We start from the raw sequence: 224311 nt of genomic DNA, 5'->3' as shown, positions 1-224311 counted from the left end.
GCTCAAGCACTTCAGCCACGCCCGACTCGGCGTAGCGAGCGGCCAGATCAATCGAGGAGTTCATCCACACCCGCCGCGAAGGCGTGGTCGTCAGCCTGAAGGCAAGCGCCTTCACTCTCATCGAGGGGACGCAGGGTGATATTCACGTAAGTCCTACCAAAGCTGATATCAGGGAAGCGCTGTTTGTCTTCACTGAGGCTGCCCAACCGGTCAAGGAAATCGCGAGTGGCGCTATAGGTCTCGAACTCGAGCCGACGCTCAAGCCGAATTGGACGATTGCGTTCCTCCCATGCGTGCTTCACCGAGACCCCAACGCGAACTGTGGTGAACCTAGATCAACGCTTCACGACGGCAGCCCATCAGTCGCTCCGCCCAAGCTCTGGCGTGATCACGATTGGCCTGTTGGGCCTCCTGATCATGGCTATCGAGCGGATGGGGCATGGTTCCCGCGATAGCACCGTTGGTGACACAGAACATCGACTTCTGAAAGCTCACGCAGATCTGAACATGGGCATCAACCTGGCCACGGCCATGGCTGTCGTACCAATGATCCAGTTCCTCGGGCAGATTGCGGAACATATCCTGCATGCAGAGGCTTGGTGGGATCCCTGCACCCATGCTGGGAATCGGATCGGCGTAAAGCGCTCCATAGCGGAAACTGCCCAGATCAGGAGAAATCTGCTGAGCCTGAGCGTTGTAAGACACGGTGCCTAGGAACGGCATCCCCCGAAAGAACACCGCTTCCACATAAGGAACAGCAACATCACCGAGGAAGGTCAGACCGGCCTCCGGCGGAAGCAGCCAGATTTGTTCTCCTCCCTCGCTGACCTGATAGGTGATCGGATTGGCCGCAGCTGCCACCAAACCATCGCGGATGTGATGCACCACGTCATTGACACAGGCCACGTCACCAATGCGGTAGCGATGGGCCAAATCAATGAACAGATCACTCATCACACGCCAAAACAATCCAAGGGCGTAAATCGTGGTGAGCGATCGGATCGACTCGGGCGCGAAAGCAGGAAACAACCTGTTGACGACAGCCATCAATGGATCACGACGGCAGCGCAATCGAATGATGCGATCACAGGCCTCAAGAAATGGGGCGCTATCGAAGTAGGCATCCATACCACCGGTGGCATGCCAAAACATCGCCTTTTGGCAGTACTCAGCATATTCAAAATTGATGCGATCACCGACCAAATGCTTCCACAAGCGTTCCAGAGAAAAACCCTCATGGAAGAAGCGCATAACGGGGAAAGGATTCAGCAACTGTGTTTCCCCCTGATACACAAGGTTCTTGCTGTAAGCATCAAGCACGATGCCGTAACTCTCAAGCACATTCACCACCTGAAGTAGGTGGTCTGGCGTATCCGCCAGTAGAGGCTGATCCGCCAACAAACGGGAGATCAGCACATCGAGATCAGGGATCAAGGCTGTCTGTGTCTGGGTGGCAGTCATCAGGACAATCCTCCGGAAAACTGAGTAACGGCGATCTGGCTCAGGCCTGTCGTGGCAGCTTCACTCAACCCGACTAACAAATGGGGAGCAAGACCAAGCACCAGCACGGACAAGGACAAGAGAATGGCTGGCATTTGCTGTCCCAGAGGGACAGGAAGCAGCACCTTCGGATTGGGATCGCCGCCTGAAGCGATCGCCAGCCGGCCAAAGAATGCACGGTTGACCAGCAACAGGAAATACACCGCTGTGAGGCCTGACCCCACCATGCTCAGCAGGGTGGCCAGGGGAAACGGCTGAAGGCTGCCTCGGAAGATCAAAAATTCGGAGATGAAACCCGCCATGCCGGGGATACCGGCACTGGCCATCACCCCAATGATCATCAGGGTGCCGCTCAAGGGCAGGCCTCTCTGCGGATTCAGCAAGCCGCGAAGCACCGTTAGATCGCGCGTGCCAGTGCGTTCGTAAACCACACCAACCACAAGGAAAAGGATGGCCGAGATCAGCCCATGGCTGACCATCTGAAACAGGGCTCCAATCAGGCCCAGAGGCGTCGCCGCTGCTGCTGCAAGCAGCACATAGCCCATGTGGCCAACCGAGCTGTAGGCCACCATGCGCTTCATGTCGGTCTGGGCAATCGCGGCAAGGGATCCATACAGCACTGAAACCGCCGCCCAGCCAGCAAGCCAGGGAGCCGCAAGATGCCAGGCCTCAGGGAACAGACCGAGGCAAAAGCGCAACAACCCATAGGTTCCGAGTTTGAGGAGCACACCTGCCAGGAGCACAGACACAGGCGTGGACGCTTCGGTGTGGGCATCCGGAAGCCATGTGTGAAATGGGAAGAGCGGAATCTTGATGCCGAATCCGATCAGAAGGGCTCCCATCAGCACCAACTGAGTGACCATCGGCAGGGCACCAGGAACGATCGGATTCAGACCGAAATCAACACTGCCGGTGAGCAGAGCCATTCCCAGGAATGCTCCAAGGATGAGCATCCCTGAGACAGCAGTGACAATGAGAAACTTTGTAGATGCATAGGCACGGTTGGCACCCCCCCAGACCGCGATCAGCATCCAGAGAGGGATCAATTCCAGTTCATAGAAGATGAAAAACAGCAGCAGGTTCTGGGCTAGGAAAGCGCCATTCACAGCACCGCTGATCACCAGCAGCAAAGCAAAGTAAATACGGGGTCGATTCTCAACCTGACGAGAGGCAAGGGCCGACACCAGGCAGAGCACGCCATTCATCAGCACCAACGGCATGGAAAGGCCATCGACCGCAAGGGCGTAATCCAGCCCGATGCTGGGGAGCCAGGCAAAGGTTTCTACGAGCTGCAGACCAGCCTCGGAAGCGTCAAAGGGCACCAAGAGACCAACACTGGCGAGGCACTGAACAGACAGAACAACGACGCAGACGCGACGGTAGAAATCAGAGCTTCGATCACCCGGCAAAAGGGTGATGAGCAGGGCCCCAAGAAAGGGAATCAGAAGGAGGAGGGTTAACAACATCATCAGCCGATCAGCGCAAGAGCCAGCTCAACGAAGTGAGGAAGAGAAGAATCGCGGCGACAACCGTTAGTACATAGGTTTGGCTGCGGCCGCTGATGCTCAACTTGAGGCCCTCAGCACTCTGCAAGGAGAAACGGGCCATGCCATGGAGAAGACCATCCACCACGACCCGATCAAATGCGGAAGCTAGCTGTGAGAAGCCGGCCACCACATTGACAATGGTGATCCGATAGAAGCGCTCTGTATAAAAGTCGTAGGCGAGCAAATCCTGGAACCAGCGCAACCAAGGATTGATCGAGCGTGACCACGCTTTGCTGAGAGGCACAAGCGTGCCTGCGACCAGCCCAACCACGCCGCTTCCCACCACAAGAGCTGCTGCCCAAAGCGGGAAAGCGAGTAAGCCGTCCAACGATTCCAGGCGAATCAGAAGGACAGGGGTGAGGATCACGATGACCGAGAGGGCAACCATCGGGAAGGCCATCTGCCAATTGACCTCCACTGCCCTTCGCGTCTTCAACAGCGGTTGACCGAGGAAGAGATGGCGAAACACCCGGGTGAGATTAAGGGCGGTGAGTGCATTGGTGAGCAGAAAAACAACCACCAAACCGGCCGAACGGCCACCGATGAGCTCTACGGACTGAGCCAAGCAGAGGAAGCCTCCAAGCGGGAGCAGTCCGACAAGGCCGGCAGAACCGACAAGGAAAGCACTCGTTGTCGCGGGCATGCGTCCTCCAAGCCCACCCAATTCAGTGATGTCCTGGCAATTGGTGGCGGCGATCACACCGCCCACACTCATCGACAACAACGCCTTGGAGACGGCATGGGAGAACAGCAAGAGCAGGGCAAGCACAGGCACCTGCAGGGCAATCGCAATGAACACCAGGCCCAAATAGGCGGTGGTGGAATACGAGAGTGTCCGCTTGATATCCACCTGGGCGATCGACACCAGTGAGCCGCCGATGGCACTGATTGCACCGACAACCTGAAGGACGACAAGGGTGACCGGAGCATGCTGAAGCAGAGGCATCACCTTGAGAAGCACAATCGCGCCGCAGGTCACGACCACTGAGTTACGCAGAATCGAGGCTGGATTGGGCCCCTCCATCGCCTCATCTAACCAGAGGTGCATGGGGAACTGAGCACACTTGCCCATCGGTCCGGCAATCAGTCCAAGGCCGATCAGGGTGGTGGCCAAAGGGGAAAGGCTGTCGGTCGCTGCCCAGGCATAAAGATCGTCGAAGCCCATAACGCCAGCGAAAGCTGCGAGGGCAACAACTCCCATCAACAGCAACACGTCACCAACGCGCTTGGTGAGGAAGGCATCACGCGCGGCCGTGATGACCAACGGCTGGGCATACCAGAAGCCCACCAGCAAATAGGTAGAGAGGGTGAGCATCTCCAACAGGAAATAGCTCTGGAAAAGCGTGTCGCTCAGCACAACACCGGACATGGCCCCTTCAAAGAACCCGAGCAAGGCGAAGAATCGGGCCAAAGCCCATTCTTTGTCGAGATAGCCGAGGGAATAGAACTGAGAGACAAGGCTGAGCCCCGTGATCAGCTCCAGAGCAACAACGTTTGTCAGCGAGAGGCTGAAACTGAGATCAAGCTGCAGATCGGCAACAGTCAGCCATGGGAAGTGAAGGGTTGCAGGCCCAAAGGCCATCACGTCCCTAAGCACAAGGCTGCCATGCACGAACGCGAGCAGCGTCAGCACCAGGTTCAGATAGGCCGCGGGGCGATGGGCATCGCGGCGAAACCAGCCGGCAGCCCATGGCAGAGCAAGCAGCATTCCTGTGAACCCATAGAGCGGGATCAGCCAGGACGTCTGAATTGGCAGGGTCGGATCCGGAGTCAAGGGAGTGAAAACTGCAATTGCAGCGGTGAGCCGAATTGGCAGGGGAATCTAAACTGCAAAGGTGAGAAATGACGCGGATGAATCCACGTCACCCCAAAGGGAGCTAACGGAGTCAGAGACGACGACGGGCTCCGGAGGCGATCAAGGCAGGCTCAACTTCCTCATGGGGACGGGCAATGATATGCGCGGCCACAAGACCATCTCCAACCCGCTCACAGGCATCTGCACCAGCACGGACAGCGGCGTTCACGGCGCCGGTTTCGCCACGCACCATCACGGTGACATAACCACCGCCGACAAATTCGCGGCAGATCAATTGCACTTCCGCCGCCTTCGTCATGGCATCGGCGGCCTCGATCGCAGGCACCACACCACGGGTTTCGATCATGCCCAGTGCAATGCCCTGGACCGAAGGGCTCGGTGTGGAGCTGGATGGGCGAAGCGCAGGGGTGCCGCCACCTTTATTCGAGCCACCAGAACTGCGGCTAGGACTTGAGGAACCACGAGCAGGCGTGGAGCGGCTGGCGCTGCGGCGAGTGGTTGCAGCACTACTGGCACGACGGGTCGTCGTGGCACTGCTGCTGGAGCTGGTGGGGGAAGCGGGCACGGGGGTCACATCAACAGTTGTCTTGGCGGCAGAACTGGAAGCCGAAGTGGCAGCGCGAGCAGACGCTGCTGCTGAGGTCGGCGTTGTCTTGCTAGTGGATGCGGATGCCGCAGCACTAGAGCGACGACGAGGGGTGGGGGTGGCCATGACAAGAAGAGGGGAATGGGATGAAAGAGGGAAAGGACTTCAGCTATCCATCCGGACTCCAGTGATCAATGATTCCGCCGATTGTGAGATCGGTGAGGACCGTGTTATCGGGACAGGCGTGCCTGGCCGCCGATCCGCTGGCCGTGAAAACCCAGTTGCCTTCACGGGCACCGACGGGATCCACTGCCACCATCTTCTTGCCTTTGTTGTTCTTGAGAATGCGCAGGTGCATGTGATCCAAACCCGCCACGCGGTAGGAGCAGACCATGGTTCCCATTACCTGCATGATCTCCATCAACCAGCCGCTCCTTTGGGAGTGGAAGGAGTCGATGCAGCCGGGGGTGTGGTGGGCTTCGGCGGATCAGGATCCCAGTGATCAATGATGCCCACGATTGTCAGATCGCTGGGATAAGACTTGCTGCCGGCGGCTTCACGGGCCGCAGAACTACTCACACAAATCACCCAGTCACCAGGCTTGGCTCCAACGGCATCGACTGCCACTTTCTTGGTACTTCCATCAAGAACAACTTGAAGGTGCTTGTGCTCGAAATCAGGAATCCGATTAGTGGAAACGAGCGGCTTGATGACCTTGACGATAAGCATGATCAGTGCGCCTCCTGTTGAACAGGATCGAGGGTGGAACCTACCGCTTCGGCAGGTGTGGATTGATCACGGTCTCGAACCGTGAGCAGGGTATGAAGCAAACCATCACGCACGAGATCGGAATAACGCGTGGTGATCGCATCCTGAACACGATGACAATCAGCGATGGCACGCTGCCTGGCACCCGGCACCTTTCCGGAATAGTCGAAACGAATCACCACCGGGATAGGGAGATCGCGAGTGACATTCAGCCCTTTAAAGATCTTCACTCCCACATCCAAGTCAGGAGCTCCTTCCTCAACGGTGTCGAGGTGAGCGAAATAGGTGAGGTTGCGCAGATGCACTTCCTTAAAGCCAATACCGACGCCAATAAAACGCTCAGAGTGACCAGCATCTGGATACGGACCATTGTGCAAGCTTCTGACGTAATCCTGCTGGGAGAAGTTGTTGATCAGCAGCTGACTGATGAAACGCACCATGCCGGGATCGGGTGCCTGAGGGCAATGGGTCTGAACAGACGCGGTCACAGCTTCTGAGGCCTGGGCGGCGGTGAGGGACGCGGTGCTTTCGTAAAGAGCCTGTGCACAAAGCCAGCGGTCGAGCTGGATCCCGCCATCACGATCGGGCACATGGACGCGAATCGCATCTGTGTCGGTATCGAGGCCAATCAGCAACAGATCAACGGAGGCTCCACAGCAGAAGGTGTTTTCAACAGCTTCCCTGAAATCGTGGAGTCGCTGCAGGCCAGCACTGGCTGCCAGCGAATCATTGCTGCCGTGGGCTGCACATCCCTGATGGGTGGGATCGAGTGAACTGAAGTGGTAGGTGACCGTCTTCAGATAACGGGTCGGAGCATGGGCCTCGTTAGGAATGCTTTCGCGATAACGACGATGCTCTGTCTTCACCCAACGATTGACCGTGTTCTCCACATCGAACATCGCTCCAGCATGCGATCTGCGACGTACCGCACTGAAGGGAATGCGCAGGGCATAGGCGATTGAGTGGGCGAGACGCCCATCCGCGCAGGGGGTTACATCAAGAAGATGAAAGCCACAGTCGAGCAGAAAGGTATTAAACGCATCGGAACGCGAGCTGCCTGAAGCTCCTTGCAGCGGATCATCAAGGAAAAATCGCTCGCTGAAAGCTTGATGAGACTGGAAGACACACCAAGCGAACAGAGCACGCATGTCCAAGGGGCAGACCCAGGACTTTTCAAGAATGTGGTCGGGAAGATCGAAGCCGAGCTCGGCACGGGTTAGACGCTGAGCCTGGGGCAGGAAATCGGGCTGATGCTGAAGCGCCGACACTTGCTGGAGTAGAGGCACAATGCGCTCGAACCTGCCCTTGACCTCGAGCTCATAGGCCTGGAGCCGTTCGTTTTCGACTCGGTCGGTGAGGGGGTGGAGTGCACCGGGAGCTCGACGGCTCACCAGGGTTGTAGAGAACCCCGTCTCTGGAGAACAGGAGGTGACTGACGTGACGGAACGGTCCTTGCGACGCACCCAAACAGGCTGCTGAGCGTTCGAACGTCGCCTCTCCTGACCGGAGCGAATGCGGCCGCCACTGACGGAACTGCTGGTGAGCAATGCCGCTTTCCCTGAAGTGGTGAGCGCCTTACGTCGCTCAAGAGCCGCACTCCGAGTAGAGGACTGAACCGATTCACTCCCTGAGGGTTCAAGGGATTGATCGGATCCAGTCACCGTGGACGGGGAGTGGCCGTGCTGCATCTGCAGACGGGTAGGAGCCGTGGGGGCCTGCAGACGCCCGCTCCGCTTTGATTTGGAGCGCACCATGCGTCGATCAGCCCCGTGCGCCGCCGGAGACGGTGATCAGGGATCCTTTTTCGGTGTTACCGCTGGAACCAGTGACGCGACTCACAGGCCATTCAGTCTCTTCATTGCGCTTGCGCTCAAAAGAGGACATGGCACTCATGGGGCCTGGACGGCTGGGGTTGCGACGGCGGGCAGAAGCGCCTTCAGTGCCCGTGACGTGCTCACCACGATCCCAGTCATCTCCTGTGACCTTGGTGGAGGATCCCTCACCAGTCACCCTGGAGGTCGGCTTGGCTGCAGGCTCACTCACCACAGCGACGGTGGGCTGAAACTGACGCTGCTGACGGTCCTGAAATTCGCGGTTATCGAAGCGAAACTGCTCCGTTCCCGTCACCTTGCCGCCAGCCATATCAAAAGGGCCAGTAATCCGATTCCCCTGCTCGTAGCTGGTACCGGTCACTCCCGATTGAGCTTCACGGCCCTGCTGAGCAGCACGGGCGGGAGAGGTCACACTGAAGCGTGTCCAAGCCGCACCATCCACGGTCTGTCCGTGGCTGTCAGTGCCTGCGGGAGCATCGGCACCACAGGCTGATGCCAGTTGGTCGGCTCCGATATATGGCGTGCCGGTGACGGCCTCACAGGCGCCACGTTCATCACCAGTCATTACTCCGCCGATGCCCGGCTGGAGACCTGTCATCGCAGCGGCAGGGGTGCCAAGACGCACAGGCGTCCGTTCACGAATGGCCTGGACGGCTGGAGTGCCGCAATACTGACCGGCTTGTTCGAGACCTGCATAAGGAGTACCCGTGACGGCTTTGCAGCTGCCGGGCTCATCACCGGTGACCTTCTCGGATCGGCCGGTACGAGTGCCACTCACAACCTGATTGCGATTGGTGATGCTGAAACCAACCTTGGCGGCCTCAGGTTCAGCCTTTGCACCACAGAAAGCATTCACCTGTTCAGCACTGATGTACTGATCACCGGTGACGCGATGGCAGGAACCGAATTCATCACCGGTCACTTGGGAGGAACGACCGACCATGGTGCCTGTGACGCCGGTGCCGGAGAGGGTGTCGGACAGGCCCACCTTGGCGGCGGGGCGACCTTCGGGCAGGGGATCGGAGCCGAGATACTGATCGCCTGTGAGATTGCGGTTGGCACCGGCTTCATCGCCGGTGACACTGGCGGAACGCCCAACCATCACACCGCTAACAGGACGACCCTGCTCGGTGAGGCTGTGGCCCACCTTGCGGGGGGACGTGCTGCCACCGCCGCAGTAGGAAGCAGACTGGTTGGCAGAGATGTATTCAGTGCCGGTCACGCTCTTACAGGTGCCGGGCTCATCACCGGTGACCTTCTCAGAACGACCCACCTCATTACCGGTGACCCGATTGCCGTGGCTGGTGGCAGTGACGCGCACCTTGGCGGGGGTGGTGGGCTCGGGGGCGGATTGGCAGAAGGTCTGGAAAACCTCGGCTCCTAGATACTCCGTTCCTGTGATCGAGCGACAGGTGCTGGCTTCGTTTCCGGTGGTCTTCACCGAACGGTTGGCCTGGGTGCCGGTGACCGTCTGACCGGAGGTTGTGGTGCTTTCGCCCACCTTCCAATGGGCATCCGCCGAGGCTGCCTGCTTGGCGCCATGGCGATTGGGGCCTGTGGGGCGGGTCACGCCAGCACTTTGCTTGTTACGTGCTCCTGCTTTGGTGCGCAATTCACGCACCTGCTGGGCCAGTTCACGGCTGGTCAGGTCGGGATTGGCCTGACGGGCCACCGCAGCAGCACTGGTGGGCTGCTTGCCGGCGGTCTTGCCGTGCTTGGCCATAGCTTCACGCCGTGCCAAAACAAGGGCTCGACTGGGATTTTCAATTGCACGCCGCTTGGGACTAGCGGTTCGACGCTCGGCTGAAGCGCGGCGATCACCGGAGCGATTACTCAGCTCAACAGTGACTGCTGGACGGGCTGGGGAGCCTTTTGCTGCAGAACGACTACCGCCACAGCCACAGTCTTTCTTCGACGCATCAACCGCCACTGGAGCAGCCTTGGTCTGACGAGCAACATCGGCGCGATTGCGGTCACTGCTCTTGTCGGCTGTCTTGCCTCTACGGGAGAGGGCTTCACGACGAGCCAGCACAAGATCACGGCTGGGGTCGCGCTTGACCTTCACCGTCGAACGAGAAGAAGAGGAAGCGGAAGCGGCACTTGTCAGGCCCTGAGGACGGCGCGGAGCAACTGCAACGGGTTCAGGACTGCTGACGGGGGCCGGTGCTTCGGAAGCATTGGCATTGGTGCGGGTCTGACGCGCATCTGAGGCGTTACGCACACGATTGGCGCTGCCTGTTGCTGCAACCGACGCCTTTTTACCGGCGGTGGTCAGCGCTTTACGGCGCTCAAGTGCGAGTTCGCGACTAGAAAGTCTTGCCATGTCCGCCAGAGGGTGTCGTCGTGAAGTGAAGGGATGAATTCCCTTCGAAAAAAGTTGAGCCCTGATGAAGGTCAGGGCTCGGAACCATTGGTCGAGGGATCAGCGACCCTCGAAGACCACGAAGCAAGAACCCTGGCTTTGGGTGTATGCGTCGTAACCGACGATGCGTACGTGATGGTCGGGGTAAGCGCGATGGCAAGCCTCGAGCTCACTGACCACAACGTTGAGGTCCTTCTCACCGAAGAAGGGCAGTTTCCAATAGGACCAATAGATGGCCATGGAATTGCTGGGATGGACGTGCTCGACGAGCGGGCTCCAACCCTGGGCAATGATGTAAGCGATCTGGTCGTAGATCTCGTCCTGGGTCATCGGCGGAAGAAAGCCGAAGGTCTCCAGGGTGGCGACTGTTTGGTAGTCACCCACGGTGCTCTGGAAAGGCATGGGGATCCTGGGTGTAAGAAAAAGGGATGGCCGGTTACATCAACCGGCCGAAGAAACGATCAGTTCTGAACGTCGAGCTTGTCGACAGTGTCGAACTCGAACTTGATCTCCTTCCAGGTCTCGAGAGCGATGGCCAGCTCGGGGCTGTGCTTCGCGGCTTCCATGAGGATGTCGCGGCTTTCCTTCTCGATCTCGCGACCGGCGTTACGTGCCTTGACGCAGGCTTCGAGGGCGACTCGGTTGGCAGCCGCACCAGCAGCAGAGCCCCAGGGGTGACCGTGGGTACCACCACCGAACTGGAGAACGGAGTCGTCACCGAAGATGGCAACCAGAGCGGGCATGTGCCACACGTGGATACCGCCGGAGGCAACGGCGAAGACGCCAGGCATGGAACCCCAGTCCTGATCGAAGAAGTTGCCGCGGCTGCGATCTTCAGGAACGAAGGACTCGCGCAGTTGATCGATGTAGCCGAGGGTGGTCTGACGATCACCTTCCAGCTTGCCGACGACGGTACCGGTGTGAAGCTGGTCACCACCGGAGAGACGCAGACACTTAGCCAGAACACGGAAGTGGATGCCGTGCTTGGGGTGACGGTCGATCACCGCGTGCATGGCGCGGTGGATGTGGAGCAACATGCCGTTCTTACGGCACCACTTCGACAGACCGGTGTTGGCCGTGAAGCCACCGGTGATGAAGTCGTGCATGACGATCGGCATGCCAAGTTCCTTTGCGAACTCAGCGCGCTCATACATCTCTTCGGGAGTGTTCGCGGTCACGTTGAGGTAGTGACCCTTACGCTCGCCGGTCTCCTGCTCGGACAGCTTGATGGCTTCCGCAACGAACTCGAAGCGGTTCTGCCAGCGCTGGAAGGGCTGGGAGTTGATGTTCTCGTCGTCCTTGGTGAAGTCCAGACCGCCGCGGAGGCACTCATAGACAACACGGCCATAGTTCTTACCGCTCAGGCCGAGCTTCGGCTTGATGGTGCAACCCAGCAGGGGACGGCCGTACTTGTTCATCCGGTCACGCTCGACCTGGATACCGTTCGGAGGGCCGTAGCAGCTCTTGATGAACGCCATCGGGAAACGAATGTCCTCGAGGCGCAGGTGGCGCAGAGCCTTGAATCCGAACACGTTGCCGACCAGTGAGGTCAGAACGTTGGTGATGGAACCCTCTTCGAACAGATCGAGGGGGTAAGCGATGAAGGCGTAGAAGGACTCCTTGTCACCAGGGACGTCCTCGATGCGATAGCAACGGCCCTTGTAGAAGTCGAGGTCGGTAAGGAGCTCGGACCACACGGTGGACCAGGTGCCGGTGGAAGATTCAGCAGCCACAGCAGCTGCGACTTCTTCCTTGGGGACGCCTTCCTGGCCGGTGCACTTGAAGCAGGCCAGCAGGTCGGTGTCGAGGGGAACGTAATCAGGAGTCCAGTAAGTGTCCCTGTACTCCTTAACCCCAGCGTCGTACTTCTTGCTCATGGAATAACTCCGTTAGTCGGTAAAGGAAGTTGAGATGCGCGACCTCGTCAGAGGTTCAGCGACTGATCTCAGTCCTTCTGGCCGAGGAAGTTGCCGTTGCCCAGAGCAGGCTCAACTTCACGGTGAGGGCGGGCAATGATGTGAGCAGCCACGAGGCCGTCGCCGACACGCTCGCAAGCATCTGCACCGGCACGCACTGCGGCGTTCACAGCACCGGTTTCGCCACGCACCAAAACGGTGACGTAGCCACCACCGACGAATTCACGACCAATCAGGCGCACTTCGGCAGCCTTGGTCATGGCGTCAGCAGCTTCGATCGCGGGGACCAGGCCGCGGGTCTCGATCATGCCGAGAGCGATGCCCATGGTTTCGTTAGCCATTGCCTACCGAGGAAGGGGGTGGAATGTTCGCCGCTGAGACTGCTGTGTCGAGAGGCGAAACGTCAAGGGATTTGCCCCATCTCCGGCATCACCGTCCATGCTGAACGCCATAAGCGCGACTAATACCCCTGTCACTGACTGTTCGAAAGGGCTGTTGGTCTCTGGGTGTCCGACTGCAAACATTCGCTTGCAAAAGTCTCCGTCATGCATAAGTTCACACTTGGAGCCAGTGCCCTGCAGCCAATGCAGGGGTGGAATGTTCAACCCTTTCTGACTCCCGCGCGACCGAAATTCAGACCCGACCCCTACCGCTAACCCTCACAATGGATGCCTGATTCCGGTCTCGCTTGGGAGTTCCCGTTCTCACCATTGCCAGTGGCAATCCCTGCAAAGTGAGGGAAATTGAGCAGATGCTCGGTCCCCTGGAGGTTGTTGTTCAACGCCAACCCTCCGATCTGGACGTTGAGGAAACCGGTCAGAGCTATCTAGAGAATGCCCGACTGAAGGCTGAGGCTGCTGCATTGCGGACAGGGACCTGGTCTCTTGCCGATGATTCAGGCCTGGAGGTGGACGCCCTTAATGGAGCTCCAGGCCTCTATACAGCCCGATTTGCGTCCAGTGACGCCGAGAAGCTGGACAAGCTGATTGCAGCCCTGCACAACGACCCCTACCGCACAGCCTGTTTCCGCAGTGCCATGGTGCTGTGCGCTCCGGACGGCACCTGCGTCGAAGACTCAGAAGGGGTCTGCTGGGGGGAGCTGCTGAACACACCGGCCTATCCCAATGCCGGGATCGAATCGCTGTTCTGGGTGCGAGAAGCCCGCTGCAGCTATGGCGAACTCAATGATGTCCAACTGGCCCGTCTGGGCAGCCGAGGCAAAGCCGCTAGGGATCTGGCCCCAAGATTGCGCCGACGGCTTGGCTTGGACTAAGTGATTGGACTGAGTCAGGCCCCGAAAGGGTTCAGAGCAACCAGAAGCGCCTCTTCAGCGCAGCGAAGAGCGAAGGTTGACCATCTCAATTGCGCGCATTGCAGCAGCAGCAGCCTCTTCAACGTCACCCTCTCGCCCTGCAAGGGTGAGGCGACCGAAGGCACCGACCGCCTTCACATCGACCAGGGTGATATTCGAGGACTTTTCGGCTTCATTGGCAGCGATCAGCACGTAACCCGCTGGCTCCGTTTCCAAGATGAACATGCTCATTCCCGCCTCAATCATCGAGCCGCGGCGGTTCTGACGGTTAATCAGCACCGCATGGTCCGGAGTGATCGCTCGGATCACTTCAGTCCAGCTCACATCAACAGGATTGCGCTGTTCGACAGAGCTACCGATCGCCTCGAGAACAACATCACCGGAATGCAAAACCGTGCTCTGATCACGGTGATACAGAGCCATCGAACCGAAGGCTCTCTCCACCACCATTTGACCGAGACGGACATTGCTGGCCTTGAGCGCAATGTCGGTGACACGGTGAACAGCCATGCCGGGAGAGACCTCCATCCACAAGCAGGCATCACCCGGAATGGGCAGAAAGCCTTGGCTTACGGAGCCCATATAGGCCGCCAACTGAGGCTGAAGCGAGTCGATGAAGACATAAGTGCGCAGTTCAATCGACTGCACATGGCTGTTTTGACGGGACAGCCTGGGTGATTCGCTGTCGGTGGTGACCACACAGCTAGCTCCGCCGGCAGAGGGATGGACCTCCGTTCCGGTGACGAGAGCGCTTCCGCCACGTCGCCGCTCCCTGGCATCGAAGCCGGCGAAACGATTCATGGCGCGGATCTTACCGGAAGGAGATCAACAAAGGAGAGTTCAAAACTTGCGTTGTGTGATGGAGCCGATACCGTCCACGCATCAGCTTTACGTCTATGGCTTCCGCCAAGCAAATCCCAGTTCAGCCAAGCGATCTCACCAACGAGCTCAATGCAGAACAGGCTCTGGGCCTGGTGAGTTATGGCCTGATGCAACGGCTGACCAACGATGGGCAGATCGATCTGCCCTGGTTAGAGGCCCCCAATCGAAGCCATGACGATTGTCTTCGTCAACTGCGTCAGCGCCTTGAACTCACAGCTCTGGCGATCGACACCGGGGCTCCGCTCACCACCGCCGAAGTGAGCATGCTTCTAGGGGCGAGACCTGGTGCAGAGACTGTGGAGCGCGGGGGTCTCAAGGCCAGAAAGGTCAGTCGCAACGTCTGGCGTCTCAGCCGCATTGATGACCCATCTGGCGGCAACTTCAGAGACGACCGTTTCCGTCGCCGCCTCTGAATGCCTTCATGGCTTGGGGCGTCATGAGTCGCCCTTTGCCTCACCCTCTGCAGCAGCATCGATCTGATCATCGGAGAGCTGATTGGGATTGGCATGCTCAGCAGGTCGTGCAGCCACAACGGGTGCCACCTTCTGCTGCAACTGATTCGATGCCTGCTTCAGGGTGAGCGACTTGTCTTTGCGCACGAGCTCCCCTTCGGCCGCCTCCAGCTTGGCTAGGGCCTGACGCAGTTTCTCCCCCGCTTGTTCCCCATCGCCAATGGTGGACTCAGGCCTGAGAGCCCCACCTCGTTCGAGGCAATGTCCACATCCATGCGGCTACACAGACCACCTCGACAGCTTGCGACAGCTTGCGACAGCTTGATTTTGGTCGTTTGTGGCTGCTTGTTGCGCGGTCTGGTCACATGACCTCCAGACCGCAAGGGCCAGGGCTGCGGGTAGCAGAAGCCGAGACGCCATGCGCGCATGAGTGAATCACCCGAAAGCTAGGCACGTTGTTCATACGGTTCCTGAACTGATCCCGAAGAGTTTTGGTGAGATCAGCTCACCAGCGATAAGCGAGGCAAGGTGTAGGAGAAGGCTCGTGAATGGGATGAGCGCAAACCTGCTGAAGGAAACCGGACCGCGCGAGGTGTTCTGCGGCCTGACATCAATCGTTTGGCTTCATCGGCGCATGCCGGATGCCTTCTTTCTGGTGGTGGGTTCCCGCACCTGCGCCCATCTGATCCAGAGCGCCGCTGGGGTCATGATTTTCGCTGAACCGCGTTTCGGAACAGCGATTCTGAGCGAGCGAGATCTGGCAGGACTGGCCGATGCCCATGAGGAACTGGACCGTGTCTGCTGCGAACTGCTGCAACGCCGGCCGGAAATCCGGACCCTCTTCCTGGTTGGGTCCTGCCCAAGCGAAGTGATCAAACTCGACTTGGCCCGAGCCGCTGAGCGGCTCAACGAGGAACTTCAGGGCCGGGTGCGAGTGGTGAACTACTCAGGCAGCGGCATCGAGACCACCTTCACCCAAGGAGAAGACGGCGCCCTGGCTGCTCTGGTACCGCTACTTCCCGCCAGCGACGAACGCCAGCTCTTGCTGGTCGGCACCCTGGCAGATGCCGTTGAGGACCGGCTGATCCACCTGTTTGGCCGCCTCGGCATTTCAACCATTCGCAGCCTGCCGCCACGGCAGTCCACCGAGCTACCTGCCGTGGGTCCTGGCACCACCGTGCTGCTGACCCAACCCTTCCTGACCGAAACAGCTCGACTGCTCAAGCACCGCGGCGCCACCGTGCTAACGGCCCCATTCCCTCTGGGAGCCGAGGGGAGCAGACGTTGGATGGAAGCAGGCGCCGCCGCCTTCCATCTGCCCAAGGAACGGGTCGCAGAGGTTCTCGACCCATTGGAGGAGAGAGCCCGAATCGCTCTGCGCCCCCATCGAGAGGTTCTCGAAGGGAAGCGCATTTTTCTGCTTCCAGAGTCACAACTTGAACTTCCTCTCGCACGCTTCCTGCAAAGGGAATGCGGGATGGAACTAGTTGAAGTGGGAACCCCTTACCTGAACCGTGACCAGATGGCAGAGGAATTGGCGCTGCTTCCCGAGGGCACACGCGTTATGGAAGGACAACACGTTGAACAGCAGCTTGACCGAGTGCGCGAACACAAACCCGATCTGGTGGTCTGCGGCATGGGTCTGGCCAATCCGCTGGAAGCCGAAGGAATCGCGACCAAATGGTCTATCGAGCTTGTGTTTAGTCCGATCCATGGCATCGATCAGGCCGGAGATCTGGCCGAGCTCTTTTCCCGTCCGCTCCGTCGCCGGCAGCTGATTCATCCGGGACTGCACCCGATCAACCCCGACCAACCCGTGCACGCCTAAACCGATGCAACTCACGCTCTGGACCTACGAAGGCCCCCCTCACGTCGGCGCCATGCGCATTGCGGCCTCCATGGAAGGGGTGCATTACGTGCTGCATGCTCCTCAAGGAGATACGTATGCCGATCTTCTCTTCACGATGATCGAGCGACGTGGCAAACGGCCACCCGTTACCTATACGACTTTTCAGGCACGTGATCTGGGAGGCGACACCGCAGAACTGGTCAAACGCCATGTGCGTGAAGCCGTGGACCGATTCCAGCCCAATGCGCTGCTGGTGGGAGAAAGCTGTACCGCTGAACTGATCCAGGATCAGCCGGGAGCACTGGCTCAGGGCATGGGCTTGACGATGCCCGTGGTGAACTTGGAGCTACCGGCTTACAGCAAAAAGGAAAACTGGGGGGCCGCTGAAACCCTCTATCAATTGGTGCGCAACCTGCTGAAAGATCAGGTTCCATCGCAGCCCAGCCATGACCCCAACGCCTGGAAGGCGGAAGGTCGTCGGCCTCGCGTCAACCTGCTGGGCCCTTCGCTGCTGGGCTTCCGCTGCCGCGATGACGTTCTGGAAGTGCAGAGACTGCTCACCATGCATGGCATCGACGTCGGCGTGGTCGCACCGCTCGGAGCTGGTGTCGAAGACGTCCTGCGTCTGCCGAAAGCAGATCTGAACGTGTGCCTCTATCCCGAGGTAGCCGAATCAACCTGCAGCTGGTTGGAACGCAACTTCGGCATTCCCTTCAGCCGCACAGTGCCGATCGGAGTTGGGGCGACTCACGACTTCCTTGTTGAAGTTCACAGGTTGCTGGGGATGGAGCCTCCTTCCGCTGAGGAGGGCTATCGGCGCTCACGCCTGCCCTGGTATTCCGAGTCCGTGGACTCCACGTACCTCACCGGTAAACGCGTCTTCATCTTCGGGGATGGGACCCATGCCCTTGCCGCAGCAAGAATCTGCAAGGAAGAGCTTGGTTTCACCGTGGTGGGATTGGGCACCTACAGCCGTGAGATGGCACGGCCTGTTCGGACAGCGGCGAAGGAACTGGGCTTAGAAGCATTGATCTGCGACGACTACTTAGCAGTGGAAACCGCCATGGCGGAGGCCGCCCCAGAGCTTGTGCTTGGAACCCAGATGGAACGCCACAGCGCCAAGCGGCTCGGCATTCCTTGCGCGGTCATCAGTACACCAATGCATGTGCAAGACGTCCCGGCGCGCACCAGCCCACAGATGGGCTGGGAGGGAGCCAATGTGATCTTCGATGATTGGGTTCATCCCCTGATGATGGGCCTTGAAGAGCACCTCATTGGCATGTTCCGTCACGACTTTGAGTTCGTGGACGGCCACCAAAGCCATCTGGGCCATTCCGGCGGATCCGGCGCCGGCGTCGACACAAAAACAGCAGAACACGCGACCGTCGAGGTTGATGAACATGCGTTGATTTGGACTGACGACGGTGAGGCCGAATTAAAGAAAATCCCCTTCTTCGTGCGTGGCAAGGTTCGGCGCAATGCCGAGGCCTATGCCCTCCAGGTGGGCTGCAGGGAAATCAACAGCGAGACGCTGTATGACGCAAAAGCCCACTACAAAGCATGAGCAATTCCACTCAATTATTTTCAATCCATCCGAAGAAAAAATGTGCAGAGATGGCAACAGAACAGGTAGATCTTTCAATTTCTTGGTGAAAACCGGCAAGGACACATCCGCTGCTGTTGAATGAAATTGACTCCTCTTGAAAAGGTCGCTTCATGACCACGACCCTGACGCGACCGACCGACGGCGAAGGCAGTGTGCAGGTCCATCAGGACCCTGCGCTGAACATCCAGGAAGAGACCTTGGTGATTGCCGTCTACGGCAAGGGCGGCATCGGCAAATCGACAACCTCCTCCAACCTTTCAGCGGCTTTTTCAAAGCTGGGCAAACGGGTGCTTCAGATCGGCTGCGACCCGAAGCACGACAGCACCTTCACCCTTACCCACAAGATGGTGCCGACGGTGATCGACATCCTCGAAGAGGTTGACTTTCACAGCGAAGAGCTGCGGCCTGAAGACTTCGTGTTTACCGGCTTCAATGGTGTGCAGTGCGTTGAAAGTGGCGGCCCCCCGGCGGGGACGGGGTGCGGCGGCTACGTCACCGGCCAGACGGTAAAGCTGCTCAAGGAACACCACCTCTTGGAAGACACCGACGTGGTGATCTTCGACGTGCTTGGTGATGTGGTGTGTGGCGGCTTTGCAGCCCCGCTGCAGCACGCCAACTACTGCCTGATCGTAACGGCGAATGATTTCGATTCAATCTTCGCGATGAACCGAATTGTGCAGGCGATTCAGGCCAAGGCCAAGAACTACAAGGTGCGTCTTGGGGGCGTGGTGGCCAACCGTTCGGCAGACACCGATCAGATTGACAAATTTAATTCGCGCACCGGCCTGCGCACCATGGCCCACTTCAAGGATGTCGACGCAATCCGCCGCTCACGCCTGAAGAAATGCACAATCTTCGAAATGGATGATGAAGACGAGGCGGTGCAAGCCGTCCGCAAGGAGTATCTGCGCCTCGCTCAGAACATGCTGGACAAGGTCGAACCCCTCGAGGCCATCTCACTCAAAGACAGGGAAATCTTCGATCTACTTGGTTTTGACTAATCAAAAGGTGAGCCTTTAAAGGCCCACCAACTGCATCGATAGATCCCAGACCAGTTCGGCCGTGCGTGGATCCGTGGCTTTGTCAGATAACTCCTGGCTGAACTGTTCTCCATCCTTCTTCTGACGATTACCCCAGCTCCAGTGCACGCCTGAAACACCAAAATCAGGATCGGCCACCACCTGAGCAACACGCTCTCCCGCCAGAGACTGCGTCACATAACCTCCGGTGATGTTTTTCTGGAACCAAGGGAAGATCTTCCGAAACGCCCTCGGAGTGTTCCGAAACAGTGGCGTATCTGCGACACATCCTGGATAGAGGGAACTGAACACGATTCCAGTGTCATCGTGAAGTCTTCGATGCAACTCCTGGGTTGTGATCATGTTGCAAAGCTTGCTGTCCTTGTAAGCCTTACCAGGCTTAAAGGATTTACCACTTGCCATAGTGATCGGCGCCTTAAAGCCCTTCTCGAATCCAGAAAGGTCACCAAGGTCCGCCGGTGCAGGGATAGGAATCTTGCCACCAAGTTCCTTGGAATTCGCCGTGACAGTGCCAAGAATGACGACACGACGCGATGGATGCTTCGACTGCTTCAAAGACTCCATCAGCATCTGGATCAACAAGAAATGGCCAAAGTGATTGGTGGCCATGGAGATCTCATAACCCTGGGGCGAACGCTCAGGCTGTTTGAGGCGTGGCTTGTAAACCGCTGCGTTGCAGACAAGAGCATCAATGGGTCCAAGAGTCGACACGGCACGACGGACGCTGTCGAGATCACCCAGGTCCATCTGAATGTGACGGACACGATCCTTGGGGATTTCGAGTGCATCCGCAGCACCGGCGGCACGCTGAGGGGAGCGATTGGCGGTGATCACACTCCAGCCCAGGTTGGCCAGGGCCTTCACGGCATTGAGACCTACGCCAGAAGTCGTTCCAGTCACCAGAACAACACCAGGGGTTCCGGTCATGAGCTCTTCTCAGAAGGCGACAGTATCGCTCCGCAGTGAAGCGTCTGAAGGGTGGTGGTCACGAAACTCAGCGCCAGATCACCCGCAGCCGGTTCGGTGCGATCCACTGATCCTGCTCATCCATCAAGCGCCGATCGCCACCAAGCGTGAACAGTCGATCGAAGCGTTGCTGAAGGTTGCGCAACTTCCCGGTCTCAACGTCCACAACGGCAGCAAGCTCACCATGACGCTCAAGGCGCTCCTGATAAGCGAAGGACAGGGTGACCAAGCTGATCGCCCCCACAGTGACGAGGCCAAATTTCACGCCTAGCGCCAGGAGGCTGCACAGCTTTTCCCGTCGTTCAGTCTGGAGTTGCAGCACAGCTGCAACGGTGGCCGCATCAGGGGAGGCGGCCACAATCCGTGGATCCTCAGCACTGATGTGAGCTGGAGCAGGGGCCGAAGCTCCTCGCCTTAAACGACGACGACGACGTGAAACAGCACCAGCCGTTGACGTTGGCAAAGGGATGGATCGGATTCCCGCTTGTAACGCGGTGAGAAGGCCTTGCCAAGGGGGAGCAGCCCCCCCTGAAACGATCAGGCGCGATAGAGACTGACGCAGAGACGCATCGCCAGCACACCAGCGTGGGCAGCCACCACGAGAGCGATGAGCACTTCTGACTGGGTAATAGAGGTGGCCATGGAATCCCTTTGAAACGCTTCCATTGTTCCTTCCCGGAGCAGCAAGACGCCATCATTCGCAAAGGCCTGTCACACCACCAATGAATGCCAGTCGCCCCGATCCCGTCATCAACATCGATGCACAAGCGATCCGGGAGCTCGACCTCAGCCCTTTACGCAGTCAAATGACGCGTTCTCTGAACGAACAGCTGAGCGAGGGTGCAGTGCTCGAACTGCGTTATCAGTGGCCTCGGTCTACGGATGATCCAAGAGAGCTCAGTGAATGCCCGGAACCGCGCCTCTGGGCCTTGCGTGCTGATGCCCAGCTGCCTTGGCTGCCCTTGCTCCTGGATCGATCGGGAGGCTCCCTAGCGCAGCATGTGGCCATGCTCGTGCCCCATGACTTCAGCCCCACGGAAGGCATCCGATTCGACCCACAGGCCCTTGAGCTTTGGGTGACCCAGCGGCTGATGCTGCTGGACCATCTCGGCCGTGAGCAGCCCCAGTCGCAGCGAGGCAACCTCGCCCAGATGGCCGCCACCCTGGGTTACGAACTCGACCCAGGGTTCTGGGCACTACTGGATCGCCATGCCTAACAGCCGCATGCCTTCCACGTGAAGCGTCCGCTAGCAGCCAAGCCGTCGCAGAGGTGAGAGATGGGCATCAACGTTTGGATGATCATCGGCTTCCTGGTAGCCGCCTCTTCAGTGGTAGCCAACGATTCGCTGCAGACCCTCGGCACCTACATCTCCTCGAACAAAACACGCACACCCAAGGCTTGGCAGATGCTGTTCATCTGTGCCGTCACGGTGTTCGTGTTGATGCTGGGCTGGTTCCTCAACAACGGCGAACCAGCCTGGGGACGTCTCGATCAGTTCCCCCTCCCTGAGCAGGTCACCTGGGTTTACATCATCCCGCCACTCGCTGTTCTGGCCCTCAGCGCCTGGGGTGCACCAGTCAGCACCTCCTTCCTGCTTCTCTCCGCTTTTGTGCCCGAGACCATTCCCAAACTGCTGGGAAGCTCTCTGTTCGGTTACGCCCTCGCGTTCTGCCTCGGCCTTGCCACTTGGGGGTTGGGCCTGTGGCTTCTGGAGCGCTGGGTCTTCCGCCAAATGCAGGCGGGCACCGACGTGAACAAGGTCTGGTACGGACTGCAGTGGTTCTCCACCGGCTTCCTCTGGAGCATGTGGATGGTGCAGGATCTCGCCAACATCTTCGTGTTCCTGCCTCGCACCCTCGAGTTCATCCCGATGGTGATGTGCAGTTTGAGTCTCTGCGTCGGTCTCTGCGTGCTGGTGGCGATCGGAGGTGGGCCGCTTCAGACAGTGCTGCGCACCAAGACCAACACCGCCGATCTCCGCTCAGCCACGTTGATCGACATCATCTTTGGACTCTGCCTTGGCTTGAAGTCTCTCTTCAGCACTTTTCCGCTCAGCACGACCTGGGTCTTCCTGGGTCTGCTTGGCGGTCGTGAGATCGCGCTTCGCATCAAGGAACAGCAGATCGCAGATGTCTTCACCAACAGCTCTGACAGCAGTCTCGGCAGGAGTCTTGGCAGCGATGTGTTCAAGGCCTTCATCGGTGTGGTGATCAGCCTGGCGATCGCACTGGGCATCCAGCCATTGATCACCTGGAGTGCAGCCTGAGACCAAGCGACGACCAATCCGATCCGTGCTTTCGATCAGTGCTGCCGATCCGTGCTGCCGATCAGTGCATCTGGAGCGCTAGCTGCATGGCACGGCGACCGCTGTCGAGAGCGAGCAGCAAGGCCAGCCCCCTTAGCAACCACGCCAAGGTCTGGGGCTTGATCGAATCAAGCCGTGAAGCACTCCACTGAGCAGCCAGCGCAGCCGTCAAACCGAGCAACAGTCCGATGGAGAGCTGACCCCGGCCTTCAAAAAAAAACTGAAGCGACGCGGCCGAAGCCGAACACGCCACCGCCAGCGTGCTGAACCTGATGGCCAGGCGAATCGGTACATCCAGCCAGCGCACCATCAGCGGCACCATCACCAGCCCTCCTCCCAGGCCGAGCAGACCTCCTGCCAATCCAGCCACAGCACCAACCGCCCCCAGGCCTGTGAGAGGAACACGGAGGGAGTCATCCACCCTGCCGTCGCCCTGTTCGGCGCGAATCGAGACGGTCAGTACCCAGTACATCAGGCTCTGCATCAACAACAGCTGCCAGCCAGCAGCAAACCTGCCAAGCCGGCTGAAGACCAATGCGCTTGCAAACGCCATCAGAGCGATCACAAATCCTTCCTTCCAGGGAATAGCTCGATGGCGCAGATGGATGACCGTCCCCCCCAGCGCTGTGGGCACGATGGCGAAGGTGCTTGTCGCTAGGGCCTGATGGGGTGAGAGCCCCATCCAAAGCAGCAAAGGCGCGAAGATCAGACCACCGCCGATGCCCAGCAGACCCGCCAGGGAACCCGCCAGCAATCCAAGCGGTACCGCCACCAGCAGATCACCAAGCTCCATTCGTGCCATGCCAACCACCGCATCCTGCCGGCCGGACCCTCGCGGTATCGGCCTGAGGCTGCCGTTGCTGGAGCTGGATGGCAGCGAACAGATGGCGCTGGATGCCTGGCTGCTGGACCAATGTGTGCAGGGCAGCCTTGGCTCACCGGTTCTGCGCTTCTACACCTGGCCCGGTGCCTGGTTGTCGCTTGGTCACCACCAGAAAGCTCAGCCGAGCCAGTGGGAACAGCAAGCCCTGGCGGGAGCATTGCAACGGGTCCGCCGCCCGAGCGGCGGCGGGGCCGTCCTCCATGCCGCTGGTCTCACCTATGCCCTGATCTGGCCCCAAGCCCCAAGGGCACGGCGTGAGGCCTATCAGCGCACGAGCCGCTGGCTGATCAACGGCTTCACCCGTCTCGGTGTACATCTGCAGCCGGGCCAATCTGGTGCTTCAGCAGAAGTCGCCAACTGCTTCGCCAGTTCCACAGCAGCAGATCTGGTGGATGATCAAGGCCACAAACGCATCGGCAGCGCTCAGTTCTGGCGGCGCGGCCACCTGCTTCAGCATGGCGAAATCATGCTCTCCCCACCAGTCTCTCTGTGGAGAAGCCTGTTTGAGAGCAGTCCGCCGCCGCCGATCGAGCGGCTCCAGGCAGACGCCATCATTGGGGCACTGACTGCATCACTGCAGAGCCTGTGGCCGGACTGCTCCTGGCAAGACTTCAATCTGAACCAGGAGCAATGGCAGCAGGTGCAGAGCCAAAGCGCCGCCTATCGCTTGTCTCCAACAGGCTCGTCTTCCAACAACCCAGAAGCCTGAAGAGATTCCACTGCCTGAAGCAGTGGCAGCCCGAAGGGATACCCATTCTGTCGACGAGCCGCCTCCAACATCTGAGGAGGCAATCGCAGGTTGAGGGCCTTGAGCACAGCCTCGCCCACATCCCCCCGTTCCAGGGTCCCCCCAGGCAACCCTGCACGGTTGATCACCAGCAAGCGTCCCTGGGCACTGGAATCCAAGGCCAGCACAGCTTTCCACAACGGTTCGGCCTCTCGAATGGAGGGCAGGCTGTCGAGTGGCTGCACATGATCCGCCACCGTTTGCCGATCCCACTGCTGAACAGGCAGATCCCGCAACGGTGAATCGTCAATGGTTCCGAGCCAGCGGCCACCCCGGGTGACGAGCACCCAATCCGCAAGCCGAACATCAGCCTCATCCGTCCCCTGGCCGGCAGCCTCGCCTCCCAGCCGAAGTTCGCTCATCCGACGCAGAGGCTGATCGGCTTCCAGCACTCGGAAGCGACGGGCCATCGCCGATCCCACCGTGAGCTGTCGCAGCACCTTCTGGAGCATTAAGACCTGGGTCTGGCTGCGCGAGGCACCCAGGCCAAACCAGCCGAGCATCACCAGCCAAAGGGCACTGATCCCACCGCCTCTGGCAAGGAACAACCACACACCGAGAAAGATCGCGAACAGCGACAGAAAACGACCAGTGGCGGTAGCCACCTGAATGCCCCTGCGTTGACTACCGGTGAACTGCCACACCAGCGCTTTCAGGATCAGCCCCCCATCGAGGGGAAGACCCGGCAGCAAATTAAACAGAGCCAGCACCAGGTTCACCCCTGCCAACTGGAAGACGAGATTGCCGAGCAAGGCGTTGAGGTGGGAAGCGGAATGTCCTGATGCGAACAACATCAGAGACAGCACAAGACTCACCAGAGGCCCAGCCGCAGCCACCCGAAAGGCTCCCATCGCAGTGGAGCACTCGCGTTCAACGCTGGCCACACCTCCCAGCAGAAACAGGGTGATACTGCGCACCTTCACACCTTCACGCAATGCCACTAGGGAGTGACCAAGCTCGTGCAGCAAGACAGACAAAAAGAGCAGCAGCGCCGTGACCAGGCCGATCAACCAGGTCAGGCCCGGGGAAAGCAGTTGAGAGGCGGGCAGCTCACTCAACTGATCCCTAAAGGCAAGGGTGGCGAGCGCCAGGATCAGAAACCAGCTGGGATGCACCCGCAGAGGAATCCCCCGGATGCGCATCAGCTGCCAACCTTCACCCACGGGAGTCCTCCTTCGGGCCGCATTAGGGCCCTCTTGCTTCCAATCCTAGAAACTGCTTTCCAGCGGCCTCGCCCCTCCTTCCATGCCCCACTCCGCCGTTGCCGTCAAAATCTGCGGTCTCACCGACATCAACCAGGCCGATGCGGTCGCAGCAATGGGGGCGCAAGCGATTGGCGTCATCGGAGTGGAAGGCTCACCTCGCTTCGTTGCTGAGGCCAAACGGCGAGAGTTGTTCATGCACCTCCAGCACCACCATCCCGATGTGGAGAGGGTGTGGGTTGTGGCGGATCTCGATGAGCAAACCCTTGATGCCGCTCTCGGCGGCGATGGGGTCCCCTCCGTGGTTCAGCTCCATGGCGATGAATCACCCCAACGTTGCGCGCAGCTGCGCAGCAGACACCCCTGCACCCAATGGTGGAAAGCCCTGCGGCTGCGCCAAGCTCAGGATCTAAGACGTCTGCAGGGATACGGGGCCTGCGTCGATGCGCTGCTGCTGGATGCCTGGAGTCCCGACCAACTGGGCGGCACAGGCCATCGACTCAATCTGGACTGGCTGGAGACGTTGGACCGTCATCGGCCCGCTTCACTGCCCTGGTGGCTGGCTGGTGGCATCAGTGCCGAATGGATCCCAAAACTGCTCGGGAAGGTACGCCCGGATGGCCTCGATGCCTCCAGTCGCCTGGAGACCGCACCCGGCATCAAGAACCTGACGAAAGTGCAGGCCCTGATCGAAGCCGCAAGTCAAAACCACTCCTAGCGTGGGTTGACTGCACACCAAACATGGGTTCTACCCAGCATCGTTTGACACGCCTGGGCTTGCGGAGCGGTCTGATCGTCTGCATCGGTGCCCCGGTGATGCTCTGCTCAGCTGCCAGCTATGGCCAAGGAATGTTGACGGGCTGCCGACTCGAGAATGGCAGTCTGCAGTGTGTGCCTGGGCTCACCGCCTCGCCCCAGCAACAGATTCAGGTGCTGGAAGGACAGATCACGGCCGACCATGAACAGGAAGGTCGAATCGAGCAAACCATTGCAGGGCTGCATCACTTCGTGCTTGAGGGAGACGCCCGTGAGGGCACTCTGATCAGAGCCCGACTGAAGCTGGATGGCAGCAGCATCGAATCGGTGCACATCCATTGGTATCGACGCGCTGGTGATGGCCCCTGGCAACTGGTGACGAACGACTCTGAAAGCAGCTACAGGCTTAAGTCTGAGGATGCTGGGCAAGCCGTCATGGCAGTGCTGACGGTGACCAACGAGCAGGGAAGCGTGAGCCGCGTCAAGAGCAACACCATTGGGCCCGTTGTTGGGCCCTGAAGTGCCGATCAGGTGCTCAGCAGCGCTTCTTGTTGACGAACCAGTTCAAAGAATTCCAGCTTGAGACTGGGATCGTGGCGGAAATCACCACGCACAACCGAATTCACCATGCTCGTCTGGGGTTCGCGCACTCCACGCCACTTCATGCAGTAGTGCTGTGCCTTGACGATGATCCCAAGCCCCTGAGGCTGACACAGGCGCTCGATCTCGTCAGCCAGGATCATCACCGCCTCTTCCTGGATATGGGGACGGGAGAACACCCAGTCGGCGACACGGGTGAACTTGGAGAGACCAATGACGCGACTGCCTGGTTTGATCCCAATCCAGCAGTTGCCCATGATTGGCACCAGATGATGAGAACAAGCGGAGCGCACCGTGATCGGGCCAACCGTATAGATCTCGTCAAGCTCCTTGACGTTGGGGAAGCTGGCCACCTTGGGCTGCTGGTGGTAGCGCCCCTTGAAGACCTCATGCAGATACATCCGAGCGACTCGCTCAGCGGTCTCTTCAGTGTTGTGGTCGTTCTCGATATCGATCACGAGGGTGCGGAGCAAATCACGCACTCGATCAGACACCTCGCTCTCGAGAGCCTGCAGTTCCCCAGGGAGGATGTAATCGGCGATGTTGTCATTCGCCAGGAAGGAGACACCGGCGGACTTGAGACGCGCACTGATCTGTGCCGAAACGGTCGGCACGAGTTCAGCAAGGTCCTGCTGGACCAGTGCCTTGTCACTACTGAGTCCGTTGCCGTTGGCTGGAAGCGTTGAAGTCATGAAAGGCGAAATCAGAAAGCGCCGGTGGATGGCATGAGGGTGAGGTCTTCGATCACCTGTGTTGCCGGTTGCTGAGCAAGGTGAAGAAGTGCTGCGGCTGCTTGCTCGAGGGGCAGCATGGCACGCCGGTCGAAAGAGCTTTCAACCGTGGAGCTGTCCCAGAGTGGCGAATCAACGGCACCGAGTGTGAGTGTGCAGGCACGAATGCCGTTCGTACGCTCTTCTTCGGCGAGACAACGGGTAAAACTCGCCAGCGCCGCTTTTGTAGTGCAATACGCACCCCATCCGGGAAATGCATTCCGAGCTGCATGGCTACTGACATTAATGACCAGGCCACCGGCACCGCGCATGGCAGGCACAACCGCAGCACACATCTGAAACGTGCTGGTGAGATTGAGCTGTAACAACCACTGCCAGCGCTCCAACGTCATCGCAAGCAAGTCGCCGGTGTAAGCGGCACCAGCGTTGTTGATCAACACGGATGGACGCAAACCTTGCGCGAGCAATTGCTCAACCGCTGGCGCAATCGCTTCCGGATCACAAAGATCACAAGCGCGATAGACAACCCTGCGACCGGTGGGGGTGAGTTCCGCAGCAAGTGACTGCAGAGCAGCCTCACTACGGGAGAGCAGGAGGAGATCCCAACCTGCTTGAGCGAACGCTTGGGCGGCCGCATGGCCGATCCCCCGAGACGCTCCTGTGATCAATACAGACGGCAACGAGCCTCAGCAAGCCTGTAAACCCTAAACAGCCAGATCGTTTTCTGTTGTTCCAGCGGTGAGGACCCGACCCATCGCTCGGAACTTGCGATAGCGCTGATCACGCAACTCCTTGGAACTCAGGGACTCCAATTCACCAAGATGGCGCTCAATCGCCTCCTTCAGCACCTCACCCGCCTGGAGCGGAGCCCAGTTATTACCGCCTGCCGGCTCGGGAAGAACCTCATCGACCACACCGAGACTGCGCAGATCCGGGCCGGTGATGCGCAGGGCAGCAGCTGCCTCAGGAGCTTTGGCCGCATCACGCCAGAGGATCGAAGCGCAGGCTTCTGGGCTGGCCACGGTATAGACACTGTGCTGGAACATCAGCAGACGATCGGCAACACCGATCCCAAGAGCTCCACCGGAGCCGCCCTCACCGATCACCGTGGCGATGACTGGAACCCGCAGGCGAAACATTTCCCTGAGGTTGACAGCAATCGCTTCCCCCTGACCCTGCTCCTCGGCGAGCAGACCGGCATAGGCCCCTGGGGTATCGATGAAAGAAAGAATCGGCAGCCCAAAGCGATCGGCGTGATCCATCAGACGCATTGCCTTGCGATAGCCACCTGGAGTAGCCATCCCAAAATTGCGTGCCACGTTCTCTTTGGTATCCCGCCCTTTCTGATGGCCGATTAACAGCACAGATCGCTGACCGATGCGACCAACCCCCCCGACAAGTGCCTGATCATCACTACCGCGACGGTCGCCATGCAGTTCCACCCATTCATCGCAGAACATCTGGATGTAATCCAGCGTGCTGGGACGGTGAGGGTGACGAGCCACCTGGATCTTCTGTGCCGGAGTCAGGCTCGAGAAGATTTCCTCACGCCGTCGGGCCGCCAGGGTTTCAAGCTGCAGGAGCTGCTGGCTCACATCCACTTCCGAACTGCGCGCCAACTCACGGATCTGCTCGATCTGCTGCTCGAGCTCTACCAATGGCTTTTCGAACTCAAGCAGGTGACGTCTGGCCATGGCAGGAGAGGGAGGAGTGAGGGTCAGGCGGCAGCAGCCTGAAGCTGGGGGTTGAGATTGAGGGTGGAGAAACCGTGCCGCACGGACGCCTCTCCGATGAAATCCATTTTCTCAAGCGTGATGTTGTTGCGTCCCCAGCTGAAGTTGGTGTGGCAGGCCTCGAACTCAAGCAGCATTGCTTCTGCGAAGCAGGCAAACATCTGTCGTTGTGGCTTCTCCATCTCGGCAATCTCCATCATCGACCAGCCAATATCACTACCGAATTCGACGATGCCCCCTTTCAGGACATGCACTCCTGAGCCTGCGATCTTGGCATCCAAGTTCTTGGGATAACCACCATCAATCATGAGGCAGGGTTTACGGAGAGAGGCTGAATCAATCTCCAGCGTGCGGGGCATGCTGGCGACCCAGACCACCACATCCGCTTCCGGAAGAGCCTCCTCAAGAGACAGGATCCGTCCGCCGCCGAGTTCCTCCTGAAGATCCTGTAGGGGCTGTTGTTGACGGGCCACAAGCAGCAGCTCACCGACTCCTGTTCGATTCACCAGCCAGCGACACACCGCACTGCCGATATCCCCCGTGGCTCCCACCACAGCCACCTTGGCCGTGTTCAGGGAGATCCCCAGCAGCGGAGCATTGTTCTCAACCTGCCGACTAATCACCCAGGCGGTATGGGTGTTGCCTGTTGTGAATCGCTCCCATTCGAGGGTGGTGCTGCGTACGTGCTGATGCTGCAGCAAGTTGAAATTCTCGAAAATGATCGAGGTGAATCCACCCAGGGCAGTGATGTTGATGCCCTTCTTCTGAGCGAGCTCCATGGCATTGAGCACCTTGCGACGCGCCGTCTTGAAGCGGCTGAGCATCTCAGGAACGAAGCAGGAGTCGATGTAGGCGCCTTGGATGGTCTTGCCGGTGGCACTGGTGACCTCGACATGCTCAACCAGTTGTGGTGGCGCACTGCACCACACATCGAGATCACCTTCAGCGATGTGATCGAACCCAAGCTCGGAAGCTTTGCGCCTTGCGGCCTCAAAGCTGGTGGAATGTCCGATCAGACCAAACATGTACCGCTGTCGATCAACAGATTGAGCTTCCCTTTCCGAAATGGCTTGAGGGTTGATGCGGCCATGCTCTCACGAAAGCCTGTAGCGGAGGCTACGTGAGCTGAGTACTGGCGGTCCAAATGCAACAGGACCGCCTAAGCGGAGTCAGACGGCGAGCGCGGCTGCAGCCATGCGGGCGATGTCACGGGAGGTGAAGCCGATCTCATTCAGGGCCTCCTGATAAGCGATCAGGAAATCCTCGATCAGGTCCTCCTTCTCCATGTGGAGAACAGCGGCATCCTTCGCCACTTCTTCCAGCATGGAGCGAATCAATGGCAGGTTGACCCGATTGGCCTCCATCAGCTCGTCTTTGCTGGTTTCGAAATTGGCTTTGAGCCACTCCTGCCCGTAATTCAGATGGGTGTACTCGTCCTTGACGACCCCTTCAGTGATCTTGCGTGCGAAAGGATCGGCGACAGGGATATAGATGTGATACGCCGAGATCGCAAAGGCCTCGATCAGGAGGGCCTGGATCAAGAGGCAGGTCACGACCTTGCCGTCCTTCAAAGCCTGCTGGAAATTCCCGTGCAAGGGAGCAAAGAAGGTGCGTGCGAAATCCATGTCCGCTGCCACACCAAGGTTGTTACCACAAGCGGTGAAGCCCTTCATGTGCTTCATCTCCATTCTGGCCAGGCCCTTGAGCTCATCAGCCTGCTCGGGAATCAATGTGCCGAGGGAGATGTAGTTGTCATGCGCTTCCTGCTCGCCCTCAATCACGATCGCGTTGATGCGGCTATAGGCATCTTTGTAAGCCGCACTGCTGAAATCAGGCAGCTGAGAAGCAGTTACTTCCTGATCACTGATGGCAGCGACCTCAGGCGAATTGAGGGTCGGCATGGATCGTTCCGCTACGTAGGCAATGCGTGCGACTGTAACCAGCACAACCACGATTGGCTCGAATTAAGTCCAGGAGATCACGAGCTGAGAACAGAATTCACAGGCGGCCAGGCACTGGCAAGAAGGCTGAGAAACAAGTGCTGCCAGTGATCAACAACGGTTTTTTCCAGCTGACGTCCGAGTTCAACGGATGCACCGCGGCTATCGCCAACAACTCCCGTTCGACTGAGATCGGCGGTCAACCAGGCGAAGGGAGCCGCCCCCTCCAGGCTCCACCCATCCGGAGGAGTCGCAGCAGCTGAAGGGTGGCGATGCTCACCATCCACTGGGCGCTGATCACGCACCAGAGACGGCTCCAATGCGAGCATCAAACTCGTTTCAGCCAGGCCGGCATGGAGACCGCTATCCCCCTCCGAAAGCGGCAGCAGCTCCTTCAATCCAGGCACCCCACTCCAGAGGAAACAAGGAAGGACTGCCATGGTGGGGGTCTGCGCCCTTAGCTCCCTCGCCGCGGCCTGAAGCAATCCGATCTGGCCGCCATGGGCATTGAAAAGAACAAGACGGCGGACTCCCAAATCAGCAAGCTGAAGCCCCACTGTCTCGACCAAACGGATCAGCAGGTCAGACGGGAGAGAGAGCGTTCCGGGGAAGCCGACATGCTCTGGGGAGAAGCCGATGGCCTGCACAGGCAGCCGCCAGATTGGGGCGTCAGGGGCTAACCCTGCCAGGATCTGATCCAGCATCCGATCCGCAAAGAGAGCATCTGTTGACAGAGGCAGATGGGGACCATGCTGTTCAAGAGCACCAAAGGGCCAAACAACGGTGGCCCCCTCTTGCTGAAGCCGCTCAGCGACCTCCGGCCAGGTGAGACGCTCAAGCCAGCGCTGCGGATTAGACATCGGACATCAGGTTGGCAGCAGACTCCCACCCTGCCTGTCAGACTGCTCGATCGACGAGTACCAGGGGCCCATGGCCGGATCAGGCAGCCCGCAGCCCAAACAACCCAAGGCCCCAAAGCCTTCCCCTGAGGGGCCGCGCAAGCCCCCTCAGGTGATGCAAATCACCCGACGTGATGAGCAAGACCGGCTGCGCCGCGAGGCCGATGAAGCCAGAGCAGCGGCAGAAGCAGCCATACAAAAGGCTCGTGCGCTGGAGCAAGCAGCGCAGGACGCTGGTGCAGCAGGCGGAACCAAAGCGCAGCCTCCCTCGCGTCCAAACGCTCCCACCGTTGGGGATGACGCTTTGTTTGACACCTCCGAATTGGAGGGTCTCTCGATGGCCGACCTGCTCGGCCCCTCTGACAGCAGCTCCCGCGCCGGGAACCAGCGCAAATCTGCTGCCTCGAACGCTTCCGCGGAAGACAGCCGTGCGCAGGCCCGCAGCCACAGCGTGGACGACTTCGACTTCGACGAAGAAGCATTCCTGGCTGCCCTCGATCAGAACGAGCCCATCGGCACAACAGGTGATGTGGTCGCCGGCACCGTGATTGGCCTTGAGAGCGATGGTGTCTATGTCGACATCGGCGGCAAAGCTCCGGGTTTCATGCCCAAAAGTGAATGCGGCCTGGGCGTGATCACCAACCTGAAGGAACGCTTTCCCAAAGGGCTCCAGGTGGAGGTGCTGGTCACCCGTGAACAGAACGCCGACGGCATGGTGACCATCAGCTGCCGCGCCTTGGCACTGCGTCAGAGCTGGGACAAAGTGAAGCTGCTGGAATCAGAAGGCAAGGTCGTCCAGGTGAAAGTGAGCGGATTCAACCGCGGCGGTGTGACCTGCGAGCTGGAAGGGCTGCGTGGCTTTATCCCGCGCTCCCAGCTGCAGGACGGCGAAAATCACGAAGCACTCGTTGGCAAAACCCTGGGTGCAGCCTTCCTAGAAGTGAATTCAGAAACCCGAAAACTGGTGCTCTCGGAGAAAAAAGCAGCCACAGCCGCCCTCTTCTCCGAACTGGAAGTGGGCCAACTGGTGGAAGGTCACGTGGTGGCAGTCAAGCCCTACGGCTTCTTTGTGGACCTCGGTGGAATCAGCGGTCTGCTGCACCAGTCAGTGGTCACTGGCGGAAGCATGCGCTCCCTCCGAGAGGTGTTCGATCATGGCGATGCCGTCAAAGCCCTCATCACCGAGCTTGACCCGGGGAGAGGACGCATCGCCCTGAACACCGCCATGCTCGAAGGTCAGCCTGGTGAACTTCTGGTTGAGAAAGACAAAGTGATGGCCGAAGCCGTCGATCGAGCCAATCGTGCTCGTAACGTCCTCAGACAACAAGAACAAGCAGCCGGATGATCACGGCCGACGAGCCCGCCAGCACCTCCCTCGATCGCCAGGCCGACTGGGAGCTCGATTTCTATTCCAGGCCGATCCTTGAACCGGATGGGAAGAAACGCTGGGAACTGCTGATCAGCAGCACACCTTTGCTCAACGGTGGCGAACCCTTTCGCTATTCCCGGCGTTGCCCTGCTGGGGAGGTCAATTCCACCTGGCTTGCTGCCGCTCTACGCGATGCCTTGGCCACCGCGCAAGCTGATGGCTGGAAACCACCAAGGCGTCTGCGCTCCTGGCGAAGCGCCATGCGAACAATGGTGCAGCGGGCGGCCGCTGAGCTCGACCTCGAAGTTGTACCGAGCCGTCGCACGTATGCCCTGATCGACTGGATGGGTGAACTTGAGCGGGATGTCTACCCCCAAGAAGAGGGATTCATGGCAGGCCCCCTGGCGCCACCACCCGTTCCAGTGAGCACCCCTGCAGTACCTCTACCCGACGCCATCTGTGGTGATGCCTGGAGCTGGGCCAACCTCCCCCTTGGCAGCCTGGCCGAAGCTGGGGAATGGCCCATGGGATTCAATGGCCTCCTGCCGATCGACCCAGAGCTTGATCCAGACCTTCCCATCCCTGGCCTGCGTCTGTTCAGTCGTACCAGGGCTTTAGCCATCGCTGGCTGGCTGGGGGGGCTTGAACCGGTGCGGCTTCGAATCGATGGCCAGCAGCTCGTCCTGGATGCAGGCCAGGACGACAGTTGGCTGGTCACTGACCTAGACGCCAGTGGCACCGCGGCGGCCAAGGACGCCCTCAGCCTGACTCGGGACCAAGCCGGTGGACTCCAGTTCATCGCCGTCCAGACCACGCCAGACAACCCCCGTTTTGAAGGCTTCTGGATGCTTCGGGATCAGCCCGAGCCATGAGCACCGCCGAGGAGACAGTTCCTGATCCCTTCAGCTCTCCTGACAGCACCTTTAACAGCCTTCCTGGCTGGACCTGGATCGGCTGTTATGGCGGGTATTACCTCAGCTGTGACCTGCTTGAAACCGCAGGCTTTGAGCAGGGCTTCTTCACCCGCCGCTGGCAGGGTCGAGAACCGGACGAGCTCGCCACTTACCTTTCGGCAGGCATCACGGTGCATCGCCCAAAGCAGGTGCACGGCAACACAGTGCTCGAAGCCTCTGACGCCGATCGCCACCCCTGGCCGGATGCTGATGGTCTTGTCAGTGATCGCGGCAGTCAGAGCCTTTGGGTCTGTGGAGCGGACTGCACCCCGGTGCTGCTGGCCGACCCAGAAAGCGGTCATGTGGCCGCCTGCCATGCCGGCTGGCGGGGTGTTGCCAGCGGCATCCTCAGGGAAGCGATCCTGCGGCTAGAGCAGCGCGGCGGCGCACGAGGACAACTCCTCGTGGCGCTGGGTCCGGCGGTCAGCGGACAGTGTTATCAAGTTGAGCAACCGGTTGCCGAGCAGGTGATGGCCTCTTTGGAGGGCAACGGGCCATGCGATCAAATTGACCCTGGCCTACGCGAACGGATCGTGCTCAACGATCCTGAACAAGACCGCTGTCGTCTCGACATCCGAGCCGCGGCCTCAGCCCAGCTGCAGGCTGCCGGTATCAGGGCAGAACACATCAGCCTGTGCCCTCTTTGCACCGTCACAGAAGCATCCTTGTTTCACTCCTGGCGCAGGGATCAGGTGAAGGCCGTGCAATGGAGTGGCATCGTCTCCCAGGCAGCGATCTGATCTGATCTGTTCTGATCTGTTCTGTTCTGTTCTGTTCCGGCCCGTTGTTTTGATCAACGCTGGGAGATCAGACGCAGGGCCACCGCTTCAGCAGCCCTGATGCCGTCGATCGCAGCAGAGAGAATCCCACCGGCATAGCCGGCACCCTCGCCTGCAGGCGTGAGGCCGGCTGTATTGACCGATTCGCAGCCGTCATTGCGAGGAAGACGCACCGGCGATGACGTGCGTGTCTCCACTCCGGTGATCAGGGCATCAGGATGGTCATAGTCTTTGAGACGACGACCAAAGACCGGCAAAGCCTCCTGCAACGCCGCGATCATGTCCGCAGGCAAGGCCTGGCGCAGGTCCGAAGGCTTCACCCCAGGCTGATAAGAGGGTGTGATCCTGCCGAGTGCAGTGCTGGGGCGGTTGGCCAGAAAATCCTCTAAACGTTGTGCGGGAGCGCTGTAATCACCACCCCCGAGGGAGAAGGCCCTCTCTTCAAGCGCCTGCTGGAAGGCAACTCCGGCCAGCGGATCCCCTGGGAAGCGTTGATGAGGCGCCAGATCCTCCTCAAGCACAGGCATCACAAGCCCACTGTTGGCATTGCGCTCGTTACGAGAGTGCTGACTCATGCCGTTGGTCACCACCCGCCCTGGCTCACTGGTCGCCCCTACCACCATCCCACCCGGACACATGCAGAAGCTGTAAACACATCGGCCATTCGTGGCATGGTGCACAAGCTTGTACTCCGCCGCACCCAAGCGAGGATGGCCGGCCTTGCATCCCCAACGGGCCTGATCGATGAGCGTCTGCGGATGCTCGATCCTGAAGCCCACCGCGAAGGGCTTTGCACGCATGGCCACCCCCTGCTTCTCGAGCATCGAGAATGTGTCACGGGCGGAATGGCCGGGAGCAAGCACCGCCTGCTGACAGGCCAACCGACTGCCATCTGCCAGGAGCAGACCGACTAAACGTTGCCTTGGGCCGGCGGAATCATCCCATCCCGGCTGATCTTGGGGCTCAATCAGAGGTTCAAGAATCAGCTCCTGAACTTTCGCCCCAAAGCGCACCTCCCCTCCAAGCTGCTCGATCCGGGACCGCAGACCTCGCACCACGGTGGCGAGTTTGAACGTGCCGATATGGGGACGATGCACCGTGAGGATCTCCGGGTTGGCGCCGCTTGCAACCAACTCCTCCAGAACCTTGCGGCCGTAGTGCTCAGGATCACTCACCTGGCTGTAAAGCTTGCCGTCTGAAAAGGTGCCTGCCCCCCCTTCCCCGAACTGCACGTTCGATTCGGGCTGCAGAGGCCGCTGGCCACGCCAGAAACCGAAGGTATCAGCAGTGCGCTGTTTCACCGGCTGGCCGCGCTCCAACAGCAGCGGCCGGAAGCCCATCTGTGCCAGCAGAAGAGCCGCGAAATAGCCGCATGGTCCGGCACCGATCACAACAGGACGACTTTGGCCATCGAGCCCGAAACCAGCCGGAGCCTGAACCACAAGCTCGTAACGCATGTCGGGTGCGATCCGCAGTCGCTGATCGCCGCGATGCTTCTTGAGCAGCGCCGCCTCTCCACGCACCTCCACATCCAAGCTGTAGATCAATTGGATGCGTTCCTGGCGACGCGCATCGATGCTGCGCTTGATCAAACGATGGTTCAGCAACCGATCTGGCGGAATGCGCAGGCGCCGCAAAAGCGCCGCCTCAAGATCCTGAGGCCCATGGTCCAGAGGCAGACGCACCTCGGTCAAGCGCAACACCGGCGTCCACTGCCTCAGTCATCCTAAAAACCTTACTGAGCCGGGATCAGACGGGTTTCGGCGCCCCCTGTCGGGGCGCGTCCCGGACGAAGAGCGAAATCACTAGCCACACCCTCCAAGCGGGCTGACTCTCCCTCGCGCCGCAGAGCGATCGCCCTGCAGAGCGAGACAGGCTGAGCAGAGGGGGCTACCCAGGCCAGGGGGTCCCGGGTGCCATCACTGGCGAGGGGAGAAGGGCCAACACTGGAGAGAGCCAGCACCCGGGACGTTTCAAATCCGGCGGCGGCAATCAAATCGGGGGCATACCCCCAGCGCTGTGAAAAGGCTTTGGTGAAGCCCTTCCAGTTAGGGCCATGGGCGGGCTGGCTCAGCACGATCTGAGGCCAAGGCTGAGCAGAGACAGCAGAGGCTTGGGGACTGCTCAGCAACCAAATCCAACCGGGATCGCGACCACTGAGTGATCCGATCTGACGCTCTCGGAGTGCGACGGCAAGATCACCATCAGGAGGAGCTGCCAACACCAAGGCATCAGGGCCAAGCCAATCGAGATCCTTGGTGAGCAGAGCCCAGCGTTCCCGATCACCCGGTGTCATCGACTGCACATCGTCCTGGGTATAAGACAGCACCGTGCCGCCTAGGCCCTCAAACAGCTCCACGAAGGGTTGAGCGAAGTCCCCCTCCAAAGCAGTGGGATCACTCACCACCATCACTCGGGTCCAGCCACGATCGATGGCAGCCTGGGCAAGGGCTCTCAGGTCGTCCCGCCGAGACGGCAGCAAGGGCAACAGTCGACCCTGCTCATCAAGACCGCTGAGGCTGTCAAGCGAGGGGCCGCGCTGATGACCCAGCAAGACGCGCGCATCACCATCCTGCGCCAGCCGGCTGAAGCTACGCAGATCAGCCGCATAGGGCGCCACGACCAGGGGAGGCAGAACCGGTTGATTGTCAGCATCTCGAGGGAAGAGAGCGGTCGGATCGTCATCCCAGCCAAGGGACTGGATCACCATCGCAACAGGCTCCGCCCCACACGCACGCACCGCCTGCTCACCGAGCACCAGCCCCTGCAGAAAGGATTGCCGTGCGCTTTCAAGTCCCTCTGGGATCAGCAGAACCACAGGAGCGCTGATCTGTCGGCTGGCAGCCATGGCCTGGCAACCCACAACGCTGGCCACCACAAACAGTGCTGTTCGCCAACGCAAGCAGGACAACCTTGTGAACCACGATGGCCGCTGGGTGTTGTCGTTGGTGTCCGCCTCGGAGGGAAGGGCCATGGGGAAAATCCAGGCCGTACCAAGCTAGGGAGAGCTGTCGTGGCCGTCCGTTTTTGTGACAGGATCCGAGTCTGGGATCAGATAGGCCAGAAGTCCCACAGCAGGCAACAGAAGGCCCAGGCCGACAGCGAGAGGTCGATTCGCTTCTGCCGCGTCATTCCAGATCGCTGTGCACAGGAAAGCAACTCCCAGCACGATGCAAGGCACCATCACCACTCCGGAAGCAACACGATTACGAGACACGGTCAGGAAGCGGAGCAAGTAAAGCGGGCAAGGCCGGCTTCCGCCAGTTCCAGACTGAGGTCTTGCTCCTCTCCAAGGGGAGTAACGCGTGCCAACAGTGTGCCTGCAAGCACTCCTTCAGGCCGAAAATTGACCCTTCGGCGTCGAGGGAGAGCCTTTTTCAACCATTCAGTGGCTGCCTGCTCATCGGCGGGGTCCACCTCCAGGCAAGCCAGCTGAACGGTGTAATTGCGGTTGCGATCGCCGATCTGCAGCAAGGACGACGATCGGACCTGAAGCACCTCGGCCCCCCAGGCATGCAGTGGCCAAGCGAGCAGAGCCACCAACAGCAGAGCAACCGAGCAGGCTCGACGGCTCCAAGTCGGGATCAACGCCGCCAGCGTGATCAAAGCGATTCCCCGCAAGAGGGACAAAAGCGGTGTTCATGACTGGTGACTGCACCACAGGAGCCGCAGGTTCGGGTCGGATCCATAGCCAATTCGGGATGGGAGGGTAAGCCCACCATCTGGGCATTGCTGCAGCCGGGCGGCACCATCGGATAGCAATTCTCACCACGCCGCACTCGCACGTCGATCAGCATCGGCCCTGGGGTCCGAAGGGCCTCCTGCAGTCGGGGCACCAGCATCTCGCGCGAATCGATGCGGATGCCACCAACCCCGAAGGATTCGGAGAGCGCAACGAAATCGGGCATGCCGGTCTGCATGTTTGAGGCGGAATAGCGCTCCTCGTAGAAACTTTCTTGCCACTGGCGCACCATGCCTTGCCACTGGTTATTAACGATCACGACCTTCACAGGCAGTTGGTACTGCGCGAGGGTTCCCAACTCCTGAATGTTCATCAGGATGCTGGCGTCACCCGCCACACACACCACCGTGCTATCGGGGAAAGCGGCCTGTGCCCCCAAGGCAGCAGGCATGCCGAAGCCCATGGTGCCAAGACCGGCACTACTGATCCACTGACGAGGTCCATTGCGCAGGTATTGCGCTGACCACATTTGATGCTGCCCCACATCGGTGGTGACGATCGCCCCGGTGGTGAGATCGCGGAGGGCGATCAGCACTTCCTGGGGATAAATCGGCCCATCAGGTGTAGGCACGCTGAGTGGATAGCGCTGTTTCCAGCTGTCGATCTTCTCCAGCCACGGAGCGGTCGAAGGACTGACCTCCCTCTGGCGACTCTGCTGAACCAGCTGGTTCATGCTCTGGGCTAGATCACCCAGAACCGCCACATCGGCACGGCGCGTTTTGCCGATCTCAGCCGGATCAATCTCGAATTGCACTACACGAGCCCTAGGGGCGAATGTATCGAGCTTTCCTGTGACGCGGTCATCGAAGCGAGCACCCACTGCGATCAGCAAATCGCATTCGGTCACGGCGAAGTTGGCATAAGCAGTGCCATGCATCCCGAGCATGCCCACTGCGAGAGGATCATTCTCGTCAAACGCGCCCTTGCCCATCAACGTGGTGGTAACTGGCAGCTTGTGGCGATTGGCCAACTCGGCCAAGGATTCATGCACACCAGCGGAAATCGCTCCACCCCCTACGTAAAGCAAGGGACGCTGGGCCGCCTGGATCAGATCAAGGGCTGCGGCAATCGCAGCAGGATCAGGCGGCTGCGGCTGACGGAAGCCGACGGGTACCACCGAGCCTGGTTCCATCGGCAGATAATCGAATTCCTCCTGTCCCACATCCTTGGGGATGTCGATCAGCACGGGACCAGGACGCCCGGAAGCGGCGATAAAGAAGGCCTGTGCCACCACGGAAGCAAGATCGGCTGGATCCCGAACCACCCAGGAATGCTTCACAATCGGAAGGGTGATTCCGAAAATGTCGGTCTCCTGAAAAGCATCGGTGCCAATGGCCGGACGGGGCACCTGACCCGTGATCACCACCATCGGGACGGAGTCCATCTGGGCGGTGGCGATGCCGGTGACCAGATTGGTTGCTCCAGGGCCTGAAGTTCCGAAGCACACGCCCACGCGCCCAGTGGCACGGGCATAGGCATCAGCGGCATGGGTTCCCGCCTGCTCGTGGCGCACCAGGATGTGACGAACCCATCCCTGTTGCTCTGCCAGATGCAGGGCGTCGTAAATCGGCAGGATCGCGCCGCCTGGATAGCCGAAGATCGTGTCCACTCCGTGACGACGGAGTGCATCCATCAGCGCTTCAGCACCGGTGATCCGTTGCCTGCCGTCCTGAAGGGACGTACCAGAGACCGTCGGCGCAGAAGTCAGGGTCACAGCGTCGTCACACAGGGCCAACCTTCAGATTAAGGTCCAACCCGTCATCTGGTGGTGACTGACGCTCAGAGCAACCCGAGCGCATGCAGTGGACCGTGACCACTGACCAGTTCCAAGAGAAAAGCGGAAAATCCCAACATCGCCAGGCGGCCGTTCCAGACCTCCGAACTGTTGTTCCATCCCCACTCCCACTTCTCCTGGGGATAGAGCTTGACAGTGGTGGGCAATTCAGCGGCCTGGTCGAGATTCACCTCCGGACCCGCAAGGCTGTCCGCCACCATGTCAGCCAGGCCTTTGATGAAGGGGGGATAGGTGTCGAGAGCACGGACACGACGGAAGTTGACGACCCCTGCTTCAGTGGCCAACTCCCGGTATTCGATATCGATCTCTTCGAGAGTTTCAATGTGCTCGCTCACGAAGCTGATCGGAACGACAACCAGATCACGGGTTTTCGCCTCACCAAGCGCCTCTAGGGCTTCTTCGGTGTAAGGCTTGAGCCACTCGACCGGACCAACCCGGCTTTGGTAGGCGAGGGTGTGGGGATTGCTGGAGCCAAGAATGGACTCCAATTCAGCCATGATCAGGGCTGCACAGGCCTGGATCTCCTGCTGATAAGGGTCACCTGCCTCTTCGACATAACTCTTTGGCACACCGTGGGCACTGAAGAAAACGTGAGCTTCTTCCGGCACATCTGAGGCTCGGATCTGCTCGGCGATCAGTTCAGCCATGGAGCGGACGTAGCCAGGATGGTCATACCAGCTACGAATGCAGCGCAGGGGGAGGTTATGGAAAGCGGGGTCGAGCTGACGGAGACGCTGCAACTCCCGGAAGCTTGATCCGCTGGTGCTGATCGAGAAATGGGGGTAGAGGGGAAGCACCACCACCTCTTCAATGCCATCGGCCTTGATGTCTGCGACTGCAGATTCTGTAAAGGGATGCCAGTAACGCATCGCCACGTAGGAGGTGGCCTCGATGCCGCGCTGACGCAACTCACTCTGCAGTTCACGGGCCTGCTGCTCTGTGATCCGGCGCAAGGGGGATCCTCCACCGATGGAGCGATAGGCCTCCTGAGACTTGCGACTGCGCAGGGTACTGATCAACCAAGCCAACGGCTTCTGCAGGGCCGGATTCGGCAATCGGATGATCTCCGGATCCGCAAACAGGTTGTAGAGAAAAGGCCCCACATCCTGGATTCGTTCCGGGCCTCCGAGATTGAGCAGAAGGACGCCGACCCGGGCCATGAAACAGCCGCACTTTCAAATTCGACTTGAGCGTAACCCCCATCGACGCCAAGGTGACGACAAAATGACGTCCGCCTCCCCATGACCACCACCGTGGATCTGAGCGACGATCTGGAGGTCATCAACAGCGCCATCAGCAGCGATGGCATTCGACTCCGCATCGAAAAGCGCGGTGAACGCCTGAATTTGCGGGGTCCGCTGCCCTGCCGAACGACGCCTGGTCGAACCAGGATGCAACGGCTCAGCCTCGGGGTGCCAGCAACCGCCGAGGGTCTGCAAGAAGCCAAGCAGCTTCTGCTCTTAGTGGATCTCCAGCTGCGCCGCGATCAGTTTGATTGGCAGCAATGGACCAAGAAGGCAGCCCGCCCCTCCAGCGATCTCTCCAAGACATCATCCAAGCGTTCTGAAGGGAGGTCGTTCAAGAGCAACGATCCGATCACGCTTCAGCTGGAGGGCTTTGAGCAAAACTTTTTCGGCGACCCAATCCGGCGACGATCCCCTGCCGGCAGCCGCACAACCTGGAGTTCTGCCTACAGGCCCTACCTAAGACGATTGAAGCGAATCGCTGAGGAGCGGAACCTCAGCCTGGGCACCGAACTGCTGGCCCTCACCCTCAGCAGTTATGCAGACGCCAGCCGAAGTCGTCAGCAGTGCGCCACCAGCCTCAGCGCCTTGGCGCGCCACTTCGCCATCTCCCTGCCTGACAACTGGCGCGCTGAAGCGGCGGGCTACGGCCTGCATCGAGCACGGTTCCGCCAGCTGCCCAGTGATGGCCAGATCTTGGAAGCCGTGCCGCGGATCCCCAACCCAGGCTGGCGGCTGGCCTTCGGCCTGATGGCCACCTACGGGCTCCGGAACCACGAGTTGTTCTTCGCCGACCTCAGTGCGCTTGCCCCAGGGGGAGACCACGTGCTGCGAATCCTGCCCACGACCAAAACTGGCGAACATCAGGTGTGGCCGTTCCATCCCGACTGGGTGGAACGTTTCCAGCTGTGCGAACTCGGTCGAAGCCCCGACCTGCTACCCAGCATCAACACCGATCTGAACCGCACCACCCTGCAGCAGGTGGGACGTCGGGTTGCGGAACAGTTCCGTCGTTATGAGCTGCCTCTCACCCCCTACGACCTCCGCCATGCTTGGGCCGTGCGCACGATCCACATCGGCCTGCCTGACACCGTCGCCGCAAGGATGATGGGCCACTCGGTTGCGATCCACACCCGCACCTATCACCACTGGATCACCCGACGTGATCAGCAACAGGCGGTGGATGCGGCACTCGCCCGTCAGAACGCTGGATGAGAAGGCGACGGCTGCCGATAGCAGCGCTGCTGCTCATTTCGCTGACGGGGCTTCAATCCTCCGGTCAGGCAGAACCGACCGCGGAGGCTGAGGTTGGTTCCGTGCTGCCGACCAAGGAATTACAGACCTGGATGGACGAATCCGGTGTGCCAGGAGTGAGCATCACTGTGATCAAGGATTTCGAGATCCATTGGACGCTCGCCTTCGGCATGGCGGATGCCAGATCAGGGCGCCCTGTCACGCCAACCACCCTGTTCCAGGCAGCGTCGATCAGCAAGCCGGTGATGGCCGCTGCAACAGCAGTCCTGGCTGATCAAGGGCAACTGGATCTCGATGCAGACGTCAACAACTATCTGCGCTCATGGCAATTCCCCCAACGAGCGGAACCAAGCGCTCCAAAAATCACGCCCAGGATGCTGCTCAGTCACACATCGGGACTGGCGGATGGTTTTGGATTCCCTGGCTATGGGCCTTCTGAGCCTCTGCCAGACACGGTGAGCATCCTGAACGGACTGCCACCAGCCAAAACAGTGGCAGTCCGTTCAGGCTTTCGGCCAATGCGTCAATCGCGCTATTCAGGCGGAGGCAGCGTGGTGATGCAACTGCTGCTGATGGATGTGACCGGTCAAGCCTTTCCGGATCTGATGCGACACACCTTGCTTCAGCCACTGGGAATGTTGCTGAGCAATTACCAACAGCCTTTGCACCAATCGCTTTGGCATTCAGCCGCCGTGGCCCATGACAGTAATGGGCAGAGCCTTGACGTGCCTTGGAAGGTCTATCCAGAGCTTGCCGCCGCGGGGCTTTGGAGCACATCAGAGGAGCTTGCAACCCTGGTGCGTGCTCTGCAAAGAACAGCGGCGGGAGATGTGGTGATGCCCTTCTCCAGAGCTCTCGTCCGAGATCTATGGCGCCCGGTCGGTGTTGGGTCCTTCAGTGCTGGATTCAATGTGTTTCAGCAGGGGGAAGGCTGGTACTTCGCTCACATGGGATCCAATCAGGGCTATCGCAGTTTCCTGATGGCCCATCAGACCAAGGGTTATGGCCTAGTGGTGATGACCAATGGCGATGGGGGAGAGCCGCTTATTGAAAACATCTGCCGTCGCATTCAGATGGCGTACGACTGGGATGTTCAGGAGACAGGAGGGCAATTCCGTTACGGAGGGCAGCGAAGTTTCGGCTGCCTGCCCGCATTCGGTGCCGCTCAGTCCAATCCTTCAGCGGCAGGATGAATGCTGTGCCTGACATTCGCAGTCGCATCCTTTCCCGTTCCTGATGAGCTCGTTTCTAAGACCCCTCGCCTACCGCCATCGCTGGATCTACGACACGGTCACAGCGGTGTCATCTCTGAGTGTGGGAGGGGTGCAGCGCCTCAGGGGACTGGGGCTTGAGGTCATGAAGGCCAGACTTCAGCCCGGGGCTGCCGTGCTGGACCTGTGCTGCGGCAGCGGGGAAGCAGCCGCCCCCTGGCTATTGGCCGGTTTCAACGTGACCGGGCTGGATGTCTCGCCCCTGGCCCTGAATCTCGCCGCCAGTCGCCACCCTCACCTGCAACGCGTCGAGGGACTCGCCGAGGCTCCGCCTTTCGCCGATGCGGCATTCGACGCCATTCAATTGAGCGTGGCGCTGCATGAATTTCCGCGCCAGGAACGAGAGATCGTGCTTCGGCAATGCCTTCGGCTGCTGCGCCCCGGGGGATGGCTGGTGCTGGTGGACCTGCATCCAGCTGGTCCGTGGCTACGCCTGCCCCAGTGGCTGTTCTGCGCGCTGTTTGAAACCGACACCGCGACCGCCATGCTGGAAGACGACCTTCCCTCCCAGCTCAGAGGGCTTGGTTTCAATCAGGTGGAACAGGAACTGCTGGCCGGCGAGGCCTTGCAGCGCATCACCGCCTGTCGCCCCACCGCTCGGCCCCCCCGGAGAACAGTGATGAACAACAGCAATCTGGACCAGACCGCAGCCGAGCTGGGTATGGGCGGCCGACTGGCCCCGGAACAGGACAACGCGGGCTATCGCAAGCGAATGGAACGGCGTCAGCAGGTTCAACGCCAGCGCGTGGAAGAACGCAATAAGGAAAAAGGCCTCGTACTGGTGTTCACCGGACAGGGCAAAGGCAAGACCACTGCCGGACTCGGCCTCGCCCTGCGCACCTTGGGCCATGGGGAGAGGGTGGCGATTGTGCAGTTCATCAAAGGGGGATGGGAACCTGGCGAGGCCAGAGCCCTCAAAGCCTTCGGCGATCAGGTGTCGTGGCATGCCCTTGGCGAAGGCTTCACCTGGGAGACACAAGACCGTGAACGTGACCAGCAACTTGTGGGCAATGCCTGGCAGACCGCCCTGGGCTACCTGAAAGATCCATCCATCAAGCTTGTGCTCCTGGATGAGCTGAATGTTGCTCTGAAGCTGGGCTACATCGAGGTCAGCACTGTGCTGGATGGCTTAAGCCAGCGTCCAGAGCTTTGCCACGTCGCACTCACAGGAAGGGGAGCCCCCCCAGAACTGATCGAAGCCGCCGATCTTGTCACTGAAATGACATTGATTCATCACCCGTTCCGTGAGCAGGGGGTGAAAGCACAGGCTGGCATCGAATTCTGAACACTCGATTCAGCTCTGCTCAAGATCAGTCTTGAGCAGAGCTGTTGCCGCTGTCAGCACCGACAAACCGCTCACCAGCAAGGCGCGGTGAACAATCGGATCGCGCCAGCAAGAAGGATCCTGACTGGCACGGTCAAGGGCCGATAACGTGAGCCTGGCCATCACCCCACTGCGTGGCTTGCCGTGATCAGGCATTGGGGGGTCTCGGTTGCACCATGCAAGCGCGTTTTCTTGTCCTGACCAGCCCTCGGCGAGAGGTCAGGACACAGGGAAACCCCTTGCTACTGTCGACAAGATCTGGTGGCTGAATGGCATACAAGCGCGCCCTGCTCAAACTCAGCGGTGAAGCGCTGATGGGTGATCAGGGATATGGCATCGATCCCGCGATCGTCCAGTCCATCGCGGAGGATGTCGCCAGGGTGATCGCCAGCGGCACCGAGCTCGCCATCGTTGTGGGTGGAGGCAACATCTTTCGCGGCCTAAAGGGGTCTGCCGCTGGCATGGATCGAGCCACGGCCGACTACGTGGGCATGCTGGCAACGGTGATGAATGCGATCACCCTGCAGGACGGCTTGGAGCGAGCCGGAGTCCCCACTCGGGTGCAAACAGCGATTGCCATGCAGGAGGTTGCTGAGCCCTATATCCGCCGCAAGGCCATTCGACACCTGGAGAAGCAACGAGTGGTGGTGTTCGGAGCTGGGTGCGGCAATCCCTTCTTCACCACCGACACCACGGCAGCGCTTCGCGCAGCCGAAATCAATGCCGATGTGGTGTTCAAAGCCACCAAGGTCGATGGCGTCTATGACAAGGACCCCGCCAAGCACGCCGATGCCGTGAAGCATGAAAGGCTCACCTTTCAGCAGGTGCTTAGCGGTGAACTAGCCGTGATGGACAGCACTGCCATCGCCCTTTGCAAAGACAACAACATTCCTATCGTTGTTTTCAATCTGTTCGAACCTGGCAACATCGGCAAAGCCGTGGCTGGCGAGCCCATCGGTTCCCGCATCAGCAACTAAATCCGTTATGTCGAAACAAGAGCTCGAAACCAGCATGCAGAAGTCGGTGGAATCCACCCAGCGCATGTTCAACACCATTCGCACAGGCCGGGCCAACGCCTCATTGCTGGATCGCATCAGCGTCGAGTACTACGGCGCCGACACCCCCCTGAAGTCGTTAGCAACCCTCTCAACACCCGATTCTCAAACCATCCAAATTCAGCCCTTCGACATCAGTGCCCTCGCCTCGATCGAAAAGTCCATCGCCATGAGCGAACTGGGGTTCACCCCCAATAACGACGGAAAGATCATTCGTATCAACGTTCCTCCCCTCACCGAGGAGCGGCGCAAGGAGTTCTGCAAGCTGGCTTCCAAATACGCCGAAGAGGGCAAGGTGGCGCTGCGAAATATTCGCCGCGATGCGATCGACAAGATCAAGAAACAAGAGAAAGACGGTGACTTCTCTGAGGACCAAAGCCGCGACGAACAGGACATTGTCCAGAAGACGCTGGACAAGTTCATTGGCATTCTTGAGAAGCATTTGGCCGACAAAGAGGCCGACATTCTCAAGGTCTGAGCGCAAGAACCAGCGTGAGCAGCTCTGACGTGGTGGTGATCGGTGCAGGAGCAGCAGGTGCTGCCGCTGCCTTTCACCTCAGCCAAGCAGGCCATCGCGTCACGGTGCTGGAAAAAGATGGCGGCAGCGAGGCGCCATTGCTCCAATCACACCACTCGCGCATCAAACCCTGTGGCGGTGGCATGGCAGCGTCAGTGCAGCAGTGGTTCCCCTTCCCTCTTGCGCCAGCAGTTGATGAAGTCATTGAGCGAGTGGAGTTCAGCTGGTGTCTGACCGATCCAGTCGTCGCCGAGCTACCAGGATCGGCCCCGTTCTGGATCGTCCGCCGCGAACGGCTTGATTCGCTTCTGATCGAACGGGCTGTTGAACGGGGTGCTGACTTGCACCAAGGCTTCGAAGTCACCGACCTGAGCAGGCACGAGGCAGGCTGGCGAGTTCTCAGTGCTGATGGACGTGCGATCGAAGCGCGAGCAGTGGTGATCGCGGATGGTTCTGCCTCGCCTTGGCCCGAACGCTTCGGCCTTGGACCTGGCAAACCACATTGCGCCAGCACCACTTCGGTACGGCTTGAGGGGAGGGGGGCACTGCGGCCTGGCTCCGCCCGCTTCGAATTCGGGCTGGTGCATCACGGCTTCGCTTGGGCATTCCCGATGGGTGATGGGGTGAATGTGGGCGTCGGCACCTTCATCGGCCGCCATGCCGCCGACAGCGACGCAATCCTGTCCCAACTGTTACCAGACCTGGGTTTCTCCGCTGACGCAGGTCTGCGGCAGCAAGCGCAGCTGCGGGTTTGGAACGGCCATCACCCCCTACACGCCGATGGCATGGTTGCGGTGGGAGACGCGGCGTCGCTTTGCGATCCATTTCTGGCAGAAGGCCTGCGACCTGCCCTCATGAGTGGCTGTGAAGCCGCCTCCAGCCTGGACCTCTGGCTTCGTGGGGAGCAAAAGGATCTCTCGCTTTATTCGCAGCGGATGCGAGCACGATGGGGCGATTCGATGGCCTGGGGACGGCGTATCGCCCAGGTGTTCTATCGCTTTCCGAAAGTGGGGTATCAACTGGGCATCAAGCGACCTACCGCCCCGCAGCGCATCGCCCAAATCCTCTCTGGAGAGATGGGCTATGGCGACATCGCCCAACGCGTAATCAAACGGCTGCTGCTGAAACGCAGCTGAACAGACAAACCAGCAGCAAGCTGAGGCCCAGATTGGGCAGCCTTGGCTTCAGGATCGCTCGCTCAGCTTGAGATCACGCAAGCGCTCATCCACCGAGGCCAGCAACTCAATCGCAAACATTGGCGACTCCTGCACAGCAAACAGAAACTTCTCGCGGTTCATTTCGATCAAGCGACAGGCCGTTTCAGCCATCGCCGTGCCAAGGCGACGATGATCCGTGGTCACCAAAGCGCCCGAACCAAACACATTCCCTGCTGCGATCAATTCATATCCATCGCTGCCATCCGAGGTTGTCCAGCACAAGCGCACGCTCCCCTCAAGCAAGCCGAACATCGAAGCACCGGATTCACCAGAAGAGAAGATCACTTCTCCAGCCTGAGCAACTCTCACCTCACTGGTGGCAGCAAGAGCTTTCATGGTGTCAAGGGCGTTCATACTCCCAACTCCAGGGCCATGGCTGATTAAAGCTCGAGAGGGCTTCGTGACGATGTCAAAAGCCCTACAGCGGACCAATCTGGGTTAGCGAGACAACTGTTGAGCGAAAAGGCGGGGACTCTGCACTCAGGCTGTCGTGAGTGCAAGAGCCGCGCCAAAACCAGAACGAACCTCCTCCGGAGTCAGGCGTCCATCGTGATCCTGATCAAGGGCGTCGAACACGGCGTCACTACCCAGCCATTCATCACGCGTGATCGAACCGTCACCGTTCATGTCGTTGAGCAAGAAAATCTCCTGAACAGCATGCCGAAAAGCGGCACCCCCCTCGAGTTCGGCCAAGCGGTGAGCAAGTTGCGCCTCAAGGGTTTCAATCGCCTTGCTGAAGCCCTTGATGCCCTCACTGAGCTTGTCGGTGGCCATGCGATCGTCAGCCATCATCGAATCGAAGCCCTGACGATCCAGATGGATTTGGGGCTCACCACCAGTGGCATTGCCTCCATCAAGCTTGCGAACGAGTGGGGCCTCGGTGCTGCGGAGTTGATCAAGCAGTTTCGGGGAAATGGTGAGGAGATCACAGCCAGCAAGCTCAACAATCTCATCGGTGTTGCGGAAACTCGCGCCCATCACCTCTGTCTTGTAGCCGTAGGTCTTGAAATAGTTGAAGATCCTGGTCACGGACAGCACGCCGGGATCCTCTGGCCCGGGATAGGCATCCCGTCCTGTCTCGGCCTTGTACCAGTCAAGAATGCGACCGACAAAGGGAGAGATCAGGGTGACGGCGGACTCCGCGCAGGCGACGGCCTGGCCAAAACCAAACAGGAGCGTGAGGTTGCAGTGAATTCCCTCCTTCTCCAGCACCTCCGCCGCTTTGATGCCCTGCCAGGTGGAGGCAATCTTGATCAGCACACGGTCATTGCTGATTCCTGCATCGTTGTAAAGACGAATCAGCTTGCGACCCTTCTCGATCGTGGCCTCAGTATCGAAGCTCAAACGGGCATCGACCTCGGTGGACACGCGGCCTGGAACGATTTTGAGAATTTCCTTGCCGAAGATCACGCAGATCTCATCCAGGGCCTCATGCACGACGTCCTCGACCGGCGCATTGCTGCCGAGCAGTCGGCGTGAGGACTGCAAAGCCTCATCGATCAAGCTCTGGTAAGCGGGAATCTGGGCAGCAGCCAGGATCAGGGAAGGGTTGGTGGTGGCGTCCCGTGGTGTGAAACGACGGATCGCCTCCAGGTCGCCGGTGTCAGCCACGACAACGGTCATGGCGGACAGCTGTTCGAGAAGAGAGGCCATGGAAGCGAAGTACGGCTCTAGGTTCGTAACGTAGCCAGCTCAGCAGAACTGGCACCCCCCTGTTTGTTAACCCGCAGGAGCTGGGGCCCCATCGGGATCTCCATCAAGAGCCGCAGCAGGTTGACGCGCCGGCTGATGGGCGGTGTGGCCTCCGCTAGGCGGAATTTTTTCGATCACAAGCAGACCATCAATGATCTTCTTGGCCACCGGCACCGCAACGGTGGAACCGTAGGCATTCCTGCCCTGGGGTTCATCCACAACGACCAACACCACGTAACGAGGGTCTTCGATCGGGAGGGTGGCCACGAAGCTGCAGATCTTGGCGCCAGGCACATAAACACCGTTGAGAGCTTTCTGGGCCGTGCCTGTTTTGCCCCCAATGCGGTAACCGGGAGTTCTGGCACCCTTACCGCTGCCTTTCTCCACCACCGATTCCATCCAAGCCAGCACGGTGCGCGTCACCTCAGGACGGATCAACGGTTGCCCCAGGATGGGATTGCGTCTGGCCAGACCATCACCCGAACGCAAACCGCGCGTGATATGGGGACTCACCATGCGTCCACCATTGGCCAGCAGTGCATGCAGCTGCACCAGCTTCAACGGGGTGAGTGAAAAACCCTGACCGAAGGCCGCAGTGGCGGGCTCGATTGGCTGAGTGGTGAATTGCTCCCTGGTCTTGAGTTGACCGGCAACGGCCCCGGGGAGATCGGTGTCGGGCTTGGACTCCAGTCCAAGCTTCGACAACCACTGCCAATAGCGCAGCGGCTGCAGGTTGCGCATCGCCTGCACCATGCCCACGTTGCTCGAAACCTGCAGCACGGTGGCGAAATCGATCACCCCATTGGCACCCTTGTCATGGTTGAAGATTGGCCATCCTCCGATCTGAAGCTGGCCGATGTCATTCACCGTGTCGTTAGGCCCGATCACCTTTTCCTGGAGAGCGATGGCCAGGTTGATCGGCTTAAAGGTCGAGCCGGGTTCGTAGAGATCCTGCACCGACCACTCACGAAACAGAGCTGGCGGAAAATCCCAGTAACGGTTGGGGTCGTAGGTGGGCGTCGAGGCCAGGGCCAGCAATTCTCCATTGCGCACATCCATCACAATCGCCACACCCTTCTTGGCGTTCCACTCATTGACCTGCGCCGCAAGGGCCTTCGCCGCCAGATCCTGCAGACGGGCATCGAGAGTGAGCTGAAGCCGAAGGTCATCACCAAAGAAAATCCCTGGGCTGAGGTTGTCCGGCAGGGGGGTTCCATCAGCGCCTCTGCGCAGACTGCGGGATTGTTCATGCCGTTGCAGATCGCGATCTCGGCTCTGCTCCAAACCCGCCTGGGGCTCACGCTCCAGGTTCAGGAACCCCACCACATTGGCGAACAGATTGCCCTGGGGATAGACACGATGGGAATAGGCCTCGAGGTCAAGCCCACTGATACCGAGACGTCGAACCTCTGAGGCGGTTTCTGGATCCAAGCCTTCCGCCAGCCGAATCCCGGAAGGTCGATCGCCCATGCGCTGAACGAGATCGGCCATGGGCAGAGCCAACAGACCCGAAAGGCGACGCGCCAGATCGAGAGGCTGACGGACGACAGAAGGATCATCCCCTGGGAAGCGAAAGTTGTTGGGATGGGCCCAAAGACGAAAGCGTTCCTCATCCAGGGCAACGAGACGTCCTGCACGATCGACGATCGGACGTCGGGTCCCAAGCGGATCCGTTCGCTGGGTCTGAACACTGCGAGCCCGGGCTTCAAGCGTGGAAGACTGCATCACTTGCAGCCAGGCCATACGGCCCATCAAGCCGATGAGGCCAAGGCAGAGCAAGCCAAACACCCAACGCATGCGTTGAGCCGGGACCGACTCAAGTGGAATCACCCGCTGGCGCGGGCGGCGACGTCTTCGACGACCGGCTTCCGGCTCGGTCATGGTGTCAATACCCCTGCTGGATCGGCTGATCCATCCAGGTCTGGATCATGGCCAGCTGGTCGACATCCTGAGCTGCCGCACTGACCTGTGGACGATCGAGATAGACGAGATTGGCCACTTGAGTGGGCACCATCGTGGCGGGAAGACTGGCCTGCTCAAGCAAATGACGTTCAAGCGTCGCGGTTGACTCGGTCAGGCGATGGGAGAGGCTACGGGTCTCCTCCAATTGGCGAAACGCCACAGTCCAACGGTGCTGCCAATGAAGCGTCAGACCCGACAGCGCCACGACAGCTAAAACGACACCACAAAGCGATCCATCAGCAACACGATGGAGACCAGCCAGTACAGGCGACCGACGTGCCATCCGCTGGGCCGACATCGATCCCTGGATCAGCTCGAATGCCCCTGAAGCTGCAGAGCGCTCTGCAGGGACAATCCGTGACTGGGGAACGGCGCTCACGTCATCGACGCGTCAATGCGTCAGTGAACCATTGGCAAGGGCCTCCCGCAAGCCCGAAAACGCCAATGAGGGCAGGGATCTGCTGATTAAGAGCCCAGAAGGATCAGATTGAGGAAGGTGGCCGCGTTCCAGCAGGCATGCATCACCACGCAGGGCAGCAGACGACCACTGCTCAGACGCAGCAGGGCTAGGCCGATGCCGAGCACCAGCAGGGGCGGCAGTTCACCAATGCTGAGGTGGGCCACAGCAAACACCAGGCCGCTGATGACCACGCCCCAGCCTCGACCAAGCACCCGAGCGAGAACGGGCAGAAGCACACCCCGAAACACCAGTTCTTCAAAGAGAGGAGCGAGCACAACAGCAGTGAGAGCGAGCAGGACAAGAGCCCAGGGGTTATCACTGCGCAGCACCATCTCCAGCAGGGGATTACTGCCGCCTGGATCACCAACCAGCTTTCCCATCAGCCAACCTGTCAGCACCACGGGAGGCATCACCATCAACCAGCCGCGCCCCCCCTGCAGCAAGGCAGTGAGCCAAGGAGAAGGGCGCCACTGGAGCCATCCCCCCACTGGCATCTCCTCTCTCTCCAGTCCACCGAGCTGAAGGCGAAGGATTCCCAAGGGAGGAACGGCAAGAGCGATGTAACCGAGCAGCACCGCAATCGCCTGACCGAGAGCCCCGGACTGCCCCTGTGAGATCAGCACGATCAGGGGACTGACCAGCACGGGCAGCAACACCTCCCCAAGCAAGACGAATCCTCCGGCCACGAGGATCGCCATGTCCGCCGGTGTGAGCAGCGGACCGACCAGAGTGGGCCAAGCGGGCAGCTTTCCGCGAAAGCGCGACCAGAGATGGCGGATCAACAGCCCCACTCCAGTTAGCAGCGCTGCGATTGGCAACAATTCGGCCAGCAGCAGTCGCTGGGTGGCCTGAGCAGCAGCGTTCGCATCACTGGGATCGGTGCACCAGGCTTTGCTGCCACCTAAGGCCTCACAGCTGAGCTGTCGCAGCAGCGGATCCAGCGCCGGATCGGAAAGCAGCGCCTGGTTGGCTTCAGTGAGCCTCCCACCTTGCTCATAAGTAGAAAGAGCTTGTTGCATTGCGCTCAATTCAGGCCGCTGCATCGGCAAAGCGAGGGCTGCAGTGCGCTGAGCCTCATCCCTAGTCAGTGCAGCCAGCAGAAGCCGCTGTCGATCATCGAGCCGATCGAGCGGCACCTCCTCTAGGGCTTCAAGCATCTGAGCAGATGGATCCCCTCCCACCAGCAGGGGCCTCAACTGCGGTGGCAGGGACGGTTCTGCCAACAGGGCCTTCTCCTGCTGCTGCAGAGAGAGAGCCGGCGTGACGGAGTCGCGGCTGAGGCTACTGATCAAGCCCATCACCCACACGACCATCGCCAGCACAAGGGAGATCAGAGCCAGCAATAATTTGGTCAGCCGGCGATCGGTCGGCGAAGACGTCAACGGATGCGGAGCAACAGACACCGATTCTCTCCGCTGGCGACAGAAGCGGTCGACAGAAAGGGGACCTGGCCCCCAATACGATGGCCGCGCCCCTCCCCAAAAACCGTTGTCTCTCCGTCTTCTTCTGGTGCGCCACGGCCTGAGCAGCTTCAATGTGGAGCGTCGGATTCAAGGAAGGGATGACCTTTCCGTTCTGACAGCGGAAGGTGAGGAGCAGGCGAGCCGAACGGGTCGAGCCCTGACTGACGTGCCGATCAGTGCGGTGTACAGCTCTCCCCTGAAGCGAGCCAGCGCTACCTGTGAAGGGTTACTCAAGGCCAGAGGCGGAGACTCCCTCACTCCAGTCATGGATGAAGGACTTCTGGAAGTGGATCTCGAACCTTGGAGTGGAATGAGCGCCGACGAGCGAGCCGCCCGCTACCCGGAGGCCTACCAGGCTTGGCGTCTTCATCCCGAAGAGCTGGAACTGACCCGGAAGGATGGCCGTGCCTACCGTCCTGTGCAGGAGCTGATGGCACAGGCAAGGCATTTCCTCGATCGCCTCCTGGATCAACATCCCAGTGAAGGCAACGACACAGTGCTGGTGGTGGGCCACAACGCCATTCTCCGTTGCCTGATCCTGGTGCTTCTTGGAGAACCCTCCCAAGGCTTCCGTCGTCTCCAAATTGACAACGCCTCGCTCTCGGTGTTCAACCTCAGTCCGAAGGCCAGCGGCGGCCACCAGGTGCAGATCGAATGCCTGAACAACACAGCGCACCTTGGCCAGGGACTGCCGAAAAAAGGGAACGGAGCTCGACTGGTGCTGGTGCGCCACGGTGAGACCAACTGGAATCGTCAGGGCCGTTTCCAGGGACAAATTGACATCCCCCTCAACGACAACGGCCATGCCCAGGCTGAAGCGGCTCGAGGATTCCTCGAAACGGTATCGCTGCAAAGGGCTTACAGCAGCTCAATGACTCGGCCACGTCAGACCGCTGAAGGCATCCTTCGCTCCCATCCAGGGGTGCCCCTGACGGAAACTCGTGGCCTCGTGGAGATTGGCCATGGCCTCTGGGAAGGCAAGCTCGAAGACGAGATCAAAGCGGAATGGGCAGATCTGCTCGAGGAATGGAAACGCACTCCTGAAACGGTGCAGATGCCAGAGGGAGAAACCATCCAAGACGTTTGGGAACGCTCTGTGAACACCTGGAACACGATCGCCGCAAGCCTTGAGCCTGAAGAGACTGCTCTGGTGGTCGCCCATGACGCGGTGAACAAAACCATTCTCTGCCAGCTGTTGGGCCTCACTCCAGGCGACATTTGGTCCGTGAAGCAAGGCAACGGTGGAGTGACGGTGGTCGACATGCCGACGGATCCGGGCCAGCCTTCGGTTGTGACCTGTCTCAATCTCACGTCCCACCTCGGAGGGGTTCTCGATCGCACCGCTGCAGGAGCCCTCTGAGCTAATGCATCAGACCGTGCTTCTCGATCCCGTTCGGATCCTGGTTGGTTGTGGCCAGGATCCGATTGAGAATTGTGCCGCCCTCATCCGAAACCATGAGCTGGTGGCCTTCGGAGAGGAGGCACGCCAGCAGGCAGCCAGCGAAGCGGTGCCGGTTCAGCCAGCACCCAACCAGCTGCTTGCCCCTTGCCTCGTGGATCCCCATTCCATTCTGGAAAGGCCTTTCGGTGAGCAAGCCGAGAACCTCGACAGCCTGCGCCATGTCGCGGCCAGAGCCGGGTATGGACAAGTAGCGCTCTTGCCGCAAGCGAACGCGTGGAGGGATCGTGTCGAACGCCTCCAGGGATGGGGCAGCGATGGCAATGATGTGCGCATCCACCTTTGGGGTGCGCTGAGCCTGGACGGTGCAGGCCAGCAGCTCAGCTGCCATGGCGATCTGCTTGACCAGGGAGCCATCGGTCTGTGTGACGGCGAGGCCATGCCCGCCACAGGGTTGCTGCAGCGCAGTCTGGTGCTTGCGGAGGGAGCGCATGCACCGATCCTTGTCGCCCCGCGGGATCCCAGCCTGCAGGGCGATGGCATGGTGCGCGAGGGCGTGGAAACATTGCGGGCCGGATGGCCGATCGATCCGGTCGCCAGCGAGACCATCCCAATGGGGCAGTTGCTGGAGCTGCAACGGCTCTATCCGGACCAACCTCTTTGGGCGATGAACCTTGCCACAGCAGACGGTGTCAACCTGTTGGAGCAAGCGACTGTTCGACCCACGGCCAGCGTGCATTGGTGGCATCTCGTCACGGATCGGAGCCGGCTCCCATCGACGGCGCCGGGATGGTGCGTCACCCCTTCCCTCGGGGGAATCGATGATCGAAAAGCCTTGATCCGAGCCCTCAAGAACGGATTCATCGGCGCAGTCGCTGTTCATGCCGTTCCTCTCGATCCAGAGGATTGCCTGTTGCCTCCGGGACAACGTCGACCTGGCCTGGTCGGTCATCAGCTGGTGCTACCACTGCTCTGGCAAACGCTTGTATGCGAAGAAGGGTGGACGATTCCCCAGCTCTGGGCGGCCCTCAGTTTCGGCCCCGCACGCTTGCTCAAGCAACCCACGGAGGAGTTGGCAATCGGCAGCAATCGTTGGCTGCTATTCGATCCCGATGCACGCTGGCGTCCAAGCCTCGACCATGCCGATGCCTCCAGGGGAGGCAATCAACCGATGCTCAATCTCGAGATCAGGGGGGCCGTGGTGGCCTGTGGGCTCAGGAGTCCAGAGCGCCCGCCCGATCCCAAGGAAGAAAGCGCCAGATCGCTCGGCCGATGATCGCTGACTGGGGCAAGAAGTGAGTGCCAGGCCAATAGCGGCCATCCCAGCTATTGCTGCGGTTGTCGCCCAGCACTAAAACATGTCCTTCAGGGACAGTGACATTGAGAGGTGCACATCGACTCATCCCCTGCGCATCAACCGGGCAGTAATTGGTGACATAGGGCTCGTTGAGTTTGTCACCATTAATAGTCACATCACCTCGGGGGGTCACCACAACACGATCCCCAGGTTCCCCGATCACACGCTTGATATAAGCATCACAGGATTTAGGGGAAACCTCAGGAATTCTGTTGACGAAAGGAATATTGGCCGGAAGACAACGCCACAGCGAAGGGGCGAGGCTGTCAGCCTTCAGCACAGGATCGAACGCGTAGGGGGCATCAAACACAACGATCTCCCCGCGACGAGGCAGGCGGAAGCGGTACGCCATCTTCTCAATAATCAACATGTCGTTGATTTTGAGCCCAGGCAACATTGAGCCGGACGGAATATATCGAGACTCGCCAACAAACATCCTCAGACCGAAGTAGAGGGCAATGGTGAAAAGAACAGGTGCCCAAAAATCCCAGAAGGGATGACCACGGTGCTTTGACCTGAGGCGATGCTTCGTTGTGGCGACGTGACCTTGCTGCCCCTTTTCTGCCGGCGTCTGCTCGTCGGAGTGATCGTCTCTCTGCGCGTCGGCCAATGCGGCTCAAAAGTAATGATTGCTCAGGATAGGCGCGATGGGCTTCAGCTTCTAGCCTGGGATTCAGAGAAACAGCTCATGGTCCGCCCCCGCTGGCAAGCATTGCAGGCCACCTCGAAGGGCCGGTTCTGGAAACGCTGGGACCAGGGCCTGGCACTGATCGCGGCAGCCAACCTGGCATGGGTTCTGTTCGACGTCACCTACGTGCCGCTGCGGAACTTCTGGTTGCAGCGCACCCTCTACCCCCTTCCTTCAGTGAGCCTGGGCATTCCAGTGCCCTGGTTGCCGGACATCACCCCGATCTATGACCCGGTGAAGGGGATTGCACCCCACCGCGATACGACCGCCTACATCTCCCATTTCCGCGCACTGGAGAGGCTCGCCAACGTCCAGGGAATCAACAGCACAGCAGCTCGCCAGCATCGACTCGAGATGGTGGTGCGCAACAGCCAGCTGATCGACGAAAACCCGTTCGTGGGGTCCGGCAATGCCGGCACGCTGGAGAAACTGAAAAATCGGCTCCGAGCCCGGGCAGGCCTGGACTCCCCCAAGCAAGCTGCCGCCCATCTCCTCGGCGACACCTACCTGAATGCCCACGACTGGGAACAAGAGCGAGCATTCTGGAATCAGCGAATCTTGCCGTTAGCAGCCACCAACTACTGGCGTGGCATCAACGACAGCGGCCAGCCGATCGACCATGCCTGGCGGATCGATACACCCTTTCAGATCCTTTTTCTGATCGACATCCTGCTCAGGGCCATTCGCCTGAAACGTCGGTATCCAGCGATTCGTTGGAGAGATGCCCTGCTGCGTCGCTGGATCGATCTACCGCTGTTACTGCCGTTCTGGAGGCTACTGCGGGTGATTCCCGTGACAGAACGGCTTTCGAATGCGCAGCTGATTCAGCTGGAACCTCTGCGAACGGTTGTGAGTCGCGGCGTTGTGGCCGTGCTGGCACTGGAACTGTTCGAGGTGCTCACGGTGCGCATTCTCGATGCGATGCAGCAACTGATTCGCTCACCCCAGCTTCCCAAGCGCATCCGGAATCTGCGCAGCCATCAGTCCGTCGATGACAACGGTGAGCGTGAACTTGCGGAACTGCTGCGGCTGTGGATTCCCCTTCTGCTCACCCAGGTGAGCCCTGGCATGCGTCCCCAACTGGTGGCTCTATTCAGCCATGCACTGCAGCGCAGTCTCAACGATGTGATGCTGCCAACAGCGCTCAGGGATCTGGCTCCGGTCCAGAAAGCAGAAAACGAATTCAGCCGCCAGCTAGCCGCTGGGATGGTGGATGGGCTTCTGGGTCTGTCACGATCTGCCGGTGACAGACTCGGAAAACGAGACATCGAACTGGAGGATCTCTCCATTGATGTGCTCGATCGGTTCTGGGAGGAACTGGCACGAACCCTGGAGCAAGGACCGGTTCTGGACCGCAGCCAGGAACTGGTGACCACCTTCCTCGAGGAGCTCAAACGATCAAGCATTCGTCAACTGAGGGATCAAGGCGGTGTGACCGAACTGATCACTGAACTTGATGGCCTCAGCTTCAGCGACCAAACGCCTCGATCCACTGGTCCTGCTTGAAGCCCACCAGAAATCGGCCATCTGGCAGGGCAACGAAGGGACGCTTGATCAATTTGCCATCGGCTGCGAGAGCATCCAGAGCTTCTGGATCGGACATCGCCTTGACAACAGCAGAACCGAGAGCGCGATAACTCTGACCACTGGTATTGAACAACGGAGCGCGTCGGCCGAAATGATCAGCTGCCGCGGCAAGCATTGATCGATCAGGGGGAGACTCGGTGATATCAACAACCTGATGGACGATTCCCTGCTGCTCAAGCCATGCCAGCGCCTTGCGACAGGTCGAACAGCGGGAATAACTCCAAACAAGGAGTGGTTCAGCCAAGGATCACTTTCCGAACAAGTTCTTCACAGCACCGATGAGGCTGTTCGAGCCTTTACCCACACCATCGGAAGGGCGGGTGCGCACGGTGACGTCACCATTGACGCTTGTGCGGCAGCTCAGGCGGTAATTGGAAGGGCGATCAGCCAGATACACCTCTTCGACATCGCTGCGTGGGGAGAGGTTCTGGGAACCTTCAACAACCTCGACTACGCAAGTTCCGCACTGGCCAACGCCACCGCAGTTGTTGAGATTGTTCAGGCCCTTATAGGGATTGATGCCTGCAGAAAGCGCTGCTTTGCGCAGATTGGCCCCCTCGATGCAACCGACCTGCTGGCCTTCCTGCTCAAAACGGATGGTGGGCACGGGTCGTTCACATGCTGGGCGCGCACCAACCTACAAGCTTGCGGGCACCATCCAACGAATCTGCAACGAATTTGCCCGGAACGTCACCGAGGTAAGGCTCAAGCCTGGGCCGCCGTGATGCAGTCCTGGAGCAGGGGAAGAACGGCATCGACATCCCTCCAGCCACCGATCGAAGTCACGCGCCCTTCAAGGTTCTTGTAGACACGAAAGAATTCAGCCACGTCCTCAAGCTGATGTTCAGCGATCTGGCGAATGCTCTCGATCCCTTTCTGACGGGGATCGGCCACAGGGACGCACAGAATCTTGCCGTCGTAATGACCAGTGTCATGCATATCGAGAACCCCGATCGGCCGCGCCACAATCAGACAACCGGCAAAGGTGGGTTCCTCCATGATCACCATCGCGTCTAAGGGAGATCCATCCTCAGCAAGCGTGTTGGGGATGAAGCCGTAATCAAAGGGGTATCTGACCGAGGAATGAAGCACTCGGTCGAGGGCCATGACCCCAGCCTCTTCGAAGTATTCGTATTTGTTGCGACTTCCCGCTGGTATCTCAACCACCAGGTTGACGAGACCGGGTGACGGCGAGGGAAGAAGGGAGCGAAGATCCATCCCGATCCTGCGCAATGGGGTCGTGAACGGAGACAGATGGACGATCTGTGAGCACTGCAGCCACCGGAAAACCAATGGTGGCCAAGGCCAAAGTGAAGCCGATCAGGAGAAGAGATGGTCCTGAGAGATCAATGCCTTCTAGGCCAGGAGGTTCAGGCGGTGAGGGCTCTGGTTGAGAACCGTTGGCAGGCTCAGGGTCCATGCAAGGGTGATGGGGGACAACCCACTCGACCGTTCCGAAGGAAGAGGGTGGAGCAAGCACCACGCACAGCCTTAGCAGCGTGTGGCCTCCCAATCATGCCATCGATTTCGGCTGAAGACAGCCTGATCAGGCAGCCGGTCGTTCCTGGCGGTCCCGACGGGCTGCAAGATCAGCAGGATCAGCAGGGGCCGTGGGCAGTGAATCCAAGTGGGAGCGGATGATGCGCAGCTCCTCGAGAATCGCCGAAAGGCACTGCTGTGTGGCCGTGGATGGCGAATTAAGCACCTCAACGGTCACTTCCTTAATCCGAAGCACATCCTTGGCGAAACGCGCCACCTCGTTGGGATGAAAAAGGAGGGGATCCTTCTGATCGCTGCGGTACTCGGAATTGAGCTTGCGTGGATTAAAAGGTGGATTGAGATTGCGAGGATCGGTGTTGGTGTAGCGATACACCGACGCCCTTGAACGATTGAGGGATTTCTGAACTTCGTCAATCCCAACCAGGGACTCTGAACGCGCCATGACTGCATCCACGTCGGTGCCGCTTTCAACGCTCCGAGCAGGGACGGAAAGAGGAGAGTCAACCGAACGGGGAAACATGCAAGCTGCCTTCACAGGCCAAGCGTCCCGCGGAGATTAGCAGTTGAGACTCATGTTGCAGTCTCCAATGAGACCGGTCGTGCCAGTTCGACAATCGCCTAAACAGCCTGCCTGATTCGCAGCGGTGATAGCTTCCGGCTTCACTGCAAGTCCACTCCCATGCGCGTCTCCCGCCTGATGCTGGTGACGCTGCGGGATGTGCCCGCCGACGCGGAAATCGCATCCCATCAGCTGCTGTTAAGAGGCGGCTATATCCGTCGGATCGGATCCGGGATCTACGCCTACCTCCCACTGATGTGGAGGGTGTTGCGCAAGATCAGCGCAATCGTGCAAGAGGAGATGAATGCCACCGGCGCGCTCGAGACGCTGCTTCCTCAATTGCAGCCTGCAGAGTTGTGGGAACGCAGTGGTCGCTGGCAGGGCTACACGGCGGGCGAAGGGATCATGTTCCACCTCAAGGACCGACAGGGCCGAGAAGTGGGCCTCGGGCCCACGCACGAAGAGGTCGTGACCACCCTCGCCGGCGAGCTGCTGCGCTCCTACCGACAGCTGCCGGTGACGCTCTACCAGATTCAAACCAAGTTCAGAGATGAAATCCGCCCCCGCTTTGGCCTCATGCGCGGGCGTGAATTCATCATGAAAGACGCCTACTCCTTTCACACTGACGAAGAGGACCTGCGTCGCTGTTACGAAGAGATGGATTTGGCGTACCGCCGGATCTTCGAGCGTTGTGGGCTTGAGGCCGTGGCCGTTGAGGCAGACAGCGGTGCCATCGGTGGCGCAGCGTCCCAGGAATTCATGGTGACCGCCGATGCGGGAGAGGACCTGATTCTTACCAGCGAGGACGGCAGCTATGCCGCCAACCTCGAGAAAGCGGTCTCGATCCCTTCTGAAGCCACCCCCCTGCCCCCAGGGGAAGCCGTTGTTCTGAACACCCCTGGGCAGAAGACCATTGAGGCCCTATGCAAAGCCCAAGGCCTACAACCGCAGCAAGTGGTCAAGGTGATCGCATTGCTGGCGCGGATGGAATCCGGTGCCCAGCGGCCTGTTCTGGTTTGCCTAAGGGGTGATCAGCAGCTCAATGACGTGAAATTGAGCAATGCCCTAACGAACGATCAACAGGACGGAGTGCTCGACATCACCCCGATCAGCGAGGAACAAATCGCCAATCAGGGTTTAGAAGCATGGCCTTTCGGTGCCCTCGGCCCCGACCTTGCAGACAGCTGCCTGCAAGGATCCAAATCCTGGGTGCCAGCCTTCCTGCGCTTCGCCGATCCAACCGCCCTGGAGCTGGAACGATTCGTATGCGGCGCCAACGTTGCTGATCAGCATCGCTGGGGGAGCCGCTGGGAGGAACTGGACTGCGCGCCAAAGACGGTCGATCTACGCAATGCTCAAGCAGGCGACCACTGCCTCCAGGCCCCGGACCAAACGCTGATCGCCCGTCGCGGCATCGAAGTCGGACACATCTTCCAGCTAGGCCGAAAATATTCCTCAGCGATGGAGGCCACCTTCACGACGGCAGACGGCGACCAGGAGGCCTTCTGGATGGGCTGCTACGGGATTGGCGTGTCCAGGCTGGCCCAGGCCGCCGTGGAACAGCACCACGACAAAGCCGGGATCTGCTGGCCGCTTGCGATCGCACCTTTCCAGGCCGTGATTGTGGTGGCCAACATGCAGGACGAAACCCAGAAGCAGCTGGGTGAGCGGCTTTACCAAGACCTGCTCTCCAGTGGCGTTGATGCGCTGCTGGATGATCGCAGCGAGCGGGCCGGCGTGAAGTTCAAGGACGCCGACCTGATCGGCATCCCTTGGCGAGTTGTCGTAGGTCGCGACGCAGCCGAGGGCCAGGTGGAACTGGTCGACCGTGCCAGCCAAGAAACCCAGCGCCTGCCTCACGCTGAAGCCCTTCAGATTCTCCAGGGCGCAATCAGCGGCAAGACCACCCGTACAGTCGTCTCAACCTGACTCCTGATTCATGCTCTCCGCCTTGAATCGTTTGACCAGCCAACTGATGCGCATCACCCTGGCCGCCTGCCTTGGGCTGTGCCTGATGCTCACAGCCTGTTCCGGCGCCGGAGCCTCCGGCCTCACCGGTGATTACGTGGAGGACACTGTGGCGGTGGTGCACACCCTGCAGTCCACCATTGCCATGGCGCAGGACGACGAGGGCAGGGCCGAGGCCGAAACGCAAGCAACGGCTGTGATCAATGCGTACATGTCTCGCTATCGCCCCCGTCCCAAAGTGAACGGATTGAGCTCGTTCACAACGATGCAAACAGCCCTGAACTCCTTGGCTGCTCACTACAAAACCTATGCCAACCGTCCCCTGCCAGACACGCTGCGCAGCCGGGTTGACAAAGAGCTGGGCAAGGCCGAGAAAGCGGCCGTTCGCGGCAACTGATTCTCAACCAATTCGCAACAGTTCCCCCACCCCTTTTGACTGAAGGCGGGGGGAGCTGCGAAAATCGTAGATTGTGCAGATTGGCGGCTTCGGGCCGCAGTGTCTTTGGCCAACGTTGTCGTCATCGGTGCGCAGTGGGGTGACGAAGGAAAAGGAAAGATCACGGATCTCCTCAGTCGATCCGCTGATGTAGTCGTCCGGTACCAGGGCGGCGTCAATGCAGGTCACACGATCGTCGTGGACGATCAAGTGCTGAAGCTGCATCTCATTCCCTCAGGCATTCTTTATCCAGACACCGTCTGCCTGATTGGCTCAGGCACGGTGGTGGACCCCAAGGTGATGCTGGGGGAGCTCGACATGTTGATCGAGAACGGCATCGATATTTCCGGGCTGAAGCTGGCGTCGACTGCGCACGTCACCATGCCCTACCACCGCCTGCTCGATCAGGCGATGGAGAAGCAGCGCGGCGAGAGACGCATTGGCACCACAGGTCGAGGCATCGGCCCCACCTATGCCGACAAATCCCAGCGCAGCGGCATCCGCGTCATCGACCTGCTCGATGAAGCACGGCTGCGGGATCGGCTGGAAGCCCCCTTAAAAGAGAAGAACCAGCTTCTCCAGACCATCTACAACGTGGATGCTCTGGACGCAGAGGAGGTGATTAGCGAATACCTGGCCTATGGCAAACGACTGGCTCCCCACGTGGTCGACTGCACGCGCGAGATCCATCAGGCCGCCCGCAAACGCCAGAACATCCTGTTTGAAGGCGCCCAGGGCACTCTGCTGGACCTCGACCACGGCACCTACCCATATGTCACCTCATCCAATCCGGTGTCAGGCGGTGCCTGCATCGGAGCCGGAGTGGGACCAACGCTGATCGACCGCGTGATCGGCGTTGCCAAGGCTTACACCACCCGCGTTGGCGAGGGACCATTTCCCACCGAGCTCGACGGCAGCCTTAACGACCACCTCTGCGACAGGGGTGGCGAATTCGGCACCACAACCGGCCGTCGTCGCCGCTGCGGCTGGTTCGATGGCGTCATCGGCCGCTACGCCGTCGGCGTGAATGGGCTCGACTGCCTCGCGATTACCAAACTCGATGTGCTCGACGAGCTCGACGCCCTTCAAGTGTGTGTGGCCTACGACCTCGACGGAGAGCGGATCGAGCATTTCCCATCCTGTGCTGAGGAATTCGCTCGCTGCCAACCCATCTTCGAAACCCTGCCAGGCTGGCAGTGCTCGACCGCGGAGTGCCGCTCCCTTGAGGATCTGCCCGAGAAAGCGATGGCCTACCTCCGCTTCCTCGCCGATCTGATGGAAGTGCCGATTGCCATCGTCTCTCTCGGTGCCGGCCGCGATCAAACGATCGTGGTGGAGGATCCAATTCACGGTCCCAAGCGGGCCCTGCTCAGCGCCTGATCCTTGCCGATCCAAACCGCAATGGGTCTAGGGACCGTGAGGGGTGATACTGCCTTGATTCCGCAGTGACACCCTGATGAGTCCATCCCGGTTCGGATCCACCCGCTCACTGGATGTTGTGGGGATCGGCAACGCCATCGTGGATGTGCTCGTCCAGACGGATGACGCCTTCCTCACCACGCACGACCTCAACAAAGGGGCGATGGCGCTGGTGGATGAAGAACAAGCACAGCGCCTTTACAGCGCCAGTGGTGCGGGCATGGAAACCTCTGGTGGTTCCGCCGCCAATACCCTGGCGGGTCTGGCCCAACTGGGCAGCAAGGCAGGCTTCATCGGCCGGGTGCGAGATGACCAGCTAGGCACGATTTTCAGCCACGACATCCGTGCCGTCGGAACCCGTTTCGAGACACCGGCAGCCACGGAAGGTCCAAGCACAGCCCGCTGCCTGATCTTGGTCACACCAGATGCCCAGCGCACGATGTGCACCTACCTCGGTGCATCCGTACAGCTGGAGCCGGAGGACCTGGATCTGTCCATGGTGCGCGAGGCCAAAGTTCTGTATCTCGAGGGTTATCTCTGGGACAGTCCCGCTGCGAAGCGGGCCTTCATCGCCGCAGCAGAAACCTGCCGACAGGGTGGGGGCCAGGTCGCCCTGTCCTTGTCTGATGGCTTCTGCGTTGACCGTCACCGCGACAGTTTTCTGGAACTCGTGAACGGCCATGTGGACGTGCTCTTCGCCAATGAGGACGAAATCACCTCCCTCTACGGCACCGACGATTTTGAAGCGGCTTTGGCCCAAGTGAAAGGCTGTTGCCAGGTCGCGGCGCTCACCCGCAGCGAGCAGGGATCGGTCGTGCTCAGCGGCGATCAACGCTGGGACATCCCCGCCTACAGCCTCGGCACCCTGGTGGACACCACTGGAGCAGGAGATCTGTACGCCGGTGGCTTCCTGCACGGCTACACCCAGGATTTACCGCTGGAGACCTGTGGAAACATTGGCTCGATCTGCGCCGGCCAAGTCGTGACCCAACTCGGCCCCCGCTCGCAAGTGTCCCTAAGCGAGCTGGTCCAGAAGCACCTCAGCTGAGCGGCACGGGCGGACATGTGACGGCGTCCGCCACCCAGGCGCTGTAGGCGGCAGATGCTTCGGCCTGCCAATGGATGACCTCGGGTGTTTCATAACTGTGCAGCTCTTTGAGGCCATGCTCGAGCCGCGGCCAGCCATCACGACTGGTTTTGATCAGGAGCTGCACCTCCTCCGCACACTCGCGCTGCCCCTTCCAGCGGTAAGTGGACCGCACGGGCCACTGGGAAACGCAAGCGGCTAGCCCCTGGTCAAGCAAAGCCTGAGCCAAGGCATCGGCATGCGCCGCATCCGCCTCTGTGGTGAGCACCAGCACCAGGAGCTGATCGGGTCGCGACCCACGCCTCTCCTCAGCAGTTGGGGAATCCATAGGAGGTCAATCCAGGCGGGCCAACATCTGCTCCACGCTATGCACCAGCAGCAGCGATGACGGAGGTGCAGGACGGCGCAGCAACCACAGCGGCAGTCCCCGATCGATGCAAACCTCATGCCAGCAGCGTTCGGCAGCGCCACCAGACTGACGGCAAAGCACAGCAGTAATGCCCCAGTGGCGACAGAGAGCCTGTTCCAGACTCCCGGGGCTATCTCCCTGAAGAGGCCGAAGCAGCGCCAAATGATGATCGGGCAGGCCGGCGGCCACCGCCTGACGAAGGGCCAAAGGCGTCGGCAAAACCCTGGCATAGAGGAGCGCACCTGCAGCGCGAAGCGGTGGCACCAGCCGCCCTAAGTAGCGAGAGCCAAGAGCCAGCAGCAGGCGTTGTCCAGCGAGGGCTTCGGCAGGAATCGACTCCACCGACTCGACCACTCGACTGCAGGGAGCGGGTTGAATCGGCCGCTCATATCGGATCAACGGACATCCGACCTGGCGAGACGCCATCACCAGCTGCGCGGTGATCTGCATGGCGAAAGGGTGGGTGGCATCCACAAGCTGGTCGACACTCTCTTGGCGCAGTCGATCGACAATGGCCTGCTCGTCTGAGAGTGCTCCGACCCAGACCCGATGCAGTGACAACGACCTGTAGGGCAGTGCTGCCGCCTCAGTCACCACACTCACACTGACTTGAAAACCTTGCGCCTGCAAAGCCGCCGCGAGGGCGGGTCCCTCCCCGGTTCCGGCAAGAAGCCACACATGCCCCTGGCGATTCCTCGGTTGGTGCATCAGGATGGCGCTCTCATTCAACCCAGCCGACGGCGATGAACCACTGCGTGCTCGAAGTGGAAGTGATCCAGGCACCCACCCTTCGCTACACCCAGGACAACCAGACCCCGATCGCCGAAATGGACGTGCGGTTCGATGGTCTGCGGGCGGATGACCCACCTGGTCAGATCAAGGTGGTGGGCTGGGGAAACCTGGCGCAGGAACTTCAGAGTCGGGTGCAACCCGGACAACGACTGCTGATCGAAGGCCGCCTGCGCATGAACACCGTGCCTCGTCAAGACGGCTTGAAGGAAAAGCGAGCGGAGTTCACCCTGTCGCGCCTGCATCCTGTTGGTGGCGAAATGGCCGCGCCTGCCTCGGAAGCCGCCACCGGTCGTGCACCTGCTCCGGTCCGCCAAGCGCCCCGGGCTGCAGCCACGCCAACGCAGCCTCCGGCTCAGGAGAGTGCAGCTCAATGGAATAGCGCCCCACTGGTGCCTGACACCGACGACATCCCCTTCTGATCGCTCAATCGAGCTGACCATCGCCCTCCATGCGTTCACCTGCGCGGACCAGGAGCTGACCCAGTTCTCGCTCGAGGGCAGCAAGATCCAAGCGCAGCTCCGGCCAGCGTCCCCGGTCAATCTGCTCGAGCAACCAGGCCCGATCCTGATCGAGATCGCGGATAAGGCTGACGAGATCGGATTGATCTGGCTGGCTGGGGGAGCTGCTCTCCATCGGTCCTTTGGCATCGACTTGTTCCTCCATTCTCGGGGGTGCGTCCGCAGTTGCGCGGAGCGTGCATCAGAGTGAGCCACATGAAAGATCTGTTCTCCCCAGGCAACCTGATCACCGTTGCCGGCGGCGTTCTCACCGTTGTGGGGGTCGTGGCGTACACCACAGGCAATGCCAATCTCAGCCTGCCGACCATCTTTTACGGGATTCCGATCCTGCTGGGGGGACTCGCGCTCAAGTCTTCTGAGCTCCCACCAGCCCGACGGGTGGTACCCGCTGCCACCTTCAAGGCCCAGCGTGATGGAGCCCCCCCTGAGCTGGGCAAACTTCTGGCGGATGTGACCCGCTGGCGCTATGGCCAGAAAGCCCATCTCGAATCCTCCCTTGAAGCCCTCAAGCTTTGGGATGAGGACACCCCTCCCCAGCTGGTGGAAATCGAGGAGTTCAGCGAAGCAGAGAGCTATGGCCTGCGGCTGCGCTTTTCGCTTGGTGCCGTTGGTCTGGTGCGCTGGCAGGAGAAACAGGAGCGACTTGGACGTTTCTTCGCCAAAGGGCTAAGGGCCGATCTTCGCGAGGTGGATCCCGACCACATTGATCTTCTCCTCCTCAGCGACGCTGTACCGGCCACAGGTCAGCATGGGGGGCAGTGAACGGAATCGATGGCCAGCGATGACGCCCTGAGGGTCTCCGTCCTCAGTGAAGCCCTCCCCTATATCCAGCGGTTCGCCGGTCGGCGAATCGTGGTCAAGTATGGCGGTGCCGCCATGGTCCACGCCGAGCTGAGAGAAGCGGTGTTCCGCGATCTTGCGCTGCTCACCAGTGTCGGAGTTCAACCGGTGGTCGTCCACGGTGGCGGGCCTGAGATCAACACCTGGCTCAAACGTCTGGACATTCCGGCCGAATTTCGCGACGGCCTACGCGTCACCGATCCCGACACGATGGATGTGGTGGAAATGGTGCTGGTGGGCCGGGTCAACAAGCAGATTGTGAATGGCCTCAACAAGCTCGGGGCACGGGCCGTGGGCCTCAGCGGCAGCGATGGCGTACTGGTGGAAGCACGCCCTTGGGGGGACGGCAGTCATGGCCTAGTCGGCGATGTGGCCCGGGTTAACCCCGAAGTGCTCGAGCCCTTGCTGGAGAAGGGTTACGTTCCGGTGATCTCCAGCGTGGCGGCCACCAGAGCAGGAGTGGCCCACAACATCAATGCCGACACAGTGGCTGGAGAACTAGCGGCAGCCCTTGAAGCCGAGAAACTGATCCTTCTCACCGACACGCCTGGCATCCTTCGAGATCGGGACAACCCCGAATCATTGATCCATCAACTGCGCCTCTCGGAAGCCCGACAACTGATCGAAGACGGCATCGTGGCTGGGGGCATGACTCCGAAAACCGAGTGCTGCATCCGGGCCCTTGCCCAGGGGGTCGCCGCAGCCCATATTCTCGATGGCCGCGTGCCCCACGCCCTACTGCTGGAGGTGTTCACCGACGCGGGAATCGGCACGATGGTGATGGGACGCGGTTGATCGATGAGCTTGCCCACGGCCTTGGCTGAAGCAGCCCTGGAACGGGGCGATTACGGCCAATGCCTGGAACTACTGGAACCGCTCACACAGGATCGGCCGATCTCGGATCCTGAAGGGGCCCGCATCCGGATGTTGATGGTGACCGCCTGGATGGGACAAGGCCAGGAGGAGAAAGCACTCAGTACCTGTCGCCTGCTCACCCGCTGCCGCGACACAGACCTGCGGAACCGCGCCAAACAACTGCTGGAGGTGCTTGAGGCACCGAGCCTGCAGCGTCCTGCCAGCTGGTCGATGCAACTGCCCACACTCGACATGAATCCCACCGTGGGTGGAGCTCCTGCCTCAACGCGGCGCAGCAGACGGAAAGGACCACCACCGCCGCCGCCGCCGCCGACCGGGCCGACCAAGGCAGCGGCTCCAGGTTTCGCCGTGCTTGTCATTGCCGTGTTGGTGGCGCTCACCCTGTTGCTGGGGGGATGCGGGCGCCTGAGCACAGAGATCGACCTGGTTGGACCGAATCGGATCCAACTGGGCTGGAGCAGTGATAGCGGCACCGGCCGTCTACTGCCATGGCAGACCGCCTTCGCGAAGGAGCTACACAGGGGGACTTGGCCGTGGCAACCGCAGACGAGCGGCGTGCAACAGGGGAGCCAACGCTTCCAGGCACCTGTACTGAGAGCTGCGGCAGCCGAGCAGCTACTCAGCGACACGATCGCAAGCGCTGGAGAGGCCACGGGCCTGCAGCTTCCGACACCAAGCCTGCAGCTGCATGAGCGCAACTGGCTGATCGGTGTGCAACAGCGCCTCGAGCTCGATGTCGATCTCAAGCCCCTGAAGGATCTGCCACTGCCAGACCTGAGCGTGAGCATCAGCCCGGTGCCAGGGCAAATCAACAAGCGAAGGAGCAGCCCCCTCTCGACCGTCACGCACAACAACCGACTGGAGTGGCCCCTGCAGCCGGGATCCCACAATCAGCTGACGCTGCAATGCTGGCACTGGAGCCCGCTTGGCCTCGGCACAGTGGTTGTGCTGTTTCTGCTGGGGTTCAGCCTGCTGTTGCAGCAACTGCGCCTGAAGCTTGGTTTCGGCTATCCGGAACTGCCGTCCTGAGCATCCAACAACCGCCATTGCAGGCTCAGAGTTGAAGAGGATCTGGATCCACCGCAAGCGCCACATCAGCGGGAAGAGCATCCCAAAGGGCAGAGCCGGGAGGGAGGGGCAAATCACTACCGGCAGGACCATGAAGCAGCAGTTGCCAGCGACTGCGACCCGCCACCCGGGCCACCGGTGCCGGTGCAGGCCCGAGCAGCCACCAACCTGCCGCGCTGCAAAGCGGGCGCAAAGACTCGGCCACCAGACTCGCTGCTGTGGCCGTAGCCGATGCCGATTCGCCTGAAAGACGCAACAAGCAAGCGCGACTAAAAGGCACCAGACCGGCTTCACGGCGCAGAGCCACTTCCTCCTCCAGGAAGCGTTCGTAGCGCCCATCCACCAAATGGCGAATCACCGGATGGTCAGGTGAATAGGTTTGAACCAACACCTGACCCGGACGCTCGCCACGGCCTGCCCGCCCTGCCAGCTGAAGCAACAATTGCAGGCATTGCTCACCGGCGCGCAGATCCGGTCGGTGCAACAGACCGTCCGCAGCCAGCACAGCCGCCAGGGTGACGCGGGGCAGATCCATTCCCTTGGCAAGCATCTGAGTGCCCACAAGCACGTCAGCCTCGCCAGCGGCGAACTGCTCGAGCAGACGCCGGTGGCCATCACGGCCACCGGTGGTGTCACGATCAAAGCGGAGCAAACGCAATCCCTCCAATTCTTCGGAGAGACGTTCCAGCACTCGCTGGGTACCGGCGCCGAAGGGTTTGAAAGCCAGGGAGCCGCAATGGCTGCAACTGGACTCCATCTCGGCCCGATAGTCACACCAATGACAACGCAACCACTGGTGTCCAGGGCGACTGCCATGAACGGTGAGGGCCACGTCACAGTGAGGACACTGCACCACCTCTCCACAGCTACGGCAGCTGAGGAAACTGCTATAGCCGCGCCTGGGCACTAGCACCACAGCCTGCTCTCCGTTCTCCCGTAAACGGGCTAGCCGCTCCATCAGGGCACGGCTAATCAAACGCTTATGACCATCCGCCAGCTCCGCGCGCATGTCGATGACATGCACAGGCGGCAGTTCCTGGCAGGAGATTCGCCGCGTCAAACGCGCTAGGGCCAAAGGACCTGCAGGTGACAGCTGGGTCCAGGTCTCCAGCGAGGGCGTGGCACTGCCCAGCAGGACCCGGCCGCCGAGAGCACGCACCCGCTCCAGAGCCAGATCACGGGCGTGATAGCAGGGCATCGGTGACTCCTGCTTATAAGAACTGTCGTGCTCTTCATCGAGCACGATCAGACCCAGTGGATCGAGAGGAAGAAACACCGCCGAGCGGGTCCCCACAACCACCAAGGGAGCACTCTGCTGCTGCGCCGCTTCCAGGCTGCGACGCCAGGTACGGACTCGCTCCCGATCGCTGCAACCGCTGTGATACTCAACAACCCGGGCACCGAAGCGACGACGACAGCGATCCACCAGTTGGGGAATCAGACCGATTTCAGGAGTGAGGACCAAGGCATGGCGACCAGCCTCCAGCTCTTTGGCCACCAGCTGGAGATACACCTCGGTCTTGCCTGACCCGGTGATCCCCCACAGCAGCATTCCGCCACCCTCAGGCTGACAAGAGAATGCCTCCACAACCTGCTCCTGCTCCGCCGTGAGCGTGCGTGGACTCTCGAGCGCAGCTCCAGAACCAGGACTGACTTGCGAGCTCACTACTGCAGCAGGGGAGGGACGCTGCTCCCTCTGGACAAGGCCACGCTGCACAAGGGCTTGAACCAGAGAGCCACTAAAGCCCTCCGCTAACAACTGCCGCTGCCAGCTCCCCCCCGTTGTGATCAACACATCCCACAGCTCTTTCTGACGTGCTGGCAACTCCGGCTGTGCTGAAGACGCGTTATCGGTTTCGATCGCGCATGGCTGGACCCACCACATCCGCCGCTCCGCCGCCTGCCGACGAGGTCGCTGACCCAACCAACCGGGAGGCAAGGCAGCCTTGAGCATCCGGAACGGACTGGTATGGCAGCGCTTGGCCATGGCATCAAGCCAATGGCGCCAGATCGGATCCACCGCTGCGCTTTGTACAAGAGCCTGAACCGGCTGCAACGTTGGTTCGATTGTCTCTGAAGTGACCACCCGACAGGCCACCACCAATCCCTGTAAGGGCCGACCTCGCAGCGTGACGCGCACGAGATCGCCGATGCCAATGCCGAGCTGGTGACGATCGCAATAGCTGAAAGCACGACCATCCCTGCCGGCCTCGAGCCACACATCCACCTCAGTGATCGGCGCGGTTGCCTGCCTAGCTGTCACCATCGCCTCCATCGCTTGCTGCTGCAGTGGGGTTGCAGGTGTCGCAAGTTTTTTTTAAGATAAAGAAGTTGGACAGCACTGCGCTGTTGTCGGAACCAAGCAGAGTTCCGTCCAGAGGGAAGACACGAAGCTCGAGCAAGGGATCCATCCCAATGTTGATCGACCGGTCTAAGAAAGCCCCTGACAGCCCTGCATCGGTCCAAGAATCCAGTCAAACCTTGTTGATTCAGTTGCGTCACCGCTTCTCCTCGGTACCGAAGAACGCCTGAACATTTGTCATCGCTCACCAACCGTCCACCGAGCCGGTTTTTGAGTGTCGTACTGCTAACCCCGCTGCCCCTTCTGCCGTTATGAGTCCTGCTGCGAGCAAAACAGCACAGGCCAAGCCCAAAGCCGCTGCTAAGCCGTCGATCATGATGCTGGCCGACTCACGCGGCAAATCCAAGGTCGTCAAAGCTGCCAGTGCAGCCAAGGCAGAGGCCAAGAGCAAAACCAAAGCTGACGGCAAGACCCGCTCCAGCAAAAGCAAAACATCCGATCTCCCTGTAGGAACTGACTTGAAAGCCGCCGCTGACCAACTTCTGGCCGCTGCGGACGGCAAGAGCAAAGCCGCCAAAGCAACCAAAGGCACTGCCACCAAGGCTGCCGCCAAGACCAGTAGCGCTAAAGCCACAACAACCAAGGCTGCCGCCTCAAAAGCAGCCACCGCAACGACAAAAGCTGCAGATGCCAAGGCTGTCACAGCTGCGGCCACCCCATCGAGCGCCGAGAAGGATGCCAAGGCCAAGGCTCTGGCCAGCATCAAGATCGGGCCCAAAGGCGTCTACACCGAAGACTCCATTCGGGTCTACCTCCAGGAGATCGGACGCATTCGCCTACTGCGTCCGGATGAAGAGATCGAGCTGGCACGGAAAATCGCCGACCTGCTCTACCTCGAGGAACTCGCTGCCCAGTTCGAAAGCGACAACGGCCGCGAACCCGACAACAAAGAGTGGGCGGCGTTGGTCGAAATGCCCCTGATTCGCTTCCGCCGTCGGCTGATGCTGGGGCGCCGGGCCAAGGAAAAGATGGTGCAGTCGAACCTGCGCCTGGTGGTGTCGATTGCCAAGAAGTACATGAACAGAGGCCTGAGCTTCCAGGACCTGATTCAGGAAGGCAGCCTTGGCCTCATCCGTGCTGCCGAGAAATTCGATCACGAGAAGGGCTACAAGTTTTCCACCTACGCCACCTGGTGGATTCGTCAGGCCATCACCCGTGCAATTGCCGACCAGTCCCGCACGATCCGTCTTCCGGTGCACCTCTATGAAACGATCTCCCGGATCAAGAAAACCACCAAGGTGCTCAGTCAGGAGTTCGGGCGCAAGCCGACCGAGGAGGAGATTGCCGAGTCGATGGAAATGACCATCGAGAAGCTGCGGTTCATCGCCAAGAGCGCCCAGCTGCCCATCTCGCTCGAGACTCCGATCGGCAAGGAAGAGGACTCCCGTCTCGGCGACTTCATCGAAGCGGACATTGAGAACCCTGAGCAGGATGTCGCCAAGAACCTGCTCCGCGAGGACCTTGAGGGAGTGCTGGCCACTCTCAGTCCACGCGAACGTGACGTGCTCCGCCTGCGCTATGGCCTGGATGACGGTCGGATGAAGACCCTTGAGGAGATCGGCCAGATCTTCGATGTCACTCGCGAGAGGATCCGCCAGATCGAAGCCAAAGCGCTGCGTAAATTGCGTCACCCAAATCGCAACGGCGTCCTGAAGGAATACATCAAGTAGACAGTGCTTCTTGCAAGCCCTTTAAAGCAAAGGGCTTGGGAGGGGATTTGACCTTCACCATCAAACTCTCCTCAAGATCTTCTTCGAGGTTCCAGCGCCTTTCAGGCTGAAGCCAAGACCCCAACATGGGGTCTTTTTAATGGTCAATCAGGCGATGCTCCCAGCACGGGAGCTCCAGCAAAGTCTTCAAAGCAATTGGGTGCATGACTGCAGCTCAAGCACCCCAAGACCCCTCAGTCGTTTGATACCGATTAACAACTCATTTGGAGTGTCAACGGAAGGCAGAAACCACTTATGACAGTGAAGCGAAACTGCCGATGAATGGAATTAAGCCGCGTCGACCGCATCTCCCTAGCGCATCGCTGGCTCCCGAGACAAGACATCGTGCTCATGCTGGAGTGCGCCTACAGAGGCATCTCAGAAGACAGCCAAGATGGTGAGTTATTGATGAAGATGGAGAGCTGGATCGAAGGTGCATGTCGACTCTCAGAACACAACATGAAAAACCTTCTGGCGCGAGTGAAAGAGTTTGCAGTAGAGGAGCGCGCAGACAAGTCCTAAACAAGACGAGTGCACTGATGTGCACAGACCTCCGCACGCGATAGAGAGTTCACCTCAAAGTCTTTTGATAGCAGCGAGCAGGTCATTTGCAGGAGAGAGCAAGCAAAAGAACCGTTATGAGAGAAGAATAGAACCAATCGCCAATGAAACCGAATCGAGTCGTCCGCATCGCACAGGCTCACCCATGGTTGGCAAGGAAAGACATCTGCCTCATGCTCCACCAGGCGTACGACACATTTTCAGAAGACTGCAAAGGCGAGGAAATACAGATCAACATGGAGAAGTGGACAAGCAACTTATGCAAACTATCCGAATATGAAGCGAGAAATCTTCTTTCACTAGCAAAAGAGTTCTCCGTTGAAGGTATTGAATACAGTCAATATCCATAACAAAGCGAGACTCACTAGCCCAACCGAAGCCACCGCAGGCAACCAGGCACAGACAGCAACCTTTACATTTGCTCATGAAGTTCGGTGAGGGTCCGTAGACAAGTGCTCACCAGTACATAGGTTGGCAGATATGGAGTTTCCCTATGACGAGCTTAATTCATCTGGATGCCCCACTTCACGACGAGATCATTGATTGGTGGCAAGAGAGAGTTGTAGAGCTTGCCCAGAAAAAGATGAACCATGATGCCGCTGCCTTGTTTACAGAGTTTGAATTAAACAATCGGCTTCTCCTCACAGACCTTAACGACTAGCGCTTACCCATCGATCCCTACAGCAGAAAAACCACCTGCAATCCACTCCTCTTCCAACCGATAAAAGTCCAGGAACCATTCCTTTTTCCAGTCCTCTGGGATGTCCAGACTCCAGAAATGGGGGACGACAAGGCAGGTCACTAGATGGCCTGTGTGGCGGGTGAGCTGACCAGTTTCCTCTAGATAGGGCTTGTCTTCTGGTTGGGGCAAGAGGTGACGACACTGGGGGAGCACCACGAATTGAAACAGGCGCTCCTTATCTCCACCTGTTTCAATATCTGCTTCGGCGGCCTTGGTGAAGTCCTCGATGAATTGTCTGTTGATGTAATCAAGGATGGTCTCTCTACTCCATCGCGGGTGAGGATGGAAATGATCCAAACAGTCACCACTGTCCTCCAGATAGCCACAGACATTCGTAAAGAGCCGAACCTTCTCGTCATCAGGAAGGGCTTCTATCCAGTAAGGGTGGAGACTAAATCTCTGAGTTGCCATAAGGCTCAGTCTATTTTCCAGAGCATGACCTCCACGGCTGCAAGACACACGCTGGAGAGAACACCCACCCCTCTGCCTGACCTTGCTTCGGCGTTGGCAGGGATCACAAAGCCTTTCGCATTACCTCGACGACGCCCCCTGTGAAGCCCCCGAGCAAAACAAGGTTCTTGGTGTCAGCTCAACAGCTGGACGCCTTCTCCATCAACCCCATTGCCTGCTCGATGGAGCTGGGTATAAATGCGCCAGGCGCAGACAAAAAGACCGCCCCTTGTGGAGCGGTCAGATCAGCCAAGTAATCCCCATCACCCGGCCCTTGTCTGCGCCACATATGTGGTACATGGCTTGAATGGTACAAGCTGAACCTTATGGATGGTGTAGCTAAAGCTGCTCTAAAGGTTTTGGTGAACTTTTAATTGGAAGCCCGCCAGCAAGGACCAAAGCACTGCATGTAGTGGTCATCGGATGTAAGTTTGGAAACCCCATCACCCGGCCTGCCCAAAGAGGCAGGCTTTTTCTTTGGAAGACACCAGTGGTAGTGGTGCCTCAAAGAAATCAGAAGCTGGATCAGAAGCGAGACGTCACAGAGGCGAATCGTCAGGATCACCAAATGCAGCGGATGCACGCAGACAGAGCGACGCAAACAAGAGAGACATCAGGAGTGTCAACGCGAATTCCATGCGCAACAAGCGAATTGGGCAAGAGTTTCGCCCTGCCAACAAGGAATGTTTGTTGGATTCACAACCAGACGGAGAACAGCATCGAAACGTTGCCCCCTTGCCTTTCCAGCTGGCTTGGAACGGCAGGAGCACTCGATCATGTGCAGGAGTCAGGCTCCAGCGCATGAAAGTTGGTTGAATACGGATAACCAAAACCGCGCTCAAGCTCTCGAACGATCTCTTCAGCCTTGTAGAGGCCAGAGACCAATTGGCAGTTGTGGCCCTGGTCGCAAACGCGGTATTCGCCCTCTCCCATTCGATGGATCGAGGACCCTCTTGGAGTCAGGGCGATCAGGCAACTCGGTGACGTCATGGCTTGCGTTCAACTTGCGATAGAGAGCAGACAGCAGTGGAGAGAGATGTGGGGCTCCCTCAACGCCGCATCCCGAAGCCATGCAGGACTCGGGACTCCTCTTGTCATGACCCTGACCGGCTTGGTGATGTCGTATCAGTTGCCACATCTCGAGTGCTCAGCCTGCAAAGACTTGGACTCCTTGCCGACGAACGGATTGCCAGAGCAGCGAGCAGCGCTAGAACTAGCCAATCAGTACAAACGTTCTATGTCCGCCAAAGAGGCTGCGGCCGCCTTGGGGCCCACAGCCGATCGAGCAGCTCCCCTGTTTCTCTCGGTGACGCCCGGTGATTTCGTCATCGTGAATCAACAGGCTGACTCCGCCCAACCCCGGAACAGCGATTGGTGGATGGGCCAAGTCATCTTCTGCGAAGGAGGTGCCAGGGACCCCAGGGCGAACAGCCTTTTTCAAATCGCCGATGTCGATGACGGGAGCATCCGATGGGTGAATGCAGACCAGGTGTCCCATGTCCTGCACGGACTAGACGGGCTGAACCCATAGGCCAGGACGCCTTGCCTATGAATCGGCGCCAGATCAGGCCAGCGCACAACATTCTGCTCACACCGCGCCTCAGAAGAGCGCGCGGCTTGAATGCCTCCACAACCTTGGAGGCCTACTGGTACCAAAGGTCTTTGACATGGGTGACACATTCTCTGATCTGCTGCTCCGAAGCCAGCGTCATCTCATCTGACGAGGCCGAATCACGTCTTGCAGACATCTCTCGTAGATGTTCATGGGCCTTCTGACATCGTTCCATCTGCCTGTCCATCACGGCATTCATCACCTGAGCCTCGATTCCTTGACAATCTGAAGGCGACTCCCGCACCGTTGGTTCATCAGGACTATTGATGTATTTCGTCGGGATTCGCCCACCGGTCTGGACTAAACAGCGATCGATTCTTTCCTGAGCGACCTCTTCAAGTTGCTCATGTGAATCCTGTCCACGCGTATAAGTAGCCGAGTCATAACCACATTTCCAAGCAGTGGCAAGCAGCACGGCAAAGACAAGTCCGAACCATATCCTGTTCTTCTTCATCCGTTCACAGCTGCTAAATCTGATGGCTAAAAAACGAGAATCAAAAGAGCGATCAACTGTTTTGATCCTTTCATTCTTGCTGCCATCCAGAGAAGCATAGGCTTCGCACCATTCCCATCCCCTCAAGGCGCAAGCGCATCAAACAGCAAGGAGACGCGGAGCATGGCTCAGAACGGAAGCGTGCTCAACAAGCGCTGGTGCGGCTGCGATTGGTTCGATCCATGGCGCTGCTCTGCGTTGGCGACAACAAGCATGATCTCAGAGCCTCAGCAGAGACAGCGACAAACAAAGACATGATCAGGCAACCATGGGCTCGATCATGGGCTCGATCGCGAAGACAACTGATGACCTCAAAAGCCAAGCGAGCCCCTCATGGCCAATGCTTAGTGCAGCAGCCGATGGAGAACAACAAACACCGAACTGATGACTACATTCATCCCAAAAAGTCTGTACTTAGGTGATGACATCTGCAGGGCACGATGAGGGTGTTATCAAAACAGTTTCTTGATCTCTTGTGGACAGGGGCTGGACGCAGGCCACGCCCCTAAGGTGCAAGCCGGAACCACACATCCCAGTCATGATCAAATGCTTCACAAGCCTGATGGGATGTCTGTTGCTGGCGACAACACCCGGCATAACAGCTGAGGCATTCAGCGAACGGCAACTGAACACCGTAGGAACGGAGCTCGCGAAAGGGCTACTCCCGCTTGCCTGCAAGGGAGGCCGATCGATCAGCATGAAAAATCTGGATGAAGCAATGATGCTGCAGGCCTTTCTCACTGCCAGCATCAACCCAATGGACATGCCTGATCTCAGAGATGACCAAGCGGGTTACTTCGTAACGGCCATGATCGTTGAACTCTCCGACGGCATGAGTCGTTCCTGCCCTCGCATCGATCGCGTCAACGCCATCTATGGCCTGCTGGAAAGTTTTTCCAAATAAGGCCGGCATACGCGGCAACAACCGTTGGATCAGAACTCAAGGTCTGCTGATCTCTGACGATCCAGACCAGAGGATTCACACGCAAGACGGAAGTGCCCGCAGCAAAGGCTCAGCACAGCCAGATCCAACAATCACTGGATTGATCAAGGCAACAACGCGTGCGCATTGGCCGAGGATGGCATCGGCAAGACGCGTGCTCAGGCTTGAACTGCTAGACATCTTGCCCACCAGGTAAAGCGACAAAACAAAGCCCCTAAGGTGTGGCGACATTGGGGGAGGCCGATGAGTTACGAATACCGCGTGGTGGGAGTCAACGTCACCCCAATTGCGGCTCCGGATCCAGTCAAAGCCAGCGAACAGTTGCAGATGTCAAAGGAATTCATCGAGAAAGAGTTCGCCAGCCACTACCAGAGCAGTCAGGCCACCAACACGCCTCTGCAAGTTCAGAACCTGCTGAACATCTATGGCAAGCGAGGCTGGGAGCATTACTACGAAGGCCAGATCGGAGATCAGGTGCTGCTCTACTTCCGGCGCGATACAGATCTTGCAGTGCCGTCAGTCGACTTCACAGCTGAAGAGATGGCCACCACCCAGATGCTGGCAGCAGAGCAGCGCCCCTGAGAAGGTGCATCAGGCCGACAGCCTGAGGCGCAGGCGCAACGCCTCAAGATCCGCATGCCAGTGATCCTCAAGGCGATGGCCGATGAGCAGATCGGCCTCGAGACCTAACTGGAAACCAGCGATCACCGCACGGATCAAGGGTTCCAGAGCATCCCCGCGCTGAAGCACAGCAATCGCGGCACTCAACAGAATCCACACGGCCAGTGGAGAACGGTTCTGCACCAGGTTGAAAGCCTGAAGACTCAGTTCACCAAGGGGATCCACCCCAAAGCCTGTGAGCACGTGCACGATTTCGTGAGTTTCCTTTTGGCGCCGCAACACATAGGCGGAATCACTGCAGGGCGACTGAAGCTTCTGGACACGCTCAGGAGTCATACCCAGCTGACGCAAAAGACTGCCGTACTGATATCCGAGGGAAGCTGGAGGCATCGCCAACAGTTCAGGCAGGCTCACCGAGGCTGGAACCCACTGCGCCGCATAGAGGGACTGAAGGCGTTGATCCTTGAGGAGCTCCGTCGTCATCCGGGCCGCGAGCGGACTGGACTCGACGTCGCCAGACATCGCAAACACATTGGCAAAGCTGGATGGGTCGCGAAGGATCAGGGCCAGGGCAGTCTCAAGGCCAAGGTCCCGCAAAAGCTTGTTCAAAACCTCAGCCGCCCTCGATGCTTTCGGTGAACTCCTGAAACGCACGCTTCAGCCGCTCAACCGGTGTATCCGAAGGCGGGCATTCCTGATTGGTTCGGGTGGTGTACGCCTGAATCAGGCGGGGCTCTGGATCAAGGATCGAGGCCACCGCCGCTTTGAAGAGAACAAGATTCGCCTGGGATGTGAGACCGGAGAGAAACGGACTGAGCATCCAGCCACTACCGCCATCGTCACCCTCCAACAATCCCTTCGGCTGAACCTCCAAGGGCCTCAGCAACTGATAAGCCCGATCACCATCGCGGTCGCTGGTGTTCCGTAAGCGGGCGATCACCAATTGACCGCTGCAGAGGAGAAGCAGCTTGATTGTTCCTTCAGCCAGCAAAGGCATAAAAGGGGCATCGGTCACGCCGGCCTGCCCAGGCGGCATCGCTGTTGAGGAAGGATTGCTGCGAACGCCATTCACCACCGGCCCAGGCATGGAAACAAGCTCATCACGACGTATGGCAAATCGTAAAGCTGAGAGCACGACTGCGTAGTCTGGTCGGCTGCTAGTGACTCTCCATGGCCCTCGAGCAACTGCGCATCGCTTCCCGCCGAAGCCAGCTGGCCATGGTGCAGACGAATTGGGTGAAGGCTGAACTTGAAAAGGCCCACCCAGGCCTCGCGATTTCTGTGGAGGCAATGGCCACCCAAGGCGACAAAATCCTGGATGTGGCCCTGGCCAAAATCGGTGACAAGGGGCTGTTCACCAAAGAGCTAGAAGCTCAGATGCTCGTCGATCGAGCCGATATCGCGGTGCATTCGCTGAAGGACTTGCCGACCAACCTGCCGGAGGGGCTGATGCTTGGGTGCATCACCGAGCGCGAAGACCCTGCTGACGCCCTGGTGGTGAATGCGAAGAATGCCGACTACCAACTCGACACACTTCCTGAAGGGTCTGTGGTGGGCACCAGCTCGCTGCGCCGGCTCGCTCAGCTGCGCCATCACTACCCCCATCTGGAGTTCAAAGATGTGCGCGGCAATGTGATCACCCGCCTCGAAAAGCTTGACGCCGGCAACTACGACTGCCTCATCCTTGCGGCAGCAGGCCTGACCCGCCTGGGCTTCGGGGATCGCATTCACCAAAACATTCCCAGCGAAATCTCTCTGCATGCGGTGGGACAAGGCGCCCTCGGCATTGAGTGCGTGGAGGGCAAACCGGAAGTGCTGGAACTGATCAAAGTGCTTGAGCACGCACCAACCTCCAGCCGCTGCTTGGCGGAACGCTCCTTCCTGCGGGAACTGGAGGGAGGATGCCAGGTGCCGATCGGAGTCAACACCACGATCGACGGCGACACCCTCACACTCATCGGCATGGTGGCCAGCCTCGATGGCAAGCGTCTGATCCGTGAGCAACAGAGCGGCACGCTCGCCGAAGCCGAAGCAATCGGCAAGAAACTGGCCGACATCCTCAAATCGCAGGGGGCCGGGGAGATCCTCAAGGAGATCTTCGACACCGTTCGCCCCCAGTGATAGGCGGTCTCAGCGCGTGATCAGCACAGGCGTGCCCACATCCACCAGTTCATACAGCTGATGAACGTGGGCATTCAGCATGCGCACACAACCGTTGGACACTGCTGCACGGATTTTCACCCAGTGGGGCCAGGGAGTGCCGTGAATTCCGAATTGATTCTCACCCTGCTGCAGAAAACCAATCCAACGATGCCCAAGCGGTCCACCTCGACCCGTGACCGGATTCACCTCGCCTGATTTGGTGCTCTGGTACTGCGGATTGACGCGCATATTTTCCACGCGGAACAGACCCGTTGGGGTTGGAGTCTTGGGGTCACCGATTGCAACAGGCCAAAGGCCGAGGCGCTGACCGTTGCGGATCACGCTGATCCTGCGGCTATTCAAATCGAGATGAATCCTTGTCGCGGTCAGCCCTGGCAAGGCAGCCACCTGCTTCTCACTGGCAGCAGCAGAGGGTGGCGACACGACCGGCAGGGCCGCTGCAGCCACCAGAACGGCTGCAGACGAACGAACAAGCGCCACAGCGAAGATTGACATGAGACCAATGAGACCCGCTGGTCTCAAGCTAAATATCGCTCAGAGAAAAAGCAGCTGCGACGGTCTGAAGACAAAACAAAGGCGGGGTCACCCCCGCCCACAAAACAATCTGGAAAAGCTGGTCAGACTCAGTCGACCAGCTTGGGGTCGATCTCTGCCAGATAACGGGCCTCACAGCTCTTGATGATCTCAACAGCCTTGTCGTTACCGAAAAAGCCATTGACCGTGCAGGTGCCAGGCTTCTTCAGATCCTTGTAGTGCTGCCAGTAGTAGGTGGTTTCCTTCTTCCAGTGCTCGCCGAGGTCCTCAAAACTCTTGATGTGATCCATCCGCTTGTCATCGGCCAGCACAGCGATGACTTTGTCATCCACCTCACCACCGTCATCGAAGGTCATGATGCCGATGATCCGAGCCTCCACCACGGAGCCGGGAATCAGAGGCTCAGTCACGCCCACGATTTCGATGTCGAGAGGATCACCGTCCTCATCCCAGGTGCGAGGAATGCATCCGTAGGCGAAGGGGTAAGCCAGGGAGGAATAGCCAACGCGGTCCAGCTTGAGGTGACCGGTTTCGGTGATCAGCTCGTATTTATTGATCGTGTTGGAGTTGAGCTCCACGATCGTGTTCAGGCGCAGCTCCGCCTCATCAGCGAATGCCGGCAACACATGCAAAAGATTCGGCATGCTGCGGCTCGGAGCCTGGTCGAGATTGGCCATGGGGGGCGTTGGACAGCGCCGCGCATCCTACGAGCCACCCCCGATGACCCAGGCCTGCTGCCCACCGAACAGCTCAAAACTTGGCCTCAAAAGCACAAACACCATCGCCAAGATCAAAAGAAACCCACGGCTGGAAACAGCAGCGCATAGGGTTGAATTCCTCTCACCAGACCCAGCAGGACGAATGGTGGATCTCTACCTTGCTGCCAGGCTGCACAATCGAATTTCCAACAAGGAGTACAAGTCTCTTTTGCTCAGTCAAGACCTGGATCAGCAGGAACAAAAACTGCGCCAGAGCCTGCTGCGCTTGATCGAAACCGGCTCAATTCGACTCGAACCGGACGTCGCTGTCAGTCCGGCTTAAGAGCGCTAGCCGTGAGGTGGCTTGCTTCGCCGCAGCTGCCCCCTGATGCTGATCACCACCACTCCAACGGTGGAAGGCCAGAGAGTGATTCACGACCGCGGTCTGGTCACCGGAGAGGCGATCATTGGCGCCAATCTGTTCCGCGACATGCGCGCAAGCATGCGAGACATCGTGGGTGGGCGTTCCAAGGCCTATGAGGAGGCCCTGGCAAAAGCACGTCTGGCCGCCACAGACGCGATGGTCAAACACGCCATGAGCATGAACGCCAATGCCGTCATCGGCGTGGACCTCGACTACGAGGTGTGCGGAGATGGCGGGATGATGATCTCCATGAGCGGCACCGCCGTGCTGCTCGATGGCCAGCCACCGAAACAAGACCTGCCGCCAATCAGCCACGAACGGCTGCAACGCCCATCCATCCTGCAGGGATAAAAAAATGAGCACAATCGCCCAAAGCCAACCCGCCTGACCTGCCCCATCCTTAGTCCACGGGTCCCACCGCTTGGTCGGGATGGGGGCAGAGTCGAGGGTCACACCTCGACTTTTTTATGCGCAGTTGAAACGTCCAAGTTCTCAGCCGAAGGTCTTGCCATTCCAGCCCCAGGCAGTGGCCTTGACGTCATCAAAACCGATATAGATGCGATTGGAGGGAATACCGGTGCGCTTGCTGATCAAGTCGCAAAATGCCTTGGTCATCGCCGGCGGTTTCAAGGCTCCGATCGACTTGACCTCCACATAAGCGCAGGGATCGCAGCTGCCGGCAAAGGTCATCGGAACCCCCGTCTCCAGCAGAGTCATCACATAGGCCTCAGGCTTTCCGGTCTGCTCCGCGAGGGTCGACGAGAGTTCTTTGAGGATCCCATCAGCGTCGTCCAGCGATGACAACGATGTGCGGACGTTAATCAAGGGCACCGACGGTCTGGCGAGGATGCCCGCATCCTGCCATCGTCATTCAAGAGAACAATTCGGGGCACAGTGTTTCTCTCTGATTACACCCAACGGGAAGCGGAGCAAGTGTTGGCCGCCATGCTCAGCATCGCCCCGGATAACGGCAACCCCCATCACCCGAGCAAGGGCTTTGCCCTGTCAGTGCGGGATCACCTTCTTCAACATCCGGAGATCGCGCTCTCCGGCTTACCAGCCAGCACGCCTACAGCCCTAAACCGCAGCCTGAGCCAACCACACAAGGCCCGACAGGCCATGCAGTTGCTCGTGTTAATGCCCTATCTCAGTGGCGATCTAGACAGCGATGCAATCGGCAGGGTGGAGGCCTATGCCGAGGAGCTTCGTCTTCATCCCGACAGCCTGAACGACCTGAAGCTCATTGGCGAAAAACGTCTAAAAAAAGCACTCTTTGACTATGGCCGCCGTGCCCTGAATGCATTTTTCCCGGGCAATGCCTTGCAGCAAATTGCAGCATCCTTGCGCGAAGCGCACACGATGCTTGGCGACCGCAAACAACTGGACCGTTATCTCGCCTTAGAACATCAACCTCAAGGCAGTCTGGGGCGAACGATTTACAACTTCTACACCGATCGTCGCTTTCACTTCCCTGGGGAAATGGGAAACCTTGGTGAATTCGCTGTCCGTCACGACTGCGTTCATATTCTCTGTGGTGCCAATACGGATATGAAAGGAGAAATCGCTGTTGGCGGGGTGGAGGCAGGGATGGCACGCACCCCCTATGGCTGGGAAATGCTGGCAGAGGTGATCATCGATTTCCACATGGGGATCGCCTGGAGCCTGCCGCCAGGGATTGCCCCTGGCACCATGAATTTCGACCCTGAGATGGTGAGCAAAGGGCTGGCCATGGGGGCCGAGATGCACTGCGATCTACTCAGTGACTGGAATTTCTGGGATGACATCGAGACGCCTTTGCTCGAACTGCGCCAACGATTCGGAATCAACGGCGTCTCAATCATCGACATGCCAGCACCAGGAGACCACCCCAATGCCACATCCGTGTATTGGTCATGCGCGTGAAGATCTGCGGCATCCGTAGTAGCGCCGATGCCCTACTAGCAGCCCACTTGGGCGCCGATGCCATTGGTGTACTGGTAGGACAAGCCCATCCGAGCCCAGATTTCATTAGTGCGCAGCAGGCCCACTCCATTCTCAAAGTGCTCCCCCCGTTCGTGAGCGGTGTGCTGGTCAGCCATGCCAGCGACCCTGAGGATCTGCTGATGCTGATCGAACAAGTGCAACCGACGGCGGTGCAGATCCACAGCATGATGCGTGTGGAGTGTGTGGCAACGGTGCGTGGCCGGCACCCAGAACTGACTCTGATCAAAGCGGTCCATGTCAACGGAGACGAGCCGCTGGCCATGGTTCGCCGCTATGCCGATCTGGTGGATGGGGTGGTAGGCGACAGCTGCAACGACGCCACGGGACAGGTGGGTGGCACCGGTCTTACCCACGACTGGGGATTGAGCTCCGATCTGGCCAAGCAGACCAAGCTTCCCTTCCTTCTGGCCGGAGGGCTCACTCCTGAGAACGTGAAGGAAGCCATCGCCAAGGTCAGGCCCTGGGGAGTGGATGTGAACAGCGGCGTGAAGGGAACCGATGGATTCAAATGCCCCAGGCGAATGAAAGAGTTCATCGGCCGTGCCCGCGACCGTCCTCATGCCTAGATCAGCTTGGCGAGAGCCCTGCTGTCGTGGTCAGGGCCGATAGCGTGACATCAGCTTTTCGTTCAGTCGCCGTGTTGAGGCCCAACGATCCACGCTTCTGGAGAGCCCTTGTCGGTTTGGTGTCGCTTGCAGTGAGCTGCACGTTGGCCTGGCTGATCCTGCAGCTCTGAAGCCAAAAGCCTGTCAAAACCCTCAAGCAGCAAGCTTGCCGGGAGACGGGTTCACGCCCCCCCGCACAAGCCTTACAAAGGCGATGCAAATAACAACAACGCTGCTTGGCTCTAACGCTGTCATTGGCTTAGCGCTCTTAGCGCTGAAGACTCAGGCCTTGACCTTGCGGAACTGGCGAATCTCACGCCCCAGCTCCCTGATGCCATACAGGATGCCGATCAGCGTGAGCGTTGAGACGCCCGTAATCACAGCAGTGTCCCGCAACGCCGATGGATCAGCGATCAGAGACGAGATCGACGAGGTGAAGACGGACATAGCAACACCAGAGGAGCTTCTGTCTTGTTAGCAACGGTGGTTCAATTCAAATCAGTACACCGCGTGTTATCCATGCGGATCGCGATGGTCCGACGCCCGCTCACCGCCCTGGGCCTTGGCATCCTGCTCGTGCTGCCGGCGATCGCGAAGACTCCCAGCACCGAGCGCAAGCCTCGTGCTGGCTTGAATCAGGCCCCTTTGCCATCGGTGGAATCGCTGCTGGACAAGGTGCGGGACTTCCGACCCGATATCGCCAGTGGCAAAACCTATGGAACCTATGTAGGCGCGCACCACAAACTGCTGGGCTTGTACTGGCGCCAGGTGGCCCGCGATCGCGTGGAGGATCTACCACTGGTGACCCTGATGGGACGGAACGGTCGCTTCTCCGGCTGCGGCCGCAGCCGGAGCGTCAATGCCTACTGTCCGGAAAGCAACGAGATCATCCTCAGCACCCGCGGGATGCCCCGCTCGCAGCGGTTCTCCAACGTCAGTCGACACCTGCTTGCCCTCACGGTGCTGGCCCATGAATGGGGGCACCATGTCAATCACCACAGCAACCGCGGCAGCTACAGCAAGCGAGAGGAGGATGCGGCCGATTGGCGCGCTGGACGTTATCTGGCATGGCTGCTGGACAACGAGGCGCTTGGGGTCAAGGACTTCACCGATGCAGCCAATCTCTTCTTCAGCATCGGCGATTTCCACATGGAGTCACCTCACAACAATCCGAAAGCCCGCTATGAGGCCTTCATTGCCGGCGTTGGCAGCGAACTGAAACCCGGTCTGCGCCGTGGCGGCTGGACCATGGACACACCGGAAACCTTCTCGCGGGTGACCAACAGGAAAGGCAACAGACGCGGCGAAGACGAGAATCCTGCAGGACCCAAGACCGTGAGGGCAGAGGTCTACCGCTTTGAAATTGAACGGGGGGGCCAGATCGCAGGCAACGTCTTCGGCGCACTTCTCGGGGTGGTCAACTGCGGCATCGGATCGGCCTCATCCTGCGCCAACTCCCTGAATCAACAAGGCAAAGCCAAGCCGGATGGCTGGTACCGCCTACGCACCATGCGAATCAATTGCACTCGCAAGGATTTCGATATCGATGGTGACGGCATCCGCCGTCAACCCTTTCAGGGAGACCGCAAAGGCCAGGCCGCCGTCATCGCGGCACGCGCCTGCCAGCGACGGTCACCAGGGGCCTAGGGCAATCAGGCACACCTCAATCAGCGTCGCCAAGACACCGCTAGGGAGCACCCAGTCAGCCCGCAGGATTGCTTCAAGGGTGTAGGCAGAGCCCTAGGAAGGCGCCATGATCCATGCACGCAAGAGCGACACCATGAATGGCAAGCTGCTGGTAATGGCGATGCTGCTCTCGCTGCTCGCGGTAGCCATCTACGAATCAGTTCTGGTACGGGGGCTGAGCCCAATTCACTGACCCGATCGTCTAAGACGACCTCCATGATCTCGCTCCTGCTCAACCTTCTCTGGCTGCTGCTTGGAGGTGTTGTGATGGCTCTGGGCTGGTGGTTGGCGGGCCTGCTCTGTGCACTCACGATTGTTGGTTTGCCCTGGGCGCGTGCCTGTTTTGTGATTGGCAATTTCGCGCTCTGGCCTTTCGGTCAGGAAGCCGTAAACCGACGTGAACTGAACGGTCGCCATGATCTGGGCACAGGGCCCCTGGGGTTGGTAGGCAATGTGGTGTGGTTCGTCGTGGCTGGCTGGTGGCTGGCGATCGGTCACCTCAGCTCAGCCCTGGCCTGCTTCGTCAGCATCATCGGCATTCCCTTCGGAATCCAGCACATCAAACTGGCTCTGATTGCCCTTGCGCCGGTAGGAATGACGATTCAACCGATCACAAACAAGCGCTAACCGATTGATAACGACAGGAACGGAATCCTGAGGCTTTAATTCCTGCGCGAAAGGAAGCGCCTGTGACTGATCTCACGCCACGGAGTGATCGATGGCGGGAAGCAGAGCAAAGCCTCGCCATAGCTTCAAAAGCATGCCAAATGAAAACCGCCATGAAATGCATTCCCGACTCCGTGTCCGGAGAACGCCTGGCAGCCTTTGCCGCGAATGCACCCTGGCAAGGTGATGACGACAGCACAAGTGACTTGGCCAAACAAGTGCAATACATCTGCAATGACCTGGAGCTCATCCTTGGCGAACTCGATAGCGCAACCTTTGGGGGCGTTGGGCAGCATCAACAACGCGCGCTTCAGGGCAGCAAAACTGCTCTGAGAATCGCAATGCATCAGCTCCGGCAAACAACGGATTCCAGGCATGCCAAGACCAAACAACGACTCAGACACACCGCTTGACATTGTTGAAGTGCTGACTTAACCCACCTTGACGTTGCTTGATCACCACGGTGTGGTGAGAGCAAACCGCAAATCGTCTTGCGATGGAAGACCCCAGAAAAGACGACCTTCTCATCGACAAAGCACTGATGCTGAGCTATCGACGGCATCGCAACGACTCGCTGCAAAATCTCTGTTTCTGCGATGCCTGCAAAAGGATCCGCACCAAGATCAACCTGCTCAACATCACCGATATTCGTCACGCTTTAGGCAAAGCCTGCTGAGACCGATATGGACCCTGACGTGCGCCAGTTCGTGATTCTTCAGTTACTGGTGATCGTGGTGCCGGTAGGGACCCTCTTTGCCATTTGGATCGCGATGCTGGGGAGAGAACGTCGATGACTCGCCTTTGACTGAACCGCCGATTCCACCCATCGATCGACTGAACCTTCCCAAATTGTGAAAGCTAGCGACACCAGTGCTCAGCACAACGCACTGGGGCGCGTATGCAGCAAAGATTGCTCAAGAGCCGGCGTGTTGACATCCTGATCAGACGCAACGGGTTGGTTGCGATGGACAGAGAGATGAGAACTGAAGCGGTGGTTCATTGGACACTGATTGAGGTCATCTCCACCCTGATCAAGACCAACAGACTTCTGCCCCAGGGGATTGCTCCCTTCAGCATCTGAGGAAATCAGAACGCTCTAGAGGAACATGAGCGAGCTGCAGGTCAGCAGAACAAGGACTGAATCAAGCCAGCCCGAATGATCCAAGGTGAACGAAAGGTGAACGTCTAGTACCACACCTGGGATGGACTCGACGCTCAAAACGGACAACGGAAAGAACAGCCACTGATGGAGAGCAGACCAAACGCTTGACGAGAAGAGATCGATACTGCATTAATAGATTAATCGGAGCTCTAAAGGATGCTTACTGGATCTGATCTACTGACCAAAGTCAAGGACTTAGGTGATGTCTCCAAGACAGACCTAGCCACTGCATGTGGCTATGTGTCTGACAAGAAGGATGGTGGCCAGCGTGTAAACTTCACCGCTTTCTACGAAGCCCTCCTCAATGCCAAAGGCATCGACCTTGGCACCGGTTCAGCCGGCATCGGCAAAGGTGGGCGAAAGCTTTCTTATGTGGCCACTGTGCAAGGAAACGGCAATCTTCTGATTGGCAAGGCCTACACGGCAATGCTTGACCTTGAGCCTGGCGACACCTTCGAAATCAAGCTCGGCCGCAAGCAGATCAAACTGATTCCCACTGGTGCCTCTGACGAAGAGGGCGGCGAGGAATAATCCTCCATCTACTCTGGCGTTCCTTTGATGCCCCCTGTTGATGCCTCAACAGGGGGCTTTTGACGACTGAGATCGGCCAATCGGGCCCAGCCACGACAGAATGATTTACCGATTCACCACAGCCGGAGTAAAAGCATCATTAACAAAAGGCCAGTACTGAGTTCAGATCAATTTGAGCGGGCTGTTGCCGCCGCGACATTGACCACTGACGAAGAAGCATTGATCGACTTTGTGAGGTACACCGGAGTGATCGATGCACTGATCCTCAGGAAAGGTTTGTCCTTACCAGCCAAACCACCAGCGCTCTGTCTGCTCGCTGATGCATGCGAAAAACTGGGCACCGTGATACCTGATCACTATGCACAGATCATGCATTGGTCTGCAGAGATCAGCCCTGACGCCATTGCTTGGAGAGGAAATTTGGTTTGCAGTCTTGCCTACAACAGCGATGGCATCGAGCTGTCACCCAATGCAGGCACGGCCTTGTATCACACCTACGTTGTTCATCAAGAACTGTTTACAGGTTTAGGTTTTTAATCGGTCCCATCAGTTTTGAAGCCTACAAACCAAGCAAAGCCCTGGCCAAGCCTCTACAGGGTGCACGAGTCGGATCTCATCGCTCCCAAGCCAGACAAACCAGAGCACAGGCACCGATATCAGCCAGGGCAACAGCCCATCGGTCAATACAGATATTTCACCAGGCAAGCTCCAGACCATCCCCGGTACTGAATCTGATTCGCAACAGCTCGCACAATCCTGACCTTATAAGAATTCACTCCTGTGACATATTGATTTCCCAATCTGGAACAACCAATCCATTTGTAACCAGGAGGATCCGCCTTCACAACACATAATCCTGGCCGACTCCCCCTTGGCAATTGACCAATGACATCATTGGCTGGGGTGGGCGTGTATTGAACCAGCCTTTACTCCAACACATGCTCACCGGTGGATTGCAGAATGATTGAATCACCTATCGCAAAGCACTGAGCGCAGACATCCAAGTGCAGACTGGCGCGATGGAGAGACTGGGATGAAGCGCAAGCCATGCACCTCTCAGCAGGCATGAATCACCTCTGAGCTGGGAGCACACGTGCGCGTCTTGATCAACCACAGGCAAGCCTCCGCCACGCAGATGCCATGACGTTGGGGACGGAACTGCGCAGCTGGGCTTGAGCCAAATCAAGCCTAGGTGGTGAACACAAGGGAATCAAAAAGCGGAGACTGGCCAAAGGGGCAGCAGCGTTGGGACTTGACAGATCCCTCGGCGGCTCCTGAATGGAACCGCCCACAGGGTTAAACCGAATGTTGGATCAGAAGCTTGAGCGCCTATTTCAGGACGCCGAAGAGCATCTGCGTAATCAAAGCTGCCGTTCGAGGTATGAGCGTTCAGTCATTCGATTGCCAGATAGCCGTCGCGGCATCTGGTTCGGAGACGACAAGCGAGCAGCCTGATCAACGCACCGCAGCAAAGAACTCGTGAACACGCTGGCCGTGATGAACAGCGTGTTCACGAGTGTCTGTTGATTGAACCTCAGAAGTTTGGGTAAAGACCAGGTCCGCCTCCTTCAACAAAGAGACGGAAGCCAGCACCGGGAGAGACATAGCGTCGTTCATAGCGGTAGCGAGGGACATCACCATGGCGACGCAAAGACCTGTTATGACGTTCCAGCTGCCGGATTTGGCGCTGCTGACGGCGCAGCTGTTGCCTGTATTCAGCCTCGGAAGCTGCTTCAGCTGGAGGGGACAGCAAGGCCGTCGACCCGGTGCCAAGGATCAGACCGACGGCTGTCATGGCTGCGATTGATTTGATAGTCATGGCTCTGATGGATTGGATGAAAGGGAGGTCATCCCTCCGATGGCTTCACCCTCTCCACCGATGTGGTGAAAACGAGGCCACACAACGGGTGAAGTCCTGGTGAATCAATCCTCAAGTGGAAACCCCTTCCAGCCTGAGCGAAGGCCACTGGGCCTGTGATCCCGTTTCGGACGTTCAGTCTCAAAACTGAGGATTCAACTTGACCGTTGCGCTGGACGATCTCGGCCGGTCGGATTGAGTCGATGACCAGCTTCGGTTCTGAAAAAAAAGCCGAATCCCTCCCTAGAGGAACTCGGCCGCATCAAGCAACGACATCCATACATGGTGAATGGCGATGTTGCCACCTACACCAAGAGCGGCAATGAACATGGCAAAGCAACAAAGCTGAGCATGTTCCGCCCTGCTAGCCGGCGCCCAGACATCAGGCTCAGCAAGGCGTTTCATCCAAGACCAACCTGGGAGAGAATTCCTTGCCCCGTCAGAAGCTCGGTACCGAGACCAATGATGAATCCCATCATGGCGAGGCGCCCGTTCCACTGCTCAGCAAAGGCAGAAAAGCCGAAATTCGAATCGCTCATCAGAAACAAAGAAACTTGAGCTTTTGTAACAGATCGTTGCGGCCCGGCGCGGATCAAATGCGCTCATCGGCTCACCCTGCTCAGTTGTCCGCCCATCCAGCCGAGCAGATCAAGCCAAGGGCAGCCCAGCAGACGAGCAGCCTGAGCCGGAATTCGCGATCAGCCATTGCGGCTCGTTAGACCAGTCGTCAAGGCCTCGATCCAGGTAGACGCTGTGACAAGAGACAAGAAAAAGCAGGCTTTAGAGGAAATGATCCGCAGGGCAGCCGAAAACCTCAACCTGAGCGAGGAAGAAGCACGCGCTCACATCAATGAGCAGTTCAGGAAGCTCAAAGGCGAGTGAGCAACGAGTCGAGATGTAGCGATGCAGCTCGATCAGCTACTGAATCCGACCTTGATCCAGCTCCCTCAACGCCTCATACGCAGCCCACAGCCCCGTCTGAAAGCTGCAGCTATGACTCTTGTCGCACACTCGATATTTGCCGAGACCTAGAGCATCGATCGTGGATCCCTTGGACGTGCAGCAGATTCGACTCACAAAAGCCATGTTGATCTGATTGGGCATGGGATGGTCTATCGCGACGAGAACACCCAACTCAAACGACCGTTACCCATCTAAATTTCCCTATCCAAAGGTATAAACATCCGCTTACACGCATGGATGGAGCTCAGCAACAAACCCCGTGAAAATATTCAAGACAAGCCGGCTAACCCCATCGTGACGACGATATTGGCGACTCCCCTGCGCGAGATCGAGCCCTGGATCAACTGATGCCTGCGCAAAACAGGATTGCCGCAACATTTTTGTTTGTCGCAGCATCATTTTCAGAGATCGAGCGCAGTCATCACCGACAAGGTGATGTTTTAGCAATGGCATAGCGAGTCAAGACTTCGGATCGAGCTGGTATGACTTCCGAGGCAATTCCGTGACCTTATGAGGCCCATGTTCTCTGATCGCCTGTAAATAATTGGGATCAGCAGCCAAGTCATCAGCAAACTTGTCATTGACAGCCAACTGGTCGTACCAGTGAAATAATCTCTCTTTGAATTCTTCCTCAGAGTAGGAGCGCAGACCTTTTTTGATCTGCATATGCAGGGCATGGTTCTTTTTCTTGACTCCGTCATAAGCCTGCTTATCTGGAAGACGCGTCATTTTGAACTGTCCCTTGTACAGGAACGGTAGCCGCAGAACATGCTTCACCAGTTTCCAATGTTTATTAACAGCGGTCTTAGATTCGCCAAGATCCCAGCCAGAAGATTCAATCTCAGCCATCATCAATTGGAAGCAGATCCTGGTCGCTGTATTTCGGCTGATAGTCGCTGAGTCATGAGCAATCTTGAAAACCCCATTTCGTCCCATATGTGGGAAGATTTCAAGGCGTGTGGTTGCACCCAGCGGAGGGCGACTTGTTGTCGCGAAATAGAGACTGCGCGGAAATGAAGCAACCTTTTTAGGCAGAGGCAGCCCCCCTTCCAGTTGAAAGGCTTGCGTCACACGAGGCCCTCCAATCTGAAGCCTATGCATGGTCTGCCCATCTTTATCAAAGGCTTGCCGCGAAACCACCGTTCCTTCAAGGGTGATGAAGTTTCCGGTGAAGCGCTGAAACCAATCCGTCGCACCTGGGATCTCTGTAATGAGCGGGTAAGGGCTCTGGATCTCCTGATGGCTGTCCGTAGCGGTGCTGTCCATTGCATCACCCTATGCAGCCGACGCTCTTCTGCCCTTTGCCAGAGCTAGGGGTATGGCCAAGACTGGCGATGAAGCGCCCCAGAACGAGCTGAACATTGGGAGCCAAGCTTGGGCCGAAGCAGCGGTAAAAAGGGTCACAGCAGACCTTGAGCACGTCTGCGATAGCGGCGAATGAAGAGATGGTGTGCCCATCGGAGGGATGCCCCCTCCAGCCCTCGTCACCGAAAACACTGAATCAGTCCAGGACCCTTCGTCATTGAAGGAGGAGCATCAATGCAGGTTGGCCATCTTGTCGACACTGGAGCCAATCACCTCCACAACAAAGGCCTCCATACCATCAGCATCGATGCCAGGGTTGAGCCGGAACAGGAATGCATTCACCCATGCCGTTTCCTTGTTGTTAGTTTCATGGCCACGATCTACAAATCCAGGTTTCTGCTTGAAAAGATGCAGCAGGATGTCCAACACATTCTGCGGCGAAAGATTTTCCGGGTCGATCGAGGGCAGAGATTCTCGGACATCTAGAAATGAGATGGAGGCTGTGTAGTCGAAATCCTCTGGAAGCACTGAGGGATCATTGGTGACTGATGGAGGGATCGTAGCGAGAGCCCAAAACTGCAACGAGGGGCTGAGATCATGGCTGCCGCCTTGAGGGCAAAGGCGCTGGAACACTGAAGACAACGCGCAGACCAAGAAGACGATGACGAGGCATCAAAAGCAGTCACTGGTTCGGTTCATTCACCTCTGGCTGTTCGGCTTTCACCCCGCCGAACCCAGCAACCTCGTTTACCATCTAGAAACGTTGGTCCCCACAAAGGACGCAGTTCGATCTCAAACAAGCAACGGGGTTTGAGGCGCTGTAGGTCGTTGCCATGAACACCCTTCTGATGATCAAAGAGAAAGAGAGGAAGGCTCGACGCCTCCATCAGGCTCAGCTTTGCTTTGCCGCCCATTCAGAGGGCATTGATTACAGATCAGCTCACCTATCACCTGCGAAGCTTGCGTCTTTAGCGAACTGAGCTGTTGACTTCATTCAAAGAAACGTTGCCCCGCTCAAAGCGGGGTTTTTGATTGATCTCACCAGGTCAATTGAACTTCGTCTGATACCCATCTGCATGGAATGATGCAGAGATGGGAATGACTCTCGAACAAGCTGAGCAGACCATCGAACAGCTCTACAAGGAAGGGGCTCTAGAAGAAGCCACCTTTCGATGCGTCGCGGACGTCATTCGCCGATGCGCTGAGGGCAACAGCAGCTGCCAGGAAGAGTTCCGCCCGATTGACACTGCCGATGCACTGGCTGTCTGGCGACGCGAAGACCTCGCGCGCTGGCAAGACCACCACGACGCGGACGCGTTTGCCGAACACTTTGGGGTTGGACACGGCAGGTCCTATGGCTGCATCGAACAGATGTTCAGCTGTACCGACTATGAGTTCGTCTTCGATCTCTTGCAGCAGATCCTGATGACGTAAGCCACTGGCTGGCTGACAGACCCCATCCAGCCACTGATCCGCACCAGCCTCAATACAGCCGCATTGCAAGTTTCATGGGTGAGGGGCCGGAGAAGTCTTGTCTCTTCAAAGAAGCTGACGCAAAACATCTATTTTCAAATCCGAGATGGGTTCGCTAGATGTCTGCACGGCATCCCATCAAAGACAAGCCACTGCATGGCGGCAGCTGGGTTCACTATTTCGTGTTCTTGCCATTGATCAGAGAGTTGGTTTAGTGGAGCAGCTTCTGCAGAGGTATGGCCCGCGTTTTGAAGGACTCCTGGATTCCGCTGTCGATTGCCACCTTTTCGCTAACGGCATTGGTCTGGCTGGAACTGACTGCGTCGTAATCGATTGAGCCCGGTGGCGGCTGAAACGGTTCTGAAAGAGAGCAGCATCGATCAACACTCCACAACGTGTTGGGTCGTTGGGGTGGGCCCGCTGGTTTGATGCTTGGCCTGCTGCTCATCAGTGATGCGACCCACGTGATGACAGCGATTGGATTCGTGGGCATCAATGTGGCCATTCAGGACGCCATCGCAACCGCGAAACTGCCAACAGACCCAATGAAACAAGGAAGCATGCACACCGTGGTGATCACTAGAGAGCTCTACTGGTTACCACGTGATCTGCTGTGTTTGTCGCAGGAATCCCAGTGATCACAAAACCCTGAAGAGACATCCGTCAAGGACGCGATCTTGCCCTCATCCTTGAATACGAACAAAAGAAAGGAGCCTCAGATTCGTAGAGGAGCCTGGCAATGAATGAATCGAGCCAAGGAGACTCGATCTCCTATTCCCTAAGAACCCTGGTCTTTGTGACAGGTCAACAGTTGCAGTAGCTGGAATTGAACCTTTGGATTGAAGCCCCTGTCAGCTCTTGTGAGAAGAATCACAGCCCAACATGAACTAATTCACTTAAGCATTGGTTGATTGAAGGCATGGTGAATCTGTCGGAATAGCATCTCCGATCCCAATCAACAAAACCAATCTCATGATTTCAAAAACATACAACAGGCAGTACAACACCTTGTCTGTTCTGGGAACAAATGGCGACGACTTTTATGACTACGAGCGAGACGATCGTGCACGATACAGGAGAAATGGACGGAACCCGCAAATTTGGATTGAAGCAGGTGATGGTGACGATGTGATCTTCGGATCTGACGAAGGTTGGGAGACAATTCACGGAGAAGGGGGTAATGACTGGTTGTTTTTACGTGGTGGTGGTGGGCAAGCATGGGGTGGTGATGGAAACGATGTTCTTGTAGGCGGCAGAGGGGGCGATAGCCTTTTATGTGGCACAGGTGATGATCGAGCCTTTGGCGGCCGCGGAAACGACTACTTGCGTGGCGACGAAGGCAATGATTTTCTTTATGCCGGAGAAGATGACGATCAACTTGCTGGCGGAGTTGGCAATGATGTAATTGATGGTGGCGAAGGAACAGATACAGCAATTTTTGGCACTGCCAGATCAAGGGCGAGATATACAATCAATCTTTCCAATCAAAATTGGCAAAATACAGGAGAGGGAAGAGATAAATTGACGAGCATCGAAAATGTGATTACTCGTCAAGGGAACGACCTGATCATCGGAAACGAAAGCAACAACAATGTGAGATCAGGATCTGGCAATGATGTCATTCTTGGCCTAGATGGCAACGATGAAATCAGAGGCGAGCGTGGCGATGATTTCATTATTGGAGGCAGGGGGTTTGACGATCTATTTGGGGGGCAAGGCGGAGACACCTTTTTCCTAACAGAAGGTTTTGGCATTGACCACATCAAGGACTTCGGCATTGGAAATGACAAAATCGTCGTCACCGGAGCTGGGATTGGCGAAGACTTTGGGATGTTCAACTTTGGCACATCTGTAGTTCTTATGCAGGGTGACGACATGCTCGCACTCGTCAACAATGCCAATGTTGACGACTTGAATATCGACGAAAATGTCATCACCAGAGATCCTTTATGGTGACCACAGGTCAATAATAGTTAGATTAAAGCAATGCCCTCCCCTGCTTCGGCGGGGGCTTTTTGATGGCGACTCATCACAGTAGGCCACCCCAACGGCCATGCCTTCCACGGAGCCATGCATCCTTCCATCACACAGCCCCAACCAATTACTCGTGGTCGTTCAATTTGCTTTCTGCATCAACCACCTGCTCTTTTTGAACTCTCAGAAGCCTTCCCTCAGCTAGACAGACCAATCCAGAACTGAGGCCAACAACATGTGTACTTCGACCTTCAACGCGAATACAATTACCCTTCCAAGTCAAAAGAAGGCATTTGAATCATTGATATTCACTCTAACCTGAATTTTAATGGGCGATCTCGACTGATCGCCAATACATTCATAAGACGAAAATGTTGTCCGACTGACCTTCCCCCCTGGAACATTGCGAGCTCCAACTAGTTTCGTTGAGACCAGAAATCCAGCATCCCATCAGACATTGAGATACTCAATGCGATGCGGATACCCATAAAATCGATCTTAACTTACAAAGTATCCCGCCATATTGCTGAGCTGCGTAGTCGAACACGTTTGCTCACTCGATCGGCCTTGGCCAACCAAGCCGCTTGAGCTGATCAATGCGGTACTGCAACACAGCGCAAGTCATGCCAGGCCTCACTTCATCGTCAAGCGACACTTGTGGAATCAGCATGGCTACACACCTAGGAACGCGCACACATAAGCCCGACCGGTCACCATCCCCTCGGGCAGCTCAGCACCACAAAGCAGGAGGTCACGCGTTTAACCGAAGAGGATTGCGTTCCTATCAAATAACCGATCGTTTGATTGACTTCTGCGCATTGAGTCGTCCGTCAAGTGGCGCCAGTCAACGAGATCCTGCCCCTTCTTTGGCATGAAGCCAAGAATGGGAACTGCTGACAAAGCGCTGTCGGGTCCCTTCAGCAGAGATACAGAGGTCATGATGTTGCATCGTTGAGATGCCTATTGATGCGGCCCATGGCCAGCCAGTTGGGGAGTGGATCCACGATGGGAGGCATCAGCCGTTCCGCGCTACGGCCTGCCCTTTGCGGGCTTTGGATTACGACGAGTCGCAGATGAAAGAGAGCGACGTGGAGAGTCGAGAGCAGCGTGCGGTACTGCTTTACGACTGCTGATCAGGACAGGTCAATCAAAATGCCCACCAGCGCAGAAACCAGTGAGCAACTTGGGAAATCGAATGGAGCCAAGGAGACTCGAACTCCTGACCCCCTGCATGCCATAGAGGGTAAATAAGCCTCATAAACTACTGCTATCACTGGGTTCTTCTTTATTTAATACAAATTGTATGCGCAGAAAGATGCGCAGATTTGTCCTAGCCTTTGCTCAGAGGCAAAAAGTATTTTGTCGACTCTTATTTCCGCATGACTGGCCATGGCACGCGCCACTACGGAAGAGACCACTAGTCGGATTGATCAGCTCCAGGGGCTGCTCCTTGCTGGTGAACCAAATACAGCTTGTCTCGAATTCGCGAGACAGCAGTGGGGTATCTCAAGGGCACAGGGCTACAAGCTCCTGAAACGAGCATGGGCTCAGATCAAGGCCGACGTCGATAAGACCGGGATTGATCGGGAGGAGATGTTGGCATGGTCGATCCAAACGCTGATGGCCGCAGCTGGTCAAGCAATGAAGCAGAAGAACCCTGGAGCGGTTGTGAGCTGTGTGCGTCAGCTGGATTGGATGACTGGTTTAGGCGTCAACTCAACGGTTACACACCGCACTAGGTTCTGAGGCAATCTGCAGCACCTGCTGTTTCGCCATCCTTTCCAGTTGCCGAACAAGGACAGGCCACTTGTTGATCGCCACACCCCGAAAGACGGGGAAGGCTGGCTACTCAGCACAGAGCAACAGAAGGTCTGCCGGTTCAGGAATGACGTGCCTACAGCCCATGCGAAGTGGGTGGTGGTGGAGACCAGACCGCTACGGGGCAGTGGTCAACCTGTGGTTCGCAGGATGCTCAGGCACAACGCCATCGAAGCCTGGGAAACGATGCAGAAGTCCGGCGGGTGGAAGCGGTGCCCGCCTAGGTGGTGATGTCGATCCCGCAGTGTGCGGGGTCAGTGAATATCAAAATCCGTCCCATGCCTTCTAGCAGGTGCCAGAAGTGCTGTGATCTTGAAGGAGTTGAGGGGCCAAGTGATTGCTAACTGCAGCCTGGGTTTCTTTCACGACCTATACAGAAATACTCAAATTTTGAATAATATTTGGCTGATTTCGGCCAGTCTCCTTCACTTACGTCAATGCATGGCGTGTCTTTAGATATTTGATATCCCTGCATGGCAGCCCTAACCATTGAGTCACAGTGGTTGGGATCCTGTTGAGCCGTTGCTGGCTGTGCTGCAAGCAAGAATGGCAGTAAAAGTAGGAGTCGTTTCATGCCATTAGTGTCGCAGATACCACGCTTAATGCCTGAAATGAATTCGTTTCTTGGTGGGCAGACCATCTGACCATCATCCGAGTGTGCAAAGCAATCGAAGCCTGGGAGACCATGCAGAAAGCAGGTTGGCAGCGTTGTCAGCCCAGTTGGTGACTGGGTTCTGAACCGTTCACCAGAGCTTCACCAGAACTTGCCTGCTTCCCCACCACATCCAGGCACTGGGGTTCACCAATAGAGCTGTGATCTTGAAGGAGTCGAGGGGGCAACACCCCCACACATCACTCACTCAACTCACTTCAAACTCATGACCACTCAAGCTTTTGACGCTCAGAACATCAACGAAGACGATCTGGAGGCTGTGCAAGGCGGCGGCTTCTGGAAGGTCGTTGTCAACGGTGTCGTTGGCTTTACTCCTCTTGGCCCTATCAACCGCATCTCTGGTGCATTTGGTGGCCCCACCATGGGTGATCTCGTGGAATGACGACCACCTCCTGATCGAAGAGAAGAGGCAAAAAGCCCCGCCACGAGCGGGGTTTTTTGTTGCCACCCTGCTAGAGGGTGAGAAGTTGAGAGATGGAAGCGAGCTAAGGCAAAGCTCGGAGAGGATCCCTATCCCACCACTGTCGACACTCTCGGGGCACTTACTGGCGGTGAACTTGTGAATGGCACTGAGGAAGATTTCGTGCCTATTGAATAACTAATTGCCTGATCTACTTCTGCTCAACTGCGCTAAATTGCGCCAGGCATTGAAGGCTGGTTTAAGGGTTTATGGGTGTGACTGAAGAAATAAAAAGCCCCTAAAACAACAGGGGATTTGATGAATAGACTTCACTTCAGATCCCACAATCACTTTGATTTACATTGCCCATTGGCTGGCCAAACAATGAGTTCGTTGACCACCAGCCACGCTTTCCAGCTCTTCTTCTGAAATCTCTGATTGAGCCTTCTTAATGTCATCAGCAGAAATCATAAATCCTGCTTCCTTAGCAATAGAAACTACAGCATCAGGATTAGCTGCAGCTTTGAGTCTTTCCTGGAGGCTGCTGTCGCCTTTAACCTGTACTAGGAACGCTTTAAGTTGCTCTTCTGGCATGGCTCAACAGTTCGCTCCAATAGTCATAGCAAGCGACGGCAGCGATGTCAGCAAGCAATAAAAAAGCCCGCTGAATACGGGCGATGGTGCAAAATATTGAAGACTAGTTTATAGGCTGCCAATGCTTATATTATCCATCTTGAGGGTTTCCCTGGCATTGATATGTCCCAACAGACTTAATGCTCCACGCGCCGCAGCCACCGCCAGAAATGACTTCGAGCTCTTCTTCCGAAATCTCCGCTTGATCTTTCTTCAAATCGTCAGCGGAAATCATAAGGCCAGTAGCTTTAGCAAGCGCCACAACATCATCAGGATTAGCTGCAGCTTTGAGCTTCTCTTGAAGGCTGATATCTCCTTTGACTTTTGCGATGAATGCCTTGAGTTGTTCTTCTGACATGGGATAGGTGCCAATACAGTATCCATAGCACAGGATCAGCATCTCTGCTGCTCTAGGTTGAGTTAAGTATTTGCAAGTGCCAGGTATTGAACCGCCAATGAGCTGCTTTTAAGCGAGTTTTGATGAGATATTAGATCCTAGATGGGCTTGTACTCAAACGGGTTCCCAGCCGTTAGCGGTTGCATTTTTTGCGCCAGGGCTACAATGACATAGGTTGTAGGTTACCCACGTCGTAGATGACTTTGGCTTTTTTGTGATTGGCTTATGGCCTGGATGCCATATGGCATTAATTGGGCATGAACCTGCTGCATCATGAACGCGGATATTTCTGTTTTTAATGCTTTCAGATAAGGCTTGAATCGTTGGCTTTTGCCATGCTTTTTTCTTCGTTTCTGCCACTGAACTGTTACTACCAAAGCGATACTCAATGTTGCCTGACACTCTGGTTTCAAACTCTTCGTCATAGGAAACATTGATGCCAGCAGTTAAACCATCAGCGATCTGATAATCCATCTCTACCTGCACGCCAGATCCGTCTGCTGTACCTAGATCACCGCTTTGGTAGTAGTAACCAATTGAGGCATCCCACTCTGGAGTGATTGCATAACCAACATCAAGCCCATAGGTATCAAGCGCGCCGCCTTGAAAGGCTCTATTTAGCTGCTGCTCTGTATCACCAACAGGGATTAAGGCATAGGCATTGAAGTTCCAGGAATCTGATACTGCTTCTAAACCTGCTGCGATCTGCTGGAAGAACGCACTTTCCTTGTCGTAGAGCGTGACACCTGTTTCAGCATTGCCTGTATTCATCGGCCTGCTGTCATAGCCGCCGTTCACGCCATACATCCAGCTGCGGTCGCTATTCAGCCAGCGGTAGCCAAGCCTTGATGAGGTACTGATCGTTGTGCCAGCAACCTCTGTATTGACGATGCTGCTGTTGCCGCCGTAATCAGCAAAGTTGGCATTGAGCAGTACATCAGCAAAGAACACACTGTTCTCGCCAACAGACAGGGGCAAGAACCCGCCTATACCTGCTTGATTCGGTGTGCCTGCTCCTTGCAGTGCTCCTTGAAAACCCCAGTTGAACTTGACTGCATCCTTGAGGTTGATCTCCATCACCCCGAGATCTTCTGCGCTGCCAACGTCTTGTGCAGCAGCAGACAGCAGAGCGCCATTGGAGAGTGCGAGTGCTGCAACACCGCTCAGCGATAAAGAAAGGCTCAGGGACCGATGCATGGATCAGGCGTTGCTCCGCGCATGATGCCTACTTCACGGCCAAGGACAAGACCGCGCAGATAGTCGCCTGCGGCTTTTGCCGGAACAGGGTTGGCACGTTTGCCACTCAGACACAATGAACACGCTCAGGCATTGGTTGTATCTGCCCGCATCCACTGCAGTGCAATAGATCTGAACCAGTTCGGACAGACAGACACGACTCATAGTTAATTAGCCGGGACCCGGCCATTGCTCTGGAAAGCGTGTCCATCTGCCTGAATCGACCCAAAGCCCAGACCATTACAGCGATGGCGGCAGAAACCCTTCATGACCACCACTGTCCGCTGTGTCTAAGGCCAGGGTTTTCGGGCCCTGAAGGCCGGGACCGAACCGGCCTTGAGACACTCACCCAGCCCCCTCTCCTCCAGCGTGTCGATGGCCTTCTTAAAACCGTTCGCACCACAATCACGGATGCGCTTGGAGCCCTTGTTCTTGGCGTCCTGCCAGGTGATCAGGTCCTGCTTCAGAACATCGTTTTCCCAGCTGAGGGAATGGATGTGACGCATCAGTTCGGTGCCGATGCTCTCCGGGGGCTGGTGGAACTCCCGCGTCTCCGAGACGACCTGATCCACCATTGCGGTGGCCGCCTGCATCAAATCCAGACTGATCTCGGTGGCTGAATCCCCCTTGGTCCAAACGAGGTGGAGGAGCCCTGCCAACCGAAGTGCATTTGCGCTGGTCTTACCCAGCATTGCTGAGATGACCGACGGCGTTGAAGGCTTGAGCGCCTCCAGCTGGTGGGCGCGAAACCAGCCGTTCAGATGGCGGCGAGCCTCTGCTCTGAGTCGATACCGACGGGGCGGCAGCTCGTACAGCTGACGGGCGTAGAAGGCCAAGACCCGTTCCGCTCGAAGAAACGCCTCGTCCTCCTCTGGAGTAATCGGATCGTCCTTCAACTCCAGCGGTCGGCGGGGGCACTTCACCATCAGGATCCGGGCGAATTTACCGCTGGCGTCCGACCCATTGACCAACTCGCGGAGTACCTCGTCCTGGACGCCGCCAAATAGGGAGACGTGGCAACTGGAATAGCTCCGCACCTCCCCCGTACCGGCTTTACCGACACGGTGCGAGCAGCAGCCATCACCGTCATAGGACTCTAAAAATTGAGCTTCAGCGGTACCCCTGCCACGCCGAGTGTCTGCCTCAAGCGCCCGCAACATCCCGCTCAATTCAGCGCGGGTCAGCAGAACACCAAGGCCAGCCTGCTCGTAGAACTGCAGCCACATCCCGAGCGCCTCCGGGGAGAACTCGTTCTGATGCAGCGGGCACCGGCGGGGAGGATGTTTCTCCCTGTCTTGTGGTTCGGAGTCCTCCCATACCTTCAGCAGCAGGTCATACCGAACCTTCTCTTCCTGCTGAAGCTGCCGGGATGGATCGGAAATGAGGGCCTTCTGGATTGGACTCTTGCTCAAACCGCTCGGCCCCACCAACCCCACGTAAAGGTTGCAGGGGACCCAGTAGCGACCATCCGGCGTCACCTGGGTGCCGAGCTTGAGCAGGCCGCTGTAACCGCAGAGCAGCGTCAGAACACTGGTCAATGCATCAGCAGGCAGCACCTCCGTCACTAGCTCCACCGCCCTCGCCAAATCGGTAGGCAAGAGGTTCTCAAAACCGAATCGCTCGCGGCCCTGAGCGACCCGAATGCTCTTGGCAGCATCCATGATCGCTTCGTCCGGGATGGTGGAGCAGTGGTCCACTACAGCCTGCAGGTCATCCATCAGCGTGCCTCACATAGCCGTGCTGTTGGGCTCGCAACCAGAACGTCCCAGCACTGATCTGATCACCTCCAGAGCGGAGGATCTGGTCGGGGTCCCAACCGTTAGGGCTGTGGGCTTCGAGTAGTTTCCGAGCCACATCCGTACCGTACCCAGCGTCGCGGCAGGCAGCCTTCAGGCCCCAGGCCATGTTCCGATCCACCGGGTAATTGCCGTGTCCCGGTACCCGTGGCGGGATGAGCTTCAACGCATCGGCGATGTCCTGCAGCGACCGCGTCGGCTGCTTGCGATAAAGCGACTTCGGGATGTGACGCGGGCGTTCCGGCAACGGGGGCAGCAGCTCCTCGAACAGCTCTGGAGTGAACCGGTCGCCGGTGATGTTCAGGAGTGTGCTCTTATCCCCAACCCTGCTGTCCATGCGGATGTACCAGGCACCGGGCAATCGCATGCACCGGCTGGGGTCCTTCACCGCAGGATCGCTGCCGCAGTGATTGATCAGTCGCTGCATCAACGGCCGCCACCGAGCCACCTCGATCGGCTGCTCGAACACCCAGTAGACGTGAAGGCTCTTGCCTCCGGTGAACAGGCCGAAGGTGGGTGAGGGCAGACCCAGCTGAGCAGGCAGTTCGAGCTGCTCCGCCAGGCTCAGGTGATCCCACTCAGCGAACAGACCAACACAGGCATCGATGCTGTCAGCGGTGTCGCCACCACCATTCGGTACGGCGTAGATGTTGCGGCCTTCGACTTGCCAGCCGGGGATCTGCTCGCAGTCTTCGGCGAGGTTGCCCTTCTTGGCTCCCTCGCCACGGCGGATGGCTCTGATGCGGGTGTCAGCTCCCGTGGGATCCTTCCCCAGGAGTTCGGCCCAGGTCAGCGCCTGGCCGATGTCGAAGATGAAATTCTGCGCACTGTTCTGCGCATAGTGACGGCCCGTCGGCCACCAAATCGCAGGCGTAGGAACGTCTCCTGGGCGTGTGACCCCCTGCCCAAACAGCAGGGGCTCGCTTAGCCTGCGGTCACTCCTTGGCAGGGCGTGACCTTGGGCCGTTATTCGGTTCGAGGTCATTTTTATTGTTGCTCCGTTGAGATTGAATTGATTTCCAGTGCGACGCGGCACCCATTAGCCGCTTTGAAGTTCTCGGGCAGCTTGATCATTTCGTTGATGGCCTGAGCTACTTCATCCAAATAATCAGAGGCGAAACACTCATCGATTTCCTCACCACACTCGATTTCGCAGTCGCGACGAAGTTCTCTCTCAATTTGAGTTGAAAGAGTTACCTTCGCGGAAATCATGGTTTCGTAGGTGACTTCATAGCTCTGCATCAGTCCACCTCCGCAAGCTGTTTACGCTCAGCATCGATAGCGAGCATAAGACGCCCACGCTCGTGAAATTTCTGACGGCAGGTAGTGATGTTCCAGCTGATTGAGCTGGCACCAGTTGGTCCGAAGCACCAATCCTCACCAGCAATCAGGAAGCCGCCGTTACAGTCGCGATAACGCTTCAGCGTGCGGGCGCTGTAGCCCATGGCTTTTGTTGCTGCCGGGGTTGGCAGCCATTCATGTTCAGGCACAAGAAGATCAGCGATTGTGTTCTCTGCTGATCTCTTGCAGTCGCTTAGGGCGGTTCCTGTTGCCAGGGCCTTTGTCGGATTCCTTTATTTCAAGGAACAATCACTCACTCAGCTGCAATCCGCAATCCTTACGGGAAGAGTGGCCGCATTTAACCCATTTCATGATGCACGGCAGACCGCCGAGGCTTACACATATAGGGACAAGAGATGAGACAAATTTGCCTCTTGACTAATTTCTAGTCGGTTTCTGTTAGTAGGTCAAGGGGTGACAAGGTATCCCCTCCAAAGTTGTCCTACCTGCTCCAGTAATCCGTTCGACAGCCTCAATCAAGCCAGCTTCATCAATCCACTGTCCATAACTGGCGTGGTGCTCTTGCGGGGTGTGCCCGAGCAGCGCAGCAGCATCCCTAATGGATAACGGGCGGCCATAGGACTTGTGCATCCGATAAGCACAACCATGCCGCAGGCTGTACGGGATCAAACCGGGGTTGATGGCCGCCAACCCCTGCCAGAACTTGAAGCGTTCGAGCTGCTGCCGGATCTCATCCCCCACAGGCTTGAAGCCCTTCATTTCAACTTCGTTGATGCGGTTCAGGACGGCCTGAGGAAAGCGAATCGTGCCTGTGCGCCAGAGCATCACAAGACGCTCCCCTTCGCCTTCTCTGCCAGGAACGTCGAAGGGCAGCACCAACCTGTTCTTTTGCTTCTTGCCGCGGGTGGCTTTGTTCCGTTTGCCACCGGGTCTGACCTTCAGATGCCCGTCGTCCCAGATCAGCTGAGCGACTTCATGAGGACGCAAGCCGTAGATGCCGATGATCCCCGCCAGCAGCAGCAGGCTGGTTCTATCGGCATCCCTCAGCGCATCCAGCAGGGTGCCCAGATCGTTGGGCATCATCGGTGGCGTCAGCTTGTCCTCAGTGGGCCTGTCGTCAGTACCGATCAAGTCCCGCAGGTCATCGTTATCCAGCGGTTTCCAGCGGCTGTCGTAGCCGTATTCCTTGATCGCGTAGCGAAGCAGCGCACGGACATTATTGAGCTGCACCACCCGACCTGATCCACCGGGGCGGCAATTCTTGAAATGCTGCCGGGCATAAGCCTTCATCAAGTCCGCTCCGCTCTGGGGGCGTGGCTTCTTCTCCAGGGTCTTCCGCACCCGCTTCATGTGGCCGTTCAGGTCGCGCATAGTTGTGGCGCGGTTCATCTGCCGTCGCTTGTCGATGAAGCCACCGATGACGGCGTCCCAGCCGCTGTCCTCGTCATCCACCGACCGGGTGATGGTGGGGGTGGCGCTGTCCTTCGCATCTAGCTTTTTTTTGGCTTCGGCCAGCGAGCAGTGGCGCTCGTCCACCAGCTGCTTGAGCTGGCAGACCTTCAAAAAAATATCCCCGCTGCAGGCCGGGTTCCATGGCACCCCCAGCTGCACCGATTGCCGCGGGTTCTGGTGCTGCTTTCCATCATTGATGCGGCGGGTGAGCTGGGTATCACCGTTGCGATCAGCGATGCCCCAACCCAGTCCACACCTGTCTTTTATCTGCCCACGAAGGCGGGCGAACCACTTCTGCTGAGGCATGTGCGCAGAACAATTTCTATGCGCAGAATCATGCGCAGAAATGGGCAGACATGGGACTACCCAGGTAGGACACGATGCGCAGAAGGGCACTAAAAAAGCGGCATTTCTGCCGCCCAAAACCCTGTCTAGGTCAGTGTTTTTAAGAATGGAGCCAAGGAGACTCGAACTCCTGACCCCCTGCATGCCATGCAGGTGCTCTACCAGCTGAGCTATGGCCCCATGGTCGATGGCTGGGCCCTTGAGCCAGTCAATCGACGTGAGGAAGCTTACACCGGCAGGGTGCGCACTCCGTCAGGCTTAAACCTGCCGCCACACAGCAACGAGCTTGCCCTGCACCTGCACCTGATCAGCGGGCAGCTCAATCGGCTCATAGGCAGGATTGGCGGCTTCCAGTCGCACAGTGCCCCGACTGCGATGGAAGTGTTTCAGCGTGGTGCCACTGCCTGGAACCAAAGCACTCACGATCGTGCCCTCGCGTAGCCGAGACGCCTCCACGACTGGCTCCATCAGCACCACATCACCATCGGCGATATGTGCATCCACCATCGAGTCACCATTCACCGTGAGGGCAAAAAGTCCCTGCGTCTCCAACACAGGAACCAAATCGAGGCGTTCCTGCACATCATCAAAGGCTTCCACCAACCCACCCGCGGCAACAGCACCGAGCACGGGGATACCAGACGCCAGTCCCCCCAGCAACTGCAGGGTGCGGGCCTGGCCCTCCTGCCAAGTGATCCAACCCTTCTGCTGCAGATGACGCAAGCGACTCTGCACCGGAGCAGGCGAACGCAACCCCATCGCCTGCATCATCTGGCGAATCGAGGGGCTGTGGTGATTGACACCGATGTAGTCAGACAGCCAGTCGTACAGCTCTTGCTGCGCGGGGGTGAGGGGCTCGGGGGTTCCAGCAGGCACCTAAAGAAGGTCCGATCGGTCAATACATTTGTACCGGTGGGCCGGCAGGATTGCAAGGCCGACCAGGCAATCCTGCCGACGCCAACGACGACAAAAAACGGAGGCTGCTCTCACAAACAAGGGGCCACTCGGCATCGGCGGTGATTGCGTGACTACTGCGCTCCAGCCAAACCAGCTGTTTGGCTGAGGCCCCGGCTTGGTCCATCAGCCGCCGCACGCCACGCTCGGTCACCACGTTGTCGCGCCGACTAGCGACCACGAGCATCGGCTGATGGACCGCAGCCAAGTGTTGACGCACCTGAGCGATCAAACGCAGCACCAAACTGCTACAGATCACGGGATAGCGGTCATACGACCAAAGCCGATCCGCCGTTCTGGGGTCTGCGTAGTCGCAGGGGGGCTTGGCCACTGTCTTCACCAGTCGGGTCAGCAGTGGAGCGAAAAAGCGCCGCACGTCTCGACTGCCGATCGGCGGTGAATACAGCATCAGTCCGCGAATTTCAGGGAAGCGCAATGCAGCTTGCAGCGCCAGAATCGATCCCATCGACAGCCCTCCCAGCACCACCTGCTGCCCACGCTCGAGCTGGGTGCGCAGCAATCCATCCACCTGATCAATCCACTGCTGCGGACGGATCGGCAACAGGTCATTCAACTGTGTGCCATGGCCAAGAAGCAGGGGCACCTCAACTGAGTAGCCCTTGGCATGCAGCGCATCAGCGAGCAATGCCATCTCCGCCGGGGACCCGGTGAAGCCATGCAGAAGGATCACCGTGACCGATCCACCTGCCAATGAGATTGGAGCCGGGCTGGCCTCAGAAACGATTGCCATCTCCGCGTCTCCAGGGCAAACCGATCAGATCCATCAGTGCAGCGTGGCAACAAGCTGAACGAATCAACACCAAAGCCATCAACAGCCCATCTCCAGAAAGTTCACCAGAGCCTGATCAGAATCCTTTGGCGGAAGGTCGATAACTGGAAAGAGAGACATTGTCGACAGCTTGCGTCGACTGGCGGGGCTGTTGAATCTGACTGGACGATGGCGCTGCATGCGCTTGGGACTTGGGCACAGCAACAGCATTGAAGGCCAAAGACCAACGTTCCCCATCACCACGGAAAGGCATCACAGAATGGGGTTGCCAGGCTGGAAAAACGTAGAAGTCGCCTGGAACGGGCAGTACGTAATGCGACATGCCAGTGCGGAACGACTGCACATGCCACTCTTCAGGTCCATGAAAACAAAGCTGGCCGTCAAAGCTGTTGGCGGTGATCTGTGGGGGCACAGCCAGAAAAATCACACCTGAAAAGCTGCCCCCATGGGTGTGGGTGGGGTTGTAATCGCCAGCCTTTTGACAGTTGAGCCACAGATCAATTGGCTTGAGCTCGTAACGACCAGGAACCCAGGGGCCCCTCCCCTGGGGAGGCTGCCGGTCCATGACATGGCGAATCCAACGGTCACAAGAAGGGAGCAGATGCTCAAGCATCAACTCCTGCACACCAGGCTGATCCGGTCTTAATTCGCGTTGTTGACTGAGCTGACCAGCCAACTTGACTGAAGCATCGGCACTCGCTTCTGGATTGTCGAGAACGGACTGACTGAGACTAAGAAGGGTCTTCAGAAGAGAATCCGGTAACTGGCCCTTAAGGATCGAACGCGGGAAAAGATCCAGAACCTCCACGGGCAGCGAGTCAATAAACAATCATCGTGACATTGATCGAGCCAATCGCTTGGTTCATCAGGAGCGAAAACTCTCACCGCAGCGAGCGAGCCAGTGAAGGCTTACAACCCCCCCATCAACGCTGCCAAGAGAGCTTGCTGGGCATGCAAACGATTCTCAGCCTGATCAAAGATTCGGCTGGCACTCCCCTCCATCACCCCTGCACTGATCTCCTCGCCACGATGGGCAGGCAGGCAGTGCAAAACAATGGCGTCTGGCTCAGCTTCTGCCACCAAGGCTTCATCGAGGCAAAAGCCCTTAAAGGCCTGTTCACGCTCCGCCTGTTCCTGCTCCTGGCCCATGGACGCCCAGACATCGGTGTACAGCGCCTGGGCACCCTTCACTGCAGCTACTGGGTCACTCGTCACCGTGATCTGAGCACCAGCGACGGCAAGAGCCCGTGCTTGATCAACGACTCCTGGCAGTGGCTCGAAGCCTTCAGGGCAGCCAATCCGCACATTCACACCCAGCAGAGCGCCGCAGATCATCAACGAGTGGGCCACATTGTTGCCGTCACCGACGTAGGCCAAGGTCTGCCCCTGCAGCTCTCCGAAGGCCTCCTGCATCGTCAAATAATCAGCCAGGGCCTGGCAAGGATGCTCCAAATCGGTGAGGGCATTGATCACCGGGATCGACGCCCAGTGGGCGTAATCCACCAACTCTTGCTGGGCGAAGGTGCGGATCGCCAGGGCATCACAAAAACGACTTAACACCCTTGCGGTGTCTTCCAAAGGCTCGCCGCGACCGAGCTGGGTCACCTGAGGATTGAGGTCAACGGTCTGGCCGCCAAGCCGGGCCATTGCCACCTGAAAACTGACACGGGTACGGGTGGAAGCCTTGGTGAAGATCAGGCCCAGAACCCTGTTACCCAAGTCGATCCGACGGTCGCCCGACTTCAACTGCTGAGCCAACTGCAGCAAAGCGGCGGCCTGTTCGGCACTGACATCCTCTGACGACAGGAAATCTCGGCCGCTCAGAGGCGAGAGAACGGAAGCGACCCCCTGAGTGGCGGTAACCATGGATGTCTTCTAAAGGAACTTTATCGGGGATCAGCCCCCCTCTCGTCAAGGGGATTCGGATAACCAGAGATGAATCAGTCGGCACGGACGCATCGGCAGACAGGGTCTGCGCCACCGAAATCACCTTGGTGAGCTGACAAGCGCAAGCCGTGTTGCCGTCCTTCAGAGCGCCATCCACGCCATCGCCAAGCTCGGATCAGCGGGTCTTCTCAGTGGTGACTGGCACAGAGTGCTGCGCCTGGAGAGTTGATGGTGGCCGCGCCAAAACGGCCTCGACAGACCGACACGCTGCCAACAAAAAAGCGGACCCGAAGGATCCGCCTGAATGGGTTGTCGAAATGGTTTGTGTCCGCTCAAGCTGTGACTGCTTGATGCCGCATCAACTCGGCATCACACTTGCGGCGAGCATCTCCTTGAGCTCATCGCCTTCGATCACCTCTTTCTCAAGGATCTTCTGCGAGATGGTCTCCAGTAGAGCCATGTTGTGGCGCAAGATGCCGAGGGCCTGTTCATGGGCTCGATCAACCAGACCACGCACTTCCCGATCAATGGCCTGAGCGGTGGCGTCACTGACGGTGCGGCGGGGATTGTTGCCACCGCCAAGGAAGCGCCCACCACCCTGTTTGTCATAGGCCAAGGGACCAAGGGTGTCGCTCATGCCGTAGGTCCCCACCATCTGCTCTGCGATGTCGGTGGCGCGCTGCAGATCGTTGGCAGCACCAGTGGTGATTTTGTCGAAGACGATCTCTTCTGCAGAACGACCGCCGAGCAGGGTGGCAATCTGACCTTCAAGGTCTTCGCGTGAATTGAGGAAGCGTTCCTCTGTGGGCAGCTGCAGCGTGTAGCCCAGAGCACTCATGCCTCGCGGGACGATCGAGATCTTGGCCACCTTGCTGCCACCGGGCATCAGGTGGCCCACGATGGCGTGACCGACTTCGTGATAGGCCACAACCTTCTTCTCATCGTCCTGGAGGACGCGACTCTTTTTCTCCAAGCCAGCCACGACCCGCTCGATTGCCTCACCCAGATCCTGCTGCTCGACCTTGGTGCGCTTGGCACGGGCAGCAAGCAGAGCTGCTTCGTTGACCAAATTGGCAAGGTCGGCGCCGGCGAAACCACTCGTGGCTTGCGCGATGAGGTCGAGGTCGACACCATCCGCCAGCTTCACCTTGTTGGCATAGATCTCGAGGATGGTCTTACGACCAGAGAGATCAGGACGATCCACCAGCACCTGACGATCGAAGCGACCAGGCCGCAGCAATGCGGCATCGAGAACCTCGGGCTGGTTCGTGGCTGCTAGCACAATCACCGGCTTGTCTTTGGACGCGAAACCGTCCATCTCAGTCAGAAGCTGGTTGAGGGTTTGCTCCCGTTCATCATTCCCCCCAACCACACCCATCGAACCCGAACGGCTCTTGCCGATGGCATCGAGTTCGTCGATAAAGATGATGCAGGGGGCATTCTTTTTGGCTTGTTCGAACAAGTCCCGCACCCTGGCGGCACCTGCACCAACGAACAGTTCAACGAACTCCGAGCCGCTGATGATGAAGAAGGGAACACCCGCCTCTCCAGCGACGGCCTTGGAGAGCAACGTCTTACCGGTGCCGGGAGGCCCGACCAACAGCACACCCTTCGGAATGCGCGCACCGATTTCGGCATAGCGCTCGGGGGTCTTAAGGAAGTCAACGATCTCCGTGAGTTCGTCTTTCGCTTCATCCACACCGGCGACGTCGTCGAAGGTGATGCGCGACTGCTCATCAGGGACGTAAACCTTGGCCTTGCTCTTGGTGAAGTTGAGGGCGCCCTGGGCACCACCGGCACCCATCGAGCGACGCGCGAAAAACTGCAACACCAGGATGAAGATCAGGGGGGGGACCACCCAGCTGAGGATCGTGGTGAAAATATTGGGCTTCTTGGGAGGAGCAGCGGCAAACTCAACGCCCTTGTCTTCCAGGCGCTGAGGCAGATCCATATCGAAGATGGGAGTTGTCGCCAGCACAGCGGGTGCACCGTCTTCCGGAGCACTGAGCTCATAGCGGATCTGATCCTGGGTAATGAAGGCCCGTTTCACGGCCCCGTCATTCACTTGATCAATGAAGAGTGAATAGGGCACCCGCGGCACCTGCTGCATCCCCTGATTGGGAACGAAGCTGCTGATCAACAGCAAGACACCAAACCCGATCAATACCAGGTTGATGATCCCGAATCGCCTATTCGGCTGATTGTCGTCCTCGCGAATCGGCATGGCGTCAGATCCGAGTTGAGCGTCCAAACTAAAGCGAGCTTTTGGCTGCTGGTTGGCTGCACAGGGTGGAGAACCGAACGTTCGGGCTGAGTCGCTTCAGCTGACCACGCACTGGCACAGCCGCTGGGGCATCACCGCCTGGCGCAACCGAAAGGGCATCTGGAGCAGCCGGCGCCTACGCAAGGGGCATGGCCCCCTAGCCCGTAGCCACTTCCAGCAGCTCACAGCTGCAGGGATGGTGCAGGCGCTCGTGCATGGCAAACAGCTCAATCGCCTAGAGGTGCGCACCGCCTTGGCCTTCATTGCCGGCCCACTCCTCTTCGCCTTGGGGGCCGGATTGCCGTTAGCGCATCAAGGCAATGCTTCACTCGCAGCAGGCTTGCTAGCGATCGGTTCGGTGCTGTTCACTGCCGGCGGCTGGTGGCAGGTTGAACAGGCGCTTTTGGCCGTGCCGTCTCTACCGGACGACACCAAGGCCTGGCAATGGTGTGGCTTGCGTTGCAGCCTCAGCCAGAGCCTGGGAACGGTGCTGTTCAACATCAACACGTTTTTCTTGTGGGGATGGCCTCAGCCACAGGAGCAAAGCTGGCTGCTGTTGGCCGTGCTGCCAAATCTGCTGGGATCCATCCTTTTCCTGGTTTCCGCCGCAGACGGATTACTGGAAGTGGGGCATGGCCGATTGCTCGTCTTCGAACCCAAGCATCTGGGCTGGTGGATCGCAATGGTGAATACGCTCGGCTGCCTGTGGTTCATGCAGTCAGCATTGGCGTCATTGCCAAATGCCCTGCCCAAACTCACCAGCTTCAACAACCAAATGGCCCTTCAAACCACTGTGCTGGGGTCGCTTGCCTTTGCAATCGTTGGCATCCTCAGTTTGGCGGAATGCTCAGAAGATGAGGTTGCTGAACCAAGGCCCAACCCCCCACAAGCGTGAGGGCGTTTATGAGCTCCTCTTGGCACTGTGCCTACTGGTGCTTGTGAGTTTCGCCTTCCCGTCCATCTCCTGGATGGGATCGGTTGGTTATTCGTTGATCGCACTCTTGCTCACCCAGCTTGTGGTGTTGAAGATGAGCAAGCGCACTTGGAAAGACAAGCTCTACCAACTCCTCGGGGTGGTTGCTCTGGTGAGCCAACTGGTGTGGGTGATCACCCCTGTGAAATGGACCATGACCGGCGTCCCGCTGGTGCTGAGCTGGAGTGTGCTTGTGGGCTGGAGCGTGGTTCGGCTCGTGGAGAAACTGGCCAAAGAACGGCACGTCACCCATTCGATGCTGATGGGCGCAGCAGCCGGTTATCTCCTGCTAGGACTCACAGCAGGGTTGGTGATGAGTGCTGTTGAGACGATCCAACCCCACAGTTTCACGCCACTCGACGTGCCCGCGCGTGGGCTCAGCGGCGGGGACGCCAGCGTGCTGGATGCGGCCCCCGTGTTCGCCCGCATCAATTATTTCGCCTTTATCTGCCTCACCACTGTTGGTTTTGGTGACATCAAGCCGGTCCTGCCTCTATCACGCATGCTTTCAGTCGCCACTGGCATCGCAGGGCCGCTGTATCTGGCGGTGGTGATGGGGGTGCTGATCAGCCGCTACAGCCGTGAACTGGGCGGAAACAAGGCTGATCAGCACAGCAAGGAGTGATGCGCCGTTGCGCATGGATCAGTCCTACTCGTCACTCGTCGTAGGCATGGAGATGGAATCAGTCCCAGACTGGCCGTTGCCCTCAGAGCGGTTTGGCGTCAAGCGCAGGCCGGTGCTGTCCTGAAGCTGGCGCAGCAAGGTGGCGAGCGACAGATTCATCTGTCCTTCCCGTTCACCAATCAGGGCGACCTCTTCCACCTCAATCGGCTTCACGGTGTCGCTCAGCATCGTGAGCAGCGGCTCCAGTTTCTGGAGAAGGAACAGGCGCTTGGCATCCGAACCACTGCGCTTCAGAGAGGTGACCAAATCTTGAAGGCCCTCGGCCTGGGAACGCCCCTGCTCCACGATCGTGGCAGCAGCGCCTTTGGCCTCCGCCATCATCGTTTGACATTCGGATTCAGCCGGCGCAATCACATCCGCTTCAAGCTGCTGCGTTACCTGTTTGATGCGCGCCTCCTGCACCGGCAGCTCCGCCTCAGCCCTTGCCAACTCGGCCCCCACTTCTGCTTCCACCTCCGCCACCAAGGCATCCCGACGGGTGAGCGCATCCTTGATCCGTTTCTGGGCATTGGCGGTGGCCACTGCCAATTCCTTATCGAGCCGGCGCAGGGAGGTGATGCGCGCGTTCTCCGCTTGCTTCACCGCCGACTGCGAGGTCGCCTCAGCCTCAGCGATGCGCGAATCCCTCTTCAGTTCCACCAACTGCTTGCGACCGATCGAATCGAGGTAGCGCACGTCATCAGAGATGTTCTGAATCTGCAGTGTGTCGAGCACCAGCCCAAGCTTTTGCAGATCATCCTCCGCCTCCTCCAGCAGGGTGCGCGCAAAGGTGATCTTGTCTTCATTCAGCTGTTCGGGAGTGAGGCTGGCCATCACACCGCGCAGGTTCCCTTCCAACGTCTCCTTGGCGATATGACGAATGTCGTCCTGGCTTTTGCCAATCAAGCGTTCGATCGCGTTGTGGATCCCGGGCTCATCGCCGGAGATCTTGATATTGGCCACACCCGCCACATTGAGCGGGATACCACCTTTGGAGTAGGCGTTCTCCACCCGCAACTCAATGATCATGTTGCTGAGGTCGAGGCGCATCACCTCTTCAAGAACGGGGATGCGCAAAGCACTCCCTCCCCGTACCGTGCGATACCCCACCTTGCGCCCATCACCAGTGGTGCGGCCAAGGCCGGCAAAGATCAGCACTTCACTGGGCTGACAGATGAAATAGAGCTGACGCAGCAACACCACGAAAGCCCAAAGCCCCGCAGCGCCGGTCAATCCAAAGGCGACAAACATCAGTTAACTCCGGTGGAAGACAGGGTGCCGAGCAGATCCACGCCAAGGATGTCCTTGACCTGCTCGAAGAACTGGCGCACCACCTTGTGATTCACCGCTACAAGGCTGGCCAGGGTGGACGCGTCATCACCATCCAGGGCGGTGATGCGCTTGAGATGCAGCTGAGCGGGCAAACGCGTGGCCTGCTGCAAGACCATCTCAATCTGCTGCAGCAGGAAGACCAACTCGGCGGTACTGCCGGCGTCTTCCCACACCTGGGTGAGCAGATCGTTCACCAGGGCACTGGCCTTCACGTCTTCGGCAGTGGCGGCGGCACGGCCGCGGGCGCGCAGCTCCTGGGCCTTCTGGTGCGCCTGGGAGGGCAGAACCGCTTCGGCCTTCAAGCGCAAGCGTTCGAGTTCAGCACGCACCTTCTGCAACTGTTGCTCAGCCCGGGCTCGGGCCTCCAGCTCAGCCGCCTCGGTGCGCTCCTCCTCCGAGCGCGCGTCCTTCTCCATCTGGGCCACCTTGGTGCGCACGTCGTTGTCTTTTTCAAGCACGACTGTTTCCGCTTCAGTACGCACCACCTCTGCAACCTCCTCCATCTCGGCCTCGATCCGCTCGGCCTGACCAATCGCCTCCGCTTCGGCGATCTCGGCATCACGCACAATTTGGGCCACACGGCGGCGGCTGATCGAATTGAGGTAGTCGACGTCGTCAAAAACACTCTGAATCTTGAGCGTGTCGAGCTGCAGACCGAGACGTCGCAGATCCTCCCCGACATCATCAGCAACCTGCTCCGCAAAGCGCAGGCGGTCTTCATTCACCTGCTCGGGCGTGAGCTGGGCCAGAACGCTGCGCAGGTTGCCTTCAAGGTTCTCCTTGGCCACCTGCACAATTTCCTTGTTATCCCGGCCAAGGAAGCGTTCGATCGCGTTGTTGCGAACCGCTGGATCAGTGCTCACCTTGACGTTGGCAATCGCCTGAATGTTGAGAGGGGTACCGCCCTTGGAATAGGCGTTGCTCACCTCCACCAGCACCGGCAGGAGCGTCACATCCATGCGCCGAGCCGTCTCCAGGATCGGCTTCACGAAGGTGCAGCCACCATTGGCAACCACTCTGTAGCCCTTCATCCCCTGGGCACCCTGGTTGGATTTTGAGCCCGTCACCACGAGCATTTCATGGGGGCGACAGATGCGGATCATCCAGCGGCTGATCAGGGTCAGCGCCACCACCACTACAAAAACAGTCGAAGCGACTGAAACCACTGCACCGGCGGGGTTGTTGCTGGGCTGGCGCTGGGCCAGAAGTGGCAACGGCTGCGTTGCCAAGCTGGGCTGCATAAGTGCGGCTGAAACTTCTTCTGCCTTAGCCAGGGTGGAATCAGTCGGCCATTTCAAAAGGCTCAACGATCAGGGTGTTGGCTTCAACCCTCAAGATCACCGCCCGATCGCCACGCTCCAAGGGGCTGGAGGCGCTGCGCGCTGCACGCCGCAACAAGCTTCCACGCACGGAGACTTCAACGAAACCGCGCTGCTGGTCACTGAGTGGAAGCGTCACCGTCGCCTCCAGTCCGATCAGGTCATCCACCCGCACCACGGTGTTGGCTTCACGACGTGCCATCAACCGCAAGGCCAGCGCAGCGGCCCAGCCAAGCCCAACCCCGAGCACCAAAGCGAGCGGCAAGGTGAACGGTGAGGCACCTGCACCCTGAAACAACTGCAACAACAAACCGCAGAGCCCAAAGCCAGCCAAGCCAAAGGACCAGAACGATGTGCTGAACAAGACCGTCGGCTGTCCGCCTTCGGCGATGCCGGAGGCACCATCAACGCCGAAATCCACATCTGCCTCGCCGGCAATCGACAAGCTGATCAACAGCCCACCGGCGATCAAGCAGAACAGATAGGTCCAAGTCATCGCCGCAAGCCGGCAGAAGTTCCATCATCGGGGCGACGGTGCATCCAGGTCAGCCAAAACGCCATCAATCGATGGAATCGCCGCGGAGTCTGGCCTGCAGCAACAGATCGTTTCCAAGGGATTGGGCGGAGTCAAGCGCGAGGGGAACAACCTGATCCATCGCCGTCAAGCCAAGGTCGCCTAGAGGCGTGCGGGCCAGGTCACCACCCATCAGCTTGGGGGCGATCACCACGGCAAGCTCCTGCACGCAGCCCTGCTGCAAAGCGGCAGCGGCCAGCGAGGGGCCGCATTCCCAGAGCACGCGATTGCAACCCCGGGCAGCCAACAGCGGCAACAACGCTGACGGGTCACACTGCTCGAAGGACTGCATGGCCACACCGGCTTGTTCCCAAGCCGCCCGAAGCCGTTCGCGGCCAGCCCAATCAGTCAAGGCTGGATGGGCCACCAGGGTGGAGGCCACCGACTGGTCCCAGAGTTGGGCCTGTTCAGGCAAATCCAGGCTGCGGCTCAGCACCACGCGTAAGGGCTCGGGCTGGCGCTGGCCACGACTGGTAAGCAGAGGGTCATCAGCACGCAGGGTGCCACCGCCAACAATCACCGCATCACAGCCGGCCCGTAGACGATGCACCCACGACCGTGACGCTGGACCGCTGATCCACTGACTCGCTCCATTGGGAAGGGCCGTCCGTCCGTCGAGGCTCATGGCCCACTTGAGAACCCCCCAGGGCCGACCGGTTTGTACCCGGTGCACAAAGGCGCGGTTCTGGTGCGCTGCTTCTGCCTCCAGCACTCCGGTGATCACCTCCAAGCCGGCGTCCCTAAGCCGTTGGATGCCGCCTCCAGCCACGCGGGGGTCTGGATCGGTCAAGGCCACCACCACCCGCTGAAGACCGGCCTTGATCACCGCTTCCGAGCATGGCGGCGTGCGGCCGTGATGGCAGCAGGGCTCAAGGGTCACCACGATCGTGCCGCCGCGGGCGGCGGCACCGGCTTGGGCGAGAGCACCCACTTCGGCATGGGGCTCACCGGCACGCGCATGGAAGCCTTCCCCGACCAACTGGCCATCGGAGGCAAGCACCACAGCACCGACCAGTGGGTTCGGGCTGGTGTGGCCTGCCGCGAGGCCCGCCAACTGCAGCGCCCGGTGCATCCAGGGGATCCAGCGCTGTTTGGATGGATCGATGGCAGCCATCACGTCAAGGGATCGGTCTGCACCTGACGCCATTCAGCCACGACGAAAGGCGGCACGGGAAGATCGTTCAGCACGCCCGGAAGAAACAAGCGCAACGGTCGGTTGTTGCGCAGGTCGCGGAGCAGAGGATCCAGGTCGAATTCGGCAGCGGCATCACGGCCATCAGCAGCGAGGGCGGGGTTATCGAGCGTGATGTCCGGCAGCTGCCATTCCTTCATACCGGCCTTCACAAGAAGCGGTGTGGGGTGATCAAGACGCACTCTGCCGGGGTATCCGACGATGCGAAGCACCACTGACTGGCCTGGCTCGCCGGTGCGATAGGCCACCGCCTGCCAACTTTGATAGTCAAGATCGCGCAGACTCTCAAGGCTGCGCAGCATTGGAGCACCGGCTTCATCACTGTGTTGATGCACCTGAGCGATCGCCACAGCGGGGGTGATCAGCAACAGGAGCAGGGCGACCAGTACCGACAAAACCAGACGACGCAACAGACGCATCAAGTAAGACAACACGGCCCCCATCATCGGTGCTGAAGCTGTCTGCTGGAGGGAAAGCAGGCAGTGGGGTCGATCAGAGCCTGTCTGGACGCTGTGACCTGAGTCAAAGGCCTCAGGTCACAGCGCCATCAACGCCAACAGCACTGGCTCAGAACTGCCACTCAAAACCGCCGGAGGTGCGGTAGTCAGTGCCCCTTTCTCCGCCCCAGGCCTCGATGCCGCCGCGCAGATACACCTTGTAGGAGCTGCTGTTGATCTTGGCGATGGTGTAGTCCAAACCTCCCTCCACCAGAAGGCCGTTGGTGTCCTCATTCTTGGATTGAATATCCACCTCTTGATTGGTGAACTGATAGCCAATCGTCTGCTTGCTCAGATTGCCGCTCCAGTCGCCCAACCAACCCACACGCAGGGAAGGAACCAGCTGTGAGGTGTCGCCCGTTTTGATCGGATAGGCGAACTTCATCGCCAGATCGGTTTGCACATAGGTGGTGGAACGATTCTTGTAGGTGAGGTTCAGCTGGCCTGCGCCACTCTCGGTGAAGCGATTTTCATTGTTGAAACTCCAGGTGGTGGTGAACTGAGGCTCCAACAGGAACTTGCCCGATTCAAACGGCGCACCGACGCGGAACGCCAAGCCATAGCTGGTGCCACTCTTGTTGCCTGAGGCCGTCACATCACCAAGCTTGTTGGTGATTTCGATGATGTTCCGTCTGTGGTTGCCGCTGAAGGCTGTGGCGCTGAACAGACCCTGCAGATAGAAGTTGTCGGTCCAGTACTCAGCACGCACCCCACCGCCCCAACCATCGGAGTTCCAGGAGCCACCGCCAGCCAGAGCATTCTGCTGAGTGAGGTTGATGTTGCCGTAGTTGACAAATCCACCCACCTGGAACGACTCAGCAATGGAGACATCCACGCCCAACACACCACCACCGGCGTTGACGTAATAGGGGTTGTAGAAGTTGTCGTTGTAACTGTCGTGGTCATCACCGCCAAAGCCGCGGAACCAGGCGCGCACCCCATCACGACGGGCGTACTGGGCCGTGAGGGATGGATCCTCCTCAAACCCAGCCGCCTCCAAACTTTCAACCAGGGTGCTGTCCTCTAAACCACTGCCCGCGTTCTGAGCGATGGCGTAATCCAACGCCTGCTGGGCATCCTCATCACTCACCTCACCACTCTTGTTCCACAATCCACGCACCGGTGGGGCAGCCTCGCTTTCAATGACCTCTTCCTGCTCAACTGCCGTGTCTTGGATCACCACTGGATCAAACTGACGCAAGGGGAGGCGTTCAAACAACGTATCCGCCAACAGGTTGTTGTACGTCGCCATGCCGCGACCAGGACCATCAATATTGCGCGGTGCCAGACCTGAAACAAACAACTTTCCGAGTGTATCGGCGCCAATAATGGGAAGATTGATGTCATCCAGAACATCATCTATGATCTCATTAATAATTTCCCCTCCAGGGGTACTGGGGTTGCAGATCAGATCAGAGAAGTTTCCGGGATCAGAGCAATCCAATTCATCAATGATCACATCAGGAGCCTTCTGACTCACAACAAGCTGCAAGCTTCCCTCTTGAAGATAAACGTCATAAACAGCACTATCGTCAATACCTTTATCCACCCCAACGCCCGAAAAACCTCCAACATTACCGTCGTAAACAAGCAATGAGTTCTTAGCCAACTCATTCATTTCTCCCTGACTGGCAGCGGGAGCATCAATCACCAGATAAGTACCGACTGGCTGATCCTGATTCGCTGCCGAAATCACCAAAGAACCCGCCTTGTAGGCAAAACTATCAGCAATCAAAGGTGCTGCATCTTTACTGGCAAGGCTGGCGTAAATCTCGCCACCTTCCATCACAAAGTTGGCAAACGTGGCATGATGAGAATCAAGGAGCTGAAGGGAGCCGCCCTTCAGCGTCATGGTTTGGATCCCAGCGGCCTTATAATCTCCGTCGTAGTCCCAGTCTCCTAGGTGCTGCTCAGCAAATTCAAAGTTTTTGATCTTTGCGGCCTTGAAAGATGCCACCCCTAGCGTGCCAAACTTGATCGTATCGGTGCCCTCACCACCATCAATGATTCCTGAACCAGAGACATTGGCGCTGGTCAAGAAAGTGTCATCTCCTCCCTTCAGGTCAATATTAGAATCAGAAGCAATGGCAATAGAGCCATATACATTATGGAAAGTATTTTTAGCGTCAGTACCAACAAGAGAGTTCACACTAATTTCGCCATGATTATCCAAATCAACGACGCTCAGATTTCCGCCTGAGACCGCTCCAAGTCTTTTAACAACAAGAGTCTGAATTTCTTGAGAGGTATTACCGAAATTGACAGAACCTTCTTTGACCGTCGTCTCTCCCTTATATCTAATCGCATTATTCTTCGTGACAACAAACTCGCTACTACCTAGCTTTGTAATGCCACCTGTTTTATCCACCACAAAGGAGCCATCAAATTGAAAGCTCTCTCGATCATCACCAACAGATAAAATACTGCCAAGATCAAGTTCAACTTTTCCGCCGCCGGTCAGAGCCGCGATTTGATCACTTGCGCGAACATTATATTTAGCCCCTTCGGCAACTTCGACCTCTGTTTTGTCAGACAAAGAGCCAGAGACCTCAAGCTGACCTTTCTTGATGATTGTTTTTCCAGTATATGTATTAATTCCGGTGAGGGTAACACTGCCTTCACCTTCCTTTGTCAAGCCTCCGGAACCAGAAATAACCCCATTAATCTGAGGCCTTACATAAACACCATCGTCTACAGTCTGACGATCAAGAGCCCCATCAACATGCAAAAAGGACTGGCCATTTTTCGGCTCCACAAGCTGTATATTAGAGTTAAGGCGAATTTTCTTCCCATAAAATCCTATTTTTCCGCCCCCCGCAAGCTTAACGACTTGCCCTTTACTGGATGTAATCGCATCACCCCTTAATCTTAATTTAGAACCAGAGTTAATGGTTATATCACCCAATGGGAGTGCCTTCTTTGCCATAATAACCAGGGCGCCATCATCAGTCGTACTAACGACCGTCTCTCCACTGTATTCATTTGTGCCCCAAAGCTTTGTAAGGCCGGTGCCCGAATAGGCAAATGTTGCCGACTCAGAGCCTGAAATTGCTGTAAAATCACCCTCAAAATTGGCATTAACATCATTTTTAATGACTCCGCCATTACCAGTAACATAAAATCTGCGACTAAACGAGGTGTTTGAATCTATCTTTAAAGTTCCACCATCAAATATAGGTGCATAGACTGAGCTCTCTACATCACTACCACTCCATTGGCAGTAATCACCATTTTCAACAAGCGTTGAAGGGGTGGCCGTTACACCATCTGAAATGGTATTGGCAATGCAACCACCATAGGCTTGAATGCGCCCGGCCCCTTTATTACCCCCTTTCGTAAAATAACCGGCACCATTATAGTAATACAAAAGGCCTTCATTTGTACCTTTTGCGTTCGCAGGCCTATTCGAGAAACCTCGAGGAATATCACTATTAGAGCTATAATTAGAGTATACGAAGCCACCGCCATTGGAATATCCCCATAGATCCAAATCGCCATTAGGCTCTAGCATGCCTTTTAAAGCTTCCTGAGAAGCTGTCGAAAGCGATTGTGCGAGGCCTGGGGTATCACGCCAAGGGAAGAATTTACCTGTAACTGAATCCGTATACCACTGCCCTACGGAAATACCAGGGTATTCATTGTCAGGGGTAGACCACATGGAATATTCTATTGCATAGATTTTATTGTCATTTCCACGAATGACCTGTTTATCATCGTCGGGTAATTCATAAACCGTGACCGCACCCTTCTCGACAACCTTTGTCGTCGTTGGCTGCCCCGCAAGCGCTGGTCCACAAGGGGCAATAGAGGCAAACGCAAGCCAGGCGATGATATTGAGAGATTTTTTCACGACAACAATCACCAGAAGCGAAACTTTGAACAACGCTAGCGGCTAAATAGAAAGCGGCAATATCACCTCATATAGAGCTTATCCATTGTTTCCTAGTGACTATGAATCCACTTTGAGATGTTGCCAAGACAGGTCGAGCCTAAAGATTTGGCCACAAAGGAAGCCAACACAGTATTGACACCAAGGCGAGGATCGTAGACAAATTGGCCCTTAGAGCAACATCCTCAATTGTGCATGAAAGGGAGATCCCATTCGTGCACAATTGAGACATTTAGCCCCGCTCTGCCCCTGGAAGCCTCTGCCAATTGGTGTGTGTCGCCCACAGCCCCCAGATCGCCATCGCCCGCAGATAGTGGCAAGCCCGGAAGGTCTTCACCGCCGTGATCGCCTCCGGTGTACGGAACTGCAATCCACCCGAATACACCTGGTTCACCACCGCTGAGCAGATTGCTTCAGCCGTCTGCTCTTCTCCCATCAGCTGGTAGTAGCTCGCAATTCCGAAGTTGATCCCGGTCCACACCTCCAAAGGATGGGTGCCATTCGGATCCAAGGGTGTTCCGTCACGGCGCAGTCCATTCGCGACACCAAGTGCTCCACCTTCAAATCGTTCGAAACAGGCTTCCTTCACTGCCTTGAGGGCACTACGGCTGTTGGCCTCACTCACCACAGGCTCCAGCCCGAGCAAGCGGGCATAAAAATCACCGCAAAGTTGATCGGCCATCACCACCGGCGTACCACTTTCAGCGTCGATGTCGTAGTACTCACCATTCCAGAGCAACCTGTCAAAGTTGCTGCGCGATTGCTCCAACCAACCACTGAACTCTCGCTGCTCCTCGGCCGTATCCAGCCCTGTTTTGAGCTGCAAGGTCTGACCAATGGCCAAGGCTGCTTCAAGAGCAGCGATCCAAAGCGCTCCGCAATAGGCGCTGACGCCCTGCAAAGGCCAATCATCAAAGGTCTGATCCGGTGCACCACCGTTATCAGGCAGGCCATCGTGATTGGCATCAAATGTTTTGAGGTAGCGCAGGGCCTCCACAGCTGCCGGCCAGCATGCGGCCAAAAAGTTGATGTCTTCTCCACTTGGGGCCAGCTTGAAGGTGCGCCAAACCTGCAGCACGAAGTCGCTACCGAGATCTTTCCAGAGGTTGCAGTCTTGATAGGCCGTGTAGTTGGTGGCATCCCAAGGCTGCTCATTGGGAGCCCCCAGATCGTGGGGTGTGGCTCCCTTTACCTTGCGATCGGCTTCGACCCTGCCCTTGCCCTGGGTGAAATACCAACCGATCGGCCGTTGCGTTGCATCAGCAGCTGGAATCGCCCGAGCGAAGCTGCACAGCACAGCCTTATCGAGCTCCGGCCACAACTGCAGCAGGGCAAACGACCCGTAAAGGCGTACATCAAGACTTTCGTACCAGGCGTAATCGAGGCACTCGAGCACGCCGAATCGACCGAATGGATCAGCTGGCGTCGCCGCACTCCAGAGGCTGCCACCGCTGCAAAGGTCGTAGAGCTCATTGAATAACGCCATCCGCAACGGTTCGGGAAGCTCACGTCGCTCCACTACGGGTTGCTGCCAGGCCTCAATCTGAGCCTGCCAACGACGCCAATCGCGCAGAGCTTCTGAAGCGATCGCCGCGGCCTGGTTGCCCTCTGCCGCAAAGAAATCGGTGTAACGGCGCAAGGCCTGGCTGCCTGTTGCAAACGCCGTCACCGGCAGATCCCAACTGATCACCACCGGAATCTCCAGGCTCTGCCCCGGCGCCAGCTGACACTGCACGGCCAACGCAGCACTGAGCGGATCATTGGCGCCGCTCTTGCGGTCGTTGTTGCTCGCAGGAATCGAGCCATCGGCGCTGAAGCTGTTCCACAGCTCACTGCCATCGCCACTGGGGTTCCAGCGGCTGCAACGCTGGATGCTCACCCCTGGCTGCTCGGTGGTGGCGATGCACCACTGCCCTTCGCCTTCGGCGATCGGAGCGGAGACGTTGCCCTCAAGCACCACGCCTTTGAGGGTGCCATCGTCGACCCAGCGGTTGCGTTGGCCCGCTGTCTTGCCAATGGCTGGGGCGTAGTTGTGCTCGGGGCTGCCGTCGTCGCGGAAGTGCACTTCCGCGGAGGCATCGGTGTTCGTGAACCAGCCGGTGGTGTTGCGCCAGCTGAGCAGCAGCGACAGATCCAGGGGCTGGTCGGTGGGGTTGCGCAGGGTCCACACGAACACCGCCACTGGGTAGCTGGTGCGCTGATAGTCACCCGGCAGGATCGGGCTGAAGGCCTCGCAACGCACCTCGGCGTCATAGACGCCTTCGTAGTTCGTCCAGCTCAGGGGATAGCGGGCGGCGTAGGTGCCGGTGCTGCGCTCCGCCGTGCTGGCTGGATACCAATCCCAAGCGGATAACGGCTCTCCTGCTTCAGGCCGTGATGCATCCACATCCGGCTTCACCGCCAGGGCATGGGCGCGCGTTGCGGCGCCGTTGCTCTCGAACAATGCGAACTGGCAATCCGGCAGCACCCCAAACCAGTGCTCACCGCCATCCAGATGCCAGAGGTTGATGTTGCCATCGGGCGCCCGACCGAAGCATCCCGCCCCGAAGCCGCCAAGGGGCATGCCGTGATTGGCGCCGTCGTCGAGGTTGCTGGCGTAGCGCACCGTATAGGGGTTGTCCCAGCCCAGACCCAAGGGCCGGCTCCAGCTCGCCTCGGGCGGCTGCCAGCCTTTCGATTTGGAGCCGCGGCCCAGCAGGGATTTGAGAGCAGACAATCCGAGCGGAGCCATGCATGGGCCGAGAGTCGCCCCAGATTGCCAGAGTTGGGCAGAAGGGCCAGGGGTCCAGCACAAAGCCCTCGCCGCAGTGAAGGCCAGCGCTGATGGTGCATGCTCCGATCAGGACAGAGCGGTGAAATCCTGGAGGCTGAACTGGCCGTCGCCGCCAAGCACCTGGTCGAACGGCTCAGCCCTGGAGGCGATCTCCTCTAGAGAACCACCACCCAGTAGGGCATCAAAGGCGGCATCCACCAGGCTCTGCTCTCCAGCGGCATCATTGGACAACGCCCAGAACATCAAGCCTCCAAGCCCTGCCTCCTGCACGTAAGCCGCTTTACCGGCCACGGTGGCTGCCGTTTCGATCGAGCTCCACAGACCACTCACGGAGTCGTAGACAAACGCCGCTTTGGCGGTGTCATCCCAGAACAGCCGCAGGTTGCCGTTTTCCACCCCAGTGAGCAGATCCTTGACGTCGTAGCTGCCGGCTTCAAACGACCCGGCGGCCTGAGAGGAATCCCCCGCCTGTTGGTAGCCATTGGTGCCCCCGTCTTGCACGCCACCCCAGGCGCGGGTGTAAGCCGGAGCACCAAGCACCACCTTGCTGAGATCCACTCCGGCCTGGCGGAACTGATCGATGGAGGTGAGCACGTCGTAGCCCCCCGCATCACCGGTCATGGCTGCCTGGTGGCCGGTCTGCGACTCCCAGCCGCCGTGGAAGTCGTAGGTCATCACGTTGTAGAAGTCGACATAGGGGTCGATCCCCTCAAGGTTGAGGTTGGCCAGCTTGTCGGCACCACCGGCGGTGGCGATGGAGATCTCCACCTCGCGGCCGATCTGCTGCCGGAAGGTCTCCAGCTTCTGGTCGAGCAGTTGCAGGGTGAGGGCGAAATTGGCGCCGTCCTGATCGCTCACCGCATTGCTGCCCAATCCACCACCACCCGGGTACTCCCAGTCGAAATCGACGGTGTTGAAAAAGTCGTAGCGGTTGAGGGTGTCGATCACGCTGTCGGTGAAGCTCTCCCGGCCAGCTGCGTCGTCGAAGGCCAGGCTGAATTCACCGGAGAGGGTCCAGCCCCCAAGGGCAAAGCCAAGGTTGAGATGAGGATTGAGCTGCTTGAGCAGATCCAACTGGCGCAGGTTGCCGGCCTCGGCATTGGGTTCCTCCCAGCCCACCGGAAGGCCGGTGAGGGTGACTGAACCATCGGCCGCTGTCGTGAGCGAAAAGTCGCCACCACTGACCAAACCGTCGCGATAGGCGCTCTCGAGGCCAGCCCATTCGTTGGCTGAGAAGGTGCGGCTCACCTGCTGCTCAACGGAGAAGCGCTTGTCTGTGGCAGCCCAGGCGTCATGGATGAACAGCTCGCCGCTGTCGTCGACCCCAAAGAAGCTGTAGTTGAGGTGGGTGAGCTTGCTGGCATCAACATCGGCGACGCGGAAGTCGCGGCCATAAATGCCCCATTCTTCGAAATAGCCCACCACCCGCAGGCCATCGCTGGAGCGGGATGGGTCGGGTGAGGGCGCCGTCGGTTCAGTGGGTTGGGTGGGGTCAACGGGATCCACAGGATCGGTCGGCTGCACAGGATCCGTTGGTTCCGCAGGATCCGTGGATTCCACCGGCTCTGTTGGTGCAACCGGCTCAGTGGTCTCACCAGGGTCTGTGGGAGTTGCCGGCGCTGAAGGAGCCGAAGCCTCGCCACTGTCGAAGCTCAGTGATGTCTGACCACTGAGCTCGCCGCTGCCCTGGTAATAAGAACTGAGGGTGCTGCCGGCCGCAAAGGCCTGGCCCGCAGACCAGCTCGGCGCCGACAGGGTGATGAGGTAGCGGCCGTCGCTTTGCAGCTCCTGGCTGAGGCTGAAATTGCTGACCTGCTTGAGGGCGTCATCACTCAGGAAGCTCACCGACCAACCAGCATCCAGCGGCTGCGAGCCCGCGTTGGTGACGGTGAGATTGCCGGAGAAGGTGCCGCTCCATTGGTCGGTGACCGTGGCTTCCACCAGCACAGCCGCTGGTTGCGGTTGGGGAGCCGGTTCAGGCGCAGGTTCGGGCTCTGGCATTGGAACCGGCTCTGGTTCGGGTTCCGGAGCTGGAACCGGTTCCACACCCCTGCCTCCCACAAAGAACAGTTCATCGGTGAGGTTGCCGCTATTCGGCAGCCCCACGCTGTCAGCGTTGAAGCTCAGATTGATGCTTTGACCCGCCGCAATCGTGCTGTTCCATGCCGCAGGCGTGAGCGTCACACGCACAGCACCATCTGGCAGTGGCTCGACAGACGCATGTCCAGCCCAACTCTGGAAGTTCTGATGCAGCGTCTCAAAGCTGACCGACCAATCACTCAAGGGTTGATCTGAGCTGTTGGTGATGGTGAGCTGACCGCTCATCCCGCCCCAGTACAAGCTGCCACTGGCCTTCAGCGTTAGCGCCCCGATAGAAGGCGCCAGCCCTTCCATGCCATGGCCTTCAGCATGAACGCCAGGGTGGTGATCATGCTGCATGTGCTCGGCATGGTGCGAAGCCACACCATTGGCGATTGAGGCACCCAGGGAATACACCGGTTGTCCGGGCTCCACCTGAAACCCATCAGTGAAGGCTCCCACTGGCGCATCCGGCGTCAGCAGCACGCTGCGATCCACCAAGGCCACATCGTTCTGATCGAAGCCAAGAACCGTCTCGAGATTGTCTTCTCGCACCTGATCAAAGTGAAACTCGACGTGATCGGCACGAAGTTCACTGGCCTGAATACCCTCCAACAGCACACTCTGGCCACTGGGTTGGACGACAATCAGAAGCCCCTGTTCTGTATCAACAGCAGAGACGCGTTCACGTGTTCCTAGATAGACAAAACTGATCTTATCGACTTCAGGATTGAAATCACTGACAATCTCCTGAACACCATATTCATGAGAACGGATGTACACCGTTTCAGAAACAGATTCATCGAAGGATGAAAGCATAATCCGGCCATCAGCATCGGCCTGCACTCCATCCTGCTTGGGGCCACGATTCAGCTCCCAAGACAACACGCCTCCAATATCGGCACGCAAATGCTCGTTACCGACAGGAGCAAAGTTATCGAGAGAAAGCTGGTCCCAACGGATCGGGGAAGCACTCGCATCAACAATCCGCTGAAAATCATTGTCCTGCCATGGATTGACAATCACAGCAGAGCCATCTTCAAGCTTGCCGAGAATTAATCCATGAACAGAAATATCCCCGAAATCCAAAACATCATGTTCTGGATCAAATCCGGCGATATCAGTGTCTGATGGATTGACGGAATAGACAGTGCCGCCACCATGAAAACCAATCACAAGGCCCTTCCCAAAGGTACAAAAACCCCAAGCGTCAGAGCTGATCTGGGGAGTGACTTTTCAGCCCGAAAGCAAAGCCACGACCATTGGAATAACCCTGCCAATCCCCCCAGTCATGCCTCATCCATGATCAAACAGTGACAAAACATTTCCCAGCACGAGCCGGGCGAGCTCCAGTCGTATTCAGCAACAACCAAAGGGTGAAAACCGACCTCAGAGACCGCCTCCCCACGACCTCCGCTCGCCTTGGATAGACAATCGCCTCACTCTGCGATGCGCCGCTCACTCCTCCGCCAAAACGGCAGCTCGCCCCTGGCTGTGTCCTATTTAGGAATCCTGGCCAGCTTGCAGCTGATCGATCCCAGCGTGGCCAACATCGCTCTGGTGAAGGCCAGCGCCGCTATGCAGATGGAGGGTCCCACGCTGGCGCTAGCCGCCAGCGTGTCGACCCTGGCCCAAGCCGCCACGGTTCTCGTGATGGGCTTTCTCGGAGATCGCTACGGGCGCCGGCGAGTGCTGGCGGCGTCCCTGCTGCTGGCACTGGTTGGCAATCTGCTCTCGATGCTGGCTCCCGCGGCCGATGTCTTTCTCCTGGGCCGGGCCCTCACCGGCATCGCCCTGGGATCGGTGCTCACCGGCACCTTTGCCAGCGTGCGTGCTGTGAGCAAGCCGGGGCAAGTGAGCGCTGCGCTGGGCCTCTGGAATCTGCTGATCGTGGTGGGATTCATCAGCGGCTCACTGATTGGCGGCTGGATGGCGGTGATGCACTGGCGGCTGGCCATGGCACTGGTGCCCCTGATCTGCTTGGTGAGCCTGCCGCTGCTCCCGTTACTGCTGCCGTCGATCCCCGCCAACCGCACACTGCGTGCCGACCGCGCCGGCCTGATCACGATTGGCTCGGCCGTCGTGCTGTTTTTGTACGGCATCAACCACGCCACTCCCGGCTTACGCAGCATCAGCTTCTGGCTTCCCACCGCACTCGGGATGCTGCTCTTCGCCGTGCACATTGCGATCGAACGGCGCTGCCGCATGCCCATCTTTCCCCCACGGCTTTATCTACGCGGTTTCTTTGCCGCAGCTGTGGTAAATGGGATCGGCTGGAATGTGGCTCAAGCGGTGCTGCAACTGCAAACCAGCAACTTCTGGCAACTCGTGCAGGGCTACAGCACCAGCGCGGTGGCCCTTGGCCAACTGCCGTTTCTGCTCTGCTTTGGAGTTGGCGGCATCCTGGCGGGCCGATGGATGGCCCCGGGTCGGCGCACCCTTGTGCTGATGGGCTGGGGCAGCCTCGCCCTCACCCTTGGGCTCGCCCTCCTCGCGATCGTGCAGGTGCAAACGCCCTACTGGCAGCTGCTCCCTGCCCTCACCCTGGCGGGCATCGGCCTTGCCTTTGTGGCAGTTCCCCAGTCCGCCCTGTTCGTGCAGGAAGCGCCCAACAACTGCTTAGGCTCAGTGCTGGCCTTCCGCACCACCAGCGGCCAACTCGGCTTCGCCTTCGGGCTGGCCGTAAGCGGCACGATGGTGAGCGGATTCGGATTCAACGATCTGGTCACCCACCTGCAGCTGGCAGGGCTGAGCGTTGATCAGATTCCCAACCTCGATCAACAGGTGCGCCTTTTTCTCAGAAACAGCCCGATCCACATAGAAGGCCTCCAGGTTGAGCCTGTGCTCCGCGTGATGCGAGAGGCATACAGCCAAGGGATGGCGGCCACGATGCTCGTGGTGGCCGCCTTCACTGGCCTGCTACTCGCCCTTAGCTTGTTGCTCCTGATCATCGGCTCAGAGCAGCAGCTGCTACATCAAGAGGAACTCTGAACCCTCACCCACAAGCTCAGACAAACACCTGACTGACGGTGCTCTCCAGCACATGCCCTGACGAGGCAATCATCTCCGCATTGTCGGCAATGAACGCCTCCATCACCCCCGATTCGGCCTGCATCACGGCGCAGACTTTGGTGGGATCGTCTTTGCTCACACCGCGATACAACGACGTAATTCCGGCCACCTTCTGAAGGGGCTTGGAGGCGTCGTAGGTGGCCGCCCACTCACTGAAGCTTGTGGTGATTGTGAAGGTGAGAACGTGCGTTTCAACCATGGGAAATTTTTGGCGAAAACTACCACCAAGAACCAACCTTTTCAGCTCACGTCTGCTCCGGGTGCGTTCTCGGCATCCAACAGGGCATCAAGGGTGACCGCCGTGCGCACCATCGCCTGGTAACGCTGCAACAGCCGACGGTTCCGATCCAACCAACGAGCAGCGTCCGCTGCACCTTCACCACCACCGCTCACGCTGAACCCGGCGGGGCCATCGGCATCCATCAGTTCCAGGTCGCCCTGCTGAGCGATCAGTGCGAGCAACAACTCATGGAGACGCTCACGCCGGTCTTTGCTCCCATCCGTGCTCATGTGCTGACGCCATTCAAGGCTGTGGCCATCTTGCAAGAACGGAGGCACAGAGCCCTCCCTCTTTGCACGAATGCTCAAGCCCATGACCACACCACAACGGTGCCGGTTACTGCTGGGTCTGCTCACCTTGGGCAGCTTGTGGCAGACGCCACCCCTGCAGGCCGAAGAGCTCTACACCCTCAAAACCACCTGCAGTACGTCCACTGAGGCCCAACCCTTCGCCTGCACGGTGACAGCACTCAACGTGAACGACACCACTGAGTATCACCACCGCTTTGGTGGTCGCTCGGTGGCCTACCGCGTCATCGACAACCCCTATGTGCGCATCGAGGGCCGTCAAGCCGGAACACCTTGGAATTCGGTGAAGAGCGCCACGATCAATTTCAAGACCCAGGAGCTCTGCTTCAACAAGCGAGCCTTCTGTGTCAACAACCCCACCTTTCTGGCCGATGTGCTGGTGAACAGCGGCGATGCCATGCAGGGACGCACCCAGGTGGGCATGGCTTTCGGTCGCAACGGCCGCGTAGACGTGGCCTGCTTCGACGAGGGCTGCACCCGACTGCTGGAGATCTTGAAGCGATGAACAAACAGCACGCAACCCCGCTTGCCGGGATCCTCAGCCTGATCCTGAGCCTCCAACCCACTGCGGCAGTGGCCGTGATGGCCACCAGCGTGGAAGCCCCCACAGGCCCAACCTCTGAGATTGAACTGGCCCAACGCCGAGGCGGCGGCGGCGGATCACGTGGAGGCAGAAGCCGTGGAGGCGGGGGCTCCAGAGGTGGAGGTTCAAGAGCAGGAGGCTCCCGCAGTTCTGGAGCCCGAAGTTCTCGAGGCAGCGGTGGCCGCACAGGCTTCAGCTCCTACAGCGGCAGTGGGTCCCGTCGCAGTGGATCGCGCAGCAGTGGTTCGCGCAGCAGTGGTTCGCGCAGCAGTGGTTCACGAACTGCGGGAGCAAACCGCAGTACCCGGCAGAGCACGCGCCAATCCAACCAAGGCACCCGACAGACCAACCGCCAAAGCACACGCAGCACGCGCCAATCGAACCAGGGAAGCCGCCAAACCAACCGCCAAGGCACGCGTAACACCCGCCAAACGGATCGCAACAATGCGATCAACACCCGGCAGGACGGACGCAGCAACCGCACCAACACCCGGCAGAACAACAGGACTGATCGAGTCAACACCCGCAATGACTCCTACAGAAAAGCTGCCAACAACTGGGATCGGTACGGCCGAGGCTGGTACAGCAACAATGGTTGGTCCAACAACCGCCCCTGGAACCACGGCTGGTACGGCGGGTCGACCTGGAACAACTGGGGCTGGTACCCCGGAAGGGCTGCCGCCTGGGGACTGGCCAGCATGGCCACCTTCGGTGTGATCAACAACCTGGTGAACTCTGCCCAGAGCAATGAGGTGAGCTACATCGTTGTTCCCGACTCCGATTATTCCCTCTATTACCCCAGCGTCACCGCCAGTGGCGATGTGATCACATTCGAAGCCGATAACGGCTACGACACCGTTCGCTACAGCGCCAACTGCCAACAGGGCAGCCTCAACGGAGGCAGTCCACAGGATGCCAATGAAGCGCAACTGCTCAATGCCGCCTGTCAGGTGGCGTTTGGCCAGTAACGTCTCCCTCATCCAACGACAGCGTCAGCAGCTGCAAACGCTCCTCAGCCAATGGGGCCAACGTGACGGGTCGAGCCCGGTAATCCGACGCCGCAGCAACCCTGCGAGCGATCGGATCTCGGGCTTGGTCCCAACCCGGGAGGTTCAATTCGCTGTAAATCCGCTGCACCGTCGAGAAAGGATCTGTCACCAGCGCGTCATAAGGCACTTCCAGCAATTGCCCTGGGGGGATCAAGGGGCGTGCCGCATCAAAAGCATTCAGTAAGCAGCGATAGGCTTCCGCCGTTTCCTCAACTTGAGTGAGGTCATCAAGAGGCGCCTGCAAACCAACAAGATTGCCGAGTGACTGCTTCACCTGAACCAGTGAGCGGATCGTATCGATCGGCTCCCGCTTCAGAAAGACAAAACGAGCCCGCGGAAACAGACGCAGCAACAGCGCAACTCTCGCAGTATGAGCGGGATTTTTGATCAGAAGCGTGTGCTTATCGGTGCCGTCATGGAGCCAAGTCAGGCGGGTGAAATGCACCAGCTTGCGCTCAAAATCGGGCGTAGAGGAGAGCACACAACGTCGAAAATGATGCAGGTAGTGCCAGGGGAAGGCCACGCCAGCCATGTTGGTATCAGGCGTGAGACGAACCAAGCCAATCTCATCCTCCTGGGGATCCTGTGCTGACCATGGCACCGCATCGATCGGACGGGTGCGCGTCATCAACCGTTGCAAGAGTGGTATCAGCACAGGCTTCAGCAGCACAGCCACCTGGGGGGCAACCGTGAGACTGTTGCGAGCGGTGGCAACGCCTGGATCCGCAGCCAGGAGTTGATGCAAAAAGGTGGTGCCGCTGCGCCAATGGCCCACAATCACCACTGGATTATCTGGCAACCGCAGGGATCGACAACGATGGGCTAGCAGCAGCTGCTGCAACCAGGCCAGAGGCTCCAGGAGCACACCGGGCAGAACAAGATTGATCGCGACCGGGAGGCGGTTCCAACGAACACGACCATTGCGCAAGGATTTCAAGGCTGTACCCGGCCGCAGGAAGCCTCCAGCGACAAGGCGATCCATCACGACCGAAAATGTGTATAAACGCCTTGGAATAACCACATTTTATGCGCTGAGAGGATTTTACCCATAAATTGCATGGCTGAGCGAACAGAACAAGCTGGGCATGTCCTTGGACACCCGAATCGCATCGACCGTCCCTGCCATCGCAAAACAAGGCGGTTCTCTCCCTTCTCAACAGGTCCCACCCAGCCTGTGCAGCTGGGACGTTCCTTTTTTCAGCGCTTGTGATCTCTCCCGTTGCTTTCAACGGATCGGTAAAGACTTCAGCATTGTCCAGCTCACACCTGGGGCACTCGTGGGTCGCTTCACCCTGGTGCAGCTGCAGGGGATGAGTTTGCTCAGGCTGACGACCAACAAGGTGCTACTGCTCACGGGTGAGCGAGGAAAGGACACCACCAGCTTCTGCCTTGAGGTGACGGGGAACAGTGACGATCACCGGGTGCAATGTCAGCCCTTCCAACAATTTTCTCTTTACGGCTTCAAGCAGAACCTGCAAGAAGCGCACTTCCAGCTCAGCGCCGGATCAACAAGCATCCTGGCCATCACCTCCTGCCACCGTTTCAACACCTTTCTGACTCGGGTCGGCCAAGAGCACCTGCTTGATCATTTGATGCTGAGCAACTGCATGCAACTTGATCAAAAATTGCATCAAACCCTGAGCAATCATCTCTGCCAGATTTTCCAAAATCCACCATCGACAGCACAGAAAAGCAGACTTGCCGCCCAAACAATCCTGGTCAGCATTCTGAGCTGCCTGCAAAGCAATACCAAACAGTTTGTTCCTTTTGAACTTTCAGCTCGTGACCAATTAGTTCAAGAAATGGTGTCTTGGGGAATCACCCATAGCAACACACCCCTCACCCTTGATCAGGTGTGTCAGCAGCTGTTCACCTCGCGACGCACTCTCATCCTCGGTAGCAAGGAGAATTTCGGCTGCGGGCCGATGGAGCTGCTGCGCATCATCAGACTCCAACAAGTGCATCACTTGCTGCGATCAGAACAAGCACGCCAAAGGGCTGAGCTGAATCAGGTATGCGAAGTGGCCGAGTATTTCGGCTTTCGCAGCCGTGGACATTTCGCCAGGGCTTACCAACAGCAGTTTGAAGAGAGCCCTCGTACAACCCTGCTTAAGTCTGTGGCTTAACCACCTGCAGGGAACAGGAATTGCACTTGTGCGCGAATCGTCCAGTCACCCAAGAGCGTCTGACCCTTAATCTCAGGTTTGACAGCGTTGTAGTAGGCGCTCAGCGAGGCATTCACAGGCTGGGTACCGATCACAAACACACGACCAAAACCTGCACCAACAGGCACAGTCCAGCCCTTATTGTCTGGATTGTTCCAGTTCGCAGTAATAATTGGCGAGCTGGTGAGATACCAACCTTTAGGCAAGTTGTAGTTCAAGAAAGGTTGGATCAACATTGTGCTCACATCCTGGCCATCACTACCTGCAAAAGACCACACATTATTGATCAGGCCACCTGCCACAACAGGCCCTTTTGAATAGACCAGCACACCACTTGGCCCACCACTCCATCGCTTCGAACTGAGCCGGTTATCCGTTGCAGAGGGAATCACCAGCGTTGGCCCGAGGCCAACTGTGAGGTTGCCTTTCAGCGTGGGGACAAAAAACACAGACGGATTGATATCACCGAGAGCCTGGATTGAAGAACCGTTCGCCCAGGGCTTAGAGATAAAAGGAACAATCGTGCGTGTGACTAACGTCAACCCGTTGCTGACTGGAACAGGGATCACCGGCTGAATATTGACCACATTCAGGGTCTGATTGGGCTCCGCCTTCACGTAGCGCACGGGCTGGGTTGGATCCACTGAGGGGATGGGAAGCCGTGGAGCCCATTGCGTGGAAGGGGTTGCATTCCACTGAATCGGCAAACTGATCAGGCTGGCGATCGGGTTCTGTGCAGCCTTCGCCAGCGATCCTTCTTCCTCAGACTTGGATTCGTCGGGCGACACCGTCACCCTGTCATCCCCACCACCTGAGATCTGACCGGCATCAGCGGCCTGGGCCAGCTGTTGCTCCTCAATCAACAGTGGACTGAAATCAAAATCAACAACGTTTCTCTCCAGCACCTTGTCATGCGCCTCTGCTGAAGCCGCGCTTGTGAACAGAAGTGAGAAGCCTCCGATCACCCCTGCAGCAATCAAAAAGCGAAGGGGGAAGCTACGCACAACACGGTCCTGAAAGTTGTGCATTTCATACCAGCCACAACCGGATAGCGGGGCAAAGTCTTAGCAGGTTGTGCACAAATGGAACCAGACCCCCCGCAACCGGACTCGAGCTGGCCCATGCAGCTTGTCAAGCCCGCCCAAGGGAGCGTTTCCCTCTCCAGCACATCCAACCGTCAGGGGCTTGGATCCAGCCTTGCCCGAACAAAGGTCCCAATCGTGCAACCTTGATCTAGCGAAGAGCTTGAGCCAAGCAGCCATGGCTACCAGAAGGATGTTGCACTTTTTGCCCAGCGGTGTCGCGCATGACCAGCACCCAACACGTTGACGGTTCCATCCTGCCGTTTCCTCCCAAGCCATCGGGGAGTAAGGCCGGAACGACGATGCAGGAGTCGACATACAGTCCGCTACCAGAACCCCAAAGGCTTCCTGACGATGCACCCAACATCCTTGTGGTGCTGATCGATGATGCAGGCCCGGCACTGCCGGAGTGTCTTGGAGGCGATATCCATGCCCCTGCTCTGCAATCAATCAAAGATGGTGGCGTGGGCTTCAATCGCTTCCACACCACAGCGATGTGTTCACCAACGCGCTCCTCGCTGCTCTGCGGTCGCAACCACACCTTCGTGGGCAATGGCCAGATCTGTGAATTCGCCAACGACTGGGACGGTTATTCAGGTCGGATTCCAGAAAGTTGTGCACTGCAGGCCGACGTCCTGCGCAACTATGGCTACGCAACCGGGGCATGGGGGAAGTGGCACAACACACCTTCCAACGAAACCACGGCGGCAGGTCCCTTTGAGAACTGGCCAACGGGTCTGGGATTCGAATACTTCTACGGCTTCCTCGCCGGTGAAGCCTCTCAATATGAGCCTCATCTGGTGCGCAACACCACGGTGGTATTGCCGCCTAAAACGGCAGCGGAGGGTTATCACATCAGTGAGGACCTGGCCGACGATGCCATCAACTGGCTGCAAACCCACAAGGCGCTCCGCCCCGATAAGCCTTTCTACATGTACTGGGCATCAGGAGCCCTGCATGGCCCGCACCATGTCAACAAGGAATGGGCTGATAAGTACAAAGGCAAGTTCGACGATGGCTGGGACGCCTACCGCGAGCGTGCCTTCAAGAATGCCAAAGCCAAAGGCTGGATTCCCGAAAATGCCCAACTCACTCCCCGCCATCCCCGGTTAGCAGCTTGGGATTCCATCCCCGAGCACCAGAAGCCCTTCCAATCGCGTTTGATGGAAGTGCTGGCAGGCTTTGCTGAACACACCGATCATCAGGTTGGTCGTATCGTCTCCGAAATTGAACGACTGGGATACGAAGACAACACCCTGGTGGTCTACATCTGGGGAGACAACGGCTCCTCCGGTGAAGGCCAGGACGGCACGATCTCTGAGCTGCTTGCGCAAAACTCCATTGCCACAGAGATCGATGAGCACATCAAAGTGCTCGACGAATTAGGTGGACTGGATGCGCTTGGCTCCCCACTCGTGGACAACATGTATCACGCAGGCTGGGCCTGGGCTGGCAGTACGCCTTATCAAGGCATGAAGCTGATGGCCTCTTACCTCGGCGGCACTCGCAATCCGATGGCGATCAAATGGCCGAAGGGCATCAAGCCGGATCCCAAACCGCGGTCGCAGTTCCACCACTGCAACGATCTGGTGCCAACGATCTACGAGCTGGTAGGAATCACTCCACCCAAGATGGTGAATGGTGTCACTCAGGATCCGATTCACGGCACCAGCTTTGCCTATGCCTTCAATGCACCGGATGCACCGGGTGAACTTCACACCCAGTTTTTCGACATCATGGGCTCTCGATCCATCTACCACAATGGATGGATGGCTGGAGCCGTGGGGCCACGCCTACCTTGGGTGAAGGGTGTGGACCCAGATATCCTCACCTGGTCACCCGACACCGACGACTGGGAGCTCTACAACCTCGACGACGATTTCAGTCAGAGCAAGAACGTCGCGAATGAGTATCCAGAGAAGCTGCAGATGCTCAAGAATCTGTTCCTGGTGGAATCGGCGAAGTACAAAAATATGCCGATTGGTGGTGGACTCTGGACCATCATCTTCCACCCAGAACTGAAGGTGGCCCCGGAAGCAACATCCTGGGAGTTGCCTGGCACCATTACCCGCATTCCCGAGCCCTGTGCTCCACGACTTGGTTGCCTGAACAACAAAGTTGTGATCGATATGGAAATACCAGAGAATGCCAGTGGTGTGCTCTACAAACTCGGTGCCAATTCAGGTGGTCTCACCCTCTACATGGATGAAGGAATTCTCACCTATGAATACAACCTGTTCATCGTTGAGCGCACCAAGCTGCGCTCTGATCAGCCACTGCCGGCTGGCAGACACAAGCTGGAGGTCGTGACCCAGCACACCGACGACAATCCAAGGGGCCCGCTCTCGATCAAGGTGTCCCTCAATGGCACACAGCTGATCGAAGGCATTGTTCCAAGGGTGGCAGCTGTGCTGTTCACCGCTAATGACTGCCTGGATGTTGGCCAAGCACTGGGGTCGCCGGTTTCCTTGGATTACCACGAACGTGCTCCGTTCAAGTTCAACGGATCAATTCACACCATGCACGTGGAGTATCTCGAATAGGGCACGTCATCCCAGGTACCCATTCAGCAAGCCAAGCGTCTCAACATCCTTTGATGTTGAGACGCTTGGCCGAAGACATCGCACTTGAAAACACACAGGATCTAGGCAGAAATCATGCTTATGAGCCACCAGAGACCAAGTGCAAGACTTGGATCTGAGGCCAATGCATCGGCAAGCTGGGCGACGTCTCAGAGCTTGACGTGGTCAAGGCTCAGCAGCCTCAGGGACCACAGAAAGCCGCGCAATCCGCTTTGCACAGAGAAGCCAATCCGGCCTCCTCGTGCTTGGGGGTTGTGATCGACATTAGGCGAGGTGCGACAAGCGCCTGCATGACTTGACCAAACGATCGACCTGCTCAGCAGGGACGAGACGTGAGAGCTTGCCCTTAACCTTCAGAAAGCTTGCGGTGAGCTTTGTCTGCCTTCCTCAGGATCTTTTGAGCCTGCTCTCTGGTGAGGCACTCCTCAGCCTTGACCTTGAGCTTGATCAGTTTCTTGTGCTGCTTTTCAGCGTTCATAGACTAGGCCCTTCTTAAGCCTAGTTTAACCCATGATTAAGGGTCGTCGACCTGGGCCGCCCGGACCCCTTCGTTTTGCGCAGCCAAGACTGATGCTCATGGCCCCTCAATTCGATTGCCAAGAGTCATGAGCCTTTCAAGCCTCAATTTTCTTAAAAGCTTGATCCCCCAATCAGCCACTGGAGGACGCGCAATCGTTTGCTCAGTTTGGAGTTGAGCCTTGGGGGTAACATTTTTCTCTGCCATCTCACAAGCTCTACAAACAAATAAAATGCTATACGCTTCTCCAGCGCATCACTTCCAGCATCAAAAAAGTTAAACGATACACATTCCTTTTCATCAAGATCCATATCTTTCTGTTGATTTTCAAGGCGCTACTGCCGCTCTGCTGCCGACCGAAAACAAAAAGGGCAGATCACTTTCCTTCTTCCAAAGGAATAGAGAGACGCAGAGCAAACTATGGCGACAGAAGCCACTCCGACCGCGGACTGAAGGGTCTTGGTCATCACATCATCAGTCCGAACGAACACAGGGGCTGAAGATCCAATCCTTTCAGATCAGACAACAAAGTCGCTCCCCACATCCTCATTCAGAGGCGCATTAAATCAAGAGGCTTGCTCTTTTTCTTTGAGCTCCAAGCTGAGGAAATAATTCAAGAACGTCCGCACCAAAGCCACTGCACCGAGCTGAATCAGTGCTGATGCATCCCGGCTAATGGTGGTCTGCACCACATCAGCTCCAAGCTGAAACTCCAAGGCCAAGGCCAGCCAACCACCAAAGGTGAGACGGGCTGCCGTGAGGGGACCGCGCTCCAAAAGCCGAGGCGGAATGGCCCGCAAGCGCAGGGGACCTCGCGGGCTGAACACCGCCAAGAGACCAACCCCAACGGACAGAACCGACAAACTCTCAAGAATCAAACGCAAGCCCTCTGCGGCATGCATCAACAACTGATCAGCCCACTCCATCGACCTCAAATCCAGATCTGAAGCGATTGTGAGCAAGGGAAGGCAAATTGGCCAGCAACAATCCGTCGGCAGGCTGCGATTCAGCACGATCAGCACCTCCAAGGGCTGACCGAAACAGCGACGATTTCTAGCCTTCAAGCAGCGGAACACCCCGTGGGCCGAGGATGACCAACAGCAACACAGAGTTAGCCAAAACCCGTAACCGTGCTGCCGCCGAGCGCACCACGCTGGCCTGGATCCGCACGGCTCTGGCCTTGATCAGCTTTGGTTTCGGCCTCGACAAAATCATCGGTGCCATCCGCCACAACGATGGAGGAGGGGGTGCATCAGGTGATCTGAGTGTTCAGCTGATGTCGATGGGCTTCATCGGCATCGGCATCTTCACCCTGCTGATCGCCATGCGCCAACACAAGCGCGAACTGGTGAAGTTACGGCATGACCCCTACGTCTATCGCCACGAGCCATCCCTCTCGATCGCCACAGCAACGGCTGTTCTTTTGATTGGCATTGCGGCATTCCTGCTGCTGTTGTTCGGACTCTTTCCAGCCTGAATCAAGCCAAGTTTTGCTCCTGAAACCGTCGCACCCACTCCGCTATGTCACTCCTGATTGCACTGGCCCTCTTTCTGGTGATGGTGTCACTGGGCCTGAATCTGCCCAGCATGCGCTTCGATCTTTTGAGGCGCAGACCAGCACTGCTGCTTCGTGTCTTAGTGGTGACCTGCATCGGTCTGCCACTAATTGCCATCTTGCTACTCCACTCTCCTCTGGGAGAGGGTGTGTCTCCCACCATGGCCACAGCCGTGATGATCATGGCGATCTGCCCCAGCGCACCGATGATCACCCTGAAAAGCAGGCAGGTCGCCAACGATCCTGAATTAGCGGCAAAACTTCAGTTCTGGTCAGCTTGCGCCGCAGTGATCAGTGTGCCTTTGTGGATCAGTCAGCTCCCCACTGAGGCCGGCGAAGCCATCTGGACGATCCCGGCGAAAGATGTCGCCGCTCAGGTTCTACAAGTGCAATTAGCTCCTCTGCTACTGGGCGTGATCTTGCGCCGTTGGCGTGGGGCATGGGTCGAACGCTGGAATCCTCTCATCCAAAAAACGGCCTCAATCGTGCTGTTGCTGCTGTTGGTGTTGATTCTGCTCGTGGCGTTGCCGCAGGCGGCACCCTTGTTGATCCGGGATCTTCAAGGGGCATTGCTAATGCTGATCCTGACCATCGCGGCCCTGGGGCTGGGCTTCCTGATCGCCAGTCAGAACAGTGATGAGCGCAGCACTCTTCCCCTAGTGGTGTCCATGCGCAATCCAGGACTGGCCCTTCTTCTGGTGCAACGCATGGCTCCCGATGCCATGGATCTCAAAGCCGCTGTGGTCGGCTACGTGTTGATGACGGCTCTGGGGTCAGCACCCTTTGTGAAGTGGCGCACCAGCATCACCGCACAACAACAGATCCCCGCACAAGACTGAATGGCCAGCATCACACCTGATCCCAACGACGAAGCCACGCGCAAGACAGGTCTCCACCAAGGCAGCGACATTGCTGCACTGCTCATCGCGGCAACGATCGGCTACCTGGTCAATCTGGTGCTGCCCATCCTGCTCGCCGCATGCATCAGTTGCAGCCTGTTGATCATGCTCAGCCGTCTGCGCCGCCGTCTGCATCGTCCAAGCCAATGGTGGGGAAGCATCGGCCTGTGCTCAGGCTGCTTCATCGGCACCGCCTCATCCATGGTGATCGACATGCAACAAGGGGGGAGCAGTCACAGCCTGTGGGAACGCTTGGCCCTGGTGCTGCTGCTGGGAATCACTGGGTTCCTCTCAGGTCGCCGAGTCGGGATCGATCCCAAGGCAATCGAGGGACGCTCGATCGGCGACCTGCTCCGCTCTTTGAGCGGAACCTTCACTGGGGTGTTTGGCGTCGTGGTGGCGATCACGTTTATCTTCAGCGGTCTTGATGAAGCGCGAGCTGCCTCCAGTCGACTCAGCACCTCGCTGACCATCATCGTGTTGTCACTGGTTGGGCCTGGCTGGATCAGCCATCGACTCAGGAAACATCTGCACCATCACCACCAAGCCTGAACACAACCATGCTTGAGGCGAAATCCGATCATGCTGTTCTGGAGGGAAGAAGACTGCGCCACACGGCAACCGCCGTTCGCGAGCCGCTGGCAATAGCCCCTTCGATAAAGCCTCTCCATCCTTCACCATGATCCCCGGAGGCAAAGAAAAGGTGACCCTCCTGCCGAGGCAGAGCATCAGAGAAGCGCGTCAAGGTGCCGGGCCGATAGGTGCACCAGCTCCCCTGAGACAAAGCATCCCCTCCCCAATCGTGACCGAAGGTTGAACGCAGCCGAATCCCCGGAACAAACTCCTCGAGGACTGGTTGCCAATCGGCAACGGACCTCTCAAGTGCATCCGGCTCCAGGCTGAAACCAGCCAGGACCGAATGCTGTTCACCGCGCTGATACGTAAAGCTACCGATCAAAGGAGACTCCGTGGACCTGGCCAGGGTCATCACGGCACCTGGGTCACCCTCCACCTCAAAGAAGACCTTGGCGCCACCACCCACATGCTTGAGGCGAGACGCCTCAAGCTTCAGCTCCTCCAGAGGAGGATCAAAGGCAACTCTGTGCATCACATTCAATGGAACGGTGACAACGGCCCGTTTGGCGCTGATCGCATCACCAGCAGCGGTGGTGACTGTCACACCCTCGGCAGACTGCTGCACCGACATCACCTCCTGATTCAGCTCCACCGCAAATCCACCATCACTGGCCATTGCCTGCACCAGTGCACCCGTTCCATGGGTGAATTTGTAGCGGGCCGCTGTGTCGTTAAACAGTTCATAACTCCAGCCCGTGAGTGACCAGCAGCGCATCATCTCCACGTAGGAGGCATTCTCGGGTTGATTCATCGACAGGATCTCGAGGAAGCCACCGATGCTCGTGCGTTGCAACGGAGTGAGATCCAAAGCTGCAAGCCGATCAGCCACGGTCAAAGGATCACGTTCTTTGATCAACTCCCAGCTGTGCTGGGAGTCATAGGGACGTTCCCACACCGCCTTGGCCTCAGCAAAGAAGTGCTCAAAACCACTCACAAACTCGCCAAGCTGATCCTCACGCAAGTCGCGGATCACACCGTCAATCTTGATCACCACCCGATCTGCCACACAGCCCGGTGTTTCCTGGATCTCCAGGCCATAACGCTCCTTTTCCGCCCACACAAAGGGCTGCGTCCAGTGGATCCAGGTGCCTCCCAATTCCACATGAAAGCCGTTGCGATCAGCGCTCCAGGTGCGCCCCCCTAGACGATCCCTCGCTTCAAGCACCAGCACGGCCAACCCACGTTGTTGGAGGTCACGGGCTGCTGTCAGACCAGCGAAGCCACCGCCAATCACGACAACGTCAACAGAACGATTGGCAGGCATCGAACAACAAGCAAGTGGGTGACATCAATCGGCACAGGCATCCGAACAACGGCGTCGCGGCCGGATGCCATCAAAGGGTCGTCAATCAGATCTTCTCGATCGCGCCAAGTGTCCAGGTGCGGTCAAACCACTCCTGCCCTGGACCGTAGAGACGGAAGATTCCGAACCAACCTTTGCCGGGAACCGTTTTGATCCAATTAGCCTCCAAGCCTTCAGGTGCTTCAGGGCCGAAGTAGAGCGTGATGCTGCCATCAGCATTTTTGACCATGTCGGTGTTGCGCGTGTTGTTCTTGCTGGGATAAGGCATCTCATCGCTCTGCAACATCGAGCGGGTTTGAGGGTCATAGACCACAAACGACCAGAAACGGTTGGCCGGAGGATTGGCAGGAATGGTCATCGAGTAGCTGTTGGCGCCATCGAGATAAGAACCACGGCTGTCGCGTGAAGAGAAGGTGTACTGCGAACCCACTCCTGGCATCTCCAAAACCATCGCAGGCGTGTTGACAGTGGCCAGGTAGAAGAACAAGGTGCGACCATCCATATCGCGGCCCCCATTGCCACCATCCACGAGATATTCGTGGTTACCGCCAGGGAATCCGGTTTGCCAGTAGCCAGCTTTGCCTGGATAGATGTAAGCCTTGGGGTCTTGGGGAGCGAACAGAATCGAACGGGCTGTGGCATTACCGATGGCCACTGCCTCGGTGAGCAGAGCCTTCTGTTCCGGAGAAGGATTAAAAGGCTTGCCTTTCTGGATGCCAATTGCCGAAGCCATGCCGAGCAGCTCCGGCGAGAACAGCTCGGACGGCTCGCGCTGAATCACCTCATCAAGCTCTTCGTAGAACTTGAAATTATTGGCATGGATGGTGTTCGTCTCCCAATCCGTGAGGTTCTTGAAATTGTTGGCAGGGGGATTGGCACGCTCCGCATAGGGATAGACCTTCAGGCCTCCCTTGAATGCATTTCTGGCAGTATCTGTTTTGCCCTCATCATCCAGAAAACCACGCAGGATCAACCAGTTGATCTTGCTAGGAGTGTTGGCGACAAAGTAGCCATCGGTGTTGGCAGGAGCTGACTGACCTGGACCGATAATCAAATATTTTCCGCCCTTGCCCCGATCGGGACCGGGGCCTCCCATATCCACCACAAAGCGGAAGAACGCATCATTCACCGTGCCAGGGCCTGTACCAGCCGGCACTTCAACCACCATCGGGCCGGCACTGAGATCAAGAAAGGCCGAGGCATAAACGGTGTCGGTGTTACCGGTGAGCCAGAGCGATTGGGAACTCATCAACTCTTCAAACACACCGATATCGCGATTCGGCTGCATGCCGTAGCCATCACGATGACCCACATAGAGCATCTCGAGGGATGCCGCCGGCATGAAGTTCAGGAAGGTCTGAACCCCGCGGCCAAGGTCCACCTGGCGGCGGGCTTTGGCCATGGTGTCGTCGTTGGGAAACCCATCGAAATAATTGAAGCTGCCGATCCGAGTCTTCACCCTGTCAGGCGTCAGCACATCTTCAGGGATGGGCGTGTTGTAGCCCTGCGGAACCACATCAGCCGCACGCAGCGCAGAAGCGCTACCGGCAAGAACGACAGCAGAAAGAGCAGCAGTTGAGAAACGAGTGAAAGCAGTCATGGCTGAGAATGAATCGTGGTGTTGATCTGTTCAGGTCTCAACCGAGAGGCTGAATGTCGTTGAGCTGCCAGGTCTTGTCGAACCAAGGCTGTAGCGGTCCGTAGAAACGGAAACAGGCAAACCATCCTTTACCCGGCACGGTCTGGATCCAGTTGGCTTCCTTGCCCTGCGGTGCAGTCGGTCCGAAATAGAGATCAATACTTCCGTCGGCATTCACCACCATGTCTTGGTTGCGCTTGCTGTTTTTGCTGGGCAAAAGTTGATCGGTCTGCAACTCCGAGCGCGTCTGAGGGTCGTAGACCACCATCGACCAGAAATCCTTGGCAGGCACGTTGGCATCCACCGTGAACTTGTAGGTTTTGCTGCCATCGAGATAGGCCCCGTTGGCATCGGTCGCCACAACGCCGTACTGGGATCCGGCGCCAACCATCTTCAGCACCATGGCTGGGGTATTGACGGTGTAACCCCAGAAGAAGTTGCTCCTGGCATCAAGATTTCGGCCGCCCTTGCCGCCATCGACAAGCCATTCATGGCTCCCACCCCCGAACGGGGTGAACCATTGCTTGTCCTCATAGAAGTAGACGTCTCGGTTGCGAGGCTTGCCCATATCAGCGCGCACGTAAGCGACTCCCACCTGAACGGCTTCCTCAAGGATCTGGCGGTCCTGAGCACTCGGGTTGAAGGGTTTGCCTTTCTCCAGACCGATCGCCGAAGCAAGCCCAAGCAGTTCAGGGTCAAACAGGTCGACCGGTTCACGCTGAATCACCGTGTTCAGCTCTTCAAAGAAGTGGAAATTATTGGCATGCACCGTGTTGAAGACAAGGTCGCCACCCTGGACGAATGTCATCGCCGGTGGATTGTCTTTCTGCGAGAGGGGATAGAGACGCAGACCGTTTTCGTAGTTCGCAATCGCCTGATCGGGCTTGCCTTGATCATCGAGGAAGGCGCGCAGAATCAACCAATTGGAGTAGCTGGGTGAGCGGAAGACGAAATATCCCTCGGTGTTGGCAGGCTCGCTGTCATCGGGTCCAAGGATCAGGTACTTGCCGCCTTTGCCCCGATCCGGACCGGGGGCGCCGGTGTCGGCCACAAAACGGAAATAGGCATCATTGATCGTGCCAGGACCAAGCCCCGCAGGAATTTCGATCACCATCGGCCCCGTGTCCTTCAGATTGAAGAAGGTGGAGCCATACACCGTGTCGGTGTTGCCGGTGAGGAAGAGGGGGTTGGAATTCAGCGGGGCCATCAACATGACCTTGGTGTGGTCGTCGACACCCTGCTGGGCATGACCGACCCGCATCATCTCGATGCTGGCGGCCGGCATCAGCGTCAGGAACGTCTCATAGGCGCGGATGAATTTGAGGTAGTCGAAGCTGGTTTGAACGGTGGCTGCATCGGGCATGCCATCGAAGAACCGGAACGTACCAACACTGGTGTCCACCCCATCAGGAGTGAACACTTCCGCAGGAATCGGCGTGGTGTAACCCTTGGGGACAGCCTGAGAGAAAGCGGCGAGAGGCCTAACAACAGAAGTGAGGCCCAGCCCCACCACCAAAGCAGAGCCGAGAAGCCGGCCTGAAGGCTGCCGAAATCTTTTGATCAAAGCCAGGTACGAGCACTTCTCTTGGTTTAGGCACTCTCAAGGGGCCCAACATCCTTCAGAGCAAAAATGTGCCAATCGGGATCATCCGGATCATTGCTGGTATCCCAGCTGCACAAGGCCGCCCTATTCCCTACCCCGGTCGGGAATAGGGCAGGGAGACGCAACACGAAGCCGATGCCTCGAGCAAACAGAACAAGCATGCAGAGGCCAGAGCAGACCTGGCCCATGCCTGCATCACTGGGCAGGTTGAAACTGCGGGGGGATCCAGCTGCCGTTGAAATAGGCCTCTGTCGGCGAATAGATGCGCACTGCAGCATTCCAACCGGGATAGATATCTAAGTAGTTGTCTTGGCTGGCATCACCACCAACGTGAATCACATACTCACCGTTGGTATTCTGCTTAGCAAAAGCACTGTTGATGTTGTACTTCTCACCAACCGCAAATCCCTGCTTGTCGTAGATGGTCACCGACCAGAAGGCCCGGGGATCATTGGGCACATCCTTGAGGACAAGTTTCTGGGGCTCAGTGGAGTTCACCACTTTGGGGAAGGGGTAAACGGCCCCCTGTTTTGGCAGACCACCCCAACCAATCGCCACACCAAAGTTACGCATCTCCTCACTAATCTCACCTCGCTGACCGAAGGCCATCTCCGACGTGACGCCCTCAGGTGCCATCCGTTCGTTGTAGGCGGCGCGCAAGGCCAGGATCTCCTTCATGTCGTACTTGTGTGGGGAGATGAACTCACCCTTCTGTGCCTGCTCCAGCTGGATCTGATCCTGAACAGCACCTGCTTTCTTGAGATCCGCAGCATCCTGCATATTCACCTGCGTGCGCACGAAGGCGAAGACGTAGCGACTACCCATGGATTCTTTGGTCAGTTCATAGCGACCAGGCTTGTCACTGATCAGGGGAATCCAGTGCTCTCCATCCACAACTTCAAGGATCTGATACCGATCGGTATCGGGAAGCACCACCGTGGCCGGACTGTCCAAATCCAGAACCGCGAACGAATACAGCGTGTCGAAATTAGGGCGCAAAATCGTGCGGTCTTCTGGATCCATGCCCTTTTTCAGATGCAGAAACTCGCCTACACCAGAACTGCACGTGCCTTTGGCAATCTTGCGCACATATTCCGCCAAGATCACCTCGGTTTCCGCATGCGCGTAGTTGGTCTTGTTGACCGGAGTGATTGCCGTTGCGGTTTGCACCACCGCGGCCTTAGGGCACGGAGCAGCAGATGTTGCAGGCTGAGAAAGAGCGGCGTGATGCTGAGAGGCACCAAGCATCCCCAAGCTCAAGGCAGAGGCGAACAACACCCCCGAACGCTGGAGTGGGCGAAAAAGCGAAGGCATACCAACAAACAAACTTTCACTCTCAGTAGCTATCAATGCGCTGAATGGCAGATGAAGCGGCGATCAACAGGGAGCGAACAGCACCGTCGGAACCATCAAGGCCACTCTCAGCAACGAGCACAATGACGGCATGATCGATGTGATCGGCACCGATGCCGGAGCTCCGCACTCCCTGCCGGCAACCCAGCAACAGCAGCTCCGCAACGCTGCGCTGATCGCGGCACCCAAGCGTTTACTGGCGGCCCTAGACGCCTGGGAACCCTGCGGAGAAGCACAGCAACGCATTGCCAGTGACAACCCTGCAGTGCTCGGTGACGCACTCGCCGCGCTCGATCGAAACACCCCTGCCGTCGTCCTCGCCAGCGGAGATCCTCTCTGGTTTGGCATTGGCCGCTACCTCAGCGAACGCCTCGGAGCTGAACGACTGCGCTTTCACCCCGGGCCAAGTTCTCTGCAACTGGCCTTCGCCCGGTTGGGGCGTTCTTGGCAGGACGCGGACTGGGTCAGCCTGCATGGCAGGGATCCGCTCAGCCTCAGCCGCACACTTCAACAACGCCCAGAAGCACTGGCCGTGCTCACCGATCCCAGCCGCGGCGGCGTTGAGGAAGTGCGCACAATCCTGAGCGGAAGTGGCCTGGAAGCGGCCTATGCGCTCTGGCTCTTTGAAGCTCTCGGCCATGCCGATGAACGTGTGCAGTGCTTGGAACCAGGACAGACCACTCCAGCCGATCTGCATCCCCTTCATTTAGTGGTGCTGCTTGCCAAACCAGCCGCACCACCTGCAGCCATGCGGTTGCCGCTGTTCGGGCTGGACGACGGCCTCTTCCTGCAGCACAGCGACCGACCTGGCTTAATGACCAAACGGGAGGTGCGCATCCAACTTCTGGCAGAGCTTGAACTGCCTGCTCAGGGCGTGTTGTGGGACCTGGGTGCAGGCACTGGCAGCGTGGGGCTGGAAGCCCTTCGACTGCGACCGGAGCTGAAGCTACTGGCGATTGAAAAGCGGGGAGGCGGGGCCAGATTGATCCAGGCGAACGCGGAGCGATTGCAGGTCAAACCCTGTGCTGTTTTGGAAGGGGATGCCTTTCAACTGCTGGGGGCCATGGCCCAGTGCCAGCCCACCACCTCCGTTCCTGAGTCGGTCCCCGAAGCTGTCCCGGCCGCACTGCGCCGACCCGACCGAGTGCTCATCGGCGGTGGAGGCAAACAGCGGGCAGCCTTGTTAAAAGCCGTTCTGCAACACCTCAACCCCGGGGGGCTCGTGCTCATTCCTCTCGCCACGCTGGAGGCTCTTGCCGAGCTGCGGCCGATCCTGAACAACGCCGGGCTGCAGGTCACACTCAGCCAACATCAGGCCTGGCGCGGGCAGTCCCTAGGGGACGGCACCCGGCTGGCACCCATGAACCCTGTGCTGCTGCTTAAGGGTTCAGCAGCACAGAGGAGCAACACGGCAGACTCAGGCTCACATCAGTCCTGAACAGCGATGGCCCTTCAAAAGCGCGAGAAACAGGTGTCTCCCCTGCGCCTCAAGATCACCCTGCTGATCGCAGGCTTCGGACCGCTGGTGGCAGTCGGTCTGTTTCTGCAATCCAAGGGATTCTTCAATGCCGTCAACTGAGAAGACCAGAAACGACCCAGGGCCTCGATCGCAGCCAAGACAAGTCGGGGCAATGCCCAGGCGAAAGCTCTTGCGGAGATCGCGAGAGAGCGACAGCACGGAGTGGCAGGACAGCGGGGCGTCGTGGCCTTGAGGATCACTTCGTGGTGGTGGTGGATCCAGGCATGAACGACTCAATCATCACCGCATCACCCAGCTCAATGCCCAGCCGTTCAGCCTCACCAGCGCCGAGTTCAATCACACTGTCAGCGGGATCGATCTTGCCGTCAGCATCCACATCGGCTCCATAGCTGGGGCATGGCAAAGAAGAACAGAACGGCACATCGCGATGAATGGCGATCACCCTGTTGTCGAGCACAAACACCATGTCGAGCGGAGTAATGGTGTTGTGCATCCAGAATTTGAGGGGCAACCGTTGCTTAAACGGAAACCACATCCCCCTCAGGGGTGGAAGTGGCGGGCGCTGCATCAGGCCGAGGCGTTGTTCTTCCCTCTGATCCGCCACCTCAAGGTCAATACATATCCGGCTGTTCAAACACCAGCGCGCTTCGATCGGCAACTGCTGTGGTGGCATGCCCTGCGCCTGTGCGAACAGGGCACCTGAGCCGGTCTGCACGACCGCAAGACCAGCCGCCACCGCTAAGCCTCTCAGCATTCGCTCACGTGACCTCACAACGTCGATTCCTCTCGATGAACAGCACTGGCATCCATGCCCTAGGGCCGCCTTAGCGACTCTGACCAGCTGAGAGCTGACAGTCGGACAGACAGGCCAACGATTCAGTCAAACCGAGCATGACGATGCGGAGCCCACAGCTGACCCCAGATGAAACATCGGCCGCCTGCAAACAAATAACCGCCGCCACAACGCGTTGCTGAACGGCTCAGCAACTCTTGAGCTCGATCCCGTTGCCCTCAGGGTCGCGGAACTGAATCGAAGGCCCATTTCCCTCGGCGCCAAAGCGGGTTTGCAACGTGGCCCGGGCCTCAATGCCATGGCTTTTCAAATAATCCAAGAGCGCATCGGCATCAAATGGATGCACTTTCAACGCCACATGGTCCATATTGCGGCCGCTGGCCGCTGGTGGTGCCGTATCTCCCGTAGCCCCACCAAGTTTCCCCAGAACCCCATCCACGGGCACCAAGTCGATCAGGCCATTGCCAACACGCAGATGCCAAAGATCCAAAGCTTCGTTGTGCTTTGCCAGCTCACATCCCAACACCGTTGTGTAGAAATCGAGCATGGAATCCAAGTCGCGCACACGAATCACGACATGATCGATGCCAAGCAGAGGTAGGGACGTTATTAATGCCACACGAACTGTCTAGCAACAAAGACAAGCCCGCTACCATTACAAACAATCAAGACCTATGAACTTCGACCCTCTGGACCCAAAAACTCCCCAGGCAACGCCAAGAAAAGACGCACGCCAGCGCAGGAGGCACCTTAAACAGAGACACCATAAGTGTTCAGACAGCGCACCTTTCAAAGCGATCAAGGCCTAACCAAGACTCCCAAAATCTCCTAATCGCAGGAATAACGAATCAAAACCTATTCAACAACAAAAGAACGAAAATAAAGACAAATTGGTTGATTGACTGAACAAGCTAAAAGACCGCAGCTTCAACTGAGATTGAATTCAGTTTTTGCGAGCTCAAATTCAGGATTCCAAGGACGGCAGACCATCGCTCAGGCTGTACCCCTTACCGCGGATGGTATGAATTAAACGTTGTTCACCATTCTGCTCAAGTTTTTGACGCAAGTAGCGCACATACACCTCAATCACGTTGCTGGATGTGCGCTGATCGCCATTCCAAACCTCAGACAGAATCTGCTCGCGGCTCACCACCTGCCCCGCCTGGCTGAACAACAGCATCAGCAGGGCATATTCCCGAGCAGTCAGCGCCACAGGCCTGCCACCGCGACGCACCTGACGGCAACTGGAATCCACACTCAGATCAGCCAGCTGAAGAACGGTTGGTCGCTTGCGATCGCGCTGCTGAATTGTGAGGTGCAGGCGTAGACGCTGCAGCAAGTCACTGATGCCCAACGATGAGAGCCAGAAATCATTGGCACCCGCACTCAAGCAAGTTTCCCGCCCCTGAATGCTGTCCTCCCCCACATCCAGAAGGATCGGCATGGAGCCAACACGGGCGCGCAAAGCGGGGATCAAATTGGCCTGCGCAGCTGACACGATCGCCAAAGCGGGCGTGGCCTCAGGGGGAGGGGCGAAGGACGCCGCACCGGCACTCCAATCGAGGGGCTGATAGCCCGACGCCTCGAGGCGAGCAGCCAGCCCGACCGCCTGATCGCCCACAAGCAACACCGCTTCTGCCACAGCCGCTAAAGCTCCGTTTTCGGTGGATCCGGCTTGGCCACGTGCGGGAGGCCCCAGCCCAATTTATTGCGAAGAACCTGAAAGAACTCATGGTCTGACAGGCGAACGAATCGCACCGGATGCTCGCTTCGACGAATCAAGACCCGGTCTTCTGGCCACACGTAACAACCAGCACTTCCATCCACCACCATGATCAGCCGTTCCGGGGTGGCCGGGAACACCGTCACCGGCTCCTGGTCGCTGAACACCAGCGCCCTTGAGGCCAAAGAGTGCGGAGCGATGGGAGTGAGCTGCAGCACTGGACAATCCGGGGTAATCACCGGCCCCCCGGCGCTGAGCGCATAAGCGGTGGAACCTGTGGGGGTGGAGAGGATGACACCATCAGCGGAGATGTCCACCGGCGCATGACGACCGATCGCGATCTCGAAATGGCACATGCTGGTGAGTGGTTCTCGGTGCAGAGCCATCTCGTTCAAGCACAGCGCTTCCCAACGGCGCTGATCACCGCGCATCACACTCACAACCAGGTTGGCGCGCTCCTCAATCGTCCATTGCTCGGTGAGCACCTGCTCGATCGCTTGATCGAGGTTGTCGAGATAAGCCTCCGCCAGGAAGCCCAAGTGGCCGGTGTTGATCGTCAGGATTGGCACCCCCACAGGAGCGGTCTGACGCGCTGCTGACAAGACAGTGCCATCACCGCCAAGCACGATGGCCAAGGCCATTGAGGGATCAAACCCCTCAGGCACGCAAGCGTTGTAACCCAGCATGCGTAGGTGCTGATCCGGGTTCGCAAAGCCCACCATGCCGCCAGCACTGCTGACCCGCACGACGTCATGGCCGGCCCGCTCCAGACTGGCTTGGATGGTCTGCGCGGTCTCGACCGCCAGCGTCTTGCCGTCATTCACGATCAGTCCAACCTTGGGCACCGATCGAATCACGCAATAGGTGGATCACTTTATGAGAGAGAACCGTCTCCAGGGCACAGGGTGGGGATTTGTGATGCCTGCAGTCGGGTCTTGGCCCGCTTCAAAGAGCACTGCCAACAAGAGTTCTCGTCGCTAAGGAGAGAGAAGACTCCCTGAAGCCGATGCTGCTCGCTCGCTCCACACCCTTGGCTCTACTGCTGTCTGCACTTGGGATAGGAGTTGCGTCTTGCTCCTTCGGAGGGGGAAACGCATTGAGCGGGAAACTCTCCCTAATGGGTGAACCGGTTCAGCAGGCCACCATCAACGTGTGGCGCAGCCGCGGTGGAGAAGACGCCAAGCTTTTACAAACGCTGAAATCGAAATCTGACGGGTCTTTCAAGCTGGCTCTCAAGCCTGAAAAAGGAAGCGTTGACTACCTCGTTGCCGAAGGGGGCAGCGTCAATGGCGAGACAGCGGACAAGCTCACGATGTTGACCGTTCTGGATCAAAACACCACTGAAAGCGTCCATATCAATGAACTGACAACCGTCGGCTCGGTATGGCCCAATGCCCAGTTATTCGAAGGAGATCAACTCACAGGCAGCACCAGTGCACTGGCGATTGGCTCCAGCCAAGTCCACAACCTTGTCAACCAAACATCAGGGACCTTCGGTGACACCCTGTTAAACAGCGCCAATCTGCTCAACTCCGAAACAGCCGTTCGCATGAACGTGCTTTCAAACCTGTTAGCTCTCTGCGGACAAACCTCTCAGTCCACTGGCTGTACTTCACTCCTAAGCCTGACTAGAGCAGACAACACCCTTGCGGCGATGATCTCCATCGCCCGCCAGCCCTGGAACAATGTTGCAGCTCTCTACCAATTATTCGAGAGCAACTACCCCGTTGATCAGGCCACACAACTTCGTTCCAGCGCAAGCCTTCCTTACCTGCTCTTCCAGCCCGATAATTTTTCCTTGTCAATCCGGCTCGATGGCGGTGGCGCACTCGCCCTCGGCAAGTTGATGTTTGATCACAAAGGCAACGCCTGGAGTGGTGCCAATTGGATGCCGGGATCGCAATCTGGCGTGGTCAACAGCATTGGCGGAGGTGTGACGCATTTTGGCCCAGGAGGTAAGGCCCTCTCTCCTCCCATCACTGGCTACAACGGCCAGGGTCTGAACGGAACCGGTTGGGGGACAGGAATCTCAGAAAAGTATGCATGGGTTGGCACATTCAATAACCGAGTCGGCGTTTTTTCACTGGAAGACGGCAAGGCCCTTGGTCCTGCCACCATCGATCAACCCGTGGGCCAACTGCAAGGGGTCGGCACTGCAGGAAATGGAGACGTTTGGATCGCCGACAACACCGGAAACCACATGATTCATTTTCCCGGTGGCGACTATACCCAGGGGAAAAGAATCTCAATCAAGGGCCTTCAGGCACCTTTTGGTGTAGCCATTGATGCTCAAAATCGCGTCTGGGTCAGTAGCAGCTTTAATAACAAAATCACCGTTTTCCCAGCGGATTCACCTGAACAATCAACTGCCATCGAGGTCAATCTTGGCACTCGCGGAATTGCCGTGGATTCAACCGGCCATGTATGGATCGCCCAACAAACCCACTCGCCAGAAGGCGCTCTAGCACCAGGCGCCAAGATCCCACCGGGAATCCCCGCCAATCCACCCCAACCGAAAACAATTATGCAGGAATTTGCGGCGGGGGCGGAGTTCTATGTTGACAATCCCACGCTGACGCAGTCTGGGGTTGCTGCTGTCATCTCACCAGACCTAAAAGTTGTCAAGAACGACATCGCAAAAGGGATCGCATACATTCCCTGGGGGGTCACGATTGACGGCAACGACAATGTCTGGATCGGCAACCTCTATGGACAAAGCTTGATTCACATCTGTGGGATGCAACCGAGCACATGCCCTGAGGGGAAAAGCACGGGTGATGTCATTCACAATTACCAAAGTGGAGTCATCCAAATCACCACCGATGTGATCGTTGACGATGCCGGCAATCTCTGGAGTGCCAACAACTGGTTTGACGGTGAGGTGGTCATCAACAAAACGCCAAACGCTCGAACCTCCACCTTTCCCGGAGGGCAGGGCCTTGTTGTGACTTATGGCGTCGCAGCACCAGTTCAGAACCCCCTGATGGGCCCAGTGCGCAAACCCGACTAAGCCTCAGCGTCAGCTGGAGCGCAGCAGCGCCACGATTCACGCGAGCCCCAAGAGGGTCGCAGCACCTCCACCGCCCACACAGCCACCGCCCACACAGCCACCGCCCACACAGCCACCGCCCACACAGCCACCGCCCCCACAGCCACCGCCCCCACAGCCACCGCCTTCACAGCCGCTGCAAACGGCTGTGAGCTGTGATGGGGTCGTCGCAAAGCAGGTCAGGCTTGGTTGTTCAGAAGAAAAGGGCAGACAGGTTTCTGCGCTGTCGCCCAGGCCGAGCAATGGGCTCAGAACTGCTCCAAGAAGCGCAGATCGCTGGTGTACAGCCTGCGAATGTCATCGATTCCATGGCGCACCATGCAGAAGCGCTCCACACCCAGGCCGGCAGCGAAGCCGCTGAAGCGCTCAGGGTCGAGTCCCAGGCCTTCCAACACAGCAGGGTCGACCATGCCGCAGCCCATCACCTCAAGCCAGCGGCCGCGCCATTGCACATCCACCTCCGCCGAGGGCTCTGTAAAGGGGAAATAACTGGCCCGGAAGCGCACCGGCAAATCACCGAAGAATGCTTTCAGAAACGCCATCACCGTGCCGCGGAGATGGCTGAAATCGAGCCCCTCGTCGATCGCCAGCACCTCCACCTGATGAAACACAGGCGAGTGGGTGGCATCCACCGCATCGCGGCGGTAAACCCTTCCTGGAGCCACGATCCGAACCGGTGGAGGGGTCTGCTCCAACTGGCGGATCTGCACCGGAGAGGTGTGAGTGCGCAGCAGCAGGTTGTCTTTCAAATAGAACGTGTCCTGCATGTCCCGGGCCGGATGGTCGGGCGGGATGTTGAGTGCGGTGAAGTTGTAGTGATCGGTCTCCACCTCAGGGCCTTCCACCATCCGATAACCAAGGCCACAGAAAAGATCAACGATCTCTTCTGTGGTGGTGATCAGGGGGTGTCGATGGCCCATCGGCACGCCAGAAGCCGCCGCCGTCACATCGAGAGTTTCACGCGCGAGGCGGGCGTCCAGAGCCGCACTCTTCACTGCCTGCAAGCGCTCACTAAGCAGCGCCTGCACTTGGGTTTTGAGCACGTTGGCCCGCTGACCCACCAGCGGGCGTTCGTTGCCCGGAAGCTTGCCCATGGCACCAAGCACCCCGGAGAGGCGCCCTTTCTTGCCCAGCAAACTCACCCGTAATTGCTCAAGGGCATCGGCATCGGCTGCAGCAGCAATCTCTGCAGCGGCCTCTGTTTCCAGGGCCTCCAGCTGGTCGGTGAGCTGCTGAAGAGACACTGTGGCGCTCACGGCATTGGGATCGCAGCGACTGACTGTAAGCAGCAGCGACGCTTAGGTTCCCCTCAGCCCCCTCCGGCATGCCATGCCCCCGCTGCGGATCCTGATCAGCAATGACGACGGCGTCTTCGCCGATGGCATCAAAGCTCTGGCCCTGGCCGCCGCCGCCCGCGGCCACCTGGTCACGGTGGTGTGCCCCGATCAGGAGCGCTCTGCCACCGGCCATGGCCTCACCCTCCAGCAACCAATCCGGGCCGAACGCGCTGATGAGTTGTTCGGCCAAGGGGTCACCGCCTGGGCTTGCAGCGGCACGCCTGCCGACTGCATGAAGCTGGCCCTGTTTGAACTGCTGGATTCCCCCCCTGACCTGGTGCTATCGGGGATCAACCACGGCCCCAACCTGGGCACAGATGTGTTCTGCTCCGGCACCGTTGCTGCAGCCATGGAAGGCACCCTGGAACAACTGCCGGCCATGGCAGTGAGCAGCGCCTGCTTCCAGTGGCGTCAGTTCGAGGGCGCCGGTGAGCTGGCCCTGGATGTGGCGGAATCAGCCCTTCGGGACGGCTGGCCAGACAACCTGCTGCTCAATCTCAACATTCCCCCCTGCCACCCCGATGCAATGGGGCCTCTGCGCTGGACACGGCTCTCGATCCGACGGTACGAAGAGCAGTTCAGCCCCCGCAAGGACCCCCGTGGTCGCACCTACTACTGGCTAGCGGGGGAAGCTGTGGAAGATCTCGAATCCGGCGGCGATGGTCCGCGTGACTGGCCCACGGACGTCGCCCAGATCCAGACCAATGCCCCATCACTCACCCCAATCCAGCCGGAGCTTTTCTGGCGAGGAGGCCTGTCAGCCCTCCCCAGCATCAACCTGAGTGGCCAGGCCGTGCGTTAAGCACCGAAGCGGTGTTCGACGCAGCCAACCTTGGCTCGATTGAACGGGCGCGGTTCAACGGGCGCGGTAGATCCGCTGCAAGAACCAGAGCGAGAACAGCAGACCAATCAAATGGGCAAACAACACCTGGGTGTTGCTGAGCACCGAGAGCATTTCCAGTGAAGTAATCGACTCTTGCCGCCCCAGGACCTGGCCGGGAGTCTGCTGTGAAGCCTGAAAAAACAAGATGCCAGCCAGAGCCTGGTAGCCCAGAACAGCGAAGACCAGACCAATCAGATCGGCAAGCAAACCACGCTTGATTGTGCGACTCGCTTCTCCACGACTAGGGCGAGCATTGCTTCCCAGAGCACGACCGAGACCCACCATCAACCAGCCTTGCCAGAGGCTGAACAGCAGCACAAGGAACGCCAGAGTGGTGAGAGATAGTCCCGGGCTCAGGCCAAGAGCTCGATTGGACTCACGACTAAGGCGGCCACCGATGTTGTTGAAGATGAGAAGCCCCATCACCACGATGCCAAGGGCGGTTTGAATCCAGAAGCGGATCCAGGCCATCCGCCGCAATCCGAGGGCAAGCATCTGGAGATCAAGACGGTCAGCCATGCGAGCTGTTCGGCAGTCGTCCAAACTTGCCATCAACCCTTGCCGGATGCACGGCCGTCTTGATACCCCTCTGCTCACCACAGCAGGCCCGTACCCCCACGGCCCTAGCTCTCGGAAGCTTTGACGGCCTCCATGCAGGCCACCGCCGCGTGATCGATGCCGTATGCAGTCAGCCCTGTGGTGGCGTGCCCACGGTGGTCAGCTTCTGGCCTCATCCCAGGGAAGTGCTCCATGGCGAAGCCCGCCTTCGCCTCGACCTACCCGGAGAGAAATTAGAGCTGCTGCAACCGCTCGGGATCGACCAGCTGGTCCTGGTGCCCTTTGATCGGGCCCTGGCCCAACTCAGCGCCGAAGACTTCGTTCGCACGATGCTGCTCGACACCCTTCAAGCCCGACACATCGCCGTGGGCGCCAATTTCCGCTTTGGACGCGGACGCCAGGGGAGCACGCAAACCCTGCAACAGATCTGCGCTGAGGCCAATGTGCGCGTCACTGTGCTGCCGATCCTGGAGGACTCCAGCGGAAGGATGAGCAGCAGCCGCATCCGCACCGCCCTTGGCGACGGTGAACTAGACGTGGCGAGCGCACTGCTCGGTCGCCCCTATCGCTTCAGCGGCACCGTTGTGCGGGGCAGGGGACTGGGGCACAAGCTCGGCTGGCCCACCGCCAATCTGCAAGTGGATGGGCGCAAATTTCTACCCGGCCTTGGGGTGTATGCCGCCTGGGCCCGGGTGGGAGATCAGCCAGAGCGCTTGCCTGCGGTCATGAACCTCGGCCCCCAGCCCACCGTGGATCCAGACTCGCCCTCCGCGGTGGAGGTGCACCTGCTCGACACCAGCCTTGAACTGGTCGGGACCACGCTCACCGTTGAGCCCGTGCAACGCCTACGCGGCCAACAACGCTTTTCAGGCCTGGAGGAACTCAGCAACCAGATCGGCCGGGATGCTGAGCAGGCCCGTCGCCGCCTCACTGACGACCCGGTTCAAATGACGGAACCTGGATAGGCGTTGGTCAAGCCCCAGACAATGAACACACCGATGCCCCCCAGCAAAAGGATCCCCCACACCAACACGTGCATCGGGCTGTCGGATCCACCGTTGTCCATGGAAACCATCGAACATGTGATCGTTCCAACCCTGCCATGAAATCGATGCCTGTGGCCCCCCGCAGCGAGCAGTGTGTGGCGAGGCTGATTGATGCCAACCTCGACCGTGCCCGCGAGGGCTTACGCGTGGTGGAGGACTGGTGCCGCTTCGGGCTGGATCGTGCCGACCTGGTGCAACCCCTTAAAGATTGGCGCCAGCAGCTTGGGCAACGCCACCGTGAGCACTACAAACAGGCCCGCTCCACCGCCGAAGACACCGCGGCGGGAATGGCTCACCCTGCCCAGCAGCAGCGAACCCAGCCAAAGCAGATTGTGGAGGCCAACTGCGCCCGGGTGCAGGAAGCCCTGAGAGTTCTTGAAGAATTTGGCCGCGACCAGGATGCGGAGCTGGCCCGCACTGCAGCCACCATTCGCTACGGCCTTTACGACCTCGAAGTCACAATCCTCCAGGCCGGCAAACGCGCCGAGCGCCGCCAACGCCTGGACCAATGCCACCTCTGCCTGATTACGGCCCCGGCAGAAGGGATGCTGGAGCGGGTACGAGCCGCCCTCAGCGCCGGAGTCTCGCTGGTGCAATACCGCGCGAAACAGGGTCATGACCGCGACCGACTCGCCGAAGCCCAAGCGATTGCCGGGCTATGCCGTGACCATGGAGCGTTGTTCATCGTCAATGACCGCATCGATCTGGCCCTGCTGGTAGATGCGGACGGTGTTCACCTTGGCCAAGACGATCTACCCACCGCAGCCGCCCGCAGCCTGATCGGCGACGGTCGACTACTCGGGCGCAGCACCCACAACCTGGAGCAACTGCAGCAGGCCCAGCAGGAAGATTGCGATTACCTCGGAGTGGGGCCGATCTACGCCACCGACACCAAACCGGACAGCACCGCCCAGGGGCTCCATTGGGCAGTACAGGCCAGCGAGCAGGCAAGCCTGCCCTGGTTCGCCATTGGTGGCATCCATGCCGATCGCATCCCGGAGCTGCGGCAAGCGGGCGTTCGCAGGGTTGCGGTGGTGGGCGCGATCATGGCTGCTGACGACCCTCAGGCCTCCAGCCAAGTGCTTCTGGCCGCGCTGGCCTGATCCACATCCTTCGCTCAGCACAGCTCCGATGGCAACACTCACAATTCAGGTGAACGGCACGGAGCGCACGGTGGAGGCAAGCCCCTCCACGCTGGCTTGTGTGGTGGAGCGCCTTGGGCATCACCCCAAACTGGTGGTGGTGGAATTCAACGGACTGATCCTGACCCCGGAGCGATGGGCAGAACAGATGGTTCAGAACGGCGACAAGCTCGAAATCGTCACCATCGTGGGTGGTGGTTCCTAGAGTCATCTCATTCGCCTCGCTGTGTTGAAGCGTTCGTCGCTCTCCCTCCGCTCCAGCCAGATCAGCCGGATCCTGCGGCGCGGACTGTCGGCATTGTTGGTGCCGGTCTTGGTCGCAGGCCTGCTTGTGCTCCAACCGCAGCCCAGTCACGCAGCCCGTGGAGGGCGAATCGGAGGCGGTAGCTTCCGTGCCCCTTCCATGCCAAGGGGCGGCGGTTACGGCCGCAGCTATGGCGGTGGTGGCTACGGGCGCGGCTATGGCGGCGGTGGTATCGGCTTTCCCTTCTTGATCCCCATCGGCCTCGGTGGTGGTGGCGGCCTGCTGGGCCTGTTCGCGATCATGGCGATTGCCGGCGTGGTGATGAACGCTTTCCGCAGCAACAGCGGCGGTGCAGCCATGGGTGGGTATGAGCGTCCGCAGTCTTTAAGCAGTGGGCCCGTCACCCTGGTGCAACTCCAGATCGGACTGCTAGCCAATGCCAAGGCTCTGCAGCAAGATCTCCGCCAACTGGCCGCGAGCGCCGACACCGGTTCTTCCAGTGGGCTCCAGCGTGTTCTCCAAGAAACCACCCTGGCACTCCTGCGTCAGCCTGATCTTTGGGTTTACGCCGCCGTTGAAAACGGCAGCGTTCCTTTCAATGCTGCGGAATCAACTTTCAACCGCCTGTCGATGACCGAGCGCAGCAAGTTGCGCGAAGAACTCACGTCCAATGTGGGTGGTCGAAAGAACAGTGATAGCGGCGACATTCAAGCCGTCGGTGATGCTGATGCCACGAATGAATACATCGCCGTCACCGTGCTGGTGGCGAGCCGCAGTCCGGTGAAGATCAAACGGATCGACACCAGTGAAGGGCTACGCGAGTCTCTACGCATCCTCGGCTCCACCTCCTCCACCGATCTGATGGCCCTCGAGGTGATCTGGCAACCGGATGGTGCTGGGGACGTGCTCAGCGCCGAAGAGCTGGTCACTGTGTATCCCAATCTCCAGCACCTCTAAGCGGGTGAACTCCCCAAACCCAATTGGAAGTCAGGTTGCGCGATCACGCCACGCATGACAAGCCTGAATTCTTCTGATCAAGTACAGATTTCAGCGCTTTCAATTCGGCGCAAACTCTCTAAGGTCCAATGATTGTCAATTGCTCCTGACCTTGGCTCCCGCCTCCTGCCTCGACCCCCGCTCCATGCAATGGCAGGCGAATGGTGAGCTCGATCGAAACGAGTTATTTGATCTCGTTCGTCTCCTTGGTGACGTCGAAGGTCCTGAGCTCAGAAGCGAACTCCATCGGCTAAGCAGCCAAGTCGAATCAACGGATTGATTCAAGGCTTGTCCCATTGCGCCAGCTTCTGAGCTGCTTCATCCTTCGCCCAACCTGCATCGGGTCATGGCTCGGCGTTCCCCTCAGTGGATCAATTCGTCTGTGCTGATGGAAGCACTGATGCGCTATCAGGAAGGTCGTTTACCTCTCTCGATGAAACGTTGGGTCGAAGAATTGCTCGATCTCAACACCGACGAGGCATCAACGGCAGCTCTTCTGCCAAGCCCCCATCCCATCTTCAACGACTGAGCCCTGTCCCGCCGTTGGACTGAAGAATGCGCAGGGCCGCCATCGCCGCTCCATAACCGTTGTCGATGTTGACCACCGTCAGCCCCGGTGCACAGCTCGCGAGCATGCCCTCCAGGGCTGTGCGCCCGCCTGCACTGACTCCATAGCCAACGGACACCGGCACACCGATCACCGGCTGGGGCACCAAACCGGCCAGCACCGTGGGCAAGGCTCCTTCCATCCCCGCGCAGGCAATCAAAACCTGGCAAGGCTTTAGTCGAGGCAACTGCTCCAGCAGACGATGAAGCCCGGCCACCCCCACATCAAGCATCAAGCCGCATGCAACACCGTGGCACTGCAGAGCCAACTGCGCTTCTGACGCAACCGTGAGATCACTCGTGCCTGCACCAAGCACCATCACCTCTCCCAGCTCTGCACGCCGAACAGGCAACCTCCCGAAGCTGAGACAGCGGGCAGACGCGTACCAACGCAGCACTGCTGCTTCTGATTGAGCCGCAAGCAAGGTTCGCACCGTGCGTGCCTTCTCCTCACTCACACGAGTGACCAAAGCGAGCTGATCCCGCTCTGCCAACTGATTCAAGATCGCAGCGATCTGCTCAGCGCTTTTGTGTTCACCCCATATCGCTTCATGCAAGCCGATACGAGCGGGTCGTCCCCAGTCGAAGCGGACGTCATCGCGCTGCTGCTGATCGGAGGCTGGAAAGTCGCTCACTGCGGCAACAACTCACCTTCAAAGACGAGTGGGAAGGGATTACCACTGGCAAGACCAGTGCCCTCCCGGGCCAGTCGCTCAAACTGATCCTGAACCTTGTTCACATCGGCCTGCGGAATAGCCTTCCACTGCGCCCTGCTCTGCCAGCGAATCAGCAGAGTTCCTTCCTCAGTCGTGGCATCCCAGAGCAGATCACGGCCGAGAAAGCCATCCTGCTGTGCCAACCAAGGCTCCCAGCTGCCCTGCTCCGCCTCGAGCCAAATGGCTCGTGCTTCCACGGGCACTTTGACCCGCAGATGCTCAACAACGGCAGCATCAGAGGAGTCGGAAACGTTTGAAGCCATAGCGGCAGAGGCGAACGAGGCAGGCACCCACCACATCAGAGCGGCCGCAAGCCAGCAGACGATACGCAGCAGCAGGGTCATGCGGTTTGCAGTAGGGCAACAGCCTGACAAGAAATGCCCTCCTCCCGCCCTTCGGGTCCAAGCTTTTCGTTGGTCGTTGCTTTCACACCCACCCGTTCGGGCTCAATGCCAATGCAGCTGGCGATCGCATGGCGCATCGCTTCGATATGAGGCTTCAACTTGGGGCGCTCAGCAATCAGCACCGAATCCACATTCACCACCTGCCAGCCCTGATCACGCACCAGCGCTACCACCTGGTTCAGTAACACCAGGCTGTCGGCTCCCTTCCACTGAGGGTCATCGGGGGGGAAGTACTTACCGATGTCTCCAAGCGAAAGGGCACCGAGCAAGGCATCCATGATCGCGTGAACCAGAACATCGGCATCACTGTGGCCATCAAGCCCCAGGCCAGCCGGATGATCAAGCTGCTGCCCCCCAAGGATCAGGGGACGACCCGGAACAAGCCGGTGGATGTCATAACCATTGCCGATGCGCAGCTGCATGAATGCCTGGCCCAACCCTTGGCATTCTCAACGACCAGCCCAGCAGCTGCAGCCGACTACTGCTGTTTCTCCTGCCAACGTCGATGCAGATCCGGACGTCGTTCCCTCGTGCGCTGCTCCCGCTGAGCCTGGCGCCAGGCATCGATGGCGCCATGATCACCACTGCGCAAGACATCCGGAACCGTCATCCCACGGAACTCCGCCGGCCGGGTGTAGTGGGGATGCTCCAGCAACAGATCACTGTGACTCTCATCCACCAAGGACGCGGCGGTTCCCACCGTGCCGGGCAACAGGCGTACAACCCCATTAATGATGGTCATCGCCGGCAATTCGCCACCGGTGAGCACAAAATCCCCTAACGACACCTCCTCATCAGCCAAACCGCGAATGCGCTCATCAAAGCCTTCGTAGTGGCCGCACAGAAGCACCAACTGATCAAAGTCTTCTGCCCAGCGCTGAAGATCAGCCTGCTTCAGGGGCTGGCCCTGTGGGCTCATCATCAGCACACGCCGACGCGGCAGAACGGGCAGTGCCTCAAAGGCCGCATAGACAGGTTCCGGTTTCAGCACCATGCCAGCCCCTCCGCCATAGGGGATGTCATCGACCTTGTGATGGCGATCGGTGGTGTGATCGCGAGGATTGTGCAGATGCAGCTCAGCGATGCCGGCAGCGAAAGCGCGACCGATCACACCGAGCTCCAGCAGAGGAGCGAAAGCCTGGGGCACCAGGCTGAGCACATCCAAACGAAAGGGCGCCATCAGGCCTTAGCGAGCGGGAGAGGAGACCCGACGGATCTCGGAACAGAAGCTCGCCTGCTGAGGAGTCCCCGACCGGTCCACCAGCGTGGTCGTGCGCAGGCGCAGATTGGCCTTGATGAACCAAACGCGCTCCAGCACCTCGGCATCATCATCCGCAGGAAAACGGAGCTCGAGGCAACCATCCTTCCGCAATTGCCAGCCCCCCGACTGGATGGCCTGGGCCGCACCACCCGCACGCTGAACCACACCATCAGCACTGAAGACCAGGCGACTGAGCGGCTTGCCCTCGCCGTCGCTCACCGTCAAGGCAGCGCAACCGGTCGGATCGTCGTCAGACCGGATTTCGACCTCGCCGCGCTCACTTTGATGCCACTCCTCCGAGCCATCGAGGGCAAAGGTGCTTCGCAGGCTCATCCAGCGACCGACACAGAGCTGCGAGAAAGCTTGCAGGGTTTCGGGCGGGAAGGGAAGGTCGGCCACCGGAGACACAGCCGTAGGGGCAGGGGCATCAGTCATGTGGCGATTCTCTCAGCCCTGCCTCACAACCTGGCAACACTGCACCGAGCACAGCAGCAATAACCACAACGAAATTCACCGCTGATCGGGGCGAAAAGCGCGAGCAAACCGTCTTCCGCACTGGACTCGTGACGGATCTCTACCGGACCGACCCAACCGCTATCTGAGCTTGAAGCGGGTGTGCCGATGCACTCTGTTCTTAGCGGCTGCACCGGAGCAGGCGAACAGAGCTTGGCGACAGCCTCAATAACAGGAATCACCAGGTTTCAATTTGGCCGCTGCTTCTGGGAAGGTTCGTTTCCAGATCCGACAGTTTTCTGCCTCGGTGAACTCGGATCGGTCAGGGACCGGTGCAGGCTTGATCTCTGGCGCAGGGACAGACGGGGTTGTCAACTCAGCAGGGTCATTGATGGGCTCAGCCGGAGCCGTCCCTGGCAGGACTGGATTCACTCCACCTTCAACCGGAGGCAGCGGCGTCTCGTCCAGGCTGATCGGCGGCGACTCAAAGCGGCCCAGCAGCGACACTCCGGCGAGATAGCCCACAACGCCAAAGGCGACGGCCACAAAGACGTAGAAATTGCGTTCAGCCGGCAAGGTCTTCTCAAGCCAGGGGGGGAGCTGCTGAAGCCGTTGACGGAGCCGTGCGCGTTTCATCACCCTTCCCCACTAATGGCAACGTAACGCCGGCAGAGCATTGAAGAGAGCTCACGCTCAGCCGAAGCGCTCAAACAAAGCTATTCAACAGACTGGTGACGACTGAGTTTCCCTGTCTGTGCCACACACCCCTCCCAAGAGCTTGGATCAAGCCCTCACGGTGCTGCTGCGCGCCTTGGTGAACCCAGCCATGGTGCAAGCCACCAAGTCCATGGAGGGCGACCCCAGAGCACGCATCGCCGATTGCATCGACCAGACGCGAATCGAAGCCTCCGAAGGCGCCTCGCTGGTGGCAGTCTGCGCTCCCCATGGCCGCGCCATGCTCACCCAGGCACAACAAACGCTTGAACGACTGGAAAGCCTCCAACTGCTGGCCAATCAAACAACACGTGAGCAAGATCACAGCGATGACTGACGGTCGTCAATTCACGCGGCTACTGGTAGCGAGATGGTGAGGACATCGAACCAGTTCACCCCCATGAAACTCCTTGCTCTCACCCTGGCCGCAGTCCTTCCTGCAGCCATCGTCGCTCCAGCCCAGGCCCAGCACTACGGCATGCATCCGGATTACGGCATGCATCCTGGTTACGGCATCGATCCTGGGTACGGCATCGATCCTGGCTTCGCGCCGCACCCCGACTACGGAACCGACATGACCGTCGGCAACATCATCGACTCCGTGTTGGCCCCAATCGCCGGCTATCCCGAAATCAGGCCTGTTTATCCCAATGTGAGCCAGCGCCGCTGCCACGCCTTACATGCCCGTGGTCAGTTCGCAGCCATCAATGGTGCCCGATTCCAGATCAGCCCTGCCTACTCGCCGAAGGTCACCAAGACCTGGGTGGACGGTAGTCACTGTCGCTCTGCTGCGGTTGGTTATGTGGGGCAATGGCACACCATTCAGGCAGGCTGGTCTCCCGTGAGCACGCGCTTTGATCTTCGTCACGGCAACCTCGTCGAAACCCGCAACGGTCGCAAGTTGATCTATAGCCCCGTCTACCGGATGTGGTGAGTCACAGATAGCCGATTCGCGAGCCTCCCATTTGCATGGGGGGCTTGGCCTGTCAGAGGTGCTCTTCGCTGTAGCCAAGTTCGTTTAAGCGGGCTGGGCTTGTTCGCCAATTCGGCACCACCTTCACGAACAATTCCAGGTACACGGAACCATCAATCAGGGTCTGCATCTGAAGACGTGCGCCCTGTCCAATGGTCTTGAGCATGGCGCCACCCTTGCCGATCAAGATCCCTTTCTGGCTTTTTCGCTCCACCAGCACCGTTGCCAGCACAGCGGTGCGGGGCTTGCTTCCCTTGCCCTTTGTCGGCATGTCTTCCACGCGTTCGATCTGCACCGCCACGCTGTGAGGCACTTCCTCCCTGGTGTGAGCCAGCACCTGTTCGCGAATCAGCTCCCCCATCAGGAGGCGTTCGGGCTGGTCGCTCACCATGTCGGGGGGGTAGAGCTGTGGCCCTTCAGGCATCCGGGCACTGATCGCGGCGACGAGATCAGGACAGCCTTCGCCACTGAGAGCACTGCAATGCAGCAGAGGCCAGTCAGTTTCGGCCAACAGCTCGCGATACGCGGCATCGGCCTGCGGCCGTTGATCCACTGGGACCTTGTCCCATTTGTTGAGTACCACCTGCACAGGCAAGCGCTGCTGCTGCAGCAGATTGACGATAAAAGCATCGCCGCGGCCTGGCTTCTCACAGCCCTCCAGCAACAACAACACCTGGTCCACTTCGCCAATGGCTGCCCGGGCGCTCTGCACCAAACGCTCTCCCAGAAGGTGGTGGGGTTTATGGATGCCGGGAGTATCCACCAGGATCAATTGGGCCTCCGCAGTTGTGAGGATGGCCCGTAAGCGGTTGCGGGTGGTCTGGGCCACTGGCGAGGTGATCGCCACCTTGTCTCCCACCAGCTGATTCACCAGGGTGGACTTGCCCACATTGGGGCGGCCGATCAGGGCCACAAAGCCGGAACGGAACACTCCTTGCTCGTCGGGTCCCGTGTGATCCATTAAACGCCTGGTTCGCCTGTCCTCCAGCCTCTCAGCTCATCAGCCCATAGGCTGAGGCCATGGTTGGATCCCACAGATGAGCAGGCTTGAGCCCAGTTTCCAGCAGGCGATGGAGATCGCCGCCGGATGGCTGAAGCAATGGGATGACGAGGAAATCAGCGACGAGGTGATCGCCGACAGGGTGGGCGAACTGGTCGCCAGCCGTGACGGAGCGCGCGGGTTTTTCGTGGTGAGCCTGGCCGGTGACAGCGCCCTGATGGACCGCCTGCCGGAAGCCCTTCTGATCAAACTGCGGGAAGCCGGTGATGGCGTGGTTGACCTGACGGCCCGAAACCTGGCCATGAGTGCCGCCATGGTCCATCACCACCAGGGCAACGGCGACGGCGAACAGGCTGCCGGATCGGAACGCGTGAACAGCCGCTGCATTGAACTGCTGCGCCAACTCGAATCCGCTCGCGTCAAAGTGCGTCTCGACACCCTGCTTGATGCCGCGGCCCACAACCGTGGTGAGGATGTCAGTTTTCTAGAGCGATGGGGCTACAACGACGCCCAGAAGGCCGCCATCCATGCCGCGATTAACGCCGTTGCGGAGTAAGCCAAACACCAGCTTCGAGGGGATCAGTGGCCGAAGCGAAGCAGGCCTAGACACAACAAAGCCCCGGCTCTCGCCGGGGCCAAGGCTGGTCGAACAACCAGCTCAGGGATCACGCTCAGTCGCGACGACCACCACCCTGCAGAGCAATGATTAGACGCAATACAAAGACGAACAGGTTGATGTACGTCAGATACATCCCCAGGGCTCCTGAGAGGTACTGATCATCGCGATACATCCTAGGCATCGTATAGAAATCGACGAAAGCCATTCCCACGAACAGCACCGTGCCAAAGCCGGCGATCGCGAGATTGGTGATTTCATACAGGCCAGGAATAAAGAAGCTGGCAATAAAGATGCCAACCATCGCGATCACCAGGCCAAACAAACCAAGGCTGACCACCGAGGTGAGCGCCTGACCCACGCTGTCGCTCATGCGACGTCCAAACACGGAGGCCACCACAAAGGTGAGACCGGTGGCCAACGCTGCGATGCCAATCGATGCGGCACCTGCCACATAGATCGCCTGAACGACAAGGCCAGTGAGGGTGAAGCCAGTGAGCAAACTAAAGGTGGCCATCAGTGGCAACGCGGTGCCGTTGTTGGCCTTCTTGGCCGCGTTCTGGGCGACGAAAAACAGGATGAACCACGGAATGATCGCGACCATCGAAAGGCCGTTGAAGGCCTGGTAACCGATCGAGGCCATGGTGGCCATACCACCGAGCACACCTCCGGCGGTCAGCACCATGCCACCACCCACGTAGGGCAAGGCTTTATTGACAACGTTGGGGCCAACCAGAGCGCTCGATTGCGCCTCGCGAATGGCCTCCTGGAAATTACTGCTGGCTGGCATGGATCTCCTGATCACTGTCAATACTTTGCCAGCCCTGACAAGGTTTTGGGCAGAAAACAGGTTCGGATCTCCCCATCAATTCCTGTTGCAGTGCATTAGCGCCGCGGCCTCTGTCCGCCGGATCCAGCCGGCCCACCGTTGGCTTTGTCCCGCCGGGCATAGGCCTCCACAACCCGTTGCACCATGGGATGGCGAACCACATCGGCTGCGGTGAGCTTGCAAACGGCAACCCCCTCAACCCCCTCAAGCACCTGAGCCGCTTCGACCAAGCCACTGAGCTGCCCCTGAGGCAGATCAACCTGGGTGATGTCTCCAGTCACCACCATGCGAGAGCGCTCCCCAAGCCGGGTGAGCACCATGCGCATCTGCGCCGGCGTGGTGTTCTGCGCTTCATCGAGAATCACAAACGCTTCCGACAGGGTGCGACCACGCATGTAGGCCAAGGGGGCCACTTCAATCACACCTTTTTCGAGCAAGGCGCTGGTTTTTTCGGGTCCCAACAGGGCATGCAAGGCGTCATAGAGGGGGCGCAGGTAGGGATCCACCTTCTGCTGCAGATCACCCGGCAGAAAACCGAGCCGTTCTCCCGCCTCCACCGCTGGACGGGTGAGAATCAATCGCTCCACCTTGCGTTCAGTGAGCATGCGCACGGCCAGCACCGTGGCCAAAAAGGTTTTGCCGGTTCCAGCAGGACCAAGGGCCAACGTGAGGTCGTGTCGCTCCATCGCCTCGACGTAGTTTTTCTGCCGCAAGGTCCGCGGCCTGAGCAGATTGCCCCGCTGGCTTCGGGCCAACACCTGCTGACCCATCGCCTCATGATCCTGGTGCCGACCGGTATCGAGAGACTGAAGCGCCGCTTGTACATCAACCGATGACACGCTCTCCCCCTCCTGCCAGAAGGGGCGCAATAGCTCGACAACACCAGCAGCCCTCTCCAATTGGCTGGGTCTGCCACGGATCTCAAGCTGAAGACCCCGCATCACCAAGGAAACACCGGTCAGTGCTTCGAGTTGACGCAGGGTCTGTTCGGATGCTCCGGAGAGGGCCAGAGCCGCTTCCGGAGTTGGGAGATCAAAGAGGAAACGGCCGGCAGTTGTGGCCTCGACCATGACCTCAATCAGGCTTCAGCGCCGGCCTTGGAGGCCCCTTCATCGGAGGATTCAGCAGCAGCTTCAGCGGCGGCGGCAGTCTTCGCCTCAGCAGCCTCTTTCGCGGCTTGCTTGGCAGCAGCCTCACGAGCTGCGTTCTGCTTGGCCTTGCCGACAATTTCAGCAGGACGCACACTCTTCTCGAGCAGTCCGCCCTTCTCGAGCAGGGAACGGACAGCGTCGGTGGGCTGAGCTCCCTGGCTCAACCTCGAGCGCAGACCCTCAGCATCAAGGCGAGTCTCTTTGGTGCGCGGATTGTAATAACCGAGTTCCTCCAAGGGGCGACCGTCACGACGAGACGTGCTGTTGCAGGCCACGAGGCGGAAGCTCGCTTCCCGCTTCTTACCGAACCGCTTCAGGCGGAGCTTGATCATCGTGGCGCTACTTGTTGGTGGAACTCGGCACGGATTGAAAACCGCGTGCCAAACAGTAACCATACCTTGCGGGGTGTCACAGGTCTCCGAACCCCTTTTTCTTCTTGACCGGGCGCTGTCGGCGGGGAGGACCGCCACCACGCGAGGGGCGACCACCACCACCGCCCATCCCAGGCATTCCCATGCCTGGCATCCCTGGCATGCCACCGCCCATCCCAGGCATTCCCATGCCCGGCATCCCCGGCATACCACCACCCATGCCAGGCATGCCGCCGCCGCGCGTCATCTGCTGCATGAACCCGCGCATCTTCTGGAAGTCAGCCAGCACCTTGTCCACATCCGCAGGCTGGTAACCACAACCAGAGGCAATCCGCCGTCGCCGCGACGGCTGAGCCGCCAAAAGCTCGGGCTGGGTGCGCTCGGCGGCCGTCATCGAACCGATCATCGCCTCGATCTTCTTTAACTGCTGCTCCCCCTGTTTGAGCATGCCGTCATCGAGCTTGTTCATGCCCGGGATCATCTTCATCAATCCCCCGAGCGATCCCATCCGCTTGATCAGACGCATCTGCTTCAAGAAGTCGGAGAAGTCAAACGACGCCTCCTGCAGCTTCTTCTGCATCTGCTCAACATCGGCGAGCTCGACCTCCTTCTGGGCCTTCTCCACCAAGGTGAGCACGTCCCCCATGCCGAGGATTCGGCTCGCCATCCGCTCCGGGTGGAAGGGCTGGAGTGCCTCAACCTTTTCGCCGGTGCCGATGAACTTGATCGGCTGACCGCTGACCTTCCGAATCGAAAGAGCAGCACCACCGCGTGAATCACCGTCGAGCTTGGTGAGCACCGCCCCGGTGATTCCGACCTGATCGTGGAAAGCACGGGTGAGTTCGGCCGCCTCCTGGCCGATCATCGAATCCACCACCAGCAGCACCTCATCGGGCTGCACTGCGGTGCGGATCCGCACCATCTCCTCCATCATCGACGTGTCGATCTGAAGCCGACCAGCGGTATCGACCAGCAAGGTGTCGAACCCCTCTTCTTTGGCCTTGGCCAAACCGGCAGAAGCGATGTCCTCCGGTTTGGCCTCAGCACCAAGACTGAACACCTCCACACCGATCTGCTCGCCAAGAGTCCGGAGCTGCTCGATCGCGGCAGGGCGATAAACGTCTGCACCCACCATCAGAGCCTTGCGACCCTGATCCTTGAGATGGAGGCCAAGCTTGGCCGTGGCCGTGGTTTTACCGGCACCCTGCAAACCAGCCATCAGCACGACCGTGGGTGCCTGATCAGCCTTGGCCAGAGGGGCGTTGTCGCCACCCATCACCTCGACCAACTGTTCGTGCACCACCTGGATGAACTTCTGATCGGGGCTGACGCCTCGGACCACATCGGCTCCAACGGCCTTGTCGCGCACCTCAGCCACAAAATCCTTCACCACCGGGAGACTGACGTCGGCCTCGAGCAGGGCCCGACGCACCTCCTTGAGGGCACCCTCCACATTGGTATCTGAGATCTTGTCCTGACCCCTCAGCCCCTTAACCGCATCTTCAAAGCGGGCTGACAGCTCATCGAACATGGAAGCGATCCGCAAACGGTGATGTGTTGATGGTAAAAGCCACCTTTCTCACCGCTTGCGTCAGCCACTGCTCTGGCTGAAGCTCAGCTGCCGAAATAGGCATGCAGGCGCCATTGCTGGCCGTCACGGCCAAGGATGTAAGTGATCGGCAAGGAGGTGGCTGCAGTGCGTTCCATCACCTGGCCGCTGGCATCGAGGCGCTCATCGCTGTAGGCCACCTTTGCCTTGATCTCAATGCGATTGGCATTGCTACTCACCACCTCCACGGAGGTGATCGTGGCTGCCACCTTCTGGTTCGCTCCGATCGCAGCATCCCGTTGGCGCTGCGACTGCACCTGAGCCAGAAGCCCATCCCGGGCCACATCCGCTAGTCGTGCATCCGCCAAGGAGCCCCCGGCCAGCACCTGGGCCTTGCGATCCAACCAGGCTTGCAACAACCCCTCTAATTGGGCGGTGGTGGGCTGATCATCCCTAAGGGCATAAGCCTGAGCAGGCTTCAACAGTGCTGGCGAAGCCGTTGACGCGGTTGACTCGGTCTGGCTGGCCCTGTTTCGGCTGAGATCCGCCTGATTGAGATCCGTCTGAGAGGACTGGGTCTGAGGCTGAGCTTGGGAAAGGCCTTGGGAGCTGCCTGCTTGATCGGCACTGGGACTGGATTCCTGCCGGAGACCAACCACACTGAAAGCAGCAACAACAGCCACCACACCAGCAAACACCGCTGAACCGATCACCACTGGACGACTGGGAGGATTGAGAGGAGGCAGAGGGAGTGCTGGGCGAGGGAGCGTCACCTTCGGGATCGACCACTGCGGCATCGACCACTCCGCCATGGACCACTGCGGCCTGGACCACTGCGGACGAGACAGGCCGGCCAAGCGATCGAGCCAATCGGTCGAAGCCTGTTTGGTCGGACTGCTTTGATCAGCCTCCTCAGCCAAAGCGGATGAGGCTTCACCGATGGGCAGAGGCATCAAGCCATCCGGATCGAGAGGGAACGCAGGGAAGGGGTCTTGCTCCTGGGCCGAGGAAGGGGAGGACTCCTTCACACGACTGAGCTGGCGACCTTCAATCCGTTCGAGACGTTCAACAAACGCCTGTACATCCCGATCCGCGAACCAAGCCTCAAGATCCACCGCCTCGGCATCCACGTCTCGGAAACCCGGCAGCACATCACGCCGCAACCAGGCCCTGCAGTAGTCGCAAAGAGCGGCGAGATCATCTCCGGGATGCTTCAGCAACCATTGCTGTAAATCGCTATCCGAAGACGCGAGTACATGGGTCTGGGCACGATCCACATCACCGAGCAGGAGGTCAAGGCATCCCTGCAGCGGCCGCATATCCAGACCATCCACTTCCAAGGACTGCAGACGCTGACGCGCTTCCTCAAGCCGCTCCGGCTTACGCCGAGAGAACCCAGCTGCGCTGAGGGCCATCACCTCCAGGAAGGCGGCATCGCTGGAGCCGCCTCGCTGCCAGCGCTGATAGAGATCCAACTGTTCTTGAACGGTGAGGAAGCGGCGAATCTGCTGAAAGAACAGCTCAAATTCACCCTGGCTAAGGCTGTGACTGTCGTTGTTCAGTGTTGAGCCTTCAAGCCCCCCCCGCTCATTCACCAGTTCATCCAGGAGTTGCAAACCCTGTTGACGCGACACCTCCTCAGCCAGATCGCGGCTGAGGAGGTCAAGAATCCGATAAGGCGTGAGCTGGAGCAGATCCTGCTCGATCTCTTGACGCTGATCCGGGAGCTTGCCCACCCGTTGAAGCAGCTGCAGGCCATCGGTCAGCAGGCCCGCTGCCGATTCATAACGACGGCTTTCCTGATCCTGTCGGGAGGCATCGCGACAAGCAAGAGCGGCCAGCAAGGCGAGATCAGCCTCGCGGTTGCTGCCAAGGGCCGGAGCCTGAGGGGGCTGTAGAGCCTGGCGTGCGAGTTGAAAGGCTTCATGAGGGGAACTGGCTTCCCAAAGAAGCATCAGACCAGCAACTTCGCGGGAGGAAGACAGCTCCAGCCCGGCGATTTCGCCGGGATGCTCCCGACCCAGCTCAAGCAGTGCCGCTTCATACTCCGCTCGGCGTTCAGGGTCTGTGAGCAGATCCGACGAGAGGCGTAGCAGCTCCGACCGCTGCTGCAATGCCTCCTGGGTAAATCCCTGAGATGGGGGCCGATCGATACGCAACTGGAGAGTGCGCAACATCGTTTCGGCCTCGGCAGAGGGGCTTACGCCGAGAAGGCGGAAATGATCAATCGGCAGTTCCACCTTTTCTGAGCCCTTTCCATTGGCAGCAAACTGTAGGCAGAACAAGGGTTTTTGCCCATTGATCATCCGCTGACCCTTACAGTCAGACGTCAATGAGTGGCGTGTCATGGGCCAGGACATCGCGATGGAGACCGAGCGGACTGCAGTTGGCACAGGCCTAACTGGTGCCCATGCAGAGCGTCTCTCAAGTCTGGTCACCGCTAGTCGCGCCCAAGTCGACCGCGAAACCGGTCTGACCTTGTATCGCGATATGACCCTGGGTCGGCGCTTTGAAGACAAGTGCGCCGAGATGTACTACCGGGGCAAAATGTTTGGCTTCGTGCATCTCTATAACGGCCAGGAAGCAGTCAGCACCGGTGTCATTGGTGCGATGAAGCGACAGCACGACTGGTTCTGCAGCACCTATCGCGACCACGTCCATGCCCTCAGCGCCGGCGTTCCCGCCCGCGAGGTCATGAGCGAGCTCTTCGGCAAAGAAACCGGCTGCAGCAAGGGCCGAGGCGGCTCCATGCACTTGTTCTCAAAAGAGCATCACTTGCTTGGTGGCTACGCCTTCATCGGCGAAGGCATCCCAGTCGCCCTCGGAGCTGCCTTCACAAGCCGCTACAAGCGTGAGGCCCTGGGTGAAGCAGATAGCGACTCCGTAACAGCCGCCTTTTTTGGTGACGGGACCTGCAACATCGGTCAGTTTTATGAATGCCTGAACATGGCGCAGCTTTGGAAGCTGCCGATCATCTTCGTGGTGGAAAACAACAAGTGGGCCATCGGTATGGACCACAACCGTGCCACCAGTGATCCTGAGATTTGGCGTAAGGCGGCTTCCTTCGGCATGGCCGGAGAGGAAGTGGATGGCATGGACGTACTGGCGGTTCGCGCTGCGGCTGAACGAGCTGTTGCCCGAGCCCGAGCAGGCGAAGGCCCCACCCTGCTCGAATGCCTCACCTACCGCTTCCGTGGCCACTCCCTGGCCGACCCTGATGAGCTGCGGGCCGAAGAGGAGAAACAGTTCTGGGCACAGCGAGACCCGCTCAAGGCCCTTGAGCGCGATCTTGTCTCAGCCGGCCTGGTCAGCAGCGAGGAGCTGCGGGCCATCGAGAAGGAAATCGACGCAGAAGTGCAGGATTGCGTTGATTTCGCACTCAGCGCTCCAGAACCGGATAGCTCCGAGCTCACTCGCTACATCTGGGCGGAAGACTGAATTCCTCTTGGGATCAAAACCACTACAGATCAGGACTGAACAAGCCCTGATCTGAAATCGGATCTGATCGGAAATTTCAGAACTGTGGAGGAACCCTGCGGGTGAGGTTGCGCAGTTTTCGCAACGCCTTCAGCTCAACCTGGCGCACCCTTTCGCGGGACACTTCCAGCATGCGACCGATCTCTGCCAAGGTGTGACGCTCATTGCCATTCAGGCCGAAGCGCAGGCTGAGAACATGCTGCTCTTGGTCACTGAGATGGCTGAGCCAACGCCCGAGCTGCTCGTGATGAATGCTCTGTTCCACTTTGGCCAGAGGCTCATCACAAGAGTTGTCTGCGATCAGATCACCGAGGAAGCTGCGCCCTTCTTCACCGTTCACAGGCGCATCGAGGCTGCTGGTGGTCAATGCCTGACGAAGAAGGGAATCCAGCTCGTCTAAAGGCATGTCCATGGCCTCAGCGATTTCGATCCGCGAGGGCATGGCACCCAGCTTGTGGGCCAAATCGAGGCTCACCTTGCGAATCGTGGTTAAACGCTCGCTCAGGTGAACAGGAAGACGGATTGTTCGCGACTGGCAGGCAATGGCACGGGTCATGCTCTGGCGAATCCACCAGAAGGCATACGTCGAAAACTTGTAACCACGGGTGGGGTCGAACTTCTCAACTGCTCGCTCCAGGCCAAGGGAACCCTCCTGAATCAGATCAAGCAGTTCCAAACCTTTGCCTTGATATTTCTTGGCAACACTCACGACAAGACGAAGGTTGGCCTTCATCATTCGCTGCTTGGCTCGGCGCCCAACCCGGATCATGCGCCGGTCATGGGAGCTGAACTGATCACTATCGACGGCGATGGAACCGTCTTCAGTGAGAGTCATCATCTGCTGAACTTGATTGCCCAGTTCAATCTCTTCAGCTGGAGTAAGCAGAGGGATTCTTCCGATCGTGGCGAGATACCAACTGATCGGATCACTACTTCGGCGGCGCTGGGATTCAGCAAGACCGGCTGCCAGAGAGGCCATGTTGATCTCCGACTTTGTATTCGATGGGAAGACTTTCCTATGGAAATCCAAATAGGCGTTGTGTTTTCAGCAACCCTTCAGATTCATGAGGTGAAATCGACACAAAAGTCGCGACATGCTTGTTACAAAAACAACTTCTCCGAGTGATTGCAGGGCGTCTCAGCCGGCCGGCGAATTGAGATGCAAAACCATTGCCGAGAGCTGGCTGGCCACAGCCCGAGCCGTGCTGGCCTGATCGCAGGAGCGGGCCGCTTCGCCATGGAGCAGTGCCGCCGCTGCAAGCATCTCGTCCAAGCTCTGGTGCGTGGTCTGATCAGAGATGACCTGCGCACCCCAGCCAGCAGTGAATCCAGCCAGGACGTCGCCCAGGCCAGTCCTTGCGGCCCTGGGGTTACCGCTGATCAGCTGGTGCACGCTCCCTTGCGGTGACGCCAGCAGGGGATGCGCCCCTTTCAAAAGCACTGTGGCTCCGGAGCATGCAGCAGCAGCACGGGCGGCCTCCAGAGGCTGATCGAGACTGATCTTGGGGAACACACGCGCGAACTCGCCGGCATGAGGCGTGATCAAAGTCGGACCAAGGCGCCCTCTGATCCACTGCCAACCACAGGGAGAGGCCGCCATCTGATTCAGGCCATCAGCATCCAGCACCAACAAGCCTGGAAATGTCCGTAATGGCTCTGCCTGCTGCGCCCAGTCACCACCGTTCTCCCCCAGCCCAGGCCCAAGCAGCAGGGCATCCAGCCGCTGAAGATCGTGCCCGGCCAGCCAGCCTCCCCAGTCGAGACCGGATTGGTCGGTAGCCGGCAATGCTGCGGCCAGCACAACTTCCGGAATCAGCTGCCAGATCTCTGCCGCAACTGACTGTGGCAGAGCTGCCTGCACGCTGCCGACTCCACTCGCCAGGACTCCCTGGAGAGCCAACAGAGCAGCGCCGCGATAGCGCTCGCTGCCCGCCACCACCAAAACCCGACCACGCTCATATTTCATCGCTGACCGAGGCGGATGAGGCCTAGGCAGCGTCTGCAGATCGTTCTCGCCAATCATCAACACCGCACTGTTGGCGAGACGGTTGGAGAAAGGCGGGAACAGACGACGTGGCACCCCAGCATCAATCCGATGCAAACGGCCGACATAGGCAAGCGCACAGTCCTGCACCAAACCTCGCTTGATCAAGCCAACCGTGAGCGTGGCGCTTGCCATCGCTGCTCCACCAGCGAACGGGCGACCGCTGTCACCATCCAGTCCCGCTGGCAGATCGAGGCTGACCAATCGTCCAGGTTGTGTTCTCTGACGTTGCTGCAGCAAAGTGGCCAGACCCAAAGGCAGGGGACGGGTCTGCCCCAGACCGAACAACGCTTCGATCCAGAGAGAGGGGTCGTCTGGATCTGGCTCACCTTCAAGCTCAGGCACCCCCAACCAGCGAACATGCTGATAGTGCTGTTGTGTGAGTGGCTGACGCAGGGGTAAAGGGCAGACAATCCGCACAGCAATCCCCACCTGTGCGAGCTCCCGGGCCACCACCAAGCCATCGCCACCGTTATGGCCTGGACCGACCAGCACCAGCACACCCTGCTCCAGCAGGCCAGGCTGTTGAAGACACCAGGCCGCCATCGCCAGACCGACCTTCTCCATCAGAGCGGGAACCGGCAGACCACTCGCCAGCCATTCCTGTTCCAGCGCCACCATTTCAGCCGTACTCACAAGACAGTGATCGGCATCAATCGGGGGCCAGGACACGGAGGGACAGCCGGGATCTCACTATGGAGAGATCCAGCGGTGCCGCCAATGCCGCCCGAACCCGTCATGTCGATCCGCCAGGCCGAGTCACCCACCACGGCCACTGAAGCAGGCGCGCAGGCTCTAGAGCGCCTGCGGCACTGGCCTGGAGAGCATCGCGTGGCCGTTGGACTCTCCGGCGGTGTGGACAGCTCTCTCACTGCCGCCTTGCTGGTGGAAGCTGGCTGGGAGGTGGAGGGACTGACCCTCTGGCTGATGAGTGGCAAAGGAGCCTGCTGCGCTGAAGGCCTCGTGGATGCCGCCGGCATTTGCGAACAGCTGGGCATTCCCCACCACGTCGTTGATTTCAGAGAGCATTTCAAGGAACAGATTGTTCAGTTCCTGGTGGACGGCTATGCCGAAGGGCTGACGCCTCTGCCCTGTTCCCGCTGCAATCGAGAGGTCAAATTCGGGCCGATGATCTCCTGGGCCGAGGAGAACCGGTCAATCGGGCGAATCGCTACAGGCCATTACGCCCGCGTCCGTCCTGCAGACCAGAGCGACAACGGTCGTCATCAGCTGCTGCGCGGACTGGACCATCGCAAAGACCAGAGTTATTTCCTCTACGACCTACCGCAGGAAGCCCTGGGCAAGTTGGTCTTTCCGCTTGGCGAACTAACCAAACCCGACACAAGACTGGAAGCGGAACGCTTCGGCTTGCGGACGGCACAGAAACCGGAAAGCCAGGACCTTTGCCTCGCTGACCATCACGGTTCGATGCGTGCCTTCCTTGACACCTATCTACCTGCACGGGAGGGGGAGATCGTGCTCCTCAATGGCACGGTGGTGGGAAAGCATGACGGCATCGAACATTTCACCATCGGGCAGCGCAAGGGGCTGGGGGTGGCCTGGAGCGAACCGCTGCATGTCGTCCGACTGGAAGCAGCCATGAACCGCGTGGTTGTGGCCACGCGGGAGGAAGCCGGCACCGACAGCTGTGTGGTCGGAGCCTTGAACTGGGTCTCCATGGCACAACCGGCCCTCGGCACACGTCAGCGGGTGGAGGTGCAAGTGCGATACCGCAGTGAGCCTGTAGGCGCTTGGCTGGAGGTGATCAGTCCCACCAGCGACGATGCCGCCGGAGGACGCCCCCACCGCTGCCAACTGAGATTCGATCAGGCCCAGTTCTCAATCACACCTGGCCAGGCGGCGGTGTTTTACGACGGGGAGAGGGTGCTTGGCGGCGGCTTGATCCAGCGACCCGCTCCCTGATACGGGCCAACACCACCACCGCGACAACCAGCTGCAAGGGCCGTTCACCCCAGAACACATAGGGCGTCATGCCGATCAGGGGCTCAAGCTCGGTGATCGCAAGCCCAGGCAGCATCGGCTCGAGCAACTGCTCCACGTTCGCCGTGGCCGACACCGCAGCCGTTGGGCCAGTGTTGGCGACACTCAGCAACGGACGGTTGGTTTCGATGCTGCGCAGCTGGGCCAGCGCCAAAAACTGCCGCTGCAGCAGCAAGGGGTAGGGGTCGAGATTGGCAATGGCCAATAACCACTCGGCTCCATGGCCCACCGCTCTGGCTATCGCCGCCCCATCACTGAGCTCGTAGCAAATCGCCACTGCGGCCGGAGGGCCATCCCAGCGCCATAGGCGGTCTGCAACTCCCGGCGTCACACCGCCGACTGCAGACAGTCCTCCGGCGCTTCCGAGCCAGGCCGGGATCCACTCGCCGAGGGGAACAAGCCGGTGCTTGTCAAGCGCCGCTGATGGTTGCTGCGCCCCTCGCTCCACCAGCAGCAGGGCACTGCGCTGCTGGCCTTGCGTCCAGCGGAAGCCGCCGCTGAGCAAGGGCAGTGGTGCTGGCTCCAGCAATCGTCGCTCCAGTGGCAGGGTTCCCTCCGGTGCCACCAGCCAGTCAGCTCCCTGGAGGGCTGCAGCCTGCAAAGCCCGCTGGAGACGCGCCGGCAAGCGCCGCTGTTGTTCAGAGCTGAATTTCTCGCGAGTGGGCAGCGATGGCTGCCAAAGCCCAACCCGAGCAAGGGAGGGCGAATCAGCAGGAATCGCACCGGAACCAACGCTGTGCAGAAGCCACCAACCGCAGCCATGGGCCATCAACAAGGCCATCAGTCCAGCGACCAACCAGCGGCGCCAAAGAAGTAGACGCCTAGCCACCAACTGCCACAACCACCAACCCGCCAGCAGCTGACAAGCAGCCAGCCCACCACTGCCCAGCCAGCGTGCCAAACCCGCGAGGAGTGGATCACCAGGCAAAAGACTCGAGCCGACGCCGATCCAGAACAGCGGGCCCGATGCCAACAACACCTCGACCAGTCCCCAGAGAGAGGCCATCAGCAGAGCTGTGCTCCAGCGGCTGCGACGACACCATCGCGCCAGTAGCGCCCAGCTGGCGACCAAACCCGCTGCGGCTAGGCCACAGAAACTCCAGATAGCTACAGCCACCGGCAAGCTCAGAGCAGCCGGTACACCGATCCAAGTCAGTGGATGCAAGGCCAGCAACCAGCGATGGCTGACCAAGACCGCAACACAGCCCCAAAGCCCTGCAGCCGGTGGGCAGCGAGCAATCGACCAGAGCAGCGCCAAGGCAGGCAGCATCAACCAAGGTCCAGCTGAACTCCAGCCCGGGGCACTCAGAGCAAGACCCGCCAGTCCACCGCCAGCGAAGGCCTGTAGCCATGCCGAGGATCGGTCATTGCCCATGGTCAGCAGAGGGTGATCAAGCCATCCTGAAGCCATCCGCGTAGAGCGACCGGTCATGGAGAGCGCCAATCCATTGCAGCAACTGCTCCTTCGTGGCCTTGGCACCACAACCCTTGTGGCCGACCGCTTGCGCTACGTCACCCAGGAATGGGTGAGCAGTGGTCGCCTCGATTCCAGCCACGCCTCGGCCCTGGTGGACGACGTGCTCAAGGCCCTGCGAGGCGATACGCCCGAGCTGGAGCAACAGATGGGGAGGAACCTGGAACGCAACCGCGACAATCTGCTTCAGGATCTTGGTCTGGCCAGTCAGCGAGAACTGGATGAATTGCGCGGCCGCATCGACCGACTGGAGCAACAGTTGCGCCAACGAGAACGGCAGGACTGAACCTGCCAGAATCGGTCCGTTTCCAACTGCTGTACGCCGTGCGCGACATCCTGATCAGTTCTGCGGTCTGTGTGGTCTGCCTGGTGGTGGCCCTGGTGAGCCAGATCGTGGCTCCCTCCACAGTTGGGGCAGCGCCACCAATCGGTGAACCCTCCGCAATGGAGGCCGTGGCCCGCAGCAGCTCCGCCCAATCGATCCAGGCCACACCTCTGGAGCTCGATCCTGAGGATTCAAACCCCACTCTCTTCGCCATGGCAGCTGATTCCAACCAAGCTGACGCCTCCGCCCTCGGTGGTGCACTGCAGGCCGAAACGTCCCAACTCACAGCAAGCGGCTTGCGCATCACCGATATCGAAGTCGGCACCGGTCCTGAAGCCAGCTCTGGTCAGACCGTGGTGGTTCACTACCGCGGCACTCTTGAGGACGGCACCCAATTCGACGCCAGCTACGACCGCGGCACTCCTTTCACCTTCCCCCTCGGAGCCGGCCGGGTCATCAAGGGCTGGGACGAAGGCGTACAGGGCATGAAGGTCGGTGGCAAGAGGAAATTGGTGATCCCCTCGGATCTCGGCTATGGCGCCCGCGGGGCTGGTGGTGTGATCCCACCCAACGCCACCCTGATTTTCGAGGTCGAGCTCCTCGACATCAAGAAGTGAGCCGCGGTTAGTCTTGAACCACAGCAATTACGTTTCTACGCAGATGCTCCGCTCGGCCCTTTCAGCCATCGTTCGCTCACTACCCGCAGAGGTGGTTGAAGCTCACTGTGATGGCCCCTGTGGTGTCTATGACCCCGCATCCGCTCGTGTTGCAGCTGAAGCGGTGCTTTCCATGACCAAAAAACTAAAAGCCATGGAAGCCCCTGCTGCTGGAGACACCGCAGCACTGGCCGCTTACAACACCTTCTCCCGCTATGTGGCCATCAAGGAGGAAGAGGCTCAGAAGACCAAGAAAGAACTTCTGATCCTTTGGACGGACTATTTCAAGCCCGACCACCTCGCAACCTTCCCTGATCTGCACGATGTCTTCTGGAAAGCCTCCAAGCTTTGCAGCGCCTGCAAGGTGAACATCGACCAAGCCAAGGCTGAGGAGCTGATGGCGGCCGTGGAAAAAATCCACGGCATGTTCTGGACGTCCAAAGGTCGCAATGACGCCTGGGTGACCGCATCCTGAGCCGCCTCCATTAGCGCTATTACTTCGGTGCAATCCGATGTTGCAGCAGCAGGTCTCCATGATCTGTTGCTGCTTTTTTGTGGCAAGCGACGCCTGATGCAAGTCGAAGGCTTGTCGATGTGGCCGACCTTGCGACCCAGTGACCGCCTGCTGGTCAAGCCTTTTCAGAGGGGAGGAGCTCTGCCATCACCGGGTCAGATCCTCGTCTGCCGTCACCCTCAAAAAACAGGGGTGATCATCACCAAACGCCTGATCAGCATCGATCGAGACAGGATGATCCTTCAGGGAGACAATCCTGAGATGAGCACCGATAGCCGACAGTTTGGTTCTGTTCCTATCCCTCTTCTGATCGGTGAGGTGATGGCCAAAGTGCCCATGCCTGGCAAGGCTGACACCTAAAACTCAGAACACGTTCGGCGTTGTCTTGTGCAACCAAAGAGCCCCAGTGAAGATCGATAAGCCACCGGTCAAACCAACGAGCACCGGCAGTGCGCGAACACTGCTGGCTCGCGTCAGCAGAGCAATCACTGTCACCACAGCCACCATGGCAGCAATCGACCCCAACAAATAGGCCATCAGATAGAGAATCGCTCCATGCAGAGGCAAGGCAAGAGCGGGAATCACAGCCAGCAGGTGTCCAGCCCCTGCCAGTCCATGCAGCAAGCCAAGACCTGAGACAGCGTGCGCATGGCGCCAGTGATTGCCTTGGCCTCGCACATGCAAATGCAGGTGCCGATGGGATGAGACACCATCGTGATGATGCTCATGGGTATGCAGCTCGAGACCAAAGGCGGTGCGAAGCGCCAGAACACCCACGATCAACAGACTCAGACCAACCAGAAATTCGGCCCAGGCCGACATGGTTTCGGCATGAATCAGATCCTTCAGGAACACGCCTGAAAGGCCAAGAAGGACCACACCAATCGAATGTCCTGCCCCCCAGACCAAGCCCGCACGCAAAGCCTCGACGGGCCTACGAAGCGAAAATGGAGCCATGGCGACCAAATGGTCGGCTCCACTGACAACATGCATCGCCCCAGCAGCCAGTCCAGTCAGAACACTGATCAGCAAGAGACAGATTCCGAATCATTGATTCTGCAACAGAGGCTGCCTCTGACGCGTGCAAGCGAACGCGCGAAAAGCCAACCCAGACCACGATCAAATTTCACAATCGCTCGTAAAAATGCTGCATGCATGGCCCATACCCTGCCCAGCGGCCTAACGGCCTTGATGAGCTGGATACCTCATCTCTCCCGGTCGACCCTTGCGTTCCTCCACGGCAGGCATCACTACGCCTCGGTCACCAACCTGAACAAGGGGATTGAAGGCACTGAGCTCGAAGGCAAGAGCCTGGAAGACCTCATCACCACCAGTGCCGGAGATGCCAGCCGGATCGGGGTGTTCAACAATGCTGCCCAGGTCTAGAACCACAGCCTCGACAGGCCGAACATGAAGCCAGGTGGCGGCGGCCAACCCACAGGAACGCTGCGCGAGAGGATCGAGTCCGATTTCAGCAGCGATGACGCCTTCGTGGACCAGTCCAAGGCCGCTGGTGAATGGGTATTGCTTGGCAGCCAACCAGACCGCCAAGGCATTGAGAGTGCATAGACCATGCAAAAGTCCCCGATCTAACGGGGGGCTTTTGCAAAGCACAAACCAAAGCAAACTCAGCGCAGAAAGGGCCTTGCAGTCAGCCTGATATCAGACTTTTCAGGGCCGCTTCGACATCCTGCTGACGCATCAGAGCCTCACCCACCAACACCGCCCCAGCACCTGCAGCCTGAACACGGTCGAGATCAGCGCGCGAGAACAGACCTGATTCACTCACCAACAGCGCATTTTGCTGCTTCAGTCGGTCACCGAACTGCGCTGAGAGGGTTTCAGTGGTGCTCAGATCGGTCTCGAACGTCGTGAGATCGCGGTTGTTGATGCCAATCAAAGGGAAGCCTCCCAGGCTGAGCACACGGTCCAATTCCTCTGCATTGTGCACCTCAACCAACACAGTGAGGCCAAGCGCAGCTGCCACTTTGGAGAGGTAATGAAGATCCTGGTCCGAGAGGATCGCGGCAATCAAAAGGGCAGCATCAGCGCCGGCGGCCCGAGCCTGATAGAGCTGATAGGGGCTGAGGATGAAGTCCTTGCAGAGCAATGGCAAGACAACGGCATCCCTCACATCCACCAACACCTCAAAACCACCCTGGAAGAAGGTCTTATCGGTCAGCACTGAGAGACAGCTTGCACCCCCAGCGGCATAGGCCGTAGCGATAGACACGGGATCGAAATCCTCCCGGATCACCCCCTTGCTCGGGCTCGCTTTCTTCACCTCAGCGATCACCGCAGGCTTCACGGTCGGCTGTCGCAGTGCAGCCAGGAAATCTCTCGCCGGCGGAAGCTTCACAACCTTCGCCTTGAGCTGATCGAGCGGCATCCGCTCACGGGCCACTGAAACTTCGCGGTCCTTTTCCCAAACGATCTTCTCAAGGATGTGACGAGGCTCAGCGTCCTTGTGGGGAATGCCGTATTCGAGATGGGCCACCTGCACCGAAGGGTTAGGTGGTCTGCGGCGGATGTCCATAGATCGTCCTCAGGCTGCGAGAGCGTGAGCAGCCTGCTTGTAGGCCACTTCCACCACTTCGCTCAATGTTGGGTGTGTGTGCACTTCGGTCGACAGCTCACGCACGCTCTGACGACGGGCGACGGCGTTCGCCACCTCCTGAATGAGGTCGGCAGCATGCAGACCATAGATATGGGCCCCCAGAACTTCACCGCTGGTTTTATTGAACAGCAGTTTCATCAGGCCATCACTCTCAAGCTCCGCCAGAGCCTTGGAATTGGCTTTGAAGTAGCTGCGCACAGCACCCAACTCAAAGCCCTGATCGGTGGCGAGCTGCTTGGCGTCAGCCTCGCTCAAGCCCACGGAACTGATCTCGGGATGGGTGAAGGTGGCCGCAGGGATGCTGCGGTAATCGATCTGCCGCTGATGCCCAAGGATGTTGTCCACGGCCACCGTGCCCTGGGCGGCAGCGGTATGGGCCAGCATCAACTTGCCGGTGACATCACCGACGGCCCACAAATGAGGGATGGGCTGACCATCCACCAGCACATGCATGCTGTCGTCAATCGGCACGAAACCACGGTTGGTTTCAATGCCCAGGGCCTCAAGATTGAGAGTCTTGCTGCTGGGTACACGCCCAGTCGCCACAAGCACAGCATCCACTTCCAGGGTTTCAACGGGCTCGCGGGTTTGCATATCAACCAACTCGATTTGAACTGGCGCACCAGGCTTGATCGATTGGGCCAACACACCGGAGCGTGCATCGATGTCACGGCCGTCGATCAGTTTGCGGGCGGCCAGCTTGGCGATATCGGGGTCAAAGGTGGGCATCACCCGATCCAAGGCCTCGATCATCGTCACTTCACAGCCCAACGCCGTATAGACGTCAGCAAATTCCAGGCCGATGTAACCGCTGCCAATGATGGCAATCCAACGGGGCAACCACTCCAAGTTGACCGCCTCATCGCTGGTGAACACGCTCCGGCCATCGATCTCGATACCAGGAGGAACGAAGGGATCAGAACCGGTGGCAATGATCACGTCGCGGGCACTGAGCACGCGATCGACGCCATTGATTTCCCGCACACCCACTGCCTGGGTCCCTTCCAGTCGCCCCGTTCCACGGATGATGGTGACCCCAGCCCGCTGCAAGCTCTTGGTGAGATTGGTGCGGATCGAGGCCACCAGTTGATTGGCATGGTCAGCGATCTTTTGGCGTTCGAAACGCACCGGGGCTGAATGAATACCGAAACCCTGCAGATGCTCAGCATCGGCGAGCTCCCGCACCCTGCCACTGGCCGCCAGCAAAGCCTTCGAAGGGACGCAGCCGCGATTCACACAGGTGCCACCCATGTCGCGGGATTCAATGATCGCCACTTTGAGGCCGTGCTCTGCCGCATGCTTGGCTGCATCGAAGCCGCCATAGCCGGCACCGATCACGATCACATCGAAGTCGAAACTGGCGTCGCTCACCCGGACTGCTGCGAGGAAGCGGTCATTGTCGCCCTTCGCCGTTCCAGAAGGAGCGGAACAGCCGCAGATGCCACATTCAACGACTCCACAGCCGTGCTGTGGGGGAGGGTGACTGCGTGGGTGCAGCATCCCTGCAGATCGGGATGGAGCCCACTGCCCTCATTACCGAGAACAAGCACCGTCGGTCGGGTCCAGTCAAGCTCCCAGTACGAGCAAACGGGCAGCGCGGGACCTGTCCCTGGCACCACGGTGCCCACCACCTGAAGGCCACGGTCCTGCCCATCCAATAGGGCCTGCCGCAAGCCCTCCACACCCATCGCTTCAGAGGGACCAAAACGCTGATGCGGCAGCCGCAGGAGCGCACCAGCCGAACTACGCACCACCTTGGGACTGAGCGGATCTGCGCCGGACCCCTGCCAGACCATCTCCACATCCGCAGCTAGGGCAGTGCGCAACAGGGTGCCGAGATTGCCTGGATCCTGAACCCGGTCCAACGCGAGCACGAACGTGGGTAGCGCCGGGCACTGGGGCAACAGGGCTAAAGGCATCAGGGCAGCGACGCCATCGGGATGCACGGTTGACAAGGCCGCCTGAAGCACCTCTTCGCTCACCAACTGCAGCCGGAGCATTGGCTTGAACAGAGCCAGCAGCGGCTGATGTCCGTCGATCCAGGCGGGCGTGGCCACAAGCTCAAGCTCGAGATCCTTGTGCTCGAGCAAGGGTGCCAGCTCTTGGAGAAGATGGGTGCCTTCCAACAAGACCAATCCTTCCTGCTCACGCCCTTTGCGCCCTGCCAGGGCCCGGAGACGGCGCACGAGAGGATTACGACGACTGGTGATCAACGGCTGCATCACCCTGCACACACGTCGGAGACGATCAGAACGACTCGTGCTTTCGCACCTTCATCCCATCGCGAAGACTGATTTCCTGACCATCCAGATCAATCCCCTTCACTGCCGCGATCTCGCCCTTAATCCCTTCGGCCGCAAGATTCTCCACAAGCTTCTTGATCACCTGGTCTTCAACAGTGGTGTGATCGATCGAGTCTGGAGTCAAAAACTCAAGGAACTTGCCAACCTTCGCAGCGACAACCTCCGAGGAATTGGAGATCTTCAACACGATCATGGTGGGGCTCAGGGCTTGATTGACCCCTTCAAAATAGTGCGAATAGGGAGACTTGAACGCTCAGCGATCATCGATTCTCTGAACCAGATCAGATCGGAAGGCAACAGTGGGCCCCTTGCCTGAGTCGGTGGCCTGCTGCCGTGGCCTCGGTCGAGGGCGCTAGTTCCACCGATCCCAGTGCAGCAGAAGGTTGTGGACTCGGTTTGCGTCAACACCCCCAGCAGGAATCGAAGGTGTCCTGGGATTGGCAACAACGCCATGGGCGGCACATTCCACGGCCTCGAAGAGGGGGAACATCAAGGGTGGACGGGAGCTTGAATGCACTGACGAAAAATTCACTCACTCAGAAAGCAAAGCTTCTGCCCCTCAAATTGAGAATTTTGCCGATCGCTTCGTCTAGGCGGGACCCCTCCCCTGCACGAATCCTTCTCAAGCAACCCTCACATCCTCATGATGAGGTCGTCCAGATCCTGGCGAGGATCGAAGCGAAAAGACCTGAGGTGACCACAAAGCCGATGAGCGCATGGCACCAGCAGCAACAGGACCAACAGCCTCAGGCGGCATCCAATCGCTCAATCCCGAAGCCGATCTCGGACAAGGCCGCTGCTGAGGCACCAGAGCGACAGCGGGGTCATGACTGGAACGAACATCGCCGAAAGCAGAACAGTCAGAACGATTCGCCGTCTTCTGGTGAGCTTGACCATGCTGATCAGGCGGCTTGATTCAGGAGTAACGGATCCCTCGCTAGTGGATCATTTCACTCGACAGCGAACCACGCCTTATTCCTCAATGAGACACCAAAGATTCACAGCAACTAGCGGATACAAACGCTGCAGATACAAACCCTCTGGATTGATCAGGCTCTTGATGAATATCGATGCGGATGGGGAGACTTGAACTCCCACGACATTGCTGCCACTAGTACCTGAAACTAGCGCGTCTACCAATTCCGCCACATCCGCTGGCGCGCCGCAAAAGCGACGAGATAGACCATACGCCATCGCCAACCCTGGGCCCACAGGACTGAAACAAGGCTCGATCCAGTTTGAGCGCCGGCCGTCTAGACGGTCTCAAAAACCCTTGCCAGGATGGTGCGGAAATCCAAACTTCAATTGCCATGCCGGCTGCGGCGCCAGCGTCTCAAGAGATTCTCAAGCCGCATCTGGACATCACAGGCGGGCATGGTCTGAGTGGAGAGCTCCGCGTCAGTGGTGCCAAGAATTCTGCTCTCGTCTTGATGACAGCGGCTCTGCTCAGCGACGAGCCAGTGACCCTGACCAACGTGCCAGAGCTCACCGACATCCAAGGCATGGCTGAGATCCTCACAGCCCTCGGCGTTGCGGTGACGCGCAGTCATGAGACCGTTCATATCAACGCCAAGGAGCTCAGCCATGGCGAACCCCCCTATGAACTGGTGAATGGTCTCAGGGCCAGCTTTTTCGCCATCGGCCCTCTTCTTGGTCGTCTTGGTCAGGCCAAGGTGCCTCTGCCAGGCGGTTGCAGGATTGGTGCCCGCCCCGTGGTGGAACACATCCGCGGCCTGAAAGCCCTCGGTGCGATCGTCAGCGTTGAGCACGGTGTGGTGAGCGCCTCCCTGCCGGGTCGTCGTCGTCGCCTCACCGGTGCGTCGATCGTGCTCGACTGCCCGAGCGTTGGCGCCACCGAAACAATCCTGATGGCAGCAGTACTAGCCGAAGGGACAAGCGTGATTGAGAACGCTGCCCAGGAGCCAGAAGTGCAGGATCTGGCCAATCTGCTTAACACCATGGGTGCCCAGATCAGAGGTGCTGGGGGACCAACGATCACGATCGAAGGCGTCGAAAAATTGCGGAGTTGTGATTACTCGGTCATTCCAGATCGGATCGAAGCCGGAACGTTTTTGCTCGCAGCCGCCATCACCCGTTCACGCATGCGCGTGGCCCCAGTCATACCGGAGCACCTCAGCGCTGTTCTGCAGAAACTTCGCGACTGTGGTTGCACTCTCGAGATCGAAGATGGAGGAATCACGATCACCCCTGGCGAGATCAAAGGAGTCGATATCACCACCCAGCCGTTTCCAGGTTTTCCCACCGACCTTCAAGCCCCATTCATGGCCTTACTCGCGACTGCGAGTGGAACGAGTGTGATCACCGAGAAGATTTACGAAAACCGCATGCAGCACGTGGCAGAGCTGCAACGCATGGGTGCATCCATCCGGCTTCAAGGCAATACTGCCGTGGTCGAAGGCGTGCCCCAACTCAGTGCCGCACCCGTCACCGGAAGCGACCTGCGGGCAGCTGCCGCCATGGTGCTGGCGTCTCTGACTGCCAAGGGCACCAGCAAGGTGTCGGGGCTCAACCACCTCGACCGCGGCTACGACGCCATCGAAGCCAAACTCACAGCCAGTGGTGCCCAGCTGCATCGCCGTCAGTCATAAGCCTTTCAAGCCTGCAGGATGTCGCATAACATTTGAATCCGCGGGAGCCTGGCGGAATTGGTAGACGCAGCTGACTCAAAATCAGCCGGCCACTGGTCTTGGGGGTTCAAGTCCCCCGGCTCCCATCCCTCAGCTGTTATGGGGACCTACGGACGGTTCCCACTCACCCTCACCCGAGGCAAGGGCTGTTGGGTGAATGACGACTGCGGCAACCGCTATCTGGATGCCGTCGCAGGCATTGCAACCTGCACCCTCGGCCATAGCGACCGGGCGATGCGCCATGCCCTCACAAGGCAGCTTCGGCGCCTTCAGCACGTGTCGAATCTCTATGCGATCCCTGAGCAGATCGAACTCGCCAGCTGGCTTGTCCACCACAGCTGCGCCGACAGCGTGTTCTTCTGCAATTCCGGCGCAGAAGCGAATGAGGCCGCCATCAAACTGGCCCGCAAGCACGGCCACACGGTGCGCAAGATTGAGCGTCCGGTGATCCTCACCGCTAGGGCAAGCTTTCATGGACGGACCCTCGCCGCCGTCAGCGCGACTGGCCAACCCAATTACCACAAGGGATTTGAGCCAATGGTGGAAGGGTTTGAGACCTTCACCTACAACGATCTCGCCTCTTTTGAGAGCCTGCTCAACCGCATGGAGGCGTACGGACCAAGGGTCGCGGCTGTATTGATCGAACCGCTGCAGGGAGAAGGAGGAGTGCATCCTGGCGATCCAGCGGTCTTTGAGGCGATCCGTGAACACTGCAGCGCCCGCAACATCCTGCTGATCTTCGATGAAGTCCAGGTGGGGATGGGGCGATGCGGCACTCTCTGGGGCTACGAACGTCTGGGCGTGGAGCCCGACGCCTTCACCCTTGCGAAGGGATTGGGAGGCGGCCATGCCATCGGAGCCTTGCTCGTCAAAAAGCATGCCGACCATTTCGTGCCGGGGGATCACGCCAGCACCTTTGGGGGCAACCCTTTCGCCTGCCGCGCCGGACTGACCGTGGCCCGCGAACTCCAACGACGCAATCTGATCCACAACGTGCAACAACGCAGTGATCAACTTGATCGCGGCCTCAACAGCTTGGTACAGCGCTACCCCAAGCTGCTGCAAGGCGTCCGTGGCTGGGGACTGCTGCAGGGCTTAGTGCTTCGTGATGATGCTGATCTCGCTGCGATTGACGTCGTGAAACACGCGATTGAGCAGCGCCTTTTACTGGTGCCGGCGGGGCCCAAGGTGGTCCGGATGGTTCCCGCCCTTGTGATCTCCAAACGCGAGGTCAACACCTTGCTGGCGCGACTTGACGCAACACTGGCGACACTGAGCGCGTGACCTTCAGCGATCTGCTGCCCCCATTTGAGCAGCGAGGCATGGACCTTTGCCTCGATCGCATGGTCCGGGCTCTGAAGACTCTGAACCAGCCCTGTGGCTCAATCCCAGCGGTTCAGGTCATCGGCACCAACGGCAAGGGTTCCATTGCCACCTTTGTGCATAGCGGCCTAGTAGCAGCAGGAATCCGCACCGGTCTGACGACATCGCCCCATCTGGTGGATTGGACGGAGCGGATCCGGGTCGATCACCAGCAGATCAGCCACAGCCGCCTAAGGGAGGAGTTGGTGGCTCTGCAGCCGCTGACGAAGGCTGAGGCGCTCACCCCTTTTGAACTGCTGATCACGGCAGCTCTCATGCACTTCGCGGCGGAGAAAGTCAACTGGCTGGTGCTGGAGGCGGGATTAGGTGGGCGTCTCGATGCCACCACCGCCCATCCGCATCGCCCTTTGCTGGCGGTGGCCTCCATCGGCCTCGACCACTGTGAACATCTCGGAGGCACCCTTACGGCAATCGCGGAGGAGAAAGCCGCTGCAATCCAAACGGGCGCCATCGTAATCAGCGCAGACCAACCTCCAGAGGTCGCCGCCGTACTCCAACAACGATGCACCCAGATCGGAGCAACGCTGTCCTGGGTGGCCCCCCTGAGCAGCGACTGGATCCTTGGTCTGGATGGCCACGTCCAGCGCAGCAATGCGGCCGTCGCCAAAGCTGTGCTGGAGCAGATCCAGGCCATGGGATGGGAACTCGATCACGCCAGTATTCGCAACGGGTTGGCCACGGCTCACTGGCCAGGACGACTGCAAGCCATGACCTGGCGCAACCATGCAGTGCTGATCGATGGCGCCCATAACCCCCCTGCAGCGGAAGCGCTCAGCCAAGAACGCCACCACTGGCCCCATGCTCAGGAGGGCATCACTTGGATCCTGGCCATCCAATCGCATAAGCAGGCGCCGGCCATGCTCAGAGCATTGCTGCATCCCCAGGACCAGGCATGGATCCTGCCGGTCCCAGGGCACCGCAGCTGGACCCGGGCAATGCTGATCAGGGACACTCCAACCTGGTCCGGTCAACTGCTGGAGCTTCCGGAGCAACCCAACAACCCCGACTCGAGTCAGGCGGTTGTCAAAGTGCTTGAAAGACTGGAACAGCAAGGATGGCCGAAGGCTGATCCCGTCATCGCAGGGTCGCTTTATCTGCTGGGTGCGCTGATCAACGAAGGCCGCCTCGCTCCAAGCCGAACATCAATGAATTGATAACTCGAAGTAAAAGCAACACCAAACTCTGGCAAAACGGGCTACCACTGTGGTGGATCAACTCTCCTCACACGAAGTTGATCTCCTCACACCACCCAGGGGGCCGTCAGGCCCCTTTTTTGTGGCTTGATCCAACAAAGGATCAAAAGGCAACAAAAAAGCCCCGCCGAAGGCAGGGCTTTTTGTGAACTCAAGTGGGCGTGTTTCCTTGTTTCCACTCCACGGAAGAGCTCAACTCCTCACCTGTTAAAAGTAATCAGCGATGTTGAATCTGCAAGCCACCCCATAGGCCAGTTGTCGAGGCGATCCATCCCAGAAGCGTCTTGGCTAGGCAACAGACCACAGAAGCGATGCAAAGTGATCTCACCAGCACATCCGATGTCATGGCAGCTAATCGCCTGGAAGGCCCTTCCGCGAAGCGCAGATTCACCAGTTTGTTCTGCAGCCTCTTAGTTCTGATCGGAAGCTGGCTTGGTGCCAACCCTGCAGCCGCCTTGGACACCGCAGCAGGCGTTGGCATGCAGGACAAAGCTCTCTTCCAAGAACGAGTTGACTACACACTCACCAATCAGAGCGAGGTGGATTTCCACGGACAGACATTGACCAACACCTCGTTCGCTGGTGCGACTGCTCGGGGAGCCAACTTCTCCGGAGCAGATCTACACGGGGCGATCTTCACGCAAGGCTCATTCTCGGATGCCGATTTCAGCGATGCTGACCTATCCGATGTGCTGATGGATCGTGCCGACTTCACCGGCACCAACCTCACCAATGCCCTGCTCAATGGTGTGATCGCCTCCGGCAGCAGTTTTGCTGGAGCAAGCATTGAAGGAGCTGATTTCAGCGATGCTCTGCTCGATCGCGATGATGTGGTGCGCCTTTGCCGAGATGCCGAAGGGGTGAACCCCACCACTGGAATGGCCACACGCGACAGCTTGGAATGCTGATGCCCCGGCTCAGCCCACCCATCCCTTGAGCTTGCCTGGGTTAAGGAGGCCGCTGGGATCATGGCGACCTTTGGCCGCCACCTGATCACCATCGACAATCCCCAAGCCGCCGTCTTCAACGGTGATGACATGGGGATTGAAGACCACAGCACCAAGCTCCCGGCAGGCGTTGATCAAACGGTCTAGATCCTCCTCTCCACGCCAACGCACCAGAGGCAGACCCGCCAATCGAGACGTACCGGCTTGACGGACCCCCTCTAGGTGCCAGAGCAGGTGATCACCCCAACGGGCCGACAAGGCATCCATCGCCACCGATTCTGGCTGGGGCAGCAACATCTGCAGATAGGTCCAACTCGGGTCCTGCTGACGCATGTGCAGGGTGGTGTGGTTCCAACTCAGCTCCCGTAGGCCGTTGCCGCGATGTGCCTCCTCCTCACCGAGGCAACAAAAGCGAGCCCCGTAGGCCTGCGCCAGACACTGCAACGTGCTCACCCCATCAGGACTCACCAGCATCAGCAGACGATGCCCCCCCTGCGGCACACCAGTCCAGGGGGGAAGAGCATCCACAATCGCCTGATCCAGCACTGTGCACAGGTGCAAATCAACAGCCGCCTGCTGACAGCGCAGAGCCAACGCCACCGCGTCACCCCAGTCGTCGACATCAATGCACACCTCCTGCCAAGCCACCCGCGGAGCTGTCGTCAGGGTCAGTGCCGTGATAATTCCATTGGTGCCATAGGCGTGGTTCAGCGCCTCAGCATCAGCGGCATTGAGATGGAGGATGCGAGGTTCTGCCTCCATCGTCACCACTTCAAGGCCCAGCAGGTGGCCTGGATCGCGCAGGAATCCCCAGCGCACCGAGCCGATCCCCCCAGACCCGCCGGCGATGAACCCGCCGACGCTGGCACTGCGCCACGTACTGGGCATCAGCCTCAGTTGACGACCATGGGGTGCCAGTTCACGGTCGAGATCTTTGAGTAAACAACCGCTCTCCACTTCCACCACACCGGAGTGGTGATCGATCCTGCGTAGCGCCCGCAGCTCGGTCATCAGCATCACAACGCCTCCATCGAGTGGAACGCACTGTCCGTAATTACCTGTTCCCGATCCGCGCAGAGTGAGCGGAACTCCGGCCTGGAAACAGGCTCCGGCCACAGCGGCGACAGCGGCGACCGAATGGGGACGAACGACCAGCTGGGCCCGACAACCGTGGAAACGCTTCACCAGAACCGGCGAATAATCGTGAGCATCACGGGAGTAACGCTCTAGATCCGACGGCAAGGTAAGCAGCTCCAGCTCTTCCACCACCGTCAACGCCTCCCGGACCGCCAGAAGCGCCTGAGAGGAGCAATCCATGATCCAAACGTTTAGGGACGTTCAGTGTGGAGGATTTGAGCACTGCCGGAGGAGGGCAGCGGCACACCAGCCACGACCAATTCACGCGCGGGCGGCTGCGCCAGAGCCTCAACCCATGAAGCCGCCTTGAGGATCAGCAGATCCGCAGGGGCTCCCACTCGCAACGTGCCATCCCAGGACAATGCAAGCACCCGAGCCGCTTCCGTGGTGAAGGGCATCAAGCCCAACCTTTCCCACGGCGCCAGCTGGGCTAGCGGCAACACCTGCGCCATCAAAGCCAAAGGATCGAAATTGCCGCCTGGGAACCAAGGATCTTGAACGTTGTCTGCCCCCACAGCCACCCTCACACCGCCGCGCTGCAGCTGCCGAATCGGTGCTTGTGGACGCACAAGCGGAGACTTCCCCTCACGACGCCCCAACAGCCAGGCATTGGTGATTGGCAGCGCGATCACCTGTAGGCGGTGATGGGCCATCCGTGCGATCAGGCGCTGCAGCCGACGATCAGGCAGTAAAGACAGGCTGCTGGCATGGCTGCAGGTGATCGGCACCTGGACGGGAGCCTGATCGAGCGCCCGCAACAACTGAATCAGACCTTCAGCAGGCCCCGTCTGGGATTCGTCGATGTGCAGATCAATTCCACAGCCCAATTGATCGGCCAGCCGCAGCAACTGAACCAATGCCTTACGAATGGCACCACCGGAACAGGGAGGAACGAGGACACCCCCCAGCAGTCCACCGGCAGCAGACACGCGCCGCGCCAGGGCCTGTCCATCCGCTGTGGACCAATGCTCAATCGGCCCCAAAGCCACCAGCTGCAAGCTGATCCGCTCTCGCCAGCAACGCTGAGCATCCAGCAAGGCCTCCCAGCTGCAAGCAGCACCTGGGCCAACACTGTCCACATGGCTACGGATCGCGCGCAAGCCCTGTCGAAAGGCCAGGGCGAGGGCACGCTCCGCACGCTCTCGCACCTGCACCTGAGTACGTGCGTGATGCTCGTGCAAATTGGCTTCTAAGGCACCGGAGTAAGTACCGCCTAGGTTCGGCGCCTGGCTCCAGCTAAAAGCCTTGTCGAGATGGGCGTGGGGCTCGACCAACCTGGGCAGAAGGAGGCGTTGCGGCACAGGATGGTTCCCCTCCACCGGACTGATGCCGTGGAGGGCACCATTGCGCCAGCTGAGCGCTACTGCCACGAGACCATCCACACCGGCAGGCGGAAGCGGAGCCTGTCCGTCTTGGAGTTCAATCAACCCACGGGGGGCCCAGCCCAGCACCTGGCCCGAAGCAACAGTGCTCACTTCAGATCAGCCTGCTCCGATCGTGAGTTCACCGTGAGGAAATGCCCCGCCACCCCCACCGTGGTGACCTGGTAACGCGGAAGCCGCAAGGCAGGCAGCAACTTCTGCCCGCCCACTTCAGTGGTGAAAACGCTCAACAAACCGAGGTTGAGGCGCGTGGTGAATTGCCCTGAAAGCGCCGCCAGACTGGACTGCTGGCTAGCAATCAACCCCGGACAATCCTTGACCCACAACTGCATCAAGATGGGCATGCCGTTTTGGCCGCAGATCTCTTCTGTCGCCAACTCCACCAGCTCCTCGCCGGCATGGGTCTGATAGTCCTCCATGGTCGGATTCGTCACCAGCAAAGCAACGCCCGATCCAAGCAAGGCCAATCCCAGCGTCAACCGACCGGTCAACCATTGGCCTGAGCTTGAGAAAGCCGTACGCAGGGGACTGGAGGCGAGTTGGTAGATTCTGGTCGACGCGGCGGGCGTCGCCAAGTGGTTAAGGCAGCGGCTTGTGGCGCCGCTATTCGGGGGTTCGAATCCCCTCGCTCGCCCTTTTCATTCGAGATCCTGCGTCAAAACTGGATTCTCAATGCTTTCAGCAGTGTTTCTGCGCCATGGCGAATCGGATCCACGCAGGGAAGATTCAATTCATTTTCCGTTGCGGTTAACCACCTGTTGGCATCGTCATCGTCGAGATGCGCAGTGTTCAGCGCCACGGCCCGCACCTTGACGGCAGGGCTCGCTCCAGCAGGCCGTGCGATCGCAGCCAAAGCTTCGTAGAGCTGAACCAGCTCTGAGAGCGGCGGCAAAGGCACCTGCGGTAGGCGAGAAATCGTGGCCTGTGCAGCCCGATGCACCAACAGCAACCCAGTGGGCTGACTGCCCCGCAGCAGCGGCAGGGTGGCGGTGGATCCGGGATGGCAGAGAGATCCCTGCCCTTCCACCAGCAGCATGTCGTCGGAGGTCAGCCCCTCAGCTTCTGCAATCACAGCTGACTCAACCGCACCGGCGGCGTAATCCACCCGCACAGCATCAAGGGCCACACCCCGTCCACTGATCAGGATGCCGGCCTGACCGGTGCCGACAAAACGACAACTGACGCCCTCACGCTTGGCCGCATCACGAACGGCGAGGCAAGCGCTCATCTTGCCCACTGCCATGTCGGTGCCCACAGCCAAGATCCTCTGACAGGGCAGAGACGCAGCCCGAGCCTGGGCCACCGTCAGATCGACAGGCTCCTGACGAAGATCCCAGATCCAACGTCCGTCCTGACAAGCAGCATTAAAAACCGGATCATCTCCAAGGCGCGTGTGCAAACCACTTGCCAGAGAAAGACCAGACTGCAGCGCCGCCAGAGCATCCCGACGTAATGGCTCCGGCAGTTGACCGCCCGAGGGAGCAAGCCCCACCACGGCAACCTCCGGGCCAAAGGCCATGGCCTCGCCAAGGTCGGCCACGACAGGCACAGACCGAGCAATACCCGTGATCGCTTCAAGATTTGAGCCGGCGTAGTCAGGATCGATCACTGCAACGATCGGGCCATGCCGATGACGCAGCATCGCTAAACCGGTTTTTCCAGTGAGAGAGCCGAGACCTCCGTGCTGAAGCAGCACGACCCGATCGTCAGGGCGAAGCATCAGCCGTCCTCCCGGAAACCGATCCCTAGCCCAGCCCCCTCAGGAGCCCATTGCTCATCACCGTCCATCGGCAACCCCCAGAAGGGATCATCAACAAGATTGAGGTGACTATCCAGATCAGGCCAGCGAATCAGCGGCAACAACTGGGCGGCAGCACCATTCAGCAGACAGCTATCTGAATAGCAACCCACCATCAGATCAAGATCGAGCCGACGCGCCAGCTGCGCCATCAAAAGCGCCTCACTCAGACCACCTGTCTTCAGCAGTTTCAGATTGACCCCATCGACATGGGGGGCCAACCGCAGCAGGTCGATCAAAGTCCAGCAGCTCTCATCCGCCACCAAGGGCAAAGGGCAATCGGGCTTCAGGGCCGCGAAAGATGCTGTATCCCGGTCTGCATCACTCGCCGCGGCCAACGGCTGCTCCAGCAAGACCACCCCCAGCCGCATTAGGTCTGGGATCATCCGTCTGGCCTGATCCAGCGTCCAACCTCCATTGGCATCCACCTGCAGCTCAAGCGGCAGCTGTTGTTGTTGCTGATGGCCGTTGAGAGCCTGGGCCACGGCCTCAAGCAGCTGACGGTCATGGTCGAGCCCATCCGGACTGCCCAACTTGAGCTTGATACGTCTCGCCGGCAGCTGCCCCCACCAGCGATCAAGCCGGGCAAGCACCTGCTCCACACTGCCAAGCCCGAGGGTGACGCTGGTGGCCACGCGCCGAGAGCCATCCAGACCCCATAACCGCCAAAGCGGTTCGCCCAAACGCTGCCCCCTCCAATCCCACAGCGCCAGATCAATGGCGCAACGCGCCGGGGGGGACAGAGCCGCGAGCAGAGCATCGAACCTGAGCCGATTCAAAGGATCAAGCCCATCAAGACGTGGCAGGAGCTGCTGCAACTCCGCCTCAATCGCATCCGTTCCGTAACTGCGATGGCCCGTGTCCAGTCCACCGGCCTCGCCCCGGCCGGTGACACCTTCAGCGCTGAGGGACACCTCGAGATGATCCACAACAGAGGTGGTGCCTCGACTGATGGCCAGGGGCACCGCCTTGGTTAAAGAAAACCGCCGCAGGCTCCAGCCCATACCGCTACCGCAACGATTCTCAAACTGACACAGACCCGTCGTGACCGACACTGATCTGAGCTCTCCATCACCGGTCTCCCACACCGCTGACAGCCTTGGTCGTTTCCGCTTCACCCACCACAGCAACGCCTGCATCTCGCCACGAACGCGGCAGCTACTGGATCACCACCTTTGGCTGCCAGATGAACAAGGCGGATTCCGAGCGGATGGCGGGGATCTTGCAAACCATGGGCTACAGCGAGGCCCAAGCCGAGCTCGATGCCGACCTCGTGCTCTACAACACCTGCACAATCCGCGACAACGCGGAACAAAAGGTGTACAGCTATTTGGGCCGCCAGGCCCAGCGCAAACGAGAGAATCCCAACCTCACTCTGATCGTGGCCGGTTGCGTCGCCCAGCAGGAAGGTGAATCCCTGCTGCGCCGAGTACCCGAACTCGACCTGGTGATGGGTCCGCAGCATGCCAACCGTTTGGAAACGTTGCTCACCCAGGTGGAAACGGGCCAACAAGTGGTCGCCACCGAAGAGCATCACATCCTTGAAGATCTCACCACCGCCCGTCGCGACAGTGACATCTGTGCCTGGGTCAATGTGATCTACGGCTGCAACGAACGCTGTACGTATTGCGTGGTGCCCTCGGTACGGGGCAAAGAGCAATCCCGGCATCCAGAGGCCATCAAGCTGGAGATGGAAGGCCTTGCAGCGCAGGGTTTTAAGGAAATCACCCTGCTAGGCCAGAACATTGATGCCTATGGGCGGGATCTACCTGGCATCACCGCGGAGGGCCGGCGCCAGCACACGCTCACCGACCTGCTCCATCACGTTCATGACGTCAGGGGAATCGAACGCATCCGCTTCGCCACCAGCCACCCGCGTTACTTCACCGAACGGCTGATTGATGCTTGCGCCGATCTTCCCAAGCTGTGCGAGCACTTCCATATCCCCTTCCAGAGCGGCGATAACGATGTCTTGCGAGCCATGGCCCGGGGCTACACGATTGAGCGCTACCGGCGGATCATCGATCGGATCAAGGTGCGCATGCCCGATGCGGCACTTAGCGCCGACGTCATCGTGGCGTTCCCTGGTGAAACCGAGGTTCAGTTTCGCCGCACCCTCCACTTAATTGAAGAGATCGGATTCGACCAGGTGAACACTGCTGCTTATTCCCCGCGGCCGAATACGCCAGCAGCCGACTGGGACAACCAGCTTCCGGAAGAGGTGAAAGTGGAACGCCTCAGGGAAATTAATGCCCTAGTCGAGCGTTGCGCCCGTGACCGCAACGCTCGTTATGCAGGCCGCCGCGAAGAAGTGCTTGCCGAAGGGATCAACCCAAAGGATCCGTCCCAACTGATGGGACGGACGCGGACCAACCGACTCACCTTCTTCAGTTCCGAGGCGAGCAATGGTCACCGCTTCAAGCCAGGTGATCTCGTAACGGTGCGGATCGATGCAGTGCGCTCGTTCTCCCTGAGTGGCATCCCGGTGAACCACTGATACCTTTGGCGCTCATGCCTGGCCGCCGGCCTGCCCTTGATGACAACTCCCCCCGTTCGCATCGGCCTTGTGTTCGGCGGTGCGTCCGGAGAGCATGCCGTGTCGATCCGTTCTGCCGCCACGGTGATCGCCGCACTCGAACAGGGGCAGAACAAAGAGCGATTCAGCGTCACAGCCTTCTACATCGACAGGGATGGCCGCTGGTGGCCTGAAGACATTGCCCGTCCCGTGCTGGCCACAGGTCTGCCAGCTGAAACAGACCAACTGCCCACGCCCCTGCCCGCCCCTGGACTGCACAAGCTTCCGGGGGGAGCCGATGCTGTGGATGTCTGGTACCCGGTGCTGCATGGACCCAATGGTGAAGACGGCACCGTGCAGGGATTGTTCACGCTGATGGGGAAACCATTTGTGGGAGCAGGGGTCCTCGGCTCTGCCGTGGCGATGGACAAACTGGCCATGAAGGCCGCCTTTGATGCCGCCGGACTCAAGCAAGTGCCCTATGTGGGTCTGAATGCCTCCGATCTTCACCAGAACGATCGCCGTCAGGCCTTGGTGCAACGAATCGAACAGGAACTCGGCTACCCCTGCTTCGTCAAACCGGCGAATCTTGGCTCCTCCGTTGGCATCAGCAAGGCAAGAGACCGTGACCAACTCCTCGAGGGCCTTGAACAAGCTGCACAGCTTGATCCCCGCATCGTTGTCGAGCAAGGCGTGAATGCCAGGGAGCTGGAATGTGCCGTTTTAGGAAAACGCCAGCTCAAAGCCTCGGTTGTGGGCGAGATCCGTTTCGATGCCGATTGGTATGACTACACAACCAAATACAGCGATGGGCTGAGCCACACCCTGATCCCGGCTCCGATTGAGCCAACCCTTCAAGAGCAAGTGCAGACGATGGCCCTTGATGCCTGTCGGGCGTTATGCGTTGAGGGCATGGCACGGGTTGATTTCTTCTACGACGACAGCACCGACTGCCTCTGGATCAACGAGATCAACACCTTGCCTGGCTTCACCTCCTTGAGCATGTATCCGATGCTCTGGGAAGCCAGTGGCATCCAGCTGGAGCAACTGGTGGCACAGTTGGTCGACAGCGCGCGAGAATGAGGGGCCCTACAGCAGGCTTGCTCCGACACGATTCATGCTTCACGGTCTGCTCTGGTTCCCACTCCTGCTGGTATTTGTTTTGCTGGCATCTCTGGGATGGCTGGAACGGCGGCGTCAGAACCTCTTCTTGGCCTGGTCAGAAGGATCTGAATTAGCAAAACTGGATGGGTGCTGTGCGGCCTGCGTGAAGGATGGCCAACTCACCTGGAGCCGCTTTTCCGCAGGCAAATTTGAACAGCAGGGACGGTTCGAGATCAAAAGCCTTGAGGTCGTCGAACTAATGGCCCTTGCATCTGGAGAAGCACCGCTAGCGAATGAATCCCAAGGACGCTGTCGGCTGAGACTGATCGGCGGTGGAGCCCAGATGGATGTTCCCTTCTCCGATGCCGATCGAGCCCGTCGTTGGATTGACCAGTTGATGAGCACTGCTCGCTGCGATCTGTGAGCGGCGATAGCTCCTCCAACTCCCCCCTGCCTCCTGGCGTTGAGAGGCGCCGCAGGCTGCGTCAGGAGCGCAGGCGAGAACGATGGATTCAATGCTGGCGGCTCACGTTCCTGGCTTCAGCAGCCACCGGGTTGGGCTGGGTCCTGCTCACCCATGGCTGGACCCTCCGTCATCAAGACCAAGTGCAGGTGAGCGGCAGCCAGCGCCTGGGCCGTGACGCAGTGATCGAAGCGGCGGCTCTCAGCTTTCCCCTGCCTCTGCTGAGCCTGCGTCCTGGTGAGGTGGAGGCTGAGCTACTCAAGAAACTGCCGGTCCAGGCCGTTGCGGTGGAACGACGGCTGCTGCCACCTGGGTTGACGGTTGAACTCGAGGATCGTCGTCCGCTGGCAGCAGCCACCCGTCAAGGCGAGAAAGGCCTGCTCCGCGGCATGGTCGATCGGCGTGGACAGTGGATGGCACGCACCGCGTCAGACCACGGCGAAGAGCCCGAAACCACGATTGAAGTGAGGGGCTGGACACCGGCGCAACGGGGCTCGGTGGCCCGATTACTGGAACAGAGGGATCAGCTCGGCAGCCCCCTTGAGAGCATCGAGATCGGAGCAGACGGCTCCCTCAGCCTGCGCACAGCCGCCCTTGGCCTGGTGCAACTGGGCAACGATCCTCGCCTCCTCGAGCAGCAGTTGATCACGCTGAGCCAGCTGAGCCGCAGCCTGCCGCCGGAGCTCCGCCGTCAGGCCGGGAGCAGCATCGACTTGAGTGACCCTCGTCAACCAGAACTGCAGCTACCTGCCCAAGCGAAGCCCGCCAAGGCAAAAACAAGCGAACCCTGACGCTGTGTTGCGGATTTAGCTCGAATCCACAAGGCTGACCAGATTTAAAGGCGGATGCCGTCCGCAACGACATAATGCATCCACAGCTCAACGGCCAAGCCTCAACGATGGAGATGATGCCCCACCACCAATCAGAGGGTCCTGAGACCAGTGGCATCCTTCCCAGTCAATCGGCGCGTATCGAGGTGATCGGGGTCGGAGGGGGTGGCAGCAACGCTGTAAACCGAATGATCCAAAGCGATCTAGAAGGAGTCGGATACAGCGTTCTCAACACCGACGCCCAAGCGTTACTTCAATCGGCCTCGCAAAACCGCGTGCAACTCGGTCAGACCCTCACCCGCGGTCTTGGCGCCGGTGGCAATCCCAGCATCGGCCAGAAAGCCGCTGAGGAATCACGTGCTGACCTTCAGCAAGCTCTACAGGGAACCGATCTGGTGTTCATCGCCGCCGGGATGGGCGGCGGCACCGGGACCGGTGCCGCACCAGTGGTCGCAGAAGTGGCCAAGGAAAGCGGAGCTCTCACCGTAGGCATCGTCACCAAACCCTTCAGCTTTGAGGGTCGCCGACGCATGCGTCAGGCCGATGAGGGCATTGCCAGGCTGGCTGAGCATGTCGACACCTTGATTGTGATCCCCAACGATCGACTGCGTGACGCCATCGGCAGTGCTCCGCTTCAGGAAGCCTTCCGCAGCGCCGATGATGTGTTGCGCATGGGCGTGAAGGGCATCAGCGACATCATTACCTGCCCCGGCCTTGTGAATGTGGACTTCGCCGATGTGCGCTCGGTGATGACAGAAGCCGGCACGGCTCTGCTCGGCATCGGTGTGGGATCCGGCCGTTCCCGCGCCATCGAAGCGGCCCAAAGCGCGATCAACAGCCCCCTGCTCGAGGCGGCCCAAATCGATGGGGCCAAGGGCTGTGTGATCAATATCAGCGGCGGCAGAGACATGACCCTCGAGGACATGACGTCTGCGTCCGAAGTGATTTACGACGTCGTGGACCCCGAGGCCAACATCATTGTCGGAGCGGTGGTTGATGAACGTCTCGAGGGCGAAATCCACGTCACCGTGATCGCGACAGGCTTCGAAAACGGCCAGCCCTATCGCAATGAGCGCGCCAAAAGTCGGCCAAGCGCCATGTCGTTCGCCGCACCAGACCCAACAGAATCCGGTGCCCGCATTCCCGAATTTCTGCGTCAGCGTCAGATGCGTTCCGATTCAGGCGAAGGCTGATCCTTCTTCTGATCAATCATCAAGAAGGCCCTGTCGATCACAGGGCTTTTTTGATGCACTGATGAAACCACTGGGTCCAGAAAAATGGTGACCCGGAGTCCACGCCTGCCCAGAGCATCCCGTGTGGCTGCTCCCTTCCGGTCCTGACCAGGTTTGGGCGTCTGGACCGCATGGGTCCGAGTCCTCGTAATGCTAGCAATGGACCTCCGCAGGCCTGGAGAGGCGGATGCGCCCTGGTGATCTCAGCCGCTTCAAGCAGTCCGGTCGTGCGATCACCGTGCTCACCGCCTGGGACAGCCTCTCCGCGTCTCTAGTGCAAGAAGCTGGAGCCGATGTGGTGCTGGTGGGAGATTCGCTTGCCATGGTCGTTTTAGGCCATGCCACCACCCTTCCAGTGACCCTGGAGCAGATGTTGCTGCATAGCCAAGCGGTGTGCCGCGGCTTGATGGGCCCAATCAGTGAACAGCCGCTGGTGGTCGTCGATCTCCCGTTCCTCAGCTACCAGTGCGGTGCCGATCGAGCCGTGGCGGCCGCTGGCACGTTGCTGAAACAGTCAGGAGCCGCGGCCGTGAAGCTGGAAGGAGCAGAGCCAGAGGTGCTCACCGTGATCGACCGGCTCGTGCGAATGGGCATTCCAGTGATGGGGCATCTAGGCCTCACTCCACAGGCCGTGCATCGTCTCGGCTACCGCCGCCAGGCCCAGGACCCCAACAGCCAAGACAAACTCAAACGACAGGCCCTTGCCCTGGAAGCGGCTGGCTGCTGCTCCTTGGTCTTGGAGCACATCCCTACAAACCTTGCCTCTGAACTGCAACAACTGCTTTCCATTGCCGTGATCGGCATCGGAGCCGGGGACGGCTGTGATGGCCAGGTTCGGGTCACAGCTGATCTTCTGGGCCTCACCGCCAAGCAGCCCCCGTTCAGCCCGGCCCTGATCCCAGGCCGACAGCTGTGCTTAGAGGCTCTCAGGGGCTGGGTGAGCGAACAACGTCAGCAGGCAGCGACTCCCACCAGCACATCAGCTCCACAAGCACCTGGTTGCTGAGGGCCATCCCCTCGGGGTCGCTCAGACGCCAACGCCCCCCCTCCTGCAGCAGCAATCGCTGCTGCAGGGCCTTGGTCCAACGACGCTCGAGAGCCGGGAGATAGCGATTGCAACTGCGCTCATCCCAGCCACAGGCTCGGGCCTGATCGAGCAGGTGAACCCCCTCATGACGACGGAGACCCACCAGCAGACGGTCATCCAGGGGCAGTGCTGCGGCTGACTGCCGATGCAGGGAGGGATGCACCGCTTGATGCTGATCCGTCAGCCACAAGCCGTAAGCCTCCCGAGTCCTGGGGCGAGCAAGCCGCTCTCCCCAGGGGGCACTCGTGGCACCGAGACCAAACCCCCACCAACCCGCACCGCTCCAGTAGACGCGGTTGTGACGGGAAGCATGGCCAGGCCTGGCGTAGTTCGAGATTTCGTAGCGACAGAAGCCAGCACGGCGGAGCCGCTGACTGGTGCTGGCCATCAGATCAGCCGCCAAATCGTCATCGGGCAGTGGCAGCTCACCGCGTTGTTGCCGCCAGGCAAACACCGTGCCTGGCTCGACCTGCAGGTCGTAAATCGACAAGTGGGGAGCCGCAACCGCCAGGGCCTGCTCAAGTTGTTCGCACCACCCCTCGAGGGTTTGGTTCGGCAGGTTACGGATCAAATCCAGACTCCAGCTGCGCAGCTCTCCTTCGTGACAAGCCTGCGCCAGCCAGCGACAGCACTGCATCAAGGCATCGGAGCGGTGACGACGGCCGAGGGTCTCGAGCACACCATCATCGAAACTTTGGCCACCGAGACTGACCCGATTGATGCCGGCAGCGATCAAGGCCTGAAGATCATGCTGATCAAAGCTGGCTGGATCCATCTCCAGGGTGATCTCCGCTCCGGCCTGAACGCCAAACTGCCGACACAACCGGTTGAGCAAGGCATGGATCTGCTCAGGCGTCAGAAGCGACGGAGTTCCCCCGCCGATATAAACGGTGGCCAGCGGAGGGCCTTTTGGGGAAAGGGCGATCTCAGCATGCAACTGTTCCAGGTAAGAATCGATTGAGGCACTGCCGGGACCTCCTCCCCCTCCGGCCTTATCCCCCAGGGGCACGACAGCGAAATCGCAATAGAAACAGCGCCGATGGCAGAAGGGGATATGCACATAAGCGGTGCGCGGTGCGGACATCTGCCCAGGCCATCCGTCGGAAGATGGTGCATGCTGCCTGCAGATGGACTGAGCCGCCACTAACCGAACCATGGTTGAACTGCTCATCCTGATTCTGTTCGTGATCTCCGGTGCGGCTACCGGATGGATGGGAGTTCATCTGCTGCCGCAGGAGCTCTTGGCTGCGGGCACCGATGTGGAGCTGGTGCGATGGGGCCTCACCTCTGGTGGTGCCGTGATCGGTCTTGTCGCCGGGCTGGTGTTCCGTCGCTTGCGGCTACAGCTCATGCGCCAAGTGCGCACGATGCCCACCGACCTGCTGGTGAGTCGTGCCGTTGGCCTGATCCTTGGGCTACTTGTGGCCAACCTGCTGCTGGCACCAGTGCTCTTGCTGCCCTTAGCGGGCAGCTCCGCCCTTGTGAAGCCTTTGGTGGCTGTGATCAGCAACGTTTTCTTTGGGGTTCTGGGGTACAACCTTGCCGAGGTGCATGGCCGCACCCTGCTGCGGTTGTTCAATCCCACCTCCACCGAAGCACTCCTGGTGGCCGACGGCGTCCTCACGCCGGCAACCGCCAAAATTCTCGACACGAGCGTGATCATCGACGGCCGCATCCGCGGCATGCTCGCCTGTGGCCTACTGGAAGGGCAGGTGATTGTGGCCGAGACCGTGATCGATGAAATGCAGAAGCTGGCCGACTCCACGAACCTGGAAAAACGGGCCAAGGGACGCCGCGGTCTCAAGCTGCTCACAGAATTGCGCGAGAGCTACGGCAGACGGCTGGTGATCAACACCACCCGTTACGACGGTGCTGGCACCGACGACCGGTTGCTCCAGCTCACCGAAGACACGGGCGGCACTCTGGTGACAGCGGACTTCAACCTGTCCCAGGTGGCCCAGGTGAAGGACTTGAAGGTGATGAACCTGAGCGAACTGGTGATCGCTCTGCGACCGGAGGTGCAGCCCGGCGATGAACTGAAGCTCAAAATCGTGCGCGAAGGCAAAGAAGAAAGCCAAGGGGTGGGCTATTTGGAAGACGGCACGATGGTGGTTGTCGACGATGCTCGAGCACTGATTGGCAGCCGCCACCCCGTGGTGGTCACTGGAGCTCTGCAAACCCCGACCGGCCGCATGGTTTTTGCCCGTCTGGATGAGGGCACATCGGCGAAAACAGCAAAATCGGGCAAACCCTCCCGCAGCGGAAAGGGCAAATCGTCCAAACCGAACAATCCGAACGAGCGCGACACCGCAGGCCCCCGCTAGGCTCCCACCACGCCAGGGGACGCGCCACGAATGACCACCTCAGCTCCTTACTACGGAGACTCCACGGTGTTGCGGACGCCACCTCCGGACTTGCCGTCGCTGATGCTCAAGGAACGGATCGTCTACCTCGGTCTGCCACTGTTCTCTGATGACAACACCAAGCGTCAGCTCGGACTGGATGTCACCGAACTGATCATCGCCCAGCTTCTCTATCTCGAGTTCGACAACCCCGAGAAGCCGATTTACTTCTATATCAACTCCACGGGCACCAGCTGGTACTCCGGCGACGCGATCGGCTTTGAAACCGAAGCCTTCGCCATCTGCGACACCCTCCGCTACGTCAAGCCCCCGGTGCATACCATCTGCATTGGCCAAGCCATGGGCACCGCCGCGGTGATCCTCTCTGCCGGCACCAAAGGCCAACGGGCTGCGCTGCCCCATTCCTCGATCGTGCTGCACCAGCCCAGGAGCGGTGCGCGCGGCCAGGCCACAGACATCCAGATCCGTGCCAAGGAAGTGCTTCAGAACAAGCGTTCGATGCTGGAAATCCTGTCGAACAACACGGGGCGAAGCATTGAACAGCTGGCCCAGGATTCCGATCGGATGAGCTATCTCACTCCCGAACAAGCCGTTGAATTCGGCCTGATCGATCGTGTGCTCAGCAGCCGCAAGGAGTTGCCTAGCCCAACGGTCTGACCCGCAGCCCACCCCTCAGCAGCCTCAACCTCTTCCGCTTCCTTTCAACCCACCCAACGGACCCATGCCGATCGGTACCCCCAGCGTCCCCTACCGCCTGCCCGGCAGCCAGATGGAGCGCTGGGTCGACATCTACACCCGCCTCGGCGTCGAACGCATCCTCTTCCTTGGCCAGGAGGTGAATGACGGCATCGCCAACAGCCTGGTTGCCCAGATGCTCTACCTCGACTCCGAAGACAGCAGCAAGCCGATCTATCTCTACATCAACTCTCCAGGCGGATCGGTGACCGCCGGCCTGGCGATTTACGACACCATGCAATACGTCAAAAGTGACGTGGTAACGATCTGCGTTGGCCTCGCGGCCTCCATGGGCGCATTCCTGCTGGGTGCAGGCACCAAAGGCAAACGCCTGGCATTGCCCCATAGCCGGATCATGATCCACCAACCCCTGGGAGGAACAGCGCAGCGCCAGGCAAGCGATATCGAGATCGAAGCCCGCGAAATCCTTCGAATGAAAGAAATGCTGAACCGCTCGATGGCCGACATGACAGGCCAGAGCTTCGAGAAGATCGAAAAGGACACCGATCGCGACTACTTCCTCAGCGCGGAAGAAGCGAAAAACTACGGCCTGATCGATCGCGTCATCGCCCATCCCAACGACGCCTGATTCCCACCCACTGACAGGCGTCGACCGAGGCATCATTGGCTGGGGATTGGACCAAGCGGTCCACAGCCTTGGCCAGAGAAAAAAACCTGGTGAAAGCACTCATCACAATCAAGACCGCAGTGATGAACGGTTGAGGCTGAGGCGAACGCCGCCGCTTGCGTAAGCTCGAGCGTTACTCCGCTCAACGATCCAGCCCGGATGGCCCAGCTCTTCTACGACTCCGACGCCGATCTCGGTCTGCTCAACGGCAAGACCGTGGCGATCATCGGCTATGGCTCCCAGGGCCATGCCCACGCCCTGAACCTGAAAGACAGCGGCGTCAACGTCGTGGTGGGCCTCTACGAAGGCAGCCGCTCAGCCGACAAGGCCAAGGCTGATGGCCTCGAGGTGTTGAGCGTGGCCGATGCCTGCGCCAAGGCCGACTGGATCATGGTGCTGCTGCCCGATGAATTCCAGAAGGACGTCTACGACAAAGAGATCGCCCCACATCTGAGCGCCGGCAAGGTGCTGAGCTTTGCCCACGGCTTCAACATCCGCTTCGAGCTGATCAAGCCTCCTGCAGATGTCGATGTGGTGATGATCGCCCCCAAGGGCCCCGGTCACACAGTGCGTTGGGAATACCAGAATGGCCAGGGTGTGCCCGCCCTGTTTGCGATCGAGCAGGACGCCTCCGGCAATGCCCGTGGTCTTGCCATGGCCTACGCCAAGGGGATCGGCGGCACCCGTGCTGGCATCCTGGAAACCAACTTTAAGGAAGAAACCGAGACCGACCTGTTCGGCGAGCAGGCCGTGCTCTGCGGAGGTCTCTCCGAACTGGTGAAGGCCGGCTTCGAGACCCTGGTGGAAGCCGGTTATCAGCCCGAGCTGGCCTACTTCGAGTGCATGCACGAAGTGAAGCTGATCGTGGACCTGATGGTGAAGGGTGGCCTCACCGCCATGCGCGACTCCATCTCCAACACCGCTGAATACGGTGACTACGTCAGTGGCCCTCGTCTGATCACGGCCGACACCAAAGAGGAGATGAAGCGCGTTCTGGCCGATATCCAGAACGGCACCTTTGCTCGCAACTTCGTTGCAGAGTGCGCGGCTGGCAAGCCTGAGATGAAGAAGATCCGGGATCGCGATGCCCAACATCCGATCGAGAAGGTGGGCAAAGGCCTGCGTTCAATGTTCAGCTGGCTCAAAGCAGACTGATTGAACGAGTGATCTCTCCAGGGGTGGAGCCTGAGGCCCCACCCCTGGATCTGTCGAGGCAGCGCGCGCCCGATTCGAGCTTTTGCATCCGATGCACCGGGGCTCGAGAACAGGCAAGGTGAAAGAGCAAGCAATCACCCCACACTCCCTGCGGCGATGGCAGATCGATTGCGTCCAACGCCCATGTTGCTCCAGGCCTCAGCCCAGGCCGGAGTCAATCTCACACTGGCGGCAACGGTCTGGATGGTGAGCGGACTGACCGCCTCTCCTCTCCTCAACAGCCTGCTACCTGCCCTGGGGGCCCTGCCTCTGCTGCTGCAGCTCAAGCGTCATTCCCGCGGTTATGGCCTTCAGCTTCTGGCGGTGTTGGCCTTGATCGGGATCAGCCTGGCCATGAAGCCCATGGCCAGCCAGCCCTCCCTCCTGCTGCTGGGCAGCTATCTAGCAGTGCTGCTGTTTGCTCTTGGCCAAGAAATCTCGATCCTGCCGCTGCAGCGGCACTTGATCAGCCACGCCGGAGGCTCGATGCAACGGTTGCGCAGTGGTCAGGAGATCGGTGCCCTGATCGGCAATCTGCTCGCAGCGATGCTGTTTCCTGCGCTCCGCCAGTTCCTCCCAGCTCTGATCCTGCTGCTACCTCTGGCCGTTGTGGCCGCACGAAGAGACACCTCTGACAGACCATCACCAGGCACCGGTACGGCTGCAATCACGCTGCCCTGGAGCCGCTCCTGCGCACTGCAAGGCATGGTGATGGGTGGTCTGTTTGCCCTTCTGGCTCTCTGGGTGCGTGAGGTGGATGGAGGCAAATGCTTCGATTTCGCCATGGTGCTGGCGGCCTATGGACTGGGTCGTGCTCTCGTCCGCTGGACGCCAAGCATGCACCGGTCTCTGCGCTATCTACTGATCTGTGCACTGCTTGTCTTGAGCCAGTGGAGTGTGCCGGCCTGGTTGGCTGTGATGCTGTTCATCCCGATTGGGGCCATGGCCGCTGCAAGTGATGCCGCCCTCGTCGATCAGCTCACACCACTTGGGGATGCCCCCCTGCGCTGGCAGGTGCTGGTGCGCTCCGGTGCCGTGGGCGGTCTGGTCGGCAGTATCGGCCTCGGCTTGATCTGCCAGCTGATGTCTCTGGATGTGGCCCTGCCTCTCGTCGCAGCGGGCTTCATCCTGCTAGCCATAACCCAGGCGCGAGCAACGGCATCGCTGCAGCCATGATGCTGTCCTCAGCTGCCTTGGCAGCCGAAGCCATCCTGGTGGCAGCTCTGATCGATCGCTGCATCGGCGATCCGCTCGGATGGCCCCATCCCGTGATGGTCATGGGTTGGTGGATCTCCCAGATGCGCCAGCGAGCGGAAGCCTGGGCCGGAGACAACCCGAAGCAGCTAAAACTCTCCGGCCTGGTGATCACCGTGTCAATGGTGGGTGTGAGCGGGCTTAGCGGTTGGCTCCTGGAACAACTGAGCTTGGGTCGTTGGCTCGGCCATCTCGATTGGGTGGCCATCTCGGCGATGACGCTAACGGTGATCGGACTGGCCAGTGCCCTCGCCGGGCGCAGCCTGGAGCAAGCCGTTCTGGCGGTCCTCACTGCCCTCGAGCACGATGACCTCGCCAAAGCCCGTACTCGCCTCCAATGGATCGTGGGCCGAGACACCAGCAAGCTGGAAGCCAACGAAATGCTGCGTGCGGCAGCCGAAACAGCAGCCGAAAATGCCGTCGACGGTCTGTTTGCACCGTTGTTCTGGATGGTGATGGGATTGATGGTCTGGCTCATCAACGATGCGTGGCCAGGTCCTTTGGCCCTGGCCTGGGCCTTCAAGGCCGCCAGCACCCTGGATTCCATGCTGGGATACCGCCGAGAACGTCTGCGCTGGCTAGGAAGTGCCGGCGCCCGCCTGGACGACCTGATGGTGTGGGTACCGTGCCGGCTTGTGATGCTGAGCCTGCCCCTCACCACACGCTCCTGGAGGCAATGGTGGGACCTCGTGACCGCCGCCGAACGGGACGGGAAGCCAGACCCATCTCCCAATGCAGGCAGGGCCGAAGCGATCTACGCCCACTGCGCCGGACTGTGCCTTGGTGGACGCAACCGTTACCAAGACCACTGGGTGAACAAACCCTTGCTGGCAGAAGGCTTCCCCGATGCCGATGCTGCTGGGGTACGACGAATCCTGAACTTCAGCATGCGGCTGGAAGGGTTATGGCTGCTGGTTCCCCTTGGCATTGGCCTGTTAAGCGCTGGACTGTGGCCTCAATAGGCACCGCGATCCATTGGCAACAGAAGCACCCCGAAGGTCCGGAGGATGATGGCGAAATCGAGCAGGAAAGAGCGGCCGCGGGCATAGGCCACATCGAGGCGCACCCGCTTGGCATAGCTGAGGTTATTGCGCCCGCTCACCTGCCACAGCCCTGTGAGACCAGGCCGAACAGCCAACACTTCCTGCATGTAAGGGCCATAACGCTCGATCTCCTTGTCGACGATGGGACGTGGACCGACCACACTCATCTCACCCAGAAGCACATTGAGGAACTGGGGCAGTTCATCCAAGCTCGAACGGCGTAAGAAACGACCGATCCTGGTGATCCGAGGATCTTGGCGCAGCTTGAAATCCCTTTCAAATTCAGCCCGCATCTCGGCTGATTCAGCCAGCACGCTGGCGAGCACGCGATCGGCATCCGAACGCATGGTTCGGAACTTGATGCATCCGAAATGGCGATAACCACGGCCCACCCGGCGCTGCACATAGAAGACCGGACCTGGTGAACTCACCTTCACGAGCAAGGCCAGGGCAAGAAAGAGCGGCGAGCCAAGAATGAGCATGCTCAGAGCGAACAGCACGTCACCGGTGCGCTTGAGGCTGCGACCTGTGGTGCTCTGGCGACGGACGAGAGCCCTGGCAGTGAGGGTCGAAGGAGGTGCTGCAAGCAGAGCGAGATGACGACGGCTGGCCCTTCGCTTCAGGGACGCACCACGGCCAGGAAACACAATGCGACGCGGGGCATTGGCCATCCTGTCTCCCATGCGTCTCACCCTACTCAATCGCAGTCGCTCAAACCCAGCAGCGCTGCAGGGTCACTCGCGGCAACGGCATAGGCCTGGGAGTGATCTTCCCAGGCCCGTCTTAACAACGTCTCAAAACGCGATGCGAATGCCTCCGGTCTGAACCGTTCCGCCCATTGCCGCATCTGCTCAGGCACCAGTTCACGCCAAAGCCTGGCCTGCTCAAACCACTCAACGGCGTCAACAACAGACTCAGCAGTCTGGTGTGGGAAAAGCACCCCAGTTGGCTGCTTCACACCTGCAGCGGCACAACGCACACTATCGAGCAGCCCGCCACGCGCCAGACCAATCACCGGCGCACCAGAAGCCATCGCCTCAACAGGAGCGATGCCGAAATCCTCAAGACCTGCATACACAAAAGCCCGACAGCGCGCCATCAGAGCCTCGACCTGCGCTGGACTCTGGCGACCAAGGATCTGCACTGTGGGGCCGGCACAACGTTCCAGTCGACTGCGTTCAGGACCGTCGCCCACCACCAGAAGCGGAAGGCGCATCCGATTGAAAGCCTCGACAACCACATCCACACGCTTGTAGGGGACAAGACGGCAAACGCAGAGGTAAACCTCATCCCGGGGCTGATCCCAACGGAAACGATCGACCTGCACAGGCGGATGAAGCACCTGAGCCTCACGGCGCCAGAACTGACGGATCCGTCTTGCCGTGAATCGAGAGTTAGCAACAAGAACATCCACCCTGGCCGCACTGAGCTGGTCCCATTGGCGCAAGGCATGCAATTGCCAGCGGATCAGCGGGCCGAGGCCACGACGCGCCAGGGCGGAACGACGCAGGTAGGCATGCATCTGATCCCAGGCGTAACGGACTGGGGTGTGGACATAACTGACGTGCAACTGATCCGGGGAGGTGAGCACCCCTTTGGCGACGAGGTGGCTGCTGCTGATCACCAGGGGGTAGTCAGTGAGATCGATCTGCTCAATCGCCAAGGGGAGCAGAGGCAGGTATTGCTGCACATGACTCACTCCCCAGGGCAAATGTTGAATGGGACTGGTCAGGATGCGGCGACCACTCCATGGACTGTGGGAAAGGTTGCTTTCTCCATCAACGAGTGCCGCCAGGTCAGGCCTTCGGCCTTGGGCAATGAGCAAGCGATCGATCGCTTCGACAACCTGCTCTGCACCACCAACAGAACGGGGGGTGAACCACTCATGTACCAAAGCAATGCGCTGCGGCAAGTCCATGGAGGGCTGGACGGTCATGCCACCGCAAACATCTACATCACGAAGTCTCTCAGCTGATTGCACAGGCAAGAGCGAATCCCGAAGCTATGGGACATGGCGACCAAACCACTGCCGATCAACGCATTGCTGGAGGATTCCCTCAGCGAACCAGCAATCGGAACGACCGATTGTTTTAGTTGGCATGCCACACCAGTAGGAATTGCAGCTCTTTGGAGCAATGGCAGCACGCCTTCAACCCCACCTTTTGATCATGCCCTGAAAGAAGGATTGGAAGTGGGCCTAGATCTAAGCAGGGAAGAGAGAGAATTCCATCAGGTCACCCAGGGACTGGTTCTACTCTTTCATTCCTAAGAAAGACTCAAGCCTGATAAAGGGTGTCAAGACGCACTCGAAAATGAAGATATCCATCCGGTCGATCATCAATCCGAACAATCACATCTTCAGGCACTTTGATCCCATACTCAGCGAGGATCTGAACATGATTCTTGATAAATTCACGGCCTGACACCCTGAGTACAGGACAGCGATTGATTCGTTCATTGCTCTGGCGCATGGCCAACAATGACCCCTCACCCTCCATCGGAAGCTTGGGAATCGAAGCCTGGAACCAAACCTGTCCGCTCAAGTGCTCAACGCGCACTGGAATGTCTTCCGGCACACCCACGATTTCTTCCATGGCACGGCGAGGATCCGAAAGGAAGAGTGCACGCCGCTCTGGCGTGCTGTTCAACCACGGAGCAAAGAAATCCTGAAGTTGAAACGCCATTACTCGCCAGCAATGCTGTGAAATGATCTATGCGAAGGATAGAGAAGAAAAAGGGAGCCAACCATCCACATCACGAAGATCGCCAATACCGGAAAGTCCCAAAAAAGCAAAGCCAACCACGAGATGAATTAAGCCTTGAAGTGAGCCCAAGCCGGAAATGAGAGCCCAAGCAAAACCAAGAGCCCAAGCGACTCCATACAAACAAATGCAAATCACAACAGCAAATCCGATCCTTACTGAAAACCAATGATTAGGATGCTTAGATCAAACCACACTTTCGGAGTGCTGGAGGAAACATAATGGTCTTTGCTCCAGGTCGCCTGGCAGTTGGTGCCAGCGCACTAGCGGTCGTGCTAACAGCGTGCAGCGACCCCACACGTGAGATGAGCTTCAAAGCATCCATCGAAGAGCGAGGCAGCCGCCAACTGGAGTTGATCGCAGAAGTCAGCAATTTCTCAGCTGAACCCAAAACCTTCAATGATCTCGATGTCGATCAACGCCTGCACAACGCCCTACAGCTACAGACAGCCGATGGAGCACGCGGCAGCTTCACCCCAATCGACAACACAATTTCATACACGATCAACAAAGTGATCGCTCCACAGGAAAGCTTCCAATTCCGTTTGTTCGGCATTCAGTCTGAGGAATTCGTTTCAGGCGATGTTGATTTCATCATCAACAACGATTACTTCAATTACCGCTCCATTGCCTTGAGCTGCTGCCGCAACTAACGAGAGTAAAAATAGGCATCTCAAGCAATACCACCATTTCCAAAGGGGGAGTGGGAAAGAAAAACTTAGAAACACCAAACAATCAAGACGAAATTCATAGACATGATCACCACGAACATCTAGACCACAGGAAGAAGATCATATGAATAAAAGCATTGATCCCGAGGCAAGAGCTGGGCATGCGATGAAGCGGCAGAAAAACAAGCCAATCATGTCGTTAGCAACCAACCAAAACTGCAGCGAACAGCATGGTCAATCCAACGAAAAGCATCAGGACGTTCAGACAGAGCCATGAAACAGTCCAGGAAAGAAAGAATGCAAGTGCAGCAAAACACAACAGCAGTGCAACAAGCCACTGTGAGCATTAGTGCTGATTGAACAACTTAAGGGCCTAAATTTACAATTCAAGGGATCATATGAGCCTTAGGTACAGGGCCTTAAGCGACTGAGAGATGCTATTAAATGTATTCGGAGAACCATTGCTCGAATGTGGCTGCAAGCCAATAACGGGGTGGTACTTGGATGGTTACTGCAGAACAGACCCCTCAGACTTAGGCAACCATTCAGTGTGTTGCATCATGACTGAAAACTTTCTTTCCTACACGTATTCTCAGGGCAATAATCTCATTGATCCGATCCCATTCCTCGATTTTCCAGGACTCAAACCTGGTGATCATTGGTGTTTATGCTCGTCACGATGGGATCAAGCAAGGCGTGACGGAATGGCACCACCTGTGATGCTCGAATCAACAGACTGCTCTGCAGCTCGAGCAATCCCACTTGCAATCCTAAAATTATTTTCTACACAAAACCACTAATATCGCTGACCTGATCGAAAATCATTCTCCTCTTCCTTGAGAGTGGAAGAACTACAGGTGGTTTGCGCATAGTGAATCAGATTTTTATAACCTTCTGGCACCAATCCCGGACACAGTTGGCCAACCTCAATGGCCTGTGGGCAAAAATAAACACCTTTCCACCGATTAATAAATCTCCCTTTGATTTCATCCGAAAAATCAAAGCCATTTTGAGCAGCAAAGTCGATGATTTGCTGAGGATCTAGCGTGGCAAGCTGAGAACGAAAGTTTTCATCAGCGCGTGCCCTGTCAATAAATGCATGCAACTGTTCTTTAGACATGGCATTTGCACCTCTAGGTCATTCATACACCGAACCAGTCAGAAATGGGAGCCCAAATAGAAGTACTGTTTTTAATAGTGAATCATCAACGCACCTAAGAAGGACGCAATTTAGAAAATAAGAGGAGCGTCAATGCACACTTGCGTCATTGCACAGGGCATGGCTGGATCCCCAGCAACACAACATAACGCAACATGGAGCATTCGGGAGCTCGCCTGGCCGGAAAGCGCAACAGTCAAAGAAGTTCACGCAACTGAAAACAGTCAAAAAAGAGGCTAATATATAAAAACCTATAGAAATGCTCAACCAACTCTTTAGGGGACAGCAAAGATGAAAGCAAGAAAAGCAAAAGAATATATCTTCAGCGATTTACTTGGAATGGAGTCATATTGCAAGAATCACTACAATGAATACTATTCCAAGTCAAATTTTTCATGCAATATCACGCAGCTCAGCAAAGGTGAGCTGCTAACGAGTTCAATCTGCGCACCAATCAACAATGTGCATCTTGAAATTTTCAAGTCAAATCAAACATTACTCTACGAAGAAGAGGCAAATCAAAACTCTGTTGCATTTTGCTGGATAAATAACCAAGGGGAAAGCCTCGGGAGCAATACAATTATAAGTGGCCATAAAATGAAAGATTTAAGCATTGCTGGCTTCAATCGCATCAACAAAACAGGTGGGAATATATGGGATATTGTTGGAGCCAATACTCTGCTGTGCTGCATGAGCCTGAAGTGGGAAAAGATGAAAGAAAAGATAGACAACATGAATGCTTACAATGCCTATGCTCGGCTTGAAGAATGTATCGGGATTGACTCAAACAGCAATGCGAGCAAACAACTTAAAATGCTATTCCAAACGCATTTTACAAAGGGAGTGAGAAGATCCGATGATTTTTATGATTTAGCAATAGCAACACTAGAAGAACCTTGTGAAAAGCAAAACCAGTTAACTGAGAGATCAGAAACCACTGAACTGATTGAAGACCTAGTGAAGTTATTGCATGAAGACAGGGAAGGCTTGCCACCATTGACAGTGGGGCAAATCAGCAAATACCTAAATTCTGAAAAGGATTCGCTTGGTCAAGCTTGCAGAACGAACTTCAATATGAATATCCTTGATTTAATAAAAAGCATCAGGCTAGAACAAGTCAAAAAATCATATTTGAATCCACACGTACCTAAAGGTCTAAAGCAATTTACCAAGCAGCATAATGCTTTATACTATGGATTTAAAAATTGGAACTCATTTCAACGTCTTTATTATAAGACATATCAAGAAAGTCCAGAAGAGACAATTGAGAAGGCGAGTAAGATCAATGTCTTAATTTCTGACCTATTTAGAGGGAGTAGGGCATGAAAATATCACTCGCCTACGAAGATCCACTGCAACTTTCTGAAACTCTGCAGGAACTTGGTCAAGTCACCAGAATTACACAGCTTGAAAATGGAGAGGGTCAATATACAATGGCCCACAAAAGATCATCTGGCATTGCGATCGCAGAGATCAGCGCGACCAAACCGTTGTTATATGAGGGCTGGGGTACGGATTGGTCAGTTGATTTCAATTGGATTACTCCGAAACATAAATCAAGTACACCCTTTGGCTACTGTGAAGGCTATGAAATGAGTCCGAATAGTATCGGAGGATTGAATACTCTGAATACAATGCCAGGTGGCTCTTGGGGTAAATACTCAGGGGCGTGCTCCTCTACTGCTTGCATGCTTAATAAGCAAATATTATTAGACGCTCTCAAAAAGTGTCATGCCAAAACAGCCATCGAAAATCTAAGCAAATCCAGAGGGATTGATGTCAATACCGAAGCATTCTCACAATTAAGACGGCTAACACGCAGAGACCTTATCAAAGGCATCTCTAACCCATCTAAATATTATGATCTGATGATTGCTTGCCTGGAAGAAGGTGGAAAAAGGTTGTACAAGAAGGGAGAGGCTAAAAATCAACGCTTACTCGGTGAAATTGTCAACCTTTCACATGATATCAATAAGATGAAAACTCCAATGACATTATCGGATGTTTGTCAGCAGTTAAATGCTGGTCAGGCCTCTCTATACAGAGTGTGTCAGGATCATTTTGGTATGGGAGTCATAGAAATGATGACCCAGGTACGACTGGAGGAGGCTAGAAGAGAAATGTTATATCAAAAGGTCAATATGCCTAATACTACTAGTGTGATACGTGAAATAGCAATCCGTTTTGGCTTTAAGCATCAAGGCAGATTTTCGAGGAGATATTTCACAGCCTTTGGTGAATTACCGAGTCAAACACTTGATGACTAAAGAAATCATCTTTTTGCAGCCAAAGACAGGATGCTGAGAGGGCCTGCTACGACACATCCGCCCCAACGCGAGGGCAATTGCAACAATTAGTGAAGCTTGACAAGGGCGTATCCATTTCTTATCAAAAAGAGTAAAATAGTTAAAACATGGCTCTTTCGAGTGCCATTAACACCTGCGTTTATTGCTCAGTCAAGAATGAAAAGGGTAACTTTTGAGCTAAGTGACGAGCTGCACAAAAAGCTAAAGCTACTTTGCTATACAGAATCAGTTTCAATCGGACATATCTTAAGGCAGTGCGTTTCCGACTTTTGCGTCAAGCATGATGCACATTTAATTGAATTGATTGACAACCGTTCAAAATAGTCTTCTAGAATACATATTCAGAAGAACTAAATCCATTAAAACCGACATCGATTTCAACAGGTAGATCGCAATCATTGCTGAGATGATTATGCGAATCCGCCTTGTGATTAATGCGTCTGCTTGGGCTTGCCACTGGCTCCCTCTTCGCCGTGATCACATGAGGAAACACATTTGCACAATTGCGTCAGATGTCAATCATGCGTTGATGCAGAGCAAAAATGCTTTTGTACGCATATGGAAATATTGAATTTATGGTTTACATTCCCTCGCAAATAAGGAAAGCGCTAGACAGGAGATATGAAATACATAAATTTAAATATTGAATCCTATTCTAGATAGAATAAAAAAATAATCAATTAGTTCCGATGGCTGAGAGATTTGATGTTCTTGTTGAGGGCATGAGTGAGAACGATGCATTGACACTTTTACTTGAAAAAACGTCAAACGTTCAAAGACCCGCCGATCGATATTTTGCAGCAACAAGACTTGGTCTTAGTCAAACAGAAGAGTCACTAGATGCTCTACTTCAAGCCACCAATAACCTTAGTATAGACGAATTATATGACAGAATAACCCGTCGTAAATCCATTGAAGCACTGGGCAGACGCAAGGACAAACGAGCAATACCTTCCCTAGTAAAAGTATTAACATGTACAGATACAGAGGCTGTTATTAATGCGATTTCTGCCCTTGTTAGAATCAGTTGGGAGCCAACACTAGCTGAGCAAGAGATACTTGTATCGTTACTTGATGGTGAGGTGACAAAGATTCGTGCTGTCATTCAAGCCCATACAAGACTGAAGATAAAAAATTCAAAATCTAGCACTGTGATCAATACACTTTGCCAGCATGAGAGTGCTTTAGTGGCAGGGGCAGCAAGGGCATATCAAGCCAAGGTTTATGGAAACACTCACCTTCTAGACCCTTTAATTCCACAACTTACAGACCTGATTGCAGGCAAAAGGCGCTCCGCAGTTATTGATCTCGGTGATGCTGGAGACGAAAGCAGACTTGAAGGATTAGTTCGTGCACCAGTTTCGATGTCTTTAAGAGCAAAAAGTTTTTTTGAGATTGTTGATTACAATGGCTCGATTTCAAGCTCAAAGAATCAATCCCTACTTGAACAGCTTTTGACGGATAATCCAGAGCATCTCGCCATTCGAGATGAATGGAAATGTGACCTTGACGCAGCGGAGATCGAGCGAAATCTGAGCCATCGAGATGAGGCGCGTCAGTATGGGGCTGCCTTAAGCCTGATGGCGATTGATCAAGACAGCTGCTTGAACTTGATCGAAAGCATGCAAGAAAGGCTCTGGTCTGACTATGTCACTCATTATTACCTGACATGCATCATAGGATTACGTAAATTCCAGCAAAAAAGTGATTTAGTCCGTTCAGCTCTTTCAGAAACAACTCCCCAATATTCAAAGTCAAGGATCGCGGCAGCCTGGGCTTGCCTTGAACTTGGCCTTGATGACCAGATGGAGATCATCTATGAGCTAGCCAATTCAGCCTATTGGCAACCTCTCCGCTGGACATGCCAACAAGTGTTTGCCCGTCTGGTTGAAAAGCAACAATTATCTGCAAGATATTGAACTGAAGTGTCAGATTTTTGAATCATGCCTTCTCAGGAGTGAGTCGGCTTTGATCCACAAATGATTGCTCTTCTAGCACCGTCGGTTTGACGTTCCTAGAGGGGCATCTTGATCTTCGACCACAAGCATTTTTTAGCAACAAGATCACGGACATTACCGCCAATAATTCAATTCACCGAATCGGGGTGACAACGTGTTCTGCACCGAAATCCACTGAATCAAGACCAAGAGAAAGATCTATTGCATAGACATCGATCATTCTCTTTGTCTGATCAGTCCAGAAACAAATTCAAAACGGAGAGGGTGAAAGTCCAATTCACCAATTTTTGGGCGCTCTCACACAGTCCTGGACAACTTCAGGGCGATATCGCTTGAAATTACCTACCTTTTTACCTACCACAAGCAATAGACGGTGCAGGACAGCACTGGATGAGAAGGATCGTCTGGACCTTCAGAGGAAGGAAGGGCAAGACCCCAGGGCAGTAAAGGAAGATGCCAAGAGAGCAGTAGAGAAGCAAGCAGTTGTTCCCAACATCAAGGCGGTCGCTGAGGACTACCTGGAGCGTTCACGGAATCGCCAATCAACCGTGAACGACTACCGCAACATGCTGTTCAACCAGGTGTTGCCTGTTCTGGGTGAGGAGTCACCTGTGAACCGCTTTTAGTGGGACAAAGGCGGCAGGCAGAAAGTCCTGGATCTGAAGAAGGGGATAGAGGCAAGAGGGTCGCTCTATCAGTCCGACAAGTGCCTCATGGTGATGAGGTCGATGTTTGAGCAAGCCATCGACAACGGGTGGATGCAACCACCGAAGCCAGCACTGGGGTCGAAGGGTGCCAAGTCGATGCACGAACCCAAGCACCACCCAACGCTGGAGTGGAACCAGTTGCCTGACTTCTTTGACGCTCTGCAGAGGAACGATCCAAAGGGTTCGTTCGTTGTGGTGTCAGCGGTCAAGGTCTTGTTCCTCACTTTCCTGAGGGTGAACTCCTTGGCAGGTCT

Annotated in this window: 238 protein-coding genes, 4 tRNA genes, 1 other RNA gene and 1 pseudogene (2 of these 244 running past the window's edge); 112 read left to right on the top strand and 132 right to left on the bottom strand. The window is 58.4% G+C overall.

Annotated features, from left to right (window positions below; translation table 11 throughout):
* From cbbX to DXY16_RS08465, 13 genes are all read right to left on the bottom strand, one after another.
* Positions 1-64, bottom strand: the beginning of a protein-coding gene (cbbX, locus tag DXY16_RS08525) for a CbbX protein (protein WP_115120782.1). Its footprint begins 851 nt before the window's first position; 64 of the gene's 915 nt are visible here — the first part of the coding sequence; it begins with the start codon at positions 62-64; its stop codon lies off the left edge, out of view.
* The gene (locus DXY16_RS08520) at positions 48-302 is read right to left on the bottom strand and encodes a 4a-hydroxytetrahydrobiopterin dehydratase (protein WP_115017049.1); all 255 of its coding nucleotides are present in this window, start codon (positions 300-302) and stop codon (positions 48-50) included. Before DXY16_RS08520 ends, cbbX begins: the two co-directional genes overlap by 17 nt.
* Positions 303-330: 28 nt before the next feature.
* Complete coding sequence (locus tag DXY16_RS08515; protein ID WP_115120781.1) at positions 331-1461, bottom strand: CO2 hydration protein; 1131 nt, start codon at positions 1459-1461, stop codon at positions 331-333.
* A complete protein-coding gene (locus DXY16_RS08510) occupies positions 1461-2966 on the bottom strand; it encodes an NADH-quinone oxidoreductase subunit M (protein ID WP_115120969.1) in 1506 nt (501 codons plus the stop codon). The genes DXY16_RS08515 and DXY16_RS08510 overlap by 1 nt, the downstream gene beginning before the upstream one ends.
* A gap of 10 nt (positions 2967-2976) precedes the next feature.
* Positions 2977-4821, bottom strand: coding sequence for an NAD(P)H-quinone oxidoreductase subunit F (locus DXY16_RS08505; protein WP_115120780.1), 1845 nt, complete (start codon positions 4819-4821; stop codon positions 2977-2979).
* A 112-nt stretch (positions 4822-4933) separates the two neighbouring features.
* Positions 4934-5575, bottom strand: coding sequence for a BMC domain-containing protein (locus DXY16_RS15330; RefSeq protein ID WP_305791106.1), 642 nt, complete (start codon positions 5573-5575; stop codon positions 4934-4936).
* A gap of 43 nt (positions 5576-5618) precedes the next feature.
* Positions 5619-5870 (bottom strand): carboxysome peptide B, encoded by a 252-nt coding sequence (locus tag DXY16_RS08495; protein ID WP_115017052.1) that lies wholly within the window; start codon positions 5868-5870, stop codon positions 5619-5621.
* Entirely contained in the window at positions 5870-6178 is a 309-nt protein-coding gene (locus DXY16_RS08490; protein WP_115017053.1) for a carboxysome peptide A, read from the bottom strand. The genes DXY16_RS08495 and DXY16_RS08490 overlap by 1 nt, the downstream gene beginning before the upstream one ends.
* Positions 6179-6180: 2 nt before the next feature.
* Positions 6181-7971 (bottom strand): carboxysome shell carbonic anhydrase, encoded by a 1791-nt coding sequence (locus DXY16_RS08485; protein WP_115120779.1) that lies wholly within the window; start codon positions 7969-7971, stop codon positions 6181-6183.
* A 7-nt stretch (positions 7972-7978) separates the two neighbouring features.
* Positions 7979-10372 (bottom strand): CsoS2 family carboxysome shell protein, encoded by a 2394-nt coding sequence (locus DXY16_RS08480; protein ID WP_115120778.1) that lies wholly within the window; start codon positions 10370-10372, stop codon positions 7979-7981.
* Positions 10373-10471: 99 nt separating this feature from the next.
* Positions 10472-10813: a ribulose bisphosphate carboxylase small subunit gene (locus DXY16_RS08475; protein WP_115120777.1), complete on the bottom strand. Its 342-nt coding sequence runs from the start codon at positions 10811-10813 to the stop codon at positions 10472-10474.
* Between the two features lie 59 nt (positions 10814-10872).
* Positions 10873-12288: a form I ribulose bisphosphate carboxylase large subunit gene (locus DXY16_RS08470; RefSeq protein ID WP_115017058.1), complete on the bottom strand. Its 1416-nt coding sequence runs from the start codon at positions 12286-12288 to the stop codon at positions 10873-10875.
* A gap of 68 nt (positions 12289-12356) precedes the next feature.
* Positions 12357-12668: a BMC domain-containing protein gene (locus DXY16_RS08465; protein ID WP_006169870.1), complete on the bottom strand. Its 312-nt coding sequence runs from the start codon at positions 12666-12668 to the stop codon at positions 12357-12359.
* A 347-nt stretch (positions 12669-13015) separates the two neighbouring features.
* Here DXY16_RS08465 and DXY16_RS08460 point away from each other — a divergent pair, with 347 nt between their 5' ends.
* On the top strand, positions 13016-13600 hold the full coding sequence (locus DXY16_RS08460) for a non-canonical purine NTP pyrophosphatase (RefSeq protein ID WP_115120776.1): 585 nt from the start codon (positions 13016-13018) through the stop codon (positions 13598-13600).
* A 54-nt stretch (positions 13601-13654) separates the two neighbouring features.
* On the opposite strand, the gene DXY16_RS08455 is transcribed toward DXY16_RS08460, so the two are convergent.
* On the bottom strand, positions 13655-14440 hold the full coding sequence (locus DXY16_RS08455; RefSeq protein ID WP_115120775.1) for a BMC domain-containing protein: 786 nt from the start codon (positions 14438-14440) through the stop codon (positions 13655-13657).
* A gap of 95 nt (positions 14441-14535) precedes the next feature.
* Here DXY16_RS08455 and DXY16_RS08450 point away from each other — a divergent pair, with 95 nt between their 5' ends.
* A complete protein-coding gene (locus DXY16_RS08450; protein WP_115017064.1) occupies positions 14536-14934 on the top strand; it encodes a hypothetical protein in 399 nt (132 codons plus the stop codon).
* A gap of 21 nt (positions 14935-14955) precedes the next feature.
* On the opposite strand, the gene DXY16_RS14765 is transcribed toward DXY16_RS08450, so the two are convergent.
* Positions 14956-15120, bottom strand: coding sequence for a hypothetical protein (locus DXY16_RS14765; RefSeq protein ID WP_170953900.1), 165 nt, complete (start codon positions 15118-15120; stop codon positions 14956-14958).
* A 406-nt stretch (positions 15121-15526) separates the two neighbouring features.
* Here DXY16_RS14765 and DXY16_RS08445 point away from each other — a divergent pair, with 406 nt between their 5' ends.
* The 3 genes from DXY16_RS08445 to bchL all read left to right on the top strand — a co-directional run bounded on the left by DXY16_RS08445 (position 15527) and on the right by bchL (position 19429).
* Positions 15527-16801, top strand: a complete 1275-nt coding sequence (locus DXY16_RS08445; protein ID WP_115120774.1) for a ferredoxin:protochlorophyllide reductase (ATP-dependent) subunit N — start codon at positions 15527-15529, stop codon at positions 16799-16801.
* A gap of 4 nt (positions 16802-16805) precedes the next feature.
* Positions 16806-18386, top strand: coding sequence for a ferredoxin:protochlorophyllide reductase (ATP-dependent) subunit B (locus DXY16_RS08440; protein WP_115120773.1), 1581 nt, complete (start codon positions 16806-16808; stop codon positions 18384-18386).
* Between the two features lie 152 nt (positions 18387-18538).
* Positions 18539-19429: a ferredoxin:protochlorophyllide reductase (ATP-dependent) iron-sulfur ATP-binding protein gene (gene bchL / locus DXY16_RS08435; RefSeq protein WP_115120772.1), complete on the top strand. Its 891-nt coding sequence runs from the start codon at positions 18539-18541 to the stop codon at positions 19427-19429.
* Positions 19430-19444: 15 nt separating this feature from the next.
* Here bchL and DXY16_RS08430 read toward each other — a convergent pair whose 3' ends face one another.
* The 3 genes from DXY16_RS08430 to psaM all read right to left on the bottom strand — a co-directional run bounded on the left by DXY16_RS08430 (position 19445) and on the right by psaM (position 21076).
* On the bottom strand, positions 19445-20395 hold the full coding sequence (locus tag DXY16_RS08430; RefSeq protein ID WP_115017071.1) for a protochlorophyllide reductase: 951 nt from the start codon (positions 20393-20395) through the stop codon (positions 19445-19447).
* A gap of 67 nt (positions 20396-20462) precedes the next feature.
* Positions 20463-20792 (bottom strand): hypothetical protein, encoded by a 330-nt coding sequence (locus DXY16_RS08425; RefSeq protein ID WP_371410889.1) that lies wholly within the window; start codon positions 20790-20792, stop codon positions 20463-20465.
* A 179-nt stretch (positions 20793-20971) separates the two neighbouring features.
* Positions 20972-21076: a photosystem I reaction center subunit XII gene (gene psaM, locus DXY16_RS08420; RefSeq protein WP_115017424.1), complete on the bottom strand. Its 105-nt coding sequence runs from the start codon at positions 21074-21076 to the stop codon at positions 20972-20974.
* Positions 21077-21156: 80 nt separating this feature from the next.
* Here psaM and DXY16_RS08415 point away from each other — a divergent pair, with 80 nt between their 5' ends.
* Together DXY16_RS08415 and DXY16_RS08410 are read left to right on the top strand one after the other, a co-directional pair.
* Entirely contained in the window at positions 21157-21651 is a 495-nt protein-coding gene (locus DXY16_RS08415; protein WP_115120771.1) for a CRR6 family NdhI maturation factor, read from the top strand.
* Between the two features lie 60 nt (positions 21652-21711).
* Entirely contained in the window at positions 21712-22701 is a 990-nt protein-coding gene (locus DXY16_RS08410; RefSeq protein ID WP_115120770.1) for a hypothetical protein, read from the top strand.
* Positions 22702-22762: 61 nt separating this feature from the next.
* Here DXY16_RS08410 and DXY16_RS08405 read toward each other — a convergent pair whose 3' ends face one another.
* Positions 22763-23533 (bottom strand): sulfite exporter TauE/SafE family protein, encoded by a 771-nt coding sequence (locus DXY16_RS08405; protein WP_115120769.1) that lies wholly within the window; start codon positions 23531-23533, stop codon positions 22763-22765.
* A 7-nt stretch (positions 23534-23540) separates the two neighbouring features.
* Here DXY16_RS08405 and DXY16_RS08400 point away from each other — a divergent pair, with 7 nt between their 5' ends.
* Positions 23541-24332 (top strand): lipoate--protein ligase family protein, encoded by a 792-nt coding sequence (locus DXY16_RS08400; RefSeq protein WP_115120768.1) that lies wholly within the window; start codon positions 23541-23543, stop codon positions 24330-24332.
* Here the strand turns inward: DXY16_RS08400 and DXY16_RS08395 are convergent.
* Positions 24284-25573 (bottom strand): site-2 protease family protein, encoded by a 1290-nt coding sequence (locus tag DXY16_RS08395; RefSeq protein WP_115120767.1) that lies wholly within the window; start codon positions 25571-25573, stop codon positions 24284-24286. The genes DXY16_RS08400 and DXY16_RS08395 overlap by 49 nt on opposite strands.
* A gap of 82 nt (positions 25574-25655) precedes the next feature.
* Here DXY16_RS08395 and DXY16_RS08390 point away from each other — a divergent pair, with 82 nt between their 5' ends.
* Positions 25656-26330 (top strand): phosphoribosylanthranilate isomerase, encoded by a 675-nt coding sequence (locus DXY16_RS08390; protein WP_115120766.1) that lies wholly within the window; start codon positions 25656-25658, stop codon positions 26328-26330.
* A gap of 23 nt (positions 26331-26353) precedes the next feature.
* A complete protein-coding gene (locus DXY16_RS08385) occupies positions 26354-26887 on the top strand; it encodes a hypothetical protein (protein WP_115120765.1) in 534 nt (177 codons plus the stop codon).
* Positions 26888-26895: 8 nt separating this feature from the next.
* Here the strand turns inward: DXY16_RS08385 and folE are convergent, their stop codons facing one another.
* From folE to DXY16_RS08355, 6 genes are all read right to left on the bottom strand, one after another.
* Complete coding sequence (gene folE, locus DXY16_RS08380; RefSeq protein ID WP_115120764.1) at positions 26896-27660, bottom strand: GTP cyclohydrolase I; 765 nt, start codon at positions 27658-27660, stop codon at positions 26896-26898.
* 11 nt (positions 27661-27671) lie between these two features.
* Complete coding sequence (locus DXY16_RS08375; protein ID WP_115120763.1) at positions 27672-28379, bottom strand: SDR family oxidoreductase; 708 nt, start codon at positions 28377-28379, stop codon at positions 27672-27674.
* 24 nt (positions 28380-28403) lie between these two features.
* Entirely contained in the window at positions 28404-29393 is a 990-nt protein-coding gene (locus DXY16_RS08370; RefSeq protein ID WP_115120762.1) for an acetyl-CoA carboxylase carboxyltransferase subunit alpha, read from the bottom strand.
* Positions 29394-29416: 23 nt separating this feature from the next.
* The gene (locus tag DXY16_RS08365) at positions 29417-30457 is read right to left on the bottom strand and encodes a long-chain acyl-[acyl-carrier-protein] reductase (RefSeq protein ID WP_115120761.1); all 1041 of its coding nucleotides are present in this window, start codon (positions 30455-30457) and stop codon (positions 29417-29419) included.
* A gap of 144 nt (positions 30458-30601) precedes the next feature.
* A complete protein-coding gene (locus tag DXY16_RS08360) occupies positions 30602-31333 on the bottom strand; it encodes an aldehyde oxygenase (deformylating) (protein WP_115120760.1) in 732 nt (243 codons plus the stop codon).
* Positions 31334-31410: 77 nt separating this feature from the next.
* On the bottom strand, positions 31411-32232 hold the full coding sequence (locus tag DXY16_RS08355) for a creatininase family protein (protein WP_115120759.1): 822 nt from the start codon (positions 32230-32232) through the stop codon (positions 31411-31413).
* Positions 32233-32302: 70 nt separating this feature from the next.
* Between DXY16_RS08355 and DXY16_RS08350 the strand changes: the two genes are divergently transcribed.
* Genes DXY16_RS08350 through pgeF form a run of 3 tightly spaced genes read left to right on the top strand, consistent with a single transcriptional unit; the run spans position 32303 to position 35333 of the window.
* A complete protein-coding gene (locus DXY16_RS08350; RefSeq protein ID WP_115120758.1) occupies positions 32303-33616 on the top strand; it encodes a S1 RNA-binding domain-containing protein in 1314 nt (437 codons plus the stop codon).
* Positions 33613-34512, top strand: coding sequence for a Tab2/Atab2 family RNA-binding protein (locus DXY16_RS08345; protein WP_115120757.1), 900 nt, complete (start codon positions 33613-33615; stop codon positions 34510-34512). Before DXY16_RS08350 ends, DXY16_RS08345 begins: the two co-directional genes overlap by 4 nt.
* Positions 34509-35333 carry a peptidoglycan editing factor PgeF gene (gene pgeF, locus DXY16_RS08340; RefSeq protein WP_115120756.1) on the top strand — a complete coding sequence of 275 codons (825 nt, stop codon included), beginning with the start codon at positions 34509-34511 and terminating at the stop codon, positions 35331-35333. The genes DXY16_RS08345 and pgeF overlap by 4 nt, the downstream gene beginning before the upstream one ends.
* Before the next feature lie 53 nt (positions 35334-35386).
* Here the strand turns inward: pgeF and DXY16_RS08335 are convergent, their stop codons facing one another.
* The 6 genes from DXY16_RS08335 to hemH form a co-directional block, all read right to left on the bottom strand.
* The gene (locus DXY16_RS08335; RefSeq protein WP_115120755.1) at positions 35387-37075 is read right to left on the bottom strand and encodes an NAD(P)/FAD-dependent oxidoreductase; all 1689 of its coding nucleotides are present in this window, start codon (positions 37073-37075) and stop codon (positions 35387-35389) included.
* Positions 37076-37107: 32 nt separating this feature from the next.
* Positions 37108-38346, bottom strand: coding sequence for a histidine kinase (locus tag DXY16_RS08330; RefSeq protein WP_244281615.1), 1239 nt, complete (start codon positions 38344-38346; stop codon positions 37108-37110).
* A 24-nt stretch (positions 38347-38370) separates the two neighbouring features.
* Positions 38371-38589 carry a GIVxVP protein gene (locus DXY16_RS08325; RefSeq protein WP_115120965.1) on the bottom strand — a complete coding sequence of 73 codons (219 nt, stop codon included), beginning with the start codon at positions 38587-38589 and terminating at the stop codon, positions 38371-38373.
* A 2-nt stretch (positions 38590-38591) separates the two neighbouring features.
* Positions 38592-38957 carry a nuclease gene (locus DXY16_RS08320; RefSeq protein WP_371410899.1) on the bottom strand — a complete coding sequence of 122 codons (366 nt, stop codon included), beginning with the start codon at positions 38955-38957 and terminating at the stop codon, positions 38592-38594.
* A 17-nt stretch (positions 38958-38974) separates the two neighbouring features.
* A complete protein-coding gene (ilvB, locus tag DXY16_RS08315; RefSeq protein ID WP_115120754.1) occupies positions 38975-40828 on the bottom strand; it encodes a biosynthetic-type acetolactate synthase large subunit in 1854 nt (617 codons plus the stop codon).
* Between the two features lie 65 nt (positions 40829-40893).
* Positions 40894-42069 (bottom strand): ferrochelatase, encoded by a 1176-nt coding sequence (hemH, locus tag DXY16_RS08310; RefSeq protein WP_115120753.1) that lies wholly within the window; start codon positions 42067-42069, stop codon positions 40894-40896.
* Between the two features lie 81 nt (positions 42070-42150).
* Between hemH and DXY16_RS08305 the strand changes: the two genes are divergently transcribed.
* The 4 genes and pseudogenes from DXY16_RS08305 (at position 42151) to cobO (ending at position 45963) form a co-directional block, all read left to right on the top strand.
* Entirely contained in the window at positions 42151-43368 is a 1218-nt protein-coding gene (locus DXY16_RS08305) for a site-specific integrase (RefSeq protein ID WP_115120752.1), read from the top strand.
* Positions 43365-44600: a serine hydrolase gene (locus tag DXY16_RS08300; RefSeq protein ID WP_115120751.1), complete on the top strand. Its 1236-nt coding sequence runs from the start codon at positions 43365-43367 to the stop codon at positions 44598-44600. Before DXY16_RS08305 ends, DXY16_RS08300 begins: the two co-directional genes overlap by 4 nt.
* A gap of 43 nt (positions 44601-44643) precedes the next feature.
* Positions 44644-45270 (top strand): annotated as a pseudogene (locus DXY16_RS08295) (class I SAM-dependent methyltransferase); the annotation flags it as partial.
* Between the two features lie 27 nt (positions 45271-45297).
* Entirely contained in the window at positions 45298-45963 is a 666-nt protein-coding gene (cobO, locus tag DXY16_RS08290; RefSeq protein WP_115120963.1) for a cob(I)yrinic acid a,c-diamide adenosyltransferase, read from the top strand.
* A 9-nt stretch (positions 45964-45972) separates the two neighbouring features.
* Here the strand turns inward: cobO and DXY16_RS08285 are convergent, their stop codons facing one another.
* Positions 45973-46158, bottom strand: a complete 186-nt coding sequence (locus DXY16_RS08285) for a hypothetical protein (RefSeq protein WP_115017110.1) — start codon at positions 46156-46158, stop codon at positions 45973-45975.
* 113 nt (positions 46159-46271) lie between these two features.
* On the opposite strand from DXY16_RS08285, the gene pyrH reads away from it, so the two are divergent.
* The 3 genes from pyrH to DXY16_RS08270 are packed head-to-tail and all read left to right on the top strand — an operon-like array spanning position 46272 to position 48710.
* A complete protein-coding gene (gene pyrH, locus DXY16_RS08280; protein WP_115120750.1) occupies positions 46272-46979 on the top strand; it encodes a UMP kinase in 708 nt (235 codons plus the stop codon).
* Between the two features lie 7 nt (positions 46980-46986).
* On the top strand, positions 46987-47535 hold the full coding sequence (gene frr, locus DXY16_RS08275) for a ribosome recycling factor (RefSeq protein WP_115120749.1): 549 nt from the start codon (positions 46987-46989) through the stop codon (positions 47533-47535).
* A 14-nt stretch (positions 47536-47549) separates the two neighbouring features.
* On the top strand, positions 47550-48710 hold the full coding sequence (locus DXY16_RS08270) for an NAD(P)/FAD-dependent oxidoreductase (RefSeq protein ID WP_115120748.1): 1161 nt from the start codon (positions 47550-47552) through the stop codon (positions 48708-48710).
* 48 nt (positions 48711-48758) lie between these two features.
* Here the strand turns inward: DXY16_RS08270 and DXY16_RS08265 are convergent, their stop codons facing one another.
* The 5 genes from DXY16_RS08265 to DXY16_RS08245 form a co-directional block, all read right to left on the bottom strand.
* Positions 48759-49145, bottom strand: a complete 387-nt coding sequence (locus DXY16_RS08265; protein ID WP_115120747.1) for a Crp/Fnr family transcriptional regulator — start codon at positions 49143-49145, stop codon at positions 48759-48761.
* A 126-nt stretch (positions 49146-49271) separates the two neighbouring features.
* Positions 49272-50444, bottom strand: a complete 1173-nt coding sequence (locus tag DXY16_RS08260; protein ID WP_115120746.1) for a transaldolase — start codon at positions 50442-50444, stop codon at positions 49272-49274.
* Between the two features lie 66 nt (positions 50445-50510).
* The gene (locus DXY16_RS08255) at positions 50511-52364 is read right to left on the bottom strand and encodes a penicillin-binding protein 2 (RefSeq protein ID WP_115120745.1); all 1854 of its coding nucleotides are present in this window, start codon (positions 52362-52364) and stop codon (positions 50511-50513) included.
* Positions 52365-52368: 4 nt separating this feature from the next.
* Entirely contained in the window at positions 52369-52824 is a 456-nt protein-coding gene (locus DXY16_RS08250; RefSeq protein WP_115120744.1) for a hypothetical protein, read from the bottom strand.
* Positions 52825-52910: 86 nt separating this feature from the next.
* Positions 52911-54287, bottom strand: a complete 1377-nt coding sequence (locus DXY16_RS08245) for a lysostaphin resistance A-like protein (RefSeq protein ID WP_371410888.1) — start codon at positions 54285-54287, stop codon at positions 52911-52913.
* A 106-nt stretch (positions 54288-54393) separates the two neighbouring features.
* Here DXY16_RS08245 and DXY16_RS08240 point away from each other — a divergent pair, with 106 nt between their 5' ends.
* Positions 54394-55728, top strand: coding sequence for a histidine phosphatase family protein (locus DXY16_RS08240; protein WP_115120743.1), 1335 nt, complete (start codon positions 54394-54396; stop codon positions 55726-55728).
* Between the two features lie 4 nt (positions 55729-55732).
* Complete coding sequence (locus tag DXY16_RS08235; protein WP_115120742.1) at positions 55733-57043, top strand: dihydroorotase; 1311 nt, start codon at positions 55733-55735, stop codon at positions 57041-57043.
* Here the strand turns inward: DXY16_RS08235 and lepB are convergent.
* Positions 56982-57734, bottom strand: coding sequence for a signal peptidase I (lepB, locus tag DXY16_RS08230; protein WP_115120741.1), 753 nt, complete (start codon positions 57732-57734; stop codon positions 56982-56984). The two genes, DXY16_RS08235 and lepB, sit on opposite strands and share 62 nt — an antisense overlap.
* A gap of 78 nt (positions 57735-57812) precedes the next feature.
* Between lepB and DXY16_RS08225 the strand changes: the two genes are divergently transcribed.
* Complete coding sequence (locus DXY16_RS08225; RefSeq protein ID WP_115120961.1) at positions 57813-59318, top strand: hypothetical protein; 1506 nt, start codon at positions 57813-57815, stop codon at positions 59316-59318.
* On the opposite strand, the gene DXY16_RS08220 is transcribed toward DXY16_RS08225, so the two are convergent.
* The 4 genes from DXY16_RS08220 to DXY16_RS08205 all read right to left on the bottom strand — a co-directional run bounded on the left by DXY16_RS08220 (position 59281) and on the right by DXY16_RS08205 (position 61419).
* The gene (locus tag DXY16_RS08220) at positions 59281-59643 is read right to left on the bottom strand and encodes an arsenate reductase family protein (RefSeq protein ID WP_115120740.1); all 363 of its coding nucleotides are present in this window, start codon (positions 59641-59643) and stop codon (positions 59281-59283) included. The two genes, DXY16_RS08225 and DXY16_RS08220, sit on opposite strands and share 38 nt — an antisense overlap.
* Positions 59644-59646: 3 nt before the next feature.
* Positions 59647-60006: a 2Fe-2S iron-sulfur cluster-binding protein gene (locus DXY16_RS08215; protein ID WP_115017131.1), complete on the bottom strand. Its 360-nt coding sequence runs from the start codon at positions 60004-60006 to the stop codon at positions 59647-59649.
* Between the two features lie 98 nt (positions 60007-60104).
* The gene (locus DXY16_RS08210) at positions 60105-60617 is read right to left on the bottom strand and encodes an inorganic diphosphatase (protein WP_115017133.1); all 513 of its coding nucleotides are present in this window, start codon (positions 60615-60617) and stop codon (positions 60105-60107) included.
* Between the two features lie 328 nt (positions 60618-60945).
* Positions 60946-61419, bottom strand: a complete 474-nt coding sequence (locus DXY16_RS08205; protein WP_115120739.1) for a resolvase — start codon at positions 61417-61419, stop codon at positions 60946-60948.
* 159 nt (positions 61420-61578) lie between these two features.
* Between DXY16_RS08205 and DXY16_RS08200 the strand changes: the two genes are divergently transcribed.
* Positions 61579-63387: a proline--tRNA ligase gene (locus tag DXY16_RS08200; protein ID WP_115120738.1), complete on the top strand. Its 1809-nt coding sequence runs from the start codon at positions 61579-61581 to the stop codon at positions 63385-63387.
* A 10-nt stretch (positions 63388-63397) separates the two neighbouring features.
* Entirely contained in the window at positions 63398-63823 is a 426-nt protein-coding gene (psb27, locus tag DXY16_RS08195) for a photosystem II protein Psb27 (protein ID WP_115017138.1), read from the top strand.
* Between the two features lie 3 nt (positions 63824-63826).
* Here psb27 and DXY16_RS15180 read toward each other — a convergent pair whose 3' ends face one another.
* Positions 63827-64087 (bottom strand): hypothetical protein, encoded by a 261-nt coding sequence (locus DXY16_RS15180; RefSeq protein ID WP_244281640.1) that lies wholly within the window; start codon positions 64085-64087, stop codon positions 63827-63829.
* On the opposite strand from DXY16_RS15180, the gene DXY16_RS08190 reads away from it, so the two are divergent.
* The gene (locus DXY16_RS08190; protein ID WP_244281633.1) at positions 63983-65242 is read left to right on the top strand and encodes an adenylosuccinate synthase; all 1260 of its coding nucleotides are present in this window, start codon (positions 63983-63985) and stop codon (positions 65240-65242) included. The two genes, DXY16_RS15180 and DXY16_RS08190, sit on opposite strands and share 105 nt — an antisense overlap.
* Before the next feature lie 76 nt (positions 65243-65318).
* Positions 65319-66329 carry an adenosine kinase gene (locus tag DXY16_RS08185; RefSeq protein WP_170953898.1) on the top strand — a complete coding sequence of 337 codons (1011 nt, stop codon included), beginning with the start codon at positions 65319-65321 and terminating at the stop codon, positions 66327-66329.
* Here the strand turns inward: DXY16_RS08185 and cutA are convergent.
* Positions 66322-66696, bottom strand: coding sequence for a divalent-cation tolerance protein CutA (gene cutA, locus DXY16_RS08180; RefSeq protein ID WP_115120736.1), 375 nt, complete (start codon positions 66694-66696; stop codon positions 66322-66324). The genes DXY16_RS08185 and cutA overlap by 8 nt on opposite strands.
* 6 nt (positions 66697-66702) lie before the next feature.
* A complete protein-coding gene (locus tag DXY16_RS08175) occupies positions 66703-67485 on the bottom strand; it encodes a precorrin-6A/cobalt-precorrin-6A reductase (protein WP_115120960.1) in 783 nt (260 codons plus the stop codon).
* A 35-nt stretch (positions 67486-67520) separates the two neighbouring features.
* Between DXY16_RS08175 and DXY16_RS08170 the strand changes: the two genes are divergently transcribed.
* The gene (locus DXY16_RS08170) at positions 67521-67988 is read left to right on the top strand and encodes a single-stranded DNA-binding protein (protein ID WP_115120735.1); all 468 of its coding nucleotides are present in this window, start codon (positions 67521-67523) and stop codon (positions 67986-67988) included.
* Positions 67989-67992: 4 nt separating this feature from the next.
* Here DXY16_RS08170 and DXY16_RS08165 read toward each other — a convergent pair whose 3' ends face one another.
* Positions 67993-68202: a hypothetical protein gene (locus DXY16_RS08165; protein WP_115120959.1), complete on the bottom strand. Its 210-nt coding sequence runs from the start codon at positions 68200-68202 to the stop codon at positions 67993-67995.
* 80 nt (positions 68203-68282) lie between these two features.
* Here DXY16_RS08165 and DXY16_RS08160 point away from each other — a divergent pair, with 80 nt between their 5' ends.
* Genes DXY16_RS08160 through DXY16_RS08150 form a run of 3 tightly spaced genes read left to right on the top strand, consistent with a single transcriptional unit; the run spans position 68283 to position 70832 of the window.
* Positions 68283-68849: a DUF2854 domain-containing protein gene (locus DXY16_RS08160; RefSeq protein ID WP_115120734.1), complete on the top strand. Its 567-nt coding sequence runs from the start codon at positions 68283-68285 to the stop codon at positions 68847-68849.
* Positions 68850-68858: 9 nt separating this feature from the next.
* Positions 68859-69722 carry an acetylglutamate kinase gene (argB, locus tag DXY16_RS08155; protein WP_115120733.1) on the top strand — a complete coding sequence of 288 codons (864 nt, stop codon included), beginning with the start codon at positions 68859-68861 and terminating at the stop codon, positions 69720-69722.
* A 3-nt stretch (positions 69723-69725) separates the two neighbouring features.
* On the top strand, positions 69726-70832 hold the full coding sequence (locus DXY16_RS08150) for a DUF3153 domain-containing protein (protein ID WP_115120732.1): 1107 nt from the start codon (positions 69726-69728) through the stop codon (positions 70830-70832).
* A gap of 25 nt (positions 70833-70857) precedes the next feature.
* Here DXY16_RS08150 and priA read toward each other — a convergent pair whose 3' ends face one another.
* Positions 70858-73137 (bottom strand): primosomal protein N', encoded by a 2280-nt coding sequence (gene priA / locus DXY16_RS08145; RefSeq protein WP_244281614.1) that lies wholly within the window; start codon positions 73135-73137, stop codon positions 70858-70860.
* Between the two features lie 347 nt (positions 73138-73484).
* On the opposite strand from priA, the gene rpoD reads away from it, so the two are divergent.
* Positions 73485-74903 (top strand): RNA polymerase sigma factor RpoD, encoded by a 1419-nt coding sequence (rpoD, locus tag DXY16_RS08140; protein ID WP_115120730.1) that lies wholly within the window; start codon positions 73485-73487, stop codon positions 74901-74903.
* Between the two features lie 321 nt (positions 74904-75224).
* Positions 75225-75464 carry a hypothetical protein gene (locus DXY16_RS08135; protein ID WP_115120729.1) on the top strand — a complete coding sequence of 80 codons (240 nt, stop codon included), beginning with the start codon at positions 75225-75227 and terminating at the stop codon, positions 75462-75464.
* Positions 75465-76167: 703 nt separating this feature from the next.
* Here DXY16_RS08135 and DXY16_RS08125 read toward each other — a convergent pair.
* Complete coding sequence (locus DXY16_RS08125) at positions 76168-76656, bottom strand: hypothetical protein (RefSeq protein WP_115120727.1); 489 nt, start codon at positions 76654-76656, stop codon at positions 76168-76170.
* Between the two features lie 1135 nt (positions 76657-77791).
* On the opposite strand from DXY16_RS08125, the gene DXY16_RS08115 reads away from it, so the two are divergent.
* Positions 77792-78226: a DUF3104 domain-containing protein gene (locus DXY16_RS08115; RefSeq protein ID WP_371410887.1), complete on the top strand. Its 435-nt coding sequence runs from the start codon at positions 77792-77794 to the stop codon at positions 78224-78226.
* Between the two features lie 112 nt (positions 78227-78338).
* Here the strand turns inward: DXY16_RS08115 and DXY16_RS08110 are convergent, their stop codons facing one another.
* Positions 78339-78887 (bottom strand): hypothetical protein, encoded by a 549-nt coding sequence (locus tag DXY16_RS08110; protein WP_115120725.1) that lies wholly within the window; start codon positions 78885-78887, stop codon positions 78339-78341.
* A gap of 451 nt (positions 78888-79338) precedes the next feature.
* Here DXY16_RS08110 and DXY16_RS08105 point away from each other — a divergent pair, with 451 nt between their 5' ends.
* Complete coding sequence (locus DXY16_RS08105) at positions 79339-79704, top strand: hypothetical protein (protein ID WP_115120724.1); 366 nt, start codon at positions 79339-79341, stop codon at positions 79702-79704.
* Positions 79705-79779: 75 nt separating this feature from the next.
* Here the strand turns inward: DXY16_RS08105 and DXY16_RS14760 are convergent, their stop codons facing one another.
* Positions 79780-79923, bottom strand: coding sequence for a hypothetical protein (locus tag DXY16_RS14760; RefSeq protein ID WP_170953897.1), 144 nt, complete (start codon positions 79921-79923; stop codon positions 79780-79782).
* Positions 79924-79986: 63 nt separating this feature from the next.
* Here DXY16_RS14760 and DXY16_RS08095 point away from each other — a divergent pair, with 63 nt between their 5' ends.
* Entirely contained in the window at positions 79987-80325 is a 339-nt protein-coding gene (locus DXY16_RS08095) for a hypothetical protein (RefSeq protein ID WP_115120722.1), read from the top strand.
* A gap of 9 nt (positions 80326-80334) precedes the next feature.
* Here the strand turns inward: DXY16_RS08095 and DXY16_RS08090 are convergent, their stop codons facing one another.
* Positions 80335-80973 carry a Coq4 family protein gene (locus DXY16_RS08090; RefSeq protein ID WP_115120721.1) on the bottom strand — a complete coding sequence of 213 codons (639 nt, stop codon included), beginning with the start codon at positions 80971-80973 and terminating at the stop codon, positions 80335-80337.
* Between the two features lie 4 nt (positions 80974-80977).
* On the bottom strand, positions 80978-81451 hold the full coding sequence (locus DXY16_RS08085; protein ID WP_115120720.1) for a DUF6561 domain-containing protein: 474 nt from the start codon (positions 81449-81451) through the stop codon (positions 80978-80980).
* 83 nt (positions 81452-81534) lie between these two features.
* Between DXY16_RS08085 and hemC the strand changes: the two genes are divergently transcribed.
* Entirely contained in the window at positions 81535-82485 is a 951-nt protein-coding gene (gene hemC / locus DXY16_RS08080) for a hydroxymethylbilane synthase (RefSeq protein ID WP_115120719.1), read from the top strand.
* Between the two features lie 9 nt (positions 82486-82494).
* Here hemC and DXY16_RS08075 read toward each other — a convergent pair whose 3' ends face one another.
* Positions 82495-83022, bottom strand: a complete 528-nt coding sequence (locus DXY16_RS08075; RefSeq protein ID WP_115120718.1) for a L,D-transpeptidase — start codon at positions 83020-83022, stop codon at positions 82495-82497.
* Between the two features lie 128 nt (positions 83023-83150).
* A complete protein-coding gene (locus DXY16_RS08070) occupies positions 83151-83738 on the bottom strand; it encodes an inorganic diphosphatase (RefSeq protein WP_115017236.1) in 588 nt (195 codons plus the stop codon).
* Between the two features lie 184 nt (positions 83739-83922).
* On the opposite strand from DXY16_RS08070, the gene DXY16_RS08065 reads away from it, so the two are divergent.
* Together DXY16_RS08065 and DXY16_RS08060 are read left to right on the top strand one after the other, a co-directional pair.
* Entirely contained in the window at positions 83923-84102 is a 180-nt protein-coding gene (locus tag DXY16_RS08065) for a hypothetical protein (RefSeq protein WP_115120957.1), read from the top strand.
* A gap of 45 nt (positions 84103-84147) precedes the next feature.
* Positions 84148-84534: a YbjQ family protein gene (locus DXY16_RS08060; RefSeq protein ID WP_115120956.1), complete on the top strand. Its 387-nt coding sequence runs from the start codon at positions 84148-84150 to the stop codon at positions 84532-84534.
* A 141-nt stretch (positions 84535-84675) separates the two neighbouring features.
* On the opposite strand, the gene DXY16_RS08055 is transcribed toward DXY16_RS08060, so the two are convergent.
* Complete coding sequence (locus DXY16_RS08055) at positions 84676-85014, bottom strand: phenylpyruvate tautomerase MIF-related protein (protein WP_115120717.1); 339 nt, start codon at positions 85012-85014, stop codon at positions 84676-84678.
* 63 nt (positions 85015-85077) lie between these two features.
* On the opposite strand from DXY16_RS08055, the gene DXY16_RS08050 reads away from it, so the two are divergent.
* Positions 85078-86085 carry a hypothetical protein gene (locus DXY16_RS08050; protein WP_115120716.1) on the top strand — a complete coding sequence of 336 codons (1008 nt, stop codon included), beginning with the start codon at positions 85078-85080 and terminating at the stop codon, positions 86083-86085.
* Positions 86076-86732, top strand: a complete 657-nt coding sequence (locus DXY16_RS08045) for a phosphoribosylanthranilate isomerase (RefSeq protein ID WP_115120715.1) — start codon at positions 86076-86078, stop codon at positions 86730-86732. Before DXY16_RS08050 ends, DXY16_RS08045 begins: the two co-directional genes overlap by 10 nt.
* A gap of 321 nt (positions 86733-87053) precedes the next feature.
* On the opposite strand, the gene DXY16_RS14750 is transcribed toward DXY16_RS08045, so the two are convergent.
* A complete protein-coding gene (locus DXY16_RS14750) occupies positions 87054-87218 on the bottom strand; it encodes a hypothetical protein (protein ID WP_170953895.1) in 165 nt (54 codons plus the stop codon).
* An 84-nt stretch (positions 87219-87302) separates the two neighbouring features.
* On the opposite strand from DXY16_RS14750, the gene DXY16_RS08040 reads away from it, so the two are divergent.
* From DXY16_RS08040 to DXY16_RS08010, 6 genes are all read left to right on the top strand, one after another.
* Entirely contained in the window at positions 87303-88418 is a 1116-nt protein-coding gene (locus DXY16_RS08040; RefSeq protein WP_244281613.1) for a Zn peptidase, read from the top strand.
* 255 nt (positions 88419-88673) lie between these two features.
* Positions 88674-89084 (top strand): YccF domain-containing protein, encoded by a 411-nt coding sequence (locus DXY16_RS08035; RefSeq protein ID WP_115120713.1) that lies wholly within the window; start codon positions 88674-88676, stop codon positions 89082-89084.
* Positions 89085-89224: 140 nt separating this feature from the next.
* Positions 89225-89536 carry a hypothetical protein gene (locus DXY16_RS08030; RefSeq protein ID WP_115120712.1) on the top strand — a complete coding sequence of 104 codons (312 nt, stop codon included), beginning with the start codon at positions 89225-89227 and terminating at the stop codon, positions 89534-89536.
* A gap of 83 nt (positions 89537-89619) precedes the next feature.
* The gene (locus DXY16_RS08025) at positions 89620-89799 is read left to right on the top strand and encodes a hypothetical protein (RefSeq protein WP_115120711.1); all 180 of its coding nucleotides are present in this window, start codon (positions 89620-89622) and stop codon (positions 89797-89799) included.
* 642 nt (positions 89800-90441) lie between these two features.
* A complete protein-coding gene (locus DXY16_RS08015) occupies positions 90442-90816 on the top strand; it encodes an AbrB family transcriptional regulator (protein ID WP_115017262.1) in 375 nt (124 codons plus the stop codon).
* Positions 90817-91014: 198 nt separating this feature from the next.
* Positions 91015-91353: a hypothetical protein gene (locus DXY16_RS08010; RefSeq protein WP_244281612.1), complete on the top strand. Its 339-nt coding sequence runs from the start codon at positions 91015-91017 to the stop codon at positions 91351-91353.
* A gap of 997 nt (positions 91354-92350) precedes the next feature.
* Here DXY16_RS08010 and DXY16_RS08005 read toward each other — a convergent pair.
* The 4 genes from DXY16_RS08005 to DXY16_RS07980 all read right to left on the bottom strand — a co-directional run bounded on the left by DXY16_RS08005 (position 92351) and on the right by DXY16_RS07980 (position 95470).
* Positions 92351-92635, bottom strand: a complete 285-nt coding sequence (locus tag DXY16_RS08005; protein ID WP_115120708.1) for a hypothetical protein — start codon at positions 92633-92635, stop codon at positions 92351-92353.
* A gap of 440 nt (positions 92636-93075) precedes the next feature.
* A complete protein-coding gene (locus tag DXY16_RS08000) occupies positions 93076-93213 on the bottom strand; it encodes a high light inducible protein (protein WP_115120707.1) in 138 nt (45 codons plus the stop codon).
* 883 nt (positions 93214-94096) lie between these two features.
* Entirely contained in the window at positions 94097-94903 is an 807-nt protein-coding gene (locus tag DXY16_RS07990) for a hypothetical protein (RefSeq protein ID WP_115120705.1), read from the bottom strand.
* 270 nt (positions 94904-95173) lie between these two features.
* Entirely contained in the window at positions 95174-95470 is a 297-nt protein-coding gene (locus DXY16_RS07980) for a hypothetical protein (RefSeq protein ID WP_115120955.1), read from the bottom strand.
* Positions 95471-96034: 564 nt separating this feature from the next.
* On the opposite strand from DXY16_RS07980, the gene DXY16_RS07975 reads away from it, so the two are divergent.
* From DXY16_RS07975 to DXY16_RS14740, 8 genes are all read left to right on the top strand, one after another.
* The gene (locus DXY16_RS07975) at positions 96035-96376 is read left to right on the top strand and encodes a hypothetical protein (protein WP_170953894.1); all 342 of its coding nucleotides are present in this window, start codon (positions 96035-96037) and stop codon (positions 96374-96376) included.
* A gap of 467 nt (positions 96377-96843) precedes the next feature.
* Positions 96844-97053: a hypothetical protein gene (locus DXY16_RS07970; protein ID WP_206749555.1), complete on the top strand. Its 210-nt coding sequence runs from the start codon at positions 96844-96846 to the stop codon at positions 97051-97053.
* 334 nt (positions 97054-97387) lie between these two features.
* Positions 97388-98371 (top strand): calcium-binding protein, encoded by a 984-nt coding sequence (locus tag DXY16_RS07965; RefSeq protein ID WP_115120701.1) that lies wholly within the window; start codon positions 97388-97390, stop codon positions 98369-98371.
* A gap of 974 nt (positions 98372-99345) precedes the next feature.
* Positions 99346-99522, top strand: a complete 177-nt coding sequence (locus tag DXY16_RS14745; protein ID WP_170953892.1) for a hypothetical protein — start codon at positions 99346-99348, stop codon at positions 99520-99522.
* 256 nt (positions 99523-99778) lie between these two features.
* Positions 99779-100135, top strand: coding sequence for a hypothetical protein (locus DXY16_RS07955; RefSeq protein ID WP_115120699.1), 357 nt, complete (start codon positions 99779-99781; stop codon positions 100133-100135).
* A 39-nt stretch (positions 100136-100174) separates the two neighbouring features.
* Positions 100175-100438, top strand: a complete 264-nt coding sequence (locus DXY16_RS07950) for a DUF1651 domain-containing protein (protein WP_115120698.1) — start codon at positions 100175-100177, stop codon at positions 100436-100438.
* 424 nt (positions 100439-100862) lie between these two features.
* Positions 100863-100934 carry a DUF1651 domain-containing protein gene (locus tag DXY16_RS15380; RefSeq protein ID WP_371410898.1) on the top strand — a complete coding sequence of 24 codons (72 nt, stop codon included), beginning with the start codon at positions 100863-100865 and terminating at the stop codon, positions 100932-100934.
* 151 nt (positions 100935-101085) lie between these two features.
* On the top strand, positions 101086-101262 hold the full coding sequence (locus DXY16_RS14740) for a hypothetical protein (protein WP_170953891.1): 177 nt from the start codon (positions 101086-101088) through the stop codon (positions 101260-101262).
* Between the two features lie 375 nt (positions 101263-101637).
* On the opposite strand, the gene DXY16_RS07935 is transcribed toward DXY16_RS14740, so the two are convergent.
* The 14 genes from DXY16_RS07935 to ftsH form a co-directional block, all read right to left on the bottom strand.
* On the bottom strand, positions 101638-101874 hold the full coding sequence (locus DXY16_RS07935; RefSeq protein ID WP_115120696.1) for a Nif11-like leader peptide family natural product precursor: 237 nt from the start codon (positions 101872-101874) through the stop codon (positions 101638-101640).
* A gap of 130 nt (positions 101875-102004) precedes the next feature.
* Positions 102005-102313 carry a Nif11-like leader peptide family natural product precursor gene (locus tag DXY16_RS07930; protein ID WP_371410885.1) on the bottom strand — a complete coding sequence of 103 codons (309 nt, stop codon included), beginning with the start codon at positions 102311-102313 and terminating at the stop codon, positions 102005-102007.
* Positions 102314-102424: 111 nt separating this feature from the next.
* Positions 102425-103507 carry a carbamoyl-phosphate synthase gene (locus tag DXY16_RS07925; protein WP_115120695.1) on the bottom strand — a complete coding sequence of 361 codons (1083 nt, stop codon included), beginning with the start codon at positions 103505-103507 and terminating at the stop codon, positions 102425-102427.
* 329 nt (positions 103508-103836) lie between these two features.
* Positions 103837-105264 (bottom strand): DUF3987 domain-containing protein, encoded by a 1428-nt coding sequence (locus DXY16_RS07920; protein ID WP_115120694.1) that lies wholly within the window; start codon positions 105262-105264, stop codon positions 103837-103839.
* Positions 105257-106327 (bottom strand): hypothetical protein, encoded by a 1071-nt coding sequence (locus DXY16_RS07915; RefSeq protein WP_115120693.1) that lies wholly within the window; start codon positions 106325-106327, stop codon positions 105257-105259. Before DXY16_RS07915 ends, DXY16_RS07920 begins: the two co-directional genes overlap by 8 nt.
* Before the next feature lie 2 nt (positions 106328-106329).
* On the bottom strand, positions 106330-106584 hold the full coding sequence (locus DXY16_RS07910; protein ID WP_115120692.1) for a hypothetical protein: 255 nt from the start codon (positions 106582-106584) through the stop codon (positions 106330-106332).
* Positions 106584-106832 carry a hypothetical protein gene (locus tag DXY16_RS07905; protein WP_115120691.1) on the bottom strand — a complete coding sequence of 83 codons (249 nt, stop codon included), beginning with the start codon at positions 106830-106832 and terminating at the stop codon, positions 106584-106586. Before DXY16_RS07905 ends, DXY16_RS07910 begins: the two co-directional genes overlap by 1 nt.
* Before the next feature lie 250 nt (positions 106833-107082).
* Positions 107083-108402, bottom strand: a complete 1320-nt coding sequence (locus DXY16_RS07900) for a hypothetical protein (RefSeq protein WP_115120690.1) — start codon at positions 108400-108402, stop codon at positions 107083-107085.
* Between the two features lie 146 nt (positions 108403-108548).
* A tRNA-Ala gene (locus DXY16_RS07895) sits at positions 108549-108621 on the bottom strand.
* 78 nt (positions 108622-108699) lie between these two features.
* Positions 108700-109317 (bottom strand): transcriptional repressor LexA, encoded by a 618-nt coding sequence (gene lexA, locus DXY16_RS07890; RefSeq protein WP_115017292.1) that lies wholly within the window; start codon positions 109315-109317, stop codon positions 108700-108702.
* A 19-nt stretch (positions 109318-109336) separates the two neighbouring features.
* Entirely contained in the window at positions 109337-110146 is an 810-nt protein-coding gene (locus DXY16_RS07885) for a carboxylesterase (RefSeq protein ID WP_115120689.1), read from the bottom strand.
* A 115-nt stretch (positions 110147-110261) separates the two neighbouring features.
* Positions 110262-110993, bottom strand: a complete 732-nt coding sequence (locus DXY16_RS07880; RefSeq protein ID WP_115120688.1) for a putative 2OG-Fe(II) oxygenase — start codon at positions 110991-110993, stop codon at positions 110262-110264.
* A 101-nt stretch (positions 110994-111094) separates the two neighbouring features.
* Positions 111095-112051, bottom strand: coding sequence for an ornithine carbamoyltransferase (gene argF, locus DXY16_RS07875; protein ID WP_115120687.1), 957 nt, complete (start codon positions 112049-112051; stop codon positions 111095-111097).
* Positions 112052-112430: 379 nt separating this feature from the next.
* Positions 112431-114296 (bottom strand): ATP-dependent zinc metalloprotease FtsH, encoded by a 1866-nt coding sequence (gene ftsH, locus DXY16_RS07870; protein ID WP_115120686.1) that lies wholly within the window; start codon positions 114294-114296, stop codon positions 112431-112433.
* A gap of 52 nt (positions 114297-114348) precedes the next feature.
* Between ftsH and DXY16_RS07865 the strand changes: the two genes are divergently transcribed.
* Both DXY16_RS07865 and DXY16_RS07860 read left to right on the top strand, forming a co-directional pair.
* On the top strand, positions 114349-115230 hold the full coding sequence (locus DXY16_RS07865; protein ID WP_115120685.1) for a hypothetical protein: 882 nt from the start codon (positions 114349-114351) through the stop codon (positions 115228-115230).
* Complete coding sequence (locus DXY16_RS07860) at positions 115190-115933, top strand: potassium channel family protein (RefSeq protein ID WP_115120684.1); 744 nt, start codon at positions 115190-115192, stop codon at positions 115931-115933. The genes DXY16_RS07865 and DXY16_RS07860 overlap by 41 nt, the downstream gene beginning before the upstream one ends.
* Positions 115934-115957: 24 nt before the next feature.
* Here the strand turns inward: DXY16_RS07860 and DXY16_RS07855 are convergent, their stop codons facing one another.
* From DXY16_RS07855 to DXY16_RS07820, 8 genes are all read right to left on the bottom strand, one after another.
* Complete coding sequence (locus DXY16_RS07855) at positions 115958-117223, bottom strand: flotillin family protein (protein ID WP_115120683.1); 1266 nt, start codon at positions 117221-117223, stop codon at positions 115958-115960.
* On the bottom strand, positions 117223-118545 hold the full coding sequence (locus DXY16_RS07850; RefSeq protein WP_115120682.1) for a flotillin family protein: 1323 nt from the start codon (positions 118543-118545) through the stop codon (positions 117223-117225). The genes DXY16_RS07855 and DXY16_RS07850 overlap by 1 nt, the downstream gene beginning before the upstream one ends.
* 40 nt (positions 118546-118585) lie before the next feature.
* Positions 118586-119119, bottom strand: coding sequence for an NfeD family protein (locus DXY16_RS07845; RefSeq protein ID WP_115120681.1), 534 nt, complete (start codon positions 119117-119119; stop codon positions 118586-118588).
* 64 nt (positions 119120-119183) lie between these two features.
* Complete coding sequence (ribD, locus tag DXY16_RS07840) at positions 119184-120311, bottom strand: bifunctional diaminohydroxyphosphoribosylaminopyrimidine deaminase/5-amino-6-(5-phosphoribosylamino)uracil reductase RibD (RefSeq protein WP_115120680.1); 1128 nt, start codon at positions 120309-120311, stop codon at positions 119184-119186.
* A complete protein-coding gene (locus tag DXY16_RS07835) occupies positions 120311-120808 on the bottom strand; it encodes a DUF3122 domain-containing protein (RefSeq protein WP_170953890.1) in 498 nt (165 codons plus the stop codon). The genes ribD and DXY16_RS07835 overlap by 1 nt, the downstream gene beginning before the upstream one ends.
* 148 nt (positions 120809-120956) lie before the next feature.
* Positions 120957-124769, bottom strand: a complete 3813-nt coding sequence (locus DXY16_RS07830; RefSeq protein WP_115120679.1) for an autotransporter outer membrane beta-barrel domain-containing protein — start codon at positions 124767-124769, stop codon at positions 120957-120959.
* Between the two features lie 238 nt (positions 124770-125007).
* Positions 125008-127506: a GH116 family glycosyl hydrolase gene (locus DXY16_RS07825; RefSeq protein WP_115120678.1), complete on the bottom strand. Its 2499-nt coding sequence runs from the start codon at positions 127504-127506 to the stop codon at positions 125008-125010.
* A 108-nt stretch (positions 127507-127614) separates the two neighbouring features.
* The gene (locus DXY16_RS07820; RefSeq protein ID WP_115120677.1) at positions 127615-130803 is read right to left on the bottom strand and encodes a glycosyl hydrolase family 18 protein; all 3189 of its coding nucleotides are present in this window, start codon (positions 130801-130803) and stop codon (positions 127615-127617) included.
* Between the two features lie 273 nt (positions 130804-131076).
* On the opposite strand from DXY16_RS07820, the gene DXY16_RS07815 reads away from it, so the two are divergent.
* Entirely contained in the window at positions 131077-132618 is a 1542-nt protein-coding gene (locus tag DXY16_RS07815; protein WP_115120676.1) for an MFS transporter, read from the top strand.
* A gap of 16 nt (positions 132619-132634) precedes the next feature.
* On the opposite strand, the gene DXY16_RS07810 is transcribed toward DXY16_RS07815, so the two are convergent.
* Positions 132635-132898: a DUF3764 family protein gene (locus tag DXY16_RS07810; protein WP_115120951.1), complete on the bottom strand. Its 264-nt coding sequence runs from the start codon at positions 132896-132898 to the stop codon at positions 132635-132637.
* A 41-nt stretch (positions 132899-132939) separates the two neighbouring features.
* Entirely contained in the window at positions 132940-133209 is a 270-nt protein-coding gene (locus DXY16_RS07805) for a hypothetical protein (RefSeq protein ID WP_115120950.1), read from the bottom strand.
* Positions 133210-133291: 82 nt separating this feature from the next.
* On the opposite strand from DXY16_RS07805, the gene DXY16_RS07800 reads away from it, so the two are divergent.
* Positions 133292-133792, top strand: coding sequence for a hypothetical protein (locus DXY16_RS07800; protein ID WP_115120675.1), 501 nt, complete (start codon positions 133292-133294; stop codon positions 133790-133792).
* Entirely contained in the window at positions 133789-134838 is a 1050-nt protein-coding gene (locus DXY16_RS07795) for a hypothetical protein (RefSeq protein ID WP_115120674.1), read from the top strand. The genes DXY16_RS07800 and DXY16_RS07795 overlap by 4 nt, the downstream gene beginning before the upstream one ends.
* Here the strand turns inward: DXY16_RS07795 and DXY16_RS07790 are convergent.
* Positions 134804-135901 (bottom strand): sulfotransferase, encoded by a 1098-nt coding sequence (locus tag DXY16_RS07790; RefSeq protein ID WP_115120673.1) that lies wholly within the window; start codon positions 135899-135901, stop codon positions 134804-134806. The two genes, DXY16_RS07795 and DXY16_RS07790, sit on opposite strands and share 35 nt — an antisense overlap.
* Before the next feature lie 103 nt (positions 135902-136004).
* Here DXY16_RS07790 and DXY16_RS07785 point away from each other — a divergent pair, with 103 nt between their 5' ends.
* Positions 136005-137045, top strand: coding sequence for a helix-turn-helix transcriptional regulator (locus DXY16_RS07785; protein WP_115120672.1), 1041 nt, complete (start codon positions 136005-136007; stop codon positions 137043-137045).
* On the opposite strand, the gene DXY16_RS07780 is transcribed toward DXY16_RS07785, so the two are convergent.
* Positions 137042-138112 carry a neuromedin U gene (locus DXY16_RS07780; RefSeq protein WP_244281611.1) on the bottom strand — a complete coding sequence of 357 codons (1071 nt, stop codon included), beginning with the start codon at positions 138110-138112 and terminating at the stop codon, positions 137042-137044. The genes DXY16_RS07785 and DXY16_RS07780 overlap by 4 nt on opposite strands.
* 278 nt (positions 138113-138390) lie before the next feature.
* Between DXY16_RS07780 and DXY16_RS07775 the strand changes: the two genes are divergently transcribed.
* Complete coding sequence (locus DXY16_RS07775) at positions 138391-140709, top strand: arylsulfatase (RefSeq protein ID WP_115120670.1); 2319 nt, start codon at positions 138391-138393, stop codon at positions 140707-140709.
* 1122 nt (positions 140710-141831) lie between these two features.
* Here DXY16_RS07775 and DXY16_RS07765 read toward each other — a convergent pair.
* Complete coding sequence (locus DXY16_RS07765) at positions 141832-142329, bottom strand: DUF1622 domain-containing protein (protein ID WP_371410884.1); 498 nt, start codon at positions 142327-142329, stop codon at positions 141832-141834.
* 26 nt (positions 142330-142355) lie between these two features.
* Here DXY16_RS07765 and DXY16_RS07760 point away from each other — a divergent pair, with 26 nt between their 5' ends.
* The 3 genes from DXY16_RS07760 to DXY16_RS07750 are packed head-to-tail and all read left to right on the top strand — an operon-like array spanning position 142356 to position 144271.
* A complete protein-coding gene (locus tag DXY16_RS07760) occupies positions 142356-142742 on the top strand; it encodes a YidH family protein (RefSeq protein ID WP_115120668.1) in 387 nt (128 codons plus the stop codon).
* Positions 142743-142786: 44 nt separating this feature from the next.
* On the top strand, positions 142787-143659 hold the full coding sequence (locus DXY16_RS07755; RefSeq protein ID WP_115120667.1) for a bile acid:sodium symporter family protein: 873 nt from the start codon (positions 142787-142789) through the stop codon (positions 143657-143659).
* Positions 143660-144271, top strand: a complete 612-nt coding sequence (locus DXY16_RS07750; protein ID WP_115120666.1) for a hypothetical protein — start codon at positions 143660-143662, stop codon at positions 144269-144271.
* A gap of 28 nt (positions 144272-144299) precedes the next feature.
* On the opposite strand, the gene DXY16_RS07745 is transcribed toward DXY16_RS07750, so the two are convergent.
* From DXY16_RS07745 to DXY16_RS07725, 4 genes are all read right to left on the bottom strand, one after another.
* Positions 144300-145619, bottom strand: coding sequence for an NAD(P)/FAD-dependent oxidoreductase (locus DXY16_RS07745; RefSeq protein WP_115120665.1), 1320 nt, complete (start codon positions 145617-145619; stop codon positions 144300-144302).
* An 85-nt stretch (positions 145620-145704) separates the two neighbouring features.
* Positions 145705-147258, bottom strand: coding sequence for a DUF1254 domain-containing protein (locus DXY16_RS07740; RefSeq protein ID WP_115120664.1), 1554 nt, complete (start codon positions 147256-147258; stop codon positions 145705-145707).
* Between the two features lie 37 nt (positions 147259-147295).
* Entirely contained in the window at positions 147296-148801 is a 1506-nt protein-coding gene (locus DXY16_RS07735) for a DUF1254 domain-containing protein (protein WP_244281632.1), read from the bottom strand.
* Positions 148802-149095: 294 nt separating this feature from the next.
* Positions 149096-150214, bottom strand: a complete 1119-nt coding sequence (locus tag DXY16_RS07725; RefSeq protein ID WP_115120662.1) for a DUF1254 domain-containing protein — start codon at positions 150212-150214, stop codon at positions 149096-149098.
* 130 nt (positions 150215-150344) lie between these two features.
* On the opposite strand from DXY16_RS07725, the gene cbiE reads away from it, so the two are divergent.
* Both cbiE and DXY16_RS15285 read left to right on the top strand, forming a co-directional pair.
* Positions 150345-151691 carry a precorrin-6y C5,15-methyltransferase (decarboxylating) subunit CbiE gene (cbiE, locus tag DXY16_RS07720; protein WP_115120661.1) on the top strand — a complete coding sequence of 449 codons (1347 nt, stop codon included), beginning with the start codon at positions 150345-150347 and terminating at the stop codon, positions 151689-151691.
* A gap of 6 nt (positions 151692-151697) precedes the next feature.
* On the top strand, positions 151698-151832 hold the full coding sequence (locus DXY16_RS15285) for a hypothetical protein (protein ID WP_256359590.1): 135 nt from the start codon (positions 151698-151700) through the stop codon (positions 151830-151832).
* 136 nt (positions 151833-151968) lie between these two features.
* Here DXY16_RS15285 and DXY16_RS07715 read toward each other — a convergent pair whose 3' ends face one another.
* The 4 genes from DXY16_RS07715 to DXY16_RS07700 form a co-directional block, all read right to left on the bottom strand.
* Positions 151969-152406, bottom strand: a complete 438-nt coding sequence (locus DXY16_RS07715) for a DUF192 domain-containing protein (RefSeq protein WP_244281631.1) — start codon at positions 152404-152406, stop codon at positions 151969-151971.
* Between the two features lie 307 nt (positions 152407-152713).
* Positions 152714-153145, bottom strand: a complete 432-nt coding sequence (locus tag DXY16_RS07710) for a VOC family protein (protein WP_115120659.1) — start codon at positions 153143-153145, stop codon at positions 152714-152716.
* Between the two features lie 345 nt (positions 153146-153490).
* Entirely contained in the window at positions 153491-154168 is a 678-nt protein-coding gene (locus DXY16_RS07705; protein WP_115120658.1) for a response regulator transcription factor, read from the bottom strand.
* A gap of 5 nt (positions 154169-154173) precedes the next feature.
* A complete protein-coding gene (locus DXY16_RS07700; RefSeq protein WP_115120948.1) occupies positions 154174-155094 on the bottom strand; it encodes an NAD(+) kinase in 921 nt (306 codons plus the stop codon).
* A gap of 161 nt (positions 155095-155255) precedes the next feature.
* Between DXY16_RS07700 and DXY16_RS07695 the strand changes: the two genes are divergently transcribed.
* Positions 155256-157259: a hypothetical protein gene (locus DXY16_RS07695; protein WP_115120657.1), complete on the top strand. Its 2004-nt coding sequence runs from the start codon at positions 155256-155258 to the stop codon at positions 157257-157259.
* A 36-nt stretch (positions 157260-157295) separates the two neighbouring features.
* Here DXY16_RS07695 and DXY16_RS07690 read toward each other — a convergent pair whose 3' ends face one another.
* Positions 157296-157541 (bottom strand): hypothetical protein, encoded by a 246-nt coding sequence (locus DXY16_RS07690; protein ID WP_137007075.1) that lies wholly within the window; start codon positions 157539-157541, stop codon positions 157296-157298.
* A gap of 5 nt (positions 157542-157546) precedes the next feature.
* Positions 157547-158554 carry a phenylalanine--tRNA ligase subunit alpha gene (gene pheS / locus DXY16_RS07685; RefSeq protein WP_115120655.1) on the bottom strand — a complete coding sequence of 336 codons (1008 nt, stop codon included), beginning with the start codon at positions 158552-158554 and terminating at the stop codon, positions 157547-157549.
* Positions 158555-158627: 73 nt separating this feature from the next.
* Here pheS and surE point away from each other — a divergent pair, with 73 nt between their 5' ends.
* Positions 158628-159437, top strand: a complete 810-nt coding sequence (gene surE, locus DXY16_RS07680) for a 5'/3'-nucleotidase SurE (protein WP_115120654.1) — start codon at positions 158628-158630, stop codon at positions 159435-159437.
* A 54-nt stretch (positions 159438-159491) separates the two neighbouring features.
* On the opposite strand, the gene DXY16_RS07675 is transcribed toward surE, so the two are convergent.
* On the bottom strand, positions 159492-160037 hold the full coding sequence (locus DXY16_RS07675; protein ID WP_115120947.1) for a DUF3611 family protein: 546 nt from the start codon (positions 160035-160037) through the stop codon (positions 159492-159494).
* A 59-nt stretch (positions 160038-160096) separates the two neighbouring features.
* Between DXY16_RS07675 and DXY16_RS07670 the strand changes: the two genes are divergently transcribed.
* Positions 160097-161041 carry a bifunctional riboflavin kinase/FAD synthetase gene (locus tag DXY16_RS07670; protein WP_115120653.1) on the top strand — a complete coding sequence of 315 codons (945 nt, stop codon included), beginning with the start codon at positions 160097-160099 and terminating at the stop codon, positions 161039-161041.
* On the opposite strand, the gene DXY16_RS15280 is transcribed toward DXY16_RS07670, so the two are convergent.
* Positions 161020-161151, bottom strand: coding sequence for a hypothetical protein (locus tag DXY16_RS15280; protein WP_256359592.1), 132 nt, complete (start codon positions 161149-161151; stop codon positions 161020-161022). The two genes, DXY16_RS07670 and DXY16_RS15280, sit on opposite strands and share 22 nt — an antisense overlap.
* A 27-nt stretch (positions 161152-161178) precedes the next feature.
* Here DXY16_RS15280 and DXY16_RS07665 point away from each other — a divergent pair, with 27 nt between their 5' ends.
* The 4 genes from DXY16_RS07665 (at position 161179) to DXY16_RS07645 (ending at position 164033) form a co-directional block, all read left to right on the top strand.
* Positions 161179-162225 (top strand): thiamine phosphate synthase, encoded by a 1047-nt coding sequence (locus DXY16_RS07665; RefSeq protein ID WP_115120652.1) that lies wholly within the window; start codon positions 161179-161181, stop codon positions 162223-162225.
* Positions 162226-162253: 28 nt separating this feature from the next.
* A complete protein-coding gene (gene thiS, locus DXY16_RS07660) occupies positions 162254-162469 on the top strand; it encodes a sulfur carrier protein ThiS (RefSeq protein ID WP_115120651.1) in 216 nt (71 codons plus the stop codon).
* Between the two features lie 24 nt (positions 162470-162493).
* A complete protein-coding gene (locus DXY16_RS07655) occupies positions 162494-163465 on the top strand; it encodes a DUF1517 domain-containing protein (protein WP_244281610.1) in 972 nt (323 codons plus the stop codon).
* Between the two features lie 385 nt (positions 163466-163850).
* Complete coding sequence (locus tag DXY16_RS07645) at positions 163851-164033, top strand: hypothetical protein (protein ID WP_115120649.1); 183 nt, start codon at positions 163851-163853, stop codon at positions 164031-164033.
* Here the strand turns inward: DXY16_RS07645 and larB are convergent.
* The 6 genes from larB to DXY16_RS07615 all read right to left on the bottom strand — a co-directional run bounded on the left by larB (position 164023) and on the right by DXY16_RS07615 (position 167580).
* A complete protein-coding gene (gene larB / locus DXY16_RS07640; RefSeq protein ID WP_115120648.1) occupies positions 164023-164745 on the bottom strand; it encodes a nickel pincer cofactor biosynthesis protein LarB in 723 nt (240 codons plus the stop codon). The genes DXY16_RS07645 and larB overlap by 11 nt on opposite strands.
* Complete coding sequence (locus tag DXY16_RS07635) at positions 164742-165089, bottom strand: TIGR03792 family protein (RefSeq protein ID WP_244281629.1); 348 nt, start codon at positions 165087-165089, stop codon at positions 164742-164744. The genes larB and DXY16_RS07635 overlap by 4 nt, the downstream gene beginning before the upstream one ends.
* A 77-nt stretch (positions 165090-165166) precedes the next feature.
* Complete coding sequence (gene ispF / locus DXY16_RS07630) at positions 165167-165652, bottom strand: 2-C-methyl-D-erythritol 2,4-cyclodiphosphate synthase (protein WP_115120646.1); 486 nt, start codon at positions 165650-165652, stop codon at positions 165167-165169.
* 56 nt (positions 165653-165708) lie between these two features.
* Entirely contained in the window at positions 165709-166410 is a 702-nt protein-coding gene (gene trmD / locus DXY16_RS07625; RefSeq protein WP_115120645.1) for a tRNA (guanosine(37)-N1)-methyltransferase TrmD, read from the bottom strand.
* Positions 166411-166416: 6 nt separating this feature from the next.
* Positions 166417-166926, bottom strand: coding sequence for a phycobiliprotein lyase (locus tag DXY16_RS07620; protein WP_115120644.1), 510 nt, complete (start codon positions 166924-166926; stop codon positions 166417-166419).
* Between the two features lie 243 nt (positions 166927-167169).
* Entirely contained in the window at positions 167170-167580 is a 411-nt protein-coding gene (locus DXY16_RS07615; protein ID WP_115120643.1) for a hypothetical protein, read from the bottom strand.
* 118 nt (positions 167581-167698) lie between these two features.
* Between DXY16_RS07615 and DXY16_RS07610 the strand changes: the two genes are divergently transcribed.
* Positions 167699-167995, top strand: a complete 297-nt coding sequence (locus DXY16_RS07610) for a hypothetical protein (protein WP_244281609.1) — start codon at positions 167699-167701, stop codon at positions 167993-167995.
* Between the two features lie 63 nt (positions 167996-168058).
* Complete coding sequence (locus DXY16_RS07605; protein ID WP_115120641.1) at positions 168059-168592, top strand: hypothetical protein; 534 nt, start codon at positions 168059-168061, stop codon at positions 168590-168592.
* A 52-nt stretch (positions 168593-168644) separates the two neighbouring features.
* On the opposite strand, the gene era is transcribed toward DXY16_RS07605, so the two are convergent.
* On the bottom strand, positions 168645-169592 hold the full coding sequence (era, locus tag DXY16_RS07600; protein ID WP_115120640.1) for a GTPase Era: 948 nt from the start codon (positions 169590-169592) through the stop codon (positions 168645-168647).
* A gap of 76 nt (positions 169593-169668) precedes the next feature.
* Between era and DXY16_RS07595 the strand changes: the two genes are divergently transcribed.
* Positions 169669-170187, top strand: a complete 519-nt coding sequence (locus DXY16_RS07595; RefSeq protein WP_115120639.1) for a hypothetical protein — start codon at positions 169669-169671, stop codon at positions 170185-170187.
* Positions 170188-170302: 115 nt separating this feature from the next.
* On the opposite strand, the gene DXY16_RS07590 is transcribed toward DXY16_RS07595, so the two are convergent.
* The 5 genes from DXY16_RS07590 to DXY16_RS07570 all read right to left on the bottom strand — a co-directional run bounded on the left by DXY16_RS07590 (position 170303) and on the right by DXY16_RS07570 (position 176453).
* The gene (locus DXY16_RS07590; protein WP_115120638.1) at positions 170303-171037 is read right to left on the bottom strand and encodes a Bax inhibitor-1 family protein; all 735 of its coding nucleotides are present in this window, start codon (positions 171035-171037) and stop codon (positions 170303-170305) included.
* A gap of 95 nt (positions 171038-171132) precedes the next feature.
* On the bottom strand, positions 171133-172146 hold the full coding sequence (locus DXY16_RS07585) for a PhoH family protein (RefSeq protein ID WP_115120637.1): 1014 nt from the start codon (positions 172144-172146) through the stop codon (positions 171133-171135).
* Between the two features lie 8 nt (positions 172147-172154).
* Positions 172155-172559, bottom strand: a complete 405-nt coding sequence (gene rpsP, locus DXY16_RS07580) for a 30S ribosomal protein S16 (protein ID WP_115120636.1) — start codon at positions 172557-172559, stop codon at positions 172155-172157.
* A 76-nt stretch (positions 172560-172635) separates the two neighbouring features.
* Complete coding sequence (ffh, locus tag DXY16_RS07575) at positions 172636-174129, bottom strand: signal recognition particle protein (RefSeq protein WP_115120635.1); 1494 nt, start codon at positions 174127-174129, stop codon at positions 172636-172638.
* Between the two features lie 83 nt (positions 174130-174212).
* A complete protein-coding gene (locus tag DXY16_RS07570) occupies positions 174213-176453 on the bottom strand; it encodes an ARC6/PARC6 family protein (protein ID WP_244281608.1) in 2241 nt (746 codons plus the stop codon).
* 40 nt (positions 176454-176493) lie between these two features.
* On the opposite strand from DXY16_RS07570, the gene pdhA reads away from it, so the two are divergent.
* The gene (pdhA, locus tag DXY16_RS07565; protein ID WP_115120634.1) at positions 176494-177585 is read left to right on the top strand and encodes a pyruvate dehydrogenase (acetyl-transferring) E1 component subunit alpha; all 1092 of its coding nucleotides are present in this window, start codon (positions 176494-176496) and stop codon (positions 177583-177585) included.
* A gap of 76 nt (positions 177586-177661) precedes the next feature.
* Here pdhA and DXY16_RS07560 read toward each other — a convergent pair whose 3' ends face one another.
* Positions 177662-178603: an RpoD/SigA family RNA polymerase sigma factor gene (locus DXY16_RS07560; protein WP_115120633.1), complete on the bottom strand. Its 942-nt coding sequence runs from the start codon at positions 178601-178603 to the stop codon at positions 177662-177664.
* A gap of 159 nt (positions 178604-178762) precedes the next feature.
* Positions 178763-180340: an NAD(P)H-hydrate dehydratase gene (locus DXY16_RS07555; protein ID WP_115120632.1), complete on the bottom strand. Its 1578-nt coding sequence runs from the start codon at positions 180338-180340 to the stop codon at positions 178763-178765.
* A gap of 48 nt (positions 180341-180388) precedes the next feature.
* Between DXY16_RS07555 and mnmA the strand changes: the two genes are divergently transcribed.
* Entirely contained in the window at positions 180389-181591 is a 1203-nt protein-coding gene (mnmA, locus tag DXY16_RS07550) for a tRNA 2-thiouridine(34) synthase MnmA (protein WP_371410883.1), read from the top strand.
* On the opposite strand, the gene DXY16_RS07545 is transcribed toward mnmA, so the two are convergent.
* Complete coding sequence (locus tag DXY16_RS07545) at positions 181512-183044, bottom strand: apolipoprotein N-acyltransferase (RefSeq protein WP_115120944.1); 1533 nt, start codon at positions 183042-183044, stop codon at positions 181512-181514. The genes mnmA and DXY16_RS07545 overlap by 80 nt on opposite strands.
* A 55-nt stretch (positions 183045-183099) precedes the next feature.
* Between DXY16_RS07545 and DXY16_RS07540 the strand changes: the two genes are divergently transcribed.
* The 4 genes from DXY16_RS07540 to sodX are packed head-to-tail and all read left to right on the top strand — an operon-like array spanning position 183100 to position 184998.
* A complete protein-coding gene (locus DXY16_RS07540) occupies positions 183100-183429 on the top strand; it encodes a phasin family protein (protein WP_115020091.1) in 330 nt (109 codons plus the stop codon).
* 38 nt (positions 183430-183467) lie between these two features.
* Entirely contained in the window at positions 183468-184085 is a 618-nt protein-coding gene (locus DXY16_RS07535) for an FKBP-type peptidyl-prolyl cis-trans isomerase (RefSeq protein WP_115120630.1), read from the top strand.
* A 43-nt stretch (positions 184086-184128) separates the two neighbouring features.
* The gene (gene sodN / locus DXY16_RS07530) at positions 184129-184599 is read left to right on the top strand and encodes a superoxide dismutase, Ni (RefSeq protein WP_115120629.1); all 471 of its coding nucleotides are present in this window, start codon (positions 184129-184131) and stop codon (positions 184597-184599) included.
* A 27-nt stretch (positions 184600-184626) separates the two neighbouring features.
* Complete coding sequence (gene sodX, locus DXY16_RS07525) at positions 184627-184998, top strand: nickel-type superoxide dismutase maturation protease (RefSeq protein ID WP_244281607.1); 372 nt, start codon at positions 184627-184629, stop codon at positions 184996-184998.
* 3 nt (positions 184999-185001) lie between these two features.
* On the opposite strand, the gene DXY16_RS07520 is transcribed toward sodX, so the two are convergent.
* A complete protein-coding gene (locus DXY16_RS07520) occupies positions 185002-185670 on the bottom strand; it encodes a hydantoin utilization protein A (RefSeq protein WP_115120628.1) in 669 nt (222 codons plus the stop codon).
* 123 nt (positions 185671-185793) lie between these two features.
* On the opposite strand from DXY16_RS07520, the gene DXY16_RS15175 reads away from it, so the two are divergent.
* Both DXY16_RS15175 and DXY16_RS15170 read left to right on the top strand, forming a co-directional pair.
* Complete coding sequence (locus tag DXY16_RS15175; RefSeq protein WP_244281606.1) at positions 185794-186024, top strand: hypothetical protein; 231 nt, start codon at positions 185794-185796, stop codon at positions 186022-186024.
* Positions 186025-186048: 24 nt separating this feature from the next.
* Positions 186049-186207, top strand: a complete 159-nt coding sequence (locus tag DXY16_RS15170; RefSeq protein WP_244281605.1) for a hypothetical protein — start codon at positions 186049-186051, stop codon at positions 186205-186207.
* A gap of 82 nt (positions 186208-186289) precedes the next feature.
* Here the strand turns inward: DXY16_RS15170 and trpC are convergent, their stop codons facing one another.
* From trpC to DXY16_RS07495, 4 genes are read right to left on the bottom strand one after another with little or no spacing between them, the layout of a single operon-like run.
* Positions 186290-187174: an indole-3-glycerol phosphate synthase TrpC gene (gene trpC / locus DXY16_RS07510; RefSeq protein WP_115120627.1), complete on the bottom strand. Its 885-nt coding sequence runs from the start codon at positions 187172-187174 to the stop codon at positions 186290-186292.
* 9 nt (positions 187175-187183) lie between these two features.
* The gene (lpdA, locus tag DXY16_RS07505) at positions 187184-188626 is read right to left on the bottom strand and encodes a dihydrolipoyl dehydrogenase (RefSeq protein WP_115120626.1); all 1443 of its coding nucleotides are present in this window, start codon (positions 188624-188626) and stop codon (positions 187184-187186) included.
* The gene (locus tag DXY16_RS07500; RefSeq protein WP_115120625.1) at positions 188623-189477 is read right to left on the bottom strand and encodes an RNA methyltransferase; all 855 of its coding nucleotides are present in this window, start codon (positions 189475-189477) and stop codon (positions 188623-188625) included. The genes lpdA and DXY16_RS07500 overlap by 4 nt, the downstream gene beginning before the upstream one ends.
* Positions 189478-189502: 25 nt before the next feature.
* Positions 189503-189751 (bottom strand): hypothetical protein, encoded by a 249-nt coding sequence (locus tag DXY16_RS07495; RefSeq protein WP_115120624.1) that lies wholly within the window; start codon positions 189749-189751, stop codon positions 189503-189505.
* A 515-nt stretch (positions 189752-190266) separates the two neighbouring features.
* On the opposite strand from DXY16_RS07495, the gene DXY16_RS14425 reads away from it, so the two are divergent.
* On the top strand, positions 190267-190473 hold the full coding sequence (locus DXY16_RS14425) for a hypothetical protein (protein WP_137007074.1): 207 nt from the start codon (positions 190267-190269) through the stop codon (positions 190471-190473).
* A gap of 156 nt (positions 190474-190629) precedes the next feature.
* Here the strand turns inward: DXY16_RS14425 and DXY16_RS07485 are convergent.
* Positions 190630-190713: transfer RNA gene (locus DXY16_RS07485), tRNA-Leu, on the bottom strand.
* Positions 190714-190868: 155 nt separating this feature from the next.
* On the opposite strand from DXY16_RS07485, the gene murA reads away from it, so the two are divergent.
* The 5 genes from murA to DXY16_RS07460 all read left to right on the top strand — a co-directional run bounded on the left by murA (position 190869) and on the right by DXY16_RS07460 (position 195690).
* On the top strand, positions 190869-192167 hold the full coding sequence (murA, locus tag DXY16_RS07480; protein ID WP_115120942.1) for a UDP-N-acetylglucosamine 1-carboxyvinyltransferase: 1299 nt from the start codon (positions 190869-190871) through the stop codon (positions 192165-192167).
* A 42-nt stretch (positions 192168-192209) separates the two neighbouring features.
* Positions 192210-192292, top strand: a tRNA-Leu gene (locus DXY16_RS07475).
* Positions 192293-192305: 13 nt separating this feature from the next.
* Positions 192306-193490, top strand: coding sequence for an aspartate aminotransferase family protein (locus DXY16_RS07470; protein WP_115120622.1), 1185 nt, complete (start codon positions 192306-192308; stop codon positions 193488-193490).
* The gene (locus DXY16_RS07465) at positions 193487-194743 is read left to right on the top strand and encodes a folylpolyglutamate synthase/dihydrofolate synthase family protein (protein WP_244281604.1); all 1257 of its coding nucleotides are present in this window, start codon (positions 193487-193489) and stop codon (positions 194741-194743) included. Before DXY16_RS07470 ends, DXY16_RS07465 begins: the two co-directional genes overlap by 4 nt.
* A gap of 383 nt (positions 194744-195126) precedes the next feature.
* Positions 195127-195690, top strand: coding sequence for a pentapeptide repeat-containing protein (locus DXY16_RS07460; protein ID WP_115120940.1), 564 nt, complete (start codon positions 195127-195129; stop codon positions 195688-195690).
* A gap of 9 nt (positions 195691-195699) precedes the next feature.
* On the opposite strand, the gene DXY16_RS07455 is transcribed toward DXY16_RS07460, so the two are convergent.
* The 3 genes from DXY16_RS07455 to DXY16_RS07445 are packed head-to-tail and all read right to left on the bottom strand — an operon-like array spanning position 195700 to position 198727.
* Positions 195700-197046: an FAD-binding oxidoreductase gene (locus tag DXY16_RS07455; protein WP_115120621.1), complete on the bottom strand. Its 1347-nt coding sequence runs from the start codon at positions 197044-197046 to the stop codon at positions 195700-195702.
* Between the two features lie 11 nt (positions 197047-197057).
* The gene (locus DXY16_RS07450; RefSeq protein WP_115120620.1) at positions 197058-198341 is read right to left on the bottom strand and encodes an amidohydrolase family protein; all 1284 of its coding nucleotides are present in this window, start codon (positions 198339-198341) and stop codon (positions 197058-197060) included.
* On the bottom strand, positions 198338-198727 hold the full coding sequence (locus tag DXY16_RS07445) for a DUF4359 domain-containing protein (protein WP_244281603.1): 390 nt from the start codon (positions 198725-198727) through the stop codon (positions 198338-198340). Before DXY16_RS07445 ends, DXY16_RS07450 begins: the two co-directional genes overlap by 4 nt.
* Before the next feature lie 82 nt (positions 198728-198809).
* Between DXY16_RS07445 and DXY16_RS07440 the strand changes: the two genes are divergently transcribed.
* Positions 198810-198882: transfer RNA gene (locus DXY16_RS07440), tRNA-His, on the top strand.
* Between the two features lie 21 nt (positions 198883-198903).
* Here the strand turns inward: DXY16_RS07440 and DXY16_RS07435 are convergent.
* Both DXY16_RS07435 and DXY16_RS07430 read right to left on the bottom strand, forming a co-directional pair.
* Positions 198904-199968 carry a DUF1611 domain-containing protein gene (locus tag DXY16_RS07435; protein WP_115120618.1) on the bottom strand — a complete coding sequence of 355 codons (1065 nt, stop codon included), beginning with the start codon at positions 199966-199968 and terminating at the stop codon, positions 198904-198906.
* Complete coding sequence (locus DXY16_RS07430; RefSeq protein ID WP_115120617.1) at positions 199968-201050, bottom strand: dipeptide epimerase; 1083 nt, start codon at positions 201048-201050, stop codon at positions 199968-199970. The genes DXY16_RS07435 and DXY16_RS07430 overlap by 1 nt, the downstream gene beginning before the upstream one ends.
* A 182-nt stretch (positions 201051-201232) precedes the next feature.
* On the opposite strand from DXY16_RS07430, the gene miaB reads away from it, so the two are divergent.
* The 5 genes from miaB (at position 201233) to ftsZ (ending at position 206151) form a co-directional block, all read left to right on the top strand.
* A complete protein-coding gene (miaB, locus tag DXY16_RS07425) occupies positions 201233-202543 on the top strand; it encodes a tRNA (N6-isopentenyl adenosine(37)-C2)-methylthiotransferase MiaB (RefSeq protein ID WP_244281628.1) in 1311 nt (436 codons plus the stop codon).
* A gap of 39 nt (positions 202544-202582) precedes the next feature.
* Positions 202583-203644 carry a D-alanine--D-alanine ligase family protein gene (locus DXY16_RS07420; RefSeq protein WP_115120615.1) on the top strand — a complete coding sequence of 354 codons (1062 nt, stop codon included), beginning with the start codon at positions 202583-202585 and terminating at the stop codon, positions 203642-203644.
* A 34-nt stretch (positions 203645-203678) separates the two neighbouring features.
* Entirely contained in the window at positions 203679-204089 is a 411-nt protein-coding gene (locus DXY16_RS07415; RefSeq protein WP_115020031.1) for a hypothetical protein, read from the top strand.
* Positions 204086-204919: a cell division protein FtsQ/DivIB gene (locus DXY16_RS07410; protein WP_115120614.1), complete on the top strand. Its 834-nt coding sequence runs from the start codon at positions 204086-204088 to the stop codon at positions 204917-204919. Before DXY16_RS07415 ends, DXY16_RS07410 begins: the two co-directional genes overlap by 4 nt.
* 74 nt (positions 204920-204993) lie before the next feature.
* Entirely contained in the window at positions 204994-206151 is a 1158-nt protein-coding gene (gene ftsZ / locus DXY16_RS07405) for a cell division protein FtsZ (RefSeq protein WP_115120613.1), read from the top strand.
* Positions 206152-206237: 86 nt separating this feature from the next.
* Here the strand turns inward: ftsZ and ffs are convergent.
* Positions 206238-206334: signal recognition particle sRNA small type (gene ffs / locus DXY16_RS07400), an RNA gene on the bottom strand.
* 43 nt (positions 206335-206377) lie between these two features.
* On the opposite strand from ffs, the gene panB reads away from it, so the two are divergent.
* On the top strand, positions 206378-207196 hold the full coding sequence (gene panB / locus DXY16_RS07395; protein WP_115120612.1) for a 3-methyl-2-oxobutanoate hydroxymethyltransferase: 819 nt from the start codon (positions 206378-206380) through the stop codon (positions 207194-207196).
* Here the strand turns inward: panB and hemW are convergent.
* The gene (gene hemW / locus DXY16_RS07390) at positions 207117-208361 is read right to left on the bottom strand and encodes a radical SAM family heme chaperone HemW (protein ID WP_115120939.1); all 1245 of its coding nucleotides are present in this window, start codon (positions 208359-208361) and stop codon (positions 207117-207119) included. The genes panB and hemW overlap by 80 nt on opposite strands.
* A 70-nt stretch (positions 208362-208431) precedes the next feature.
* Between hemW and DXY16_RS07385 the strand changes: the two genes are divergently transcribed.
* From DXY16_RS07385 to cbiB, 6 genes are all read left to right on the top strand, one after another.
* Positions 208432-209601 (top strand): PIN/TRAM domain-containing protein, encoded by a 1170-nt coding sequence (locus DXY16_RS07385; protein WP_115120611.1) that lies wholly within the window; start codon positions 208432-208434, stop codon positions 209599-209601.
* A gap of 30 nt (positions 209602-209631) precedes the next feature.
* Complete coding sequence (locus DXY16_RS07380; RefSeq protein WP_115120610.1) at positions 209632-210297, top strand: ATP-dependent Clp protease proteolytic subunit; 666 nt, start codon at positions 209632-209634, stop codon at positions 210295-210297.
* Between the two features lie 64 nt (positions 210298-210361).
* Positions 210362-210964 carry an ATP-dependent Clp protease proteolytic subunit gene (locus DXY16_RS07375; RefSeq protein ID WP_115020025.1) on the top strand — a complete coding sequence of 201 codons (603 nt, stop codon included), beginning with the start codon at positions 210362-210364 and terminating at the stop codon, positions 210962-210964.
* 198 nt (positions 210965-211162) lie between these two features.
* Positions 211163-212158 (top strand): ketol-acid reductoisomerase, encoded by a 996-nt coding sequence (ilvC, locus tag DXY16_RS07370; RefSeq protein WP_115020024.1) that lies wholly within the window; start codon positions 211163-211165, stop codon positions 212156-212158.
* A 156-nt stretch (positions 212159-212314) separates the two neighbouring features.
* Complete coding sequence (locus DXY16_RS07365; RefSeq protein WP_244281602.1) at positions 212315-213373, top strand: hypothetical protein; 1059 nt, start codon at positions 212315-212317, stop codon at positions 213371-213373.
* Complete coding sequence (cbiB, locus tag DXY16_RS07360) at positions 213370-214413, top strand: adenosylcobinamide-phosphate synthase CbiB (RefSeq protein ID WP_115120609.1); 1044 nt, start codon at positions 213370-213372, stop codon at positions 214411-214413. The genes DXY16_RS07365 and cbiB overlap by 4 nt, the downstream gene beginning before the upstream one ends.
* Here the strand turns inward: cbiB and DXY16_RS07355 are convergent.
* Both DXY16_RS07355 and DXY16_RS07350 read right to left on the bottom strand, forming a co-directional pair.
* Positions 214407-215165 carry a sugar transferase gene (locus DXY16_RS07355; RefSeq protein WP_115120937.1) on the bottom strand — a complete coding sequence of 253 codons (759 nt, stop codon included), beginning with the start codon at positions 215163-215165 and terminating at the stop codon, positions 214407-214409. The genes cbiB and DXY16_RS07355 overlap by 7 nt on opposite strands.
* Positions 215166-215191: 26 nt before the next feature.
* Positions 215192-216430 carry a glycosyltransferase gene (locus DXY16_RS07350; RefSeq protein WP_115120608.1) on the bottom strand — a complete coding sequence of 413 codons (1239 nt, stop codon included), beginning with the start codon at positions 216428-216430 and terminating at the stop codon, positions 215192-215194.
* 75 nt (positions 216431-216505) lie between these two features.
* Here DXY16_RS07350 and DXY16_RS07345 point away from each other — a divergent pair, with 75 nt between their 5' ends.
* Positions 216506-216763 (top strand): hypothetical protein, encoded by a 258-nt coding sequence (locus DXY16_RS07345; RefSeq protein ID WP_115120607.1) that lies wholly within the window; start codon positions 216506-216508, stop codon positions 216761-216763.
* A 7-nt stretch (positions 216764-216770) separates the two neighbouring features.
* Here the strand turns inward: DXY16_RS07345 and DXY16_RS07340 are convergent, their stop codons facing one another.
* Positions 216771-217178: a hypothetical protein gene (locus DXY16_RS07340; protein WP_115120606.1), complete on the bottom strand. Its 408-nt coding sequence runs from the start codon at positions 217176-217178 to the stop codon at positions 216771-216773.
* Between the two features lie 299 nt (positions 217179-217477).
* On the opposite strand from DXY16_RS07340, the gene DXY16_RS07335 reads away from it, so the two are divergent.
* Both DXY16_RS07335 and DXY16_RS07330 read left to right on the top strand, forming a co-directional pair.
* Positions 217478-217909 carry a hypothetical protein gene (locus DXY16_RS07335; RefSeq protein WP_115120605.1) on the top strand — a complete coding sequence of 144 codons (432 nt, stop codon included), beginning with the start codon at positions 217478-217480 and terminating at the stop codon, positions 217907-217909.
* Positions 217910-218361: 452 nt separating this feature from the next.
* Positions 218362-218727 (top strand): DUF2237 family protein, encoded by a 366-nt coding sequence (locus DXY16_RS07330; RefSeq protein ID WP_115120604.1) that lies wholly within the window; start codon positions 218362-218364, stop codon positions 218725-218727.
* Here DXY16_RS07330 and DXY16_RS07325 read toward each other — a convergent pair.
* On the bottom strand, positions 218724-219047 hold the full coding sequence (locus DXY16_RS07325; protein WP_115120603.1) for a Nif11-like leader peptide family natural product precursor: 324 nt from the start codon (positions 219045-219047) through the stop codon (positions 218724-218726). The genes DXY16_RS07330 and DXY16_RS07325 overlap by 4 nt on opposite strands.
* 330 nt (positions 219048-219377) lie before the next feature.
* Here DXY16_RS07325 and DXY16_RS07320 point away from each other — a divergent pair, with 330 nt between their 5' ends.
* From DXY16_RS07320 to DXY16_RS07300, 5 genes are all read left to right on the top strand, one after another.
* Complete coding sequence (locus DXY16_RS07320; protein WP_115120602.1) at positions 219378-220412, top strand: AraC family transcriptional regulator; 1035 nt, start codon at positions 219378-219380, stop codon at positions 220410-220412.
* Entirely contained in the window at positions 220409-221353 is a 945-nt protein-coding gene (locus DXY16_RS07315; protein ID WP_115120601.1) for a helix-turn-helix domain-containing protein, read from the top strand. The genes DXY16_RS07320 and DXY16_RS07315 overlap by 4 nt, the downstream gene beginning before the upstream one ends.
* A gap of 728 nt (positions 221354-222081) precedes the next feature.
* Positions 222082-223311, top strand: a complete 1230-nt coding sequence (locus DXY16_RS07310) for a HEAT repeat domain-containing protein (RefSeq protein WP_115120600.1) — start codon at positions 222082-222084, stop codon at positions 223309-223311.
* Between the two features lie 371 nt (positions 223312-223682).
* Positions 223683-223976, top strand: coding sequence for a hypothetical protein (locus DXY16_RS07305; protein ID WP_115120599.1), 294 nt, complete (start codon positions 223683-223685; stop codon positions 223974-223976).
* Positions 223977-224078: 102 nt separating this feature from the next.
* Positions 224079-224311, top strand: partial view of a tyrosine-type recombinase/integrase gene (locus DXY16_RS07300; protein ID WP_170953888.1) — the start only. Its footprint extends 271 nt past the window's final position; the window shows 233 of its 504 coding nt (coding positions 1-233); its start codon is at positions 224079-224081; its stop codon lies off the right edge, out of view.

The organism is Synechococcus sp. UW105, from assembly GCF_900473935.1.
GTDB lineage: Bacteria > Cyanobacteriota > Cyanobacteriia > PCC-6307 > Cyanobiaceae > Synechococcus_C.
Note: the sequence above shows the minus strand (reverse complement) of the source record. Positions and strands in the feature narration are given on the sequence as shown.

What these genes read in the sequence shown, in the direction of transcription:
- DXY16_RS07975 (WP_170953894.1), top strand. Translation starts at nt 96,035, where the DNA reads ATGGGAATGACTCTCGAACAAGCTGAGCAGACCATCGAACAGCTCTAC.
- DXY16_RS08475 (WP_115120777.1), bottom strand. Translation starts at nt 10,813, where the DNA reads ATGCCTTTCCAGAGCACCGTGGGTGACTACCAAACAGTCGCCACCCTG.
- DXY16_RS07495 (WP_115120624.1), bottom strand. Translation starts at nt 189,751, where the DNA reads ATGATCGTGTTGAAGATCTCCAATTCCTCGGAGGTTGTCGCTGCGAAG.
- DXY16_RS14740 (WP_170953891.1), top strand. Translation starts at nt 101,086, where the DNA reads ATGACCACTCAAGCTTTTGACGCTCAGAACATCAACGAAGACGATCTG.
- DXY16_RS08045 (WP_115120715.1), top strand. Translation starts at nt 86,076, where the DNA reads ATGCGCGTGAAGATCTGCGGCATCCGTAGTAGCGCCGATGCCCTACTA.
- cbiE (WP_115120661.1), top strand. Translation starts at nt 150,345, where the DNA reads ATGATCGATGTGATCGGCACCGATGCCGGAGCTCCGCACTCCCTGCCG.
- DXY16_RS07825 (WP_115120678.1), bottom strand. Translation starts at nt 127,506, where the DNA reads ATGGCTCCGCTCGGATTGTCTGCTCTCAAATCCCTGCTGGGCCGCGGC.
- DXY16_RS07415 (WP_115020031.1), top strand. Translation starts at nt 203,679, where the DNA reads ATGCTTCACGGTCTGCTCTGGTTCCCACTCCTGCTGGTATTTGTTTTG.
- DXY16_RS08035 (WP_115120713.1), top strand. Translation starts at nt 88,674, where the DNA reads ATGATCTCGCTCCTGCTCAACCTTCTCTGGCTGCTGCTTGGAGGTGTT.
- DXY16_RS07885 (WP_115120689.1), bottom strand. Translation starts at nt 110,146, where the DNA reads ATGGCAATCGTTTCTGAGGCCAGCCCGGCTCCAATCTCATTGGCAGGT.
- rpsP (WP_115120636.1), bottom strand. Translation starts at nt 172,559, where the DNA reads ATGATCAAGCTCCGCCTGAAGCGGTTCGGTAAGAAGCGGGAAGCGAGC.
- DXY16_RS08095 (WP_115120722.1), top strand. Translation starts at nt 79,987, where the DNA reads ATGAGTTACGAATACCGCGTGGTGGGAGTCAACGTCACCCCAATTGCG.
- DXY16_RS07335 (WP_115120605.1), top strand. Translation starts at nt 217,478, where the DNA reads ATGGTCTTTGCTCCAGGTCGCCTGGCAGTTGGTGCCAGCGCACTAGCG.
- DXY16_RS08185 (WP_170953898.1), top strand. Translation starts at nt 65,319, where the DNA reads ATGAGTCCATCCCGGTTCGGATCCACCCGCTCACTGGATGTTGTGGGG.
- DXY16_RS07645 (WP_115120649.1), top strand. Translation starts at nt 163,851, where the DNA reads ATGGCTCGGCGTTCCCCTCAGTGGATCAATTCGTCTGTGCTGATGGAA.
- DXY16_RS07540 (WP_115020091.1), top strand. Translation starts at nt 183,100, where the DNA reads ATGGAGAGCGCCAATCCATTGCAGCAACTGCTCCTTCGTGGCCTTGGC.
- DXY16_RS08115 (WP_371410887.1), top strand. Translation starts at nt 77,792, where the DNA reads ATGACCCTGACCGGCTTGGTGATGTCGTATCAGTTGCCACATCTCGAG.
- panB (WP_115120612.1), top strand. Translation starts at nt 206,378, where the DNA reads ATGCGCCCTGGTGATCTCAGCCGCTTCAAGCAGTCCGGTCGTGCGATC.
- DXY16_RS08305 (WP_115120752.1), top strand. Translation starts at nt 42,151, where the DNA reads ATGACCACCACCGTGGATCTGAGCGACGATCTGGAGGTCATCAACAGC.
- DXY16_RS07990 (WP_115120705.1), bottom strand. Translation starts at nt 94,903, where the DNA reads ATGGACAGCACCGCTACGGACAGCCATCAGGAGATCCAGAGCCCTTAC.
- DXY16_RS15280 (WP_256359592.1), bottom strand. Translation starts at nt 161,151, where the DNA reads ATGGTTTCCATGGACAACGGTGGATCCGACAGCCCGATGCACGTGTTG.
- DXY16_RS07570 (WP_244281608.1), bottom strand. Translation starts at nt 176,453, where the DNA reads ATGATCAATGGGCAAAAACCCTTGTTCTGCCTACAGTTTGCTGCCAAT.
- DXY16_RS08085 (WP_115120720.1), bottom strand. Translation starts at nt 81,451, where the DNA reads ATGCCTGGGCCGGTGGTGAATGGCGTTCGCAGCAATCCTTCCTCAACA.
- DXY16_RS15180 (WP_244281640.1), bottom strand. Translation starts at nt 64,087, where the DNA reads ATGCAGCTTCAGCACTTGATCGTCCACGACGATCGTGTGACCTGCATT.
- DXY16_RS07460 (WP_115120940.1), top strand. Translation starts at nt 195,127, where the DNA reads ATGGCAGCTAATCGCCTGGAAGGCCCTTCCGCGAAGCGCAGATTCACC.
- ribD (WP_115120680.1), bottom strand. Translation starts at nt 120,311, where the DNA reads ATGGCTGCCATCGATCCATCCAAACAGCGCTGGATCCCCTGGATGCAC.
- DXY16_RS07955 (WP_115120699.1), top strand. Translation starts at nt 99,779, where the DNA reads ATGGCACGCGCCACTACGGAAGAGACCACTAGTCGGATTGATCAGCTC.
- DXY16_RS08060 (WP_115120956.1), top strand. Translation starts at nt 84,148, where the DNA reads ATGCTGATCACCACCACTCCAACGGTGGAAGGCCAGAGAGTGATTCAC.
- DXY16_RS07675 (WP_115120947.1), bottom strand. Translation starts at nt 160,037, where the DNA reads ATGGCTGACCGTCTTGATCTCCAGATGCTTGCCCTCGGATTGCGGCGG.
- DXY16_RS07930 (WP_371410885.1), bottom strand. Translation starts at nt 102,313, where the DNA reads ATGCTGATCCTGTGCTATGGATACTGTATTGGCACCTATCCCATGTCA.
- DXY16_RS08000 (WP_115120707.1), bottom strand. Translation starts at nt 93,213, where the DNA reads ATGAGCGATTCGAATTTCGGCTTTTCTGCCTTTGCTGAGCAGTGGAAC.
- DXY16_RS08470 (WP_115017058.1), bottom strand. Translation starts at nt 12,288, where the DNA reads ATGAGCAAGAAGTACGACGCTGGGGTTAAGGAGTACAGGGACACTTAC.
- DXY16_RS07925 (WP_115120695.1), bottom strand. Translation starts at nt 103,507, where the DNA reads ATGCATCGGTCCCTGAGCCTTTCTTTATCGCTGAGCGGTGTTGCAGCA.
- DXY16_RS07800 (WP_115120675.1), top strand. Translation starts at nt 133,292, where the DNA reads ATGACCACACCACAACGGTGCCGGTTACTGCTGGGTCTGCTCACCTTG.
- surE (WP_115120654.1), top strand. Translation starts at nt 158,628, where the DNA reads ATGCCCCCGCTGCGGATCCTGATCAGCAATGACGACGGCGTCTTCGCC.
- ispF (WP_115120646.1), bottom strand. Translation starts at nt 165,652, where the DNA reads ATGCAGCTGCGCATCGGCAATGGTTATGACATCCACCGGCTTGTTCCG.
- DXY16_RS07935 (WP_115120696.1), bottom strand. Translation starts at nt 101,874, where the DNA reads ATGCCAGAAGAGCAACTTAAAGCGTTCCTAGTACAGGTTAAAGGCGAC.
- DXY16_RS15175 (WP_244281606.1), top strand. Translation starts at nt 185,794, where the DNA reads ATGGCCCATACCCTGCCCAGCGGCCTAACGGCCTTGATGAGCTGGATA.
- DXY16_RS07375 (WP_115020025.1), top strand. Translation starts at nt 210,362, where the DNA reads ATGCCGATCGGTACCCCCAGCGTCCCCTACCGCCTGCCCGGCAGCCAG.
- DXY16_RS08330 (WP_244281615.1), bottom strand. Translation starts at nt 38,346, where the DNA reads ATGGCCCTTCCCTCCGAGGCGGACACCAACGACAACACCCAGCGGCCA.
- cbiB (WP_115120609.1), top strand. Translation starts at nt 213,370, where the DNA reads ATGATGCTGTCCTCAGCTGCCTTGGCAGCCGAAGCCATCCTGGTGGCA.
- DXY16_RS14745 (WP_170953892.1), top strand. Translation starts at nt 99,346, where the DNA reads ATGCCTATTGATGCGGCCCATGGCCAGCCAGTTGGGGAGTGGATCCAC.
- DXY16_RS07615 (WP_115120643.1), bottom strand. Translation starts at nt 167,580, where the DNA reads ATGAAACGCGCACGGCTCCGTCAACGGCTTCAGCAGCTCCCCCCCTGG.
- DXY16_RS08075 (WP_115120718.1), bottom strand. Translation starts at nt 83,022, where the DNA reads ATGTCAATCTTCGCTGTGGCGCTTGTTCGTTCGTCTGCAGCCGTTCTG.
- pyrH (WP_115120750.1), top strand. Translation starts at nt 46,272, where the DNA reads ATGGCATACAAGCGCGCCCTGCTCAAACTCAGCGGTGAAGCGCTGATG.
- DXY16_RS07380 (WP_115120610.1), top strand. Translation starts at nt 209,632, where the DNA reads ATGACCACCTCAGCTCCTTACTACGGAGACTCCACGGTGTTGCGGACG.
- DXY16_RS08125 (WP_115120727.1), bottom strand. Translation starts at nt 76,656, where the DNA reads ATGGCAACTCAGAGATTTAGTCTCCACCCTTACTGGATAGAAGCCCTT.
- DXY16_RS07635 (WP_244281629.1), bottom strand. Translation starts at nt 165,089, where the DNA reads ATGGCTTCAAACGTTTCCGACTCCTCTGATGCTGCCGTTGTTGAGCAT.
- DXY16_RS07665 (WP_115120652.1), top strand. Translation starts at nt 161,179, where the DNA reads ATGAAATCGATGCCTGTGGCCCCCCGCAGCGAGCAGTGTGTGGCGAGG.
- DXY16_RS08360 (WP_115120760.1), bottom strand. Translation starts at nt 31,333, where the DNA reads ATGCCGACCCTCAATTCGCCTGAGGTCGCTGCCATCAGTGATCAGGAA.
- rpoD (WP_115120730.1), top strand. Translation starts at nt 73,485, where the DNA reads ATGAGTCCTGCTGCGAGCAAAACAGCACAGGCCAAGCCCAAAGCCGCT.
- DXY16_RS08480 (WP_115120778.1), bottom strand. Translation starts at nt 10,372, where the DNA reads ATGGCAAGACTTTCTAGTCGCGAACTCGCACTTGAGCGCCGTAAAGCG.
- pdhA (WP_115120634.1), top strand. Translation starts at nt 176,494, where the DNA reads ATGGGCCAGGACATCGCGATGGAGACCGAGCGGACTGCAGTTGGCACA.
- DXY16_RS07420 (WP_115120615.1), top strand. Translation starts at nt 202,583, where the DNA reads ATGACAACTCCCCCCGTTCGCATCGGCCTTGTGTTCGGCGGTGCGTCC.
- hemW (WP_115120939.1), bottom strand. Translation starts at nt 208,361, where the DNA reads ATGTCCGCACCGCGCACCGCTTATGTGCATATCCCCTTCTGCCATCGG.
- DXY16_RS08385 (WP_115120765.1), top strand. Translation starts at nt 26,354, where the DNA reads ATGGGTTCTACCCAGCATCGTTTGACACGCCTGGGCTTGCGGAGCGGT.
- DXY16_RS08390 (WP_115120766.1), top strand. Translation starts at nt 25,656, where the DNA reads ATGCCCCACTCCGCCGTTGCCGTCAAAATCTGCGGTCTCACCGACATC.
- DXY16_RS07620 (WP_115120644.1), bottom strand. Translation starts at nt 166,926, where the DNA reads ATGACTGATGCCCCTGCCCCTACGGCTGTGTCTCCGGTGGCCGACCTT.
- ffh (WP_115120635.1), bottom strand. Translation starts at nt 174,129, where the DNA reads ATGTTCGATGAGCTGTCAGCCCGCTTTGAAGATGCGGTTAAGGGGCTG.
- DXY16_RS07920 (WP_115120694.1), bottom strand. Translation starts at nt 105,264, where the DNA reads ATGGATGACCTGCAGGCTGTAGTGGACCACTGCTCCACCATCCCGGAC.
- DXY16_RS07455 (WP_115120621.1), bottom strand. Translation starts at nt 197,046, where the DNA reads ATGGATTGCTCCTCTCAGGCGCTTCTGGCGGTCCGGGAGGCGTTGACG.
- DXY16_RS08445 (WP_115120774.1), top strand. Translation starts at nt 15,527, where the DNA reads ATGAGCGCAAACCTGCTGAAGGAAACCGGACCGCGCGAGGTGTTCTGC.
- DXY16_RS07860 (WP_115120684.1), top strand. Translation starts at nt 115,190, where the DNA reads ATGAGGTTGCTGAACCAAGGCCCAACCCCCCACAAGCGTGAGGGCGTT.
- DXY16_RS07805 (WP_115120950.1), bottom strand. Translation starts at nt 133,209, where the DNA reads ATGAGCACGGATGGGAGCAAAGACCGGCGTGAGCGTCTCCATGAGTTG.
- DXY16_RS08070 (WP_115017236.1), bottom strand. Translation starts at nt 83,738, where the DNA reads ATGGCCAATCTCGACCAGGCTCCGAGCCGCAGCATGCCGAATCTTTTG.
- DXY16_RS07310 (WP_115120600.1), top strand. Translation starts at nt 222,082, where the DNA reads ATGGCTGAGAGATTTGATGTTCTTGTTGAGGGCATGAGTGAGAACGAT.
- DXY16_RS07745 (WP_115120665.1), bottom strand. Translation starts at nt 145,619, where the DNA reads ATGCCTGCCAATCGTTCTGTTGACGTTGTCGTGATTGGCGGTGGCTTC.
- DXY16_RS08175 (WP_115120960.1), bottom strand. Translation starts at nt 67,485, where the DNA reads ATGCACCAACCGAGGAATCGCCAGGGGCATGTGTGGCTTCTTGCCGGA.
- DXY16_RS07500 (WP_115120625.1), bottom strand. Translation starts at nt 189,477, where the DNA reads ATGCAGCCGTTGATCACCAGTCGTCGTAATCCTCTCGTGCGCCGTCTC.
- mnmA (WP_371410883.1), top strand. Translation starts at nt 180,389, where the DNA reads ATGCCGCCCGAACCCGTCATGTCGATCCGCCAGGCCGAGTCACCCACC.
- DXY16_RS15170 (WP_244281605.1), top strand. Translation starts at nt 186,049, where the DNA reads ATGAAGCCAGGTGGCGGCGGCCAACCCACAGGAACGCTGCGCGAGAGG.
- DXY16_RS08015 (WP_115017262.1), top strand. Translation starts at nt 90,442, where the DNA reads ATGCTTACTGGATCTGATCTACTGACCAAAGTCAAGGACTTAGGTGAT.
- DXY16_RS08200 (WP_115120738.1), top strand. Translation starts at nt 61,579, where the DNA reads ATGCGCGTCTCCCGCCTGATGCTGGTGACGCTGCGGGATGTGCCCGCC.
- DXY16_RS08300 (WP_115120751.1), top strand. Translation starts at nt 43,365, where the DNA reads ATGAGAAGGCGACGGCTGCCGATAGCAGCGCTGCTGCTCATTTCGCTG.
- DXY16_RS14750 (WP_170953895.1), bottom strand. Translation starts at nt 87,218, where the DNA reads ATGTCCGTCTTCACCTCGTCGATCTCGTCTCTGATCGCTGATCCATCG.
- DXY16_RS08450 (WP_115017064.1), top strand. Translation starts at nt 14,536, where the DNA reads ATGGCTTCCGCCAAGCAAATCCCAGTTCAGCCAAGCGATCTCACCAAC.
- DXY16_RS08465 (WP_006169870.1), bottom strand. Translation starts at nt 12,668, where the DNA reads ATGGCTAACGAAACCATGGGCATCGCTCTCGGCATGATCGAGACCCGC.
- DXY16_RS07900 (WP_115120690.1), bottom strand. Translation starts at nt 108,402, where the DNA reads ATGCCTCAGCAGAAGTGGTTCGCCCGCCTTCGTGGGCAGATAAAAGAC.
- priA (WP_244281614.1), bottom strand. Translation starts at nt 73,137, where the DNA reads ATGGTGACAGCTAGGCAGGCAACCGCGCCGATCACTGAGGTGGATGTG.
- hemC (WP_115120719.1), top strand. Translation starts at nt 81,535, where the DNA reads ATGGCCCTCGAGCAACTGCGCATCGCTTCCCGCCGAAGCCAGCTGGCC.
- DXY16_RS07605 (WP_115120641.1), top strand. Translation starts at nt 168,059, where the DNA reads ATGAAACTCCTTGCTCTCACCCTGGCCGCAGTCCTTCCTGCAGCCATC.
- DXY16_RS08370 (WP_115120762.1), bottom strand. Translation starts at nt 29,393, where the DNA reads ATGGCCAGACGTCACCTGCTTGAGTTCGAAAAGCCATTGGTAGAGCTC.
- DXY16_RS08265 (WP_115120747.1), bottom strand. Translation starts at nt 49,145, where the DNA reads ATGAACGCCCTTGACACCATGAAAGCTCTTGCTGCCACCAGTGAGGTG.
- psaM (WP_115017424.1), bottom strand. Translation starts at nt 21,076, where the DNA reads ATGGCCACCTCTATTACCCAGTCAGAAGTGCTCATCGCTCTCGTGGTG.
- DXY16_RS07320 (WP_115120602.1), top strand. Translation starts at nt 219,378, where the DNA reads ATGAAAGCAAGAAAAGCAAAAGAATATATCTTCAGCGATTTACTTGGA.
- argB (WP_115120733.1), top strand. Translation starts at nt 68,859, where the DNA reads ATGGCCAGCGATGACGCCCTGAGGGTCTCCGTCCTCAGTGAAGCCCTC.
- DXY16_RS08205 (WP_115120739.1), bottom strand. Translation starts at nt 61,419, where the DNA reads ATGTTTCCCCGTTCGGTTGACTCTCCTCTTTCCGTCCCTGCTCGGAGC.
- DXY16_RS08430 (WP_115017071.1), bottom strand. Translation starts at nt 20,395, where the DNA reads ATGACCGGAACCCCTGGTGTTGTTCTGGTGACTGGAACGACTTCTGGC.
- DXY16_RS08350 (WP_115120758.1), top strand. Translation starts at nt 32,303, where the DNA reads ATGGCCGGATCAGGCAGCCCGCAGCCCAAACAACCCAAGGCCCCAAAG.
- DXY16_RS08235 (WP_115120742.1), top strand. Translation starts at nt 55,733, where the DNA reads ATGCATCAGACCGTGCTTCTCGATCCCGTTCGGATCCTGGTTGGTTGT.
- DXY16_RS15285 (WP_256359590.1), top strand. Translation starts at nt 151,698, where the DNA reads ATGGCCCTTCAAAAGCGCGAGAAACAGGTGTCTCCCCTGCGCCTCAAG.
- DXY16_RS07725 (WP_115120662.1), bottom strand. Translation starts at nt 150,214, where the DNA reads ATGCCTTCGCTTTTTCGCCCACTCCAGCGTTCGGGGGTGTTGTTCGCC.
- DXY16_RS07780 (WP_244281611.1), bottom strand. Translation starts at nt 138,112, where the DNA reads ATGCACAACTTTCAGGACCGTGTTGTGCGTAGCTTCCCCCTTCGCTTT.
- frr (WP_115120749.1), top strand. Translation starts at nt 46,987, where the DNA reads ATGTCGAAACAAGAGCTCGAAACCAGCATGCAGAAGTCGGTGGAATCC.
- DXY16_RS07785 (WP_115120672.1), top strand. Translation starts at nt 136,005, where the DNA reads ATGTCCTTGGACACCCGAATCGCATCGACCGTCCCTGCCATCGCAAAA.
- DXY16_RS07315 (WP_115120601.1), top strand. Translation starts at nt 220,409, where the DNA reads ATGAAAATATCACTCGCCTACGAAGATCCACTGCAACTTTCTGAAACT.
- ftsZ (WP_115120613.1), top strand. Translation starts at nt 204,994, where the DNA reads ATGCATCCACAGCTCAACGGCCAAGCCTCAACGATGGAGATGATGCCC.
- DXY16_RS07815 (WP_115120676.1), top strand. Translation starts at nt 131,077, where the DNA reads ATGCGCCGCTCACTCCTCCGCCAAAACGGCAGCTCGCCCCTGGCTGTG.
- DXY16_RS08355 (WP_115120759.1), bottom strand. Translation starts at nt 32,232, where the DNA reads ATGTCTAATCCGCAGCGCTGGCTTGAGCGTCTCACCTGGCCGGAGGTC.
- DXY16_RS08515 (WP_115120781.1), bottom strand. Translation starts at nt 1,461, where the DNA reads ATGACTGCCACCCAGACACAGACAGCCTTGATCCCTGATCTCGATGTG.
- thiS (WP_115120651.1), top strand. Translation starts at nt 162,254, where the DNA reads ATGGCAACACTCACAATTCAGGTGAACGGCACGGAGCGCACGGTGGAG.
- DXY16_RS08510 (WP_115120969.1), bottom strand. Translation starts at nt 2,966, where the DNA reads ATGTTGTTAACCCTCCTCCTTCTGATTCCCTTTCTTGGGGCCCTGCTC.
- trmD (WP_115120645.1), bottom strand. Translation starts at nt 166,410, where the DNA reads ATGGCGCCCTTTCGTTTGGATGTGCTCAGCCTGGTGCCCCAGGCTTTC.
- DXY16_RS07545 (WP_115120944.1), bottom strand. Translation starts at nt 183,044, where the DNA reads ATGGGCAATGACCGATCCTCGGCATGGCTACAGGCCTTCGCTGGCGGT.
- DXY16_RS08170 (WP_115120735.1), top strand. Translation starts at nt 67,521, where the DNA reads ATGAACCACTGCGTGCTCGAAGTGGAAGTGATCCAGGCACCCACCCTT.
- trpC (WP_115120627.1), bottom strand. Translation starts at nt 187,174, where the DNA reads ATGGACATCCGCCGCAGACCACCTAACCCTTCGGTGCAGGTGGCCCAT.
- DXY16_RS07750 (WP_115120666.1), top strand. Translation starts at nt 143,660, where the DNA reads ATGGCCAGCATCACACCTGATCCCAACGACGAAGCCACGCGCAAGACA.
- DXY16_RS08210 (WP_115017133.1), bottom strand. Translation starts at nt 60,617, where the DNA reads ATGGATCTTCGCTCCCTTCTTCCCTCGCCGTCACCCGGTCTCGTCAAC.
- DXY16_RS07340 (WP_115120606.1), bottom strand. Translation starts at nt 217,178, where the DNA reads ATGGCGTTTCAACTTCAGGATTTCTTTGCTCCGTGGTTGAACAGCACG.
- DXY16_RS14760 (WP_170953897.1), bottom strand. Translation starts at nt 79,923, where the DNA reads ATGTCTAGCAGTTCAAGCCTGAGCACGCGTCTTGCCGATGCCATCCTC.
- DXY16_RS08485 (WP_115120779.1), bottom strand. Translation starts at nt 7,971, where the DNA reads ATGGTGCGCTCCAAATCAAAGCGGAGCGGGCGTCTGCAGGCCCCCACG.
- DXY16_RS07355 (WP_115120937.1), bottom strand. Translation starts at nt 215,165, where the DNA reads ATGGCCAATGCCCCGCGTCGCATTGTGTTTCCTGGCCGTGGTGCGTCC.
- DXY16_RS07760 (WP_115120668.1), top strand. Translation starts at nt 142,356, where the DNA reads ATGACCAACAGCAACACAGAGTTAGCCAAAACCCGTAACCGTGCTGCC.
- DXY16_RS08260 (WP_115120746.1), bottom strand. Translation starts at nt 50,444, where the DNA reads ATGGCCTCTCTTCTCGAACAGCTGTCCGCCATGACCGTTGTCGTGGCT.
- DXY16_RS08490 (WP_115017053.1), bottom strand. Translation starts at nt 6,178, where the DNA reads ATGCTTATCGTCAAGGTCATCAAGCCGCTCGTTTCCACTAATCGGATT.
- murA (WP_115120942.1), top strand. Translation starts at nt 190,869, where the DNA reads ATGCCGGCTGCGGCGCCAGCGTCTCAAGAGATTCTCAAGCCGCATCTG.
- DXY16_RS07560 (WP_115120633.1), bottom strand. Translation starts at nt 178,603, where the DNA reads ATGGCCTCTCTGGCAGCCGGTCTTGCTGAATCCCAGCGCCGCCGAAGT.
- DXY16_RS07595 (WP_115120639.1), top strand. Translation starts at nt 169,669, where the DNA reads ATGAGCAGGCTTGAGCCCAGTTTCCAGCAGGCGATGGAGATCGCCGCC.
- DXY16_RS07775 (WP_115120670.1), top strand. Translation starts at nt 138,391, where the DNA reads ATGACCAGCACCCAACACGTTGACGGTTCCATCCTGCCGTTTCCTCCC.
- bchL (WP_115120772.1), top strand. Translation starts at nt 18,539, where the DNA reads ATGACCACGACCCTGACGCGACCGACCGACGGCGAAGGCAGTGTGCAG.
- sodN (WP_115120629.1), top strand. Translation starts at nt 184,129, where the DNA reads ATGCTCCGCTCGGCCCTTTCAGCCATCGTTCGCTCACTACCCGCAGAG.
- DXY16_RS14425 (WP_137007074.1), top strand. Translation starts at nt 190,267, where the DNA reads ATGAGCGCATGGCACCAGCAGCAACAGGACCAACAGCCTCAGGCGGCA.
- era (WP_115120640.1), bottom strand. Translation starts at nt 169,592, where the DNA reads ATGGATCACACGGGACCCGACGAGCAAGGAGTGTTCCGTTCCGGCTTT.
- DXY16_RS07365 (WP_244281602.1), top strand. Translation starts at nt 212,315, where the DNA reads ATGGCAGATCGATTGCGTCCAACGCCCATGTTGCTCCAGGCCTCAGCC.
- DXY16_RS08415 (WP_115120771.1), top strand. Translation starts at nt 21,157, where the DNA reads ATGAATGCCAGTCGCCCCGATCCCGTCATCAACATCGATGCACAAGCG.
- DXY16_RS07695 (WP_115120657.1), top strand. Translation starts at nt 155,256, where the DNA reads ATGCTGCTCGCTCGCTCCACACCCTTGGCTCTACTGCTGTCTGCACTT.
- DXY16_RS07910 (WP_115120692.1), bottom strand. Translation starts at nt 106,584, where the DNA reads ATGCAGAGCTATGAAGTCACCTACGAAACCATGATTTCCGCGAAGGTA.
- DXY16_RS07970 (WP_206749555.1), top strand. Translation starts at nt 96,844, where the DNA reads ATGCTTGGCCTGCTGCTCATCAGTGATGCGACCCACGTGATGACAGCG.
- DXY16_RS07965 (WP_115120701.1), top strand. Translation starts at nt 97,388, where the DNA reads ATGATTTCAAAAACATACAACAGGCAGTACAACACCTTGTCTGTTCTG.
- DXY16_RS07470 (WP_115120622.1), top strand. Translation starts at nt 192,306, where the DNA reads ATGGGGACCTACGGACGGTTCCCACTCACCCTCACCCGAGGCAAGGGC.
- miaB (WP_244281628.1), top strand. Translation starts at nt 201,233, where the DNA reads ATGAACAAGGCGGATTCCGAGCGGATGGCGGGGATCTTGCAAACCATG.
- DXY16_RS08440 (WP_115120773.1), top strand. Translation starts at nt 16,806, where the DNA reads ATGCAACTCACGCTCTGGACCTACGAAGGCCCCCCTCACGTCGGCGCC.
- DXY16_RS07330 (WP_115120604.1), top strand. Translation starts at nt 218,362, where the DNA reads ATGCTATTAAATGTATTCGGAGAACCATTGCTCGAATGTGGCTGCAAG.
- psb27 (WP_115017138.1), top strand. Translation starts at nt 63,398, where the DNA reads ATGCTCTCCGCCTTGAATCGTTTGACCAGCCAACTGATGCGCATCACC.
- pgeF (WP_115120756.1), top strand. Translation starts at nt 34,509, where the DNA reads ATGAGCACCGCCGAGGAGACAGTTCCTGATCCCTTCAGCTCTCCTGAC.
- DXY16_RS08285 (WP_115017110.1), bottom strand. Translation starts at nt 46,158, where the DNA reads ATGCCTGATCACGGCAAGCCACGCAGTGGGGTGATGGCCAGGCTCACG.
- folE (WP_115120764.1), bottom strand. Translation starts at nt 27,660, where the DNA reads ATGACTTCAACGCTTCCAGCCAACGGCAACGGACTCAGTAGTGACAAG.
- DXY16_RS08495 (WP_115017052.1), bottom strand. Translation starts at nt 5,870, where the DNA reads ATGGAGATCATGCAGGTAATGGGAACCATGGTCTGCTCCTACCGCGTG.
- DXY16_RS08030 (WP_115120712.1), top strand. Translation starts at nt 89,225, where the DNA reads ATGAAAACCGCCATGAAATGCATTCCCGACTCCGTGTCCGGAGAACGC.
- DXY16_RS08105 (WP_115120724.1), top strand. Translation starts at nt 79,339, where the DNA reads ATGATCAAATGCTTCACAAGCCTGATGGGATGTCTGTTGCTGGCGACA.
- DXY16_RS08135 (WP_115120729.1), top strand. Translation starts at nt 75,225, where the DNA reads ATGGAATTAAGCCGCGTCGACCGCATCTCCCTAGCGCATCGCTGGCTC.
- DXY16_RS08160 (WP_115120734.1), top strand. Translation starts at nt 68,283, where the DNA reads ATGAAAGATCTGTTCTCCCCAGGCAACCTGATCACCGTTGCCGGCGGC.
- DXY16_RS08165 (WP_115120959.1), bottom strand. Translation starts at nt 68,202, where the DNA reads ATGGAGAGCAGCTCCCCCAGCCAGCCAGATCAATCCGATCTCGTCAGC.
- DXY16_RS07325 (WP_115120603.1), bottom strand. Translation starts at nt 219,047, where the DNA reads ATGTCTAAAGAACAGTTGCATGCATTTATTGACAGGGCACGCGCTGAT.
- DXY16_RS07715 (WP_244281631.1), bottom strand. Translation starts at nt 152,406, where the DNA reads ATGCCACCACAGCAGTTGCCGATCGAAGCGCGCTGGTGTTTGAACAGC.
- DXY16_RS07585 (WP_115120637.1), bottom strand. Translation starts at nt 172,146, where the DNA reads ATGGTCGAGGCCACAACTGCCGGCCGTTTCCTCTTTGATCTCCCAACT.
- DXY16_RS08025 (WP_115120711.1), top strand. Translation starts at nt 89,620, where the DNA reads ATGGAAGACCCCAGAAAAGACGACCTTCTCATCGACAAAGCACTGATG.
- DXY16_RS08405 (WP_115120769.1), bottom strand. Translation starts at nt 23,533, where the DNA reads ATGGAGCTTGGTGATCTGCTGGTGGCGGTACCGCTTGGATTGCTGGCG.
- DXY16_RS08005 (WP_115120708.1), bottom strand. Translation starts at nt 92,635, where the DNA reads ATGACTATCAAATCAATCGCAGCCATGACAGCCGTCGGTCTGATCCTT.
- DXY16_RS08065 (WP_115120957.1), top strand. Translation starts at nt 83,923, where the DNA reads ATGGTGGATCTCTACCTTGCTGCCAGGCTGCACAATCGAATTTCCAAC.
- DXY16_RS07855 (WP_115120683.1), bottom strand. Translation starts at nt 117,223, where the DNA reads ATGTTTGTCGCCTTTGGATTGACCGGCGCTGCGGGGCTTTGGGCTTTC.
- DXY16_RS07810 (WP_115120951.1), bottom strand. Translation starts at nt 132,898, where the DNA reads ATGGTTGAAACGCACGTTCTCACCTTCACAATCACCACAAGCTTCAGT.
- cutA (WP_115120736.1), bottom strand. Translation starts at nt 66,696, where the DNA reads ATGGATTCCCCAACTGCTGAGGAGAGGCGTGGGTCGCGACCCGATCAG.
- DXY16_RS07430 (WP_115120617.1), bottom strand. Translation starts at nt 201,050, where the DNA reads ATGGGCTGGAGCCTGCGGCGGTTTTCTTTAACCAAGGCGGTGCCCCTG.
- DXY16_RS07795 (WP_115120674.1), top strand. Translation starts at nt 133,789, where the DNA reads ATGAACAAACAGCACGCAACCCCGCTTGCCGGGATCCTCAGCCTGATC.
- ilvC (WP_115020024.1), top strand. Translation starts at nt 211,163, where the DNA reads ATGGCCCAGCTCTTCTACGACTCCGACGCCGATCTCGGTCTGCTCAAC.
- DXY16_RS07845 (WP_115120681.1), bottom strand. Translation starts at nt 119,119, where the DNA reads ATGACTTGGACCTATCTGTTCTGCTTGATCGCCGGTGGGCTGTTGATC.
- DXY16_RS08225 (WP_115120961.1), top strand. Translation starts at nt 57,813, where the DNA reads ATGGTCCGCCCCCGCTGGCAAGCATTGCAGGCCACCTCGAAGGGCCGG.
- DXY16_RS07835 (WP_170953890.1), bottom strand. Translation starts at nt 120,808, where the DNA reads ATGCGTCTGTTGCGTCGTCTGGTTTTGTCGGTACTGGTCGCCCTGCTC.
- DXY16_RS15330 (WP_305791106.1), bottom strand. Translation starts at nt 5,575, where the DNA reads ATGGCCACCCCCACCCCTCGTCGTCGCTCTAGTGCTGCGGCATCCGCA.
- hemH (WP_115120753.1), bottom strand. Translation starts at nt 42,069, where the DNA reads ATGGCCCGGGTCGGCGTCCTTCTGCTCAATCTCGGAGGCCCGGAACGA.
- DXY16_RS07590 (WP_115120638.1), bottom strand. Translation starts at nt 171,037, where the DNA reads ATGCCAGCCAGCAGTAATTTCCAGGAGGCCATTCGCGAGGCGCAATCG.
- DXY16_RS07345 (WP_115120607.1), top strand. Translation starts at nt 216,506, where the DNA reads ATGGCGACCAAACCACTGCCGATCAACGCATTGCTGGAGGATTCCCTC.
- DXY16_RS08455 (WP_115120775.1), bottom strand. Translation starts at nt 14,440, where the DNA reads ATGAATCGTTTCGCCGGCTTCGATGCCAGGGAGCGGCGACGTGGCGGA.
- DXY16_RS07755 (WP_115120667.1), top strand. Translation starts at nt 142,787, where the DNA reads ATGTCACTCCTGATTGCACTGGCCCTCTTTCTGGTGATGGTGTCACTG.
- DXY16_RS08365 (WP_115120761.1), bottom strand. Translation starts at nt 30,457, where the DNA reads ATGTTTGGTCTGATCGGACATTCCACCAGCTTTGAGGCCGCAAGGCGC.
- cobO (WP_115120963.1), top strand. Translation starts at nt 45,298, where the DNA reads ATGAACAACAGCAATCTGGACCAGACCGCAGCCGAGCTGGGTATGGGC.
- DXY16_RS07790 (WP_115120673.1), bottom strand. Translation starts at nt 135,901, where the DNA reads ATGGATCGCCTTGTCGCTGGAGGCTTCCTGCGGCCGGGTACAGCCTTG.
- DXY16_RS07915 (WP_115120693.1), bottom strand. Translation starts at nt 106,327, where the DNA reads ATGACCTCGAACCGAATAACGGCCCAAGGTCACGCCCTGCCAAGGAGT.
- DXY16_RS08150 (WP_115120732.1), top strand. Translation starts at nt 69,726, where the DNA reads ATGAGCTTGCCCACGGCCTTGGCTGAAGCAGCCCTGGAACGGGGCGAT.
- ftsH (WP_115120686.1), bottom strand. Translation starts at nt 114,296, where the DNA reads ATGCCGATTCGCGAGGACGACAATCAGCCGAATAGGCGATTCGGGATC.
- DXY16_RS07740 (WP_115120664.1), bottom strand. Translation starts at nt 147,258, where the DNA reads ATGACTGCTTTCACTCGTTTCTCAACTGCTGCTCTTTCTGCTGTCGTT.
- DXY16_RS08255 (WP_115120745.1), bottom strand. Translation starts at nt 52,364, where the DNA reads ATGACCGAGCCGGAAGCCGGTCGTCGAAGACGTCGCCGCCCGCGCCAG.
- DXY16_RS07435 (WP_115120618.1), bottom strand. Translation starts at nt 199,968, where the DNA reads ATGCTTCGCCCTGACGATCGGGTCGTGCTGCTTCAGCACGGAGGTCTC.
- DXY16_RS07850 (WP_115120682.1), bottom strand. Translation starts at nt 118,545, where the DNA reads ATGCAGCCCAGCTTGGCAACGCAGCCGTTGCCACTTCTGGCCCAGCGC.
- argF (WP_115120687.1), bottom strand. Translation starts at nt 112,051, where the DNA reads ATGGTTACCGCCACTCAGGGGGTCGCTTCCGTTCTCTCGCCTCTGAGC.
- DXY16_RS08400 (WP_115120768.1), top strand. Translation starts at nt 23,541, where the DNA reads ATGCCAACCACCGCATCCTGCCGGCCGGACCCTCGCGGTATCGGCCTG.
- DXY16_RS08410 (WP_115120770.1), top strand. Translation starts at nt 21,712, where the DNA reads ATGGGCATCAACGTTTGGATGATCATCGGCTTCCTGGTAGCCGCCTCT.
- DXY16_RS07350 (WP_115120608.1), bottom strand. Translation starts at nt 216,430, where the DNA reads ATGACCGTCCAGCCCTCCATGGACTTGCCGCAGCGCATTGCTTTGGTA.
- DXY16_RS08040 (WP_244281613.1), top strand. Translation starts at nt 87,303, where the DNA reads ATGGTCCGACGCCCGCTCACCGCCCTGGGCCTTGGCATCCTGCTCGTG.
- DXY16_RS07385 (WP_115120611.1), top strand. Translation starts at nt 208,432, where the DNA reads ATGGTTGAACTGCTCATCCTGATTCTGTTCGTGATCTCCGGTGCGGCT.
- DXY16_RS08345 (WP_115120757.1), top strand. Translation starts at nt 33,613, where the DNA reads ATGATCACGGCCGACGAGCCCGCCAGCACCTCCCTCGATCGCCAGGCC.